General features: G+C 43.1%; 175 protein-coding genes and 1 pseudogene (1 of these 176 running past the window's edge). 65 read left to right on the top strand and 111 right to left on the bottom strand.

All coding sequences use genetic code 11. From position 1 onward, the window contains the following. Together bioB and sppA are read right to left on the bottom strand one after the other, a co-directional pair. Positions 1-445 carry the 5' portion of a biotin synthase BioB gene (gene bioB / locus BUB99_RS02125; RefSeq protein WP_073119022.1) on the bottom strand. 563 nt of this gene lie to the left of the window's left edge, so 445 of the gene's 1,008 nt are visible here — the first part of the coding sequence; the start codon lies at positions 443-445; its stop codon lies beyond the left edge, outside the window. Between the two features lie 57 nt (positions 446-502). Next, a complete protein-coding gene (sppA, locus tag BUB99_RS02120; RefSeq protein ID WP_073119021.1) occupies positions 503-2,257 on the bottom strand; it encodes a signal peptide peptidase SppA in 1,755 nt (584 codons plus the stop codon). 79 nt (positions 2,258-2,336) lie between these two features. Here sppA and folK point away from each other — a divergent pair, with 79 nt between their 5' ends. Then, on the top strand, positions 2,337-2,816 hold the full coding sequence (folK, locus tag BUB99_RS02115; protein ID WP_073119019.1) for a 2-amino-4-hydroxy-6-hydroxymethyldihydropteridine diphosphokinase: 480 nt from the start codon (positions 2,337-2,339) through the stop codon (positions 2,814-2,816). Positions 2,817-2,818: 2 nt separating this feature from the next. Continuing rightward, positions 2,819-3,568, top strand: coding sequence for a sulfite exporter TauE/SafE family protein (locus BUB99_RS02110; RefSeq protein ID WP_073119017.1), 750 nt, complete (start codon positions 2,819-2,821; stop codon positions 3,566-3,568). A 136-nt stretch (positions 3,569-3,704) separates the two neighbouring features. Here the strand turns inward: BUB99_RS02110 and BUB99_RS02105 are convergent, their stop codons facing one another. After that, positions 3,705-4,934 (bottom strand): outer membrane beta-barrel protein, encoded by a 1,230-nt coding sequence (locus BUB99_RS02105; RefSeq protein WP_073119015.1) that lies wholly within the window; start codon positions 4,932-4,934, stop codon positions 3,705-3,707. 176 nt (positions 4,935-5,110) lie between these two features. Further along, positions 5,111-5,242 carry a hypothetical protein gene (locus tag BUB99_RS20665; RefSeq protein ID WP_255416060.1) on the bottom strand — a complete coding sequence of 44 codons (132 nt, stop codon included), beginning with the start codon at positions 5,240-5,242 and terminating at the stop codon, positions 5,111-5,113. A gap of 119 nt (positions 5,243-5,361) precedes the next feature. Between BUB99_RS20665 and BUB99_RS02100 the strand changes: the two genes are divergently transcribed. Together BUB99_RS02100 and BUB99_RS02095 are read left to right on the top strand one after the other, a co-directional pair. Then, positions 5,362-5,577, top strand: coding sequence for an RNA-binding S4 domain-containing protein (locus tag BUB99_RS02100; RefSeq protein WP_073119013.1), 216 nt, complete (start codon positions 5,362-5,364; stop codon positions 5,575-5,577). 43 nt (positions 5,578-5,620) lie between these two features. Next, complete coding sequence (locus BUB99_RS02095) at positions 5,621-5,920, top strand: DUF3817 domain-containing protein (RefSeq protein ID WP_073119011.1); 300 nt, start codon at positions 5,621-5,623, stop codon at positions 5,918-5,920. Positions 5,921-5,951: 31 nt separating this feature from the next. Here BUB99_RS02095 and BUB99_RS02090 read toward each other — a convergent pair whose 3' ends face one another. After that, on the bottom strand, positions 5,952-6,464 hold the full coding sequence (locus tag BUB99_RS02090; protein ID WP_073119009.1) for a hypothetical protein: 513 nt from the start codon (positions 6,462-6,464) through the stop codon (positions 5,952-5,954). Positions 6,465-6,753: 289 nt separating this feature from the next. On the opposite strand from BUB99_RS02090, the gene BUB99_RS02085 reads away from it, so the two are divergent. Continuing rightward, on the top strand, positions 6,754-7,719 hold the full coding sequence (locus BUB99_RS02085; protein WP_073119007.1) for a calcium/sodium antiporter: 966 nt from the start codon (positions 6,754-6,756) through the stop codon (positions 7,717-7,719). Between the two features lie 53 nt (positions 7,720-7,772). Next, the gene (locus tag BUB99_RS02080; RefSeq protein ID WP_073119006.1) at positions 7,773-8,843 is read left to right on the top strand and encodes an endonuclease/exonuclease/phosphatase family protein; all 1,071 of its coding nucleotides are present in this window, start codon (positions 7,773-7,775) and stop codon (positions 8,841-8,843) included. Between the two features lie 17 nt (positions 8,844-8,860). Here BUB99_RS02080 and BUB99_RS02075 read toward each other — a convergent pair whose 3' ends face one another. From BUB99_RS02075 to BUB99_RS02040, 8 genes are all read right to left on the bottom strand, one after another. After that, positions 8,861-10,354 carry a glycosyl hydrolase gene (locus BUB99_RS02075; protein WP_073119004.1) on the bottom strand — a complete coding sequence of 498 codons (1,494 nt, stop codon included), beginning with the start codon at positions 10,352-10,354 and terminating at the stop codon, positions 8,861-8,863. A 181-nt stretch (positions 10,355-10,535) separates the two neighbouring features. Continuing rightward, complete coding sequence (locus BUB99_RS02070; RefSeq protein WP_073119002.1) at positions 10,536-12,881, bottom strand: glycoside hydrolase family 3 N-terminal domain-containing protein; 2,346 nt, start codon at positions 12,879-12,881, stop codon at positions 10,536-10,538. A 15-nt stretch (positions 12,882-12,896) separates the two neighbouring features. Beyond that, positions 12,897-13,757, bottom strand: coding sequence for a glycoside hydrolase family 16 protein (locus tag BUB99_RS02065; protein WP_084190296.1), 861 nt, complete (start codon positions 13,755-13,757; stop codon positions 12,897-12,899). 67 nt (positions 13,758-13,824) lie between these two features. Beyond that, positions 13,825-14,721, bottom strand: coding sequence for a hypothetical protein (locus tag BUB99_RS02060; RefSeq protein ID WP_073119000.1), 897 nt, complete (start codon positions 14,719-14,721; stop codon positions 13,825-13,827). 32 nt (positions 14,722-14,753) lie between these two features. Continuing rightward, a complete protein-coding gene (locus BUB99_RS02055) occupies positions 14,754-16,274 on the bottom strand; it encodes a RagB/SusD family nutrient uptake outer membrane protein (RefSeq protein ID WP_073118997.1) in 1,521 nt (506 codons plus the stop codon). 21 nt (positions 16,275-16,295) lie between these two features. Continuing rightward, positions 16,296-19,436: a SusC/RagA family TonB-linked outer membrane protein gene (locus BUB99_RS02050; RefSeq protein WP_084190295.1), complete on the bottom strand. Its 3,141-nt coding sequence runs from the start codon at positions 19,434-19,436 to the stop codon at positions 16,296-16,298. A gap of 505 nt (positions 19,437-19,941) precedes the next feature. After that, positions 19,942-20,853, bottom strand: coding sequence for an alpha/beta hydrolase (locus BUB99_RS02045; protein WP_073118994.1), 912 nt, complete (start codon positions 20,851-20,853; stop codon positions 19,942-19,944). A gap of 32 nt (positions 20,854-20,885) precedes the next feature. Continuing rightward, positions 20,886-23,693 carry a carbohydrate-binding protein gene (locus BUB99_RS02040; RefSeq protein WP_084190294.1) on the bottom strand — a complete coding sequence of 936 codons (2,808 nt, stop codon included), beginning with the start codon at positions 23,691-23,693 and terminating at the stop codon, positions 20,886-20,888. A 210-nt stretch (positions 23,694-23,903) separates the two neighbouring features. Here BUB99_RS02040 and BUB99_RS02035 point away from each other — a divergent pair, with 210 nt between their 5' ends. Both BUB99_RS02035 and BUB99_RS02030 read left to right on the top strand, forming a co-directional pair. Next, positions 23,904-26,873, top strand: coding sequence for a triple tyrosine motif-containing protein (locus tag BUB99_RS02035; RefSeq protein ID WP_084190293.1), 2,970 nt, complete (start codon positions 23,904-23,906; stop codon positions 26,871-26,873). A 19-nt stretch (positions 26,874-26,892) separates the two neighbouring features. Further along, positions 26,893-29,544, top strand: coding sequence for an ATP-binding protein (locus BUB99_RS02030; protein ID WP_073118990.1), 2,652 nt, complete (start codon positions 26,893-26,895; stop codon positions 29,542-29,544). Here the strand turns inward: BUB99_RS02030 and BUB99_RS02025 are convergent. Further along, on the bottom strand, positions 29,528-30,205 hold the full coding sequence (locus BUB99_RS02025; RefSeq protein WP_073118988.1) for a LytR/AlgR family response regulator transcription factor: 678 nt from the start codon (positions 30,203-30,205) through the stop codon (positions 29,528-29,530). The two genes, BUB99_RS02030 and BUB99_RS02025, sit on opposite strands and share 17 nt — an antisense overlap. A 111-nt stretch (positions 30,206-30,316) precedes the next feature. Between BUB99_RS02025 and BUB99_RS02020 the strand changes: the two genes are divergently transcribed. Both BUB99_RS02020 and BUB99_RS02015 read left to right on the top strand, forming a co-directional pair. Next, entirely contained in the window at positions 30,317-30,772 is a 456-nt protein-coding gene (locus BUB99_RS02020) for a DUF417 family protein (RefSeq protein WP_073118986.1), read from the top strand. A gap of 343 nt (positions 30,773-31,115) precedes the next feature. Continuing rightward, entirely contained in the window at positions 31,116-31,649 is a 534-nt protein-coding gene (locus BUB99_RS02015) for a hypothetical protein (RefSeq protein WP_073118984.1), read from the top strand. A 56-nt stretch (positions 31,650-31,705) separates the two neighbouring features. Here BUB99_RS02015 and BUB99_RS02010 read toward each other — a convergent pair whose 3' ends face one another. The 7 genes from BUB99_RS02010 to BUB99_RS01980 form a co-directional block, all read right to left on the bottom strand. Beyond that, positions 31,706-35,533 (bottom strand): two-component regulator propeller domain-containing protein, encoded by a 3,828-nt coding sequence (locus BUB99_RS02010; protein ID WP_170863713.1) that lies wholly within the window; start codon positions 35,531-35,533, stop codon positions 31,706-31,708. Between the two features lie 286 nt (positions 35,534-35,819). Then, on the bottom strand, positions 35,820-36,632 hold the full coding sequence (ygiD, locus tag BUB99_RS02005; protein WP_073118979.1) for a 4,5-DOPA-extradiol-dioxygenase: 813 nt from the start codon (positions 36,630-36,632) through the stop codon (positions 35,820-35,822). A 2-nt stretch (positions 36,633-36,634) separates the two neighbouring features. Continuing rightward, on the bottom strand, positions 36,635-37,528 hold the full coding sequence (gene cysM / locus BUB99_RS02000; protein WP_073118977.1) for a cysteine synthase CysM: 894 nt from the start codon (positions 37,526-37,528) through the stop codon (positions 36,635-36,637). A gap of 67 nt (positions 37,529-37,595) precedes the next feature. Continuing rightward, positions 37,596-38,402 (bottom strand): serine O-acetyltransferase, encoded by an 807-nt coding sequence (locus BUB99_RS01995; protein WP_084190292.1) that lies wholly within the window; start codon positions 38,400-38,402, stop codon positions 37,596-37,598. Between the two features lie 299 nt (positions 38,403-38,701). Next, positions 38,702-38,923 (bottom strand): GIY-YIG nuclease family protein, encoded by a 222-nt coding sequence (locus tag BUB99_RS01990; RefSeq protein WP_317041704.1) that lies wholly within the window; start codon positions 38,921-38,923, stop codon positions 38,702-38,704. Between the two features lie 90 nt (positions 38,924-39,013). Then, entirely contained in the window at positions 39,014-40,102 is a 1,089-nt protein-coding gene (locus tag BUB99_RS01985; protein ID WP_073118975.1) for an ARMT1-like domain-containing protein, read from the bottom strand. 112 nt (positions 40,103-40,214) lie between these two features. Further along, entirely contained in the window at positions 40,215-41,093 is an 879-nt protein-coding gene (locus BUB99_RS01980) for a DUF2911 domain-containing protein (RefSeq protein ID WP_073118973.1), read from the bottom strand. Between the two features lie 72 nt (positions 41,094-41,165). Between BUB99_RS01980 and BUB99_RS01975 the strand changes: the two genes are divergently transcribed. Then, positions 41,166-41,759 carry a DNA-3-methyladenine glycosylase gene (locus tag BUB99_RS01975; RefSeq protein WP_073118971.1) on the top strand — a complete coding sequence of 198 codons (594 nt, stop codon included), beginning with the start codon at positions 41,166-41,168 and terminating at the stop codon, positions 41,757-41,759. 49 nt (positions 41,760-41,808) lie between these two features. Here the strand turns inward: BUB99_RS01975 and BUB99_RS01970 are convergent, their stop codons facing one another. Together BUB99_RS01970 and BUB99_RS01965 are read right to left on the bottom strand one after the other, a co-directional pair. Further along, complete coding sequence (locus BUB99_RS01970) at positions 41,809-42,873, bottom strand: S41 family peptidase (protein ID WP_073118970.1); 1,065 nt, start codon at positions 42,871-42,873, stop codon at positions 41,809-41,811. A 6-nt stretch (positions 42,874-42,879) separates the two neighbouring features. Further along, a complete protein-coding gene (locus tag BUB99_RS01965; protein WP_139280857.1) occupies positions 42,880-43,749 on the bottom strand; it encodes a hypothetical protein in 870 nt (289 codons plus the stop codon). Between the two features lie 855 nt (positions 43,750-44,604). On the opposite strand from BUB99_RS01965, the gene BUB99_RS01960 reads away from it, so the two are divergent. The 3 genes from BUB99_RS01960 to BUB99_RS20345 all read left to right on the top strand — a co-directional run bounded on the left by BUB99_RS01960 (position 44,605) and on the right by BUB99_RS20345 (position 47,178). Then, positions 44,605-46,236 (top strand): PAS domain-containing protein, encoded by a 1,632-nt coding sequence (locus BUB99_RS01960; RefSeq protein ID WP_073118966.1) that lies wholly within the window; start codon positions 44,605-44,607, stop codon positions 46,234-46,236. After that, the gene (locus tag BUB99_RS01955; protein ID WP_073118964.1) at positions 46,199-46,861 is read left to right on the top strand and encodes a response regulator transcription factor; all 663 of its coding nucleotides are present in this window, start codon (positions 46,199-46,201) and stop codon (positions 46,859-46,861) included. The genes BUB99_RS01960 and BUB99_RS01955 overlap by 38 nt, the downstream gene beginning before the upstream one ends. Before the next feature lie 140 nt (positions 46,862-47,001). Next, on the top strand, positions 47,002-47,178 hold the full coding sequence (locus BUB99_RS20345; RefSeq protein WP_158584048.1) for a hypothetical protein: 177 nt from the start codon (positions 47,002-47,004) through the stop codon (positions 47,176-47,178). Positions 47,179-47,230: 52 nt separating this feature from the next. Here BUB99_RS20345 and xseB read toward each other — a convergent pair whose 3' ends face one another. Together xseB and xseA are read right to left on the bottom strand one after the other, a co-directional pair. Next, positions 47,231-47,428, bottom strand: coding sequence for an exodeoxyribonuclease VII small subunit (gene xseB, locus BUB99_RS01950; protein WP_073118962.1), 198 nt, complete (start codon positions 47,426-47,428; stop codon positions 47,231-47,233). A 5-nt stretch (positions 47,429-47,433) separates the two neighbouring features. Then, a complete protein-coding gene (gene xseA / locus BUB99_RS01945) occupies positions 47,434-48,678 on the bottom strand; it encodes an exodeoxyribonuclease VII large subunit (protein WP_073118960.1) in 1,245 nt (414 codons plus the stop codon). Between the two features lie 161 nt (positions 48,679-48,839). On the opposite strand from xseA, the gene BUB99_RS01940 reads away from it, so the two are divergent. The 5 genes from BUB99_RS01940 (at position 48,840) to BUB99_RS01920 (ending at position 55,042) form a co-directional block, all read left to right on the top strand. Beyond that, positions 48,840-49,223 (top strand): VOC family protein, encoded by a 384-nt coding sequence (locus tag BUB99_RS01940; protein ID WP_317041703.1) that lies wholly within the window; start codon positions 48,840-48,842, stop codon positions 49,221-49,223. Between the two features lie 169 nt (positions 49,224-49,392). Then, on the top strand, positions 49,393-51,024 hold the full coding sequence (locus BUB99_RS01935; protein ID WP_073118957.1) for a CTP synthase: 1,632 nt from the start codon (positions 49,393-49,395) through the stop codon (positions 51,022-51,024). A gap of 28 nt (positions 51,025-51,052) precedes the next feature. After that, positions 51,053-52,891 carry a membrane protein insertase YidC gene (gene yidC, locus BUB99_RS01930; protein ID WP_073118953.1) on the top strand — a complete coding sequence of 613 codons (1,839 nt, stop codon included), beginning with the start codon at positions 51,053-51,055 and terminating at the stop codon, positions 52,889-52,891. Positions 52,892-53,285: 394 nt separating this feature from the next. Beyond that, positions 53,286-54,389: a DUF1573 domain-containing protein gene (locus BUB99_RS01925; protein ID WP_158584050.1), complete on the top strand. Its 1,104-nt coding sequence runs from the start codon at positions 53,286-53,288 to the stop codon at positions 54,387-54,389. A 62-nt stretch (positions 54,390-54,451) separates the two neighbouring features. Then, positions 54,452-55,042: a tetratricopeptide repeat protein gene (locus BUB99_RS01920; RefSeq protein ID WP_073118950.1), complete on the top strand. Its 591-nt coding sequence runs from the start codon at positions 54,452-54,454 to the stop codon at positions 55,040-55,042. A 133-nt stretch (positions 55,043-55,175) separates the two neighbouring features. On the opposite strand, the gene BUB99_RS01915 is transcribed toward BUB99_RS01920, so the two are convergent. The 8 genes and pseudogenes from BUB99_RS01915 to groEL form a co-directional block, all read right to left on the bottom strand. Beyond that, positions 55,176-55,724 carry a hypothetical protein gene (locus BUB99_RS01915; protein WP_073118948.1) on the bottom strand — a complete coding sequence of 183 codons (549 nt, stop codon included), beginning with the start codon at positions 55,722-55,724 and terminating at the stop codon, positions 55,176-55,178. A 1-nt stretch (position 55,725) separates the two neighbouring features. Next, positions 55,726-56,325 carry a hypothetical protein gene (locus BUB99_RS01910; RefSeq protein ID WP_073118946.1) on the bottom strand — a complete coding sequence of 200 codons (600 nt, stop codon included), beginning with the start codon at positions 56,323-56,325 and terminating at the stop codon, positions 55,726-55,728. Continuing rightward, positions 56,309-57,547: an outer membrane protein assembly factor BamB family protein gene (locus BUB99_RS01905; RefSeq protein ID WP_073118943.1), complete on the bottom strand. Its 1,239-nt coding sequence runs from the start codon at positions 57,545-57,547 to the stop codon at positions 56,309-56,311. Before BUB99_RS01905 ends, BUB99_RS01910 begins: the two co-directional genes overlap by 17 nt. A 442-nt stretch (positions 57,548-57,989) precedes the next feature. Continuing rightward, entirely contained in the window at positions 57,990-59,063 is a 1,074-nt protein-coding gene (locus BUB99_RS01900; protein WP_073118940.1) for a DNA/RNA non-specific endonuclease, read from the bottom strand. A 1-nt stretch (position 59,064) separates the two neighbouring features. Continuing rightward, positions 59,065-59,955 (bottom strand): 3-hydroxybutyryl-CoA dehydrogenase, encoded by an 891-nt coding sequence (locus BUB99_RS01895; protein WP_073118936.1) that lies wholly within the window; start codon positions 59,953-59,955, stop codon positions 59,065-59,067. 229 nt (positions 59,956-60,184) lie between these two features. Further along, positions 60,185-61,717 carry a methyl-accepting chemotaxis protein gene (locus BUB99_RS01890; RefSeq protein WP_073118933.1) on the bottom strand — a complete coding sequence of 511 codons (1,533 nt, stop codon included), beginning with the start codon at positions 61,715-61,717 and terminating at the stop codon, positions 60,185-60,187. A 26-nt stretch (positions 61,718-61,743) separates the two neighbouring features. Continuing rightward, on the bottom strand, positions 61,744-63,030 hold the full coding sequence (locus BUB99_RS01885; RefSeq protein ID WP_073118930.1) for an alginate export family protein: 1,287 nt from the start codon (positions 63,028-63,030) through the stop codon (positions 61,744-61,746). A 465-nt stretch (positions 63,031-63,495) separates the two neighbouring features. Continuing rightward, positions 63,496-63,684 (bottom strand): annotated as a pseudogene (gene groEL, locus BUB99_RS01880) (chaperonin GroEL); the annotation flags it as partial. Between the two features lie 308 nt (positions 63,685-63,992). On the opposite strand from groEL, the gene BUB99_RS01875 reads away from it, so the two are divergent. Genes BUB99_RS01875 through BUB99_RS01860 form a run of 4 tightly spaced genes read left to right on the top strand, consistent with a single transcriptional unit; the run spans position 63,993 to position 67,975 of the window. After that, positions 63,993-64,757, top strand: a complete 765-nt coding sequence (locus BUB99_RS01875; RefSeq protein ID WP_073118928.1) for a hypothetical protein — start codon at positions 63,993-63,995, stop codon at positions 64,755-64,757. Between the two features lie 7 nt (positions 64,758-64,764). Next, on the top strand, positions 64,765-66,036 hold the full coding sequence (locus BUB99_RS01870) for a lipase family protein (RefSeq protein WP_073118925.1): 1,272 nt from the start codon (positions 64,765-64,767) through the stop codon (positions 66,034-66,036). Between the two features lie 16 nt (positions 66,037-66,052). Beyond that, positions 66,053-67,336 carry an outer membrane protein assembly factor BamB family protein gene (locus tag BUB99_RS01865; RefSeq protein ID WP_221407477.1) on the top strand — a complete coding sequence of 428 codons (1,284 nt, stop codon included), beginning with the start codon at positions 66,053-66,055 and terminating at the stop codon, positions 67,334-67,336. A gap of 45 nt (positions 67,337-67,381) precedes the next feature. Beyond that, a complete protein-coding gene (locus BUB99_RS01860) occupies positions 67,382-67,975 on the top strand; it encodes a DUF3575 domain-containing protein (protein ID WP_084190290.1) in 594 nt (197 codons plus the stop codon). A 369-nt stretch (positions 67,976-68,344) separates the two neighbouring features. On the opposite strand, the gene groL is transcribed toward BUB99_RS01860, so the two are convergent. The 7 genes from groL to miaB form a co-directional block, all read right to left on the bottom strand. Then, complete coding sequence (gene groL / locus BUB99_RS01855) at positions 68,345-69,976, bottom strand: chaperonin GroEL (protein ID WP_073118915.1); 1,632 nt, start codon at positions 69,974-69,976, stop codon at positions 68,345-68,347. 37 nt (positions 69,977-70,013) lie between these two features. After that, positions 70,014-70,292, bottom strand: coding sequence for a co-chaperone GroES (locus BUB99_RS01850; protein ID WP_073118913.1), 279 nt, complete (start codon positions 70,290-70,292; stop codon positions 70,014-70,016). A gap of 218 nt (positions 70,293-70,510) precedes the next feature. Continuing rightward, entirely contained in the window at positions 70,511-70,885 is a 375-nt protein-coding gene (gene secG, locus BUB99_RS01845) for a preprotein translocase subunit SecG (protein WP_073118911.1), read from the bottom strand. Next, entirely contained in the window at positions 70,886-73,192 is a 2,307-nt protein-coding gene (locus tag BUB99_RS01840) for a prolipoprotein diacylglyceryl transferase (protein WP_073118909.1), read from the bottom strand. It abuts the gene before it with no gap. Between the two features lie 41 nt (positions 73,193-73,233). Next, the gene (locus BUB99_RS01835; protein ID WP_073118907.1) at positions 73,234-73,761 is read right to left on the bottom strand and encodes an LptE family protein; all 528 of its coding nucleotides are present in this window, start codon (positions 73,759-73,761) and stop codon (positions 73,234-73,236) included. Further along, the gene (locus BUB99_RS01830) at positions 73,745-75,028 is read right to left on the bottom strand and encodes a sigma 54-interacting transcriptional regulator (RefSeq protein ID WP_073118906.1); all 1,284 of its coding nucleotides are present in this window, start codon (positions 75,026-75,028) and stop codon (positions 73,745-73,747) included. Before BUB99_RS01830 ends, BUB99_RS01835 begins: the two co-directional genes overlap by 17 nt. A gap of 9 nt (positions 75,029-75,037) precedes the next feature. Next, positions 75,038-76,495, bottom strand: coding sequence for a tRNA (N6-isopentenyl adenosine(37)-C2)-methylthiotransferase MiaB (miaB, locus tag BUB99_RS01825; protein WP_073118904.1), 1,458 nt, complete (start codon positions 76,493-76,495; stop codon positions 75,038-75,040). Between the two features lie 186 nt (positions 76,496-76,681). Here miaB and BUB99_RS01820 point away from each other — a divergent pair, with 186 nt between their 5' ends. The 4 genes from BUB99_RS01820 (at position 76,682) to BUB99_RS01810 (ending at position 85,571) form a co-directional block, all read left to right on the top strand. After that, a complete protein-coding gene (locus BUB99_RS01820; protein WP_073118902.1) occupies positions 76,682-80,908 on the top strand; it encodes a S8 family serine peptidase in 4,227 nt (1,408 codons plus the stop codon). Between the two features lie 390 nt (positions 80,909-81,298). Continuing rightward, positions 81,299-83,779: a PIG-L family deacetylase gene (locus BUB99_RS01815; RefSeq protein ID WP_073118900.1), complete on the top strand. Its 2,481-nt coding sequence runs from the start codon at positions 81,299-81,301 to the stop codon at positions 83,777-83,779. Between the two features lie 8 nt (positions 83,780-83,787). Further along, positions 83,788-83,910, top strand: a complete 123-nt coding sequence (locus BUB99_RS20660) for a hypothetical protein (RefSeq protein ID WP_262501856.1) — start codon at positions 83,788-83,790, stop codon at positions 83,908-83,910. Continuing rightward, complete coding sequence (locus BUB99_RS01810) at positions 83,907-85,571, top strand: sodium:solute symporter (RefSeq protein ID WP_073118898.1); 1,665 nt, start codon at positions 83,907-83,909, stop codon at positions 85,569-85,571. The genes BUB99_RS20660 and BUB99_RS01810 overlap by 4 nt, the downstream gene beginning before the upstream one ends. Positions 85,572-85,585: 14 nt before the next feature. Here the strand turns inward: BUB99_RS01810 and bla are convergent, their stop codons facing one another. The 6 genes from bla to BUB99_RS01780 form a co-directional block, all read right to left on the bottom strand. Next, complete coding sequence (gene bla, locus BUB99_RS01805; RefSeq protein ID WP_073118896.1) at positions 85,586-86,341, bottom strand: subclass B1 metallo-beta-lactamase; 756 nt, start codon at positions 86,339-86,341, stop codon at positions 85,586-85,588. A 179-nt stretch (positions 86,342-86,520) separates the two neighbouring features. Beyond that, positions 86,521-87,012: a hypothetical protein gene (locus BUB99_RS01800; protein ID WP_073118895.1), complete on the bottom strand. Its 492-nt coding sequence runs from the start codon at positions 87,010-87,012 to the stop codon at positions 86,521-86,523. Further along, a complete protein-coding gene (locus tag BUB99_RS01795) occupies positions 86,996-87,436 on the bottom strand; it encodes a hypothetical protein (protein WP_073118893.1) in 441 nt (146 codons plus the stop codon). Before BUB99_RS01795 ends, BUB99_RS01800 begins: the two co-directional genes overlap by 17 nt. Positions 87,437-87,448: 12 nt before the next feature. Next, the gene (locus tag BUB99_RS01790; RefSeq protein WP_073118891.1) at positions 87,449-87,994 is read right to left on the bottom strand and encodes an RNA polymerase sigma factor; all 546 of its coding nucleotides are present in this window, start codon (positions 87,992-87,994) and stop codon (positions 87,449-87,451) included. Positions 87,995-88,064: 70 nt separating this feature from the next. After that, entirely contained in the window at positions 88,065-88,895 is an 831-nt protein-coding gene (locus BUB99_RS01785) for a hypothetical protein (RefSeq protein ID WP_073118889.1), read from the bottom strand. 349 nt (positions 88,896-89,244) lie between these two features. After that, the gene (locus BUB99_RS01780; protein ID WP_073118887.1) at positions 89,245-90,732 is read right to left on the bottom strand and encodes a vanadium-dependent haloperoxidase; all 1,488 of its coding nucleotides are present in this window, start codon (positions 90,730-90,732) and stop codon (positions 89,245-89,247) included. 209 nt (positions 90,733-90,941) lie between these two features. On the opposite strand from BUB99_RS01780, the gene BUB99_RS01775 reads away from it, so the two are divergent. The 3 genes from BUB99_RS01775 (at position 90,942) to BUB99_RS01765 (ending at position 93,993) form a co-directional block, all read left to right on the top strand. Continuing rightward, positions 90,942-92,468, top strand: coding sequence for an FG-GAP repeat domain-containing protein (locus tag BUB99_RS01775; protein ID WP_073118885.1), 1,527 nt, complete (start codon positions 90,942-90,944; stop codon positions 92,466-92,468). Positions 92,469-92,585: 117 nt separating this feature from the next. Further along, a complete protein-coding gene (locus tag BUB99_RS01770) occupies positions 92,586-93,488 on the top strand; it encodes a histone deacetylase family protein (protein ID WP_073118883.1) in 903 nt (300 codons plus the stop codon). Between the two features lie 157 nt (positions 93,489-93,645). Beyond that, positions 93,646-93,993 (top strand): tellurite resistance TerB family protein, encoded by a 348-nt coding sequence (locus BUB99_RS01765; RefSeq protein WP_073118881.1) that lies wholly within the window; start codon positions 93,646-93,648, stop codon positions 93,991-93,993. A 67-nt stretch (positions 93,994-94,060) separates the two neighbouring features. On the opposite strand, the gene BUB99_RS01760 is transcribed toward BUB99_RS01765, so the two are convergent. The 6 genes from BUB99_RS01760 to fbaA all read right to left on the bottom strand — a co-directional run bounded on the left by BUB99_RS01760 (position 94,061) and on the right by fbaA (position 99,998). Next, positions 94,061-94,801, bottom strand: a complete 741-nt coding sequence (locus BUB99_RS01760) for a shikimate dehydrogenase family protein (RefSeq protein ID WP_073118880.1) — start codon at positions 94,799-94,801, stop codon at positions 94,061-94,063. Further along, positions 94,801-95,751, bottom strand: coding sequence for a DUF368 domain-containing protein (locus BUB99_RS01755; RefSeq protein WP_073118878.1), 951 nt, complete (start codon positions 95,749-95,751; stop codon positions 94,801-94,803). The genes BUB99_RS01760 and BUB99_RS01755 overlap by 1 nt, the downstream gene beginning before the upstream one ends. A gap of 24 nt (positions 95,752-95,775) precedes the next feature. Continuing rightward, the gene (locus BUB99_RS01750; protein WP_073118875.1) at positions 95,776-96,546 is read right to left on the bottom strand and encodes a phosphosulfolactate synthase; all 771 of its coding nucleotides are present in this window, start codon (positions 96,544-96,546) and stop codon (positions 95,776-95,778) included. A gap of 114 nt (positions 96,547-96,660) precedes the next feature. Continuing rightward, positions 96,661-98,055 (bottom strand): tetratricopeptide repeat protein, encoded by a 1,395-nt coding sequence (locus BUB99_RS01745; RefSeq protein ID WP_073118873.1) that lies wholly within the window; start codon positions 98,053-98,055, stop codon positions 96,661-96,663. Between the two features lie 300 nt (positions 98,056-98,355). Then, positions 98,356-98,754 (bottom strand): DUF3127 domain-containing protein, encoded by a 399-nt coding sequence (locus BUB99_RS01740; RefSeq protein WP_073118872.1) that lies wholly within the window; start codon positions 98,752-98,754, stop codon positions 98,356-98,358. Positions 98,755-98,933: 179 nt separating this feature from the next. Continuing rightward, positions 98,934-99,998, bottom strand: a complete 1,065-nt coding sequence (gene fbaA, locus BUB99_RS01735) for a class II fructose-bisphosphate aldolase (RefSeq protein ID WP_073118870.1) — start codon at positions 99,996-99,998, stop codon at positions 98,934-98,936. A 191-nt stretch (positions 99,999-100,189) separates the two neighbouring features. Between fbaA and BUB99_RS01730 the strand changes: the two genes are divergently transcribed. Further along, on the top strand, positions 100,190-101,254 hold the full coding sequence (locus BUB99_RS01730; RefSeq protein WP_139280855.1) for a hypothetical protein: 1,065 nt from the start codon (positions 100,190-100,192) through the stop codon (positions 101,252-101,254). Positions 101,255-101,308: 54 nt separating this feature from the next. On the opposite strand, the gene BUB99_RS01725 is transcribed toward BUB99_RS01730, so the two are convergent. The 4 genes from BUB99_RS01725 to hisS are packed head-to-tail and all read right to left on the bottom strand — an operon-like array spanning position 101,309 to position 106,000. After that, on the bottom strand, positions 101,309-102,310 hold the full coding sequence (locus tag BUB99_RS01725) for a glycosyltransferase family 2 protein (protein ID WP_073118866.1): 1,002 nt from the start codon (positions 102,308-102,310) through the stop codon (positions 101,309-101,311). Next, positions 102,303-102,641, bottom strand: a complete 339-nt coding sequence (locus BUB99_RS01720) for a YbaB/EbfC family nucleoid-associated protein (RefSeq protein WP_073118864.1) — start codon at positions 102,639-102,641, stop codon at positions 102,303-102,305. The genes BUB99_RS01725 and BUB99_RS01720 overlap by 8 nt, the downstream gene beginning before the upstream one ends. Before the next feature lie 11 nt (positions 102,642-102,652). Next, complete coding sequence (locus BUB99_RS01715; RefSeq protein ID WP_073118862.1) at positions 102,653-104,593, bottom strand: T9SS type B sorting domain-containing protein; 1,941 nt, start codon at positions 104,591-104,593, stop codon at positions 102,653-102,655. Positions 104,594-104,623: 30 nt separating this feature from the next. Next, complete coding sequence (gene hisS / locus BUB99_RS01710) at positions 104,624-106,000, bottom strand: histidine--tRNA ligase (protein WP_073118860.1); 1,377 nt, start codon at positions 105,998-106,000, stop codon at positions 104,624-104,626. A gap of 83 nt (positions 106,001-106,083) precedes the next feature. Here hisS and BUB99_RS01705 point away from each other — a divergent pair, with 83 nt between their 5' ends. From BUB99_RS01705 to BUB99_RS01680, 6 genes are all read left to right on the top strand, one after another. Then, positions 106,084-107,283: a C40 family peptidase gene (locus tag BUB99_RS01705; RefSeq protein ID WP_084190289.1), complete on the top strand. Its 1,200-nt coding sequence runs from the start codon at positions 106,084-106,086 to the stop codon at positions 107,281-107,283. A gap of 223 nt (positions 107,284-107,506) precedes the next feature. Further along, positions 107,507-107,746 carry a hypothetical protein gene (locus tag BUB99_RS01700; RefSeq protein WP_073118859.1) on the top strand — a complete coding sequence of 80 codons (240 nt, stop codon included), beginning with the start codon at positions 107,507-107,509 and terminating at the stop codon, positions 107,744-107,746. Between the two features lie 372 nt (positions 107,747-108,118). Continuing rightward, the gene (locus BUB99_RS01695; RefSeq protein WP_073118856.1) at positions 108,119-108,526 is read left to right on the top strand and encodes a hypothetical protein; all 408 of its coding nucleotides are present in this window, start codon (positions 108,119-108,121) and stop codon (positions 108,524-108,526) included. 215 nt (positions 108,527-108,741) lie between these two features. After that, positions 108,742-109,305: a hypothetical protein gene (locus BUB99_RS01690; RefSeq protein WP_084190288.1), complete on the top strand. Its 564-nt coding sequence runs from the start codon at positions 108,742-108,744 to the stop codon at positions 109,303-109,305. 97 nt (positions 109,306-109,402) lie between these two features. Further along, the gene (locus tag BUB99_RS01685) at positions 109,403-109,960 is read left to right on the top strand and encodes an ExbD/TolR family protein (RefSeq protein ID WP_073118854.1); all 558 of its coding nucleotides are present in this window, start codon (positions 109,403-109,405) and stop codon (positions 109,958-109,960) included. A gap of 36 nt (positions 109,961-109,996) precedes the next feature. Further along, positions 109,997-110,458 (top strand): ExbD/TolR family protein, encoded by a 462-nt coding sequence (locus BUB99_RS01680; RefSeq protein WP_073118853.1) that lies wholly within the window; start codon positions 109,997-109,999, stop codon positions 110,456-110,458. Positions 110,459-110,653: 195 nt separating this feature from the next. On the opposite strand, the gene BUB99_RS01675 is transcribed toward BUB99_RS01680, so the two are convergent. From BUB99_RS01675 to BUB99_RS01655, 5 genes are read right to left on the bottom strand one after another with little or no spacing between them, the layout of a single operon-like run. Next, complete coding sequence (locus BUB99_RS01675) at positions 110,654-111,205, bottom strand: DUF4136 domain-containing protein (protein WP_073118851.1); 552 nt, start codon at positions 111,203-111,205, stop codon at positions 110,654-110,656. 8 nt (positions 111,206-111,213) lie between these two features. Then, positions 111,214-112,035, bottom strand: a complete 822-nt coding sequence (gene menB / locus BUB99_RS01670) for a 1,4-dihydroxy-2-naphthoyl-CoA synthase (RefSeq protein WP_073118849.1) — start codon at positions 112,033-112,035, stop codon at positions 111,214-111,216. 26 nt (positions 112,036-112,061) lie between these two features. Next, positions 112,062-113,795 (bottom strand): 2-succinyl-5-enolpyruvyl-6-hydroxy-3-cyclohexene-1-carboxylic-acid synthase, encoded by a 1,734-nt coding sequence (gene menD, locus BUB99_RS01665; protein WP_084190287.1) that lies wholly within the window; start codon positions 113,793-113,795, stop codon positions 112,062-112,064. Further along, entirely contained in the window at positions 113,738-114,955 is a 1,218-nt protein-coding gene (locus BUB99_RS01660) for a chorismate-binding protein (protein WP_073118845.1), read from the bottom strand. The genes menD and BUB99_RS01660 overlap by 58 nt, the downstream gene beginning before the upstream one ends. Beyond that, positions 114,955-115,377, bottom strand: a complete 423-nt coding sequence (locus tag BUB99_RS01655) for a hotdog fold thioesterase (RefSeq protein ID WP_073118843.1) — start codon at positions 115,375-115,377, stop codon at positions 114,955-114,957. The genes BUB99_RS01660 and BUB99_RS01655 overlap by 1 nt, the downstream gene beginning before the upstream one ends. Positions 115,378-115,433: 56 nt before the next feature. On the opposite strand from BUB99_RS01655, the gene BUB99_RS01650 reads away from it, so the two are divergent. After that, a complete protein-coding gene (locus tag BUB99_RS01650; protein ID WP_073118841.1) occupies positions 115,434-116,069 on the top strand; it encodes a histidine phosphatase family protein in 636 nt (211 codons plus the stop codon). 21 nt (positions 116,070-116,090) lie between these two features. Here BUB99_RS01650 and BUB99_RS01645 read toward each other — a convergent pair whose 3' ends face one another. From BUB99_RS01645 to BUB99_RS01635, 3 genes are all read right to left on the bottom strand, one after another. Further along, positions 116,091-116,468, bottom strand: a complete 378-nt coding sequence (locus BUB99_RS01645; RefSeq protein WP_073118839.1) for a DUF3703 domain-containing protein — start codon at positions 116,466-116,468, stop codon at positions 116,091-116,093. A 151-nt stretch (positions 116,469-116,619) separates the two neighbouring features. Then, positions 116,620-117,384, bottom strand: coding sequence for a peroxide stress protein YaaA (gene yaaA / locus BUB99_RS01640; RefSeq protein ID WP_073120515.1), 765 nt, complete (start codon positions 117,382-117,384; stop codon positions 116,620-116,622). A gap of 114 nt (positions 117,385-117,498) precedes the next feature. Further along, complete coding sequence (locus BUB99_RS01635; RefSeq protein ID WP_073118837.1) at positions 117,499-118,425, bottom strand: carboxylesterase family protein; 927 nt, start codon at positions 118,423-118,425, stop codon at positions 117,499-117,501. 195 nt (positions 118,426-118,620) lie between these two features. Between BUB99_RS01635 and BUB99_RS01630 the strand changes: the two genes are divergently transcribed. From BUB99_RS01630 to BUB99_RS01620, 3 genes are all read left to right on the top strand, one after another. Beyond that, positions 118,621-119,610 (top strand): aldo/keto reductase, encoded by a 990-nt coding sequence (locus BUB99_RS01630; RefSeq protein ID WP_073118835.1) that lies wholly within the window; start codon positions 118,621-118,623, stop codon positions 119,608-119,610. Positions 119,611-119,644: 34 nt separating this feature from the next. Further along, the gene (locus BUB99_RS01625) at positions 119,645-120,082 is read left to right on the top strand and encodes a VOC family protein (RefSeq protein ID WP_073118833.1); all 438 of its coding nucleotides are present in this window, start codon (positions 119,645-119,647) and stop codon (positions 120,080-120,082) included. Between the two features lie 285 nt (positions 120,083-120,367). Further along, the gene (locus BUB99_RS01620; protein WP_073118831.1) at positions 120,368-122,074 is read left to right on the top strand and encodes an RluA family pseudouridine synthase; all 1,707 of its coding nucleotides are present in this window, start codon (positions 120,368-120,370) and stop codon (positions 122,072-122,074) included. A gap of 10 nt (positions 122,075-122,084) precedes the next feature. Here the strand turns inward: BUB99_RS01620 and BUB99_RS01615 are convergent, their stop codons facing one another. The 4 genes from BUB99_RS01615 to BUB99_RS01600 form a co-directional block, all read right to left on the bottom strand. Then, positions 122,085-122,873, bottom strand: coding sequence for a M48 family metallopeptidase (locus BUB99_RS01615; RefSeq protein ID WP_073118829.1), 789 nt, complete (start codon positions 122,871-122,873; stop codon positions 122,085-122,087). Beyond that, entirely contained in the window at positions 122,873-123,358 is a 486-nt protein-coding gene (locus tag BUB99_RS01610; protein WP_073118827.1) for a DUF4870 domain-containing protein, read from the bottom strand. Before BUB99_RS01610 ends, BUB99_RS01615 begins: the two co-directional genes overlap by 1 nt. Before the next feature lie 4 nt (positions 123,359-123,362). Further along, a complete protein-coding gene (locus BUB99_RS01605) occupies positions 123,363-123,944 on the bottom strand; it encodes a DUF4389 domain-containing protein (protein WP_073118825.1) in 582 nt (193 codons plus the stop codon). An 84-nt stretch (positions 123,945-124,028) separates the two neighbouring features. Next, on the bottom strand, positions 124,029-125,318 hold the full coding sequence (locus BUB99_RS01600; RefSeq protein WP_073118823.1) for an aminopeptidase P family protein: 1,290 nt from the start codon (positions 125,316-125,318) through the stop codon (positions 124,029-124,031). A 150-nt stretch (positions 125,319-125,468) separates the two neighbouring features. Here BUB99_RS01600 and BUB99_RS01595 point away from each other — a divergent pair, with 150 nt between their 5' ends. The 5 genes from BUB99_RS01595 to BUB99_RS01575 all read left to right on the top strand — a co-directional run bounded on the left by BUB99_RS01595 (position 125,469) and on the right by BUB99_RS01575 (position 130,294). Next, on the top strand, positions 125,469-126,701 hold the full coding sequence (locus BUB99_RS01595; RefSeq protein WP_073118821.1) for a M16 family metallopeptidase: 1,233 nt from the start codon (positions 125,469-125,471) through the stop codon (positions 126,699-126,701). Positions 126,702-126,783: 82 nt separating this feature from the next. Continuing rightward, positions 126,784-127,191, top strand: coding sequence for an EVE domain-containing protein (locus BUB99_RS01590; protein WP_073118820.1), 408 nt, complete (start codon positions 126,784-126,786; stop codon positions 127,189-127,191). Between the two features lies 1 nt (position 127,192). Continuing rightward, positions 127,193-128,752: a hypothetical protein gene (locus BUB99_RS01585; protein ID WP_073118818.1), complete on the top strand. Its 1,560-nt coding sequence runs from the start codon at positions 127,193-127,195 to the stop codon at positions 128,750-128,752. A 70-nt stretch (positions 128,753-128,822) separates the two neighbouring features. Then, a complete protein-coding gene (gene pyrR / locus BUB99_RS01580; protein ID WP_073118816.1) occupies positions 128,823-129,368 on the top strand; it encodes a bifunctional pyr operon transcriptional regulator/uracil phosphoribosyltransferase PyrR in 546 nt (181 codons plus the stop codon). Further along, positions 129,368-130,294: an aspartate carbamoyltransferase catalytic subunit gene (locus BUB99_RS01575; RefSeq protein ID WP_073118814.1), complete on the top strand. Its 927-nt coding sequence runs from the start codon at positions 129,368-129,370 to the stop codon at positions 130,292-130,294. Before pyrR ends, BUB99_RS01575 begins: the two co-directional genes overlap by 1 nt. A 56-nt stretch (positions 130,295-130,350) precedes the next feature. Here BUB99_RS01575 and BUB99_RS01570 read toward each other — a convergent pair whose 3' ends face one another. The 3 genes from BUB99_RS01570 to BUB99_RS01560 all read right to left on the bottom strand — a co-directional run bounded on the left by BUB99_RS01570 (position 130,351) and on the right by BUB99_RS01560 (position 133,563). Continuing rightward, positions 130,351-131,250, bottom strand: a complete 900-nt coding sequence (locus BUB99_RS01570; RefSeq protein WP_139280854.1) for a hypothetical protein — start codon at positions 131,248-131,250, stop codon at positions 130,351-130,353. Between the two features lie 119 nt (positions 131,251-131,369). Then, positions 131,370-132,290 (bottom strand): hypothetical protein, encoded by a 921-nt coding sequence (locus BUB99_RS01565; protein ID WP_073118810.1) that lies wholly within the window; start codon positions 132,288-132,290, stop codon positions 131,370-131,372. Positions 132,291-132,318: 28 nt separating this feature from the next. After that, a complete protein-coding gene (locus BUB99_RS01560; RefSeq protein ID WP_139280853.1) occupies positions 132,319-133,563 on the bottom strand; it encodes a CHASE2 domain-containing protein in 1,245 nt (414 codons plus the stop codon). A 236-nt stretch (positions 133,564-133,799) separates the two neighbouring features. On the opposite strand from BUB99_RS01560, the gene meaB reads away from it, so the two are divergent. Further along, positions 133,800-134,801 carry a methylmalonyl Co-A mutase-associated GTPase MeaB gene (gene meaB / locus BUB99_RS01555; RefSeq protein ID WP_073118808.1) on the top strand — a complete coding sequence of 334 codons (1,002 nt, stop codon included), beginning with the start codon at positions 133,800-133,802 and terminating at the stop codon, positions 134,799-134,801. 31 nt (positions 134,802-134,832) lie between these two features. On the opposite strand, the gene BUB99_RS01550 is transcribed toward meaB, so the two are convergent. The 6 genes from BUB99_RS01550 to nirB all read right to left on the bottom strand — a co-directional run bounded on the left by BUB99_RS01550 (position 134,833) and on the right by nirB (position 145,147). Further along, positions 134,833-136,251 carry a rubredoxin domain-containing protein gene (locus BUB99_RS01550; protein ID WP_073118806.1) on the bottom strand — a complete coding sequence of 473 codons (1,419 nt, stop codon included), beginning with the start codon at positions 136,249-136,251 and terminating at the stop codon, positions 134,833-134,835. Positions 136,252-136,376: 125 nt separating this feature from the next. Beyond that, the gene (locus tag BUB99_RS01545) at positions 136,377-139,919 is read right to left on the bottom strand and encodes a nitrate reductase (protein WP_073118804.1); all 3,543 of its coding nucleotides are present in this window, start codon (positions 139,917-139,919) and stop codon (positions 136,377-136,379) included. A 209-nt stretch (positions 139,920-140,128) separates the two neighbouring features. After that, on the bottom strand, positions 140,129-140,800 hold the full coding sequence (locus tag BUB99_RS01540; RefSeq protein ID WP_073118802.1) for a response regulator transcription factor: 672 nt from the start codon (positions 140,798-140,800) through the stop codon (positions 140,129-140,131). Between the two features lie 7 nt (positions 140,801-140,807). Then, entirely contained in the window at positions 140,808-142,187 is a 1,380-nt protein-coding gene (locus BUB99_RS01535) for a PAS domain-containing sensor histidine kinase (protein ID WP_139280852.1), read from the bottom strand. A 43-nt stretch (positions 142,188-142,230) separates the two neighbouring features. Then, the gene (gene nirD, locus BUB99_RS01530) at positions 142,231-142,608 is read right to left on the bottom strand and encodes a nitrite reductase small subunit NirD (protein ID WP_073118798.1); all 378 of its coding nucleotides are present in this window, start codon (positions 142,606-142,608) and stop codon (positions 142,231-142,233) included. A 46-nt stretch (positions 142,609-142,654) separates the two neighbouring features. After that, complete coding sequence (nirB, locus tag BUB99_RS01525) at positions 142,655-145,147, bottom strand: nitrite reductase large subunit NirB (RefSeq protein ID WP_073118797.1); 2,493 nt, start codon at positions 145,145-145,147, stop codon at positions 142,655-142,657. Between the two features lie 164 nt (positions 145,148-145,311). Between nirB and BUB99_RS01520 the strand changes: the two genes are divergently transcribed. The 5 genes from BUB99_RS01520 to BUB99_RS01500 all read left to right on the top strand — a co-directional run bounded on the left by BUB99_RS01520 (position 145,312) and on the right by BUB99_RS01500 (position 150,342). Beyond that, positions 145,312-145,893 (top strand): DUF4202 domain-containing protein, encoded by a 582-nt coding sequence (locus BUB99_RS01520; protein ID WP_073118795.1) that lies wholly within the window; start codon positions 145,312-145,314, stop codon positions 145,891-145,893. A 203-nt stretch (positions 145,894-146,096) separates the two neighbouring features. Continuing rightward, complete coding sequence (locus BUB99_RS01515) at positions 146,097-147,212, top strand: AI-2E family transporter (RefSeq protein WP_073118793.1); 1,116 nt, start codon at positions 146,097-146,099, stop codon at positions 147,210-147,212. A gap of 5 nt (positions 147,213-147,217) precedes the next feature. Next, a complete protein-coding gene (locus tag BUB99_RS01510) occupies positions 147,218-147,988 on the top strand; it encodes a tetratricopeptide repeat protein (RefSeq protein WP_073118791.1) in 771 nt (256 codons plus the stop codon). A 528-nt stretch (positions 147,989-148,516) separates the two neighbouring features. After that, positions 148,517-149,185: a class I SAM-dependent methyltransferase gene (locus BUB99_RS01505; RefSeq protein ID WP_073118790.1), complete on the top strand. Its 669-nt coding sequence runs from the start codon at positions 148,517-148,519 to the stop codon at positions 149,183-149,185. 161 nt (positions 149,186-149,346) lie between these two features. Continuing rightward, positions 149,347-150,342: an LLM class flavin-dependent oxidoreductase gene (locus BUB99_RS01500; RefSeq protein WP_073118788.1), complete on the top strand. Its 996-nt coding sequence runs from the start codon at positions 149,347-149,349 to the stop codon at positions 150,340-150,342. A 289-nt stretch (positions 150,343-150,631) separates the two neighbouring features. Here the strand turns inward: BUB99_RS01500 and BUB99_RS01495 are convergent, their stop codons facing one another. The 3 genes from BUB99_RS01495 to BUB99_RS01485 all read right to left on the bottom strand — a co-directional run bounded on the left by BUB99_RS01495 (position 150,632) and on the right by BUB99_RS01485 (position 158,361). Continuing rightward, the gene (locus BUB99_RS01495) at positions 150,632-151,270 is read right to left on the bottom strand and encodes a DNA-binding domain-containing protein (protein WP_073118786.1); all 639 of its coding nucleotides are present in this window, start codon (positions 151,268-151,270) and stop codon (positions 150,632-150,634) included. A gap of 633 nt (positions 151,271-151,903) precedes the next feature. Then, positions 151,904-156,844 carry an NHL domain-containing protein gene (locus tag BUB99_RS01490; RefSeq protein ID WP_170863711.1) on the bottom strand — a complete coding sequence of 1,647 codons (4,941 nt, stop codon included), beginning with the start codon at positions 156,842-156,844 and terminating at the stop codon, positions 151,904-151,906. Positions 156,845-156,969: 125 nt separating this feature from the next. Beyond that, positions 156,970-158,361 (bottom strand): LuxR C-terminal-related transcriptional regulator, encoded by a 1,392-nt coding sequence (locus BUB99_RS01485; protein ID WP_073118782.1) that lies wholly within the window; start codon positions 158,359-158,361, stop codon positions 156,970-156,972. 274 nt (positions 158,362-158,635) lie between these two features. Between BUB99_RS01485 and BUB99_RS01480 the strand changes: the two genes are divergently transcribed. The 3 genes from BUB99_RS01480 (at position 158,636) to BUB99_RS01470 (ending at position 169,555) form a co-directional block, all read left to right on the top strand. Further along, entirely contained in the window at positions 158,636-165,241 is a 6,606-nt protein-coding gene (locus BUB99_RS01480; protein WP_073118780.1) for an alpha-2-macroglobulin family protein, read from the top strand. A gap of 193 nt (positions 165,242-165,434) precedes the next feature. Next, a complete protein-coding gene (locus BUB99_RS01475) occupies positions 165,435-168,071 on the top strand; it encodes a M43 family zinc metalloprotease (RefSeq protein WP_170863710.1) in 2,637 nt (878 codons plus the stop codon). Continuing rightward, positions 168,068-169,555: a PorP/SprF family type IX secretion system membrane protein gene (locus tag BUB99_RS01470; protein WP_073118776.1), complete on the top strand. Its 1,488-nt coding sequence runs from the start codon at positions 168,068-168,070 to the stop codon at positions 169,553-169,555. Before BUB99_RS01475 ends, BUB99_RS01470 begins: the two co-directional genes overlap by 4 nt. A 243-nt stretch (positions 169,556-169,798) precedes the next feature. Here the strand turns inward: BUB99_RS01470 and BUB99_RS01465 are convergent, their stop codons facing one another. The 20 genes from BUB99_RS01465 to BUB99_RS01375 all read right to left on the bottom strand — a co-directional run bounded on the left by BUB99_RS01465 (position 169,799) and on the right by BUB99_RS01375 (position 188,353). Continuing rightward, positions 169,799-170,491, bottom strand: a complete 693-nt coding sequence (locus BUB99_RS01465; protein ID WP_084190283.1) for an MBG domain-containing protein — start codon at positions 170,489-170,491, stop codon at positions 169,799-169,801. Continuing rightward, on the bottom strand, positions 170,424-170,744 hold the full coding sequence (locus tag BUB99_RS20185; RefSeq protein WP_139280851.1) for a hypothetical protein: 321 nt from the start codon (positions 170,742-170,744) through the stop codon (positions 170,424-170,426). Before BUB99_RS20185 ends, BUB99_RS01465 begins: the two co-directional genes overlap by 68 nt. 99 nt (positions 170,745-170,843) lie before the next feature. After that, positions 170,844-171,065 carry a hypothetical protein gene (locus BUB99_RS01455; protein WP_073118770.1) on the bottom strand — a complete coding sequence of 74 codons (222 nt, stop codon included), beginning with the start codon at positions 171,063-171,065 and terminating at the stop codon, positions 170,844-170,846. Between the two features lie 2 nt (positions 171,066-171,067). Continuing rightward, entirely contained in the window at positions 171,068-171,724 is a 657-nt protein-coding gene (locus tag BUB99_RS20525; protein ID WP_221407476.1) for a hypothetical protein, read from the bottom strand. 42 nt (positions 171,725-171,766) lie between these two features. Then, positions 171,767-172,081, bottom strand: a complete 315-nt coding sequence (locus BUB99_RS01445) for an HPF/RaiA family ribosome-associated protein (RefSeq protein ID WP_073118768.1) — start codon at positions 172,079-172,081, stop codon at positions 171,767-171,769. A gap of 59 nt (positions 172,082-172,140) precedes the next feature. Further along, the gene (locus BUB99_RS01440; protein WP_139280850.1) at positions 172,141-172,365 is read right to left on the bottom strand and encodes a hypothetical protein; all 225 of its coding nucleotides are present in this window, start codon (positions 172,363-172,365) and stop codon (positions 172,141-172,143) included. A gap of 100 nt (positions 172,366-172,465) precedes the next feature. Next, positions 172,466-172,675 (bottom strand): YgaP family membrane protein, encoded by a 210-nt coding sequence (locus tag BUB99_RS01435; protein ID WP_073118764.1) that lies wholly within the window; start codon positions 172,673-172,675, stop codon positions 172,466-172,468. Between the two features lie 322 nt (positions 172,676-172,997). After that, positions 172,998-173,303 carry a SpoIIAA family protein gene (locus tag BUB99_RS01430; protein ID WP_262501881.1) on the bottom strand — a complete coding sequence of 102 codons (306 nt, stop codon included), beginning with the start codon at positions 173,301-173,303 and terminating at the stop codon, positions 172,998-173,000. Positions 173,304-173,405: 102 nt separating this feature from the next. Then, entirely contained in the window at positions 173,406-175,607 is a 2,202-nt protein-coding gene (locus BUB99_RS01425) for a glycosyltransferase (protein WP_073118762.1), read from the bottom strand. Beyond that, positions 175,604-176,635, bottom strand: coding sequence for a glycoside hydrolase family 130 protein (locus BUB99_RS01420; RefSeq protein ID WP_073120511.1), 1,032 nt, complete (start codon positions 176,633-176,635; stop codon positions 175,604-175,606). Before BUB99_RS01420 ends, BUB99_RS01425 begins: the two co-directional genes overlap by 4 nt. 142 nt (positions 176,636-176,777) lie before the next feature. Further along, the gene (locus BUB99_RS01415) at positions 176,778-177,077 is read right to left on the bottom strand and encodes a chaperone modulator CbpM (protein WP_073118760.1); all 300 of its coding nucleotides are present in this window, start codon (positions 177,075-177,077) and stop codon (positions 176,778-176,780) included. A gap of 11 nt (positions 177,078-177,088) precedes the next feature. After that, on the bottom strand, positions 177,089-177,958 hold the full coding sequence (locus BUB99_RS01410) for a DnaJ C-terminal domain-containing protein (protein WP_073118758.1): 870 nt from the start codon (positions 177,956-177,958) through the stop codon (positions 177,089-177,091). 94 nt (positions 177,959-178,052) lie between these two features. Continuing rightward, complete coding sequence (locus tag BUB99_RS01405; protein WP_073118756.1) at positions 178,053-178,910, bottom strand: prohibitin family protein; 858 nt, start codon at positions 178,908-178,910, stop codon at positions 178,053-178,055. Between the two features lie 195 nt (positions 178,911-179,105). Then, positions 179,106-180,209, bottom strand: coding sequence for a zinc-dependent alcohol dehydrogenase family protein (locus BUB99_RS01400; RefSeq protein WP_245816774.1), 1,104 nt, complete (start codon positions 180,207-180,209; stop codon positions 179,106-179,108). Positions 180,210-180,409: 200 nt separating this feature from the next. Beyond that, positions 180,410-180,577 (bottom strand): ice-binding family protein, encoded by a 168-nt coding sequence (locus BUB99_RS20585; RefSeq protein WP_407691728.1) that lies wholly within the window; start codon positions 180,575-180,577, stop codon positions 180,410-180,412. After that, the gene (locus tag BUB99_RS20580) at positions 180,550-180,708 is read right to left on the bottom strand and encodes a hypothetical protein (RefSeq protein WP_245816772.1); all 159 of its coding nucleotides are present in this window, start codon (positions 180,706-180,708) and stop codon (positions 180,550-180,552) included. Before BUB99_RS20580 ends, BUB99_RS20585 begins: the two co-directional genes overlap by 28 nt. Before the next feature lie 170 nt (positions 180,709-180,878). Beyond that, the gene (locus BUB99_RS01390) at positions 180,879-182,771 is read right to left on the bottom strand and encodes a tetratricopeptide repeat-containing sensor histidine kinase (RefSeq protein ID WP_084190280.1); all 1,893 of its coding nucleotides are present in this window, start codon (positions 182,769-182,771) and stop codon (positions 180,879-180,881) included. A 710-nt stretch (positions 182,772-183,481) separates the two neighbouring features. After that, entirely contained in the window at positions 183,482-184,627 is a 1,146-nt protein-coding gene (locus BUB99_RS01385) for a PepSY-associated TM helix domain-containing protein (RefSeq protein ID WP_073118753.1), read from the bottom strand. Between the two features lie 105 nt (positions 184,628-184,732). Beyond that, a complete protein-coding gene (locus BUB99_RS01380; RefSeq protein ID WP_073118751.1) occupies positions 184,733-185,950 on the bottom strand; it encodes a hypothetical protein in 1,218 nt (405 codons plus the stop codon). Between the two features lie 15 nt (positions 185,951-185,965). After that, positions 185,966-188,353, bottom strand: a complete 2,388-nt coding sequence (locus tag BUB99_RS01375) for a TonB-dependent receptor (protein WP_073118749.1) — start codon at positions 188,351-188,353, stop codon at positions 185,966-185,968. Positions 188,354-188,566: 213 nt separating this feature from the next. On the opposite strand from BUB99_RS01375, the gene BUB99_RS01370 reads away from it, so the two are divergent. Beyond that, positions 188,567-189,583, top strand: coding sequence for a sensor histidine kinase (locus BUB99_RS01370; RefSeq protein ID WP_073118748.1), 1,017 nt, complete (start codon positions 188,567-188,569; stop codon positions 189,581-189,583). After that, positions 189,576-190,268, top strand: a complete 693-nt coding sequence (locus tag BUB99_RS01365; protein ID WP_073118746.1) for a LytR/AlgR family response regulator transcription factor — start codon at positions 189,576-189,578, stop codon at positions 190,266-190,268. Before BUB99_RS01370 ends, BUB99_RS01365 begins: the two co-directional genes overlap by 8 nt. A gap of 1,108 nt (positions 190,269-191,376) precedes the next feature. On the opposite strand, the gene BUB99_RS01360 is transcribed toward BUB99_RS01365, so the two are convergent. From BUB99_RS01360 to BUB99_RS01335, 7 genes are all read right to left on the bottom strand, one after another. Further along, positions 191,377-198,609 (bottom strand): zinc-dependent metalloprotease, encoded by a 7,233-nt coding sequence (locus BUB99_RS01360; RefSeq protein WP_139280848.1) that lies wholly within the window; start codon positions 198,607-198,609, stop codon positions 191,377-191,379. 311 nt (positions 198,610-198,920) lie between these two features. After that, positions 198,921-199,655, bottom strand: coding sequence for an SDR family oxidoreductase (locus BUB99_RS01355; RefSeq protein WP_073120508.1), 735 nt, complete (start codon positions 199,653-199,655; stop codon positions 198,921-198,923). A gap of 5 nt (positions 199,656-199,660) precedes the next feature. Further along, complete coding sequence (locus BUB99_RS01350; RefSeq protein ID WP_139280847.1) at positions 199,661-199,849, bottom strand: hypothetical protein; 189 nt, start codon at positions 199,847-199,849, stop codon at positions 199,661-199,663. Positions 199,850-199,860: 11 nt separating this feature from the next. Next, positions 199,861-199,995: a hypothetical protein gene (locus BUB99_RS20655; RefSeq protein WP_262501854.1), complete on the bottom strand. Its 135-nt coding sequence runs from the start codon at positions 199,993-199,995 to the stop codon at positions 199,861-199,863. Continuing rightward, positions 199,995-200,771 (bottom strand): peroxiredoxin-like family protein, encoded by a 777-nt coding sequence (locus tag BUB99_RS01345; RefSeq protein ID WP_245816771.1) that lies wholly within the window; start codon positions 200,769-200,771, stop codon positions 199,995-199,997. Before BUB99_RS01345 ends, BUB99_RS20655 begins: the two co-directional genes overlap by 1 nt. A gap of 10 nt (positions 200,772-200,781) precedes the next feature. Continuing rightward, positions 200,782-201,582, bottom strand: coding sequence for a haloacid dehalogenase type II (locus BUB99_RS01340; protein ID WP_139280846.1), 801 nt, complete (start codon positions 201,580-201,582; stop codon positions 200,782-200,784). A 53-nt stretch (positions 201,583-201,635) separates the two neighbouring features. After that, positions 201,636-202,238, bottom strand: coding sequence for a TetR/AcrR family transcriptional regulator (locus BUB99_RS01335; RefSeq protein WP_073118741.1), 603 nt, complete (start codon positions 202,236-202,238; stop codon positions 201,636-201,638). A gap of 159 nt (positions 202,239-202,397) precedes the next feature. On the opposite strand from BUB99_RS01335, the gene BUB99_RS01330 reads away from it, so the two are divergent. Beyond that, positions 202,398-202,952: a DUF2911 domain-containing protein gene (locus tag BUB99_RS01330; protein WP_073118739.1), complete on the top strand. Its 555-nt coding sequence runs from the start codon at positions 202,398-202,400 to the stop codon at positions 202,950-202,952. A gap of 125 nt (positions 202,953-203,077) precedes the next feature. Here BUB99_RS01330 and BUB99_RS01325 read toward each other — a convergent pair whose 3' ends face one another. The 3 genes from BUB99_RS01325 to BUB99_RS01315 form a co-directional block, all read right to left on the bottom strand. Continuing rightward, entirely contained in the window at positions 203,078-203,704 is a 627-nt protein-coding gene (locus BUB99_RS01325; protein ID WP_073118737.1) for a YceI family protein, read from the bottom strand. Positions 203,705-203,786: 82 nt separating this feature from the next. Then, positions 203,787-204,464, bottom strand: a complete 678-nt coding sequence (locus BUB99_RS01320) for a hypothetical protein (protein WP_073118735.1) — start codon at positions 204,462-204,464, stop codon at positions 203,787-203,789. Between the two features lie 111 nt (positions 204,465-204,575). Further along, positions 204,576-206,144: a protein adenylyltransferase SelO gene (locus BUB99_RS01315; protein WP_073118733.1), complete on the bottom strand. Its 1,569-nt coding sequence runs from the start codon at positions 206,142-206,144 to the stop codon at positions 204,576-204,578. A gap of 683 nt (positions 206,145-206,827) precedes the next feature. Between BUB99_RS01315 and BUB99_RS20175 the strand changes: the two genes are divergently transcribed. The 3 genes from BUB99_RS20175 (at position 206,828) to BUB99_RS01300 (ending at position 216,720) form a co-directional block, all read left to right on the top strand. Then, entirely contained in the window at positions 206,828-213,511 is a 6,684-nt protein-coding gene (locus BUB99_RS20175) for an OmpA family protein (RefSeq protein WP_139280845.1), read from the top strand. Positions 213,512-213,897: 386 nt separating this feature from the next. After that, entirely contained in the window at positions 213,898-215,436 is a 1,539-nt protein-coding gene (locus BUB99_RS01305; protein ID WP_245816770.1) for a peptide MFS transporter, read from the top strand. A gap of 93 nt (positions 215,437-215,529) precedes the next feature. Further along, positions 215,530-216,720 (top strand): lipase family protein, encoded by a 1,191-nt coding sequence (locus BUB99_RS01300; protein WP_073118729.1) that lies wholly within the window; start codon positions 215,530-215,532, stop codon positions 216,718-216,720. Positions 216,721-216,723: 3 nt separating this feature from the next. Here BUB99_RS01300 and hrpB read toward each other — a convergent pair whose 3' ends face one another. Next, positions 216,724-219,207, bottom strand: a complete 2,484-nt coding sequence (gene hrpB, locus BUB99_RS01295) for an ATP-dependent helicase HrpB (protein ID WP_073118728.1) — start codon at positions 219,205-219,207, stop codon at positions 216,724-216,726. A 311-nt stretch (positions 219,208-219,518) separates the two neighbouring features. Between hrpB and BUB99_RS01290 the strand changes: the two genes are divergently transcribed. The 4 genes from BUB99_RS01290 to BUB99_RS20335 all read left to right on the top strand — a co-directional run. Continuing rightward, positions 219,519-221,444 (top strand): tetratricopeptide repeat protein, encoded by a 1,926-nt coding sequence (locus BUB99_RS01290; RefSeq protein WP_084190277.1) that lies wholly within the window; start codon positions 219,519-219,521, stop codon positions 221,442-221,444. Positions 221,445-221,446: 2 nt separating this feature from the next. Next, entirely contained in the window at positions 221,447-222,163 is a 717-nt protein-coding gene (locus BUB99_RS01285; RefSeq protein ID WP_073118723.1) for a LytR/AlgR family response regulator transcription factor, read from the top strand. 217 nt (positions 222,164-222,380) lie between these two features. After that, positions 222,381-224,093, top strand: a complete 1,713-nt coding sequence (locus tag BUB99_RS01280; RefSeq protein WP_170863708.1) for an alpha/beta fold hydrolase — start codon at positions 222,381-222,383, stop codon at positions 224,091-224,093. A gap of 369 nt (positions 224,094-224,462) precedes the next feature. Next, positions 224,463-230,686 (top strand): BspA family leucine-rich repeat surface protein (locus BUB99_RS20335; protein ID WP_170863707.1); only part of this gene is annotated, 6,224 nt, incomplete at its 3' end.

Here is a 230,686-nt window from a genome sequence, read left to right as displayed (position 1 = left end):
ACAGGCCAGCGTCTTTGAGTTTCTCTGCTTGGTCTTCGGTCAGCATGCCGAGAGTACAGCATACTTCCATACCCATGGTGTTGACACCTTTGACCATTTCGAGGACTTTGTCAAAATCTCTGTTGTCGCGAACTTCTCTCCAGGCAGCACCCATACAGAATCTAGTACTTCCTGCTTCTTTGGCATCAGCCGCAGCTTTGATGACTTTGTCTACGTCCATGAGCTTCTCTACTTTGACATCTGTATGATATCGCGCTGCTTGTGGACAATAGGCACAGTCTTCGGGGCATCCACCCGTTTTGACAGAGAGTAGCGTACATACTTGCACTTCGTTGGGGTCATGGTAGGCTCTGTGCACGGTCGCCGCGCGGTAGATCAAGTCCATGACAGGCGTGTTGTATATCTCCGTGATTTCTTCTCTAGTCCAATCGTTTCTTATAATCATTGAATCGAATATTTATGCTTGACCCCAGAGGGGTTATAATCTAATTGAGCCGTAAAACTATTTAATTTCTATTTCAAATGGCATTCTCGCCTGAATACCTTTGTAAGATTCTAGTTCTTTTACTTTTTCGACATATTCGGCCATGGTGCCATACTTGTTTTTCATGATTCTGGCTTCCGCTTCGTTGGCCATGCTGCCGAGGACTTCCTCCCACTTGGTCTTGAGGGCAGGGTAGTAGGATATCATGTAGTCTCCGTCGAGATTGGCAGCATTTGCGGCGAGTTCTACTGCGTCGTTGTAGCTACCGAGTACGTCGACCAATCCGTTTTCTTTGGCCTGTGCACCTGTCCATACTCTACCGGATGCTACAGCCTTGAGATCTTCGATGCTCATGTTTCGGCCTTGAGCTGCTTTGGAGGTAAAGGACTCATAGCCGCTTTCTACCATGTTTTGGATGATGGCTTTTTCGCCTTCATTGAGTGCGCTTGATACACGGTATAGGTTGGAAAACTCTCCCGTACTCACACCGTCATTGGTGATGCCGAGTTTGTTTTCGAGGAAGCCGCCCATATTGGGGATCATCCCGAAGATACCGATCGATCCAGTGATGGTCATAGGCTGAGCGACGATCGTGTCGCAGGGCATGGCCATGTAGTATCCGCCCGAAGCTGCTACCGTAGACATGCTAGCGATGACAGGCTTTACAGCTTTGGTGAGCATGATTTCGTTCCACATCACATCAGAAGCGAGTGCCGATCCTCCAGGGGAGTTGATGCGTATGACGACTGCTTTGACACGGTCGCTTTTGCGCGCATCTCGGATGGCTTTGACGAATTTGTCAGAGCCTACCGTTTCGGTGTCTCCTTTGCCCGATACGATTTCACCCTCTGCGACGATGACCGCCACTTTGTTGGAGGAGTAGGTAGGTGAGTTGGATTTGGCATATGCCTGCAGGTTGATTGATTGGATGTCCTCGTCTTTCTCCAAACCGAGCGCTTCTCTCATTTTGTCTTTAATACCGTTTTCGTAATCTACGGTGGTGATGAGGCCGAGTTCGAGTGCATCCTCTGGCTCACGAGCAAGCATCTGATCCGATATTCCACGTAGTTTGTCCAGTGCGATCCCACGAGTCTCACTCACATTGAGGAGGTAATTGTCGTAGATGTCGTTGATGAATGAGGTCATCTGCTCCCGGTTGGCTTCACTGAGGTCTTTTCGGAAAAAAGGTTCCACGGCGCTTTTGTAGGTACCTACACGGAAGATCTGTGCCTCGATATCGAGTTTGTCTAATAGTCCTTTGAAGAAAGAGACGTTGGCCGACAAGCCGTTGAATTCCATGCCACCGGCGGGGTTGAGGTAGATCTCGTCTGCGACTGACGCGACGTAGTAATTGGCCTCAGGCATGTACTCTGCGTAGCTGTAGATAAATTTTCCACTGGATTTGAAATCTTCCAAAGCGGCACGTATCTCGTGTAGCGCCGAGTAGCCGCCACCTATTCCTCCATGACGAAGGTAGATGCCTTTGATGTTGTCGTCGGTTTTGGCACGAGCGATGGTCTCGATGGTTTCGAGTAGCGCGAGTTTGTTGTCAGCAGATTCAGGAAATAGATCCTTGAATGGGTCCTCCGCCACGCGCTCGTGGATGAATCCACTGAGATTCAGCGTCAAGACGGAGTTAGGGGTGATTTCGGGCGCTTCGTCAGAGCTGATCGCGATGAGGCCCGCAATGGTGACAAAGAAGAAAAAGCCGATCACAAAGCTGAAAATAAGCAGCCCGACGAGCGTGGAGAATACAGATTTTAAAAAAGTCATACGATTATGTTACGATTAATTTGGGGGATATTGCAAAGCTATTCAACTTCACACGTTTAAAAATACAAAAAAATAATTCATGAGTGTTTGCTTCCTGCTGTTAGGTACCAATATGGGCGAAAAGGAAACCAATTTGCAACAAGCATTTGGTCGTATTAGTAACGAAATCGGACAGGTTATTACAGCTTCGTCGATTTATCGTACGTCGGCTTGGGGCAAGGAGGATCAGGAGGATTTTCTCAATCAGGTGCTAAAGGTGGAGACGGATTGTGTACCGGTAGAGGTCCTGCGTATTTGTCTTACGATCGAAAAAGAACTCGGACGTGTCCGCTACGAACGATGGGGGACTAGGCTCATAGATATTGATGTGTTGTACTACGACAAGGAGGTGATCAACCAAAGCAATCTGGTAATTCCTCACCCTCAGATCCAAAACAGACGATTTACTTTGGTGCCTTTGGTAGAGATAGCACGTGATTTTGTCCATCCCGTGTTGGGCAAGTCCCAACTGGATCTTTTGGAAGAGTGTAAAGATGTATTAGAAGTCAAATCAGTATAAATATGGAGTATTATCACTATCTACCAGTGTTTGGAGTAGGGTTGTTGTGTGGGTTTATCAATGTCGTGGCAGGAGGAGGATCGCTGCTGACATTACCTGTGCTGATCTTTATGGGGCTGCCTCCCTCAGTTGCCAATGGAACCAACCGTGTCGGCATATTCATGCAAAATATCTTCGCTGTACGCGGTTTTTCGAGCAAGGGCGTCTCTGCCTTTCCTTTTGCGATATGGCTCTCGATTAGTTCACTGATCGGTGCAGTGATCGGTGCAAAAGTTGCCATCGATATCGAGGAAGAGTTGTTTAACCAAATCCTCGCGGTGGTGATGGTTGTGGTTTTGTTGATGACGATATTCGGTACGGCCAAACCACGTGAGAACCTAGAGGAAGACATGTCTCTGTCCAAGCGAATCACTAGTGTCGTACTCTTCTTTTTTATTGGAATCTACGGTGGGTTCATTCATGCGGGGATAGGATTTATCATCATGGCCACCCTGAGCATGGTCAACAAGATGAAGCTGGTCAAGGTCAATAGCATCAAGGTTTTCGTGGCACTCGTGTACACCTTCTTTTCATTGGTGGTATTCGTGTGGGAAGGTCAGATTGACTGGATCATCGGGCTGACACTGGGTTGTGGGACTGCTATCGGTGGTTGGGCTGCCAGCCAATGGAGTGTCGCCAAAGGAGACAAATGGATTCGCTACTTCCTCATCGTAGCAGTATCGGGCATGGCCATCAAACTTTGGTTTTTTTAGGAGAATACTGTAATGAAAGGACTCTACCGTTGATTAACGGTAGAGTCCTTTCTGGTAAGATTTAAGTTGTGATTAGGAGAACCTGTCGCATTTAAAAATGCGATAGATTGGGGTTTTTGGTGCAGAAGCTGATTGTTTAGAATAAGGTGTAACCAATAACTACCGCTAGTGTTCTATAATCAGAACTCCAGAAAACGTATTCTTTTAACACTTCTCGTCTTGTTTGATATCTAATCTCTAAACTGTATTTATCGTTGTATTTGTAACCCAAGCCGAAAGCCCAATTTCTTTGCGTATCAATATCTAACTTGTATTCGTTTGAACCATCATTCCTAATAGAACTGACAGAAGATGATGAGGTTATGTCCTCTATGATTGAAGCGTTGATAAATAGTTTTGAATTTTCATTAAGAAAAAGATAATATCTTAAACTAATAGGGATTTCAACAGAGCTGTAGTCTATTTCTTTTATAAGAGTTACATCTCTTCTAGAAACAGTTGCTTCGGTTGATTTTTTGGCACTATAGTATTGATAGGTGGGCTCTATTGAAATACTCCATTTGTTTTTATTAAAAGGGAGGATGAATTCTGCCTCTACGCCAAATCCGAAATTTGTTTTATGTCCAAAATCAGTATATTCATAGTCTGCAACAGAGTTTTTTAAAGTTAGGGAAGAGTTGTTTAGATGGACTTTTGGAGTAAGGTTAAACAGATCTCTTTTTTCTTTCTGTTCTAAATCAATCATCTCAGAGTTATGACAAAGGCTATGAGCTTTAAAAATTTTTACTAGATCATTTTTTTTGTAATCAATATTTTCGAACCTTCTCATTTCAAAGGAAGGACATTTTAAGTCATTCCATAATTGTTGTTTATACCTATTATTTTCCTCTATTTTATTTTCCTTATTCTTAAATTGTTTGTAGACTAATTGCTGGGTATTTGAGTGTTCTTCTGTAGAGTAAAAATATCTTCTTAAATTCCCATCAACGTATTCGTATAGATTTGATTTACCCTCAAAGAGTACTTTTAAGAAAAGTGTTTCTTCGTTGAAGATTGGTTTTTTCTCATTACTCAAATAAATGACATTATCACTAGATCTGTCAATATCAATTGTTCGTCTGATGTATTTTGAGTTGTTCCCAATAGAAAACTCTTGAATGGAGTCAATAATTCCCATTTTAATTTCATCGCCCTCCGATAATCTGTATTCGAATTTGGTTGGGTTGTTTCTCCAGTCATTGTTTTTAATTTGGCAAACAATTTTTTGATCCAAGTTGTTAATGTAATACCCATTTTCAAAGATGATCTGTGAGTAACAATTTATTGAGAGTAAGGTTGAGGCTAGGAGTAGAAGTTGTTTTTTCATAGGGTTGATTCTGTAGTGAATTACTGATTTTTGTTAAGCTACAATGTTATTTATTATTGTGAGAATAATGCGATAGTTGAGTCATCTTTTGGAAACACAGCGGTAGTATAGCTTAGACAGGGCAAGTGAAGTTGCTGGTTTGGGCTTTGGCTGGATGGTATTGTTTCTCGTTGAGGCTAATTAGTCATGTGTGTAGGAGCTAGTTTTCGCTGTGGGCAGTAGAAGACTAAATCAGACTTCTCGTAGCTGGGCTCGCCCGAAGTGACGGAGGTGTTGGGTTGGATGGAGCGGCTATATATTCTAGTCATTTTCAGTTTTGCTCCCAAAAACTTTACAGATTGACGCTACAAAGCCCAATACTTTATACCTAATACTTTGTCACTCCACATTGCGTGTTCTAATTTGCAGTCGCATCATTCCCACAGTAATGGAACTATTCAAATTAAAAGCAGACGAAGAATATATAGAGCTTAATAACCTTATTAAAGCACTCGGGTGGGTTGCTACAGGAGGAGAGGCTAAGGTTCGTATCGATGAGGGAGAAGTGACCGTCAATGGTGAAGTGGAAACCCGTCGTAGGAAAAAAATGCGCGCTGGTGATCACATTGTATTTGGTACAGACGAAGCAAAAGTAGAACAGTAACTGAGTGTAGTATTTCTAGTATTCACAGCAATTTATTCTTAAGATGAACATCAAATCACCTATCGGGAGACTGAGACTTTTGGCCATATTAGAAGGGATCAGTTACTTGTTGTTTGGCATTACTATGCCTATGAAGTACATGCTGGGCATACCCGAACCCAACTATGTAGTAGGTATGGCTCATGGCTGGTTGTTTATTCTTTATCTACTCTTTTGCTTTCAGAACATTATGATTCATAAGTGGAGTTTCAAAATATCTGTTTTGGCGCTCGGGGCGTCTCTGGTACCTTTTGGAACCTTTGTTGCAGATGCCAAAATATTCAAACCTGAGAGTTCCTCCTAAGTCAGATAGAATAAGAGAAGATTCTTTCTGTTTATAGCGCTTTTTGGACAGCCAATGCATGGAGGTATTCCATCCGTTCATTAAATACGAAGGTGGAATCGGCTGTGATTGCACGATAGCTGGCCTCTCCAGATGAAAGCTCTATTTTGGTGAGGTAATTGAGCTCGTGGTTTTTGGTTTTTTCTTGCATCGTCATGATCATTTCGAGTGGCGTAGAAATCAGTAGCTCGTCGGAGTAATATTTATACCGTTTTTCGTTGATGCTGCCATCGGGATTGAAAATGATAAACTCTAAGCCCCCCAGTGTAGTGATATCGACACCTTGCCTCAGGAACTCGACAGGGTAGAGTGGGGCTTCTGTATGCTTATAAAAGTTGAAAAGGATGAAATCCAGATTCATTTTGGCAATCTCATCGTTGAGTGTGGACATAATCTGAGGTGTTAGATCCTCGTAATTGATTTGTGACCAAGCTTCGGTAGTTTGACTTTTGGCATCCCATCCCAATAGAGACACCCACATAATAATTAGGAAAAGTTTTTTCATGTTTTTGAATAACTAATGGCTCAATATACAATATGAGTTTTTGGCTGGGATACTACAGGAGGAGGGCAGGTCATCGAGACCTGATTTGCTGATTGAAGAGTGAATAGATCGCTCTGCTTCATCTCAAAAATACACTTTATTTGGAATTGACCATAAAACCTGAGGTGATTCCTAGATCTATCCAATTTATCATTATAATCACAATATAATTTTCGGGATTAGGAAATTCAAACCTAGAAATATTGCTTAGTTTTAGGGCTTATTAACCATCTACTAACCTAAATCACCTATGGTATACGTCCTGTTTATTGTTGGATTTGTACTGCTCATCAAGGGAGCGGATTATCTCGTCGAGGGTGCCTCGGCTATCGCCAAAAGAAATCATATACCAGAATTGGTAATTGGACTGACCATCGTGTCGTTTGGTACGAGTATGCCTGAGTTGATTGTCAACTTACTCGCTAGTTTTGACGGGAGTTCTGAGTTGGCTATCGGAAATGTACTGGGTAGCAATATCGCTAATGTGCTGTTAATTTTGGGTGTAGCAGCACTCATTAAGCCACTACCTATACAGAAGAGTATTTATTTTACTGAGATTCCAATTTCTCTGTTTGCCACTGTGATGGTAGGTTTCCTGGCTAATGCAGACTTGTTCGTAGATGTGGAGGGGTTAACCCTGAGTCGCTATGATGGGGTGATTTTATTGTTCTTTTTTGGGCTATTCATGACCTATATCTATGTGGTGTCCAAAAATCCTAGTGATAAGCCAGAGCCAGAGTCAGAGGTGGATGAGAACTTATTGCCACGTGCCAAATCAATCATATATGTAGTTGCGGGATCTTTAGCGTTGTTTTTGGGAGGTAAATGGGTCGTAGATGGTGCTTTTGAATTGTCGTTGCTCTTTGGTCTGAGTGAGACGTTTATCGGGCTGACGGTGGTGGCTATTGGTACTTCATTGCCCGAACTGGTAACTTCAGCGATGGCTGCCCGAAAAGGGCAGGCTGATCTTGCTGTGGGTAATGTGGTAGGATCTAGTATTTTTAATCTCTTATGGATTTTAGGGTTGAGTTCGGTTATCAGGCCGCTACCCTTTGATGTGGTTTCTAACTCTGATATCCTGATGGTGATTGCGTCTAGTACCTTGCTCATCACGGCTATTGTGATTGGTGGCAAAGCGCGGATTGGTCGCTTTATGGGTTTTGTGTTCGTTCTTGTGTATTTAGCTTATTTGGTATACCTCGTGTTGCGAGGCTAAAAATAGTGTCAACAAAGTGAGGCGAACTATCCTCATCATACGAATAGATAGATATGGAAATAGTGATGGTAGTTCTGGTGGGGGTAATGGTGATGGTTAATTTGATTCCATTGTTGACTTATGAGCATTGGACAGTTAGATTTTTTGATTTTCCCTATGCGCAGTTTACGGTGATTAATGTGGTCATCTTGCTGCTCCTAGTTTGTTTCCCACTTAGTAATCCGGGTTATCATTACTTAGCGTTTGCCGCTTTATGTTTGACTTTACTCTATCGTCTATGGATTATTTATCCTTATACACGGTGGGCTGCTAGGAAAGTTCCGGATGCAGATATAGATAATCAAACACACGAACGACTGAAGATAATATCTGCCAATGTACTCATGAGCAATGATGATTATAAAGGGTTGATAGAGATGGTGAAAGGTGAGGATCCTGACATTCTGATGCTGGTGGAAGCAAGTCATGCGTGGGAGGAGGCGATTCGTGAAGATATGAATCAGTTGTTTCCACATCGCATGCTAGAGCCCTTGGACAATACCTACGGCCTGTTGTTGTATAGCAAGGTGACGATCAAAGAGGGGACAATTAAATACTTGATCGAAGAAAATGTACCCTCGGTACATATCATTTTTGAGTTAAAAAATGGACAGTTGGTTAAGTTCTTTGGGGTACATCCTAAACCGCCATCTCCATCGGAAAACAGTACTTCGATTCAGCGAGATGCGGAATTGGTCATGGTAGGTCGAGAGTCTCGCGAAAGTGACATGCCAGTCATCGTAGCGGGAGATCTCAATGATGTGGCATGGTCACATACGACGCGTTTGTTTATTAGAGTCAGCGAACTTTTAGATCCGAGAATGGGGCGAGGTTTTTTCAATACCTTCCATGCACATTATCCTTTGTTGAGGTGGCCATTAGATCATCTGTTTTTGAGCACAGACTTTAAAGTAGCTGGTATCAAGCGCTTGCCTAATTTTCACTCAGACCACTTTCCGATATGTATCGAAGTGGTGCTCAATCCGTCCAACCATGCGGTATCTGCTACCGAAACGACAGATCAAGAGGACAGAGAGGAAGCGCAAGAAAAAATCACAGACGCTAAGGAAATTACTTCTAACTAGTGCTCTTTTTCTGAGATCTAGTTCTTGATAGAAATTCTTCTTGTTATTCGTTGCTGGTTTTGGTCAGTGACTTGCATGAAGTATATCCCTGAAGGCAGGGTATGGAGGTCAAGTGTGATGTTTTGGGATGCAAAAGCCTTTTTGTAGCGTGTTTTTCCAGTTAGTGTGAATAGCTCTATTTTGGTGATCTGTGTCGTACTGTGTAGGTTGACTGTACCCTGTGTAGGATTAGGGTATAGTGTCATTTCTTTATCATTATTCACTGCTAAAGGCAGTTCGGGTATGATGGCTTCTGCATCTATGCCGACCCAGTTGAGATTGAAACCACCGCTCTTAGCCAAAAGCTTTAGTGTATGTTCACCCGTAGTGAGAGGTAGCGTGTTGTCGAAAGTCGACCAGTTTTGCCAACCACCTGTGGTCGTGAAAGATTGCGTGAGTTCACTTTGTCCATCTATGAGAACCTCTAATGAGCTGTTTTGGGTAGCGGCTACTCTAAAATATATAGGGTAGTCACGAGTCTCGCTGACGTTGATTTTGTATTCTAGCCAATCATTTGCATCGATATATCCCACAATTTTGTCTCCCGTTTCATCACTTGTTTTTTCTAGTGAGATACCTTCCATGGTGTTGTAGTCCTCAGCATAGATCACTGCAGGTATATCTACTACTTTGTTTGTGTCTCTGATCTTGGGTGCGGCGGTATAGGTCTCCCCGAGTGCTGTCAGTTGTCCATTGGTACCTAAGAGGTCTATGTAAGGGTAGGCGTTGATGCCGCCACTGGTTCTACCGATGAACCATGCATATCTGAAAATGCTCGGTTCATTGTCTAGGAACTCCAACGCACTTTTCATAAAGCTGATTTGGTCGTTGGTATTGTTGATGACGCCATTTTCTTCCCATCCTGCAAACTCGGTGAGCCAGATGGGTTTGTTGTATTTTTCGAATAGACCGATGTACCACTCTAGTGCACCGATGGTATTGACATAGGTGTGTACTGCGATGTGATCGACTCTACAGTCCGTACATGCTGCAAAGAAGTCATCTAGATACGCTACAGGATCGGTGTAGGTGGTGCCATTCTCGGAGATACATTCACCACAAAAATTGACTGCTGGGCCGACGATTTCAAGGTTGAAGTCGTCAGCGATAGCTTCCAGTTCTGGCCAGAGTGCAGCTACTTCTGTAGGGGTTATGTTGGCTTGCTCTAGGAAGTTGGGTTCGTTGAAGGCCAAGAGATACTTGGTCTCGGGATGGTCGGAGAGGAAGGTGCGTAGTTTCGTTTCGTCATAGTTTCCATTCCATGTCATGGGGACGAATTCAAACCCGAGGTTCGTAAAGCTACTGGCTACTTTGGCGTCTGGCGTTTCTGACCAGTTGTACCACCAGTTGACATGGGGCGCGAGAATCTCCATGTCTTCTGCTGAATGGTGACCATAGGCCATACCTCTTTTTTGACTTTGAGCAGACCAAACCATCAAGGTTAGCAGTGTAGCGAGTAGAATACGGTTCATATCATTTTTTTAAGAGTAAAAAAAGAGACTGCCTCAGCAAACATCCCATTTTATCTAGCCCTCTAATCAAGATAAAAAGGGTAGAGGCAGTCTTCTAAATCGTAATGTTGTCTGGTATGATGCAATTAGCCATCTCAGTGCATGACTACTGAGATGGCTTCATGATTACTATAATAAACTATTAAAGCATTTGACCAGACTGACCAAATTTCTTGGTTTCGGTGATCTCAAACTTGTCTGATTGTCCACCGATGTTGATTGCAAAATCTCCTTTTTCTACTGTCCACTGCAGGTCAGACGTCACAAATGCGATATCGCTACCCGTGATGGTAAAGCGGACTGTTTTGGACTCACCAGCCTTTAAATTGATCTTCTCAAATCCTCTGAGCCTTTTCATATCTGGGCTGATCGATGCGACCAAGTCAGAGATGTAGAGTTGTACCACTTCTTTACCTGTTACTTTGCCCGTATTGGTGACTTTGACAGAGATCGTGAGTTCGTCCGTAGCACTGAGACTCGTACTACTCACAGTCAGGTCACTGTACTCGAATGTCGTATAGCTGAGTCCGTACCCGAATGGGAACTGTACTGCAAAATCAGATTCATAGTCGTACATGCCTTCCATTTTGTCTTGTTCCTCAGATGGCTTGTGATCATAGGTCACGAGTGTGTTGGCATACATCGGGTAGGTGTAGGGTAGTTTTCCACTTGGGTTGACTTTACCGAATAGGATGTCCGCGAGTGCATCTCCTCCAAAATTGCCTGGGAGGTAGGTCTGTACGATGGCATTCATATCCTTAGCGAAATTTTTGATCAACCTTGGACGGCCTTCGTTGAGGACGAGGATGACGGGTTTATCTGTTTTGACGAGAGCTAGTGCTAAATCGATTTGATTCTGTGAGATTTTCAAGTCATGTAGGTCTCCAGGTTTTTCAGTGTAGCTGTTTTCTCCTAGGCATAGTACGATGTAGTCTACTTTTTCGGCTGCCTGTACTGCTGCTGGTATGTCCGTTGTTTCTTCCCAGTATTTTCCAGTTTCTACATAAGATACGCCAGCGACGTGGGTTACATTTTTCTTGCCGTTGAAGTTTTGGATCGCTTCTAATATGGTGTTGTATTGTGCCGCGAATTCTTCCACTTTCTCACCTTGCCACGAGTATGACCACCCGCCGTTGAGGCTTCTCATACTGTTCGCATTAGGGCCTGTGACGAGTAGTTTTGCTCCTTTTTTGAGTGGGAGGGTCGCTTCTTGATTTTTCAATAAAGTGATGGCTTCTGCAGCGGCATTGTAGGCTGCTGTTTCGAATTCTTTACTGCCAAATTTATCATAGTCTTTGTAGTGGGTGACAGGTGTATCGAACAGACCCAATTGGTGTTTGAGATTTAGGATACGTCTGACAGCATCATCGATTCTAGACATAGGTACTTCGCCTTCATGGACCAACTCAACTAGGTCTTCACAGAAGTCAAAACTGTAGGGTATCATGGCCATGTCGATACCTGCATTGATGGCGATTTTTACGGCTTCTTTTGGTGTAGCAGCTACTTTGTCTCGTGTGTAGAGGTTGTCAATGTCCGCCCAATCGGTGACAGCTACACCGTCGAACCCAAGTTCTTCTTTGAGCAGTTTAGTGAGTATATCGTAGTTGGCATGTACAGGTGTGCCGTTGATGAGTCCAGAGTTGATCATGACCGTGTGGGCACCAGCATCTAGCGCCGCTTTGAATGCTGGGATGTGTCGTTCTCTAAGCTCGATTTCAGGGATGAAAGCCGGTGTGCGGTCTTTACCTGATAGAGGTACAGAGTAGCCGAGGAAGTGTTTTAGACAAGAAGCTACATGCAGCGGGTTACTGATGTCATTGTCTTCGCCTTCATAACCTTTGATCATCTGTACACCCATCTCTGAAGTCAAGTAGACATCTTCGCCGAAACCTTCCCAGATTCGTGGAAACCGAGGGTCTCTACCCATATCCAGAACAGGGGAGAAGGTCCATGGAATAGCAGAAGCACGTGTCTCATAAGCACAGATTTCTGCTCCTCGTCTGACCAGTTCTCTGTTGAAAGTCGCTGCCTGTGCAATCTCCTGTGGAAACAATGTCGCTCCAGCTGTGTAGGTAGTTCCGTGAATCGCATCGATTCCATAGATCACTGGGATTTTGAGGCGAGTCTGTGTGGTAGCTACTTCTTGCAGTTGGCTCACTACTTCGTGCCATTTTTCGGTGCTACGGGCTCTGTTGTTGGCAGTGTTGAGTACTGAACCTACGTGGTATTCGAGAATGGCTTTGTTGACCAATTCATCTGATAGTTTCAGGGGTTCGTAACTGGAAAATTCGTTGTCTCCCTCTGTGATGACGTCTAGTGTTACCTGTGCCATTTGACCTACTTTTTCTTCTAGAGTCATTTGGGAGAGTAGTTTTTCTACACGTTCTATTTTAGTGATTTCTTTCTGACTTTTTTTCGTAGTGAAAAATGAGAAACCTATGATGACCGTTGTGGCAGCCAAAACTGATATGATGATTTTTTTCATTGTTTGATATTGTAATTATTCTTCTACTTCTGTTTCGATGAGTTCGTACACTCTCACATAATCTACCACCATCTCGACAGGGTAGATGGTTTCGTCTATTCCTTCTGCGCCACCCCAGTCTCCGCCTACGGCGATATTGAGTAGGAAGTGAAACTTTTGATCAAAGGGCCAAGTGGCAGAACCTTTATTCTCGTTAGGGAAATCGAAAATCTGAAGATCATCGATGTACCCTTTAATGCTCTCAGGTGTCCAGTCTACGCGGTAAAGGTGAAAAGAGTCACTTACACCCTCTATGACTTTGTTTTTTCCAACTTGTGTACCTATGGAATGATTGTATGCTTCTGTATGTACGGTGATGTGAACTCGGTTTTGGTCATAGCCTACATGTTCCATGATATCTATTTCTCCAGATTTGGGCCAGCTACCATAGACCCAGTCTGTAGGTAGCATCCAGATGGCAGGCCAAGTACCTTTGCCTGCGGGGAGTTTAGCCGCGATCTCGAAGCGTCCGTATAAGAAGTCCCCTTTGTCTCTAGTGACCAGTCGAGCAGAGGAGTAATCGCTGTTTTCAGTTTTTTCTTTGATCGCCGTGATGGTCAGTAGACCGTCTGCAACCGATGCGTTTTCGGGTTGGTCGGTGTAGTGTTGTAGTTCGTTGTTCCCCCAGCCGTTTCCTCCTAGGTCATAGCCCCATTTGGTAGGGTCAGGCGCTCCAGTATAGTCAAATTCTTCCTGCCAGATAGGTGTTTCGGAGAATGAGTAAGTAGTCGTAATAGTAGGGGTAGGGGGCGTGTGATACTGTGGGCCATTGCTACTGTCTTCCGTTTGGCAGGATGCAAAAAGGAAAAACAGGAATGGAATAGAAAGCAGTTTCATAATCTTATTGAGTTGTAAGCGAAAAAGGAAAGGGGTCAGTGGATTACCGACCCCTATTTTTAGATAATTATTCTTTTGGTTTGAGGGTAAATACCCATCCTCCCCAATCGAAGTACTTTTTGATCACCATTTTGTCAGCAGTGAGTGATACGATCTCGTAAGACACGCTGGCTTCAGGAGTAGTGATCGATCCTGATGAACCTACTTTGTAAAGGGCAATATGTGCACCATTGCCTACCACTGTCAAGTGCGTATCAGTCAAGGAGAATTTGTGATTGCCAGAACCCCATGCTTGGAATTGGTCAGGAATCTGATCCATATCATAACATCCGATATCGAGTCCCATCTCTGCAGGCCAAGCAGCACCACCTTCGTCATCTACTCTAAAAGTACCTTGGTTGTCAAAGACAAAATCTCCTTGAGCATGGAAAGTGTATTCATTGTCAAATAGACATACACGATCTGCAGCCATTACATCTGCGGCACTATTAGTCCACCATGTACTTCCGTCAGATGGACCGACTAGGAGCGCTCCACCTTCTGGCTGAGCCAAAATCCAAGTTTTGCTAGAGCAATCTGTTAAGAGTGAAAGGAAACCTGAACAAGCATTTGGGTCAGCGGTATCTACTGTCACAGACTCGGTGGTTTCGTCATATCCCCCTGGGGTCAGTACACGTAGAGAGATATCATATTCTCCGACCCATGGTAGGTAAACAGTATCATTTTCCATGCCTTCTTCGAAGGTCCCATTCCCCTTGTCCCAATAGTAGGCGAATCCACCATCTGTTGTGTTGCTGAGTAGATATTTGTTGTTTTTACCTTCTATTGGCTCTATGGTGAAGCTAGCTTCGGGTTTTTTACCCAAGGACAGATCTTCTGAGTCTGGTGTACATGCTACCATTGTCACAGAAGCGAACAACGCGATGGTACCCCAGTTACTTATGTTCTTTATTATGTTTTTCATCTTATGCTTATTTAGATCAAAATAATAATTGATTATTTAGTCCCTCCGTATTCTAAGTTCTGCTCTATGGCCGTGTCTTGTGTTTCGAAGAGTGGGATTGGTAGGATTTCGTGTTTGCCTGCGACGAAACCTCTACTGGCCAATACTGTAGCAGCATCTCCCCATCTAACGAGATCAAACCATCTGTGTCCTTCGCCTGCAAGTTCTAGTCTTCTTTCTGCCTTGATGGTTTCGAAAGTAGCCGGCGTAGAAGCGAGACCTACTCTAGCGCGTACTGCATCTAGTAGTGCTTGTGCTCTGGCGGTATTGGAGCCATCTCTAACGAGTGCCTCTGCTTCCAATAGATAGGTGTCAGCTAGACGTATGTCATATAGGTTTTGCTCAAAGTTGCCTTCCATATTCCCACCTGTTGCTACGTTTTCTTGTCTCGAAGTGAATTTTTCGATAAAGAACCCTGTGTTTTGGTATCCTTTTTCGTAGGTAACTAGACCATTATCCTCCATGGTTTGTAGATCTGCGATAGTCTCACTATAGCGTGGATCACCTGTCATGGCTGCTTCGAGGCTAGGTGTTACTGGATTGAAACTCCACCCTGATACATAATCAGGAGCAGATGCATCTATGGCAGTGTACCCTCGTGGGTTGATCATGATGTTTAGCCAGTTGCCTTCAGCACATGCGATACATCCCCAGTCTCCCCATTGTCCTTCACTCGTGTGGTTTACAGAAAAGATTGATTCACTGTGATGTTTGTTGCTGAATATCCATAGGTCTCCAAAGTTGGGGAGAAGGCTATAGCCAAACTGACTTGTTCCACCTGGTGTGCCGTTTACTTCTGCAAATTGCTCTGCAGCTTTAGCGAAATCTTCTTGCCATAGGTATACCTTGCCTAATAGTGCTCTCGCTGCGCCTTCGGTAGCTCTACCACCTTCAGTTGCGACGGGTACAGTTGCAGGTAGGTCAGGTATTGCTGCGATTAGGTCTTCTATGACCTGAGTATATACTTCAGATGGGTCTACTTGTGGGATGTTTTTGAAGTCTCCTAGATCTGATGAAATGATCAATGGGATGTTTTCAAAAAATCTAACAAGATCAAAGTAGAAGTATGCTCTTAGGAACTTTGCTTCTGCTACGTATCTAGCTCTCAAATTATCATCCATATCTACATCTGGAAGATGTCCCAAAATAGAGTTGGCTCTGAAAATTCCTGAGTAACCTCTGTTCCAGAGGTCTCCTTGTGGACCAGTAGCAGGATCTAGTGTATAGTTAGACCATACTTGTATGCCCGTGACATCATTGGCACTCCCACCACCAGCATAGTGGTCATCAGATGCAGAGTTAGTTGCGATAAATTTGTTGATCAGCCCATTGGACATGCCACCTACTTGGTCGTACACTGCGACTAGTCCTGCTAGTGCTTCTTCTGCGTTTCGGTAGTAGTTGTCTTCCAGCTCTGTTCCGCGAGGTTCGACCTCAATGAAACTGTCGCTACATGAGCTTACTATTAGTAGGCTCACTAGCATTAGGGTATATTTTATATGTATGAATTTCATTTTGCTTAATTTTTGAGTTTACTAAAAGTTCAAATTGATACCAGCCATAAATGATCTTGCTTGTGGATAGATACCTCTATCAATACTCATGGTACCGCCGCCTATTTCAGGGTCATATCCTGTGTAGTTTGTGAATGTGAATAGGTTTTCGGCTGTGATGTAGAATCTCAATCTATCTATACTGACTTTGTCCAAAATCGAACTCGGTAGTGAATATCCGATTTGTATAGTTTTGAGTCTAAAGTATGAACCGTCTTCTAGATAAAAGTCAGATGGATTGGTGAAATTTTTGTTCGGGTCACCATTTACTAGTCTAGGATAGTCGTTTGTAGACCCTGGCCCAGTCCATCTATTTAGTGCGCTAGATTCGAAGTTTGCATTCGCAACATCTAGTCTTCTGAGGCCTTGGAAAATTTCGTTTCCTGCAACGCCTTGAGTGAAAATAGAGAAGTCGAAATTTTTGTATTTCCCTCCGATAGTTAATCCGTAAGTCCAGTCTGGAGTAGGGTTACCTATAAAGTCACGATCTTCTTCTGTGATTTGACCATCGTCGTTGTTGTCTTTCCAGATGAAATCACCAGGCTTAGCGTCTGGTTGTATCACTGTGCCATCAGAACTCGTATGGTTTTGTACATCTTCAGCAGTTTGGAATATCCCTTGTTGTTTAAATCCATAAAATGAATTGAGGGCATGGCCTACTGCTGTACGTGTGATCGGGTAGGCACTTGCTTGGAATGTGCTCCCCCCTTCGAGATATTCTCTACCTGCACCGAGACTTACTACTTCGTTTTGGAGATAAGAAACATTACCGTTGAAGTTTAACTGCAACTCACCAAGGTTCATACTGTATCCAAGTTCTACTTCAACACCTGTATTTTTCATGTCAGCCAAGTTAGCTGCAGGGTTTTCGATAGCACCAACGTATCCAGGGATTGGATTGCCCATCAGGATGCCATTGGTTTGTTTATTGTACCATTCTACAGTCAAGTTGAGGTTTGAAATGATAGTCGCTTCGAATCCAATATTTAATTGGCTTGTCTCTTCCCATTTCAAATCTGGGTTGGCAGGTTTGTTTGGACTGACACCGTTTACATATGTACCACTGGTACCGAATGCGTAGTTTCTACCACCACCTACTGTCGATAGATAGGAGAAGTCTCCAATATTGTCATTACCTACAATACCGTATCCTGCTCTGAGTTTGAAGAAGTTGACCACATCATTTGATGGCCAGAATGACTCTCTAGAGAGTACCCATCCTGCTGATACGGATGGAAAGAAACCGTATTTGTTGTTTTCACCGAATCTAGATGATCCATCTCGTCTGACGACACCTGTCAGTAGGTATTTCTCTCCATAGTTGTAATTCACTCTGGCGAATAGTGAGCTAACTGTGTGTAGTTGACCTTCTGAACCACCACCAGTGATTTGGTCATTAGGTACACTGAAGTTCATAGAGGCATCATCAAAATTGGTAGCAGGGATGTCTCGATATGTTACGTTGACGTTTCTGGTGAAATTCTCTTGGTAGGCTCCTTGTCCCAATAGAACATTGAAAGTGTGCTCTCCGACAGTTCTTCCATATGAGATAGTGTTCTCTAGGTTGTAGTCGATACGTCTATTCATTGAACGGCTCATGGAGTTGGTGACGTTCTTTACCGAAGAGTTTAGGTAGAATACAGGAGTGAAATTTTCATCTCCCCAGAATGCGATTTTAGCTCCTACATTAGATTTGATTTTCAATCCTTTGATGAGTTCAACTTCTGCAAATACATTTCCGACGACATTGTCACTCCAGCTGAAGTTGCCAAGTCTTGTCTGGGTATATGCTAGTGGGTTGGTGAGCTCTTGACCAACAATGGTAGAGATACCGTATGGATTGCCATTGGCATCCGTGAGTACGCCTTCGTTGTTGTATGGGGCTTGACTAGCCACAGTAGGGTCTGTTTCTACTGCTGGAGTAATAGGGTCCAAGTTGATTGCTGAACTGAGCGGTCCACCGAATTCACTGTTGGTGTTACCTAATCCTATTGATTTGTCTTTAGCATAGCTAAGATTCTGTCCTATTGTTATTCTGTCTTTTATTTTGTGCTGTGAATTGACACGGACGTTGAATCTTTCATAGTTGGAGATATCCGAGACGACAATCCCTTCTTGATCCCAATATCCCAATGAGACATAATAGGTAGAAGCTGCATTACCACCACTGATACTTAGTTCGTGGTTTTGTCTTCTCGCATCGTCGTTGAAGATTTGATCTTGCCAATCTGTACCTTCTCCGAGTGACTGTGGGTCACTGTATGGGATCGGTTGGCCTGCAGCGATAGCAGATTCGTTCATCAAAGTAGCATACTCTGTGGCGTTGGTCAAGCTAAGTCTGCGTGCTGGTGCAGAGGTCCCATAGAAGCCATTGTAGCTCACTTTGGTTCTACCTTCTTGTCCTTTTTTGGTTGTTACCAAAATAACACCTGATGCACCTCTTGTACCGTAGATTGCTTGAGATGCAGCATCTTTCAATACTTCGATAGAGGCAATGTCTGATTGGTTTAAGTACCCAATCCCTCCATTGTCAATGACCACACCATCAACTACCCAAAGCGGATTGTTGGCGTCATCATTGGTAGACGTGAAACCTCTAATACGAATAGTCGATGAGGCTCCAGGCTGTCCAGAAGTAGAAGCTACAGTTATCCCTGAGGTTCTACCCTGAAGGGCTTGTTCTACTCGACTGATAGGCTGTGATTCTAGATCTTTGGCTTTGACACTAGAGATCGCGCCTGTGACGACACTTTTCTTTTGTGCACCGTATCCTACCACGACCACTTCTTCTAGAGACTGAATGTCTGCTTGTAAAGAGACGTCTACTGTAGATCGGCTGCCTACAGCTACTTCTTGTGTGATGTAACCAATAAATGAAAAGCTTAATACTGCGTTTTGATCTGATACCGTGATACTATAGTTGCCATCGAGATCAGTAACGGTTCCTTTGGTTGTTCCTTTGATCAAAATCGATACCCCTGGTAGTGTTTCGCCAGTTTCATCTTTCACTTGACCTTTCACCGTTGTGTCCTGTGCTTGAGCAAAGCTCCAGAGCAACGACAGGCTCAAAATCATCAGAGGTCGTACAGACCTCTTCCATAATTGTAGAGTTTGTAGTTTCATACTTTAGTCTTTAATAATTCAATTGATTCATGTGCTATTGCAGCACATTTACTTTCATATAGTATCAAAAGTATTTTTTCAATTAATCATATTTTAATTTTGATCTACGCTTAAAATACATCGCTATTTTTCACACCCACGTTTTTACTACTTCATCTGTTTTAATTAGTTGTTTTACAGTTATATATATGTTTTTTTATCAGTAGGTGTTGTGGGTTTTTTCGCTATTTTATAGATGTTTTTTTAGACGTAAAAAACACGTGTAATGCTGTTTTGGAGTAGTGATTTAGTACTGATTGGGTTCGGATTTTATGGATGTATGCTTCTGTTTCGATTTCTTATTTAGAGCAAGGAATTTGTGTTGTGTATGAGACTAGAATTATTGAGGTGGCAATGATTTTGGAAAGGGGGAGCGTGTCTATTTTAGTGGTAAGGCTAGTTCAAAAAAAGAGGCTTAAACATATCAATGTTTAAGCCTCTTTTAGAGATTTAACAGGAGTGAAGGTTAGTCACATAAGGTGGCGGCTCCTGTGTTTGGTTTGTCAGTTTTGATAATGATGTGTTTTTGGCTTTTTTGATTCGATAGGACTTGGTTCAAAAAATCGAGAGATAGATCAAAGTCACGTTTGAATAACTCAGCACTGAGTTCGTGTCCTCCTCCGCAGTAGGTGTAGAGTTGACTGGTAGCGCCTAGTGAGTTGATGTGTTCGTAGATCGAGTGAGATCCGAAAAACATAAGCCAACCTGTAGCGTCGGTTGGACAATAGTGATGTGCTGCCGTCCCGTAGGGTACAGTTCTGTCATTGCTACCATGAAACAACATCATTGGGATTAGGTTGTCTTTTTGGATCATGTTGAGATCCATAATAGCACCTGCTCCAGATATTAGACCTTTATATTTAAACCCTTTGGGTAATGGATCACCAGACCACCCCATGACTGATCTGTTCCAGTATTGGGCATGGAGAACAGTCTCAGCACCAGCACTGCTACCGGTGACGAATATTTTTTTAGTATCGATAGCCAATTGATCTGCATGATCTATGAGATAGGCTGTTGCAGACCACAGATCGTTGGCGGCATATTGCATGGCTTTGACTTTTTCTGAGGTCACTCCACCACAACTGAAATTCTTTCCGCGCATGTATAAAGTGTAAGAAATGGTAGCTGCTGCATATCCATGCTGGGCAAGGTATCGGCAATAGGATTGTCCTCCTGTTCTATTGCCTCCTGAAAAACCACCACCATGTACGAATAGCACCAAGGGGTGTTTTGAGATATTGGATGTTTCGGGTAGGAAGAGATCCATCTCTAATTGGATGGAGTCGTTTTGGTAATAGGTGAGCGTTTGATGCTCCTGGGCAAAAACTGTGATGACCAGATAGGTCATCACAGTAGATAATATTATTTTTCTCATCTGGTCAAGATATCAGGAGTGTTAATTGATACCTAGTTTTTAATGAATTTTTCTCTTCTGATTTCTTTTCCAGACTTGATTTCTAGTATGTAGTGTCCAGATTTTAGTGTGCTGATATCGAATGCTTCGAACTCTTCTACTTTCATTTTTTTCTGTTCTAGCACTACGCTACCATTTATGTTTACGATTTTGAGGGAAGCGATTTTGTCAAAACCGTTCCATCTAATGTGCAAGGTGTCTTGGCTAGGGTTGGGGTAGATCAAGACTGGGTTCTGATCTAGGTTAGCTTCTGTAGATAGTACGTATGCTGAGAAATTGAACCAGTTCATGTTGAATTCTGGTTGGATGACTTTGATACGTAGTGTGCCACGACCTTCATTTAGTGTCATTTTGAGACTGATGGTTTGCCATGTCTGCCAGTCACCTGTGACAGGTACGTCGATGGTTTCACTGTTTAGTACTTGACCTGAATCGTCGAGCTGCTCGAAAGCCAACTTGCCTGCACTGCCTCCACTGGCTATTCGTGCTTCTACTCTGTAGGTGTCTGTAGCAGATACTGCGATGTGGTAGTCTAGATAGTCACCTGTGTTGGTGTAGCCTAGGTTCTCGCCACCGCCTGTATCGGTGGTCGTCTCATGTTCTAGTCCATTGTTGTAGTAGTAGTCTTCGGCTTCTATTTTGGCAGGGAGTAGAATATGTAGGGGCAGGTTGTTGGTGATGTGGAGCGCTTCGAATGTTGACAGGCTGGTTCCATCTGTAGCTAGTATGTCATCTCCAGTATAGTCTAGGCTAAGGGTGGTAGCATCGTTGAAGTTGCCATTTACTTCTAACACGAGTTGACGGTTATTGTCTGAGTCTATCATGACTGCTGTAGGCGTAATCGCTGTTTCTCCTGCCTGTAGAGTAAAGGCAGACGCATCGCTGATTGTAGATGCGTCTACCGTTTTGTTTACCGATAGGTATATAAGGTCTCCGTTCTCAGAGGTGTAGCCAGATTTAGCTTGGCATAAGACGTCACTTAACTTTTTTTTTAAAGTGAATTCAAGGTAGCTCAAATTGAAGCCTCCTTTTTCTATCATCAATTTTAGTTTTTGTGTCCCTTCATAGAGTACGACATCATCTGTGCTATAGACGTCCCATACCGTATATCCACCAGAATTGGGTAGTGATACCGTGCCTGTTTGGTTGCTGTCATCGATGTGAATACTGAATGCACTGTTGTCAGATCCAGAGGCGTAACGAAGGTCGATTTGGTAAACACCACTAGAGTCTACATCTAATGTATACACTAGCCACTCGCCATCTTCTGTCCAACCAATGTTGTACCCGTTAGACTCGCTGTCTTGGCTCTCTTGTATGTCTACTCCGTCGTTTCGATAGGCATAGCCTTGGTTCCATGTTAGACCTCCGGCATTGCCTGTTTCGTTCGTGTACTCTGCATCGTGGTAGGCAAATCCTTCTCGGCCTAGATCATAGTCTACGGCATAGATTCTTGTCGCTGCAGTTTTTGATAAGGAGTTGTCCTTGAATGGTATCGTTTCGTCACTATGAGGTTGGCGAATCATGGCATCTACTACATCAGGGTGGTAGACATTGTTTTCTACTTTGAGCCCTTCGGCTAGCTCCATGAGCGATGCGTAGGCACCTTCTTCTGACGGTTTGCCTGCACTGCCAGACCAATAGTTGAGGATGTCTTGGTAGCCTTGTTTTACTTCTACTTGTAGTGGGTTATTGCCTCCCATTTTCTTGAGTGGCCACCATGACCAGCCCATGTCGTTGGTTTCGAATAGATCTATGGCATCAGTAAACCATGCATTAGAATTTTCGCCAGTTTCGCCAAGCCAGATTGGAGCATTGCGGTTGTTTCGCATGTTGAGCATGCCTTGGATGGAGCCTTGATCATTGCCATTCCAGTATTTGTGAAAACTGATCGCAAGGTTGTTGTCCCATAGTGTGGGGAGACCATTGTAGTTATTTCCCCAGCAGTTGCCTTCTATGATGATCATGTGGTTTTGATCCACCTCTCTGATGGCCTCTGTGACTCTTTTTTGTATATTCCAAAGGGCGGTATTTTTGCTCTCTGCACAGCCGTTTAGGTCTGATTCATGGTTTTCAAATCCCCAGTTGGGTTCGTTGATGATGTCATAGGCTCCTATGTTCGGTTCATCGGCATAGCGTTCTGCTAGTTTTTTCCACAGGGCTACCATCTTGTCTTGGTTGGCTGTACTTTCCCATAGGGAGGGTTTGCTAGGGTCGTAATCACTGATGTCAGCGTTTTCGCCTTGTCCACCAGGAGCCGCGTGTAGATCTAAGATCAAGTACATGTCGTTGGCTTTGACCCAAGAAACTAGGTCATCGACCATGTCAAAACCTTTTTCGTTCCAGGTGATTTGTCCTGCCACAGGTTCTTCTTCGATCGGTGGAGTGAAAAGTTTGTAATGCATAGGCAATCTCACAGAGTTGTAGCCCCATGATGCCATGGAGTCAATATCCCTTTTGGTACAGTGGTTTTGAAGCCATGCATCGTAGAATACCTCTTTTTTATCTTCACCAACTAGATCAGTGATTTTGGCTTCTATCTCGTGCTGTGCACCACTAGTTCGTAGCATGTACCCTTCTTGGAGCATCCATCCGCCTAGCCCTATACCTCTGAGTATGATTTCTTGGTCATTCTCATCTACGATACGTTTGCCATCTGCTTTTAGGTATTGTGCAGTACTGCTTGTATAGCAAAATGCCAATAGTAAGAGGAGGAGGGTAAATCGAAAGGAATGGGTGTTTTGAATTTGCACATTAGGGTTGGTGCATGACGTATTGCCTTGCGAGTAGAAGTCTTTCATAATTCGGATATTTTCTAATTACTTTGTAATAATTATGTTGCCAAAGCGATTAAATCACTTGACAGATTCAAATGTATGTTGTGATATGAATTACATTGGCAATGTCAACCACATAAAAAATACATCATACCGTCGGATGCACTACTTTATTAGTACTTCATTTATAGTTATGATTCAGTGAGTCAGTAGTTTAGGTTAAAATTGGTTTGAATGATTATTAGGGCGATAGGTTGTTTTTTGTTATTCGTTTTGCATGTTATTCCGTTGCATGCAGACACACAGTGGGCCGATCGTGAGGATACTGCTGCTAAAAAATGGCTCATCAAAGGGAAGTCTCGGGTGATACATTATGGCAAAACTGATTTTTCTTCAGATTCGCAGTTTTGGTGTATGGCGGAGGATGCTGATGGTGTGCTTTATTTTGGTAACAATGACGGTATGGTGATCTATGATGGCGAAGACTGGACACTGGTTAAACTGCCCAACGGTTCGACAGTGCGTGGTTTATATTATGCCTCAGATGGTTATGTCTATGTCGGTGGGTACAACGAGATCGGTAGGATCGATCAGGATCGATATGGTCGATACCGATACGAATCTCTAACTCATGTACTCAGAAAAGAAGATCAGAGTTTTGATGATATATGGCAGGTTACTGAAAACAATGACTTTATCGTTTTTAGGAGTTTCAAACGGATCATAGCAATCAAGGAAAAGCAAGCGGTAACCTTGCCCGCCGAGGGTCGTTTCGAGCAGATCAGTGTGGTCAACGATAGACTGTATGCTGTGGATGCATGGGGAATCAAACGAGTGTCTCTGAAGTCCATGGAGATGGAAAATCTGGTAGAGGCTAATCAGTTTAAAGCAGAGGAGATTAGTGGTTTGCTACCAGGGTGGCAGGCTAATCAACTGATAGCCTATACGAGAGAGGGTAATTCTTACCTGATCGATATTCAAGAAGGTACTGCTGTACATCATAAGAGTTATTTTGAGAATGGGTCTAGTGATCAAGTTTTTTGTGCAATTAAGTCTACCGAAGGACAGTACTATATTGGGACGATTAATAGTATGGTAAAGTCCTATGATTATCATGTGGATGATTCGAAAATGATTTCTTTTGACAATCTACAGGATCAGACGGTTTTAGACTTGTTTCAAACCAGAGATGGTAATATCTGGGCATTACTCAACTCAGGAATAGATTGTATAGAGATTTCGTCACCCATCTCTAAGATATTTGATGATGCAGCGGTCTATGATGCCACCATGTACAAAGAGAAATTCTATATCGCCACCAATCAAGGGGTTTACTCTGCTGGACTCACCAAAGATGATCAGACGCTGATACATCGAGATTTTAAGCTCGAGGATGATATGGAAGCACAGGCTTGGTCGCTGCATGTCTATGAAAATCAGTTGCTGATTAGTCATGATCGGGGAGTCTTGGTCTCTGATGGTCAGTCGCTCTACCATGTCGAAGGGACCAAGGGCATATGGCGTGTTATTCCTGTGAATGGCAAAGAAAACCTGTATCTAGCATGCGCCTATGATGGCTTGTATGTCATGGAGTATACTGCTACAGGGCACTTCGTATTTAGGAATAAAGTAGAAGGGTTTGAAATTTCGGGTAGAGATATTCTTCCAACGAATGCACCTAATACCTATTGGGTGTGTCATGGTTATCAGGGTGTTTACAAGATTAAAATAGATGATGGCTATCAGCGAACAGTCTCTTTAGAAAAATACACAGATCAAAATGGTCTACCGTCGGTTTACAACAACAATGTTCATATTTGGGGGGAGGACACGGTTTTTACTACAGTAGAAGGCGTGTTTGTTTACAATGACAAGCAAAACAAGTTTGTGTCTCACGAATTCTTAACCAAAACTTTGACCAAAGAGCGATTGATTCGGAAGGTCTTTAAGGAGGGGGACAAGACGTGGTTTGTCCAGGATGATCAAATGGGATATTTCATGAACGATGAAAAATCACCGACCCTGCACATGGATCTTTTCTTGTCCCTAAAGGGGAGTTATATGAAGAGCATGGAGTATATCATGCCTCTTGAACAAAATCAGGTTCTGGTCGGGACGAATGACGGTATGTTCTCTTTTGATCTAGGGGGCGTGAGTACTCCTATTGTGGGAGCTACACACTTCACCCAGATCATATACAAGGACGATACGGATAGTTTGGTGTATTGTCCTTTGCCGAATGGTGCGGGTGATATCCTGCATTTACCCAATAGTACGAGTACACTATTGATCTCCTATGCCACGTCTCAGTTCAGTGCGCAAAAGGATGTGCAATACCGGTATCGGTTAGAGCAGATGGATAAAAACTGGTCAGAATGGACTACTGGATCGACTAAAGAGTATAGCTATCTGAAATCAGGGAAGTATAAATTTAGAGTTCAATCTCGCACCCCGCTCGGGGAAAAGGCAAAAGAGGCACAGTTTGTTTTTGAGATATTGCCGTTGTGGTATCAGACGACCTGGGCACGGCTTATATTCATGGTTTTGGCGTTGATTGCGGCGGTACTGGTGCGTGGGGTAGTGAGACGAAAACTGCAAAGAACCCGACATGAAGCCAAAAAAATGAAAGCGGCGCTCGAACTGGAGATAGCGAATATCAAGTTGGAGAAGGAAATGGTACTCGTAGAGAATGATAAAAAGCTACTCGAAGAGGATTTGATCTATAAGAGTAAGGAACTCGCCAATTATACAATTTTACTGCTTAAAAAACGGGAACTTCTCACCGAGATGGCAGAGGAACTCAAAGAACTCCGGGGTAAGATCAAAATTGCGAGTAACAAAGAAATCATTCGTTCCCTCACCCGAAAGATCAACCTCAATCTCCAAGATGAAGAGCATCTCAACGTATTCGATACCAATTTTGAGCGCGTGCATCAGGATTTTTTCAAAGAGCTTAAAAACAACTACCCTAACTTGTCGCAAAAGGAGATACGCCTATGCGGTTTTGTGCGGATGAACCTTACTAACAAGGAAATTGCTGCTATTCTCAATATATCCGTGCGTGGCGTGGAGACCGCTCGGTATCGCCTCAGAAAAAACCTGAGTTTGGAGAAGGAAATCAACATGGTAGAGTTCTTAGAGAAATTATCTACCTCTGAGAGTAGTGAGCTGGAGAGCGCAGAAGAGGAGTACTTCAAGGATTGAGAAATGACCTAGCCGATAGATGAAACAAATCAAAGTACCTTTCTGGAATTCGCTCGTTAGCAGGGTAGGGTTAGTCTTTATGGGCTTGACTATTTTGGCGATTTTCGTGTCGGGTTACTTTCTCTATCAAGAAGCCTCCAAAGTAATCGTGTCACATAATCAGGAGCGAATTCAGCACACTTCTACTCTGGCCAAGGAAAATTTTTATGACCTGTTAAGGGTTGTTTCAAATGATATAGCAGTCATGACAGAGAACCCCTTAGTCAGTAGCTATATTGAAGTACCTAGTCAAACGAATTTAGAGAATATCCAGCAGCTCTTTCACGTGCTACTGACCAACAAATCGAATTACTTTCAGGTCAGATTACTCGATGTGGAAAATGATGGCAAAGAAATTATACGTTATGATAAATCTGGTAAACTGGCTCAGCAGATAGCAGATAGTTTGCTACAGTACAAGGGACGAACGAGTTATTATCAAGGAGCCATGAGTACAGGTAGGGGGCAGTATTACTTCTCAGAGATCAATCTCAATGAAGAGTTTGGAGTAGTTAGCGTGCCACATACGCCGACACTTAGAGCTGTGGGAAAAATATATAACGATATGGGAGAGCTACAGGCGTTGCTCGTGATCAATGTAGACCTGACCAGCTACTATCATAAACTCGAAGGACTGATGGCTACAGGGACTCAGCTGCTCATTACGAACCGACAGGACGAATACCTTTTTGCACCAGAGAAGGGCAAGTGTTTTGGCGAGCAATTAGGGACTGGACATTCGCTTCGAAATGATTTTAATCTCAATACTTGGCATTTGATTGCTGCGGCACCTGATTTTTCTTTCATGAGAGATAAAGAGGGGGTGAGTTATCTATACAATGTGGAAAAATTGGCCTATGCCAGAGGTCAGGAAATTTATTTGATTACACTCATGGAGCGTGCAGATCTTTTTGCTAGTGCACATTTGGTACGGACGCATTCGCTCCAGATTTTGTGTGGTATATGTGTGGTGTTATTGTTGTTCTTTGTCTTGTTGATGCGATTGCTGACTCGCCGAATAGGAGAGGTGACTGCTGCCATCACTGGTTATGAGCGAGTGGGGTTGTCCAGATCGACTCGTATACTTTTACCCGAAACGAGGAAGGATGAAATAGGTGTACTGGCCCGTTCTTTTGGTCAGATGAGAGAAAGAATAGATCGACAAGTTCAGGAACTGAAAATGGCTTTGGAAAGCGAAAAGCAAGCGATCACTGCGCGAGATGAGTTTTTGCAAAACATGAGTCATGAGCTCCGGACTCCTCTCAATGCGATTTTGGGTCTGTCCCAATTACTAAAAAAGAACAATCCTCGTCCCGAGCAAGAACCGATTGTGGATTCACTTAGACGGAGTGCTTCTAATCTGTCAGATCTGATGTATGATGTTTTGGATCACCAAAAACTCATGGAGGGTAAGGTGTCTGTCAAAATGAGTTCACAGAATATTGCTGAGATACTGGATGATATCTATGCTAGTTATCAATATGATGCACTCAATAAAAAGCTTGCTTTTGAACTGATGGTTGACGAATCACTGCATGGGCAATATTATATGACTGATTCACTGCGGATCAAGCAGATCGTGACCAATCTGGTGGTCAATGCAATTAAATACACCGAAGAGGGATCTGTTCGCTTGGTAGCAGAATATACGGATGGGGCACTTAAGGTCGCTGTTTCGGATAGTGGGGTAGGTATACAGTTAGAGAATTTGAAGCGTATTCAGGATAGGTTTTACCGAGAGGATGGGGTAGGAACGCAACGTAGCGAGGGCTTTGGTTTGGGACTGTCCATCGTCAAGCATCTGCTGGATTTGTTTGGAGGGGAATTGCGGGTACGGTCTGAATTAGGAGAAGGTTCTACTTTCGAGGTGCTAATCCCTATGTCACAGGTAGAGAGTGACAGTTCAGTTTCATCTGAAGAACTCGTTGTGTCTATGCTACCACAGTTGGATGGAGTTTATACGGTACTGCATCTAGAAGATGATGAGTCAGCCTTGCTACTGGTCAAATCTGCACTAGACAGGCCAGACCTATCAGTAGTACAGGTCACTAGTATAGCGAGTGCACTGGAGGAAATGAAAGCATCTCATCCGGCCTTGGTACTTAGTGATATGATGCTGGGTAGTCATGCTTTGGATGATGATATAGCCCAGCTGAGGCAGCAGTACCCTGACACGCCTGTCGTCTTGTTGTCAGCTTTTGAAATGGAGCGAATGATGTGTTTGAGTCCGTGGGCAATACAGAAACCCATCGATCTTGACCAGCTACTAGATATGGTGTATACCCGCTTAGGTGAGACAATATACGGCCTGCCAGAGTTGGCTTCTAGTTATGCTCAGTATGATAATGAGCCAGTGTTGATCGATCGTTTTTTGACACTACTCACTCAAGAGTTTGAAACCTACATCCTGCGAATCACGGAAGCTTACCGTACCCAGAATCAAAAAGGGTGGGAAGCCATACATCATAAGCTCGTGACGCATGTCAAAAAACAGAACCTTAGCGGGTTATCAGAGGCGATGTTGATGTCAGTAGTGGAGATGTCAGACGAGAGACTTGCATTGGTGGTCAATCACCTACGCTATTATCTGTGCTGTTACCGTGTCGAGTTGCTGACTAACTCAGTAAACTGATTTTATTCATGAGATCCTTTTCGTAACTGCTACTGATGGCGATTTCTTCACCTCCGACATGGATGTCGTTGTGAGCGATGGAGTCGATATGCTTGATGTTGACAATGCATGATCGGTGTACCCGCTGAAAGAAATTAGGGAGTTTTTGCTCCATCTCTTTTAGGGTCATGAGTGTCATGATTTTTTTATGTCCTAAATGGAGTTCTGCATAGTTGCCAGCAGATTTGATATAACGAACCTCTGTCATATCTACTTTGATGAGTTTATTGCCGTCTTTGATGAATAGTTGCGAATCTGATGTTGCGGGTGTTTGGTGCTTTTTGACTTTTTGGATAGCCTTGAAAAAGCGGGTAAACTCGATGGGTTTGACTAGGTAATCTACAACCTGATCATAGTCATAAGACTCGGAGGCAAAATCTTTGTTGGAGGTGATCATTACTACAGCTGTGGCGGGGTTGATCAGTTGGAGGATTTCTTTGCCCGTCATATCAGGTAGATCATAGTCGAGCAAAACTAGATCAAAACTGTTTTGTGAAATTAGGTTGACGGACTCAAAACCGCTGTTGGTCGTGGTGATATGCGTAATGTCATCCGTTTTGGAACAGAAATGCTGCAACAAGTCACAGATCAACGGATCATCATCTACTATTAAACAACGCATACTTCCTTGGTCAATTAAATAAGTGGGTTCATCCAGCAAACCCTTTGTTTCATCCTTTCCTGATTTTATCAGAAGATAAAGAAAGTATAATTGGATAAGAAAATTAAAACTATGTCGGTAAAAGAACTATCTAACCAAATTGATTTAAGACTATCGGACTTGTCCGAGCGCTATGGTATGATGCTGCTGGAGTCGTCGATAGGGTTGGTGTATGTATGGTTCGGTGCATTGAAATTTCCTTCAGGTTTGAGCCCTGCAGAGGTACTCGCTGCTGATACCATGGATATATTGACCTTTCATCTATTGGATAAACAAGGATTGCTCTGGGGCTTGGCGAGTATCGAAGTGCTCATGGGGCTACTGCTTCTGTGCCGTATCCAGTCCAAGTGGGTGGTATTGGCACTTCTTCTTCATATGTTGGGGACATTGTCTCCGGTGGTTTTATTTCCTGAAGTGGTTTTTGATCGTCCTCCTTTCGGTTTTAGTATCGTCGGTCAGTATATCATGAAGAATGTCATCATTATCGCTGCTGCGCTCGTGATATACGCAAAGAAAGTAAATAGATAAGCGTCATATTAATAGTGCTAGTAGTGTTTTTTCAGGTGTCAGTGTAGTTTGCTGCTGACACCTGAGAGGCTATTAAGCCAAATTTTTTTACATTCTTAAAACCATTGACGTTCTTCATATTTGTCTCTTGTCTTTCAGTCTTTAGTGTAAAGCATCATGCTTTTAGGAGGAATGCCTATATCGATAAATCGGCAATTAACCGATTGATAGCAGTTTAATAGCTGTTAGTTTTGCAGGGTAGCAGTCGACCTGAACTAGTGAAGTTGAAAAAAACCATCAAGAGCGCATGATAATAATGACGTTTTTGTTGGGTTATGAGTAGAGAAAAATTAAGGAAAGACTTATGTTGAACGAAACAATAAGTATTGAGACGAAGGGTACGGAATGGAAAGGTTTGTTTGAAGAACAAACTCAGCTGTATCTAAACGATGTGTTTGAGAAAAGACCTATTCCTGTAGCCTTGCGGTCTCGTGTGATCTGTGAGTTACGTATCTACCTAGGGTTGTTACTAGGGGCTAAAGTACAGGAACACTATAGTGAAGAGGTAGCGTTAAGGGTTATTCAGGAGTATATGCGAGATATCCATGAAACTGTGACTTGGCTGGGGATGTCTTACAAGGATGTAGTCCAATTGACAGCTGATAGGCATGATTTCTATTTAGCAGGCTTATTTGATGAAACGAACGGAGAGGCATTTTTGCGTCATATAGGATTACAATGGTTTCAGTTTCCATTGCAGACCATAGAGGATGATCTACGTCCTTCTGACTATGATTTTTCCTGCTATTATTCAGATATACCTTTGGTATCGCATATCTTGTTTGAGTTGACACCTAAGGTTGTACAGTCGATGGTGGATGGCTTTAAGCCTCAATGATTAACGCAACAGGTCTACTCAGCACACACAGTAGACCTGTTGCGTTAATCATTGCCTCATGATTCTATATTGTCCGTTTCGTTGTTGTTTCGATCTTTGAGTAGGAATTTACTGACCTCAGATCGTAAAAGTTTAGCTATTTCACTGAGTTTGTGGGATTTGTCGTTGTAGTTGGTCATCCCAGAGACAAGTTCATTGGCACTTGCCGCGACTTCCTCGGTTCCAGCAGCTGTTTGCTCTGCGATCACGACCACATTTTCTATGGTTTGCACGATCTGGTTGATGTTGTCCGTCTGCTCTTTGGTAGCTTTCAATATTTCCTCCGAATAACTCAAGGTCTCGTTAGAGGCTTGACTGATATCTTGAAAAACGATAGAGACTTCTTTAGAGGCAGTAACACCTTTTTTGACACTCCCGCTCATGATATCCATCAGGTTTGCCGCTTGGATGGTATCATTTTGAACATCATCGATTAGCTTTTCGATTTCTTTGGTAGATGATTTAGAGCTCTCTGCTAGTTTTCGAATTTCATCAGCTACTACGGCAAAGCCTCTGCCTGCATCTCCAGCTTGTGCTGCTTCTATCGCTGCATTGAGGGCAAGAAGGTTGGTTTGATTGGCGATGTTGGAAATCACCCCTAATACACGATGAATCTCAACGGATCGCTCCTTGAGTACATTCATGGATTGATTGGTCTGACTAGAATAGTCAGAAATTTCAGACATGCTTTCAGACACATTGTCTACCATGATTTTACCCTTCTCACTTCTCTTGTTTCCTTCGTAGGCTACTTTGTTGATGCTTTCCGACTTTTCAGCCATAGCATCTGCTGCTAAACGTATGCTTTCTACGATAGTGGATGACTCATCGACCTTGGATACTTGAGTCTGAGCCCCATTACTCATTTGAGAGATGGCAGAGGCGATCTCTTCGGTGTTTCGCGTCATCTCTTCACTAGAACTGAGCATTTCTGATGAGGATAACTCAATCATGTTGGCACTTTGGGTGATCTGATGTAGGAGGTCGTTGAGATTATTTAGGGCTAGGTTAAAATTCTTGGTCAAACTGAGGATTTCTCCTTTGGCATCTTCGTCTAGTCGTTTGGCTAGGTCTCCATCTGCCATGGATTGTGCGATGGCATTGATGGCGTTGATAGGAGAGGCCACTACATCAAACAGGTTGTTGATCGACTCACTGAAATCTCTCCATTGTCCTTCTTTGCTACTTGTGTCAATGCGAGCACTGAAGTTACCCGACTCTACTGCCTCACGAATCACATAGTTCGTATCGTCTATAGAGCTGTTTAGGTTTTCGTTTTGCGCTCTTAGGCCTGCATTTCGATTTTTTACCTCAGCTACTGCCTCGTCTAACTTGGCCTGTAGTTCTGCTTTCTGAAGTTTGGTTTGTTGTTTTTTATATCTCACATAATAGGTTATCCCTGCAGCGATGGATACGATCACAAGCAGTCTAAACCATAGGGTTTCCCACCATGGAGGAGTGACGGTAATGATGACCGAGGTACCTTCTTCGTTCCATACCTTGTCGTTATTAGAGGCTTTGACATGAAAGGTGTAGGTGCCTGCAGGTAGGGTAGTGTAAGTCGCTGAGGTTTGGTTGTCTATGTAGTTCCAGTCTTCGTCTATGCCTTCCATAAGGTAGGCGTAGCTGTTTTTTTCAGGGCGGGTGTAGTTGAGTGCGATAAACTCAATAGAGAAGATGTTGTGTGTATAGTCGAGATGGATCTCTTCTGCTTCGGAAATGTTTTTATTCAATATTGCTCCGTCTTCATCCGATGGTACGACAGATTTGTTGAATACCTTAAAGTCTGTGAAGGTAACTTCTGGTATAATTGGGTTTTTCTTAATTTGGTCTGGATAGAAGCGGTTGAACCCATCGCTACCTCCAAAAAACATCTCGCCCCATGAGGTTGTGATAGAGGCTCCCATATTAAAGAAGTTGCCCTGAAGACCGTCTCCTTTGTCGTAGGAACTCATTTGAATTTTTGCTTCTTCGCCTTGACCGATGAGCGTAGTTTTTGTTAGGCCATTGCCAGAACTGATCCATAGATTGCCTTCCCTGTCTACTTCCATAGATTTGATGGCATTGCTCGGGAGACCACTTTCTTTATCAAAGATTCTAAAAGAACCACTTTCTGGAATGAAAAGGTTAATGCCTCGATTCTCTGTACCTACCCAAAGTTTTCCTTCTTTAGTGAGTAGGATATTTGAAACCGCATTTTCACTTAAACTATTCGGGTCTTCAGGGTTATTGATATAGCCTGTGGAGGTATAGGAGCTTTGGGAGCGATCCAAAACAAGATAGTGAACACCGTTGCTCGTACCTAACCATAAATTGCCATTAGAATCGGTTTGCATGGCACGGATGTATCTACTAATATTTGTGGCAGTCTCATCCTGAGAAGTAAAGTGTTTAAAAGTACCAGTGGATAGGTTGAAGTAGTCTAATCCAGTACCCCATGTGCCAATCCAAAAGTGGTCTGGGTGCAGATTATCTTTGATTAATGAAAATATATTGTCACCGCTTATTGACTGTGAGTCAATCGGGTTGTTGAGGTAGGTGGTGAATTTCTTCTTTTTTGTATCATAGTAGGTTAAGCCTCCAGCCCATGTACCAATGAGGACATTGTCATAGTCATCTACTATTAGCTTCAGGATGGCATTATTAGGTAGGCTATTCGGATCATTCGGGTCATGTTCGAAATGAGTCAATGTGTTAGTCGAGATATCAAAGTAATCCATGCCATAGCCATCCGCGCCTATCCATAGGTTGCCTTTTGAATCTTCGGCAAAGGTGTTGACGGTACTTTTGGTCAATGTGCTTTTGTCATCGATCACTTTAGTAAATGCTTTTTGATAGGGGTCCATTAAATCCAAACCTTTGTCAAAACTACCTATCCACACACGTTCATTGCTGTCTTGTATGATGGACCAAATGGAGTTCGAGTGAATGCTTGATGCATTGGATGGGTCAGGCTTGAGATGGGTAAACTGCTCTGACTGGATATCAAGGATGTCTAGACCACCGTTTTCCATTCCTATCCAGAGGTTGCCCTCTTTGTCACTCATGATATCCAATATTCGAATCAGGTGTAGGGAATTTTCGTCTGGTTTTGGTGTGTAATGCTTGGTGGTAAAGTTGTTTCCTGAATCGGTAAGCTTGTAAAGCCCTTTGGCCCAGCTGCCGAGCCAAATGTTACCGTAGATATCTTCGCTTGCACTTTTGATGTTGAGGTTGATTTCGTCATGTATGACTTCCTGGATTTTTCCATCTGTATTCATCATGAATGCATTGGCACCTACAAACCACATCCTGTTTTTTGAATCTTCAAAAATGAATTGAATGTCTTCACCATCTAGGTGACGACCTATTAGTTTGTTGGTTTTGGCATCTAGTACGTCTATACCATTGTTGGCTACCCATACTTGGTCTTTCGAATCACAAAACACGTGTGAAGCATACCAATTAGAAATACTGTAGGGATCGTTAGGGTCAGGAGTGAAGTTAGTGAAGTTGTGATGCGCTCTGTTGTAGCGACTGACACCTCCTCCATGAGCAATCCACAGGTCACCATCACTGGTCTCATCAATGTAGTTGATGTAGGGGTGTTTGAGGCTTAGGCTATCGTTTTTGATGGGTTCAAATAAGTCATATTTGAGACCGTTGTACCGGTTGAGTCCATTTCGTGTTCCGATCCAGATATAGCCCTGATGGTCTTCAAAGATTGCCGTGACGTTGTTGTCGGACAGACCGCCAATGTTTCGGAATTTGTACTCGTTGTGTTGCTGCGCACTCACGGAGAGTACTGCGAGAAGTAAAATAAGCGTCAGCTTTATGCTTAGGCCAAACCATCTTTCATGCATCATTTTTCCCATGTTGTAGTCTATACTGCTTTTAATTTAGACAATAGTTACTAAACAATCTGTTTAGTCTCGATACTATTGACCCATATCGTGTTGGAAATCAATACTACAATGAAATCTAAATTAGTTTTGGGATAGTGGGTGGAATATTCGATGACTGTTTGGATTATATCTCCAGTCTAAGAATGTTTTCGAAAATAGAGAAGATGATCGGTACCACCAAGGGTTGGCTCTAGAATATTTTGAGAGGAATGGGAAGTGTACGCTTCATAGTGAGTCCATCGCGTGATTATGCCAAGACAAAGGATCGCATGCCAATGGCACTCATCTCGATGGTTTCGTTGAAGAATGTCAACTGATCCTGTGCATCTCGTAGCGCCAAGGTATAGAGCATGGGGAGGTAATGCTCGTTGGTAGGGATGGATAGTAGCGCTTCTGTGCCAAGATTGGCATAGTGGATCAAAGACTGATGGTCTTGGTTTTCGATCATGCTTTTGATGCGCGAGTCAAATGCTAGCGCCCAGTCGTAGGGTTGATCTGAGTTCCATCTGGCTTGACGCAAATTATGAATGCTGTTGCCGCTCCCTACGATCAGGATGCCTTTGTGTCGTAGCGCTTTCAATTCCTCGCCTAGGGCATAGTGAGCGGCTGGCGACATGTGGTGATCCAGACTGAGCTGAAATACAGGGACGTCTGCCTTTGGAAACATCTTGACGAGCACGGACCAGGTACCGTGATCGAGACCCCATTCGTGATCCTCCTCTACGGTATGCGTTTTGACTTGCTGAATGAGCAGGTGAGCTGCCTCTGGGGCTCCAGGAGCGGGGTACTGCACCTCGAATAGCTCCTTTGGGAATCCCCCGAAATCATGGATAGTCTGTGGTTTGGGAGCCATGGTCACCAAGGTGCCGCGTGTCTGCCAGTGGGCGGAGATGCAGAGGATGGCTTTGGGCTGTATGCCCTCGGCCATCTTTCGCCAGTTGGCGGTGGTTTCATTCTCTAGGATGGCGTTCATGGGGTTGCCATGCCCGACGAAGAGTACAGGCATTCGCTCCGTACTAGCAAATCCTGAAGCAAGGCTATCGAAGGATTGGAGGTTCATCCTTAGTCCGAGAACAGTCCAGAACTCAAATAGCGATCGCCACGGTCACAGATGATCGAGACGATCGTAGCAGGCTCGGTGAGGGTTTTGGCGAGTGCTACGGCAGAGTGCATCGCACCACCGCTACTCATACCTGCGAGTATGCCCGTTTCTTTGGCCAGACGCTTGGTCATGATGACTGCTTGTTCTTTGCTCACGTAGAGAATCTCGTCGACACGTGCATCGTCATAAATCTCTGGGAGAAACTCCGGAGACCATTTGCGGATGCCCGGGATACTGTCGCCTTCCTGTGGCTGTACGCCTATGATCTGAATGTCCTTGTTTTGCTCCTTGAGGTACATGGAGTTGCCCATGATGGTACCCGTCGTGCCCATGCTGGAGACAAAGTGAGTCACTTTTCCTTCGGTGTCTTTCCATATTTCGGGCCCTGTCGTGTTGTAGTGGGCATGGTAGTTGTCGTCATTGGCGAACTGGTTGAGCATGACGTATCCTTCTTTCTCCACCATTTCGTCTGCGATGGTACGAGAGAGTTCGATGGTTCCTTCTTCTGGGGTCAGGACTACTTTGGCGCCATAGGCGGTCATCGTATCGATGCGCTCCTGTGTGGAGTTTTCGGGCATCACGAGGGTGATATCCATGTCAAAGGATGCCGCGACCATGGCCAGTGCGATACCGGTGTTGCCACTGGTCGCCTCGACGAGTTTGGTCTCACGGGTGATTTCGCCGCGTTTGAGAGCCTCGTTGATCATGAAAAAGGCCGGACGATCTTTGACACTCCCTCCCGGGTTGTTGCCCTCTAGTTTGCCGTAGATCTCTACGTGATCGGGGATCTCAGGGAGCAGTACTCTGACGAGGGGTGTGTTGCCGATTAAATCACTGATATTTTGAGCTGACATAAGTTTTTGCTTTCTAAATTGGTTTTGAACGAACAGATCACAAACGGGTTGGGTTCGAGATCTGCATTTATACCGAGGCTTTGATCAACTGCGACTCGTGCGCGTAGTACACGCGGCTGTTGGGCTCGACGCTACTCGTCAGCCAGACATTGCCGCCGATGATGCTGTTGGCACCTATGACGGTACGACCGCCGAGGATCGTTGCTCCGGCATAGATGACGACATTGTCACCGATGGTAGGGTGTCGTTTGGTGAGCGCCATCTCTTTGCGTACACTCATGGCACCTAGGGTCACGCCCTGATATACCTTGACATTGCTGCCGATGATACAGGTCTCGCCGACCACTACTCCAGTCCCGTGATCGATGCAGAACTTACGTCCGATCTTGGCTTTTGGGTGGATGTCAATCGAGGTACGCACATGGGCGTATTCGGTGAATATCCGTGGCAAGTAGGGGATGTCTAGTCCCAGCATCACGTGCGCAATGCGGTAGATCGCTATCGCGAAAAATCCAGGGTAGGTACGGATCACTTCCTTGCGGTCTATGGCTGCAGGGTCACCGCTGAGGATGGCTTCTGCATCTTCGATACACAGGTCGTAGATGTTTTCCAGCTCGCTGAAGAACAGCTGGCACGAGCTGAGTGCAAAGCTTTTTTCGCAAGCCTCGGTTTTGAGGAGGAGGTCTTCGAAGAGCTGTTGGATGGCTTTGTACTCCGCGTCTATTTCTGTTTCGGTCTTGAAGCGGATGTTGTTGAGCTCGGGAAACAGAAACTGCAGCAATCTGACGATAAACTGGTCTATTTCCTTCTCGCCCGGTAGGGCCTTGGGCACGTTGTGTGCCGCGGATATTTTGTCAAAAAACGATTTGTTCATATTCTCTCTAGGTGTCAAACCTTGCAACGTAAAGGCAAAACTAGTGTTTCGATTGTGAAATAAAATGCTATTGCTTTGAGTTCCTTACTTTTTTTGAGAAAATGACAAGCTACCGTGGTATCTATCACCTCTGTGGTAGCTCATAACCTCCCTCGTTTGTCATTCCGACGTAGGAGGAATCTAATCGAGTCTAGCCTTTACGATCTGTAGGGATCATCAATTCACTCCTGAATTTCTTCATTGAGGAATCGCCATTTAGGATTGGTGGTGGCAATCAAAACTTCCTTTTTGGCTCTGCGTCATTTCTTGATTTCTTTTTCTCTTTCGATGGCGTGGTTTACATATTGGTACCGCTCCCAATGAACCAAACGATGACAGTAGTACCTTTTGGCGAAAGACGACTGGTTTTCTCGGTTCTCATAGTGCTGATCTATTCTAATCATCAAATCATTGGTCATTCCTACATATAGAGATGACTTGTTTGGATTGGTGGTGATATAAACGAAATAATTGTGGTTCACCTGTCTAACCTGTCAACTTCTGTAATAATACAATACAGTTGATACCAGTGGACACTCAATCACTTACTTTGCGTTAGGCGCACGGTGATTTTAATGGAGCATTTGAATCACGGCATTTTTGCCACTGACTTTCCAGTCGGGTTCTTGGAGGTCGAGTAGTTCCGACTGTGAAGCCGATAGCCCTGTCTGTATATCGGACTTGAGCGTGCGGATGCAGTAGGTCGGATGCGTCAGGTAGCTACATAGTGGAGCGGAAGGCTGTGTGGGAGGGATGACGCGGTCTTCGAAGAATCGGCGATAGTTGGCGTCTCCTTTGGATAGGAGTAATGCGTGGGGGGTGATCAGCCCCTCTGGGAGTTGGGTATAGTGCGTAGGGCTCGTCCATATCGGATGGTGCTGCAGGATGATCTGCTGTCGGTCTATTTTGTTTTGTAGACTCTGGGCAAAAGCTCCTGCTTTGTTTTCGAGTAGGGTATCTAGCAAAGCACCAATGTCTTCGCGTATCACATCGGACACGAAAATAGGGGCGGATTTGAAGTGTAGTTTGACTTCATGCCCGTATCGTTCTACGAGGTGATTGACGAGCAGTAGGTCACTGAACAGCTCCATGCCAGCATTGTCCAATACCACATCGACATGGGTGGCTGCCTCACAGTCGTGGACTAGCGCAGCTCTATCGTCTAGCAGTAGCTTAATGTCGAGTTCTGAGCCAGACTTCAACTGACTAAGATCGGACTTGTTGCCGTGTAGGCTGTGCAGTACAAAATCCTGTGTATCCCAGGTCTGGGATGCCAATAGGTTAGGGGCTAATGCTGCTACGTTTTGATTGAGGTCTTGTGCTTTGATCTGTGAAAAAGGATCGATACCCAAGGAGTCATAGTCTACCAAATGCAGGATATAGGCAAACAAATATACCTCTGCATCGAAGAAGGGAAGGGAGGGCAGCAACTGTCCTTCGTACTGCTGATAGAATGTCTCCCAGAGTGGATTGTGCTCGTGAATACGGGTAATGGTTAGCGTCTCTAGAGAGGTTTTGAGTTTTTCGAGCCGTTGAGAGAGGGTGTCCGGATAAAGATTGCTGGCGAGCACGTCGTTCAGGATTTTAGGATAACGAACACGAAAGGTCATACCAGCAAAGGTGTGCGGGTCGATGGGGATCTGAGGATAGTCACTTAGCATGACGCAAAGATAGATAGTATTGTAAGGAAAAGGTGCTCGTGACTATGCACAAAAAAAGGTCATCACTTCAAATGATATAGAAGTGATGACCTTTTTGATTTAGCGTTTTATGTTACTTCAGAGAAGCAATAAGCGCTTCGTTTCTTTTGACGTATCCAAAATCACCATTGGGAGATGCTTTTGCTAGTTCGAGAGACTGCTTTGCCGTTTTGATGGCACCTTTCTTGTCACCTTTTTTTGCTAGGATTTGAGCCTTTACATGGACATTCCAAAATTGCTTGCTGTTTTCTCCTGTCTCCAAGTATGTGTTGGCCCAAGTCAAGGCTTGATCTAGGTCTTTGCCTGTGCTAAGGTAGTAACGAGCAGCGGTCATCAAGTTAGCTGGATCAACTACTGTGTTTTTAGAGATAGCAGCCATTACTTGCTCGTCGAACGATACTGCTACTGGGATATTCAACGCTGTGTTTTCCCATGACATTTGGATGTTAGCCGTTTGGCTATCAGCTCCTAGGTCCGTGATTTGGTAGGTCAAGGTCTTTACTGTTTCAGTAAGTTTTGTAGCAGCTATAGAAGCTTTTACGACGATCTTGTCATCTTCGATTCCGCCTACATTCGCACCGATAGATTTGTCTGAATATAGGATTACTTCCCATTCTTTAGCACCAGGCGCTAAAAATAAGATGTACTCACCTGCTGGTACATTGGTGCCTGCTACTTGTACATCACTGCTAAATGTAATGATGGTGCCAGAGTTAGCCCCTGCTCTCCATCTTTGACCGTAGGGTAAAAGGTAGTCAGCACCTTCTCCAAATATTTTTCTGCCTTTCATCTGTGGTCTGAAGTAGCTGATTTCGATATCCGTCAAGCCAACTGTGGAGCTAACAGATCCTGCAGGGCTAGGTTGTGGAGTAACGATCTGAGCCATTGTGGTTTGTGCTCCGATAAATAATAATCCAGCGATTGCTAGCGTAATGAGTTTCATTTTTTTCATGGTAAACCTTTATTTGATTGTTTTAAATTACTGATCGAATATACGGGATAATGCCCGACTGGTTCACTAAATATGACAAACAACGATTTCCTTCTACCCAAATCTTTTTATCTCCGTGATGATGTAGTGCAAATAGCCAAAGAATTACTCGGAAAGACCCTTGTTACGAGGCAAAATGGAGCGGCCAGAAAAGGCAAGATAGTAGAGACGGAGGCCTATCGTGGATATGATGATAAGGCCTGTCATGCGAGCAATGGTAAACGTACGCCACGGACGGAGGTCATGTATAGAGAGGGAGGGTGCGCTTATGTGTACCTATGCTATGGAATCCATCACTTGTTCAATGTCGTGACGAATGTAGCGGGAAAGGCGGATGCTGTTTTGATCAGAGCGGTAGAGCCACTGGATGGAGATTGGTCTGATCGACACCCCAAAACTAAGACATCTAATGGTCCGGGGAAATTATCCAAGGCTATGGGGATAACCATGGAGATGAACACTGCGCGACTGACAGGTGAAAACGATATATGGATTGAGGATGCTCCCGATATAGTCGGTACTAGTATAGTAGCATCTACTAGAGTGGGTGTAGACTATGCAGGAGAAGATGCTTTGCTGCCTTGGCGTTTTTATATCTGTAACAACGATTGGGTAAGCAAAAAATAGGGGTGACCCACCTACGAGTTGACCCACCCTTTTTTGTAAATATTTTATCTTAGTTAGTGATTTCGAAAATGGCACGATCTAGGATTTCATCTCTGGTCAGATCAGTCCAGTCTAGGAGTACATATACGTCTGGAGGTACACCTGATTCAAAGTTCTCTTGGTTTATTTCATCTTCCAGTCCAGCATCGAATCTATCCGCTTGATCTACAGTGACTGCTTGTGTGACAGAGAACCTGTAGTTCCATCCGTTAGGGAGTTGGCCGCCGTTAGGCATGCCTAGTCCACCACCAGTACTATCGCCCATGAGCGTGACGTTAGGGATAGCTTTGGTAGATAGCGAAGTGAATGATCCTGCACTGTAGGTGCCACGATCGACGAGGAAAACCACAGGTTTGTTGGTGTATTTAGGTCCTGTGTATGGCTCAGCGACGGCTTCTTCAAAAGCAGAGAAGTCGTCATGGTCTTTGCCATTTCTGATTCTGGATTTGTAAACCACTGTTTCTTCATCTATAAACCGGGCTAGGATTTTGAATACATCACGTACTGCCCCGCCACCGTTCTCTCTAAGGTCGAGAATCAAACCATCTGTGCTTTTGTATCGGTTCATTATATAATTCAAATTGACCGCACTGACAGTGCCTGTAAAAGAACCAAACCGGATGTAACCTATTGATTTTCCAGCAGGTACTTTGTCCGCATTGATAAAGTCGTGCTGGAATGGTCCAGACGAATGGTAGTCACTGCCTATATAATGATCGATGACGATTCGGGACTCGTAGTTGTCCACTTTATGATACCGGACACCAAAAAAAGATACATTAGTGCTAGAAAATAAGTTGGTGTGATCGTCTTTGAGCTCAGACATCATACTGCCCATCACCTGAAACAATGAGTCATCTGATATCTCATCATAAATCATCGCATGATGCCTGTCGTATGAATCATCCCAGTCTATGTTTTTAACCTCAAAGAATGAATACCGCTTGTCCACTTCATTCCAGAGGTAGTCAAACTGTACATAGGGATCCTCTTCGGAGAGTACATCCTCAAAGAATATTTGCTCACAAGCACTCAGCGCTAGTGTGCCGATGAATACCAATAGTGTATGTTTCATTCTTGATTATTTTTTTAGACCGAATAGGAGTGCGATTTTCAGGTTATGGTGGGACGCTTCGAACTGATTTTCTTCCCCACCCGTCGTATATGCGTCCCAGACGTATGAGAACTTCAGTGCATTTTTATTGGCGAGGAAATGTGTGTATTCTAAAGCAGAACTCATTCTAAAACCAGAGAAGGAATTGATTTCATAATCTGCAAAGAGGAAATTTCCACTATTCAACAAGCTCTCTTGGTTGATGTAAGTATAACCATTTCTGATATTGTGATTGAGCAAGCCTACATTCAACTGGAATGACAGGTTTTTGTCTCGGGGTTTTAGTTTGTACTTGATGAAGAGGAATTTTCTACTTTTTTCTGTTTGTCTAGAAAGGTCTCTCGTTATTTTGGCAGAGCCCAATAGGTTGAAAAATATCTCATAGCCGTAGGTAGCATTTTGAAGGGTAGGGTTGGCTCTAAGGTTGCCTGTGAAAAGAGCCATTCCTCCTGCTTTGTAGCTCCATTTATCAGATGAGATGCTTTTGATCTGATAGAGTTTCGAGAAATTGAAGGTCAAAGTTGTGACTGCTGCGACAGCTACTTCATTTTTGACCAACGAAGCGTAAGTGTTGCTATGGTAATAGTCTCCTCCAAACCTTGTCTCACGTACTTTATCCATTCTTTGGTAATGGAGAGAAATGTTTTGGGCAAGCCCACGGTACACGAGAGGTGATGTAGCGAAATCTCTGTATGTAGAGTAATCAAGCCCAAGCCCAATTTCTAAATAGGAGGGTCTAGCCTTGTTGGCGATTTTTCTCGCGCTTTGACCCACAGCGGAGAAGTGGGAAAAGGTTACAGTAATGAGACATACCCATAAGTATATGTGATTTTTCATAGGTGGAATCACGTGATTTGTTTAAGTGAAAGTGACATCATCACAAGTGTAAATAAACTTAATTTTGTTGGTTTATCCCTTTGTATGTGATTTGATTTAAACCCTCTTAAATATTTGTCACCTGTAAGATATCGGTGATATTCTGTTTCAAAACACACTGCTATTCCTGTCCTCATCTACACTTAGGCATTTCACCTATTTTGACAAAGTAGGCATTTTACGCTTATCTGGGAGTGTATCTGGTCGCATCTTTGCATTGTAATCAAAAGAGATACACGAGTCATCATCGAGATGGCATTGAAAATATAGGTTAGGTTTTTGGAATAGGAAGGGGTAGTGAAGTTGGTCGTAGTAGAAGTGCCCCTTATTTTTTAAATCCCTAACAAGGATACAGAATCTAGGCCAGCTATAGTCAGTACTACGGATTGGATTAGATTTTAGCCGACTCGTATGGGTTGGTTTGTACCAAAGATCATAGGTTGGTTTTTGTTATTGAGGAGTCAGTGAAGGCGGATAAGTGCAGAAGGAGGCTCCTCAGTTTTTAGAATCATCTACTGTCTTAAGACTCTTTTATCAACTATAACCCAAGAGCGAGAGTCAGCAGTGAGAAAACTTAAAGATAGGTTAGGTTGGTTTTGACCAGAGTGATAGGAGGCTTGCCTTTTGTCCTCTGGTCTTTTTTATGCAATGAGGTTCTACGTTTATAGCTGATTTGTTTCTTGAACGAAACAAATTGATTTGAAGGGAAGTCCATATACCATATATGGCTTCCCTTTTTCTTTTTGCGGAAACTGCCGTATTCTATTTCCTTGCCTAGTTTTTTGTGTTAATTTCAATAATTAAAGTCCATAGATCATGCAGACAGCTCGAGAATACAATGATTGCGTACTGATAGGAGTTTCCAAAGCGATCAACGAATTGATCATCAATCAAAATTTCGAAGAAGCACTAGATCGCTCTTTGCAGCATATTGGGCAAGCATTCGATGGAGATGTTTTTGTCGCAGAGGTAAGCCTGACACCAGGCAAGGAGATGGTTTTGTCTGTCAAACATCATTGGATGAAAGTCTATAGCCAAAAACGCTTAGCGCAAAACACGAATAAACCTCTAGCAGCATTTGCTCAGATATTTGAACTGCTCAAGGCTGGTAAGTCTTATGCATTCAAAAAGAGTACTGCGGATCTAGAGATCAGCCGTCACTTAGAATTGACAGGAGGTAAATCAGGGGTGGTTTTTCCGATTTTTGTTCGAGAGAATCTGTGGGGGACTTTGAGTTTAAACTCTATGGAAGAGGAGCGCGACTGGGGTGAGGCTACCTTGTCTGTTTTACAGTCTTTTGCCTGTGCTATTGGCTCCATCCTTACCAAAATCATCTATAGAAACTCTCTGGAACAGGACATCGTCCAACAATCTCAGCAAATCGTCGAAACCAATAGACGCTACCAGTCTTTGGTGCATAATATACCGGGTGTCGTATTTCGGTGTGCCATGGATCAGTCTTGGACGATGGTATATATCAGTCCCTATGTAGAGGAGTTGACGGGATATGAGGCGAGTCAGTTTTTGGCACCAGAATTTAAAAGATCCTTTGCTGAATTGATTCATCCTAACGATAGGGATTTTATATGGATGGAAATCAACCGTCAATTAAAGAAGGGATCATCCTATAAGGTCAACTACAGAATTGTTGATTTGCAGGGTAAAACAAAATGGCTCTGGGAACAAGGGACAGTGCAAGAGAATAGTCATGGAGAAGCCTCACTCGAGGGGTGTATCATAGACATCACTGATCGAGTCGAAAGTCATGAGAAAGTCATGGCCGCTACACTGGCGACCGAGGATAGAGAACGACGTTATTTCTCTAGAGAAATACATGACAACCTACAGCAGATACTGACTACTGCCCATCTTAATCTCCAGCATGCCAAGCGTAAACTTATGAATCCTAAGGCGCAGGCATATATAGAGTCAGCTTCTGGTTCTGTAAATGAAGCGATCGCTGAAACTCGCAGTCTGAGTCATAAACTGATGCCAAAGACGATTCAAGATTATGGTTATGTGGCGGCTGTTGCTGCGATGATAGATAATATTAGACCTACGACGAGTACAAAATTTGATTTCCAACATAACCTAGGTAGCGATGGTCTACCTGAGGACGTGGCGCTGTGCCTCTATCGTATCACACAAGAAGCGATCACCAATATTATGAAGTATGCCCAGGCTAAGGAAGCGACTATTCAGCTCATGAGACACCAGAGTATGCTTATTCTAACTATTGATGACAATGGCATAGGATTTGAAAGTGATGTACTCGACCCTGCCAAAGGCTTTGGTCTTAACAATATGTCCAATAGAGCGACTGCTCTGGGAGGCAAGTTAGAAGTAGACAGTGCTGTGGGCAAGGGCACACATATATTAGTAGAAGTACCATACCAAACCGAAAATCAAGATGACCGAACCGAAATTAAGGATCTTATTGGTCGATGATCATAAAATGATAAGAGAAGGGATCAAAACCTTCCTTGAATACAATGATACCTATGAGATCGTGGCAGAATCTGACGATGGTCAGGATGCCGTCGAGAAACAGCAGCAATACCACCCTGATCTCATCATCGCGGATATCGCCATGCCTGTGCTCAATGGGATAGAAATGACAACCCAGATCCGATCTAAAGATGAAAAGGTCAAAATCATAGCCCTAACCATGCTCAACGAAAATCACCATATCAAACAAATGATGCGAGCTGGTGCCAATGGTTATCTACTCAAGAACTGTACAGAGGATGAACTGAATACCGCTATTACGCGCGTCATGGATGGAAATATCTACTATGCACAAGAAGTGACAGACATCATCGTACGAGATACTGCGGCTAAGCCTGATCCCAAAAAGCGACTGACCCGAGAGATCCCACTGACCTCCCGTGAAAAGGAAGTGTTGCACCTAATATGTAAGGAGTACTCGAATGCAGAAATATCCGATGAGTTATTTATAGGAATGCGTACCGTAGATGCTCATAAGCGTAACCTGCTCGAAAAGACAGGATGCAAAAATGTGGCAGGTCTGGTGATCTATGCGATGGAGCGGGACCTTTTCGATGATCTATGATACTGTCGCGTGATGGCTAGGTTAACTTAAGTTTATCAGGGACAAGAGGTTTTACAAAACCTTAACTCGGTGAAAAGTTAAAACTTGTTGTTTCTTTATTTCTTGCGCTCGCAAACAAGCAGCGTTAAACTAAAGAAACAATGAACCAGTCTTATTTGAATTATTACAAGTTGATATTAGATCGAGTAAGTTTCAGTCAGGAGCTTTTTGACAAGGAATATAGAAAAGCTATGAAGTCTCTGGACACAGAAGGGCAAAGAGAATTAAACGAGTGGGTCGTGGACTACTTATTCAAATCAGCCCTGCTTTCAGCATAACATTAAAACAAAAGAGGTCAGATTATCTGACCTCTTTTGTTTTAATGTTTTCTTATGAAGACTTTTCGGTCTCAGACAGCTCACTTTCTGTCGCCCGCAACTTGTCCTGACAGAACTTTACGAGTTCCTTGGCGCGTTTGACTAGGACAGTGAGTTGATCTATATCTGCTTCTCCCGATTCCAGTTTGGCGGAGATGGTTTGCAATTCTTCGTATGCCTCGTTGTAGGAACTCAGTTTCTTCTTTGCCATGATGTTTATTGCTCTAGGGTGTTAACTTCTGTGATTGTACTTCTAATTTCTTTACCGTAGCTGTAGGTCTCCAAGTGATCACCAGCTTTGAGTTGATCTTTTGCATTGAGTACCTGTCCATTGATTTTGGTGATACTGTATCCTTTTTTGAGCACTTCCTGAGGGTCGTGCGCATGTAGTAGTTTATCTAATGCGGTGAGTTGCTGTGTCTGATTCCGAATGATCTCGAGGGGTCTTCGGTAAAGCACCTGAGACAGCATGTCAAGTTGATGTTCTGCACGTTGGATGACTTGTTGGGCTTTGAGGTCAATGATATGCGAGGTTTGGATAAGTCTCTCCTGAGAGGATTTGATCTGCTGACTAGCCAATCCTGCTATTTGATCAAAAAAGCCATTGACTGACGACTCGAACTCCATCATTCCGCTGATGATGAATTCTGCGACGGCTGTTGGTGTCTTTAGGTTGACGTTGGCGACACGGTCTGCGAGAGTTTGGTCACGCTCATGCCCAATGCCCGTGATGATTGGGAGCGGAAACTGAGCAATATGTGCGCAGAGATCATAATCATCAAAGCAATCCAAATCTGTCTGGGCACCACCACCTCGAATAAGCACCACCGCATCGATTTGATCCTCTATCTCATAGATTCGATGCAAACCATCGATGATAGAAGCAACCGCCTGATCTCCCTGCATTACTGCATGAAATAACCTGAGTTCGGCACGATACCCATAGGCGTTGTTGTTGATCTGACTCAGGAAGTCACCATAGCCTGCGGCGGTCTCCGAACTGATGATCGCAATGCGCTGTGGCACTTGGGGCAGTACTAGTGATCGATTGAGATCGATGATGCCGTCCTGCTCCAACTGTAGGAGTGTCTCTCGTTTCTTTCTTTCTCGCTCCCCAAGTGTGAAATTCGGGTCTATGTCTTTGATGTTGAGGCTAACGCCGTACACTTCATGGAATTCAAAACTGGCATTGAGGAGGATTTGCATGCCTTTTTTAAGCGGAGTGCCTGCGATATGGAGAAACTGATTGTGGATGCTGGCAAAGGCATATGACCAAACGGTCGCTCGCATTTTGGCTTTGATGAAGTTGTTTTCCTTTTCTACCAAATCCATGTAGCAATGACCTTTCTGTGCAATATTCATCTCGCCGATTTCTGCCACGATCCAGTAGGAGGGGGCGAGTTGTTGGCTCAGTGTTTTTTTGACAAAAAGATTGAATTCAGAAAGACTGTATTGCTCCACTTTGCATTGGGTTTGTATTCAAGGTCAAAACTAAAGACGAAACGGAAGAGTTTGCCTGCGTTCGCTTGATGTTTTTTGATCAAATCATAATGTAGAGGTTAAAACCTAGCTGCTCTATCGTCGTTAATCAATCGAATCTCGTCTCATCAAACATTGAAATAATGATAAAAGTAGAGCATGTAGCTATTTGGGTAAAGGATTTAGAGAAAACGAGACTGTTTTATGAACAATACTTTGGTGCTACTTCTAATCAAAAATATGTCAATACAACAAAGGGCTTCTCTTCCTATTTTTTGAGTTGGCCAGAGGGGGCTCGACTAGAGCTGATGTCACGAGAGGATGTGAAAGGAGATTATATTGGTGAAAGGTTGGGCTGGGCTCATTTGGCTTTATCAGTGGGAGGCAAAGAGACTGTCGATCAGTTGACTGAGCAATTGAGAATAGATGGATACACTGTAGTAGGAGAGCCTAGAACTACAGGTGATGGATATTATGAAAGTGTGGTATTGGATCCAGAAGGTAATCGCATTGAAATCACCAAGTAATTTGAATTTAAAATAATTTCCCTGCCTAGGGTCAAGAGCATTAGGGACTTAATGTGCCGTCAGGTAGGTTCAAAGGTGATTGGGAAATAATAAGTGAGGCCAACCTTTGTAATTCATACTATTGACCTAAATTTGTGCCCCGTAACATCAGGTTCGAAATCACATCTCAATGACATCTACAAAGTATATTTTCGTTACGGGCGGAGTAACATCATCTTTAGGGAAAGGAATTATTTCGGCTTCATTAGCCAAGCTTTTACAAGCCAGAGGTTTTTCTGTCACTATTCAAAAGTTTGATCCTTATATCAACGTCGATCCAGGGACACTCAATCCATACGAACATGGCGAATGCTATGTGACAGATGATGGTGCTGAGACAGATTTGGATTTGGGTCACTACGAGCGTTTTTTGAACGTACCGACCTCTCAGGCCAACAATGTTACCACTGGTAGAATCTACTACAACGTGATCAAGAAGGAGCGAGAAGGTGAATTTTTAGGCAAGACTGTACAGGTCGTTCCACATATCACGGACGAAATCAAAAATAGTATCTATAAACTAGGCGAGACGGATCAGTTCGACTTTGTGATTACAGAGCTAGGTGGATGTGTAGGGGATATCGAGTCACTGCCATTTATAGAGGCCGTTCGCCAGGCTAGGTTCGAGTTGGGACCTACCAATGCACTCAACATTCACTTGACGTTGATTCCGTTTTTGAATGCAGCGGGTGAGTTGAAAACTAAGCCTACCCAGCACTCCGTCAAACAACTGCTAGAGGCAGGGATACAGCCAGATATTTTGGTATGCCGTAGTGAACACAAATTGCCGCAAGATCTAAGAAAGAAAATCGCACTATTCTGTAACGTACCACACAACTGTGTGATAGAAGCGATGGATGCAGAGTCGATCTACGATGTGCCATTGCTGATGAGAAAAGAGAAACTAGACGAGCGTGTACTCTCTAGAATGAAGTTCTCCTATAAGAAAGAGCCAGGCCTAGAGCATTGGAAAGAATTTTTGGGCAGACTCAAAAACCCCACTGACGAGATCAAGCTTGCCTTGGTGGGTAAATATGTGGAGTTGCAGGATGCCTACAAGTCGATTAGCGAGGCATTTGTACACGCTGGAGCAGCCAATGAGTGTAAAGTCAATGTGACTTGGATTTCGTCCGAAGAAATTGATAGTACAAACGCTAAGAAACTGCTGAGTAATGTGCATGGCCTTTTAGTTGCACCAGGTTTTGGTGAGCGTGGTATAGAAGGGAAGATCGAATCAATCAAATATGTCAGAGAAAACAATATCCCATTTTTCGGAATTTGCCTTGGGATGCAGTGTGCGACAGTAGAGTTCGCACGAAATGTCCTCAAGCTGGAATCTGCACACTCTAGAGAAATGAATGGCGAGACTGAAAATGCCATCATTGATTTGATGGAAGATCAAAAGAACTTAACTGAGATGGGTGGTACCATGAGATTAGGTGCCTATGACTGCCAGATCAAAAAAGGAACTAAGGCTTACCAAACGTATGGTCAAACCAAAATCTCCGAGCGACATAGACATAGATATGAGTTCAATAACAAGTACTTGGAGGAATTCGAAAAGCATGGGATGATCGCATCAGGGGTCAATCCTAAAACAGGCCTAGTAGAGATCGTAGAACTGAAGGATCATAGATGGTTCGTTGGTTCGCAGTTTCACCCTGAGCTCAAGAGTACTGTATTGAACCCACACCCACTTTTTGTCAAATTTGTCAAGGCAGCATTGCTTTACAAAAGAGAATTGACATCAACAGAGAGATAATATCAGATATTAGTTATAATAATTATAAATGGATAAGAAACAGATAATAGGAATGGTCGTGATGGTAGCCCTCATGACTGTTTACTTTCAATTTTTCGCTCCAGAGACTCCTGCTCCGACTCAGGAAGAAGCGTCCACCACTACAGCAGCCCCAGATACGATAGCTATGAGTGGTGTACAGGGTGATGTAGCAGTACCTGTAGATGAAGAAGCAGACTCTTTGGCCACTGTCATCCAAAAAGAGCGGTATGGTCTCTTTGCAGGATTTGCCAATGGTAGCGAAGAACAATTCGTGTTAGAGAATGAAGTGCTGAAGCTACAGCTGTCCTCTAAAGGTGCGACAGTACAGCAGGCGGAACTAAAGAAGTACAAGACTTACGATGATCAGCCGTTGATTCTCTTCGATGCGAAGAGTAGCGCGACTAATCTGATTTTGCTTAGCAACTATAAACCAGTCAATATATCTGAGTTGTACTACGCTAGTGCCAAGGAGGTCAAAGGAGATACGACGATCCTTCGTTTTCGTATGGCATTTGATGACAACAGATACGTAGAGCAAAAATATAGCTTGCCAAACAAGGGGTACCAAGTAAAGTACGAAATCAATCTAGTAGGATTGGATGGAGTAGTGGATAACCAAGATGTCCAGATGAACTGGGTAGACAATATCAAGCGTCAGGAAAACACTCTCAAAGAATCAAGACAGAAAACGACCATTAATTACATGCCGATTTCGGAAGGGGTGGACAATGTCGGTTCTGGTGATGATCTAGAGAGTGAGTCTGTCGCTAAGCCGGTAAAGTGGTTCTCTATCAAGCAAAAGTTCTTTAACGCAGGATTAATAGCTGATAATCAGTTTAGTTCTGCAGTGCTATCTACAGTTGTTAATGATGAGGATGATAGTACCATTGTCAAAACTGCCAAGGCGGAGGTTATACTCCCTGTAGGAGATCTCAAAACTGGCAAAGGTAAGTTTACTTACTACTATGGGCCGAACGATTACGCTATTACTAAAAAGGTCACCGAAGGCTATGAAGAGAACGTGGATCTAGGATGGAAGCTGTTCAGGTTCGTCAATAAGTTTTTGATCATTCCAGTATTTAACTTCCTAGAGCAGTATATCTCTAATTATGGGGTTATCATTATTCTGTTGGTGTTTATCATTCGACTGATACTCGCTCCACTGACTTATAAGTCACACATGTCTATGGCCAAGATGAAGGTCTTGAAGCCTGAAATGGATGCGATCAAAGAGAAGAACGAAAAAGCAGGTGGCGATGCGCAAAAGACGCAGCAGGAGACGATGGCTCTGTACCAAAAAGCAGGGGTCAACCCACTGAGTGGATGTATTCCTATGTTGCTACAGTTTCCCTTCCTACTGGCGATGTTCAACTTCTTTCCTAACTCGATTGAGCTGAGGCAGGAGGCGTTCCTATGGGCGCACGATTTGTCTACTTATGATAGTGTGTGGGATTTGCCTTTCACGATACCATTTTATGGAGATCACGTCAGTTTGTTTACACTCCTGATGACTGTATCTACCCTAGCAGTGACATGGACCAATAGCCAAATGAATACACAGATGCAAGGGCCTATGAAGAGTATGCAGTATATGATGCCGATTATGTTCTTGTTCTTCCTGAACAGTTACTCTGCAGGTTTGACATTCTACTACTTCGTGTCTAACCTCGTGTCATTTGGTCAGACAGCGCTATTTAGAAAACTCGTCGACGAGGATAAGATCAAAGTGGTGATGGACGAAAATAGAAAGAAAAACGTCAACAAGAAGAAATCTAAGTTTCAGCAGAAACTAGACGAAGCACTCAAAGCAGGCGAAGAATCAAGAAAGAACAAAGGGAAAAAATAATACCTAGTTCTGAGGAACCAAAGCCCTGACTATCATCGGAAGTCAGGGCTTTTTTTATATATGTAGACAATATTGTTTAGTTAGTAGAGTCTGGATTTTTGTAGTATGTTGTTCTTTTGGATCAATCCGTATTTCTGGGGAGAGATCGAGGGTTACTTCGTGATTCCAAGATTCATTGTTCGAAATTCATTTTTGTTTTTCGTGAATAACCATCTCTTATAAGTCTTTGAGGTTAATTTGAATGATTGGAATAAAAAATATCGAACCTGTCTACCGTGTTTATCCCCCAACTTTACAGGCTGATCCGTTCTTTTGAGGAATCTCATTTGAAATGACACGTGAATTGTCCGATTCCACTCATGCAGAATCAATAATATCCTTAATTTTGAATCCTATGAATAAGAAGATAATGATGCGTTATTTGACGCTGTGTATAGGTATGATGTCTGTCTTAGGTGTAAATCAGGCTGTTGCTCAAGATAAGCTAAAGTTTATAGAGACGACCTATGATTTTGGACAGGTAAAAGAGGAAGATGGTCCAGTCATGCATGAGTTTGAGTTCGAGAATGTAGGAGAAGACTCGATTACGATTACCTATGTCAAGGCCTCATGTGGCTGTACTACGCCAGATTGGACACGCGAGCCCGTTGCACCAGGAGATCGAGGCTTTGTACGAGCACAGTACAATCCGCGAAACAGACCTGGGAGTTTTAGTAAATCTCTTCGTATCAATAGCTCAGGAGCAGGTAGTACTTATGTCTATATCAAAGGAACGGTGATCCCACGAAAGAAGACCCTAGAAGAAGAACTGCCTATCAAAATGGGAGCACTACGTGTTCAAAATACGAATATTAATCTAGGCCGTATCACGACAGAGAAGGAGTCAGTGGCTTACATCGAGATGTACAACGATAGTGAGGATACTGTTCGGTTTTTGGATCAGTATGATGGGCCTGCAGCTGTGGTTGTGACTTTTGATACGTTGGCATTGGCTCCAAAAGAAAAGGCAAACGTAATGCTCACCTATGACCCAAATAAAGAGAAGGATGCTCTGGGATCTAAAAATTATGGAATTGCCATCTACACAGACGAAGAGGACGAAGGGCAGAAGAACTTTAATGTGCGTGCATCAGTCAGGGAGTATTTTGCACCGATGACGGATGGAGAAAAGGCAAAAGCACCTAAGCTGTCTATAGATGATAAACTAAACAATGCTGGAAGGGTCAATGAAGGGCAAACTGTAGAAGTGGAATACACGCTAGTGAATACGGGGGCTGGTATGCTAGATGTACGAAAAGTGGAGAGTTCATGTGCTTGCCTAGTAGCGGAGTTAGACGACTACACGATTAAGTCAGGGAAGTCGGCCTCTATGAAGTTGACGCTCGATACCAGTGGTATGAGAGGAGGACAGAACAAGACGGTATATATTTACTCAAATGATCCTCAGGAGTCTACTCAGGTGGTCACCATCCGTGTTACGGTGATTAAAAAAGGCTAATCTATACCGAGCTAGTTGAATCTTAAGCAAAAGCATTTAGCTTTGCAGCAAAATATTGAAATATGAAGAATTTGTTATATGTGATGGCTCTGGCACTATTGATCAGCTGTGAAGCTGAGGATAAAAATAAGGGTGATAATTTGTACCTGAGCAAGGATTACAAAGCGGCTATCAAGTCGTACAATGAGTATCTGGAACTCCACCCGTCACACGTGAAGTCTATCTACAATAGAGGGCGCTCTTATGAAGAGCTAAAGCAGTATGACAAGGCTTTGGTAGATTTCAAGCAGGTATTGGAGTTGGACAAGAAGAATACCTCAGCTATGCTCAGTTTGGCTAAGCATTTTTATAGAGAAGGGAATTATGAACAATCATTTTTCTTTGCTGAGTCTGCAATCAAACTAAAGGATGATTTGGCGGAAGGTTTTTTCTGGGTGGGACGATCTAGCCATCACATGGGGGAATTCGAGAAGGCAAAAACTGCCTATAACAATGCGATCAATCTGAACAAGGAATATGGTGAAGCCTACCTTTACAGAGGAGCACTCAATATGCAGGAAAATAAAAAAACTGCAGCTTGTAAGGATTTTAAACAAGCTCAAAACCTGAACATCAAGGAAGCAGAGGCTGCAATAACTAAGTATTGTAATTAAATCAAAACCCTTCTTTCTCGTTTGCTATGGGCAAGGAAAAGGAAGGGGGTGAATTCATCTCGATTTCATGATGTATACATATGGTACTTCCAAATACTTTTTGGACGGTTCCATAATAGAAGTGCTCCGAATCTTATAATCGGATATACAATACGCTAGAATACTGCTGATAATTGTTGTTTCCATACTGGAAGGTAAAAGGCATTATTTTTAATTGTAGTTTCTCAAATAGGGCATAGTCAAACCCTAAGCCTACATCTATCCCTGCACGCCATTCGTCTATATGAGATAAAGGGTGATCTAGATTACCGTCTCGAATACCTACTGTCCAAGACAAGAAAGGACCAGCAGAAGCATAGAGGTTTATTTTATCTCTATGGATCAGACGGTAGGTTAGGGACGGTATAATATCCAAATCGCTAAAATAGCTCTGGTAAGGAAAAGCTTCGTCTTGAAATTGCTCATACATCATGCCGACATTGAGAGCGACTTGCCACCCCAGTTTTGAATCTTCTACTTGGTGGTGATAATGTGTAGCAATGGTTAATCCTCCCGATGCATCTGTTTCCCTATCCGAAAACTTGACATGTGTATACCCAGCTCCAAAAAACACTTGCGCTTTTGTCTGACTGATGGATAGCATGGTGACCAACGACCCTATTAATACTATTCTTAAAAACATCTTAATTCTTTTTAGTGTTATTGATTCCTATCATCAAAGTCAAATAACTTGTTTGATGAAGTAACGATGACTGCTCCTTGAGCGTCCTTTGTACAGCGAATGGAATCAGACGAGTAGATATTTTATCTGATATTCGAACATCCAAGGTAACTCCCAACTCATAACCCCACTCATGTGATTTATTTGCTCTGGCTTCATACTCATTAAAAGTTGATTCAGACCCTGGTTCGAAAGTATGCTCCCAGCGTATCACGGGTCCTGCAAAGAGTGAAAAAATGACCCACTTGCTCTGTATGATGTCAAAAGACCCATTGGCGGCTATGCTCAAGGTAGTCGTATAGGATTCTAAGTACTCTTTGTTGACGTACTCATAAAGCAAGCCCATATTCACGCTAGGCATGATAGCGAATCGCGAATCTTTGATCTGATACTTTGACTGTATGACAACCTCTACACCTTTGACATCATGGGAGTCTGAATTAGTAGAGGTCATGTATCCTCCACCTACATACGCTTGCCCACGAGCGGCCAATGGGACAAATAGCACAATGATGAGTATCAACTTAAATGCCTTCTTTTTCATATCATCTCTCTGCTTCATAACAATAGGTGTTTTTACTAGTTGTCGCAATTACTTTTCCTTTTTCATCTTCTTCTCCTGGTACGACTCTAAATCCACCATAACCTCTAAAAAAACGCCCTCCTCCACTTGGCGGTGTTAAATCCCACAACAATCTCCCATCATGGGTGTCATAGGCATAGACATGGCCGTCTCCTCTACTGCTGAAGTATAACACGTCATTCAAAAAATGCACAGATTCTGCAGAACCTCCTCTGCCTAAGTCTTGCCACACGGTCCTACCTGTCTCTGGATCCATAGCCATCACTCTTTGAGTACCTCCAATATTATTAACAGCTAAAATCAAATCTTTGTACAAAGCATAAGTAAATACGCCACTGCCATCATCACCGAACCCATCTCTTTTCCATAGTACCTTTCCCGTATTTTTATCTATCCCATACAATTTTCCCGAGGGGTTGATCACCATTACCTCTTTATACATAACGGGTCGTTGGCTAAACGGAAGATTCATGGTGTCTGGGTCTACTCTTGTTTTATCAAAATGAATTTCACCTTGAGTCACATTATAAGACATGACATGATGTAAACTCTGATTGGTGTATAAATCTACATTGCCAGTGAATGCCATAAAGGAGAATACATCTCCATTTTCCTTATATACCCTGGGAGCAGCAGAAACGCCATAAAAAAAGCTAAAGAATTGAATTTGATCCAATGGAATTTCTACGATTTTCTCATACTCTCCAGTCAGGATGTCTCCTGCTATCAAGGTCGGATGGGTAATTGTATCATTTTCCATAAATTCAAATATTGTGTAATATTTGTCTCCCAAAATTTGAACTCCCATAGCTAAGGCACCATCTAACTCTTTTCGCCAAAGCGTCTCTCCAGACTGTACATCTAGGGCATGAAAGAAACGACTGTGTTGGAAAATCCAAATGTTATCTTTTATTGAGATTTTATATTCATACATATTAAATGATCCTCCTTGTATCAAGCCTTCATCCCAACTCCAAACCTTCTCTCCAGTATCAATATCCAAAGCGTTGATCACATCACGTCCCAAAGAATCTGAGCCTGGCAACATGATGTTCCCATCATAGTACTCTGGAGTGATTTTTGACCCTCCAGTTCCTGCGTAAGAATTGTAACTCCACAAAGGGGTCTGAGCAATTAAAATCCCATTGGTATCAAACTCTTGATAGGGTTTTTCATTCCTGTCTTCTATACAGCTAGTCAAAATCAACAAGAGTAACAAGCAGCATCAGCTGCTTGTTACTCTTGTTGATTTTATGTTACCTAGGGTCTGTTCTAAAAAAGGCATTATATTTAGTTCCGTTAAAAATAGTTCGCATCAATTCTTCCGTTTTTTCATGGTCACCCATTTCCAAATGATTCACTCCAGAAAGTTTAGCTTTCTGACCTTTCCATGAGGAAGTAGTGGCTACTTGGGTAATGAAACACAAGTACTTCTTGCAATATAACTTATAACGGTGTTTATAATCCTGTCAATAACCTTTAGCATCCTGCCAAAATGTAGGTTATTCATGCTAAATCAATGATTTAAGGTGAAACAACCTAGTCATTTTGGAATTGAAGAAGAGGAGAGTTTTCTTTTTTCTATAAAGTTGGCAGTCAACGGTATTTGGAAAGCTTTTCTTTTTTGAGAAGCTGAATCAATATTACCACGCAGCGTAGTTGTATTGACTTTCGATTTGATCCTCTAGATCATCTGGGATGGATGGAAAGAAATCCATTCCTGTTTTCTTCTCCAGATCATCTATACTCATCGCGTATTCGTATAGACCGATGCTGGATTTTTCATTTTCCATGAGGAAAGCTATCGCTTTGACCTCATTGCCGTTGAGTTCTAGGATTACCTTGTAGTAGCCGTCAGGGATAACGACTTTGTTTTTGCCAATCTTGCTGCCTTTTTCTGTATAGATCGGTCCAGTCACTACAAAAACCTCTTGGTTGTCCATCGCCCAGTCTCTCACATGCTCTTCGAGTTTTTTCCAAATCCCTCGGTTGAATCCCGGTGCCTGTGGGCTCATGTTGCTCATGTAGAAGGTCTCGCTTAGCGCATTTTCGTCCCAAGTGAAATCGGCGGCTGGTGCTAGATGCCCTCGGTCATAACCGCTGCCTTTGTAGTCATCTGGGTGAGCAGATTTGGTCTGCACAGCAGGGTCTGCTCTGAAGTTGTCTTTTCGTTTGAAGCGTGCATTTTTTAGATTAGCGGCGGTCAACTTGTAGGCTACCCAGTCTGCTTGCTCTGTCTTTTCGTTGTATTTGAGCGTATAGAACTCGTGTTCGATGATTTGATCATCCTGTGTATAGCTAGGCCATGCAAAATCAAAACTACGAGAGAAGTAGTACTGATCTGTATTGGTATAGGTCGGCAAGTCCTCGTTGGGCTGTACGGTTTCTACGGGTTGTTCCTTTTCAGTCTTCGATGGAATAGGGGGCGGAGTAGCTTCTTTTTTTTCTGACTTTCTCTCACTAGGTTTTGTTTGTCCACTTTCTTTTTTGACTTCTCTTGGCTTGTTTTTCGTTGATGTGGTGGTGGTCGGCTCGTTTTTTTGCGTGTACTTCCAGTCCAGAGTGATGGGTTCGAAATTCGAGACGGTAGAAAAGTGCTGTAGTCCGTATATCGATATACCTATCAGTACCAATATGATGAGGATGACGAAAGGTTGGTTGCCTCCTTCGTTACCTTTTTTTGATTTCGCTGTACTCGCTTTTTTTGCCTTTGCCATCTTACTTTTTAAACCTTGCTGAAACTGTTAATTCTTTTGATCCAGGTGTATAGGTATAGAAACCTTCGCCTGATTTAGTACCTAGCATGCCTGCGGTTACCATGTTGGTTAGGAGAGGGCAGGGGGCGTATTTGGGATTCCCAAAACCACTTTCCAAGACTTTGAGAATGGAAAGGCAGACGTCTAGTCCGATGAAGTCTGCTAACTGCAAAGGCCCCATAGGGTGCGCCATACCGAGCTTCATGACCGTATCGATCTCTTCTACGCCAGCGACTCCTTCGTGCAACGAGATGATTGCTTCGTTGATCATCGGCATGAGGATACGGTTGGCCACAAAGCCTGGGTAGTCATTGACTTCCACGGGTGATTTGCCTAGCTGCTGTGATAGAATCATGATGACCTGAGTCGTTTCATCACTGGTGCTATAACCTCTGATCACTTCTATGAGCTGCATAATAGGTACGGGGTTCATGAAGTGCATGCCGATCACTTGACTGGGTCTCTGAGTAGCAGCTGCGATCTGAGTGATAGAGATGGAGGATGTATTGGATGCTAAGATAGCTTTGGCGGGAGCAGCTTGATCGATTTGTTTGAATAGGTCTAGTTTGACCTGTTGGTTTTCGGTGGCGGCTTCTACCACTAAATCAGCTTGACGTACTCCATCAGCTAGGTGAGTAGAGGTGGTAATATTGGTCAAGGTGGTTAGTTTGATTGCCTCGGTGATTTTCTCTTTGGCGAGGAGTCTGTCTAGGTTTTTTTCTATCGTAGATAGCCCGCGTTGTAGTGCAGATTCAGAGATGTCTATGAGTGTGACTTTGAATCCATTTTGAGCAAAAACATGTGCAATCCCGTTGCCCATGGTGCCCGCGCCGATCACTGATATGTTTTTCATTTTTGTCGAATTTTTGGGATGTGTATACGAGATCAATGTTAGCGAAAAATGCTAGTATGATGAAAATAAGGAGGGGTGAATTGTCAGGATGTGGAGAAAAAAACAGACAAAACTATCTTGGGTATACATCGGTATTCTACGATGATAGCAAGGGCTGAACGAAAAGTGCCCCCGTTCTTTTGAGGAACGAGGGCTACATAACTAAAACAAATTTGAAGACAATTACTTTTTAGCTGTCCACCTGAAAGAAGGACACCAGTTCTTTGAGTGTTTCGGCTTGATTCGACAGTTCTTCTGATCCACTGGCCATCTCCTCTGCACTGGCAGAGTTGCTTTGTATGATGTCGTTGAGCTGCTGGATAGCACTGTTGATTTGCTTAGACGATTCGTTTTGTTCGAGCGAGCTTTCAGCGATTTGCTTCACTAGACTGGCAGTTTTGTTGATTTCAGGTACTAGGTCATGGAGTAGCGTGCCTGATTTTTCTGCTACAGATACACTGGATCTAGAGAGGTCATCGATATCTGCTGCGGCTTTTTGGGAGTGCTCCGCTAGTTTTCGTACTTCTGCAGCAACTACTGCGAATCCTTTTCCTTGTTCTCCCGCACGAGCGGCTTCTACAGCAGCATTAAGTGCGAGGATGTTGGTTTGTCTGGCAATCTCACCGATGATGGTGATTTTCTCTGCAATAGAGTTCATGCTTTTGACTGTGTCACCGACGGCTTGCGACGCGTTATTGACGCTGGCAGAGGCTGTGTCAGCGATTCGTTCTGTCTCACGGGCATTGTCACTGTTGTTGACGGTCGATTCGGTCATCATATCCATAGAGGAGTTGATTTCTTCAGCAGATGCTGCCTGCTCATTGGCTCCTTGGGATAGGCCTATAGATATATTGGTCAATTGCTCGCTGGCAGAGGAGACATTCTTCGCAGAAGAAACGACTTCTGTGATGATTTTGCGAAGCTGTTCTACCATGACTTTGAGATCGGCGTAGAGTCCCTCGTTTCGATCATCAAATGTGATGTTGAGGTTTCCTTCTGATAGGTTACGCGCTATGTCAGCTGCTTCGGTGGGTTCACACCCGAGTTGTTTGACAATACTACGTGTCAGCACGATGCTTGACAATATCATGAATACCATCAAAACCCCAAAGAAGATAAATGCTATCTGACGTATTTGTTCAGATCGATCAATACTTTGGTTAAAGTGCTGTGCGGCTTCTTTTTCACTAATTTCTGTGAGTTCATCGATCGCGAGTCGTAGTGTGTCAAATGCTTTTGCGAAATCTTCGAAGTAGATGTATTTGGCTTGTGCCAAGTCACCTGCTTTGAGGCTGTTTCGGATTTGTGCAGTATGGTTGACGAGTTTGCTGTACTGAAACTCGAAAGATTGAAACTGTACTAAGTCACTCTTGCCTGTCGCTGTTATATATATCGATTTGAAATTTTGAAAGCGCTCGTTTAGCTGATGGATGTTTTCATCTACTTCGACAAATTTGTCATCTAATTTGTACGAATTGCTTCCTTCGTCTGAGAAGTTGGCTAAGATTTCACTGAATTCTAGTCGTGCTTGGTATCCATCACGGTCTGACTGTAATAGGTAGTTGATACTGACCAACCAATCCTGGTAGATCGCTTCGATGTTGCCACGAATCAACGAAAGGCTGTACGTATTGTAGAAGATGTTAGAGATGTATAGCGCAATGATGATAGCGAATACCGATAACACCCGGGTGGATACTTTGAGATTTGTTAGAAAGTTCATAGTGTGTTTGTTTTAGCTGAGACTGGTTAAAAAGACTTGTTCAAGAAGGTCGGTTTCACCGTGATGACGGCATAGATAGTTGACGAACCATCTTCGCTATCTGTATCATAGTAACTTAGGTAGGTGTCTGTGACCCACATGTGGCTAAACCCTAAAGAGACTTTGGTGTTGTCGCTTTGCTTATAATGCCATCTGAGATCTAACTCTGTACCATAATAGTCATCGAGTGTACCTGTATTCGTTTCGTTAGAGATTTTGGCTTGGCTGAAAAAACCGTGTACATCTACATCTAAACTTGATCGTTGACCCGTTTTGAAATTAGATTTTAAATAATAGTCTTCCAGACCAGAAACAGGCCATAACTTGGTGTAGAAGTAATCTAAGTAGCCAAAGTGCCCATGTCTCAGACCGAATAGAATGTCGAAATCATTGCGCTCTCCATAGTTAGGATTGGCAGCATCAGCAGTAGAGGTACCCGATACGACATCTGTACCGAGGGTGAACTGTATGTTTTTGTTAGGTTTGAACTTGGCTTGTGCAGAATAGAAAAAGGCATTTACTTTTTTGCTAGATCCGAGCGTATCTTGTCCGAATTGGTGATAGTAAATCCCCTTAAGGTTTAATTTTTCAGTTATTTGATAACCTACGTTGACACCTGTTGTTTGATCGTAGCGTATTTCTAGGCTACCATCTGGCTCTTCGAGTCCTCTGTTGAGGAATACAAAGGCTGCTGAAAGCTTGTCTGTGTTTTTTTGTAACCACAGAAACTGCATGTTTTTGTGGTTTTGATAGGTGTAACGAACATGCTCTAAGGTGAACCCAGTTGAGTTGTATGCGAGGGCAAGGTGCGCTTTGAACCCTTTCTTTTCGTATTTGACGAGAGCAGCATCATGTGCCATATTTCCTCCCCAGTTGAGCCCACCGAGGATGTATTGGTCACCATATATAAATCCTTGTCTCCCTAGTTTGACAGATAGGTTAGGAACGATTTGTTTTTCAAACCAAGCCCTAAATATACTGAGGTTTCCTGCTTGACCATTGTTTTTATATGTACCCCACGCTCGGAGATCTTGCAGGATGATTTGGGAACTCATATCACCTGCTTTTTCATAGTTCATGATCACACGGGTACGTTGACCAATGTAGCCCTCTGCGGTTCTCCCTTCTGTCATAGGAATACGGTAGCCATGGGAGTATAGCGGGTTTAGTCGGTACTCGGCCTGTAGCGTGAAGTTTTGATCTTGCGCACTAGTGAAGTGAGACCCGAATAAGGAAAGAGAAATAAGGAAGATTAGTTTTTGAGTGGTGCTCATTTGTCTATTGGTTTTTGATGTTCCAAAATTGATACAGGTAGAGGCCGTAATCAATCCGATTTAAAGTGTAATTTTTTCTAGGTATAAATGCTTAATAGGTTTGGGAGAATAGAAGTGGAGCTAGGCTGGATCGAATGATTTACTGCTGTGGGGTCGCTGTGGAATGGGAGTGCTTTTTTAGAAAGCGATATGCTTTGAGCGTACTAGGGTGGGGTGGTGAGTAGCTGAGATGATTTTTGGAATCTAAAATTAAGAATCTACTTATGTTGAACTTTGACTTGGTAGATCTAGGTGTTAAGACGTAGATGGTGTGAACTGACTATCATTATAGAAACTATAGTTTCTAATGTTACGGGCAGAGATATGCTAGGGTAGTGACAAAAAAAGCTCAGACAATTGACTGTCTGAGCTTTGATATATAACTAGATGTCCGTACTAACCTGTCGGACGAAAAGGCTGTTGATATTACATCATGCCGCCCATAGGAGGCATAGCTGGAGCACCACCTTCTTCAGGCTTGTCTGCTACTGCAGCTTCAGTAGTCAATAGTAGCGCTGCGATAGAAGCCGCATTCTCTAGTGCCAGTCGAGTCACTTTGGTAGGGTCAATGATACCTGCTTTGAACATTTCTTCATAGACGTCTGTTCTAGCGTTGGGCTAAAAACGTCTATTTGATATAAAACCGTTAGATTTTATAGATGTGTTTGTTTCAGTCATTTTTATTTGTAACTTCGTTTAAGGCATATTTATGCTGTATTTAAAACAAATTTTTACCAATCAAATTTTTACCAATCAAATTTTAAACCATGTACAAACCGTTAAGTTTGATGGGAGGGGTAGTATTGTTGCTATCGTTTTCATGTAGTCCCACTGAATCTTTTCTCGATGAGGAACAGGGGAAATCCAATTCAAGTAGTAAAGTGGAATTCCCCACTTTAAGTTCAAAGAAGCCTATAGTTAGAATGAATTACGATGTTGAGTCAGTCTCTCATAATTCATATACTAATGGTCAAGAAGATGAGTTCTTTGGAGAAAATAATATGCCGTATGTGAGTCGTAAAAAGTTTTACTATGAAGTATATGAAGATTTCTCAGTAGGTTATGCGACTAAAAAGGTTAAAGCGACTATAGAAGGCAATGATTTGTTTGCTGATAAAGAGGGCTTTTCCAAAGTTGCGATGGTCAAAATGTTTGACGGCCAAATCAATGCGTATGATGATAAGATGGAATTGCTAGGTAGTAAGGTTGCAAAACCGAGCTTTGTGGACGAAATCGAGTATCGAGGCTCTGAGATGTCTTTGCGAGATTATATATTGTCTAGGTATAGTGAAGCGCACAAGGTCGGTTCGATTACCTTAGGCTTGATTGCTTCAGAAGCCAACACCATTAGTAATCAGGGTAATGGTGTCGTTTTGGCAAGAATGCCAGATAGGCTAGATGCAGGAGATGTAGCAAGTCTTCGTGAGATTGATAGCAAATATGAAGTGGCCTACAACGAGATACTCTTCAATGAGGACTATGGTGTGATGGTGAGTGAGACTGGCTACAATTTTGAAGGGGAAGTAGTCGATAAGTTGACTTATTTCTACACCATTGATTCAGATTCATCTACCAGCCTTACTTCAAAAAGGTACTCTGCTAAAAAGTATCTCGAAGCAGAAAGTCGAGAATACATATCAACTACGGACTACTTTTATGATAATGTCGAAATCGAAACCCTAAACTAAATCAACCATGAAATATTTTATATTAGTATTTATAGTTTTTATTACCATAACATCTTGTTTTGCCCAAAGGAAAATCGAATGGGTACATGGTTTAGGTAGTGACGCATCATTTTGGTACAAGCAATCTCAATCCTTTCCTGGTAGGGTTCATTCCAGAAAGAGTTTTAATGACTCGAATGTATCTGCTTTTGCCAATGATCTTAAAAGCAGATCTACAGCCAATAGTAGAAAGATAATGATTGGGCACAGTATGGGTGGAGTCGCCATCAGAGAGCTGGAGAAAAGACAGAGTAATAATTTTGGAGGTGCAATAACCTTTGGCGCACCGCTAGATGGGGCTAAAATTGTCAATAATCTAAAAAGTGGTACTGCGGATACTCATTTTCAAAAGGTAGAAGAAATTCTAAGGAAAGGAGAAAAGGCAGTAGATGATGCACCGGCTTTATTGAAAGCGGAGAAGTTTATACATCGTCATTTTAATGTTCCTGCTAAAATAGCACTATTAACAATCGGTATTGAACCCTTACTGAAGATGTTAGGTTATGGAGGCTCTATTACCTCATCACTTAATCTAAAAGCATTAACACCTAATAACAGTGATTTGGCAGTAGGGAGTTCATACATGACTAGCATTAAAGGATTTACTAGTAGTAAACCCAAAGTGGTCGTTTATGGCGATGAAGATTCACCTGCTCATGTTCGGATTGCTTCATCTGCAATCAGTTCAGGTAAGAATGATAATTCATATTTAGGCGAGTACAATGCTTTGAAAACTTCTTTTGATGCTGTCGCAGATTCTTGGGAACCAGGTAGATTTTGTATTACATATTGCAAGAAAAAAGAAAGTATTGCTGACGCATGGAAGGAGGGATATAACTATCTGAACTCAGGTATGGAAGCGGATTGGAATAAGCTGATAGACTCTTATGGTCCCCCCGAGGTAGTTGGTTACAGAACCGTTAGAGAAAATATATGCGATGACTTTGATTATGGTCCACAGCGGAGAGTGATGAGAGAAGCACCGATTTATGATGAAAGTTGCTGGGTTGAGACCAGACAGCCGATATATGCTCGTCCTTTGATTGCAAACGATGGATTGCTAAATAAGAACACACAAACAGGAAAAGACTCTCAGTGGACAAAATCCAATACGGATATTGTCAGAGCCCCAGGTGTTAATCACATGGAAATGGGAGAGCATGAAGAGAGTAGAGCAATATTGCGAGGAGCTTTAGATGGTGAAAGAGGATATGATGCGTTTTTTAGGGGTAATATTTAATTCATTCTGCCTTCTAGTGATTTTAGCAGGTTGTTCCTTGTTTGACAAGGAGCAATCTGCTCCACGAGAGGTCGTCAATGAAGAAGGTGTGGTGATCGAGAAGAGTCCTATTTGGAGGGTTAATTTGTATGAAGATATTAAGGAGAATGTTGGTTCTTTTTTATCTCCCATACTTCATGATAATTTGGTTATCACTCCATCGAGCGAATCAGATTTGGATGGCTCTTGGGCGCTCTGGGCATTGACGATTGACGAAGGTAAGAAGGTTTGGGAATGGGAGGAACCCAATAATTACTGGTGGTTAAATCAGTTAAGAGGTTCAGGGAAAGTTTCGAATCTTTGGATAGAGAAGGAGTATAATGGGTACAATGCTGATAATTTTTATGCCATTGATCTCAACTCGGGAGAGACTGTTTGGTCACAGAACCGTCCAGGGTCATGGGCAGGAGATGTGTTTGTGTATGGTGATAAGTACTATTATGCGCAGTTTCCTATGGAAGCCCCCTACTATGGTAGGTACTGTGCGGTATATGAGGGAGATGTGTATAGTACGGATCATGAAATCTACCTAGTTCCGGAGACGGATAGCATTAGGCTAAGCCCTAACAATCATTTAGGTTTTGTAGACAATCCTCTTGTTTTTGAAGGAGAGGATGCAGTTCAGTACATGCTTATCCCTTTTTCGGAATATCAATTGGAACCAGGGACAGAGTTTCCTACTCACTATGGCAATCTATACATGGCACTATACGACATGGACGCAAAAGAGTATGTCTATAGCAAGGCACTGGTGGCTACAGAGGTACAGGCACTGGTGGATGAAGTGCCGATGATCTATGAAGACCGTTTGATACTATTCAATATTCGTGACGAGGTGATCGCTTTCGACCTCTATACTGGAGATGTCGTGTGGCAGAACCACTACGATCAGGGGGCATTCAGCATGATACTCGTCAACTCTGTACTGGTGATGTCACAGCAACTGGGAGATGAGACCTATGCCTATGGTCTGGACCCTGAGACGGGTCAGCAGCTGTGGGTTCGTCCTTCGGGAGGAGGAGCCAGTGATATGCAGGAGCTCAATGGTGTGGTGTATTGGAAGGACCGAGGAGATGCTAGTCTATATGCTGTAGATGGCCTGACAGGAGAGTTGATATGGAGGCTGGGCGATCCAGACCCTGAGTCCGAGTCCTGGTGGAAGTCCGACGGAGTAGCCGTATTGCCTGGAGAGAATGGAGAGAAGGGTAGGGTATTTGCCAGTTCACACTTGCGTTTCTATTGTTTTGAAGCAGCGAGATAATGATATATAGTAAACCGTATTTTAACAACCTAAACACCAACTAAGATGAAGAAGGTACTAACAGTAGTGGCCACATTGTTTCTTTTAAGCTTTTCCTCCATGGCACAGTCCGACACAGTGGCTATGGTGACACGCCATGTCAACCATGTCATGATCGGATACACAGGGATACTTTTTCAAATCGGGCTTCAGAGCGAATTTAAAATAGCCAAGCGCTGGACTTTGATGACGCAAGCCGCTTACGAGCATACGATATTTATCAAGTCAATGAATATGAAGGGCTACCAAATGATGTTAGAACCAAGGTTTTATTATAACCTAGAAAAGCGAATGAGGACAGGGAGAAATATAGGTTACAATAGTGGTAATTATTTCTCACTCAGGACAGAAGCTAGATATGCTCAATTTGAATTCATTACGATGATGAAAGATTTTGGGCTGGCTAATGATGATCATTTTTATGCGATTACTGCTATGCCTACCTGGGGAATGAAAAGAGTTTATAGAGAAAGATGGGGGCTAGATGTATCAGGAGGATTAGGCGCTATATGGTTGACGACCTTTGAGGAAGACACTGTAGATGACTATAGTGTAGGGTTATGGTTTCATACCACTGTCGCTTTAAGTTATCGATTTTAATTGTAGGAGATAGCCTGTTGGGGTTAACTCTCCTTCGTGTTCACGCTACGACGGAAGAAGTTTCCCTGCGCTCTGCGTCGAATAGAAATCTATTCCATTTAATACCTCGATTTAGCGTCGGGGTATTCTTGAAGTCGGGCAGTCTGTAGAGTGCTCCCAACTCTTACCGTAAGGGGGTTCGCTGATAGCTCCATTGTCGTTTCAGCGTATGACGATTATAACCTAGCTTCTCGAAAATCATTTGGTACTGTTAGCGCATATCGTAGGGTTGCTCATTGGTACAAAAAAAAGCTCAGACAATTGAATGTCTGAGCTTTGATATATAACTAGATGTCCGTACTAACCTGTCGGACGAAAAGGCTGTTGATATTACATCATGCCGCCCATGCCGCCGCCCATAGGAGGCATAGCTGGAGCACCACCTTCTTCAGGCTTGTCTGCTACTGCTGCTTCAGTAGTCAATAGTAGCGCTGCGATAGAAGCCGCATTCTCTAGTGCCAGTCGAGTCACTTTGGTAGGGTCGATGATACCTGCTTTGAACATCTCTTCATAGACGTCTGTTCTAGCGTTGTAACCATAGTCACCTTTACCTTCTCTTACTTTGTTGACGACTACAGAAGGCTCGCCACCTGCATTGCTCACGATCGTTCTCAATGGAGATTCGATTGCTAGTCTTACGATATTGACACCTGTGTTTTGATCTTCGTTTTCCAAAGTCAATCCATCTAGTGATGCGATCGCTCTGATCAGTGCAACACCACCACCTGCTACGATACCTTCTTGTACAGCAGCTCTAGTAGCGTGTAGTGCATCGTCTACTCTGTCTTTCTTCTCTTTCATCTCTACCTCAGTAGCAGCACCGATGTAAAGAATCGCTACACCACCTGCCAATTTGGCTAGACGCTCTTGTAGTTTTTCCTTGTCATAGTCAGACGAAGTGTTTTCCATCTGCTGCTTGATTTGGTTGACACGTGCTTCGATATCCGCTGCAGCACCTGCACCGTTTACGATAGTCGTGTTATCCTTATCAATGTTGATTTTCTCAGCAGTACCTAGGTACTCCAAAGTAGCGTTTTCTAGATTGTATCCTCTTTCTTCAGAGATGACAGTACCACCAGTCAAAATTGCGATGTCTTCTAACATAGCTTTTCTTCTGTCACCAAAGCCAGGTGCTTTGACAGCAGCTACTTTGAGAGAACCTCTGATTTTGTTGACTACCAATGTCGCTAGAGCCTCACCATCTACATCTTCTGCGATGATCAATAGTGGACGTCCTTGCTGAGATGTAGCTTCGAGTACAGGGAGCAATTCCTTCATCGTAGAGACTTTCTTGTCGTAGATCAAGATGTAAGGATTCTCTAGCTCAGTTTCCATTTTCTCTGTGTTAGTCACAAAGTAAGGAGAAAGATATCCTCTGTCAAACTGCATACCTTCTACAGTTTTAACTTCGGTCTCAGTTCCTTTGGCTTCCTCGACGGTGATGACACCATCTTTACCTACTTTGTCCATTGCATTGGCGATCATTTGACCGATTTCAGCATCGTTGTTAGCAGATACAGTGGCTACTTGAGCGATTTCTTCAGAGCCTTTGATTTCTTTAGATTGTTTTTTGAGGTTTTCTACGACAGTAGCTACTGCTTTATCGATTCCTCTTTTGAGATCCATCGGGTTAGCACCTGCAGCTACGTTTTTGATCCCGTGACCGAAAAGTGCCTGAGTCAATACAGTAGCGGTAGTTGTACCATCACCTGCATCGTCAGCAGTTTTAGAAGCCACTTCTTTCACGAGCTGTGCGCCCATGTTTTCGATTGGCTCACTTAGTTCGATTTCTTTGGCTACTGATACGCCATCTTTGGTCACTGTCGGTGCGCCAAATTTCTTATCAAGTATTACATTTCTACCCTTAGGGCCTAATGTTACTTTTACAGCGTCTGCTAGTAGATCAACTCCTTTTTTTAGTTTGTCTCTAGCGTCAGTGTTGAAAAATATATCCTTTGCCATTATTCTATGTATTAAAAATCTAGATTGAAAAAAATGATTAAAGTGTTCCGAATACGTCAGAGTTTCTCATGATGAGGTAGTCACTACCTTCTAAAGAAACCTCTGTTCCAGAGTATTTACCATAAAGTACTTTATCTCCTACTTTTACAGTAACAGGCTTGTCGTCTGTTCCTTCACCAACAGCTACAACAATACCTTCTTGTGGTTTTTCTTTGGCAGTGTCTGGAATGATAATTCCTGAAGCAGTTTTCTCTTCTGCAGCAGCAGATTCAACCAAGATGCGGTCTTCGTTTGGCTTAAAGTTTACTTTTGACATTTTACTTATCGTTTATGATTTTTTGAAAGTTATAAATCTACCAGAGCTATATCATTTCTTGTGCCAATCGATTTTGACAGTGAAAAGACTGACAAAATAGCGGGGTGATGGGCAAGAGAGAGGGAGTAGGTTGACTAATGTGACAGCATTGCAGTGGGTACAAAAAAAGTCCTGACAAATATGTCAGGACTTCAAGGCCTTTTTTAGCTGTTCGAGGTTTATTCGGCTTCTTCTGTAGCCTCTTCGATTGCTGGTAATTCTTCAGTCGCTGTTGGAGCTTCCTCTTCCATATTCAAGCTCGGAGAAATGGCTTTGTCTTGTGCACTTTCGATGTTTGGGCTGACGAACTCACCGCTCTCGTTGGCAGAGCCAATCAAGAATTTGGTGGACATAGTCAATACGATAAGTGCGATGGCCAATGACCATGTCATTTTTTCTAATAAGTCACCTGTTTTCTTTACACCCATCAATTGAGAAGTGCCAGATCCACCAAACTGACTTGTCAATCCACCGCCTTTAGAGTTCTGTGCTAGGATGACCAAGATAAGGACGATTGCTACGATGACAATCAATGTAATGATAGTTGCAAACATTTATAATTTATTTAGTTTTTCAATTTGAGACGCAAAGTAAGCCTTTTTTTGAGGATTTTTCAAAATTAATTTCTGATAGATCTCAATGGCTCTTAGTGTTTTTCCTTGTGCAGTTAATATTGCAGCAAGGTTTTCGGTGATGACTTCTTCAGGGAAAGCGGTGCTTTTCGAGGAGAGGTCTTCAGTGTTTTCTGGGAGGCTTTTCGCTCCTTTAGATACTTTGATGCTAGGATTAGACTCTATAAAGGAATCTATGATAGAATTTTGGGTATCTTTTGGAGCCTTTTCCTTATTTATTTTAGTCGTTTTTTTTTTATCCTCTTCTGAGTCCTCGTTTGTTTTTTTCTTCGATTTAGGTTTTTCGGAGGTTAGTTTTTTTGATGTCTTGATAGAGGCCGATACTCTGAATTTTGGAGAGCTTTTGAGTGATGATTTCTTTTTGTCATCTGTGTCATCTGTATCGGTAGATTTCTCTGTTTTTTTAGTCGTGGTTTTCTTGGTGGTAGCGGCCTTTTTTGTTGTTGTTTTCTTTGCAGTGGAGGTCGCTTTTTTGGTAGCAGGCTTCTTTGTTTCAGTAGCTGTTTTTTTCTTAGCGGTTGGTTCTTTGGTCTTGGTTACTTTTTTTGTAACTGGTTTTTTAGTCTCTAGTTTTTCTTCAGCAGCAGGCTCTTTCTCTTGTTTGGTCTCAATACCTTCTTCACGCTTTGGCTTTGTGAAGTTGTGTGGACGTTTTAGGATAGCCAGACGGAATTTTTTATCTCCTCGTGATGCGCCAGGTACTAGTTTTAGACTGCTTCTTTCTTGGTTGATGTTTTCTAGATCTTCGTCCGTAGGTTCAGGCGTTAGCTCTAGGTTTTCACTTTCAGCTATTTCATCCTCACTAGGGTCTTCTATTTTGGCTTTGCTTTCTTTTTTTGTTTTTTTAGGTGTGTCAACTGTACTTGCTTCTTCTTCATGCTCTTCGACGTGAGGCACAACTGCTTCAATTTCCGCTTCTATCTTTTCAGATACTTCTGACGAAATTTCATTGGGTTGACTGGATTTATTTTCTTCTGCTTCTACCTCTTCACTGACCTTGTCTACGATTTGTGAGAGTTCTTCGCTGGAGATGAGGTTTTCTTCTTTTTTAGTCTCCTTGATGGTCTTTTTGCTGAGGTTTTCTGGGGCTTCTTGCGGGACAGGGATTGGACTATTGAAATTATAGACCATTTCTGGTTCCAGTTCTACGACAGACTCATCTACTACAGGTGTGTCAGATTCATCATCTGGAATAATGGTAGTAGGGGTAGGGACCTCTTCTGTTTTTTCTGTTATTTTTTCTTCCTTAACAGACTGTTTTTTAGAGTCTTCTATGTCCTCAACTTCTTCCTTTTTTTCTTCGGGAGCAGATTGTGCTATTTCGTTCTCTAAAGCTTCGAAATTAGCATCGATCTCTTCGATATCGGGACCATCCGATACATCAGCGCTTTTACTTGAAGACTGATAACTACTCTCGGGTATAATCTTTTCTGGCTCGACGGGAGATGGTGCAGAAGGGGTTTTTTCTTCTTTAGGAATTTTTGCTTCTGGATTTTCTTCTTCGCTTTCTGCTGGGGTATCTTGTGTGCTTTTCTTTACTTCTTCAACCTTTGCATCGACTTGTGCTTCGATAGATTCTAGCTCTTTTTTGAATGCATCTTCGTCATCATTGTTCTCAGTGATAGGTTGGTCAGCGTCTCGAGAGATAGGTGTTGCTTTTGCTTCTTCGGCATTTACTTCATCTGCAACTTGCTTTTTGAGCTGTTCATAGATGTCTTGTTCAACTGTATCACTTACATCGACCTCTTCCTCTTTTTCTACCTCTATCTTTTTATCAACTGGCTTAATAACAATCTCCTCAGGGTGATTTTTTTCATATTCTAAGTAGCTTTCTCGACTGGATTTCCAGTTTTCCAGATTGGAATAGACCTCTTCTATGAATTTATCCAAATTACCTGTTGCAGGGGTGGGTGCTTGAGGTGTACTCGGAGAAGGAGCTGCCTTGGTTGTCTGCTGTACCTTAGTAGGACTAGGTTTAGCATTGGTTTTTCTTGTGCTAGTTGCTAGTAGGTATTGTTTGAAGACTGCACGATTGGTGGCATAAACGGCTGCAGTACTCATTCTTTTGGGGGTAGAAGGGAGTTTTTTCGCTTTGCTAGCCTTGGCTAGTACAACATGACCATTTTGAAAAAACGGATATTGTTGAACTAGTTTTTCCAGTGCTTTTATCTCTAACTCAGATGCTTGATCTGCGGCTCCTACTAACTCAATAAACTTCTGCTTATTCAAAGGTGTGTGTGGTTTATGCTAAACGCTAAAGTTAATAAAATTTACCAATTCGCAACAGAGCTGTTAAATATATCCAATATGATTTGATCAAAGATTTCTTCCACGAATTCTTCCTCGTTGGCTGACAAATCTTGGGCGTTTTGATCAAAGTCTATGAAGAACGAAAAGGTCTTGTCAAAATCATAGGTGTCATCCTTGGTGTTGACGTAGACTGCATCTACATATATCGTGATCCTAGTGAGGCTGGTTAGATCGATATTACTGTCGTCTTGAGCTGCTGTGACTGCTACGGGGGTGAGTGTATAATTGGAGATGGCTCCTTCTAACTGTAGGTCACCATCGTTATCTACAAGTACCAGGTTGGTGTTTTGTAGAAAGTAATCCCGGACACTTTCTGTGAAAGTAATACTCATGTTGGACGGACCTAGCGGGGCATTGTTGTAGAACGTTGGGATAGAAATAGTCTTGACATCTGCCGAGATAGATGCACCTGTGAAGGAGTAGACTCCACAAGAAGTACTCAGTGTGCAGCCTAGCAAAAGGATCATTAGGTTAATCTTCCAATTCATACTGTTTGATTTTTCTGTAGAGGGTTCGTTCGGATATGCCCAGATCGAGTGCTGCGTATTTTCTTTTGTTTTTATTTTTTCTCAAAGCCTTGATGATGAGTTCTTTCTCTTTTTTCTCGATAGAGAGCGAATCGTCATCTTCCGTTTCGTGCGCAATATCTTCAATTTTATCCAACTCGTATGTCGAAACATTATTAGAAGAAGGAGATATTAATAGAGGTTCGTCGTTTCGCGAGCTTTCTGGTTTGCTTTGGTATTTGTTGTCTACTATTTCTAGATTTTGAAATAGAGTTTTGTGCTCTTTGAGGATTTCGGTGTTAGAATTTTCGTCGTTGAGCATGTCATGGATCAACTTCTTTAATTCTGTCACATCTTTTTTCATCTCGAAAAGAATCTTATATAAGATGTCTCTTTCAGAAAAACCTCCGTCTTGCCCACTAGACTCTTTCTTTTCTATAGGAGCAGGGAGGTAGGAATTGTCAGTAGGGAGGTAGGTAGCTAGCTTGGGAGCATCTAGTGTTCTGTCCATCTCCAGTACTGAGATTTGTTCCACAATATTTTTAAGTTGTCGGATGTTGCCAGGGAATCTAAACTTGTTGACGAGCTGTTTGGCATTGTCTGTCAGTTTGATTGGCTCGACGTGATACTGCTCGCCAAAATCGAATGCAAATTTCCTAAACAGTAACTCTATGTCTGCACCGCGTTCTCTTAGAGGTGGTACATATATAGGTACGGTATTCAATCTGTAGTAGAGGTCTTCTCTGAACTTACGGTTTTGAACAGCACCTAGCAAGTTTACATTGGTGGCAGCAATGACTCGTACGTTGGTTTTGAGAACTTTGGATGAGCCTACTTTTAGGAATTCGCCATTTTCTAGTACTCTAAGTAGCCTGGCTTGAGTACTGACTGGCATTTCACCAATTTCGTCTAAGAATATAGTCCCTCCGTCGGTCACTTCGAAGTAGCCCTTTCTGGCTTCATGCGCGCCAGTAAAAGACCCTTTCTCATGGCCAAATAGCTCAGAGTCTATCGTCCCTTCTGGGATTGCTCCGCAGTTGATGGCGATGAATTGACCATGTTTTCGCTTGCTCAGCGAATGGATGATCTTGGAGAAAGACTCTTTTCCACTACCACTTTCTCCGGTGATCAATACACTCATGTCTGTAGCTGCAACTTGCGCTGCTACATTGATGGCTTGGTTGAGCAGGTGAGAATTACCTATGATGCCAAAACGCTGCTTAATAGATTGAATGTCAGATTCTTTCAAGGCTGATTGTTAGTTTTCGATTAAAGTTCCAAAAAGAGTTCCTGTCGTACTGTCGTTGATTTTGACTGTGACGTATTCACCTTTTTTATGATTCCCTTTATCGAAAATCACTACTTTATTAGTTGTTGTACGTCCGAAGAGTTGTTCTTCAGATTTTTTGGAAGTCCCCTCGATGAGTACTTCGAATTCTTTGCCTACATCTCGACGGTTGGTTTCTCTAGAGCACTCGTTTTGTAGTTCGATGATCTCGTTTAGACGCCTTTTCTTGATGTCCAATGGGATGTCATCTTCGTATTTTTTCTCAGCGAGAGTGCCAGGTCTTTCAGAGTAGAAGAACATATAAGACAGGTCATACTTGACATACCTCATGAGCGAGAGCGTATCCTGATGCTCTTCTTCTGTTTCGCTGCAGAATCCTGTGATCATGTCACTAGATAGTCCACAGTCTTCACCTAGGATTTCTTTGATTTTGTCCACTCTGTTGATATACCACGCTCTATCATAGGTGCGGTTCATCATATCGAGAATTCTAGAGTTACCGCTTTGTACGGGGAGATGGATGTATTTGCAGATGTTGTCGTGTGCTTTCATCGTATGCAATACTTCGTCCGTGATATCCTTTGGGTGAGAAGTTGAGAATCTGACACGGAGTTTTGGGTCTACTTTAGCAACCATTTCGAGTAGGTTGGCGAAGTTGATCACTTCTTGTATATCAGACTTTTCGAGTTTGGCTTTATTGTTTTGTTCTGCCGACCATTTGTATGAATCGACATTTTGCCCGAGTAGGGTGACTTCTTTAAAGCCTTTGTCGAATAGATCCTGAGCTTCTTTGACTATAGAGAACGGGTCACGACTTCTTTCTCGTCCTCTAGTAAAGGGCACTACACAAAATGAGCACATGTTGTCACAGCCACGCATGATGGAGATGAATGCCGTCACCCCGTTGGAGTTTAGTCGGACAGGGCTGATGTCTGCATAGGTTTCTTCTCGGGAGAGAAAAGTGTTGACTGCTTTTTGACCAGACTCTACTTCGCCTAACAGGTTGGGTAAGTCGCGGTAGGCATCAGGGCCTACAACTAAGTCTACTATTTTTTCTTCCTCTAGAAATTTAGATTTCAAACGCTCGGCCATGCACCCCAATACACCGATGACCATCTCTGGACGCCTCTTTTTGGCTGCATTGATGTGGTTAAGTCTGTTACGTACCGTTTGCTCAGCTTTTTCTCTGATCGAACAGGTGTTGAGGAATGTCACGTCGGCATCTTCTAGGGAAGACGTAGTGGTGTACCCTTGTTCTTTCATGATAGAAGATACGATCTCACTGTCTGAGAAATTCATCTGACAGCCATAACTCTCTATATACAGCTTTTTCTTGCCCGTATTGCCTTCCTCTATAGATACACGAACTTCTTCTTGTTCTTGCTCTGTTCCATTTAGAATGTCTAAATCACTTATGAGTCCTTTCATTCTCTCGATTTACTTTTAAGCTGTGCTTGTACTAATTATTTCCAAACGCAAAGATAGAAAAACAGGACATATTGTCAGTTCAATGTGGTAGAATCTTGAGACCTTTGTATTCATTATTTATCAATAACTTGGATGGTAGGGAAATAGGGCTTTATAAAGTCCGTTTCTAGAATAGAATGTTTTCGGATGAGCTATAGTAAGATCAATTTTTCGTGGGGGATTAAATGTGCGGTAGGTATTATCTGTTTGCTTTTCATTCAGCAGGGGATAGCTTTTGCACAGGAGACTGTTGTCTACATTAAGCTTGACGAAAGTCAGACCGGAAATAGCGCTGCTCGTTCTACAAATAATATTTTGGTAGTTAGTGATCTATCGAGTAATAAAAGTGTGAAAACGGTTCGTTCTCTACAGTCTACGTCATCACTAGCCCAAGCAAGAACCCACCATGAAGAAAGTAGATACCTAAAAGGAATCTATAAGCTTACAGTGAATCAAGGAGAAGAAGACGGACTGATTCGAGCATTGAAAGCCTATGACAATGTAGTTGCTGTAGAACCTGAACCTGAGTTTGAGATTCTTCTCGTTCCTAACGATGAAAGGATTGGAGATCAAAATTCGCTAGGTTTGATTCAAGCGTATGCGGCGTGGGATATTACCAAAGGGAGTAGTGATATCCTCATAGGTGTGAGTGATACAGGGTTTGATTTGGATCACGAAGACTTAGTCGGGAATCTGTATCACAATGAGGGAGACCCAATCAATGGCGAGGATGATGATGGCAATGGTTACATAGATGACTATACTGGGTGGGACATGGGAGACTATGACAATGATCCGAGTTATGCTGCTCGTGAGAGCAACTCTCACGGGAGTAATGTAGCTGGGGTAATATCCGCAGTACCTAACAATGAAATAGGAATAGCAGGCATAGCGTACAATAGCAAATTCTTGCCACTCAAGCTTGCTCGTTCGTCAGATGGAGCTTTTAGTGGTTCGTATGAGACGATTGTTTATGCTGCCGACATGGGGTGTGATGTGATCAACCTGTCGTGGGGCAATCCTACCTTTCGATCCGAAATCGCACAGTCTATCATTAACTATGCGGTACTGGAGCAGGATATGGTGGTGGTCGCTGCAGCAGGCAATACAGAGGCAGAGTTGAATTTTTTTCCAGCAAGCTATGACCATGTTTTGTCTGTAGCGATGAGCAACAGTAGTGATGAGAAATTTGAACAAGCAACGTGGAGTTACTATGTAGATCTGATGTCACCAGGCCAATCTATTCTGTCGACCAATATCAATGATGAGTACTTCTACAATTCAGGATCATCATTTTCTTCACCCGCTGTAGCTGCTACTGCTGCTTTGGTCAAATCAGTTTTTCCATCCATGTCAGCAATTCAAATCATGGAGCAAATCCGAATGACCACTGATGATGTGTACGCCGTTGGGAGCAACATGGACTACTATGGGAAGCTGGGCAAGGGGCGACTCAATGTGCTAAGAGCTGTTTCTGAAAAGGGAGTGGCTGCTATGCGATCTTTTGATATGCGCTATACTGCGAAGCACGGAGATACAATATATGCAGGAGATACAGTAGATGTTATGCTCAGCTATGTCAACCACCTACGTGCGTTGACATCAGCCAAGGTTTCTGTGCAAAGTGCTGCGTCTTATGCGCAGATTCTGAATGATGAGATCGTTTTAGGAAGCCTCTACGAAGGTGATAGTCTATTGGATGTATCCATAAAAGTTGTTCTGTCTAAGAATGCTCCAGCTGATAGTCTATTGAGTTTTCGGATGAACTATAGCGATGCAGAGGGTTATGAGGATTACGAATATTTTCATCTGGAGACGGCACCAGCTTATGTAGAATTACAGAATTCTAACATCCAGCAAACGATCGCTTCGAATGCTAACTTATGCTATGCTACTGATGTGTACAGGGATGGAGATGGTTTGTTTTATGATCAATTGCAGGTTGCAGCTTTTATGGGAATAGCGATAGGAACGCATCCAGATTCGGTATCAGACAATATTATTCATGACTTTAGCACGCTTACTAGAGATTTAGATTTCAAGTCCCTGATAGATATTAAGCCTTATGACAGGTCAGATATGGATGCCTATGCGAGAGGTTCGTTTACAGACAGTCTATCTACTAGACCTTTGGGGATACTGGTGGAGCAAGAGGTGCTACTGTGGGATGATGAGGTAAACAGGGATTTTGTGATTCACGAATATCGATTAACCAATACTACAGATCAATTGAAGGATTCGGTGTGTTTTGGGTTTTACGCTGATTTTAATATCGAAGATGCCCAAGCTAATTTTTCCTACTGGGATGACGAAAACGGAATGGGATACACAAACTCTAACGAGGATGGAGAGGTCATGGTGGGGATGGGGTTACTCTCCACTCAGTCACCTGTGTTTCATGCGATCGACTTGAATAACGCTGCTTTTGATTCCATTGACATTCCGGACTTATTCACAGATTCCTTGAAGTATGATTTTATGACCACTATCAAAGATACTGCAGGTGGAGAACAGGGAAACAATGTGGCGCAGATGTTAACGGCACATATAGATACTTTGGGTGCACATATGTCTGAAAAAGTCGCTTATGCCATTGTGTTTGGGAGTTCGCATGATGAACTGGTGGCAAACCTAGAGAAGGCCAAAGTTAAGTATAACTTATTTCTCCAGCAGCCAGCATTGAACTGGTCTCAACTGACGTGTGAAAATCAGGAGATAGCTCTAGACAATGACGAAGAATTTAGAATATACGCTGATGTAGCAGGGACACAACTGATCAAAGAGGGGGCTGACCTTAGTTTGGATGGATTCGCAAAAGATTCGGTACTATACTATCAGGAGATAGTAAAGGGGTACAGTTCGGATATGTACAAGATGTATTTTGAGATTTTCAATCCCAAAGTAGAATTTAGAGCGGATCCAGAGATCTACTATTTGGGTGATAACGAATCCAATCGGGTGCAATTTATAGATCAGAGTCTAACGGCCGTAAGTTGGTCTTGGGCTTTTTCTAATGGTTATTTTTCTTCTGCAAAAAACCCTTATACAACGTTTGATGAGATTGGTAGCTACGCCGTGTCTCTGAATGTAGAGACTGAATTAGGATGTTCAGCATCGGAGATAGTGTCGTATGAGGTGAAAGAGAGAGGAGAAGCCCCTGTAGTCTCTGATGGCTTAGTCTGCTCAGGAGAAAGTGCAGAAATATCAGCGAGTAACTCGGTACCAATTCGCGTCTATGCTACGCAGAGTAGTAGTGTGATGTTGTTCGAAGGAGAAGTATGGAATACACCGATCCTTTATACAGATCAAACCTATTACGTGACGTCTGTCGCTACTGAGAATGAAAGTGTCAGAGTGCCAGTTAGTATCACAGTAGACCCAGTAAGAGCTAAATTCACCTATCAACCCGATACGACTGACTTGTCTTCTAGCGAAATGTTACTGGCTATAGATGCTAGTATTCATGCAGAAAATGTCCTTTGGCGAGTGGACAATCAAGAGGTTGGGACAGCGAGCAGTATCGTAGAGAATGTGTCAGACCTAACTCAAATGCAAATTAGTCTAGAAGCGACGAGCGAAAACGGATGTGTTAATCTGACAGAAGAGACAGTGATATTTGCTACCAGTACTCAGCCCGGGATCAATGAGCAGACTTTAAAAAGAGTATGTCGTCATGATCTGGTTTACTCGTCACCCATCTATGGAGAGTATTTTGCATTTTATGCAGATGAAGAACTAACAATGCTAATAGCCAAAGGGAAAGATGCGATGTTAGGACCTGTTTTGACTGACACTTCATTCTATGTTACCAATATTACAGACTATCATGAGAGCAATGCGGTGGAACTTGAGGTTAGACTCAAAGCATTTGACCCAGAGTTGGACATGACTCCAGCATTTTTATATATAGAAGAAGGGCAACATGCGCAGTTCACCGTTAGTCCTGATGCGACGATAGCTAGTTATCAGTGGTACATAGATGGAGACTGGGTGGATCAGGTAGATACATTGAATTATACATTTTTTGATATTGGGGATTATGCCATGTCAGTAATAGTGGGAAGTAATGAGGGATGTGTGGACACGTTAGAGGCTATCTATGAAGTAAAACATATACTGACCGTTAGCGACGATGCACGTAGCAGTATTGTAGTGTATCCTGTACCAGCCAAGTCTCAATTATATGTAGACAGCACTGAGGGGGAGGCTGTACTGCATTATTTATATAACTCATTAGGACAGTCAATGGATTATGAGTTGATGCAGCATGATGGACCGATGCTTATCAATGTAGCTCATTTGCCTAGTGGTATATATTTTCTAGTAGGTTCAGTGGATGACAAGACCTTCTATATTCAGTTTACAAAGCAATAACTAGAACTATTTATATAATATTTTATATTTCTTGTAGAATTTACTATGATTAAGTAAATTTCCATATAGCGGTTTTGATAAGTGTCTCTATTTGAGCTAATTTCAAGACTTAATTGAGTCATTTGTACTCAACCAATCAAAAGCATTTTTATAAAGAGATATTTGAACTGATGAGAGTGTCGTATGGTTGCGATCTATCAGTTTTGGCTATAAAACACAGTTCATGTTTACCTATGTAATTAAGATAAGGTTAGGTTAAAGTAGGTTAACTACTGCCTGGTTCTGAGAGATCGGAACCAGGTTTTTTTCTTTAAAACCAACTCAAACCATTATTCGTCGTTAATTTAGCTTTCGTTTTATAACAAACTGATATTGCTGAATTATTGCTTTATGAAATTGACACGTCTGATTGCCTTTTTGCTTGTCCTAAGCACTTCTCATTTCGTCTTTTCTCAAAAACCTAAACAACCCACTTCTGCAGAGATACTACATCGCTTGCAAAAGTTGAATGTGCTGGGATCTGCACTCTATGTGGCGGCACACCCTGATGATGAAAACACACGATTGATTACCTATCTAGCCAATGAAAAGCACTTTAATACAGCCTATCTGTCTGCTACACGTGGTGATGGAGGACAAAACTTAGTAGGTTCAGAAATTCGAGAGTCTTTAGGGGTGATTCGTACGCAAGAATTACTCGCAGCGAGGAGAACTGATGGAGGACAACAATATTTTAGTCGAGCCAATGATTTTGGCTATTCTAAGACTCCAGAAGAGACGTTTAACATCTGGGATAGAGATCAGGTATTGTCAGATTTTGTGCGTGTGTTTAGACAGCATAAACCAGATGTGGTGATTACGAGATTTCCAGAAGACGGTCGTGGTGGACATGGACATCACACTGCTTCGGCGATTTTAGCGAGAGAGGCTTTTTCATTGGCAGCTGATCCCAATGCCTACCCTGAGTCTGCTCAAAAATTTGGTACATGGCAGGCGAAGCGATTGGTGTTCAATACTCATCCGTATTTTTTTAGAGGAGCGGATGGTCAGTTTCACCCAGAAGGATTACTCTCAGCAGATTTGGGAGGGTACAACCCGATGCTGGGCAAATCTTACACAGAGATAGCGGCAGAGAGTCGCAGCATGCACAAGAGTCAGGGGTTTGGTACGACAGGTTCTCGTGGGGTATCTATGGAGTATTTTCTACATGTAGCAGGAGATTCTGCATCGTTAGACTTGTTAGAAGGTGTAGATCAGACTTGGACTAGAGTCACAGGTGGAGACAAAGTGGGATATCACATTGATAATGCGCTCATGCATTATGATGCAGCTAACCCGACGCTGATTATTTCTGATTTGGTGGCGGCATACAATGCGCTTTCAGACGTAGATGATAAGTATTGGGTCGAGGTGAAAGGACAGGAGATAAAGGATTTGATCAAGGCATGTGCAGGTTTATACTTAGAAGCTAAAGCAGATGTGGAAACATATAATCCAGGAGACTCATTGAAGGTCAGCATAGAGGCAATCAATCGCTCAGATGCCGATATAGAGCTCAATTCGATCGATATCGTCGGGATTCAGTCCTTCGAAGTGAGACAGCAAATGCATCACAACCGTCCGATCAATATGGACAAGAACTACCAGCTCAAAAGTGGTATAGACTATTCTCAACCCTATTGGTTGAAAGAAAAAGGGACTCTCGGGATGTATAAAGTGTCTGACGAAAATTTGATTGGAAAACCTGAGAATGATCCGGCACTTCAGGTTGTTTTTACGATCAAGATAGGAGAGACTTATTTAGACTATAAATTTCCAGTCGTATATAAGAAAAGCGATCCTGTGGATGGAGAAGTATATGAGCCTGTGGTGATTACGACTCCTATATTTACCAATATGATGGATCCTGTGGCTGTGTTTGCTAATGGAGCGGAAAAGGAAATTCAAGTCAAGGTCATCGCAGGTACAGGAGATGTAAAAGGTAAGCTCAGGTTAGAGTTGCCAGCAGGCTGGAAAGCTAAGCCTAAGTCTCAGAAATTTGCACTGGAGGTGAAGGATCAAGAGTCAATTTTTAGTTTTGTGATCACACCTCCTGCCAATGCTTCAGAAGGAGTGATACAGGCAGTTGCTAGTGTATCAGGTCAGGATTATAGTTATGCATTGGAACGGATCAACTATGATCATATTCCGAAGCAGACGCTCTTTCCAGATGCGGTGACCAAAGTGGTTAATCTGGACTTGAAAAAGAAGGGGAACCTGATAGGTTATATCGAGGGAGCTGGAGATGATATCCCGGCGAGTTTAGCTCAAATAGGTTACAAAGTAGATGTGTTAGATGCGAGTAAATTAACACTAAACCAACTGACTGCCTACGATGCGGTGATCGTCGGGATTCGAGCTTTTAACACTCAGGAAAGTCTCAAGTTTCAGAATAAAACATTGATGTCCTACGTCAACAACGGTGGGACACTTATCGTGCAGTACAATACTTCTCACCGTTTGGTGACAGAAGATATTGCACCCTATCCACTCAAACTGTCAAGAGACAGAGTATCGGTAGAAGAGGCAGAGGTACGATTTCTTAAACCACGGCATGAGTTGCTCAACAGTCCCAATGTAATCACTGAGAAGGATTTTGACAATTGGACGCAGGAGCGGGGGCTTTATTTTCCTAATGAGTGGGATGATCACTTCGAAGCGATTTTATCAGCCAATGACCCAGGAGAAACACCAAAAGACGGAGGGCTTTTGGTGACCCAATATGGCAAAGGGTATTATATCTATACAGGTTACTCTTGGTTTAGAGAGTTGCCAGCAGGTGTCCCAGGTGCTTATCGCATCTATACCAATATGATTTCTATCGGTAAATAAGAGTGAGGATGAACGAACAAGAAGAAAAGCCTCCATTTTTTCAGACATGGCGGCAGATGTATGGGTTTGTGATTGCAACTCTTTTTGTGATCATTCTATTGTTGTATTGGTTTAGTCAGGCGTTCGTATGAGTACATTAGATTTATTGGTGCTATTTGGTACGCTGGGGTTGATTGTTGGCTATGGAGTCTATAAGACGCTGGGCACGAACAATATGCAGGACTATCTGCTGGGAGGCAATAGTATGAAATGGGGGACGATAGGTTTGTCCGTGATGGCGACACAGGCCAGTGCAATTACATTCATCTCTACACCGGGTCAGGCCTATGAGAGTGGTATGGCTTTCGTTCAAAATTATTTTGGTTTACCGATCGCTTTGGTGATTGTCGCATTTGTTTTTATCCCCATCTATTATCGCCTGAAGGTCTACACAGCCTATGAGTATCTAGAGTCTCGCTTTGATAACAAAACCCGACTGTTGGGTGCATTTTTGTTTTTGGTGCAGCGAGGGCTAGCAGCAGGGATTACTATCTATGCTCCTGCGATTATTCTATCCACTATACTCCACTGGGATCTGACTTACACGATTCTGCTGGTAGGGATACTCGTTATCATCTATACAGTGAGTGGTGGAACCAAGGCGGTTAGTATTACGCAGAAACATCAGATGGCGGTGATTTTGACAGGTATGGTGGTGGCGTTTGGCTTTATCATGTATTATCTCAGTCCTTTTGTGTCATTTTCGGGGGCACTGGAGATTGCTGGGAGCTTGGACAAGCTGAATGCGGTGGATTTTTCTTTTGATTTTGAAAAGCGCTATACAGTTTGGTCAGGAATCCTAGGCGGGTTGTTCTTAGCCTTGTCGTATTTTGGGACGGATCAGTCTCAGGTCCAGCGTTATTTGGGAGGGAAAAATACTGCGGAGAGTAAGATGGGGTTGATGTTCAACGCTGTGATGAAAATCCCAATGCAGTTTTTCATTCTGCTCACGGGAGCGATGCTCTATGTGTTTTATATTTTCTATCCCTCGCCAGTCCACTTCAACGAGAATTCGATCACGGAACTGGAAGCAAAAGTTCCTGGCGTGACGGCAGAAGTACTTGCCAAACACGAGCAACTCTCCGAACAGCGAAAAGCAGCCGCCATAGCATTTAGTCAGTCAGGTGATTTGACGAATGCAAAAGAACAGCTACAGACCGCCACACAAGAACTGGAGGCCAACCGACAGGAAGTCCGAGATTTGATAGGTCGTCACGATGCTTCGATCAAAACCAAAGATTCGGATTACGTATTCTTGACTTTTATCTTGAATTATCTACCTGAAGGCTTGATAGGACTATTGATTGCTGTGATATTCTCAGCAGCCATGTCGTCTACCTCTGGCGAACTGAATGCCCTCGCATCCACTACCACAGTTGACTTCTATAAGAACGTCATCAATCCCAATGCCACGGATGGGCAGTATGTCATGGCCTCCAAACTGCTAACTGCACTTTGGGGATTTATGGCAATCGGTTTTGCTTTCATGGCACATCAGTCCGAAAACTTGATCGAAATGGTTAATATTCTAGGTTCTATTTTTTATGGGAATATTTTAGGGCTTTTTCTAGTAGCGTTCTTCGTTAAGTATGTACAGGGTACTGCGGTTTTTTGGGCAGCTATTGTTTCACAGACTTTGGTGATTACGCTATTTCTTACGACTGATATCGGTTATCTGTGGTTCAACTTGATAGGTTGTGCTGGAGTCATTTTGATTTCGATGCTGATCCAAACGGTAAGGGGAGAAGGCTAGAATCTAACTTTAGGCTAAAGTGAATCAGTCTGCTCGTATGAGCTGAACAACTCAATCGTGTAGTCGAGCAATTGAGCATTGCCTGCTTGTCCATGACCAGGAACTACATGTTGGATGTTGCCATATTTTTGTCTGACTTCACGAACAGTGCCTGACCATGTTTGGACATTCCCATCACCTACGTATCCCTCTGTCGCACCGGTCTCTTTGATGAGGCATCCACCAAAAAGCACACTTTCCGAAACGATAGTGCTCACGATGTTGTCTGCTGTGTGTCCTTCTCCGAAGAATTCACTTTGGATTTCCACATCCCCGACTGTAGTCGTGAGGCGATTTTCAAAACCATTTTGTGGTAAAGTCTTATTTGACTCCTTAGCGAGTGTGATAGTATGTTGGTTGGCATAGGAGGGGATGTTTGCTGCATGAACAATGTCCAAACCTCCCAGGCAGTCCGAATGAAAATGACTCACAATGACGGCCTCTACAGCTCGGTTGTTTTGCACTGTGATCCAGTGTAGTAATTCGATGGTTGCAGAATCCGTGGTGGGCGTGTCGAAGATAATAGCTTCATTTTCGTCCATATAGATGAGTCCGTTACAGGCCACATTGCCAAAATCCTGAGTTTGTAGATAGGACTCATGGATATAGGTGTTTGCTGTTAGCGGGTAGATTTTGAGATGTTCAGAGGTGTGATTTTCTATCTGCTTTGGTGAGCAGCTATAGATGGTCATGCAGAGACCTGTATATATGAAGATGTTGATGAGTTTCATGGAGTGTTGTTTTGGGAAGCTTATTTCTGTTGTTAATATATTTCGAACCTCGGACAAAGACGGGTAGAGTAGTAGGGAATATGAAAAGGTACTCTAAATCATGAACATTCAAGACTGATAAATAACACAAAGGGTCAATTTGATACGCGTCGTAAATTTCATATTCTCTGAATTCTAGTTTAGTTGTTGGCTTTTCTGCCCATTCTTTGCTGCATCATCTCGCGTCTTTCCATCTGTGATGAGCGTTGTTCTAGGCGCTGCAGTAGCATTTTCCTAAAGTCGTCCTCGGCTGCCCTTAGCTGTAGTAGCTGACGATTGGTGATGACTGTAAGGAGGCGCTCGCTATAGTTTCTCTCGATTTGGAGTTGACGCTCTTTGAGTTTTTGTCCTCGCTCAAGGGCTCTTTTACTTTCTTCCTCGCTGAGTTGTCCTCCCTGAGAATTAGCTCTGAATCTGCGGTACTCTTGTCTGAGTTCCATTTTTTTGTTGCTGTACTCATTGTAGAGAGGCCAGAATTTTTCTGCTTGCTCAGGAGATAAATCCAGTCGATCGGTGATCAGCGCAATTTTAGCACTTTCTATTTTGTCTATGGCGGTCTTGTTTTGGGCTAACGCTGTCTGTGTCATCCAGAGTAGTCCTGTGATCGTGAGTGTTTTAAAATACGTCTTCATATTGCTCCATTATCAAATTCATTTCTTCCTCGCTGAACGGATCCATGCTCATGAGTTCATTGTCTTCGGTGGTAGCTAGTAGGTTGGCATCTACCTCGACTAGTAAGGTCTCTATATCCAAATCCGATAACTCTAGGTAGTAGGCAATTTCTTGTGAGCTGATTTCATCCAGATAGTTGGCCATCATAGGCTGCTGTCGCCTAGGTGTCCAGTAGATCAGTGATATGATCAGTAGTAGTGAGATCGTAGCTGCAATACCTACCCAGTATGGTCTACTCAGTAATCTTCTGGTTTTTTTGTCTGACTCAAGTTGGTCGATGTGATTCTCTAGTGTTTTACTGAAGGAATCAAAGAAGCCTTCAGGAGCCTCTAGGGGTTTCTTTTTGTCTAGGTCGTTCAGTGATATTTTCTTTTTGTTGTTCATCTCTGGCTATGCTTAAGTATCCATTTGGATCATCTTCTCTATTTTTTTGACTGCATGATGATAAGTGGCTCTCAGTGCGCCGCTAGTGGTGTTTGTAATCCTAGCTATTTGATCGTAACTCATGTCTTCATAGTATTTGAGATTGAAAACTAACCGTTGTTTGTCTGGCAATTTAAGAATTGCTTTTTGTAATTTGAGTTGTATTTCATCACCGCTAATGGATGGAGTGGCTTGGAGTTGTGCTATTTTCTCCTCTTCATACCCAGTACTCCACATCCTTCTTCTTTTCTGCTTTTTCAAATGCTGTAGACAGTGATTGATTGCTATGCGATACACCCAAGTGTAAAATTGAGCATCTCCCTTGAAACTATCTAGCTTCTCCCAAATCTTAATGAAAGTATCTTGCAGCAGATCCGCCGTCTCGTCATGGTCGATGATCATCTTTCGGATTACGCTGTAGAGTGGTTTTTCATAAGACTGAACCAATAGACGAAAGCCTTCTCGTTTTTGGTCTTTGCTTTGAATCAGTGATAAAATTAGTTTTTCGTCCGTCTGCACGCTAGCTAAAGATACAATGAATCGATAATACCAGTGTGCTATTTACAACACACTGGTATTGTTTCCTAGTTTATGATCCTACAGTAATTCGCTCACTGTTGATAACGACTGTGTAGTTGTTATCACATTCATCTCCGTAATCTATCATCTTGTTGCGAACTCTGTTGGCATTATCTCGAGAGATTTCTACTACACCACTGATTCTGAGCATACCTCCTGTAGTCCAGCACGGATAGTCCAGTCTGACGGGCTCTACAATAGTATAGGTATAGCTAGTCCCAAAGGTAGTAGTGGTTTCATAGTTTCCAGTTACGAGTACCACATTGTTTGAAATGTCATGGTCGCCGTATCCTTCAATGAGTTCTCGGGTCGTTGACCCATTGATAGTCTTGGATTGCCCGTTGGCATAGGTTACCGTATAATCTTTAAGTGTTCTAGTCCAAGTGTAGTTGCCAGCTTCGGATTTGTTGATATTTCGTAGCTCAATACTGCCAGTAATTTGTCGATCGTTTACTGTATAGTTGTCATAGGTGATGATACGGTTGGCCAGATCATCATCGAATTCACCTCCAAACGTAATAATCAACTGACCAGATCGGGTTCGCCCATAGGGACCGACGCATCCCTCGCCAAAATCTAGTGTGATAACCTGAGCTACTGAGTCCACACTGATAGCTGCACATAGTTCCTTGGTACGCGCAGAGGCTGACGAACTGAGGTTCTGTAGTGTTACATCGAGTAGAGCTACATCTTCGTCCGAACTGCCTTCTGCGTCCAGTATTTCAGATGTGGCTTCTAGTTCTTCATCATTGTCTATTTCTAGCTGATCTTCTCTATCACAGGCATACATCAGTCCAGACATTGCTACTACTATTAGACTCCATTTTTTCATTCGTTTCATATCTAATTGATTTTGTTTTACACGATTTTAAAGCTTAGATGATTTAGCTGTACGAATGTTTAATAGAGGGACGTATTTTTTAGTAGCGTTATGTCACTGAGTTGGGATAGTCTAGTGCGTCTGCTCTAAGGTAGGTTTATTCTGAATTCATTTAGGTATAAAGCTCAATATGAAATTATATTATTGAGGTGTGTGCGATTTTATTTGTTAAGAGAGATACACGCACACTTATTGCTTGAATCACTTGATCTAAATAATGGACATTAAAAAACTGTCTTTGTCTTGATATACAATATCACATATTAAGACAAAGACAGTTTTTATCTAAGATTAGGTGTGATTGTGGGGATTATATTTCGCTGTTAGCTAGGGTTTCAGGCTTTTCTTCTCCGATCAAGATTTGGAATTTTTTGTAGATGTCACGGGCGATGTTTCTGCCGAGATTGAGCCCTTCGATGTTGTCTGCTTGGATGTGGTAGCCTCCCATGACACGGGAGATGCCAGCCATTTCGCCTGCTTTGGTAAAGGTGGGGAAATGAAGCGTGACTGTGTCGCCAAGATTGTCGGGCTCGGTCATGATGCCAGGAACCAAATCTACTGACGAACCAAATTCATCACTGCCTGTGAATAAACGCAATGCCTCTGCACATCCACCACTGATGGTACTGTGCCCAGATACGTAGCTTGGGAATGGAGGACATAAGAAGCTGTTCGGTGAGTAAGGTCTCCATTCTTGGCCTTTCATTTCGGTCATTCCAACTTCTGGTCCTCCCCATGCTTTGATGGTTTCGTCTTGGTAGTAGTCGTGTACCAGTGCGAAAGGTCTTGCGAAATCATAGTACATTTTTGAATCCCAACATGCGATGAAACCATCCATGGCTACTGATTCCACATAAAAGTACATCTTGATATCGTCATCCAACGTGTGTTGGTCACGGATGGAGACTTGCTGCGCAAAGAGCAACCAGTGTCCTGCCTGCTGCACGGATTTGGGACCGTCACGCATGAATTCTACCAAGGCACGGTTTTCGTCGGTGAGGTTGGCTTGTAGGTCTACAACCTCTTTGACTTCAGCGGCTAGCTGCTCAGAGCCAACCATAGGAGGAGGCCCTGGTCTAAATTGACTGGCAGAATCAAGCATCAGAGGCTTTACCAATTGCCAGTAGGGTGTCAGACAGCCCGGAGCAAATTTCTTACCTTCCTTGTCAGAGAAGTACTTGGGCTGCCATCTGTTGAGTTCCACGTTGTTGTCTACGGTATTGATGGGCTGATACTCGGTGTAGTCGTAGTAGGGTTGTTTGGATGCTCCTGACTGTTCTCCGTATTGGTTAGAACCGTCGTTATGGCGAGCAGCTATTACTGCTTTGGCCGCTAGGTTTCCAATGCCTACGGGTGTGCTGGGGTCTAGGGACTCATCATTAGGGTCTAGTCCCATGGATGTCATAAAGTTACGATACATGGTCGAGTCAGAGTAGTAGTACTCCGACATGGCCCGGTAGGCAGCATAGCTAATGGCGATTTCTTTGTTTTCTAAAGTTAACTCGTCCATAGGTCGACGTTCTATACCTGTGAGGTAGACGGGAGTGGCTTTTTGATCATAGCGTGTCCATGCATCGAACATGGATGTGAAAATCAGCCCTAGAAAACGACTGGTGATCGTAGGACGTGGTTTGAACATGTCGGTATCATTGGCAGTAGCCTCTAGTGCTATTTTGCCCCACTGGTAGGCGATGTTGTCCGCGCCTCGGGGTTCTTCTACGATCGATTTTTCGGTGGAGTGCTTGCAGCCTGCAATCACGAGTAATGCGACGATGATGGGGAGTATTAGTTTGTTCATGTATTCGTGTTTTAGTCTTTCTGTTGAACAATACTATTTATTAATCTTTAAGCTTATTTCAATAGATGACGAATGGGAGCAAATAGTTGATGAATTATGGGTTTGGAAGGATAGAAATTATTTAAGGAAACCGCTCACTTGATGGGATTGGAAAACACACCAGTTGCGCTTAACTTGGTGCTTCTTATCCACTTATTTGAAACTATCACATGTCTAGAATTTCAAGCCTGTTGGTCGGAGCTATATCCGTTGCGGTTGTTTTATTTTTTGTCTCTTCCTGCCAGTTTTCTCAATCAGAAAAATTCGCCAACCAGTATGTTACCTACTGCGGCTCGTGTCATGCACTGCCATCGATAGACGATCTCCCAAAGCACATCTGGAGAGACAATGTGCTGCCTGAGATGGGGGCGAAGATGGGGATGCGAGATAGCACTTACAGCCCATATCAGGGTTTGTCTTTTCGACAGATGGAGGCTGTGATGAAAACAGGTCACTATCCAAGTCAACCGATGATGTCCGTAGAGGATTGGTCGCAGCTCAAGGAGTATATCATAAGTTTAGCACCTGATTCTTTGTCGGCCACTAGTGATGAAGTAGAAGTGTCTTTGGATCAGTTTGTGCCAGAGCCGATTGCACTGGATGATTCGGGTGGTGCTTTTACTGCTTTTTTGGCCTTCGATGAGCAACAAGGAAAAATCATGACAGCCAACCTGTCTGGGCAACTAGTGACCTATGATTATCCGAGCAGAACTACCGTTAAGATTAGCAGTTTTGGAAATGCGCTTACGGCGTATCATGGAGGTGCAGCTCGTCAGTATGCGACGCTGATAGGGATTTTGAATCCATCCGAGTTGAAGTCTGGGCAAGTCTATAGCATAGTGGATGGCCAGCACGAAGTAATTGCTGATGGATTGCATAGACCTGTACATACTTTGATCCGAGATCTCAATCAAGATGGTCAGGATGAAATCATAATCAGTGAATTTGGTCACTTGACAGGAGAACTCTCATTGCTCACAAAAGGAGATACGGGATACCAAAAAGAAACATTATACGCCATGCCGGGAGTGGTTCGGGTAGTGGCTGAGGATATGAACGGTGATGGATTAGAGGATTTGGTTTTCATGGCGTCACAGGGGAGAGAGGGTGTTTTTATCTTGTATCAAGAGGAAAGACTTAGTTTTCGTAGGGAGCAGGTGATTGGTTTTAGTCCGGTGTATGGTAGCAGTTGGTTTGAAATGGTAGACTATGATGGCGATGGCGATCAGGACATCATCACTGTCAATGGAGACAATGCTGACTACTCCGTAGTGCTCAAGCCCTACCATGGTGTGAGGGTCTTTCTCAACGATGGGCATAACCAATTTTCAGAAGCATACTTTAGGCCGATTCATGGTGCCACACGGTTGACTGTTAGAGACTTTGATCAAGATGGAGATATGGATATGGCAGTGGTAGCAACGTTTCCAGATTACGCTACTACGCCTTTGCAGTCATTTGTGTATCTAGAGAATCAAAATTCAGATCAGTTTGTTTTTGAAGCCCAGACTTTTACGCAAGCTGATACAGGTCGATGGCTTGTCATGGATGCGGGAGATGTAGATCAGGATGGAGATGAAGATTTGATCTTGGGTTCATTTACTTATTCGTTTGTGTATGTGCCAGATAGCTTGAGCGAAACCTGGAATGCCAACCGTGTCGACCTGATGGTGTTAGAAAATCAATTGGTGAGATGATATAGATTTGAGAACCTAATAGTTGAGGTTGCCTTGCGTGCGTTTTGCACAAGGGGTGATTTAGTAATTTTTCACTTTCTTTTTCTGTTGATTTGCAGGTCTGACGAAACTTTAAAAATGAAAGTCGCATTTAGCCCCATATATCGCTATGATCAATTGCCCGAGGGACATCGTTTCCCGATGGAGAAATATGACTTGCTGCCACAGCAGTTGCTCTATGAAGGGACGCTAACCCAAAGGGATTTTTTCCATCCCAAGAGACTGACTGAAGAACAGATCCTCAGAACGCATACTGTCGACTATTGGCACAAACTGAAAGCAGGGACGCTAAGTAAAAAGGAGATACGTAATACGGGGTTTCCGTTTCACCCCAGTTTAGTAGAGCGGGGCAGGCATATCTCGCATGGAACCCTACAATGTGCCTATCACGCAATGCAAGAAGGGGTCTCCCTCAATATCGCTGGAGGAACACATCATGCCTATGCCGATAGAGGAGAAGGTTTTTGCATCTTCAACGATATTGCCATCGCTTCTAACGAGCTACTACATGCCGGTGCAGTGGATCAAATTCTGATCGTAGATTTGGATGTTCATCAAGGCAATGGGACAGCCAAAATATTTGAGCATGAGTCACGGGTGTTTACTTTTAGCATACATTGTGAGCACAACTACCCACTCCAAAAGGAAAGATCTGATCTTGATATAGGTTTGCCAGATCAGACCGATGATGAGGCTTACCTGCGTGTGCTAGAGGATGTTTTGCCAGATTTGATCCGAACCGTCAGTCCTCAGATGATCTTTTATTTGAGTGGTGTAGATGTGATCGCTACGGATAAGTTAGGGAGACTGGCAATGAGTCGTGAGGGATGTCGCAGGCGAGATGAGTTCGTGTTCGAGCAGTGTTGTGAGTTTGGCGTGCCTGTAGCAGTAGCAATGGGTGGAGGATATTCGCATCGTTTGTCAGATATCGTGGCAGCTCATGCCAATACTTTTAAGGCTGCCGAGGAAATTTTCTTTTAACCCGAGTTTAACTCACGTTAGATCTATTGCTTTATCAAAATTGTCTTATTCTAAGTCATAAAAGAAGGAATCAAAGACAGTGGTAAAATCATCTATGGACTAGTTCAGTCGTTTTAAGAATCCTGTTATATTTACTCATGACACAAAGCAGCCATTTATGATCCAATTGCCCACAGAACTCCTAGATACATTTGGGAAAATTCTATATGCCGTAGCGAAAAGTGACGGTATAGTTCAAGATGAAGAACTCGCCGTGATCCGTAAAGTAATAGATGACCACACTTGGGCACAGGAGTTGGAGTTGTCCTTTGTTGTAGAGCGTGAGATGGACACAGATGCCGATGAGGTATTCGAAGAAGCCATGGAGGTGTTTGATCGCTATGACGTGCGGGAGCACTACGAACAATTTCTCGATTTACTTGATGAGGTGGCAGAAGCACACGGTGGGATCGTGAATGAAGAAAAAACTTTTATAGATCGATTTAGAAAACGATTATTGAATTAAGCAGTTGTATTTACTGTTTCTGCCATTTTTGAGGACACTCTTACTGTTTCAATATAAATCAGAAGGTTTACTGATTCCAAATCTCCCAAGCTTTCTCGGCCTGACCGACTAGCATTTTATAGCCGTTTTTTACTAGAGCACCTGCATTGAGTCCTTCTTGCATAAAGGCTGTGGTTTCAGGGTTGTAGACCAGATCGAATAACCGATGTTCGGGTGTCAAGGACTGGTAGGGGAGGTTGGCCTTGTCACTTACATCTGGATAGGTGCCTAGTGGTGTAGTATTGATGATGAGGTGATGCTCTTTTAGGGTTTCTGGTGTTTCCGATAGTTGGTCGTACGATATACAGTCCGTGCTGGCCGTACGTGAAACCATGAGGTATGGAATATTCAAATCTTCCAGTGCTTTCTTAATCGCCTTGGATGCGCCACCTGTGCCGAGCACGAGTGCTTTTTTGCCCTTTAAGTCCCAATCCTCAATAGAAGATTTGAACCCGTAATAGTCGGTGTTGTACCCTTTTAGTTTGCCATCAGGCATGAACTTAATCGTATTGACTGCTTGTATGGCCGCTGCATGACTATCTATTTCGTCCAGGTACTGCATGACCTCTAGCTTATATGGGATTGTAACGTTGAGCCCAGATAGCGTACCGGTATGCTGAGCAAGTAGCTTAGGGAATTCATTGATTTGCTCCAATTCGAAAAGTTCGTATTCGCAATTGGGAATGTTTTCTTTTTGGTACTTTTCAGTGAAGTAGTTTTTGGAAAAGGAATAATGAAGCGTTTTCCCGATTAGACCGAATAGTTTCATTAAGACTGTTTTTTGGAAGCGTTGGATTTGACAATGAGGGCTATTTTTTCGATCACGATGACAATCATAAAGCCCAGTGTACCAAAGAGAATAGCTTGGATAATCATTGGTTGATGTCCAGTCTCAGATAGATACTGGGTAGGCAGGATGTTTTGCTCCAACACAGGGACTTGTTCACCTTTGATCCATTCGAATCGAATGGCTTTTTTCCAAGGCCATATCTTGTTCAGAGATCCAATCATAAAGCCTGCTAAAAGGGCGATGGCATAGTTGTGGAACTTCTTTAGAAACCATGAAATGGCTCTGGAAAAAGAAAAAAGCCCAGTGATACATCCTATTGCAAATACAAGAATTATAGTTATATCAAATTCATTGAGCGCTTTGAATATATAGGTGTATTTACCTAAAATAAGTAGTATAAAACTGCCGGAAATACCAGGTAAAATCATGGCACATATTGCAATTGCACCACTGATAAATATAAACCATAGCCCGTTTGGTGTGGTGGCTGGTGTCACAATAGTGATGAAGAAAGCTATTGCAATACCTGCTAAGCATGATAATAGTACCCCTATATTCCATTTAGTGATTTCTTTGGCTACTGAAATAGATGAAATGATTACAAGACCAAAGAAAAATGACCACAACTGTATTGGGTATATTTCTAATACGTGAGAAATCACCTTAGCTAAGGTGAATACACTAACTAATATTCCTAACAACAAAGGAAACAAAAAGGCACCATTGATATGTTGCCAGAATGCTTTGAGTTTGAATTGAGCGAGTAGTTTGAACGCCGTGATATCAAAAGAGCTAATGGAAGCCAATAGCTCTTCGTATATCCCTGTAATAAATGCAATCGTACCGCCAGATACGCCTGGTACTACGTCTGCACTACCCATTCCTATACCTTTGAGGAAAAGTAGTAAATAGTCTTTCAGTGATTTCATGTATGGGCTTGCTACAGTAGTAGCTTATTTGCTTTCAGCTTTCAAGAAGTGATCAAATGTGTCACCCCTCAAACCTAATCGGATGGTTTCTAATGGGATCACCTCGTTAGGAGCGATATTACCCAAATTAACATTAGATCCGAGGAGCTTGATGAACCATACTTGCTGTTCTTTTTGTGGCGCTTCCCAAAGTACTTTTTCCATCGGGATTTTTGTCAAAATTTCCTGAACCAATCCAGATCTCACTTCTCCAGTGGAGCGAAATAGCCCAACATTCCCACCTTCGCGAGCCTCTCCGATTACTTTCCATGCTCCTGCGTCTAGTTCTTTCTGCATCAACTCTATCCATTTGTATGGAGGAATGATTTCTTCGGCATCTTTGGATCCTACTTCAGATAGGACAGTGACTTGATCTGTGAGTGTTCTGATGTATTCACATTTTTTGTCATGATCCATGACCAGTGATCCATCAGATACTTCAGCATGGCTCAAGTTGTATTTGTCTAATACTCTACGGTATTCATCAAATTGATTTCTCATGATGAACGCTTCGAATAACGTTCCTCCCAGATAGACTGGGATGCCAGCTTCACGGTAGACTGCTAATTTCTTGTCCAGATTAGAAGTGACGTATGAAGTTGCCCAACCTAGTTTTACTATATCAATATGATCCCCAGAGGTTTCGATCATGTCTTCGGCTTGACGAGAGCTCAGCCCTTTGTCCATGACCATTGTAAATCCTTGTTCTCTTGGTTTTACTGTTCTACTTGGTAGATTCTCTATGTTGTAATTCATTCAAATAATTCAAAAATTCCTATACTCACTGGTCTCTTTTCGACTTGCAAATAAATTGATTTCTCTCATAGAAGCAAAGCGAAAGTACGAATGATTTCAGTGGGTGCTAATCTGTTATTTATACTGTTGGATTATTTTGTACAGTGCTTTTTGAGTCTCTAGGTTGGGAAAGTAATCATAAAGCAAGGTGTGTCCTTCATAGTCGAGGTACAAGCCTTTTTCTAGGAAGTTAAATGCTGTTTTGTATTTGCCACTTTCGATATAGTATACGACACACAAGTAATAGAGTGAAGCATCATCAGGGATTTCATTAATCCCATCTGTAATCACACCTATCGCGCGCTCCATATCTCCTTGTTCAAAGTAGATTTTAGACCAGTCTTTCCAGATGTCTGGGTTGTTAGGACTTAGTTGACTAGCCTCGTCATAGGCGTCAATACTGGATATGGTATTACCGACTTTGAACTCTGCCTTGGCAAGAGCTGTCCAGTAGTCGGGATTTTCTATGCCTAGTTTGAGTGCTTTGTTGAAAAAATGTACTGCCTCATACCATTTGTCTTGATGTCCGAGACAAATACCTGTGCAGTACCATGCCTCGTCATAGAACTGATCTAGTTTAGTCGCTTTGCGATAGTAGCGGATTGCTAGATCATACTGTTCCATGTTTTCATAGACAGATCCGATACTGAAATAGATTTCAGGCGTAGGTCCTTCCAGCTCGATAGTCGTTTTGAATGCATCTAGCGCCTGCTCGTTTTTTTTCAGCATCATGAACGAGTTGCCCATGTTGTAGTATGCCGAACTGTATTTGTCATCGATGGCGATACAGTATTCGTATGCGTTGATGGACTCTTCGTATTTTTCTAACTTATTATAGATAATACCGAGGTTGTACCACGCATATTCCGAATAGGGGTCTTTGTCTATGAATTCCTTGTAGTAGGTGACACTTGTGTCTAGTTCTCCCAGTACATCTAGACAGTATGCTAGTTCGTAGAGCGCAGATTCATTGTTTAGGTTTTCTTCTAAGGACATCTTAAAGTACTTGATAGCACTTTTGAAGTCTGAGATATTTTGATAGGCCAGTCCGATCGAAAAGTGAATTTCATCTTTTTCTTGGGTGTATTGTAGTGCAGTATGGAAACTCTCGAGAGCCTCTTCATGCTTGCCCTGCATGATCTGTACGTTGCCTTTAATCAGGTGGATGTCGCCATCGCCAGGGTTGAGATTAGAAGCATCATCCAGTAGTTTGATGGCTAATCCGTACTCCTCTAGGCTCGAATAGGTTTGGGCTTTGAGGATCATGAATTCAGCAGCGTATGGATGTTGATCCATTGCAAAACTGAGTGCTTTGAGTGCTTTTCTGAACTTAGAGTGCTCTATATAATGATGAACGATTTGTTCGTATTCATCGGTCGAAAAGTAAAACGCTTCCTTGTTCTCCTTATGCAGTTCGTATCTCTTGATGAGATCCTTATCTTCATTGCGTTTTTTGAAGTTTTCTTCCATCTACTAAATAATTAGGCTACAAAGATAGCTGTTTTTTAAAATCAATACTTTCAATGATCAGTTTTGAATATAGATATAAAATGCCAATTATGGAATGATACGGTGGGAGTAGACCAAGTAGATTATTGAATACTCACTATAGCGTTTGGGTAGTAATTGTAAGAAAATGAGAGGATTAGATGTGACTATACAATGTTAGAAAAAAAGTCTATTTTTTCTTTTCAGGGTAATGCATGTGATAGAGTATAACTGAGTGTGTAACCATTGCCTAGTGTTTAGGCAATGGTGGTCAATATCTAATTAGAACGGTAGGTCGTCAGCATTGGAATCATTGCTGTTATTGAGCCATTCTGGTTCTGCAAGTGATTCTGAGGCACCGTTACCTGCTTGTGGAGCTGGGTTGCCGCCAGATACGTCATTGGCTGCAGAGATTCTCCATGCTTGTAGAGAGTTGAAGTACACTACTTGACCTTGAGGATTAGTCCATTTTCTACCTTTTAGATTAAAGGCTACATTGAGTTCTTGTCCGATGTTGAATGCATCGAGTTGCTCACATTTGTCTTGAATCAATTCAAATTTGACAAATTCAGGGTATTGCGGGTTCTCAGCATATTCTACTACAAATTCTCTTTTCTTGAATCCACTCGCTCCGAAAGTGGCTGTATCGTATTTCTCTAAAAGTTTTGCTTTGATTTCCATGGATAATGATTTGAATTGAAAAATGGGTGGCAAAGATGATGATTAGCCTCTGAACTCGCAAGAGCTTTTTGCCTTTCATTGAAGAATTATTGCGAACAGAAGATAAAACCCACTTATGGTTTAGGGAATAAAAAAGGGGGCTCGAATGAGTCCCCTTTTCGTGTCTTCGTAAGGTACTATTATTTGTTAGTACCTACGTTGTTTAGATCTTCGAAAGCACTTTTAAGTCTAGACACCATAGACTGCTCGGCAGCTCTAGTCCAAACTCTTGGATCGTAAGCTTTCTTGTTTGGCGCATCGGCTCCCTCTGGGTTACCAATTTGTCCTTGCAAGTAGTCTTTCTTGTTTTCGTAGTATTTTCTGATACCATCCCAGTATGACCACTGTAGATCTGTATCAATATTCATTTTGATCGCGCCATAAGAAATCGCTTCTCTGATTTCTTCTCTAGATGACCCTGATCCACCGTGGAATACGAAGTTTACTGGGTTTTCACCTGTTCCGTATTTCTTTTGAATGAAGTCTTGAGAATTTTTCAAGATTTTTGGTGTCAACTTGACGTTACCAGGTTTGTATACTCCATGCACGTTACCAAATGCTGCAGCAATAGTGAATTTATCACTCACTTTACCAAGCTCTTCGTATGCATACGCTACTTCTTCTGGTTGTGTGTATAGTTTAGACTCATCTACGTCAGAGTTGTCTACACCATCTTCTTCACCACCTGTGATACCCAATTCAATCTCTAGCGTCATGTCCATTTTAGACATTCTTTCTAGGTACTTTTTACATGTTTCGATGTTTTCTTCGATAGGCTCTTCAGACAAATCGATCATGTGCGAACTGAAAAGAGACTTGCCTGTTTTAGCATAAAACTCTTCTCCTGCATCTAACATACCGTCGATCCATGGCAATAATTTCTTGGCACAGTGATCTGTGTTCAAGATGACAGTTACACCGTATGCTTCAGCCATCATGTGGACATGGTGAGCACCAGCTACCGCACCTGCGATCGCTGCTTTTTGGCCGTCGTTAGATAATCCTTTTCCTGCATTGAAGGCAGCGCCTCCATTTGAGAACTGTACCATCACTGGAGATTCTAGATCTCTTGCGGTTTCCAATACTGCATTGATCGAGCTGCTACCAATTACGTTGGCTGCTGGCAATGCAAAATTGTTCTCATTCGCATACTTCAATAATTCGGTAACCTCGTCTCCGGTAAGTACCCCTGGCTTAAATTTCATAATTAATAATATTAGTGTTTGATATGGGTAATGGCTGGCAAATATATGTATTTGTCTGAAGATATATAAGTGATCCGAGGGCAATATCAATATACTTGGGGAGTTAATAAACCGAATGCCATAGCCCATAGGTGATGTGGCATTAAATTGAATTAAAAGTATAACCTTATCAACCTTAAAAAAGAATAGAAATGAAGAAGTTTTTGTATCCCTTAGTAGCAGTATTATTGATAGCATCTGCCTGTACGGAAGAAGAAAAAAGTGGAGACCTGAGCCAAGAAGAAGCACAAGCAGTGATCACGAATATGTCGCAGGACATGGAGAGTGATGTGATTGATATGGTGGAATCAGAAGGAGTAGAAGCAGTCATGAGCATGGCGGATTTTTTATTAGAAACCGATGAGTCAGTTGAATTTATGCGTCAGGGGCAGTCACCAGTCGATGTGACTGCAATGATCAGTGATATAAAAGGACTGGGTAAAGCATTTGCTCCAAAGGCACGTAGACTGAAAGATGTGTCACCTGAGGAAGAGGAGGACTTTTCTTTCGAAGAGAGCTTAGGTATATATGTATGGAATGATACGGAGGGCTATTTCGAAATAGAAGACGAGACGGTAGATTTTATTGAGTTTAGATTCCCAGCGGAAGGATCTACGACCAACAATGCAAGTTTGTTTGTGTACGATCTTCAGCAGAGCGAGGAAGAGTTATCAGCTATCGATGCTGCTTTGAAAATAGACAATGAAGTAGTCGCGTCTGTAGATTTAGAAATAGAGTATGGCCAAGTATTCGCTGCAAACAAGATTAGCTTAGACTTGTTTTTGAAGCCTTTCACTTATAAAGTAGATGTAGACGATAGTGCTGAGAAAAGTTCTAGCGTGAGCGTATCTATTGCAAAAGACGATGAAGTGTTGACGTATGTGGATTTGTCAGTTGATTTCAAATCTTCTTTGAAACTAGAAGCAACGAAAGTAGATGGAGCGATAGGTTACAGAACCGTGGAAATCAAAGGGGATATTGATTTAGCAGGAATAGAAGCTGCTGAGGGAGAGAGGATCAATGACTATATCGACGTTAAACTCTATGCTGAGGGTAGTTTCGTAGGTGATTTGGAGTTGGATATTACCACAGATGAAGAAATTGATATTTTCGTAGTGTACAGCGATGGTACTTCCGAATCCTTGTTGGACCTGTTAGCACCTGTATTCGATGAAATCGAAGATATACTGGTAGAGACTTCCGAAGAAGTGATCTAAATGATCTTAGGATTATCGAACTACGAAGGGTGAGTCATGTGGCTCACCCTTTTTTTATAGCTCTTGAAATGTCTGTTGTTTTTTGATGAAATATCGAAATGGAACGAAAGGTATCGTTGGTTGTATGGAGAGTGTCTTGTTTTTAATCTGCTTCCGCTTTTTTAGGTTAAGAGGTATGCGCCAAAAGAAGTCTCTATGTGCTTTGAGTACAGCTAGGAAATGACCAAAGGAATCGTCTTTCCAGAACTTGATGGCTGACAACCAGTCTAGACCGAGTCTCACAGGTAGTTTCCAAATGAGATTGTCCAGACTTTCATTTTTGAGGATCATGGAGAGGTTGTTGCGGAAGTTGAGGTAGGTTTTTCGTGGGTTGATTTTGGAAAGTGTACCGCCACCCACATGATAGACCACACTCTGAGGGATGCAGTAGACTTTTCGTCCGCTGCGTTGTAGTCTCCAGCATAGGTCGATTTCTTCCATGTGAGCAAAGAATTCCTCGTCGAGTCCTCCTATGTTTTTGTAATCGGCTGTTCGGACGAACATCGCCGCACCAGTTGCCCAAAAGGTTTCCATAGTTTGGTCGTATTGTCCAGTATCTGTCTCTAAGGTGTCAAAGACTCGGCCTCTACAATAGGGGTAGCCTAGACTGTCTATGAAACCTCCGGCTGCACCTGCGTACTCAAATTTATCCTTGTCGTGAAAAGCTTTGATTTTGGGCTGACAGGCGGCTACTTCTGGATGTTGATCCATAAAGGTAATGATCGGGGTGATCCAGTTCGGAGTGACCTCTATGTCAGAGTTGAGCAGTACGCTGTATTCATGAGTGATCTGTGCTATGGCTCGGTTATACCCACCTGTAAAACCATAATTTTCTTCAAAAACAATAAGGCGAAGTTCAGGATACTCAGTACGAAGGTAGTCTAGCGAAGTGTCGGTCGAACAATTGTCTGCTACGATCACATCTGCATCCGGGCTGTTGGCGATGACGCCTGGTAGAAACTGTCTGAGGAAGTCTACACCGTTGTAATTGAGTATGACGACTGCTGTTTTATGCATTGAACATGTTGCCTAGATCGAAACCAGGGATGTTAGGCATGAGTCCTTCTGTATGTTCTTTCATGTACTCCTTGGCTTTGATATCTGCTTCGTCAGTGGCTTTGTTGACTGCTGCTACGATCAGGTCTTGGAGGACTTCTTTTTCTGCGGTATTGACTAGGGACTCATCTATGTCTACTTTGATGAGTTTTTTTTGTCCGTTGACGAGTGCTTTGACCAGACCAGCACCTGATTCGCCTTCTACCTCTATTTGGGCGAGTTCGGCTTGTACTTCTTTCATTTTGGACTGCATCTCTTTGACTTTGCCCATCATTTTCATCATGTCAAACATAGATTTTTTGTTTATCCGTGGCGTAATAATAGGAGTGAGCCCGTTTGGTCGTATCGTTTTCCCGCTCCATCTTCATAGTATATTTTGTACACGTAGGTGCCTTCTCGGGCTTTCTCTCCGTTGATCATTCCGTCCCAGCCATTGACCAAGTCGCTCGTCTCGTATATTCTGTTGCCCCAGCGGTTGTAGATTTCCATTCTGAAATTGAAAACAGCAGGGCCCTCTGCGATGAATCGATCGTTGAGGTTGTCACCATCAGGAGTGAAGGCTTTGGGTAGAAACATCTGTGTCTTCAGTTGAGTCTCTATCACATTGGAGTAGGAGTACAGCGTTTCATCATCCAGAGATTCAGCGCGAACGCGGATGAATTTGTCGTCCAAATCATTGATGCCAAATTCGATTTCTTTGGTTCTCCCACTTAGTACTGGGAACTCTTCTAATACTCTGCCAGCGGTATCGATGCGTTCGAGGGTGTAATTTCGGATGCCTTGTTCCCAGATTTCATATTTGTTCCATTGATAAGTCACGACTTTTCCTCTGGCGCTGGTCTGTGTCAATATGATGGGGTTCGTAAAGGGAGAAGGGGTTGCAGTGTTGCCACAGTCATCATCATAGGAGATGCGATAGGAGTGTAGACCAATGAAATCCGCTTCAGCATCGGTGTAGGTCGTGTCTTCGGTAGCGTCGACATAGCGCCAGTATCTGTTGTTGATGTTTTTTTCAACAATGTAGCGGCGAAACGGGATCTCTCCAGGGTTAGGTGCTGTCCAGTTGAGGACAACTTCATTGTCTGTAGAAATGGTGGAGCTAGGATTGGTGGTGATCGGAGGAAGCTCGCCAGATTGAGAGGCGAATATGGCCGTGTCTAGTGCTGTGGATGACCCTTGGTCAAAAACAGCTTGGACGTTGTAGGCGTATTCTTGTTTGCAGATGACTGCAGTGTCGGTGAAGTTCTTGATTGAAGTGTCGTTGATTTCTGTGAGTAGACTGTTGTTTCGGATGAGGTTGTAGTGAGTGGCTTGCGTTTCGTCGGTATCCCAAAGTAACAGGTTGCCACCGTCGCTAGATTCTACATTGAAATCCACGGAACAAAGGATGTTGGACTGTAGGGTGAGGTCGTTGCAGGCGTCATAAGTATTGATCTGATAACAGCTATAGCTACTGGTGGTGTTGATGCTGTTGATTAGCGTCTCTGCACCACTCGCATTGCTAAGCGAATCAAACGCATCGCTACCGTCTATGGATTGAAATAGATAGTAGAACGAGTTGTCACCTAGCGTATGCGCCATTTGTATACTGCCATCTGTACGGCCGTTTTGGAGGGTTTCTAGTGATGTGATGACTGGATTGATGATTTGGTCGATAGATGTAAAACCTCTGTTGATGACAGTACAGTTGGATGCTCCGTCTGTGAACTGACCCTGTACATCTATGCGGTAGTCTCCTTGCGTGCCATAGTCATATTCGTTAGAGAGCGAATTAGGTGCTACGCTCTCGCTGTCTGTAGTCGTGAAGTTGACCGTGTAGCTATCGTAGTAGTCGTCCGTGATTTCTACTCTGACTTTGTGTTCGTCACAGTTGTGAATGACGAAAGTGGGTTCATGTGGCTCATGTACTTTTACGAGGATAGAGTCCAATTGATTGCCTTCATAAGGCGGGTCGGTATTGTTGATGAGCATCGCTATGTAGTACGTTCCCGACGTGTTGTAGATGTGACTCGTACTAGGGTTAGCAGGTTCGTTATCGTCAAAACCCGTGTACCAAAAGGTAGGGCTCTCGAACTCACCTGCTGGATCATTGATCGTGACGTTGACCTGCCAGCCAGTGCATCCATGGGTGTAATCTACCGAAAATCTACCCTGTACACTCGTATGCTGTGCCTGTACTGTCAGTGTACAAAACCCAAGCAGGAGTATACTAATGAGTGATTTGATGTGTTGTGAATGGTTCAAGTGCAGCAGCCTTTTTGATCGATTCTCAATCTAGTGACTATTCTTGATTTTAGAAATAAGATCATTCATTTTGAGTGACTCTTGTTCGCCTGTGACCATGTTTTTTAGCGCGTAGGTTTCATTGGCGATTTCTTCCGAACCGATTACAACGACATAGGGTACGCCTTTGTTGTTGGCATAGGTCATCTGCTTTTTCATCTTTGCATTGTCAGGATAAAGCTCTGTGTTGATATCCAGTGCTCTGAGTGCATTCATGAGTGTGATGCCTGGTGCAGTAGTCTCTGAACCGAAATTAGCTATCATCACCTGTAGCGAAGAAGCGTGGGTTTCTGGGTATAGATCGAGTTCTTCGAGTACGTCATAGATGCGATCCACACCAAACGATATACCTACGCCTGACATATCTGATAGTCCAAATACACCAGTGAGATTGTCATAGCGTCCACCTCCGCAGATGCTGCCGATTTTTACGTCGTTGGCTTTTACTTCGAAGATACTACCCGTGTAGTAGGACAGTCCACGAGCCAGCGTGAGATCTAGTTCGAGATGCGTATCTTTGATTGGGTATGCGTCTAGATAGGAGAGAATCTCTTCGATTTCTTGGATTCCCTTTTGTCCGATCTCGTTGGAGGCAAAGTATGATTTGAGGAATACCAAGTTCTCTGCGATGGTTTTGCTGCCATCAAAGATCGGGTCGATCTGCTGGAGGTTGTCCGCTGAGAATCCACCTGCTACGAGTTCTTCGATGACTTTTTCTTTCCCGATTTTGTCCAGCTTGTCTATCGCGACACAAAATTCGGTTTCTTTTCCCGGTGCGCCGATTACTTCGGTGATGGCGGTGAGTACTTTTCGGTTGTTGAACTTGATGGTAAAGTTTTTCAATTTCAATCCCTCGAACACTTCGTTGATCATCATGATGATCTCCGCTTCGCAGAGCAAGGAATCCGTACCGACGACATCCGCGTCACACTGATAGAACTCGCGGTATCGGCCTTTCTGTGGGCGATCGGCTCTCCAGACAGGTTGTATCTGAAAACGCTTGAAAGGAAACGAGATGTCGTTTCGGTGCATGACCACATAGCGTGCAAAAGGAACCGTGAGGTCATACCTAAGCCCCTTTTCAGCGACTTTGGTTAGGAAGGATTTGCTGCCTGCCTGGTAGTCTGCTTCTGTGGTTTTGGAGAGATAGTCTCCGGAGTTGAGTACTTTGAATAGCAGTTGGTCGCCTTCATCGCCATACTTGCCAGTGAGTACCGATAGGTTTTCCATCGTCGGGGTTTCCAACTGGGCAAATCCGTATTTCTGATAGACTGCCTTGATGGTGTTGAAGATGTAGTTTCGTTTGACCATCTGTGCGGGTCCGAAATCTCTAGTACCTCTTGGGATCGAAGGTTTTTGTACTGCCATTGATGTTTTAAAATTTGAGCAAAACTAAGAACCCAAGGATTCGAAACCAATGTTTTGTGTAGATATTCAAGCCCTGCCTATTTATGCCCAAATTGTTTAGTTTAGCGGCTATGAAGCTACTCAAAACCACATGGCCTATTGCCATACTATTGACCTTGGTCTGGTCAGGATGTCATACCGACAGTTGGAGACAGATCGGTAGATTAGAAGAAATCAACGACAGTATTCGCGTGACATACGCCCCCGACAAACGTGTGGCGGTGTATGACATCTCGCTGCTGTACGACAAGGGGCAGGTGAAGATCATAGGAGAGACCAATCAGCCTGCGGCGTTGGAGGTTCTAGAAGAGCAGTTGTTGCTGCAAGAGATTCGTGTGGATAATCAGGCGATCACGCTGCCTGATAGTTCGGTGGGAGAGATGGCCTATGCGCTCGTCAACAACTCGGTCTGTAATATCCGCTCCGAAGCACGACATTCGGCAGAGCTGGCGACTCAGGCGCTCTTAGGGATGACGCTCAAGGTACTGAAGCGTACCGGAGAGTGGTATCTGGTACAGACGCCTGATGGCTATATCTCTTGGGTAGATCATGGAGGCGTTCAGCTCATGACTGCCTCGGAGCAGCTCCGATGGAGCAAAAGTCCCCAAGTTATATACCTACACAACTATGGCAATGTCTATGCCGATGCAGAGGAGTCTGCTATAGTCTCAGACGTGGTGCTCGGTGATCGATTGGTAGCTAGACAACAGTCAGGTGATCATGTAGAGGTGGTATTTCCTGATGGGAGATTGGGGTACGTTCGTCAGTCAGAAGTAACGGATTTTAAGACATGGAAGGAAAATGTGTCTGCTACAGGTGATGGTGTGATGGGTTATGCGCTGGATCTGTTAGGAACACCCTATCTCTGGGGAGGCACGTCGGCCAAAGGAGTCGATTGTTCGGGATTTACCAAAACAGCCTATCTCATGAATGGCTATGTGATCCCGAGAGACGCTTCACAGCAGATACATGCAGGACAGGTAGTCGATCCAGCATTGAAATTCGAAGGGCTAGCCAAGGGAGACTTGATGTTTTTTGGTAGAGCAGCTACCGATACCACCCAGCAGCGTGTGACGCATGTAGGGCTGTGGATGGGAGATAGCACTTTCGTACATGCCTCCCGAAATGTTCGGGTCAGCTCCGTCGATCCAGCATCTGAGTTCTATGACGAGTCTAATACCAACAGGTATCTCGGTAGCCGAAGATACCTCGGCAATGAGCGCGGGATAAGTAAGTGGTATTGATTAACCTTATTGCTAAAGCACCCATGTTTCGTCCCTCCAAGTATCCTAGATTGGTCGGATTTGCTTTTGAGCGCACCGTCTAGTTGAGAATGAGGCTTGGGGAAAATAAATTTTCACTAAATGGATTGGGCGTATCCTAAAAATAACCAGTTTTAAGTGAACATGAAGTGCAGTGTGTGCTTTGTGAGGTGTTCTCGATATTAAAAAAAACTATACTGCAAGAATGAAGTTCTCAGAAAAAAAGATTCAAGTATTACTAGCTCTATATGAAAGAAAGTTTGATGGTAAATTCTATGAAATTTCTGAGCTTCTTGGAGATTACGGAATAGGGTTGTCATATGAAGAATCATATCAAATTGGTAAAGATTTAGAAGGTGATGGTTTTGTTAAACTTGCGGCCTCTTATGATTCTGTATCTGCTTACATTAATGGTATGATGTTTTTGATGGATTTGAAGACTTGAAAGTACTTTTTTAAAAAAAAAAAACTTAACAAGAAAAATTGGTTTGAAGTTCTTCAAGGTAAGTTGGTAGCAATTGGCATGGGTAAGCTGACTGATATAGCTATCGAGCTTGTAAGTGCGACCTTTGGTAGTCGAGGTTTGATTAGCTGAAACCTCTGGCATTTCAAAGACCATAAAATCACGTCATAGCCCGGCGATAGACCGAGCTATCACCCATCGGTGAGCGGAGAGGTTTTAACTTCCGCTAAGACTGGGGAGTTAGTGGGGCAAAACCATGCAACATCGATTATTATTAACTATTTTTAATCATATTTTTAACAAGTAAGGATTCACTGTGACGTTACAGTAGTATATAATTCTTAAAAACATATAATGATGAAAAATTTTAGAATAGTTCTTTTTTTTATTGGTGCGTTAACTTTCTCTTGTTCGGATAGCGATGATAACACAGTTAGCTTAGAGGATGATGCTCCTGATACCTGTGCGAATACGGAGGTGTATGATCCTAATTTTACAGGTACAGCTTGCTGTATTCAAAGAAATTCTGATCTAAGTATAGGGGAAATAATTGAGTATGAGTACTTTACAAATCTTACTGATCCAAGTATAGATTGGGAGGTGATCTCTGGTGATATTGAAATTGTTTCTGGGAGTAGCTCTAGTGTGGTAACCATTCGGTTAGGTGATTCTTTTACTGAAGGAGTAATTAATGCTCAAGGAATATCATCTGAGAATGCGGCGTTGGCCTGCGGAGAGAGTGTTACGATAATGAGAAACTAAAAACATATGGTATATTCTTTTGGAGCCTTTCTCTTCCTGCCCAGTTATATTACTCACTGCAACTGAAGCCTTTTTGGCATTTCAAAGGCCATAAAATCACGTCATAGCCCGGCGATAGACCGGGCTATCCCCATCGGTGAGCGGAGGGGATTATAGGAGGTTTCTTTTGTTGTAGTAGATGTTGTATCATTATACTCGCATAGATAAAGAGACCTATGATCAATAGACAATTAGATAAAGGAATAGGCGCCATATTCTTCGTTTTTACGATTGTATTCATCGTGGTGTCGATGACCAACGAGCCGTTTTTTGAATGGGTCTTTGAAAGACATCACAATCAATGGAGTTGGTATCTAAGACCGCTGTTTTTGCTGCCGTTTTGTTATGCCGCTTTCAACAAAAGTTATGCGGGCATGGCTATTTCACTATTTGCTTTGTTTACGAGTATGTTTTGGTTTCCCAAACCCGAAACCGTAGAGGACAGTGTGGTAGCATTTTTAGCTTTTGAAAAAGAATACCTCTATGGAGCGTGGAACCTGAGCAAGTGGTTAATGACCTTGACGATCCCCATTTCATTTATCGCATTAGGGTTGGCCTTTTGGAAACGGAGCTTGCCCATGGGGATAGCTGTCGTAGTACTGATGGCTACCGGAAAAATGGTTTGGAGTATTCAAAATGCAGGAGAATCTGGGAAATCAATATTGATCCCCGCCATCATAGGCTTAACCCTTTGTAGTGTATTGATTTACATTGGATTTAGACGGTTGGAAAGAAAGTAACCTGTTTTCTTATCGGTCACACCAGTATGATAGATGAAAAATAGCTGTCATCGTTGTGACTATTAGGTCATCGTGGGATTGTAAATACAAAAAGCCCATGAGATCGAACAAACTTAAACTCGAAAGTATCAATACTGGATCGATGGCAGATATTGCTTTTCTGCTCTTGATTTTCTTTTTGGTCAGCACGACCATTCTCCAAGAAAAAGGGTTGATGCTCAAACTGCCACCAGAGGTAGATGATCCTACGACGATCAAAATCAAGGATAGGAATGTGTTCAACATTTATGTCAATTCGAAGAACCAGTACCTTATAGAAAACGAAGTGCGCGGAGACCTGTCTGGTCTACAGTCTGAGTTGATCAATTTTATCCTCAACGAATCCCATAGTGATCACTTCGCTGAGTCTCCTCAAGATGCCGTGGTGTCTATCAAGACAGATCGAGGGACGGATTACAAGATGTTCATCACGTTGCTAGATGAAGTCAAGGAGTCATACTACACCATCTATGGCGACCGAGTCGGGATGAGTGCGTCAGCCTATCGGGCACTGGATCAGTCGGCGCTGGAGCAGCGTATCCTATACGAGAAAGGCAAAGAAGGTATCCCGATGAATATATCGATAGCCGAGCCAGATGCACTGGCAATCAAATAATAGTCTAATTCTAAATCACTCTAAAGCGCATTGAAGATGAAAAAGTTCAAAACCAAGAATGTCTCTAAATCAGAAATTTCTACTGCCTCTCTGCCTGATATCGTGTTTCTGTTGTTGTTTTTCTTTATGGTCACGGCGACTATCAAAGCCAAGGATGATCAACTCGTCGTACAGCCACCAGAGGCCAGAGCGGTGACTAAGGTCGAGCAAAAGTCGTTGATTAGGGAACTGACTATAGGTTATCCTAAAAACGCAGCTTTAGGAGTCGAAGCACGAATCTCCTCGGACGGAAAGCTGCTGTCGCTGGAGGAAATCACAAAGTGGGTGTTCGAGCAAAAAAACAGTTTACCAGAGTCACAGCGAGATCAAATGATCGTCATGCTACGGGCAGACGAGTATGTCAAAATGGGGCTAATTGCAGATGTTCAGCATGAGCTGAGGAAGGCTGATGCACGGAAAGTCCTGTTTCGAACGGTTCTGTTAAGGGGAGGGGCTTGATACAGTCTTGTGCTCCCGAACCATTGACGAACTCAACAGATTGTTCCACTAAGTCCCCCGAACCATTGGCTAAGTCAACAGATAGTTCCACTAAGTCACCTGAACCATTGACGAACTCAACAGATTGTTCCACTAGGTCACCTGAACCATTGACGAACTCAACAAAACCTTCCACTAAGTCATCCGAGCCACTGGCTATCGGTTGGTGTCTTCTGAAAGCTTCTCGTTAGATCCAGCTTTGTAGGGGTAGGTTTGGAAGATACGATCGATCGTTTTTTTGAGCGTCATCTCTGGGGTCTCTTTGCGGCTGTATTTGAGGTCGAGGCTAGCTTGCCAGACGAGTTTTTTCTTTTTGGCATCCCGAAACTCGATCAGTAGGAGTCCCTCCGTGTAGTGTACTGTGCGTGGCGGTGGACTGTAGTAGTAGTATGGGTCATAGTAGTTGGTGTTGCCCTGCGTCTCGGCAGTGACGGTTGACATGATTTCGTAGCGGACGATGAGGTCTGCATCTTTTTTCTGTTCGGCAAACTCCTTGACTTGCATGTTGAGCCGAATCTCTTGTTCGATCTGATTGAAAAAGGCTGTTCCTTCTGCCGAATAGGACTTGTTGTCGGATTGGAAATTGATGAGACGGTAGCTGCGGTAGTTGCTAAAGTCCATCTCTTCGTTGACAAAATCAATCACCCTAGCCGGTGCGCAACCGAAAGCCAGGGTGATCATTAATACTCCTATCAATAGTCTGTGCATACTACAGTTTACGGGAACTTAGGGTATTTGTCAAAGTCAGGGTCTCTTTTTTCCAAGAAAGCATTTTTGCCTTCTTGAGCCTCTTCCATGAGGTAGTACATGAGTGTCGCGTCTCCGGCAAATTCCATGAGTCCACGCTGACCATCTAGCTCGGCATTTAGTCCGCGCTTGATCATTCGTAGTGCCATCGGGCTGCGTTTCATCATCGTTCTGCACCAGTCTACCGTTGTTTCTTCTAGTTTGTCTAGGGATACGACTTTGTTGACCATGCCCATGTCTTCGGCTTCTTTGGCAGTGTACTGTTCGCAGAGGAACCAGATTTCACGTGCCTTTTTCTGGCCTACGTGTCTGGCTAGGTAAGACGAGCCAAATCCAGCATCGAAGCTACCTACTTTAGGACCAGTCTGTCCAAATTTGGCATTGTCCGATGCGATGGTGATGTCACATACCACGTGTAGTACGTGTCCTCCGCCGATGGCATAGCCATTGACCATGGCGATGACAGGCTTAGGCAGTGAGCGAATAGACTTGTGGAGGTCTAGGACGTTGAGACGAGGTACACCGTTTTCGCTGATGTAGCCACCGACTCCTTTGACGTTTTGGTCTCCACCCGAGCAGAATGCTTTGTCTCCAGCTCCTGTGAACACTACCACACGTACATCGGCTCTTTCTCGCGCGATATCCATGGCGTCTAGCATTTCGAAGTTGGTCTCGGGTCTAAAGGCATTGTAGACCTCTGGACGATTGATCGTGATCTTAGCGATACCTTCGAAAAAATCGAATTTGATATCCGTATATTCTTTTATGGTTTCCCAGTTGAAAGTACTCATGTCGTATTTGTTTTAAAGTCTCAAAACTAATGTCTGGAGGATAAATCCTTCATTTTTTTGAATAATTGTTTGTAGGCGCGTTTGTTTTCTTCGGCATCACTGAATACTTCGAGTAGTATTCGGCCTTGGCTGAAATCAAAGAACGTATCCCAGCTGGTGTCCAAATCCTCCCACGAATGAGCCGTTAGGTATCGGAAACCAAACTCATGTGCCACATGTGATGCACTAGAACGCTGATCTGTTTCGAAGAAGGTTTTTAGTTCTGGCTGAGCGGCTGGTCCGTCGATCATGCGAAAGATGCCTCCACCGTTGTTGTTGAATACGACGATGTGCAGGTTGTCTGGCAGATGATTGTGCCAAAAGGCATTTCTGTCGTAGAGGAAAGCGACATCTCCTGTCAGCAGGAGGGTGTTGGTGCCGGAGGCGAGGCAGGTGCCTACTGCCGTACTGTTAGAGCCATCTATTCCGCTGGTGCCCCGGTTGCAGTATATCGCGAGCTGGTTTTTGACTGCCAAAGTATTGGCATAGCGCACGGCCATGCTATTGGCGAGGTGCAGGTCGGTATGAGCGGGGATATGTTCTAGCATTGTCTTGTAGATAGTCGTCTCTGTCCAATCTCGGGGATTGATGTCGCTGATGAGTGCTTGCGCAGATTGGTTCGCATTTTGCCATTCGGTAAAAAATTGTTGCTGGGCTGCTTTTGCTTCCTGTTGGGTGTTGAGCCATTCGGATATAAATGCCAAGGTATCAATAGCAATGACCTCAGAGAGATGATCGTAGGTGTCAGCTGCATCTTGGTTTGGTGTGATGTGCCAGTGTGTTAGGTTTTTACATCCGCGTAAAAACAGCTTGAGATTCTTAGAGATTACTGATAGTCCAAAACTGATGATCAGGTCTGGCTGTAGCGATGGATCACGGTTGATCAGGAATAGGTCTTGGTGCTGAATGGCTTGCGCTACCTCATGGCAGTTGGAGATCACGTCGGCGATCACGGGGATATTGTGTTTTGTGCTGAGCTGGTTCAGCGTCGTGATCAGTTTTTCCTCTTTGTGGCCCTGTCCTGCAATGATGAGGATTTTGGAGTAGTGGGTGAGCTGATTGAGTAGCGATTTGTCCCAAGTTGAAGAAGAATCGGCTTGTACTACTGCTTGGAGTCCATTAGTCGCTTGGTAGGTTTTGTTCTGCTCTGGGTAGAAAGGTTCTTTGAACGGAACGTTGACCTGAACGGGGCCTGAAGCATCAGACGTACATGCCTGTAATGCCTGATGGATGCATGTATGTGTAGTCTCTAGATTTTCGTCGAATGACGGAAAATCAAAATAGGCTTTGGCGTGCGATCCGTAGAGTGATTGCTGGTAGATGGTCTGTCCATCGCGTTTGCCGATGAGGTCCGCGGGTCTATCCGCTGTGAGTATCAACAGCGGCACTTGGTTGAAATACGCTTCTGCTACAGCAGGGGCATAGTTGAGCCCTGCAGAGCCTGAGGTGCAGATCAGTACGGTGGGTTGGTGGGTTTTGAGTGAAAGTCCTAGTGCGATGAAAGCTGCTGATCGTTCGTCGGGCACACTGTAGCACTGGATCTCAGGATGTCGTGCGAAAGCAATGGTAAGGGCGGCGTTTCTAGAGCCTGGAGAAATGACTGCATGCTGTACGCCATACTGATGGCATAGCTCGGGGATATCAAAGGTAGATTGCAGATCCATTACAGGTTTTCGAATATGTTGAGCAGCGTTCTGAACTTGATTTCGGTTTCGTTCCATTCGAGTTCAGGAATGCTTTCTTCTGTTACGCCTGCGCCGGCATAGATGATTCCACCATCTTTGTACAGTTTGGTACAGCGTAGGTTTACATACAGAGAGGTGGTGCCGCCATGGTTGACTGGGCCGAGGTAGCCACTAAAGCACTCTCGGTCATAGCCCTCGTGCTCGGCGAGGAAGTTCGCCGCAGGGATCATAGGCATGCCACATACGGCAGAGGTCGGGTGCAGTAGTTGGAGCATGGTGCTCGCCAGTTCTGGAAAATTGGTCTCCTTCATGTTCACTTCAAAACTAGTTTTGAGATGAATGAGGTTGCCTGCTTTGACAGTTTTTGGTCCTATCTCTAGGTATTCTCTAAGTCTGATTTTCTTGAAACAGTTGATGATGTAGCGACTCACCAGTGCTTGTTCTTCGATTTCTTTTTGTCTCCAAGCCGCCCTGGATAGCTCGAAATCATCTGGAACACCCTGTGTCCCTGCAAGCGATACTGTACGGAATATTTCGTTTTGCGTCTCGATCAATAGCTCTGGTGTAGCACCTAGCCAAAGACCATACTGCGGTGTATAGACGATAGATACGAATGCGTTTTTGTAAGCCTTACAGAGTTTGAATAGCTCTTTGACTGGGTGAAAATTGTTCGAATAGCTGTATCCTTCTCTTCGTGAGGGGACGATTTTTTGATACTGTCCATTGTTGATGGCATCTTGGCATTGTTGGACTAGATCAATGAAAGCTTGCCTGTCGTATCTTACTTCTGGCGCTTTGTGCAGATAATCTCTAAAGTCAAATGACTGCTGTTCTTTCGTCTCTAGGTAAGCCTCAAAGAAGGTTTCTAGTGACTGATCCTGATGCTGTAACGTAGGATGTATTTTGAATGCATTGTCTTTTTCGTTGATCGAGATATCAGAGAGGATGTAGTTGGGTCTTGGTTCGTCTGATGGCGCAAAGGGGCTAACCATGAAGCCCTGCGGTGCATTCTCCAAATCCTCTATGTTAAGCTCGCTATCGCTAACTTGACAGCACCCTTGGATTAGTTCTTCTGTAGGTTTTCGCCAGATCGCAATAGGAGTATCTGTTTTGATCGCACAGTTAAAGAAAGCCATCAGGTTGGCTTCAAAGGTGCGACTAGCTGTTAGTTGCGCTGTTTTATGCTGAGAATTCATCACTTTTTTCTATCTAAAATCGCCATGGTAATGCGGCTCACACATACCAATTCCTTCTTCTCATTGTATATTTTGATTTCCCATACCTGCGTTTTTTTACCACGGTGTAGTGGGGTTGCGATACCTTCTACTACGCCTTCTCGGACACTTTTGATATGGTTGGCATTGATGTCTAGTCCTACGCAGTACTGCTCATGAGGGTCGATGGTCATTTGCGCTGCTACACTGCCGAGGGATTCGGCGAGTACGACAGATGCACCGCCATGTAGTAGCCCCATGGGTTGATAGGTACGCGAGTCGACAGGCATAGTTGCTTTGAGGTAGTCTGTCCCGATCTCTGTAAACTGTATGCCGATATGTTCTAAGAGGGTGTTTTGGGATAAATCATTAATGGCTTCCAGTGTAAAGATTTCATTGAACATATATTCCTTCTTTTTTCCCTTAATTTCGTGCGGTCACAAACAAAATCACATTTCGATTGAAAAGCAAAAATATATATATCATCCGTCATGGAGAGACGGATTTCAACAAACAAAAAAGAGTACAGGGCAGAGGGGTGGATTCGGATCTAAATGCACTGGGTAGACAGCAGGCAGCGTTGTTTTTCGAAGCGTACAAAAACGTTCCTTTTGAGAAGGTCTACACTTCATCGCTCAAGCGCACCATGCAGTCTGTACAGGGGTTTATTGAGATGGGGCTACCGTTCGAGAAGTTATCTGGTTTTGATGAAATCAGCTGGGGGTCTCACGAGGGACTGCCCTATGATGAGTTGCGTCATGAACTGTATCTCGCAGGGCTGGCCGAGTGGGGCAAAGGAAACCTTGAGCACCGCGTAGGGGGAGGAGATACGCCTATCGAAGTGTGTGAGAGGCAGCGTCTCGCGATGGATCAGGTGCTCGCAGGAGAGGAAGAGAATGTTTTGATTGCTACCCACGGTCGAGCCATGCGGATACAGCTCTGTTGGATGATGGGATTGCCACTGTCACGATCTGAGGATTTTCCTCATGCTAACCTGTGTCTCTATCAACTGCGGTATAGCGACGGAAAATATGAAATTGTAAAAAATGCTGATGTGAGTCACTTGTCTGATCTCAAAGTAATGCCAGGAGAGTAGGTAGTTGGTTTATGGATAGTGTCAGTCCGAAGTGATTCCTGCCTGAACAAAGATGGCTTGTATATCAGACGCAATCGGAAAGGGTTTCATCGGGGGGACATTGGCGCCACCAGGATTACCTACAGGTACTTTGCCGACGAAGGATTTGATTCCACCTACTAAGAGTCGAGGGATTTGACCGATTACTTCTTTTGCACTTTTGATTTTGAATCCAAAGCATAACATCTTCCAGTGCACGAGCGAATGTGCATAAGGATACTTTTGTCCTAGGATATGCGCTCGCTCTAGGTGCGTCCATGCCTGCTGTAGATTTTCAGTAATATATGCGTCCGTGTATTGGACTAATTCAGCTTTGAAAAATGGTTTAAGCTTAGAAGGTAGACTGGTGTATAGTTTCATATAGGTACAGTTTGTTCGGTTAGATTACGCGAAGGGATTGGTTAGGGTTCGTTGATAAAGTTGACTATATCAATTAGAAGTTAAATTGTAATTCAAAATTTCAAGTCTATTTCAAGGTAGAATATTACCTAATTATTTGCCCCCTTCGTTTTTACCCTCTCTTGAAAGCCAATTTGGTATCTGTAGAGTCTTTGGGATCGAAGAAGTAGCCATCATAGTCAAAAGCCTTGAGATCTTCTACGTTAGTAATCTGGTGATCGATGATGTAGCGTGCCATGAGTCCACGCGCTCTCTTTGCAAAAAATGAGATGAGTTTGTACTGACCATTTTTGTGATCCTTGAACTCCGTATCTATCACTTGTGCTTTGAGGCTTTTTCTGTCGACTGCCTTGAAGTATTCGTTGGAGGCTAGGTTGATCACTACATTGTCGTCCTGCGCTTTGAGGTCTTTGTGTAGCATTTTGACGATTTTGTCGTCCCAGTAGCTATATAGATTTTTGTGTTGATCGAATACCAATCGCGTTCCCATCTCCAGTCGGTAGGGTTGTATCAAATCTAGAGGCCTCAGTAGCCCATAGAGTCCAGACAAGATACGTAAATGCTGCTGAGAAAAATCTAATGCTTTGTGGTCTAAGGTTTCTGCTTCTAGCCCGAGGTAGACATCACCTTTGAAGGCATGGAGACAGGTTTTGGCATTTTTTTCATTGTGGGTGGCTTTGAATCCTTTGTAGCGACCGACGTTGAGATCAGCGATGTTTTCACTGATGCTCATGAGTGACTTTAGGTCTGCACTTGACTGTTGTTGGAGTACAGATACCAATTCCTTGGTTTCTTTTGGGAAACGGGGAAAAGTATGTTCACCAACAGTTTTTGTTTCAAAATCGAGAGTCTTGGCAGGAGAAATAAGTGCAATCATGTAGCTATTGTGTTTTGCTGCGAAGATAAAGCACATCTATAGACTAGAGAAGATCACCCAATAGATTTGTTTGATGTCGCGATAGGGGAACGTATAATAAGCTACTGTCTCATGTCATTCAGTCTTTCGTTGGTTAAACATCCAAGGAATGAGCATGTCGTTGGTCCAGGCTTTTTGGAAAGTTTCTCCGTGTCCCAGACCTGTATATTCTGTGTATCGGACATCTGCACCTGTCTCCGCCAGGAGTTGGTGCATGTTGCGTGAACCTGCGACGGGGTTGTATTGGTCTATGTCTCCATGAAATATCCAGACAGGAATGTGTTTGATTCGCTCAACCTGACTAGGGTCAGAATAACCCGCCATAGGAACCGCCGCAGCAAATAAATCTGGGCGTCTTGCGATAAACTCCCAGGTGCCAAATGCTCCCATGGATAAGCCTGTTAAGTAGACACGCGCAGTGTCAATATGATACTGAGTGATCGTCGTGTCTATGAGTTCTAGTGCGGCAGCACCTGATTCAGAGGGTGTTTCGTTCATGGTGTAGCTGCCGTCTTTTTCCAATCCCTCGAAGGGGGTTTCAGGAGTGTTACCGACCCACTTGGCCCATTCTTCGTTGGTGGTTTTGTTGGAGCACTGGGGGACGAGGACTATGCAGCGGTAGCGGTGTTGCATATTGGGCGATACGATGGCATTTGGCCCGTTGAACAGTGGGATGTTATTGTACGTCTTGGGGGTGTTGTCAGTGCCTCGTTCACCTCTGCCATGTAGGTGAATAAGCAAAGGGAGCTGCTCATCAGGTTTTAGATCCGAAGGGACGAATATCCTGTAAGGCAAGGCTAAGCCATTGGTAGCAGAGAAAGTGTGTGGCTGCATGACGCTAGACAAGTTCTCATAGATCCAAGTTTGATTTTCGGTCTCACTTAGTGCTTGATAACTCGGTTCTTCACTTTTCGAATCGCCTTTTGGTTTGGATTGACATTGACAGAGGGTGGTGATTAGTAGGATTAGATATGGGAGTTGAATAAACTGTTTTTGATTCATAGTCGTGTGCTGTTTGCGCAGATATACTAAGATAGGTGAGACCTATGGCTTGTGTGTTGCAAAGAAAATTCTACCCTGTGCGTTTGATACAAATGTCCATTGTCATCGCTTGTTTTACGTTTCATCAAATTGTCTTTTCTAATCCTATAACCCTTCATTATCTTCGACGTAGAAATCAAAAAAATAAAATACATCATGGAGTTTAGAAAATTAGGAGAGTCAGACTTAGAGGTATCAGCGATTACTTTCGGTGCATGGGCAGCTGGAGGATGGATGTGGGGACATACCGAAAGATCAGAAGCTGTAGCAGCTATCAGAGCCGCCTATGATCATGGGATGACTTCTATAGATACTGCTCCGATTTATGGTCAGGGAACGAGTGAGGAGATCGTAGGAGAGGCCATCAAAGATTTGCCTCGGGATCAGGTTCAGATACTTACTAAATTCGGATTAAGATGGGACTTGAACAAAGGCGAACACTATTTCGATAGTCAAGACAATGAAGGCAAGGACATAGCCATTTACAAATATTCAGGGAAAGAAAGTATCATCGCCGAGTGTGAAAACAGTCTCAAAAGACTGGGGACGGATTATATTGACCTTTATCAGATCCACTGGGCGGATAGTACCACGCCTATTGATGAGTCATTCGAAGCAGTGGCACAGTTGATTCAGCAGGGAAAAGTGCGACAAGCGGGCGTATGCAACTATGATGTAGCACAAATGACGCAGGCGGAGCAAGCGGTGTCTTTGGTATCTAACCAGATTCCGTTTAGTATGGTGAACCGTGGAGTAGAGGATGAGACTGTACCGTTCTGTATCGAACAAAACAAATCAGTGTTGGCTTATAGTCCGATGGAGCGTGGTTTGTTGACAGGTAAGATTACACCTGACTATAAGTTTCAAGAAGGAGATCATCGTGCGAACCATCCGCATTTTCAACCTGATTTTCTCCAAAAGACCAATGATTTTCTGAATAAGATCAAACCAATCGCTGACGAAAAGAATGCCTCACTCTCACAGTTGGTGCTACGATGGACGATCGAAAGACCCGGTATCACCATAGCACTAGCGGGTGCGCGAAATGCGGAACAAGCCATTCAAAACGCTAAAGCCATAGATGTAAAACTTTCGGCGGAAGAATTAGCTTTCATCAGCAGCCATGTAGAAAAATTGTACGTTTAGATGTAAAAAAAATATTCACCTTAAATAAACAACCATGGCAAGCGTAAACACCTATTTGAATTTCTCGGATCAGACTGAAGAAGTATTTAACTATTACAAAACCATTTTTGGCGGAGAGTTCGCTGGGGATGGGTTTTCACGGTTTGGCGATATTCCTCCTTCGGACGATATGCCAGCTATCCCTGAGTCTGACAAGGATTTGATCATGCACGTCGAACTACCCATACTTGGAGGGCATAGTTTGATGGGATGTGATGCCCCTGCCTCTATGGGGTTCAAATTGAACAAGGGGAACAATGTGCATATCAGTATTCAGATGGATAGTAGAGAAGAGACCGATGCGCTATTCTCTAAACTAGCATCAGATGGTGTGATCACTATGCCACTGGCAGAGATGTTTTGGGGAGATTATTTTGGAAGCTGTACGGATCGGTACGGTATCCAATGGATGCTCAATTGTGCTGCCAAATGAGTAAGTGTTTAAACTTTGAGAACATGCAGCAAGGAGTACCAGTACTACGAAAGTAGTGACTGACTAATGTGTCCTCAGTGTGAACAAGAGAGAAAGTCTACTGAGGGTTTCCTCTCTTTGTTGAGTGTACCAGCTTGACGCGCGCTCGAACATGCAGTGATCACTCGCATTCAAGACAGAGGACTGAAATACCGATCTGTTTCAAGATAAGTTTTTCATCGTGATAAATATAGCACGCAAAAGCATCGTAGCTTTGTGTTTTTAAAATTTTCAGATCAACAGGGTATGCGTGAGGAGTCTATAGCAGAAAAAACGGGAGGAGGTTGTTTTAAGCGATTTCAGGTACCTATAGATGGTTATACATTGCCCGAGCGATTTACGTTTCCATTTTATTACGAACCGCACCCACTCTGTTTGTTGGCGGTCGAAGCGTTGCAGACACATCTCAAAGAACAACGCGAATGGAAACATGATTTTGGGTTCGATGCGTATGTCGATGCACCCAATGTTGGTAAGATGTTTGGCGTGTTACTGGTACGAAATCAAGCTGGGGAGGTTGGTTATTTGACTGCTTTTTCGGGAAAGCTGGCTGGAGTCAATTTACATAAGGGGTTCGTGCCGCCCGTAGTTGATATTTTGGAGATGGATAGTTTTTACCGCAAGGGCGAAAAGGAAATCATGGCGATCAATGAACAAGTCTGGGCATTGGAGAAGTTACCGGATTATTTGGCATGCAAATCAATGCTGTCCGCCGAAGAGCAACAAGCAGCCGAGGAAATCGCTGCGAAGAAAGCGGAAGTGAAGGCTGCCAAACAAGCACGGAAAACCAAAAGACTAGAAGGACAAGAGACACTGGATGCAGACGCTTTCGAGCTACTCGAAAAACAACTCAATCATGAAAGTAGTCAGATGCATTTTGGTCAGAAGGATCTGAACCGAAGCTGGAAGCAAAGGCTCGAAACACGCCGTGCTGAGTTAGCGGCGTTTGAGTCCGAGATCAATAAACTTAAAAAAGCACGAAAGCAACGCTCTTACGATCTACAGCAAGAGATTTTTGATCAGTATCAGTTTCTCAATATAGAGGGAGAGACCAAGAGCCTGATGGATATATTCGTGGAGACACCTTTGCAAGTACCACCGTCTGGTGCTGGCGAGTGTGCGCTGCCTAAGATGCTACAATATGCTTTCAAACATGACATGCAACCGCTCGCCATGGCAGAGTTTTGGTGGGGACAGTCGCCGAATTCAGAGATTCGAAAGCACGGCTTTTTTTATCCGTCGTGCAAGGGGAAATGCGAACCTATCCTCACACACATGTTAGATGGTATGACCTTAGATGAAAGCCCGATCAAATATTTATCTACCAAAGAAAAGGAAATTGACGTCATCTATGAAGATGAAGTGATGGCTGTAATACACAAACCTGCTGATTTGCTCTCCGTGCCAGGTCGAAATAGTTCTGACTCGGTATCGGAGCGTATGACCGAGCGATTCCCGAATATGACAGGGCCTGTGATGGTACATCGGCTAGACAGAGCTACTTCTGGGCTGATGCTCATCGCTAAGACCAAAGATGCACATAAGGCACTGCAGGAGCAGTTTCTTACGCATACGATCAAGAAACGATACCTCTCGGTACTTAAGGGGATAGTGGAAAAGGACGAGGGGACGATCGATTTACCATTGCGAGTAGATCTAGAAGATAGACCAAGGCAGTTGGTATGCTATACCCATGGCAAGCCAGCTCAGACTAAATGGAAAGTACTGGATCGAAAAGACGGGCTCACGCGTATTTATTTCTATCCGATAACAGGGCGTACACATCAGTTGCGTGTACATGCAGCACACCCTTTAGGGCTCAATGTGCCCATGGTGGGAGACGATCTTTATGGGCAGCGTGCGGATCGCTTGTACCTCCATGCTGAGACGATAGAATTTTTGCATCCCGTGACGAAGGAGAAAATGTCCTTTCAGCGTGATGCTGAATTTTAAACTAGGTTATTCATGGAAGCATTTGTTGGACTTGATCCCAATCTATGTTAAGTGGTTTCTCTTTGAAGGAATTGGGCGTTTTGTAATCAGACGATTTTTGTATTCTATCACTATCCAGTGGATGGGTTCGGATAAATTCTAAATCGTCAAGTGCCGTACTATTCTTTCTTTTGAGACGGATAAAAAACTGTCCTAATCGACGTGGATTGATTTTGCTTTTTTTGGCTAGCTCTAGTGCAAAATCATCCGCTGCTTCTTCATTTTTTCGATCAAATGCTGTAGAGATTCCTAGTTTAGTCAACTCTGACATGAGCACTGCGTCACCTCCAGTGGCAATAGAAAAAAATGCTTCCATACCTATAGTTTTGGCTATCTTCTCAATGACGTGCTTTTGCTCTGCGTGACCGATTTCATGTGCTAGAATTACAGCCAGTTCTTCTGCAGACCCAAGCTCTTCTATCAATCCTGTGAAAATGTAAATATTACCATTGAGGGATGTGAAGGCATTGATCTGACTGTCTCGGATGACGTGAATCTGATAGTCGTAGGATACTGTATCCATATGAGTCGTGAGTCTAGTCATGATCACTCCGAGGACTGAGTCTAGTGGTGCCTGATTAATTGTTTCGAAATCTTGGAGCATGTACTCATTCATAAAGTCCGCCATTTCCTGTTCTGTCTCTGCTTTGATCGCAAAGGGGTTGGCATCTATCTCATAGTTGTAGTAGGAAAAGGCTATCCAGATCAGACCGAATATCGCTAGTAGTATGAGGAGTTCTTTCCAAATTTTTCCTGACATCACATAGGAGGTTGATTGCGGACAGTATTATTTTCAGAAGTATTCGTGATTTTATAGACCTGATGATAGCAGAGTTTTCCAAAAAACAAGAAGTAGTACATATGTCCTTTTCGTGCTTTGACCGCACCTATAATACTGAATATGAAATATAGAATGTTTAAAATCCCAGCCATGATGAGGTAGCCTATGTATGGATCGGAAATCTCTAAATCCTTGAAAAAGAAAATCTGCAAGGTCCAATAAAGTGCTCCAGCATTGATCAGTGTAGTAGGAAGCTGACTGAATAGAGATTGCATGCTATGAAACTTAACGAAGCGAGAGTTCTTTTGCTGCACAAAGTAATAGATCACCGCAGCTATTAGATTGATAATAGGCAAGGGGAGGCCAGCTCCCATTGCCGCAAACATCATCAAATAGGCTCCCATAGCATCTTCTTTTTCCTTTTTGGAAAGATTGTCTGGTTGTTCTAATTCGTGATATTCCATACTGTTATTTACCTGAGAATGGAGGGTAAGTGTCAGTCATGTAGCTCAAATAGAGGTTGATACGAATACCCCATCTCAGGGTACCTACGTTGAACCTAAACCACGACTCTGGGTAGTTGCCCGTAAACAAAACCGAGAAGAAGGCTAAGAACATAAGAAACATAGTGGCGTAGGATCTGAATATGAGTATAAATATGTGTGGTAATACTACATATAGCCAGCCAAATAAAAAACGAACCAAAACAGAGCTTCTACTTGTAGTCTCTGAATAAGGTACTTCTAGTTGGAAAGCCTCGTCTTCGGATTCTAAACCAAATGAAGGATAGCCATCAGCCATGTTATATAGCCTGAGATTGACTCGGGTACTCCATTTGATGAGTTTGAGTTGGTATTCAAAAAATGATTCAGGATAACTGCCCGTAAATAGGATCACCCAAAAAGTGATAAAACTTAAAATTTGACCCCATAGCCCTAAAAACAACAGAATGAATGCATGAGGAAACCCAATGTAAATCATTCCAAAAAAGGAACGTAAAAGTAATTCTCCTCTAGAATAGCTGTCTTGATGTTTAACTTCAAAAGTCATAATGGTTAGTGATTTGTTATAAAATTATAAACCTTGAAGATACAATGATATGGTCGAGGACTGCAAGTACTCGACCTAGATTCCTTAGTTATTCATTAGACTTTCTATCTCTTCGGCGTGAATTGGGATGTTTTTCATGAGGTTTTTCTGTCCTGATTCAGTGATCACAATGTTGTCCTCTAGACGGATACCGATTCCTTCTTCGCGTATGTAAATACCAGGTTCTACTGTGAGCACCATGCCGGGTTCGAATTTTTTGTAGATACTAGCGACATCATGGACGTTGATTCCCAAATGATGTGAAGTGCCATGCATGAAATATTTTCTGTATGCTGGACTGTTCGGATCCTGCTTTTCTATATCGACTTTGCGAAGTAGCCCGAGTGCTAGTAATTCGCTCTCCATGATTTTGCCAACCTCTTTGTGGTATTCAGGGATTGCATTACCTGGGATTAGCATTTCGGTTGCTGCATTTTTGACTCTTAGTACTGCATTGTAGACATCTTTTTGCCGTTTGGTGAACTGACCGTTGACAGGAATAGTTCTGGACATGTCGGCATTATAATTGGCATATTCTGCACCTACATCGAAGAGGATTAAATCACCATCTTTGCACTGCTTGTTGTTCTCGACATAGTGTAATACACAGGAGTTAGCGCCTGATGCGATGATGGGTTCGTATCCAAACCCTGTTGCTCTATTTTTGAGAAATTCATAAATGTATTCTGCCTCGATTTCATACTCCCAAACACCTGGTTTGGTGAACTCTAATATTCTTCGAAACCCTTTTTCGGTGATATCACAGGCGTGTTGTAGTTGTTTGATCTCTTCGGGTTCTTTGATACATCTGAGGTCTGTGAGGATAGGAGCGATGCGTTCATAGCGATGCAGTGAGTACAGCGACTGGCACCATTTGTTGAATCGCATGCTACGTGTCTCTACAGCTGAGGCATTACGGATGTGCTCGTTGCTGTCTAGGTAGATGTTTTCGGTCTCCGCGAGAATGGTGTTGAATGTACTTTCAAAAGAATCCAACCACATGATATTCTTGATGCCTGATGCTTCCTGTGCTTCTTCTTTGGTGTATTTGTGGCCTTCCCAAATAGCGATTTCTTCGTTGGTTCTGCGAAGAAATAGGATCTCTCTCATGTTCTCGTTAGGGAAGTCAGGTGCTATGAGCAAGATAGACTCCTCCTGATCGATCCCAGATAGGTAGAAGATGTTAGCGTCTTGCTTGAAAGGTAGGGTGCCGTCTGCCGTGGTAGGCATTATATCGCTAGAATTTAAGACGGCTACTGAACTAGGTTTTAACCTTTTGCTGAATTTGGCTCTGTTTTTTAAAAACAGATCTTTGCTTATGGGGAGGTATTTCATCTGAGTATTGTTAAATGTTGTGAGGTAAAATTAATTGTTAATAAAGTCTTTTGGATACAAAACGGAATATAATCCCACAAGTCGATACCCTGTTTCGGGTAACTTATTTTAGCTAATTTTGCCTCCTTAAAAATTTAAGAAAATCGATACGTGGATTACGAACTGATAGAACTACCCAATAAAATCCGAATAGTACATAAGCAAGTACCTCACACCAAAGTGTCGCACTGTGCCATCATGCTCGATATAGGGAGTAGGGATGAGAAAGAGGGACAGCAAGGGATTGCTCATTTCTGGGAGCACATGGCGTTCAAAGGGACTAAAAAGCGTAAAGCGTATCATATTATCAATCGACTAGAATCTCTGGGGGGAGAGCTTAATGCTTATACGACCAAAGAGAAAATCTGCTTCTATGCGACCATTCTGGACAAGCATCTCGATAAATCGGTAGAGCTGCTGAGTGACATTACTTTTAATTCAATCTTTCCAGAGACTCAGGTCGAGAAGGAGCGTCAAGTGATCCTAGAAGAAATGTCGATGTATCTGGACGATCCAGAGGATGCCATACAGGATCAGTTGGATTCATTGGTGTTTAAAGGACACACATTGGGAGATAACATTTTAGGAACCAAAGAAAGTGTCAGGCGTTTTCAGTCTCAGGACTTTCACTCGTTTTTGGATGAGAATATGGACACCTCGCGCATTGTTCTATCTTCGATGGGGAGTTATTCGATGGCTGATTTGCTCAAGTCAGTGACCAAATACTTAGAGCCAGTTCCAGAAGTTACTCGTGAACGTACTCGTGTAGTAGTCAATGGGTATAATGCACAGCAGCTATCCGAAAAACGTGATATCACGCAAGCGCATATTGCTTTGGGATCTAGGGCTTTTGATATTCATTCAAAAAATAGAGTCCCATTTTTTGTGCTTAATAATATACTGGGGGGGCAGAGCATGACTTCTAAACTAAACCTTTCTCTTCGAGAAAAATACGGTTTGGTGTACCATGCAGAGAGCAATTTTATGACTTTTTCGGATACAGGATTGTTTTCGCTTTTTTATGCGACAGAACCTAGGAAGGTCAAGAAGTCCTTGGATATCGTCAAGCGTGAGTTTGACAGGCTTAAGAACGAAACCCTCGGCGTAAGGCAGCTGCAAGTAGCCAAGGATCAGATCAAAGGTCAATTGGCCATCTCGGAAGAGAACAACCAGCACTATATGCTGATGATGGCTAAAAGTATATTGAATTTCAACAAGATAGAATCCTTGGAGTCTGTTTTCGCGAAAGTAGACCAAGTGACGGCAGATCAGATGAGGGACTTGGCTCAAGACATGCTAAATATAGAGGAGATGTGCGAGCTTATCTATATTCCCAACAAATAGCTTCGGTTGTCCCTGAATCACTTTTCTAATTGCGGTTTTTTTAGCAACTTCATACCAGTAGGACAGTTAGAACGATGTGATTATGAACTATTGGTTAGTCAAGACAGAACCGAATACATATTCTTGGGACGATTTCGTCAATTTAGGAAAAGATCATTGGGACGGTGTACGCAATTATGCGGCACGCAAGCAAATGATGGCGATGAAAGTCGATGATCAGGTGCTGTTTTACCATAGTGTAAATGAAAAATCGGTAGTTGGTATTGCTCAGGTTGTCAAAGAATTCTACTCAGACCCTACGACTGACGATGATCGATGGGTAGTGGTCGATTTAGTCCCAGTCAAACCTTTAGTTCATCCAGTCTCTTTGGATCAAATCAAAAATGATCAACGTCTCGAGGAGATGGTACTTATTCATAATTCTCGGTTATCTGTACAACCAGTCAAAAAAGAGGAATTTGATGTCATTCTAAAACTAGGAGATGCATAATATGAGTAAAATATGGGGTCTATCGGTAGTGTTGCTGTGCTGGTGTCAGGGAATAGTTTTAGGGCAAGACATCGAAGAAGATGATTCATTTATATCCCAGCCCCTCCGACTGGAATATGAGGTGAGTAATCAAGACCGGAGTTTTGAAACAGTACAGGCAGATGACGAGGGGTTGCTTTTGGTGCGTCAGACGAATATTCGTACGCAAACTGGATTTGCGTGGGGATTATACTATCTAGACACTGCACTCAATGAAAACTGGCATGTTGATGTCAATGTGGAGTATGGTATGAACTTTATAGGGCACGACTTTAACGGTGAATCATTCTTTTTACTGTTTACGGATCACGAATACAATCTCGAAGAACTATATGTGATCAAGGTGGATAAGGAGAATGGAGCACTGTCGGATTACCATATCAATACTGTTTTGCCAATGAACCTTTCACATTTTGAGGTGATTCAGCACTCTCTCATTTTCGGTGGAGAATCCAATAACCGCCCTGTAGTACTTTTCTACGAACTGAATGGAGATAAAGCCAAAGTGCTACCAGGTGTGTATAACAATCAAAGCAAGATTGTCGATATCATAGTCAATGACGAAGAGGAAATATTCACCGTCGTTTTGAACGAGAAATCTTACAAAAAGAATGTGACAGTGTCTCTCAAGATTTTTTCGAGCGAAGGACGAACACTTCATACTAGTACCATTCAGACAGAATATGAAAAAAGCCTCATCGATGGTGTGCCAACTAATTTTGAAGGAGGTGTTCAGTATATCGCAGGGACTTATGCTGCGCGCCATTCGGATGTATCCAGAGGGCTTTATGTCTCCAAACTCGTGTATGGAGAACAAGAGTTTATCAAGTATTATAGTTATGGTGATTTGGATAATTTCTTTTCCTATCTGACAGATAGGCGTGAGGAGAAAATGAAAAAGAAAATAGAGAAAAAGAGGGGGAATGGTAAGAATTTAAAACTAAACTATCGTTTGATGGTACACGATATTGTTAAACGGGGTGATGAGTATATTTTGATAGGAGAGGCCTATTATCCTAAGTATTCGAGTACAACCAGTGTGCAGGGTAGTATGAATAATCCTTACAATCAGACAGGACAGCAGCCCACTTATGCACAGCCAAAACTGTTAGGGTACAATTATACGCATGCTATAGTGGTAGCGTTCAACAAGGATGGTGAGATTTTATGGGACAATAGTTTTGAAATCAATGATGTACTTATATTTCCTTTGAGAGAAAACGTACAAGTCAGTGTAAGGCCGAATGATATTGTCTTGATGTATGCTTTTGACAACTCACTAAAAACAAAATTAATCCAAGGGGACAGCGTACTAGAAGGTAAAACGATCAATGATATCAAATTGAAATACAAGACCGATGAGGTGCGCGAAAATATTACCGGTATGCAAGGAATTAAATGGTGGTATGGACAGTCTTTTTATGCTTATGGAATGCAAAAAATAAAGAACAAGCATGATGATAACGTTCAGCTCAATCGAAAGGTATTCTATATCAATAAGGTAGAGTACGATATGGAATAGCACAAATCTTATCAGCTAAATGCTTTTCAAAATGTAAGTGGACTCTCTATATTTGCCTAATTTCAAGCACATGCAGAAACGACTTCTACTTAATAAGAAACACTTAAGTATCACCATCTCTCGCCTTTGTCATCAACTTATTGAGAATCATTTCTTATTCGAAAACACGGTTTTGATTGGTTTGCAGCCTAAGGGGGTTTTCTTCGCTGAGCGAATCAAATCTAAATTAGAAGAGATTATCAAGAGACCCATTGAACTCGGTTACTTAGATATTACTTTTTATAGAGATGATTTTAGAAGACGTGATGAGCCCCTCACGCCTAACGAAACCAAGATTCCATTTATCATCGAAGACAAGAAAGTCATACTGATCGATGATGTATTGTACACTGGGCGATCAGTGAAGTCTGCGATGGATGCAATGAGTGCTTTTGGGAGACCTGCCAAAGTAGAATTTTTGACATTAATAGATAGAATATACAGTAGAGATATCCCTGTGGAGGCTACTTATGTAGGCAAGCAGGTGAATACGGTGTTTTCTCAAAAAGTACTCGTAGAACTCACCGAACAGGGAAAGAAAGAAGATAAAATTTGGTTGATCGATAAGTCTAAATAATGAGTCATTTAAGTAGTAAACATTTATTGGGTATCAAGGATCTGACAAAGGAAGATATCCATTTGATATTTGAGACTGCCGATAATTTCAAGGATGTCATCAATCGACCGATCAAAAAAGTGCCCTCCCTGAGAGATATTACGATCGCTAATGTTTTCTTTGAGAATTCGACGCGGACGAAGTTGTCTTTCGAGCTGGCAGAAAAGAGATTGTCTGCCGACGTAATAAACTTCTCTTCCTCAGGGAGCTCTGTCAAGAAAGGTGAAACCTTGCTCGATACGGTTAATAATATTTTGGCAATGAAAGTGGATATGATCGTGATGCGACATAGTTCACCTGGAGCACCTCATTTCTTAGCCAATCATATCAGTGCTAATATTGTCAATGCCGGTGACGGTACACATGAGCACCCTACACAGGCACTATTGGACGCATATTCTATGCGTGAGCGAGTAGGTGACTTAGAAGGGAAAAACGTTGCTATCATCGGGGATATTATTCACTCTAGAGTCGCACTGTCCAATATTTTTGCATTGCAAAAATTGGGTGCAAATGTAATGATATGTGGGCCAGCTACTTTGATTCCTAAGTATCTGTCTTCGTTTGGAGTGAAGATCGTGTCAGACGTGAGAGAGGCTTTGGCATGGTGTGATATCGCCAACGTGTTGAGGATACAGCTGGAACGCCAGCAGATTAAATATTTTCCATCTTTGAGAGAGTATTCCTTATATTTTGGAGTGAACAAGCAGTTGCTTGATAGCCTGAATAAGGAAATAGTAATCATGCATCCAGGTCCTATCAATAGGGGAGTAGAACTGACGAGTGATGTCGCAGATTCTCACCATTCGATAATTTTAGATCAGGTGGAGAATGGCGTAGCAGTCCGGATGGCTGTATTGTACCTTTTAGCAGGGACGGTAGGGTAGCCCAAGCTCAATTATTATATACCAGCTCAGGGGGTTAGAAAATTTGCCTAAACCTATTAGAGTTTGCTGAGACCATTATTGATCAAAAATTGTCCATATAAGGTTTGGAAATCATCTACATCAGGAGACCCTTCTATGATCTCTTCGTATTGAGTGATCGCATCCAATAATAACCCTTTCTCTTCGTAGAATGAAGCTAGAATCAATTTGTTCAACGGTGAATCAAATGGGATGTCGGCTTTTACCTCGTCAAGTTCTCGTTGCACTTTGGCATGTTCTGGTGCAGGAAGCCTTTCTATTCCGTAATTAGGAGAGAAGAGTTCTTCGTTTCCTTTGACTGTTACTTTGATCGTGATGAGTTCCTCTTGCATGAGGTTTTCGTCATTGAAGTTGATGAATAAGTGTGTTTTGTCTGTTTCTGCAGTGTAGATTTCTTCATCGAAGATGTTTTTGATCGTGATGTAGTAGTATGCACTGTCACTTACTGAATTCCATCTAAGTATAATTTCGGGATTGAATATCTGTACAGACTGAGGGATCATGAGTGATATGGCAGTACTATTGGCTCTATGGACCGCCTCTTTGAAGTTTCCATTAACATCCGTACTTCCATCAGCTTTTTTGAGGACGTATTTCGCATATCTGTTAGATGATTCATTGTCTGTGCCCGCTAGTTTACTGAGTAGTTCATCTACGGTCATAGTTCCAGGAGACTTTACTTCCAGTGTTTGACCAGACTTATGCATTAACCCGACATAGGGATTGGCACCAACGGTGATTTGGTCTCCATCATCGAGTTTGACACCAGTTCTGAGGAATACGGGTTCACCTGTTCCTACTTTTTGAACTTTATTCGCTCCTTTGTTGGCAAGCACTCTAAATTCAAAGGTTTGACCAAAGGAATCAATAGATAGCACTAAAAGTGCTGAGAATAGAAAACAAATGTTTCTTGCCATGACTGTCATATTTTAGCTGGAGTAACGAATTACTAATTAAATGTAATCCACAATAAGAAAAGAGCAAAAAAAACCGCATCATAAGATGCGGTTCAATTCATTAATTTTTCTCTTGTGTCTTATTGTAATCCGTTTTTGATTAAGAAGTCATCATAAATCATCTTGAAGTCATCAACTTCTGGGGACAATTCAATTGCTTCTTCGTACTGTGTCAAAGCATCCAAGATAAGATTGTTTTCTTCATAGAACGATGCGAAGATGAGCTTATTAAGCGGTGAATCATCTGGAACTGCAGATTTTAAAGCTTCTAAATTTTCATTGATAGCCGAAGCGTCATCAGCAGAGATTCTTTTGATTCCATAGTCTCCAGATACCAAATCCATTTGATCTTTCACCTTTACGCTCAGAATAACCAGTCTTTCACTTGATAGGTTTTCATCATCAAAGTTGATTGCTAGACTAGTGTCTTCCGTTTCTGCTTTGTAGATTTCTTCATCAAAAATATTCTTGATGCTAACCACATACTGTGGGTTTTCTACATCTGGAGCCTGAGTCCATCTTATGATGGCATTTGGGTTTAGAATGTCGACAGAACTTGGTAACATGACTTTCAGTGATCCGTCACTAGCTGCTCTAGTGACCGCACCAGTTGCTTTCATGTTTTGACGATAGTTGCTATTGACATCACCATCGTCTTCGTTCATTTTATTCATCACGAATTGCGCGTATTTGTTTGCTACATCGCTTTGTGATTTGGCTAATTTGGATTCTAAGTCTGTGATTTTAGTAACACCAGAGTTTCTTACTTCTATGGTTCTACCTGTTTTGTGCATCAATCCTATGTAAGCACCATTTGCTGCAATCAGCTCATCACCACTCATCAGTGTTGCCCCTGTTTTGAGAGGGGTAGTCTCTCCACTGGCCTTTTTTACTTGATTGGCACCCTTACTGGCTAATACTCTAAATACGAATCCTTGTCCGAAGCTGGTATTGACTAGCAAGAATATCAAAAGAGTTGAAAATATTAGTTTGTTTCTCATGATATAATGTATTAATGAATTTTCAAATTTACAATTTCTTTACTTGTGTTAATTCCTTTCGTCCTTCTTTTGTGAAAAGATTTTTAACAACTCCGAAGTACACTTCTAATGCATCTCCGGCGATTAGTACTCCTAATATCATCCAAGTCGTATCGACCTTAAAGCTATAGCTATTAAACAGTATCAATCCTAAAGTGAATAACGTAGAAGCTTCTATTAATTGTATAAGTTTAGTTAATCCATCATACCATTTTGGCATGACTTTATAAATGAAGACAAACAATACAACATTGATGTAGAGTAAAATGATGGCTATAATGTAGGTGATGTTATCACCTAGTTGATCCACATAGTCCTCTGAGAGTATCATAGACATGGCATTGGCATGAACGACTCCTCCAAACATATCTGCATGTCCTTTACCTGCATAGTTGGCGTTAAGCGGTGTAAAATATTTGTCCTCCAATGCCTTTCGGTCTCCGAGTTCACTGCCCAAGAAGCAAAAGAGAACGCATTTGTCTTTGATGAGTTCTGGAGCAAACTGTCCATCGTACACTTGATACCAATCCAGTGCAAAGTAAGTTATGGGTGCTTCCGTTGCGCCATAATCAAAGATGTTGCCTCGGTAGTTGATGACTTCTACTTCTTTGTTACGCTCGAGGAAGTTCATGGTCTTGACTGAGTCCATATAGTAGGACAGTTTTACAGATAGGGCGTATTGTAGCTCATCATTGGCATATTCTTTCGGAGCGAATGTTCTACATACTTTGATGTCATCTTGATCCGCAGCACCTGTTATGAAGTTGGCAAAGGCGGATTCTCCATACTGACTAAAAATTTCATGAGATAGTGCCAGTGAGTCAAACGTGTTGTTATCGTTAGGCTGTTCGAGCTTACTCACCAAGACTAGGTTTTCTACTTGGGAAAAAGCATAGGACAAAGCTAAATCCCCAAGGGTGTCAGGTTTTAGTTCTGGAAAAAACATATCCATGCCAATAACTCTTGGCTCTGCTGCATTGATAATGTTGACCAAGTCAGCGATCCCTTGACGGTTAAGATTACCAATGTTGACCAGAATCAAATCTTCTTCTGCTAGTGGGTCTTCTCGTAGTTGCGAAAACACAATGTCTGTACTCTCCATGTCTTTGAAGGCATCTCCTATAGGATCAAACACGTCAAAGATTTTGAAAGCGAAGGCTTGCGTAACGATGAACGCTAGGACTAGGATAAAGGCTAAGGCATAAATGGTGTCGAGCCAGAATTTTTTGAACATTCTAGATTTGATTAAGGTTATGATCGTTTGTTGATATGTCTTCAGCGACAATAGTAACCAACAACTGTAAAATTAGGGATAAGATGTAAATAAACGTGCTGACTTGTTTTTTTCTCGATGAACAATAGTATTCAAGCTATAAACATAATGATTCCATGGAGAAGAAAAAATAATCTACTAAGCAATGGTCATTGTAGTACGAGTGGAAGTTTAACTTTAAGACTAAATTTCGAGAGATGAAAAGAAAGACGGCATCATATTATGTGGGAGCGATCCGAGAGGGTGACAGAAACGCACTCTCTCGAGCCATATCTATCGTAGAGAGTAAGGTCACTCAGGATGAGAAATTAGCCAACGATATTTTGTCCCAACTCTCCATGAAGGATATGTCAGCAGTACGGTTAGGGATCACAGGGGCGCCTGGAGTAGGAAAGAGTACCTTTATAGAAGCTTTTGGACGGGAGGTCATAGATGCTGGGCATAGATTGGCTATTTTGGCTGTAGACCCGAGTAGTCCAGAGAGCGGCGGTAGTATTTTGGGGGATAAGACACGTATGCTATCCCTGACGGTACATCCAGATGTTTATATCCGTCCGAGTGCCTCTTTGAGTTATGCAGGTGGTGTTAATCCCAGCACATACAAAAGTATTTTGCTCTGTGAAGCGGCGGGGTTTGATTACATCATCATAGAGACGGTGGGAGTAGGGCAGTCAGAATTCGTCGTTCGAAATATGGTCGATTACTTTTTGCTCCTTGCACAACCTGCCGCTGGGGATGAACTACAGGGGATAAAAAAAGGAGTAATGGAGATGGCGAACGGCATAGCGGTTAATAAATGCGATGGAGAGCTTATTCATGCTGCAGAACTCACCAAAAGGCAGTTGATCGAAGCTTTACATTATCTGCCAACTCAGGAAGAGGGGGATTCACCGATGGTGATGGTCTGCTCTGCCATAGCGCATTCTGGGATCAAAGAAGTATATGCCGATATAGAACAGCGGCATCTCAAATGGATGAAAAGCGGTCGTTTGGCTCAACTTAGAGGAGCACAGCGCGAAATATTCTTTCGAACAACTGTGCAAGATGGTATGAAGGCTTTTCTTCTCAAACATCCCAAAGTTCAGGGACAGATGGTAGCCTACTTCACTAGATTAGATAAAGGTGAGTTTGATGCCTTTACTGCTGTTGCCTCTTATATGGATTGGTTTGTACAGCAGGACTTGTCTAGTGATGAGTGAATTTTTTTGCTTCGCATATTTTAGAGTCTATCTACAGTCTCTGATAGCTTGATTTTCTATCTCCACAGGTTGGACATAGATAACTTTCTGGCAAATCCTCAAAGTGTGTGCCTTCAGCAATATCTGCAGCATCATCCCCATAGGTTTCGTCATAGATAGTCATACAGCTACTACACTGATGTTTCACTGATTGCTTGCCTTTTGAATCAGAGGTCTTGGTATTCTTCTTGACAGGTAGCTCTTCGAGTTGTTCGTAGTAGAGGTGACTCAGTTCGATAAGTAGTGCGGGAAGTACCTCTCGTGTAGCACCTGCTACATAGGTTTGATATTCGCCAGCATTTGGATTAAAATCCGTGGAGTATAGGATGTTGTATAGTCTGTCGTTGATATTTTGTGCTTCATCAAACTCTATTACCACGGAAGTAAATAGGTGTATATCGTCGTTTGGTTTGATCGAAAAAGTCAGACCTGATGTACTGATATCTTGTTGATCTAGTGCTCTGACAAGGCTGTTCTTTAGTTGCAGGCACTCCTCATGCATCACAGGTAAGTGCCAGTTGAGTTCTAGTGATGAGTGCCGTAGATTCATGCCAGACTTACCCATGAGTTTTTCCCAGCCGATGATATGCTCCGCACGTATCCCTTGGATGATAAAGGCTTTCCATGGAGTCAGGCTCACACGGCCCACGTTTGTGTCGAGGCAACGCTGACAGATATCTCTTAGGATATTAATGGAGAATTTGTTATTCCTCCAGTAGAGTCCTAACCAATAAGTGCCGCCAGGTTCACGGTTCAGTCCTTCGTAGTAGGGGAAGTATGCTTTTGGATATTGTAGTTCTTCTACTACATTCTGTTTGGTGAGGTCCAGTTGGTCGATTGCTTCGAATATATCCTCAGCACTCAACTGGTTTTCCTCGACTTTCATCTCAGAGATCAGAGTTACTACTTTATGTAGTTCATAGCCATAGATGATTTTAGAATAAGCAATGGGCTCATTATTGGTTGTTTTAAATCGTAGATATAGATACCAGTAGTTATCCTGTTTGGTGGCAATGAAATTTATGTTCCCTGTAAACAGTGGGACCATGCTTTGCAGTGGATCTACGATGTTGATTCTGTAGGGGGATTTGACTTGTATACTGTCTAGAATGTAGTGAAATACGTGAGGGACTAGCCAAACCCGATGCGGCATGATGTCTAATGCCACGTATGAACTAAGAATGTTTTGGTGGGTAAATTCATTGATTTGGTACTCCGTCTGGATTTGTTCAAAGGTCTCATCGAGGTTGTCTTTGTACTGTTCCTTGACAGGGAAAAGTATGTCTTGACGAGAGCCCAGATGGATATGTTCACTACCTAACTTTTGTGCGGTGTTGATGATTTTTAGGAAATCACCTGTCGACAGAACTCCCCCCTTCACAAATACCCTAACCAAATCCTTTTTCTTCATTGCAGTTAACTATTCAATGTTTTCTCAAAAGTATAAAGTAATTTCAAATGTCATTCTGAACGAAGTGAATTCTTTTTGAGGACACAAAATGGCAGATTCACTTCGAACAGGGTTTGACAATTTTTTTACACTTCTATAGTTTCTTCTATTTTTTTGGCTTGATGTGCTTTGATCATTTGTTGGATTTCACCTTTGCAGCTGCCGCACCCCAGTCCTGCACCTGTCGCTTGACATACATCAATGAGTGTGCTAGATCCGCCTTCTATAGCAGAGGAGAGGTTGCCAGTCCCTACATTGTTGCATGAGCAGACCAAACTACCGAGCATAGGTTCTCCAGCATCACCAGAACGCAACAGCTCTTTGCGTTTATCGGAAAGTTCTACATTGTTTTCGATGAGTTCTTTGAACTCAGCGAATTCAGATTTGTCTCCCATCAATATCGCCCCGACCAGCTTGTCGTTGTGAATGATGCACTTTTTGTAGTACTTCTGAGACTTATCTATGAATAGAATCTCTTCGAAATCTTTCATGCTAGGAGGAGGGTCGGGCATACCGATAGAGCAGAGATCCAAATCGGGAAATTTCAAGATATTCATAGATACTGTGCCCTGATACATCGCGGTGAGGTTGCCCGAAATATGTCGAGCGGAGATATCAGCCATGTCCTCTGCTGCTGCGGTAGTACCATTTAGTGTGCGGTTAAACTCCGCAATCTCACCCATGGCATAGATCGTAGGGTCTGAGGTCTGTAAGTAGTCGTTGACCAAAATCCCACGTCCACATTCGAGACCGATTTCACGCCCCATCTCTGAGTTGGGACGTGTGCCGATGGCAAATACTACAGCATTGCCATGTAGGGTTTTGCCACTTTTGAGGTCAGCTTCTACGCGTTTTTCTGTTTCGAAAGAACGGAGTCCCTGTACTTCATCATTGGTGTAGACGTTGACGCCCATGTCTTCCATAAGGTCACGCAGCAATGTGCTAGCCATAGGGTCTAGCTGTCTCTCCATCAGTCTGGCAGATAACTGGATGATAGATACTTCAATGTCTATTTCGCGTAGCGCAGAGGCGAGTTCTAACCCGAGTAATCCACCGCCTACTATGATGACATGTCCTTGGTTGCCTGTGAATGCTTTGAGATCATCAGCACTTTTTCTATCTCTCATGGTGAAGAGACCAGGCTTATCTATAGGTACGTTAGGTGGCACGAATGCTCTTGAACCAGTCGCCATGATCAGGATGTCATAGTCATGCTCTGTACCGAACTGATCGATTACTGTTTTATCTTCTCGGTTGATCTTGTCAATGCTACATGAGGTATGTAGGTGGACGTTGAGCTCTTCGAGTTCACCGTACTTGAATTTTAACAAATCTTCCCATTGCTTGTGCTGGTTGATGTACTCTGGTAGGAGTACTCTGTTATAGAATGGGTATTCCTCTTTCGAGAAAACATGGATTTCATCTTCTTCGTTGAGTGATCGGTAGGTGTTGAGAAAGCGGTAAGTTGCTGCTCCTGCACCGACGATCACGATTTTTTGTTTTTCCTTGACGAATTTCTCTACTTGGACTGCTGAATACTTAAATCCAGGTTGCTTTGAGATAGGGTCAAATGCTTTGTTGGTTAGGTTGTTGGCTCGACCAAAATCACTATTGAGAATTTTGCCCCAGTGCATAGGTAGGAATACGACTCCACGTTTTATCTTTTCGGTTAGCGTAGCAGTGACTTTGACTTCACCGCGACTACCTGTTACTACGACGGGAGTTCCTTCTGTGATGTCCCGTTTTTCAGCATCTTTCGGATGAATCTCTAGATAAGGCTTGGCAATATGCTTGTTGAGTTTACTGACTTTGCCTGTTCTCGTCATGGTGTGCCACTGATCTCTGATTCGGCCAGTGGTTAATATGAGTGGGAAATCCTCAGAAAGCATGTCTGCGTCGTTGGATACGCCAGTGGTAAGTATCTGTGCCTTTTTGTTGGGCGTGTAAAATTGTTTGTCTTCGAATAGTCGTGGAGTCCCTTGATGTCCTTCGCTAGGTACTGGCCACTGTACAGATCCTTCTTTCTTTAGACGGTCGTAGTTGAGCCCAGAGATGTCAATGTTCGTTCCTTTGGTGAGTGCACAATGCTCACGGTAGATTACCTCCGTGTTTTCAAAATCAAATCCTTTGTATCCCATCTTCTTGGCAAAACGAAGTAGGATTTCATTGTCAGGGAGTGCCTCTCCAGGTGCATCAACCATTTTGGGCAGGTAGGAGATTCTACGCTCCGAGTTGGTCATGGTACCTTCTTTTTCCAACCATCCTGCTGCGGGGAGTACTAGATCGGCATATTTCACTGTATCTGACTTTCTCGAAATGTCTTGTACGATGACAAATTTGGCTTTTTTCATCGCTCTGTCCACTAGTGTGGCATCTGGCATGCTCACCGAAGGGTTGGTGCAGATAATCCAGATGGCTTTGAGCTCGCCAGAGTCCAGTGCGTCAAACATCTGTGTGGCGGTTAATCCAGGTTTGTCAGGAACAGAATCTACACCCCAAAAATCAGCGACTTCTTGTCTGTCTTCAGGGCTCGCTTGTTTTCTATGAGCGGCTAGGAGAGAGGCCATACCGCCTACTTCTCGTCCTCCCATGGCATTGGGTTGACCTGTGAGAGAAAAAGGGCCTGAGCCTGGCTTGCCAATGTGTCCTGTGATGAGGTTGAGATTGATGAGTGCTAGGTTGTTGTTGACGCCCTGTGTACTTTGGTTTAGTCCCATCGTCCACATCGATAGATAGGCTTTGGCATTCCCGATATACTGCGCTGCTAGTTTGATGTCATCTACAGGTACATCGCATATCAGTGCTGCATCCTCTAACGTCGTGTTGAATACTTCGCCCTTGTATGCTTCAAAACCATCTGCATGATTTTGGATGAAGTCCAAATCAATGTTGCCATTTTCAATCAATACTCTACCGATTGCTTGGAGCAGTGTGATGTCAGTGCCTGGTCGTAGTTGTAAGTGAAGATCTGCCAAGGAACAAGAGTCTGTGACTCGTGGATCGATGACAATGATTTTGGTGTCTGGGTTCTTTTCTTTGTGTTGCTCTATTCGTCTGAATAGGATGGGGTGACACCATGCAGGATTTGCTCCAGCAATCAAGAAGGTGTCTGCGATCTCTATATCCTCGTAGGAGATAGGTACTGAGTCTTCACCTAGTGTCTTGACATATCCCATCACTGCCGAACTCATGCAGAGTCGAGAGTTGGTGTCTACGTTGTTAGTACCTATATAACCTTTGGTTAGCTTGTTTACGAGGTAGTACTCCTCGGTTAGGCACTGGCCAGATACGTAGAAACCAACTGAGTCAGGCCCATGTTTCTCTATGAATGTTTTGAAAACAGCTGCGGCACGGTCTATTGCCGTGTCCCAGTCTACTTTTTGCAAAGGGTGGTTCTTGGACCATCTCATCTCAGGGTGTAGCAGTCTGTCAGATTGATCTTGAACGACATAGTTCAAGTTTCGCCCTTTCGAACATAGCATTCCCCGGTTGACAGGATGGTCCTCGATACCTTCGAGTTCTATTTTACCTTTCTTGTCTATGCTTACTTCCATACCACACCCGACTCCACAATATGAACAAGTAGTTTTCGCTTTGGTGATATTTCTGCTAGTGAAAGTAGAACTCATATGAATTTGAATAAGTAGTTACTGTTTCATAGAAGGAAGTGATTAATGACTCCCTCTTTTATACGTACAAATATACATAATTACATTTTTAAAATAAGTATTAATACGTATAAAATATGTTTACAACTACGTAGTGTTTTATGTCAAATGACATAAAAAAAGCCATTACGATAAACATAATGGCTAGGAATACTTTCAGGAGTAACTCTTTACTGGGTTATGTATGGCTCTGCATCTATTTTTCTCAGTAGTTCGGTGATGTTAGATACACTTAGCTTTTTCATGATATTGAAACGATGTGTTTCTACGGTTCTAACACTTTTTCCTAGTTTGTCCGCAATTTCTTTGTTGCTATTGCCTTCGTAGACGAGTTGTAGAATTTGCTTTTCACGTTTGGTAATATGGTAATCTATGACGCCAGACTGGGAAGAGGTGCTGACAGGTTTGCCATCTTTTATGTTTAGGTAAGAGTTGACTAGAATGTTAGAGATATCTCCGCTAAAATACTTTTGTCCATCTAGGATGGCGTGTAGTGCTTTTGAAAACTCTTCTTTGGTGGTGTCTTTTAGTAAGTATCCTGAAGCACCGCTTTCGATGGATTTGATAATGTATTCTTCATCGTCATGCATGGATAGGATGAGTGCCTTGGTATTGGGAGAAAACTCTTTGAGGCGAGCCGTTGCTTCTATACCATTCATGATGGGCATTCGGATGTCCGAAATCAATATGTCTGGTTTAAGTAATCTTACTTTTTCTAATGCTTCCTCTCCGTTGGATGCTTCCGCAATCACATCTACATCACCGTTGCTTTCGAGCAGGATTTTGATTCCATTTCTAACAATGACATGATCGTCGGCTAATATTACTTTAATCTTACTCATAGGTGGATTACGTTAAAGGTAAACTAATGGTGATAGATGTACCTTGTCCAATTTTGGTGTCAATATCTAATTTGGCATTGATGTATGCAGCACGTTCTTTCATGTTGAATATCCCATGGCCTGAGGCGCCAAAGTGGCCTACGTTTTCTAACTTCTTTATATCGAACCCTTTTCCGTTGTCTTCTATGTTGACGGTTAGTTGGTTGATCGTGTGCTCCAAAGTGATTTTTATTTGATCGGCTTTGGCGTACTTGATTCCATTGTTGACGGCTTCTTGAATGATGCGATAGAGGTTGGTTTCTATCGTGCCATCTAGTCTGTTGATAAAGCCTGTTTTGTTTTCGAATACCACCTCTGTACTGGTTAGGGAGGTGGTTTCTTGGCTGATCTTCTTGAGAGCTGGGACGATCCCAAAATCCACCAAACTACTTGGAGCAAGGTTGAAGGACACCCGTCTGACCTCTTTGATGATACTTTTCATGAGATGTTTGGTGTCACTCATGCGCTGTCTCATGTGTGGTGAACTAGAGGTAGTAATTCCTTCTAGATTCAGTTTTAGCCCTGTTAGCATCTGGCCTATGCCGTCATGGATTTCTTGTGCGATTCGTTTCCTTTCTTCCTCTTGTCCTTCGAGAATTAATACAGATCTGTATTGTTGTTCTTTCACACGTTTGTTGACGAGTTCGAGGTTGATCTCTCTAGAGCGTTGTTTGGCTTCTATCGTATTACTGATGTCTGTACCGATCACTAGGAGCCCAAATTGACTCTTTTCCTTGTTGAGAGGAACAGGCTGAACAACTAGATCGAACCAAACGAAATCACCTTCATCATTGGTCGCTTTGATTTCACCATTCCAAGATTTTCGTTCCTTGGCCAAGGATTTCAATTGTTCTATGAAATCTTCGCGATAGGTGTGCTGCTCTAACCAACTATAGAAATTGGCTGGGACAGTTTCAGTGTCCAATAGCAAAATCTCTCTGAATTTGTCTGAGGTTTGAAGGATGTTGCCATCGATATCTAGTTTTAGTAGAATACTCAGTTCGGCAGGCTGATGATTTACTGCTTCCAGGTCTTGATAAGATTTACCTAACTCATCATAGAGTTTTGATAACTGAGAAGCCATTGATTTTGCACTATCTTCTGATTGGATGAGATCCTTATACGAAGCGTATATGCGTTGGTATCGGGGATAGAGTAGCGCGAAAAACAAAGAGGCAATTAGTGCCAGTATTAGGACTATAAAGATGATTTCATGGTTGATGAGCCCGCTTTTCTCTTGGCTGAAATTTAATATATAATACTGTCCCGCCAGTATAGCAGCTACTACACCAATAAATGAAGCTAGGCCTGAATAACCTAGTTGTTGCAATGTTCTGGTACTTCTCAAGTATTTAAAGTCTAAAGTGCAATATTAGGTGAAATTACGCAGCTTACTGCGAAAATCCTACGTAAACATACCCCTCTTCCACTTTGACGGGGTAGGTAGCTAGGTCGCATTCGCTTCCATTCAAATTAACCCCAGTTTTGAGGCTAAATGTTTTCTTGTGAAACGGGCAAGCAACCTTAGGTTCTTGTCCCTCAGAGCCTAACATACCTCTTGATAAAATCATTTGCTTTTTGTGTGGGCATAGGTTTTGACTGGCGTACCATTCACCTCTACGGCTAAAATTGAAAATGGCGACTTGTAGTCCTTTGTATTCTATGGCTGCACCGCCGTCTGTAGGGAATGCATCTACTGATGCGGCCTTGTGCCAGACTTTTACTTCTTCTGACTTTACTGTTTTATATTCTGCTGTTACTTCTGTCATGGTTGTGTGCTTTATGGGTTGAAAAAAGGGTCAATAGGGGCTAGGATCAAGCACCCCATTCTACTGGTTTTTTCTGCCCTCTCATGTCTTCGAATTTCATGGTGGGATCAGGAATCTCTGTATTGACAAAGTGCGTAAATCGTTTTCTCAATTCTGGATTGTTCACTACTTCCTTCCATTCACATTTGTAGGTGTCTACCATGAACTCCATTTCCTTTTCTAGGTCAGCAGCTATGCCCAAAGAATCGTTGACGACCACATCTATGAGATAGTCGAGTCCTCCGTCTAGTTTGTTGAGCCATGTGGCTGTCCTGTTGAGCGGTTCAGCAGTTTTGATGTAGAACATGAGGAATCTGTCGATGTACTTGAGGCATGTTTCTGAATCAATATCTCCAGCCAATAGCTGTGCGTGCTGTGGATTAGATCCACCGTTTCCACATACGTATAGGTTCCAGCCTTCTTCGGTAGCGATGATACCGAAATCTTTACTTTGCGCTTCGGCACATTCTCTTCTACAGCCTGATACACCTCCTTTGAGTTTGTGGGGAGACCTGAGTCCTCTGTACCGTTCTTCCACCTCGATAGAGAAGGATACAGAGTCGTGTAGACCGTATCTACACCATGTAGACCCAACACAACTTTTGACTGTACGTAGTGACTTGCCATAGGCATGGCCACTTTCGAATCCTGCGTTGATCAACTCCTCCCAGATATCTGGCAACTGATGAATCTGCGCACCGAATAAGTCGATTCTCTGTCCACCAGTTACTTTGGTGTAGAGGTCATATTTTTTAGCTACCTGACCTATCACGATCAATTTGTCTGGTGTGATCTCTCCACCTGGTATTCTAGGTACTACAGAGTACGACCCACCTTTTTGGATATTGGCTAGGTACTTGTCATTGGTGTCCTGTAGCGAATCTTTTCCTTTATCGAGGATCATCTCGTTCCATGTACTGGCTAGGAGTGAAGCGACCAATGGACGACAAGTTTCACATCCATCACCCGTACCGTGATCATTGAGCAGCTGGTTGTAGTCTTGAATCTTCTTGATTTTGATGATGTCTAGAATCTCCTGTCTACTGTAGTCAAAGTGTTCGCAGATGACGTTTTTGACGGTTTTTCCCATCTTGGCCAATTGCTCGTTGAAGATGTCTTTGACGATAGGGTTACAAGCGCCACAGCCAGTGCCCGCCTTGGTGCACGTTTTGACTTGCTCGATATCTTCTAACTCATTGTCGATGACTGCTTGGCATATATCGCCTTTGGTGACATTCTCACACGAACAAACCTGGGCACTATCTGGTAGTTCCATCTTGGTCTCTTCACCACCTCGACTACCTAGGATTAGATCCTCAGGGTTAGGAGGGAGCGCCATCCCGTTGAGGGTGACCTGGAGTAGCATGTTGTACGCCTCTGCTTCGCCGACGAGGATACCACCGAGTAGACGTTTACCATCTTCAGAGATGTTGATTCTTTTGTAGATACCTGTGTGTTTGTCTTCAAAGACTATAGGCTTATGATCTTCGTTTTCACATAGGGCATTGCCAAAACTCGCCACATCTACACCGATCAACTTTAGTTTGGTAGACATGTCATAGCTTTTGAAGCTTTTTTCTTCACCACCTATGAGTTGGTTTACCACGACATCTGCCATTTCGTACCCAGGCGCTACTAATCCATAAATGAAGTTCTTGTGCAAAGCACACTCACCAATCGCGAAAATGTCCGTGTCATCTGTTTGCAACAGATCGTTCACTACGATTCCTCCTCTTTGTCCTACAGCCAGACCACACTGAGTGGCCAACTCGTCTCTCGGTTTGATACCGGCAGAGATTACGAGCATTTCTACATCTAGATTAGAATCATCGGCGAACTCCATGCCCGTCATTTGACCTTCTCCAGCTATATTTCTTGTGTTTTTATTTAAGTGTAATTTGATGCCTAGTTCTTGCATTTTGGTGAGTAGGGCATCAGAACCTGCATTGTCTAACTGTCTCGGCATTAGACGTGGGGCAAATTCGATTACGTGTGTTTCTTGTTTGAGGTCCATCATGGCTTTTGCAGCCTCTAGCCCCAGTAGACCACCACCCATGACTGCAGCTTTTTTGGTCTTCTTACTATATTCTATAATTGCGTCGAGATCTTCGATCGTTCGGTAGACAAATACCCCTTCTTTTTCAACCCCTTTGATAGGAGGGACGAAAGCGCTCGATCCAGTAGCAAGGATGAGTTTGTCGTAGGGCAACTGTGTACCTTTGTGTGAGGTCACGGTTTTGTTGTTTCGGTCTATGGCGTTGATCATTTCGCCTGAGATCAGGTTAATGTCGTTTTCTTCGTACCAAGACCTTGGAGCCATTTCGAGATGTGATACAGAGGGATTGGTAAAGTACTCGCTCAAATGCACTCTGTCATAAGCTGCATGAGGTTCTTCTCCAAAAACTGTGATCTCAAATTTGTTCTTGTCAGCTTTGGCTCTTAGTTTTTCACAAAACTTGTAGCCCACCATGCCGTTACCGATTACAATTATTTTCTCCATGATTTTAATGTTATTACGTAACAATACGTATTAAATTCTGATATTGGAACAAAACTACGTATTAAATGTATAAAAAGCTATATCAACTACGTAATTATGTTAGGGTGTAAACTGATAATTGACAGGAAAACACAGGAGTTATAGAACACGAAAGAATATGACGTATGATAGATAAACTGAAAACAATCTTTGCACAAATAGATGAGGTCAATACACAAGACCCAAATATGGAGGCAGTAGATGGTCAACTCATTCCTAAAGAGTTGATATATGGCCAACGAATGACCGATATGCTCCAAGTGTATGAGGCATATGCTTCTCCAGAATTACAAATAGCCGCTAGAGGGCAGCATATCAAAAGATGGCACATCCCACGCAGTGATTATCCCATGGATAGAAAGGGGTATCTCAAATGGAGGACGATGCTCAAAATATACCATGGAGAATTGCTCTCCGAAATGATGGAAAAGCAGGGGTTCTCTTCTAACTCTATTGATCAGGTCGTAGAACTGGTCAATAAAAAGAAGCTCAAGACGGATGATGAGTCCAAAAAACTGGAAGATGTTGTGTGCTTGGTCTTTTTGAAGTACTACTTCCATGCGTTTGGAGCGAAACACGATGAGGCTAAACTCATCGATATCGTACAGAAGACGTGGGGTAAGATGACGGAAAAGGGGCATGCGATGGCGTTGGAGCTGGACTACTTAGATGAAGATCTGGCGTTGATTCAAAAGGCACTGGCCTAGCACAACAGCTGGGCGATGACTGATGCAGGTCAAACTGTGTCATAAAATCAACAGGTGTGTAGGAAAGGGGACGGATTGAGAGTCGAAATGGTCTTGAATTCTTATCCTAGACTACAATTGGCGCATGGCGTGGTTTTGGGTGTATCTTGTTAGTCGGTAGACCATGAAGGTCTGCTGACTAGTGTATACTCAAACCTCATTTCATGACCTTATCATTCAAGAAGCTGTTTTTTGTCCTTGCCACGGTGCTGCTCAGTATATATATGCTGTTTGCGGCTAAGTCTATTTTGATCCCCGTGGTTTTTGCCATGCTGGTGGCTTTCATTCTCTACCCACTGGTCAAATGGCTAACGAAGCGAAACATCGCGTTGATCTGGTCTGTCATTTGGACAATGGCCAGCGTGACCATTGTCGTATTGGGGGTTCTGTTTCTATTTTCTGCACAAATCGTATCTATCGTCAAAGAATACTCAGGCTTTCTAGCACGCCTACAAGAGGTGATGGACAAAGTCATTGTATTCCTCAATGAAAAGGTTAGTATCATCCCACCCATTGACTCTCAGATGATCAATGAGCAGATCACCCAACTGTTTTCGGACAGTGGTCTGTTGATCGTGTCGGATACCATAGGCGTGACGAGTACGTTGTTCACCTATCTTGTACTGACTTTCATCTATTCCTTTCTAATTCTGCTCTATCATAAGCACTTAACCAAAGCTTTGATCCATTTCAATCCAAAGGAGGATCAACCTGCTTTTGGGGAGATGCTGAAGGAAGTGCAGGAGATCGGGCAGAAGTACCTTACTTCTATGCTGACGCTAGTACTGGTGCTGGGAGGGCTCAATAGTCTCGGGCTGTGGCTCATCGGTATTGAGTATGCGCTGTTCTTTGGCTTCTTAGCGGCACTACTGGCCATCATACCTTATGTAGGTACTGTCGTAGGTGGACTGATCCCAACACTGTTTGCGTTGATCACTTATGATAGCTATTGGTATGCGATCGGTGTGGTAGCCATGTTTTGGTTTGTTCAGTTCTTAGAGGGGAACTTCTTGAATCCTAAAATCGTAGGGGGCAACTTGAACATCAACGCTTTCTTTTCTATACTATCATTGATCGCTGGCGGTTTGCTTTGGGGTATCCCTGGGATGATACTGTTCTTGCCTATGGTGGCGATACTCAAAGTCGTCTGCTCATACTACACGGAGCTAAAGCCTGTGGCTTTGCTACTGGGAGACTCTGAAGAGAAGAATAGCCACCCGATATTCGAACGGATAGAGCAATGGGGGCAATCCATTATATCCAAAATCACTAAAAAGTAACTTCTATGAAACAGCTTAGACCATTCATTATACTGACTTTCGTTATCATCACGACTATATGGCCTGCACAGGCACAGTCGGATTACGAAAAAGCGGAACGTTACTTTGCAGACCGTGGAGATAGTGCTCAGGGGCTAGTGGCACGCAAGCGAATGATCAATCGTGCCATTAAATATTACAAACGTGCGGATCAGACACCTGAGACCGTTGCGGCACTACTCCGTGCCTACGAGTTCAAGGGGAGCTTTACGCGATTGAGCGAAAAGAAAAAACTAGAGACTTACAAGGTAGCGGTAGACTTGGGTAGAGAATACATCCATCGATATGCCTCTGATGTGGGGGTGAAATACTACTACATGACCAATCTGGGTCGCTGGGGCAATACCGTAGGCGTGATGACGGCTGCCCAAGAAGGAGTATCAGATGAGATCAAAGCACTCGCCGAAGAGGTTATCGAGATGGATGATCAATTTGCTGAGTCGGGCGCACAGCGTATCCTCGGGATTATGCACCTCAAGTTGCCTCAAATCCCCTTTGTACTCTCTTGGCCCTCGGAAGACGAAGCACTACGTCTCTTAGAGACTGCCTACAGCCAATCACCCCAAGATCCTGCCAATGCACGCTTCTTTGCCGAAGCATTGATCGCGCATGATCAAAAGGATAAAGCGCAAGAGGTACTACGAATGGCACTGAAAATCGAACCCAGAACCTCAAAGCTGATAGAAGACCGAAACAACCTAGATGCCATCGAGAAGATGCTCTCTCAGAATATCTGAGTGTGAGTGGTAGGCTATGGGGTTTTGTTGAGGTATCCCTTCTAGGGGTTGTTACTAATTTATGATTGCCAATACGCTCATACTCTATTGACCTGAGTTCGGTTCTAACAAAGAACTCAATAGCAGTATTAAAGCCTTTTTGTTATTTTGCAGCGCAGTGGAGAAATCTAAGGTACTATCGCATAGATTTCTCCTATCGTCGAAATGACATTCTGTCTAGGGCAGAAGTATGCTGATAACAGGCTCAGATAACCAATACAACAATAATTAGTCGAACACAGGTTGTTGGGTTCGATAGACCTTGAAAGGGGGCTATGTATTATAAATACTGAGCCCCTCCAAGGATTAGGTATTTATAATGAACCGTACGGGTATGAATGATAGCCTTGATTTTATTGCTAAACCCTTGGAGGGTTTTCTAGATATTGGTTTGAATGTGATTGCTCTGCCTAATGCATTATTCAGGCTCTAGTATTCATAAATCTAATTTATCTTAGAGGTGAAAACACAAATCTAAACCCACCTAAGATGAGTCAAGAATCGACACCAGAGGAACTAGCCGAAATAGAAAGACAGCTCAGTTGTCCACAGGGAGAGAATGGTATCAAGATGGCAGCAATGATGAACGAGACCAATGCGGGCATGATTACTACCACGATAGAGTCTTTGGAGATCACAGAGAATAATTATGTGTTGGAGATAGGGCATGGCAACTGTGCCCATCTGTCGACGATACTGGAGCAGGCACATGGGTTATCCTATATAGGAGTGGAGATATCTGAGACGATGCATGAGGAGGCGTGTCGTATGCATGCTGCTTTGATTGAGTCTTCTGACATAGCGTTTGAGTGCTATGACGGAGCAATCATTCCATTGGCAGACCATAGCGTAGATAGAATACTGACAGTGAATACGCTCTACTTTTGGGGTGATCCTGTGGGATTCTTAGAGGAGCTATACCGGGTGCTCAAGCCCAATGGAATACTCTCTATTGGTTATGCACAAAAACAATTCATGGATCAATTGCCCTTTGTAGCAGATAGGTTTACACTCTATGACAATCATGATGTGAAGACGCTGGTAGAGCAGACCGATTTTGAGATCATAGATATACTGGATCATCAAGAGCGTGTCAAGAGTAAGGCAGACGAGTGGGTAGATAGAGATTTTTCAGTGGTGAGATTGACCAAAGCTTAAGCTTTGCTTTTATGTAAGCATCTATAGCATACGAAATCACTGCTTCGGACTCAATTTTACATAACCTTTTTGGATCATCCGAGTTTCTAATTGAGGAATAGATTAGGAGTCGCCTTGACACCCGTTAGGATGAATATAAGTGTAGTAAGCCATTCGAGTAAATGAACAAAGATTTTAAGCAAATACCCTTATCCGTTTTGGATCTGGCAGTAATATGTGAAGGATACACTCCTTCGGATTCTTTTCGGAATAGCCGTGATCTGGCACAGCATGTTGAGCGACTGGGCTATCAGCGCTACTGGCTGGCCGAGCATCACAACATGCCCAGTATAGCCAGCTCAGCTACTTCGGTGCTGATCGGTGATGTAGCTGGAGCGACCTCTACGATACGTGTGGGTTCTGGGGGGATCATGCTCCCCAACCATTCGCCACTGATGGTGGCAGAGCAGTTTGGGACTTTGGCATCTCTCTATCCAGGACGGATAGACTTAGGGCTGGGGCGTGCCCCTGGCACGGATCAGCATACTGCTGCAGCACTACAGCGAGACGATCAGGCAGCCTACAAGTTCCCTACGTCAGTGCGTGAGTTACAGAACTATTTTTCTGCCGATAACGAACATGGCCGTGTACGCGCCATACCAGGAGAGGGGCTAGATATACCGATGTGGATACTGGGGTCTAGTACGTCTAGTGCGCACATTGCTGCTTCACTGGGCTTGCCGTATGCCTTTGCTAGTCACTTCTCACCAGTACAACTGCATCAGGCACTGGATATATACCGCAGTACCTTTAAGCCCTCATCAGTTTGCAAAGAACCCTATGCCATCGCCTGTGTCAATGTCACAGCAGCAGATACGAGCGAAGAAGCGCATCTATTAGCTACATCGATGCGAAAGATATTCATGGGTATACTGACCCAAAACAGAAGTCCACTGCAGCCACCAGACAAAGACTTTGTACTACCTCCAGAGTTTGATCAGGCATTGCAGCAGTTCTTGACCTATTCATTCATAGGTAGTCCAGATGAAGTAGAGGCTTCTATCTCTCAGTTCGTAACAGATACAGCCATAGATGAACTGATGGTGGTCTCTCATATCTATGACCATCAGGCAAGGCTTAGGTCTTATGAAATCCTAAAACAGCTACAGGACAATTAAGGTTAGACACTTGATTGTTAGTAGGTAGATTTTAGATGGGTATCATACCATCTGCATAGTCTTAGAAAGGAATATAATAAAACAGCCCCTATGAAAGTACTTTCATAGGGGCTGTGTAGTATAATGGACTGGTCAATGATGCATCTAGAGTTTATCCTTCTAAGACTACACGATCACTCCTTAGTAGGCTATAGTTCTAAGCCTTCTAAGACTAATGTTCAGTGCCTTCTAAGGCAAAAGTCTGTAGTGTATCATTGTCAGTTACTTTAATCCGAATGATAACCAAGCTTTACTGTACTGTTAAGTCAGTAGAGAGTGTACCACTCCGTATGGTTTTGCTCTTTTGGAATATCGTACGAATATCTATTTGATAGATACCTGCCGTCAGTGTGTCAGGTATCATAAAAATCAGATTGCTGGGCATGTTTCGGATATAAGTCGTCACACGAGTCTCTGTGCCATCTGCTCCTATGATGAATATACCCTGCTGAGTGTCCTCTTGATTGACTTTGAGTCGACTACCTGTGAGTACACCTACTCCGCCTGGGCTTAGGGTTTCGTTAGAAGTCGTTACGACATCTGTAAAGTCAACAGGTGTAGGTTGAGGCGCTTTGGCTGTTACCTTCTCTACTTTTAGTACATTAGATATTTGGGAGATTCTACTACCAGAGGTGACATTGAGCCTTAAGATATGTCGACTCCTATCAAAGTTGTCTTGAGGATCAGTAAATACACCTTGAATCGACGGTGATATTCTCAAAAGTGGAGTGGATATACTATAGCCCTCTTCTAATGCCTCCTGTACAGATGCCTGATATTCCTCTAATACGGCGAGGGCTTCTGCTTTGGTAACGGTACTCCCTCTACCGATCATACGATCTATGAGTTCATCTAGTGTTTTTGTCTTTTGGTTTTGAACCACCGCCATATAGAGTCTTCTGAATTGGTGAGGTGGTTAGCGTATAGCGAATAATTTATAGCCATTGTTGTATTGTTTATATTGTAAAAGAAACCATTTCTCAAGCTGCTGGGTTTAAAAAGGGTTCTTACATACAGTCTAGCTAAGGGGGATGATGTATAGGATAACTCAGGGTATAATCACCGATGGTAGTAGTTGTGATACTAGGCATCTTTTGACCTGAGATGTTTGGGGGGTATGTTGTATTACAAAAGAATCGAATACAATAGATCGTGCCATCTAAGCGGGTTGGTTTAGGCATGGAGGTTGGTCTTTCAAGTAATGCTTGATGAAATATAATCAAAAGTGACTGAAATACAAACATATAGATAGTCTCTTGACAGGACTATTGCATAGAAACCATGATACAAAAATCTCTCCAAGGGTTTAGTCATGCCACGATTATCACTACCACTACTGTCGTATCCAGATGTAAGATTGAGGTATCTTTCACGTTTAGCAGGATGATGGGTTTATCATTTGCCACTAGTGGATTCTCATGTCAGGCAAGGACATGGGAGAGAGGAAACAAACTAAAAAGGGAGTCCACATAATGTGGACTCCCTTTTTAGTTTGTTCTAGTTAATGAAGGAGGGGAGATGATTATGGATTCACAATCACTCGCTTCGTTACTATACTGTTATTGGTTGTTAGCATCACTAAGTAGATGCCCGACGCATAGTCTTCTACATTGACCACCAAGCCCTGTGCGCTGATGTTTTCTTGAAGGAAATATTGTGCGCCAGATACGTTTGTGATGCGTACAGATAGCTCACTGCCACTATAGTTAGACAAATCAATGTTTAACTGATGACTGGTAGGGTTAGGATACAGCATGATCTCCGTTAGCTGTAGTTCGTTGCTAGGAGTACTTGTAATCACCTCATCTACTTCATCCACATCAGTGACAGTGATGGTCACGTTTTGGTTTACGGTATTCACTCCATCACTCGCAATCACGTTGATGACATAGTCATTGTCCTCATCCGTATCTGCAGGGCTCTCAAAGTCAGGAGCAGCCTTGAAGGTTACAACTCCCGTGCTACCCACTATATCGAATAGTGCTTCGTCATTGCCAGAACCGAGGCTAAAGGTAACCGTGTTTGCATCAGTGACAGTCACGGTGTAGGCTGTACCTGTTTCATTCTCTGCAAAGTTGACAGCAGTAGCCGAAGTGAAGACAGGGTAGGTATCATCCACATCAGTGACAGTGATGGTCACGTTTTGGTTTGAGGTATTCACTCCATCACTTGCAATCACATTGATTACATAATCATTGTTTTCATCCGTATCCGCAGGGCTCTCAAAGTCAGGAGCAGCCTTGAAGGTTACAACTCCCGTGCTACCTACTATATCGAATAGTGCTTCGTCATTGCCAGAACCGAGGCTATAGGTAATCGTGTTTGCATCAGTGACAGTCACGGTGTAGGCTGTACCTGTTTCATTCTCTATGAAACTGGCTGTAGTTGCAGAGGTGAATACAGGATCGGTATCATCCACATCAGTGACAGTGATGGTCACGTTTTGGTTTGCGGTATTCACTCCATCACTTGCAATCACATTGATGAGATAAGCATTGTCCTCATCTGTATCCGCAGGGCTCTCAAAGTCAGGAGCAGCCTTGAAGGTTACAACTCCCGTGCTACCTACTATATCGAAGAGTGCTTCGTCATTGCCAGAACCAAGGCTATAGGTAACTGTGTTTGCATCAGTAGCAGTCACGGTGTAAGCTGTACCTGTTTCGTTCTCTATGAAACTGGCTGTAGTTGCAGAGGTGAATACAGGATTGGTATCATCCACATCAGTGACAGTGATGGTCACGTTTTGGTTTGCTGTGTTCGTACCATCACTCGCAATTACATTGATGAGATAAGCATTGTCCTCATCTGTATCCGCAGGGCTCTCAAAGTCAGGAGCAGCCTTGAAGGTTACAACTCCCGTGCTACCTACTATGTCGAATAATGCTTCGTCATTGCCAGAACCGAGGCTATAGGTAATCGTGTTCGCATCAGTGGCAGTCACGGTGTAGGCTGTACCTGTTTCGTTCTCTATGAAACTGGCTGTAGTTGCAGAGGTGAATACAGGATCGGTATCATCCACATCAGTGACAGTGATGGTCACGTTCTGGTTTACGATATTCACTCCATCACTAGCAATTACATTGATGACATAGTCATTATCCTCATCCGTATCCGCAGGGTTCTCAAAGTCAGGAGCAGTCTTGAAAGTGACTACCCCTGAAGTTGAAATTATATTAAATATGGATTCGTCATTGCCAGAACCGAGGCTATAGGTAATCGTGTTTGCATCAGTGGCAGTCACGGTGTAAGCTGTACCTGTTTCATTCTCTGCAAAGTTGACAGCAGTAGTTGAACTGAATACAGGATCGGTATCATCCACATCAGTGACAGTGATGGTCACGTTCTGGTTTGCGGTATTCACTCCATCACTCGCAATCACGTTGATGAGATAAGCATTGTCCTCATCCGCATCCGCAGGGTTCTCAAAGTCAGGAGCAGCCTTGAAGGTTACAACTCCCGTGCTACCTACTATATCGAAGAGTGCTTCGTCATTGCTAGAACCGAGGCTATAGGTAACGGTGTTTGCATCAGTGGCAGTCACGGTGTAGGCTGTACCTGTTTCATTCTCTGCAAAGTTGACAGCAGTAGCTGAAGTGAATACAGGATCGGTATCATCCACATCAGTGACAGTGATGGTTACGTTTTGGTTTGCGGCATTCACTCCATCACTCGCAATCACGTTGATGAGATAAGCATTGTCCTCATCTGCATCCGCAGGGCTCTCAAAGTCAGGAGCAGCCTTGAAGGTTACAACTCCCGTGCTACCTACTATATCGAATAGTGCTTCGTCATTGCCAGAACCGAGACTATAGGTAATCGTGTTTGCATCAGTAGCAGTCACGGTGTAGGCTGTACCTGTTTCGTTCTCTATGAAACTGGCTGTAGTTGTAGAGGTGAAGACAGGGTCGATGTTGTCGAGGTATTCATAAGCTCCCATATCAATGATATCTGTACTAGGTATGCCATCATAGAGACGTGCGTTTCCTGCTATGTCCACATCATTGGCTAAGTCCCCACCAGCGTCGGTGTATAAGGTATTGCTTCCTGAGTTTACGGCTATACTGGTGCTTTTAAGACTATAGTCCCCGTTGGCAGGATCAGTAAAGATGTCCGTATCAGTCAAGTCAGTAGCATCTAGGTTACCATTAGAGGTATCGCTAGTTCCTTTGATTAGGCTGTTCTGAGCTGTGTAATCTCCAGTGACCACATCCCAAATGATGCAGTTGTTTAGCGTTAGAGAGGAGTTTTGAGATACACAACTGGGTACTTCCTCACTGCTAACAGAAGCCTCATTGCCTACAATAGAAACATTGGTAAGCGTAGGTTCAGATTCATCTACATTGTACATTCCGCTACCATTTTCACTCGCATTGTTGCTTTGAATGGAGACATTCAAAAGCGTAGGAGAAGAACTCTCTTGGTTTGTTATTCCCCCGCCATCTTTGGCTTGGTTGTTTTTTAGAATAACCAATTGAAGAGCTGGTGAAGACATGTAACTAAACATCCCTCCACCAGATTCTGTACAGCTGTTGTTGTGTAGTGTTACATGTTTATAAGTGGGTGAAGAGACCGAGTTGTAGACTCCTGCACCAGAGCATTTGAATATCTGCTTACCATTGACATAAATGTCAGAGTAATCATTGGCATATCCATCCGTGATGCTAAACCCATCTAGGCTAGCGGTACCTACATCTCCGGCACTCACGAGTACGTTGTAGGTGTTGTCGGTAGCATCATCTGCAGTCCCAATATCACCACTCAATATCGTCCCTACTGCTTCGTCAGAGGAGGGGAGGATACGTGTGTCAGTTAAGTCTTCAATTCCGTTTGCTGGATCAAAACCGCCATACAACTGGACATTTTTGACCATAGAGAAGCTATTGTTACGCCCTTGGTCGGTACCGAAGTTGTCTCCATCCTCAGGGCTATACAGGGGCTTGTAAGTCCCTGTGGCTACATATATTTTCAATGGGGTAGTAGCCCAAGCATCATCGTAGTTGTCTTTGGCCCATACGAGAGCATCGGCCAATTCAGGAACGGCATTGATCCACGAACTGCCTCTTTCATCACCACCACTTGCATTTTTGTTGACGTACAGAATATTGCCCGTACCGATAGTCCTACCTTTAGCGACTTTTAGTACAAAAGACTGTGTGGCTGTTCCTCCCTTACCGTCACTAGCAGTAAGTGTTACATTGTGATCTCCTATTTGATCTGTTGCATCTCCTGCAAGTACTGTTTTGTTACTAATCTGTCTAATTTTCTTATTCATCAAATCAGACACATACAAATGGCCATTCTGACCTACAGCTACTGTAACTGGGGTATTGAAACTTGCATTAACTCCATTCTCATCCGTACTGCCCGGGTTTCCTGAGCCTGCCAAGGTCGTTACATCACCATCGGTGCTGATCTTGCGTATTTTATGGTTTTTGGTGTCAGCCACATATAGATTGCCCGAACCGTCTACAGCAATTCCTACTGGCTCATTGAAGCTTGCACTGGTTCCATTGTCATCTGTATTGCCTGCAGTTCCTGATCCTGCTAGTGTTGTCACGTCTCCATCAGGAGTTATCTTACGCACCGCATGACCATAAATACTTGTAACATATAGGTTGCCAGCAGCGTCTATGGTCAATCCACGGGGGCTTATAAAACTAGCATTCAGTCCATTGCCATCAACACTTTCATTGACTCCAGAGCCTGCGAAGGTCGTTACCTCTCCGCCGGGGGTGATCTTACGTATTTTTAGCCCACCATCATCAGCTACATAAACATTGCCTGTAGCATCTACAGCTAATGCAGCTGGATAATTGAAACTAGCACTCACTCCACTACCGTCAATACTCGCCACATTTCCTGATCCTGCTAATGTAGTTACGTCTCCACTAGGGCTTATTTTTCTGATTTTGAAATTATAAGTGTCTGCTACATATATGTTACCTATGGCATCTATGGCTAGCCCCTTTGGAAGATTAAACGTAGCGTTTACACCATTGCCATCGGTATCTCCAGCAACTGCTGAGCCTGCTAGTGTGGTGACATCACCGCTGGGGCTTATTTTTCTTATTGTATTGGCATCAGTGACGTAAATATTCCCTGATGCATCTATCGCCATTCCAGAAGGGTTATTAAAACTGGCGCTAGTGCCGTGACCATCTTCGCTTCCTGTACTACCTGAGCCTGCCAAGGTGGTTACCTCAGCATCAATATTGGTTAATGTTAACCAGCTGGGTTTAGTTGTCGCAGTTACTGTTACCCTATCACGGTCAGAGTCGGAAGTAAAGGCAGTGTATGAATATGCTACATTGTCATTTGTTTCAATAACAGGTGTAGAGGTGAATACTGGTGATTGGTTTTGGGCATAGGATACTGAGACCATCGACAGGATGGCGAGCATCAAGAGAAAACGACGTAGGTTATCAAAGAACTTAATTTTACACAGGGTGGAGTGTTTGTACATTGTGACCATTGAAATTTGCTGTTTGTTTAACTGTGCAGCAAGCTATCGCAATGGCTAGGTCAACGACAAAAAAGGAGGGGGTGGTTTTTCCCACCCGTTCGGGTAATTGTCTTATTATGAGAGGGTTAAATTTGAGTCGTTGTTGAGGGTTCATCAGCGGGATGCATGAGTTTGTTTCCAGCTTCTTTGCGGTTGTTTACATTCAGTTTTTCGAAGATGTGCCTGATGTGGTACTTGACTGTATTCTGACTGATGAAGTGTTTGTCCGCGATTTCTTTGTTGGTGCACCCGTCTGCTATATCCTGGAGAACTTCTACCTCTTTGAGCGTGAACCGGTAGCGCTTGATGAGTTCTAAGGTTTGCGCTTCCTTCTCATTGGGCTTGTCATGTAGCTTGTTGAGCTGATTGGTATAGTCCACGATCGTTTGTCTCATCTCTTGGTTTTTCAAGGCTATCTTTTTGGATTGAAACATAATGGCGTAGGTGAAAATCGCCATTTCGAATACAGACCCGACCTTGTACCACATAAATGATATATTCATAAAGTCTAAGCCGAAGTAGGGACTCAGATAGTATCCATGCGCTACAAAGAGCGGTATGCCATACGCCACGGAAAACCAGCCAGACTCTATGGTTTTCGTTTTCCTCCAAAGCAAAAAGCCTGATAGCCAGAATGTGTCTAATGCCAACAGAATAGCCAAGTCGGTGGAGACATAGAGGGAGAAAGCCCCATGTGTCAGGAGTACGCCAATATTGAGCAACTGTGACAGGACGACAAAAGCAATGCCGATTCGATACAATCGGGGATAGTGTCGGTTGATACTGAGGTAGCTCTCAATACAAAAGACACAAGTGATCGCCAAAATACTGTTGAGGGTGGGTTCAATGTATTCATTGAGACCAATAGAACCAAACAGAAGCGCAAAAATGCCGTCTTTGTACACAGAATTGATGGACATACCGATGGGCATGAATAGGTATTGAATATACCCCTTGTTTCCGAAGATAATGAAGGAGATGAGATTGATAAAGACCACACAAATGACCACTCCGTAATAGACCCCCATGCTTAGGAATTCATATTGTTCGGATCTATGATAGCGCATTGATGGCTCTATTTGTAGCGGGATTCTGGCTTCCAATCGACAGTTGACCCTCAGGTAGTAAGTGGTTGCGCTAGGAGAAGGGGCGATCGAGAAGCTCCTATAGCGTGTGTCAGCTAAGGGCAGAATCTCGTCTTTCCCCTGATAGAGTGATGCTCTAGTGATATGAGATTCGGGAATGGTGACTATATGAGATTCCGTTGATGCGGGAATTTCTATCCTAAACCAGTAAATGCCATTGGCAGTTCCTTCATAGACAGGCTCTGTATAATCTATCCACTGGTCTTCATGTAGTTGTTTGATCTCATGCAGAGAAGCGTCCTTCTTGAGGTACTGTATCGTATGCGGGTTTGCAAATAATTGGGTAGACAGGAGGATTAAAAACAGCACTAAATGCGATGATTTTAATGGCATTATTTGTAGGGTTAATTATGTCTCGCAAGTATAGTTTCTAAGTAGTAGGAATGAAACACCAAGACTCAAAAATGTCATGGAAAAGAGAGGTTGTTATTGTGAAATAGTAAGAGGTTCTGGTTGGTTCGATGCGAAGGGTATTTGTACTTACCGTTAGAGGATTCCTTTGACCAGTAAAAGTAATGACGCGATAGTCCTGTCTCATTACTAATATCTCATAGTCTTGGTTCTTTTTGATTAGTTTAGTGACATTACTTTAAATTCTACCAGCCTTATGAATATAAAGCGTGCCAACCACTTAAAGACATTACTGATACTTATTATATCATGGTCAGGTTATACTGCGGTTCAAGCCCAATCCATCGATCAAGCGTACTTCGATCTATGGAAGCAAGTCTACCAAGCCGAGCTCAAAGGGCTACCCAGTAGCGCTGCAGTGTGGGTGGATTCTATATACACGCTCTCGGTAGCAGCCAATAACCCCGCTCAGCAAGTCAAAGCTACACTCTACCAGTGTAAGTTCATGCTACTCCTTGATGAGCAGGGGCAGGATGAGCTTTTTATGAAAATGAAACAAGCGATACAAGAGACAGAGGGAGTCCAACAGGCTCTCTTGCATAGCTATATGGCTGAATACTATAACGAATACTTGCGCAACAATCGTTGGTCTATGAGCGATCGCGTAGAGACTGATGTCCTGTCCGAAGATTACCATATATGGACGATCGCTAGGATGCATCAGGTGATCCAGGAGCATCATCGTGCAGCGCTATCGCATAGGGCTAGGCTACAAGAGACACCCATGTCGACCCTGTCGATGTTCGTAGACGAAGAGGAGAACGCAGAGGTACTACGTCCTAGTGCGTATGATTTCATCGCTCAGCGTGCCATCGCGTGTTATTTGCAGGATGACTACTATTTGCCCTCGGCTTGGCGCAAACTGACATCCATCAGTGGTCGGGTGTTTGACCAATCCATCGCCAACAGTGCACCAGAGGATCACCAGACTATGCCCTACAAGGCGCTGCAACTCATGGAGGAGCTTGGTGCTTATCACTTACAGCGAGATCAAATTGGAGCGTATTTGGATGTTGCGCTGCAGCGCTTGACTGTTTTATATGATCAGACTAAGGAAGAGAATAACCGTACCGAAGAGTTTCTAGAAAAGCTCCAGTCTCTACGCCAGCAGTACCAAGACAGTGAGTTCGTGACACTGATTGATTATAGACTGGCCAAGTGGTATTTTGATCAAGGCACAAACTACCACACCAAAGGGCAGTATCCTGAGGCATTTCGAACAGCAAGAACCATCTGTCAGCAAGCTGTTCAGGACTATCCTGAGTCCATTGGTGCCCGACAGTGCGGGCCATTGCTCAACAAAATTGATGCCTTGTCTCTTTCGGTTCAAACAGAAGAATATCTCCCCATTGATCGTAAATCTAAGGTAGCGGTTAGCTATACCAATATTGACTCGCTGCGCCTACGAATCTATGCTGTAGACCAAGATTTTCCATTTGAGATCAGTGGTATGAGCACCCAACTCGTGTGGGATAAGTTAGTGAATAGAAAAGTGCTTCATGAAGAGTCCTTCGCACTGATCAATGATCTAGACTTCAAAGAGCATAGTACAGAGCTCCCACTACCCCAATTAAAAGGAGGATACTATCTGCTCTGGGTAGAAACCCAAGGAGATACCTTACGAAAATCTATGGCCTACGGGCACGTGCAGGTCACTGATCTGTCTCTCGTTCGACTCAATGATAACCGGTTTCAAGTGGTCAACAGGCTGACAGGAGCTCCCGCATCAGGAGCTACAGTTGAGGTTACACCCCAAGCGACCTCAGAGAGCAAGAGTATGCGTTTGTCTACAGATGACCAAGGGATATTCGTGGCTAAGTCCTTTGGTAAGGACTATCAGTTCCACTTTGAGGTGAGCTATCAAGCAGATACTGCACATTTTGATCAGGTCTATATCTCAGAACAGTACCAGACGACCAATGATGGAGAACAGGAGTTGATCGTACGACCAGTTCTCATGACTGACCGTAGCATCTACCGCCCAGGACAGACGATCTACTTCAAGGGGGTATTGATGAAGCAGAAAGGAGAGAAGAAGGAACTGGTCCAAAACGAATGGGTAGACGTCTACCTAGAGGACATCAACTATGAAGAGGTGGGGGAGTACCTCACCCTCAAAACCAATGAATATGGTTCTTTCTCCGGAGAGATTGTTTTGCCCAAAGGCTGTAGTCTAGGAGAATACACCCTCTATGTAGAGGACGGTATAGATGCAGACAGCAAGCTCTACGATGAACAAATGGATGATTTCGAATACATCGAGTATACAATCTCGGTAGAGGAGTACAAGCGTCCACGATTCAAGGTGAGCCTAGATCAACTTGATAGTAGCTGTGTCATCGGAGACAGCATCACAGTGGATGGGGTAGCTACGGCATTTGCGGGCAGTCCTATTTCAGACGCACGGGTAGACTACCGAGTCTCACGGCAATTGAAATATCTGGGATGGTGGGGGCATTCTTACGATTATCAGAGTACTGGTTCATCAGAAGTAGTCGCTACTGGATCGTCTCAAACGGATGCAAAGGGGCAGTTTTCCCTCTCTTTCTTGGCGCAAATGGACGAGGATAGAGATAAGTTGCCTATCGCCAGTTATCAGATCAATGTAGACGTGATAGACATCAACGGAGAAACCCGCAGTGCAACACGCACCGTACAATGTGGCTATCACCAGCATCTGATCAGTATCCTGAGCAATGCACGCTACGATCGCTCCAATGACCAAAACTACCTGCGTATGCATGTCACCGATCTCAACGAACAAGCCAAAGAAGCCATGGTATCGCTGCGTGTGTATAAAGAGCAATTGCCGAATCAGGTGTTGCGTCCTGCACCATGGGCCATCCCGGATCGTCCCATCATGGATAGCCTTACATTTGTGAAATGGTATCCTTATGATTTGTATAGCACTTTTGATAGGAGTCAAAAAGGGGAACTGATGTATAGCACGACACTACAGACTGCACAATCAGATACCGTTAAATTCGGAGACATGAGTACATGGGAGACGGGCAGTTACCTGATCGAGGCAGAGGTCAAAGAAGCCTCTGGACTCCTCGTTAGAGACATTCAGAGAATGACGGTTTTCGATGAAGCGTCCCACCAAGTATCGGATTATCAGCTATTCACCATCGATCTAGACCAAAAAAACTATGAGGCAGGGGAGGAAGTGTCTGTGACCCTAGGTACAGCCGCAGAGGACATGACGGTGAGTCTTCACCTCAAGGTGGGGAACCAAGTCCAAGAGCCCATCCTCGTACCGCTGCATGACGAGATCAAGACCGTCAAAATTAGGCTACCCAAGTCGCTCGAAGGTTCGGTGGACTTGTACTATACTTATGCCTTCCACAACAGTTTTGAGTCTGGCAATGTTGCGATACCTATCCAGACCAAAACCCCTACTAAGTTAGATATCCGTACTGAGTCTTTTCGTGATCGTCTAGTACCGGGAGCAGAGGAGACTTGGAGCTTTTCGATCAGTGGAGTGAATGGTAAAAAGGCCAACGCAGAATTGCTGGCAAGTATGTATGACGTCTCATTAGACGAGTTTCAGCCTCATACTTGGCGCTTTTTTAGTGAGAGTCAGCCCTACAGGTACCATGGCTACTTCTACATACATAGTCCAGGGTTCAATACCAACTACTTGCGCAGCAACAACCTAGTCCGTCAGGTCTATGTGCCATACTACCAAAGGTATCAGGAACTCAAGACCTTTGGCCTAAGCCTCCGAAACCCACAAAATGCCCAAAAGCGCTATCTCGAATCCATCAAAGCCTATGAACAAACTGCAACGAACGATCTCAAGGTGCAGTACGATTCAACCTTAGAGAAGGGGATCATACATGGCTTGGTGACTGGAGAGTCAAACGAAGCGATACCGGGCGCAACGATCGTGATCGTAGGTACCAACAAAGGCACGGTCACCGACATGGAGGGGGTGTTTGAGCTAGCGGTCAAAAAAGGACAAACGATCCAAGTGTCTTTCATAGGCTACCTCCATCAGCAAGTAGAAATAGGAGAGTTTAACCGAATGGAAGTCAGCCTTGTACCCGATGTGTCTCGACTGGAAGAGGTTGTGGTTGTTGGCTATAGTTCTGTAGCAAAGCAATCCCTGACTGGATCGGTAGCTGGTGTAGAGGTCACAGAAGAAATAGTAATCGAAGATATCGTGTTTTCGGAGGCACCAGAAGAGGAAATAGACGGAGCTACTGATCTCATGTTTGACCTAACGAAGGTCAAAATACGAGGAGCATCGAGCCTATCAGGTAGTGCCAATCCTCTCTACATAGTCGATGGCGTGATGGTGGATCAGATGCAACTCTCACCTCAGGATATTCTATCCATGGACGTACTCCAGGGAGATGCAGCGACGAGCCTCTACGGGGCACGTGCCGCGAATGGGATCATACTCATCACCACGCAATCGGGTCAAGACAAGTTGGCCGAGGAGATGGCCCAAGTCAAGGTTAGAACCAATTTGAAAGAAACCGCTTTCTTTTATCCTCATATCACAGCCAATCGCAAGGGCGAGTATAAAGTAGTATTTACCTCACCCGAATCCTTGACGCAGTGGAAGCTGCAGCTCTTGGCACACGACAAGAAACTGCGCCATGGTTTACGCACCTTGCGTGCCATCACCCAAAAGGACCTGATGGTTATCCCAAACCCACCCCGATTTTTGCGAACTGGTGATGAGATTACCCTTCAAAGTAAGATCGTCAATCGAACCACCCAACCTATGGAAGGTAAGGCTAGTCTTCTCCTGATCGATCCCGTCAGTGGTAGTGCTGTAGATCAGCCCTTTGGCAACACTGTCCGGACACAACCCTTTGTGATGGGCCCCAATGAGAGCACCGTGGTGTCTTGGACGATCCAAGTGCCCAAAGATGTGGATGTCGTACAATACAAGATCGTCGCGAAGACGGATGAGTTTTCGGATGGAGAGAGTGACGTGCTGCCTGTTTTGTCCAATCGCCAATTGATTACGGAGACTTTGCCCGTATGGGTCAATGGTCATGAATCACGTAGTTTTGAGCTGACTACACTCAAGAATACAACGTCTACTACACTACAGCATCATCAGCTGTCTTTTGAATTGACCGAAGACCCGGTGTGGTTTGCAATCCAGTCCTTACCTTATTTGATGGAGTTTCCTCATGAGTGCGCCGAGCAGACTTTTGCACGCTACTATGCCAACGAGCTGGGAGCACACATCCTACAGACGAACTCCAGTATTAAAGCGGTTTTTGATGAATGGAAAGCGACAGGGGAAAGTATCAGTAGTCTTTATCAAAACAATGAACTGAAGTCTATCTTGATCGAAGAGAGTCCTTGGCTGTCTGATGCTCAATCCGAAGATGAAAAACACCAACGTATGGCTAGCCTATTCGATGGAATCAAAATGGAAGAAGCGTCTACCCAAGCCCTAGACAGACTCTTTGACATGCAAGAGCACAATGGCGGGTTTCCGTGGTTCGGCGGGGGCCAGACCAACCGCACGATCACACAGCATATCGTTGCGGGGTTTGGGCACTTGGCTGCTATCGGTATCCCTATGCGCAAGGAATGGAACACCTCTCTATCTGCAGCAATAGGCTATATAGAGGATCAGCTACGTCGAGATTATCAACTGTTGCAAAAACAAGCGGGTGATCGTTCGGATTCAGTGGCTCACATGCGCTCCACAGGGGTTGGCTTTCAGCAGATTCAGGCCATGTATGCCCGGAGCTTCTACGATAGCATCAATATGGAACCCAATGCAGATAAGGCTTACCACTATTACCTAGGTCAAGCCGCTGAGCAGTGGCTTGACTATTCCCTCTACCAAAAAGCGATGCTGGCACTAGTGCTATACCGTGACGGTCAGCAGGTCAAGGCTCTGGAGATGGTTGAGTCTATCGCAGAGTTCAGTACCTCTAGTGAGGAGTTTGGCGTGTATTGGAAAGAAAATGTAGACGGGTGGAACTGGTATCAATCGCCTATAGAAACGCAAGCACTCCTCATTGAGCTCTTTGAGACTTTGATGCCTGAGGATGAACGACTGATTGGAATGAGACTGTGGCTGCTCCGTCACAAGCAGACGCAGAGTTGGCCCACTACCAAGGCAACTACAGATGCGATCTATGCCTTGCTACTCAATCAATCCACGATACGCCCCGAAGGCTCTCAAGTGACTGTGTCCATCGGAGGTAAAGTACTAGACAGGAGAGAGGGAATCACTGAACAAGCAGCAGGGCATTATGAGGTCAAGTGGAGTCCTGATGAGATGGATCAAAGTATGGCACAAATAGAATTGAACAATGCAGACTCTACCACGGCTTGGGGAGCGATGTATTGGCAATACTTCGAGGACATAGATGCGGTCCAATCCTCTACCGAGTCTTGGACGATAGATAAGCAGGTACTCTTGAACCAGCAGACACTCAAAGGAACAAGGCTCGTGGCACTGAGCGATTCGGTACAGCTCCATGTAGGTGATCTGCTCACGGTACGATTGGTCGTCAAGACAGATCGCGATGCGGAGTTTGTACACCTCAAGGATCAGAGAGCTTCTGGTTTAGAGCCTGTCGATGTATTGTCAGGCTACCAGTGGCAAGAAGGAATTTCCTATTACCAAATGACTCGTGATACGGGGACACACTTTTTCTTTGATATGCTTAATAAGGGAACCTATGTACTTAGCTATGAGTTGAGAGTTAATCATGCAGGAGTCTATAATGGAGGGATAGCCACGATCCAAAGCATGTACGCTCCGGTGTACGGTGGACACAGTGATAGTCAAAAAATTGAGATTCAAGATTAGGTCAGTTGTTTGTAAGTTGATAGCTAGATATTAAAATTAATTTCAGACCGAGTACAATTCAATCAATTCTTAGTAGACTTGTAATAGTCGATACATGAAAATTTTATTCAGTTATATTCTTCTAGTACTTCTCTGTATACAGGTTCATGCTCAAGTATCCATCGAAAGTATGCTATGCAAAGTCACAAAACCTTTGACTTCAAATCAAAGAATTGAACTGGCCTCACAATTCTCAGCTTGGCAAGCTACCAAAGCTACTTCGTTGAATGCTCCCGCCGAGGTAAAAACCATTCCTTTGGTATTTCATGTAATTAGTCCATCAGTACCGTCAGTGGCTGAAGTTGAAGAAGCAATTGTTCAACTTAACGATGCATATTCCAACAAGGGGCAATTCGAAACCAATGGTGGTGCGGATATGGAAATCATTTTTGATTTAGCAAGAACTGCTCCTGATGGTGGAGCTACCACGGGTATAAACCATATCCCGACGGATTATACTAATATGGATATGGATTTAGAGGATACAGACTTAGTTAATCATTCACACTGGGATCAATCGAAATATTTGAATATTTGGCTAGTCAATAGTATAGAAGGAGAGGCCTTGGCGGACTATACTGGTAGATCTTGGTGGACGCGATCTGGAGTAGGTGGGTATGCCAATGGTGCAGGTGTGGTGGTTACCTCCCTGACTACTAGTTTAGTGGCTCACGAGATAGGTCATTATTTAGGTCTTTTTCATACTTGGGAAGGTAGGAACTGCAAGAATGATGACTGTTTGTTGGATGGGGATATGGTGTGCGACACGCCCCCTGATAAGAGTACTGGGGGCTGTAATGATAACTCATGTCACACCGATACTTTGTCCAATTACAGTAACAATACATTTTTTATTGACACACTCGATATGAGTACCAATTTTATGGATTATTCTTCTTGTCCATTGGATTTCTCTTTGGGTCAGAAAGAGCGCATGCATTTTACCCTTGATAGCAGTTATCCAACTTTATCCGTGACGGGTAGGACGACATCTGTACTACAGTCGCCATGTACAGATGTGAGGCATATTAATTTTTACATGGATCGGCAGTACCCCATCCCTAATGAAGAGGTACTGTTCCAAAGTAATACCATGGGGAACACTACGAACTATCGATGGTTTGTCACACCATCAGATTTTATATGGAAGGAGACAGATCCTAGAGTAGGCTTGGTCTCTACGCTAGCGGATCTTAGATATACATTTCCAAATGAAGGGGACTTCAAAGTAACTGTACAAGCTTGGGATGCCAGTGATAGCACATGCCTTGCTTCTTTTTCTAGATATGTAAGGGTAGGGTGTGGAGTAGATGCAAGGTTTTATCCAGACATACGAGTCATAGCTTCTAAGCAACCCCATGCGCTAATGACAGACTCTGTACGATTCACCAATCGTTCTTACAACGCTACTTCCTACAAATGGACTATCAGTCATCAAAACTTCGATAGTACTAACCCTAGCCTGCCAGACACTACTTCAGATCTGAAGGATCTTCATTTCTATTTTGAAGAACCCGGAGAATATGAAATCTCGTTGACGGCTATCAACGGTGCCTGTGAAGATCAGAGCAATGTCTTTAACCTGAAAGTATTCGATCCCACCATGGAGGGATCACCTTATATAGAGGAAGTTTTATGTAGTAGTGCTGACACGTTGTTGGTTCTTTTTTCTTTGTCCAATAACGGGTATGACACGATTAATGTAGGGACTCCTGTGGCTTTTTATGATCGTGACCCTCGGTATGTAGCTACCGCTAACCTAATGGGGACATATACTTTGCCAGGGTTTATTTATGGAGGGGAGAGCAACCTTTATTCGGCAGTCCTAGCTGGTGATATTACAGCCATCGATGAGTTATTTGTTTCTTTCAATGATACTGGTACAGTAGATCTACCAATACAGTACCCGCCTGATGATCGCAATCAACTCAGTACACAGACCATTTTTCCTCCTTCAGGTTATTCGGAATTGACCTATTCAAATAATGTAAATAGCTACAAGATAGATGTGTCTGGTTTTACACAAGAAAGGGACACTATAGTATGTGATGGACAAGTAATTGGTTTTGATTTTGAAGATATGTTTGACCCGTCATTTTGTAGTGACACTGTTTTTTGGGTATCAGAGCATAAAGGCTACTTGTCTAGTGATCTACAGTTGAACTATCTAGCCAACGAAGATGACTTGATCAATGTCGTGTATCGATCTGTGTCCGGTATGGAGATTTTAGGCATTATCAATGTACGATTGGGTAGGCCATCTTTTGATCTTTCTGACACGGTCTATCGTGTGAGGAGAGGGGAAGGTGTGACGCTCAAAATCGAAGGAGATTCTAGCTATCAATATAACTGGACACCTGAAGAAGGCTTGTCTGATCCGTATGGGATGTCTCCCTTTGCCAGTCCAGAACAAAATACTCGATATACAGTGGAGGCGGTTGATCAATATGGCTGCATTACCTTGGCTAAACAGGTACAGGTATGGGTAGAAACTACTGCCCATCTTCCAAACCTATTTACACCCAATGGAGACCATTCCAATGATCATTTGTTGATCTATGGTCTTGAATCGATTATCGATGTATCCTTTAAAATATGGACTAAAAATGGAGTGGTTGTTTTTGCTTCTAATGATTTAGTTACTTTGACAAAGTATGGATGGGATGGTAAATACAGGGGTAAGCCTCTTCCATCTGGGGTGTTCTTTTGGGGGGTAAGCGGTACGTATGAAGACGGGAACCCCATCTATTTAAATGGTGTAGAATCAGGAGTTATTCACTTGGCCAGATGATACAATTCAAAACTTTACTCATTCTTTTTTTAACTTTAATAGTATTTCATGCGATGGGGCAGTTGGATAACTTCTCCCTATACCAGTTTGCCCCTTTTAGAGTAAATCCCGCCTATATTGCCTCTGATAACAATGTACAAGTCAGTCTACTGCATCGCAACCAGCAGAGTATGCCAGATGTGGAGATCAATAGCTCGTACCTGAGTGTTAAATACCCGTTTCCACGACGAAAAGTTCGCTGGTCTTCCATTGCTTTAGAGGTATCAGATCACAACGAAGGTTTGGAAGGTATCTTCAAGACCAATTCGGTAAGTGTGGGCTATGGACTCAATATTCCCTTGAGCAGGTATTCTTTCATGAGTACGGGTGTCTCCATGGATTATTTCCATAGAGGAATCCAAACTGGAAAACTAACTACAGGGAGCCAATATGTTGATGATTTTGGTTTTGACCCGTCTTTGAGTTTGGGTGAGTACGAGTCGCTGTTTAATACCAATTACCTAACGGTCAACTGGGGCATACACTGGCAGTCTAATGACAAAAGAAGAGGACTAAAAGATCAAGCTGGAGTGGCTTTCTACAATATTACTCGTGCATCAGAGACGTCTAGCTCGCTAGATAATTCTAAGCTACCTGTTTTGATCGTGTTTGAGGGAACTAAGCGCATCTATCAAAATCGGCAAGTGGGGTTTTTCCTTGACATGATGCTCCGGCACGCCAGTCCCCAAACACTATGGAGCGTAGGAGGTACTGGCGTTTATAACTTGGAGCGGATGAGGCGTGATTTGCGTGGACACACCTTGGCAACCTCTTTGAAGTATATCTATCGCAGAGGATTGATGGTGGGTGTCACATGGGACAGCCCTAGTTTTGCTGTCGGAGCAAGTTACGAACTGCCTCTTAGTTCTGGGGTTGGATACAACAGTGTGTTTGAACTGGGAATATCCTTGAAGAAACCTCTTCGGTATAAATCTAAAAGAGGAAACAAAGCAAAGCCACCGAGATATCGTCCTCCACTGCCTAAACCCTCTAGTACAGAATACGACACACTTATCAATGATACTACCAAATCTGAAGATGTGGCTATTGACTCTAGTAGTATGAATACGCCGTACATGCCTGAAGTGGACACCTCAGAGCTGGTGATACTACATCCAGAATTTGAGTTTGGGAGTACTGAACCTATTTTGAGTCCAGAGGTGAGAGACTTTTTGGTACAAGTGGTGGTGGAACTCAATAGCAATCCTATGTTGAATCTGGAGATTATAGGACATACAGATGATACAGGATCGAACCCCTTCAATCATAGGCTCTCAGTGAAACGAGCCAGATCTATTTATGAACTCCTAGAAAAACTGGGAGCCGACCCTTGGCAGATGGCATATAAGGGAAAGGGAGAGACACAACCCTTAGTGGAGAATACCGACGATGAGTCAAGAGCACAAAATAGACGTGTAGAGATTAAGTTTTCAATGGAAGAGTAATTGGCTGTTGACTTATGGTTTTTTTGTTTAAAGTCTAGTGTCTATTGGCTCCCATAGTCTTGGTTCTTTTTGATTAGTTTAGTATTCATATTACATTAACCTTGGTGCTATGATTACGCTTACTGGTTACTCCAAGACGCTACTGATTTTCCTTGTTTTATGACTAGCGAGTATATCGAGATCTGGAAATAATAAAGGCGACCCCAGAGGAGTCGCCTTTGCATGTGCGGTAGCACACGCGCCTTAGTTCACCTTCACTACTTTTCTCACTGCTCGTTCTTGCCCTTGGCTAATTTCCACCAGATAGGTGCCATTCTCCAGATCTCCGATATTCAGTTTTTGATGGCTCAGGGTCACTTGTTTTACGAGTTTTCCGTCCAAGGAGAACATTTTCACCGCACTGTGCTCTGCTCCCGTGATCACCAATTCGTGGACCGCTGGATTGGGGTAGATGCGTATAGCCGTGTCAAAAGTGGTTACGTCTGTTATGACTTGTACCTCAAACGTTATGCTTTCAGATGCCGCGTTGTGATTGATGTCTCCTGCCTGTGTCACAGTGAGTGTCACGGTACCATGGGTGCCATGGAGGCTAATGGTCGTCCCAGTGATGGTCGCAGGGCCAGAGATGTCATAGGTGAGCGTCAAGCCAGAGGTCATAGATGCCACCACGTCAAAGTCTACATCCGTTGGCGCCTTGTCATCAATCTGATCTATACTGATAACCTGGTCTACCTTGTTGATTGTCAAGGTACCATCCTGTAGCGAAATGTCGTAATTATCTGAAGCACCACCTGAAAGCGTGATAGGGTAAGTTCCCGCATCACTGGTGTTGTTTGTTGTTGTGGTAATGGTTGGTTCAGATAATAAATCATTTCCGCTTTCGCCATTTACTAACCCCGCGTAAGTAAATGTTAATATAAGTGATGGACAGGTCATCTGCTGTGACGCTCAATGGAGCTTTGCTTACCACAAAACTCTGCTGGGCTACAGCTGCGAGGAAGTCTGTATCGCCGGCTTGAGTCGCTTCGACTACTACCGTGCCAGTGCCTGTAATCGATAGTGTACTTCCATTCAGTACGGCAGGGCCTGATATCACATGGAAGTCCACCGATAATCCAGAGGATGCCGTGGCAGTCATGCTTTGATCAAGTGCCCCGTAGGTCAAATCAGGAATGTCAGTAACACACAATGGTCTGAGCTTGCTTTTCTACTACATCGAAACGAATCGCGTCTGACACCGCATGGTAGTTGCTATTCCCTGTTTGGCTTACCGTCACTTCTACAGTGCCTAACCATCTATAGTAACTACATTTCCCGATAGGGTGGCAGGACCTGTCACGGCATAGTCCAAGGCTAATCCACTATCGACCGATGCAACGATGTTGAAATTTGAATCCCCAAACACTTTGTCCGCTATACCAGTAAAGGTTACGTTCTGTTGCTCTTTTTCAGAAATAGTGACGGTTGCAGTACTCGTATTGTTATTGCTATTGGCGTCTGTTACAGTCAAGATTACGGTGTTTTGCCCAGATCATTGATATCAAAAGTGGTTACATCCAGACTAAGTATTAGGTTAGATACAGCTGTGCAATTATCACTGGATCCATTGTCAATATCCGCAGGAGTAATAGATGCATTTCCACTTCCATCTAACACGATTGTAATATTTTGTGTATTAACTGTTGGTTCTGTTATATCTACTACCGTCACATCGGCTGTTTCTGTGGTGGTGTTTCCACTGAGATCAGTAACTGAAAGGGCTACTTGACTGGTCGTGCCGATGTCCGTACAATCGAAGGATGTCACATCAAGGCTCATGACTAGATCATTAACTGTAGTGCAATCGTCCGTTGACTCAATATCTATTTTTATGTCCTTAAAATGTAGATCTAAATTTAAGTAGTTATGCAATTCTGATTTTGCATTGGTTGGACCCAATAAGAGTACATGATCGTAGTTCAAAATCTGCTCGGAGATTTCCTTGTAATAGGCTTGATGCATTTGTTGTCGTTTGTTGTGCATGCCCTTTTCACTTCTAGTCAATGCTTCTTCTTTTGTATCAAAATTGAATTGAGATGCGATAGAGTGATCGTTTTTCTTGGTATCTATATCTATCAAGTCAGCAGAGGAATGATCCATCCATATGCCTAAGTTCTTTTGTGTGTTCATGTGTGTTCAGTTTTTAATACTTGGCCTTTTCATATCACTGGCTTAGTGATTTTGTAGACGCCCTAAAATGGTTTCTAAAGATGATTTGAGTTTGTCGATCGCACCATTTACAGCCAATTCGATCGTGTTGGCCTGACAAGTGACGGCTATCGGTTGCCTGCCTTCGATTCTGGCTTCCAGTTTACATTGCATGTCATGCAAGCCTTCTTTTTTACCATTTTCATCTGAGAGATGCACTTCAATTCTTGTAATATGAGATTGAAATCTTTTTAGTGCTTCGGCTATAATGGACGTAAAGTGATTTTCATTTCTCTCATCTCCATTGATAGTTTTATCGGTATTGAATTGAATTTTCATATCTTCTATATTCGTTTAATTAGTCTTTTCTTACCTTATATTTTCCTGATGATCACCAACTATGATCTAGGAATCTCTACTGTTCCCTGATGCGTTTTGGCATACTTGTCTACAAGATCCACCAAAGAGTCATAGTAACTTTCAAGGTTTTTAACTATCACTGCTTCGTTTTTAGCATCGTTTAGAGGCATTTCAATGATGTATTTAGATAGCTCAGGAAATTCACGGTGAATCTTGGTTATGATGATCATTATATCCTCTTTCGGCTCTATTTGGGTTTTCATATATCTAATTTGTTTCATTTGAATATTTGATGACTTCATAGAATTTCTTTGCAATATCGACATTCACTCATAGCAGCTTCTTCTCTGTATTCACGAATTCTCACTCTTCCAATTTCTTCTTCGTACTGATCCCAAATGGTAGGTAGAGTGGACAGATTTGAAAGAAACTTGTGGCGATTAGAATGCCTATGACTAGTAATAATATCAAAGCCAACGTACCTGTGATCACATTGATCAGGTACAATACAGCGATACTGACAGCCATCAGTAATCTGATATTTCGGTCTGCTCTTCCCATGTTCTTTTTCATTTCAGTGTTAGTTATTTCTTGGTGGAATATTTACTTGTTCTTGGGTTAGTTTTTTGGTAAAGAAGAACCCATCATAACAAGTGATATATACCACTGTTGTATGTTCTTCTATAGTTTTCATTGGCATCTACTCAGAATTTTTCAATCAAATTTTATTCGTGGTTGACGCATTTAGTTCCATTCAGAACTAGAAGACAAAGATCCCCATACTAGAGGTCGGATGTGTTATACAATAAGGAAGAGGATTTGCATATATCCCACTTATTGAGAACTAATTGATCCATTTCGACTGTGAGTGTTAAGATTCTTTTCATGATATGGTTCAATTTTTAACAATCCATTTCTTGGCTTGGGACAGTTCGGAATCTCTAAAAAGCTTGATGTCCGCTTTGACCAAATGGCTAAAAAACATCACGAAGGAATTGACCATTTCGTGATCCGAAACCAAGGCGATTCGTTCCCACTCTGTTAGATGTTTCATTCCTAACTTAGCATCGTCCCACAGCGCACTCAATTCAAATCCTGTAAAGTCACTCTTCAGGTGGTACAACATCCTGATTCTGTGGTGCGATTTTAGTTTTTCTTCCAGAGCAGGAATCAAAATCTTTTCGTAATCTTCTCCCGTAATTTTTTTCAGCCGCTAAAACTCCCAGTACATTGTCTGGAAGGTCTCTCATTAATCTGATCATCGTGGTAATTTTTAGAGTTAGTGTGAAGTTTAATGCTATTATCAATCGTACTTTTCAAGCGTCAATCTGGCCAGCAAATAGCTGATTGTCGATTCTGCTCCTTGGTTGAGATTGACATGATACTCCTCCAACCCATCATAACACCCACTGGTACATGGATTATATATGATTTGGTGGAGATGGTTTTCGCCCAAAAACCAATTGAATGCTGTCCTCATCTGAGTCAGGTAGTTGACATCATGGTACTCATCATAAAAGGTCTCTAATGCCAATACAGTGTAGGCAATTTCGATCGGTTGCTCTCCAAATTTCTTTTTAACCTGGCCCTCGTAATGTCTGCCAATGTTGGAAATCACAGAGAACTGACCATCTACCTGAGTAGTTGACAAAAGAAAGTCAAGAGACTCTTTGGCTGTCTCTTTGTATAGATCACTATTGGTGCATTTGGCAGCCAGTAGCATGGCCTCTGGCAATACGGCATTGGCATAGGTCAAGTAGGGTTCGTACCATTTCCAGTTTTCATTAGATACGCCACGGTATTTTGAAATGAGATTGTCTGCCAGTTTGGTGATGAGCTCCAGTGTTTCTGGATCCTTCTTCAATTGGTAATGGTAATAAAGCCCTTTGATACAGAAGGCAATGGCTCTTGGAGAGTGCAGCTTATTGATCAGAGGGAGTGATTTTTGGAAGGCTTCCTCTACTTTGGCTTGTAAATGTAGACTGATGATGTGTCTTAAAGAAAGAAACTCTCCTAAGGCCCAAATCGCCCTGCCATTGGCATCTTCTAGATTTTCGCCTTTGTTTTGATCAGAAAACTCTTGTTCGATAGTTACATAATTCAAAAAGGTGCCATCGTGTCGCTGACAAAAAAGAATAAACTCTAAATAGGTGTTGATCAAATGCAAATCATCAAAGTTGCCTGTCAATCCAAAGTTCTTGGTCAACGCAATCAAAGCTCTGGCATTGTCATCAATGGTGTATCCTGTAGTAATATCTGGCTCAGCGACTTTTGAGAATTGAAGCATCCCAAATTCAGTGGTCATTCTTTTGACATGCTCTGTGGAGATCAACGGGTATCTGTAATTGGGTTCGAATTTATCTGCTTGCAATACTGATTTGGCCAGTTCCATGTGAGAAATAGCGGAGTTCTGCCAAGCAGTTGGACTGATCTTGTGCAAGGCATTCATGCGCATATCGGCCATCATGTTTGGATTGGACAGCATCAGAATGGCTGCTTCGGCCAATTGTTTTGAATTCTGAAAATCAAAGTTAATCCCAGCTCCATCCAAGAGCTCCAAGGCATGTGGAATAGGAGTGGAGATAACCGGACAGCCGGCTGACATGGCATATGCCAAAGTCCCGCTTACCGCTTGTTCTGGATCCTTAGAAGTGAATAGATAGATGTCTGTACGTTCGAGGTATTCTAGTAGGATGGGGAGAGAAAGGTATTTGTTGACAAACAGGACATGCTTTTCTATTTTCAGTTCCTGAACTTTCTCTTGTAGAAATTCTCGGTACTTTTCACCTTCATATTCCAGTACCTCTGGATGGGTTTTGCCGATGATCAGATAAAGTACGCTGGGGAAATGGTCAATGACTTGTGGCAATGCTTCTATTGCCGTTTCGATGCATTTCCCCTCACTTATGAGTCCAAAAGTGGCCAAAATGGTGTTTTCAGGGAAGGGCACATCTTCTCGTTTGACTTGTTTGTGTGGGTGGATCAGATGTGTGCCATGAGGGATTACATTGATTTTGTCTCCAGATATTTGATAGGCTGATTTTAGGATCTCCGCAGAGAGCTTGGTCATCACGATGACTTGACTTGATAGCTCGGTAATCTGTTGTACTACTGCTTTTCTCTCAGGGGAGGGATAGGCCAAAATGGTATGAAATGTCGTGATGACCGGTGCATTGAGCCTTTCTAATAGATCCACGAGATGCTCTCCTAACTCACCACCATACAGCCCAAATTCATGTTGCAGATATATGATCTTGATGTTTTTGTCAAGATTAATGGTTTCTGCCAATCGGATGTAATCTTCTTTAATCCATGTTTTTAATACATGATTTACCTTGTTGGGGTAGTCCAAATAGACATCTTTGTTTTGCAGTGCACAAACCCTCACCTTAAATCCGCCTGAGAATTTATCCTCTAAGGCATGTATTAAATCTTGGCTATAGGTGGCTATCCCACATTTCCTAGGCGGGAATGAAGAGATAACAAGTATTTCATTATGGCTCATATCTGATGATTGAGTAACTCGGTGATCAATTCGGTCAAGCTGACTGATGCGACGGCTATTCGTGTGTCTGCCGCACCATAGTAGATGTACAATTTGTCATCAAAGAGGGCTGTACCCGTAGGGAAAACCACACTATTTACTTCTCCTTTTAATTCCCACGATACATCAGGTTGAAACAAAGGGTAGGGAAGTCTAGCCAACTCAATGGTTGGGTCATTCAAATCCAACAAAGAAGTACAGGCACAATAGACATATCCCTCAACTGAATCACGTACTCCATGATAGATGACCAACCAACCTGCCTCTGTCTCGATAGGTGGGCAACCTCCGCCTACATAACTGATCTCATGTTCGTATTTGGGAGTTATCAGAATATGTTGGTCAAACTGCATGAGATAATCTTGCCAGTAAGCTTTGGTCAAACCACCGATGTTTTCGACCGATGCTATCTGAATATCTGGTTTGATACGATGGAAGAAAAAGAATCTTCCATTGATCTTCCTAGGGAAGAAAACCACGTTTTTATCCGATAGCAGGATCTTTTTTCTATTTCTACTATCCACATTGTTTTGGAGGTGTAGGCGCTTGTATTTTTCGTTGAGATGCAGGTTGCATTCGGCCATGCGATGAAAATCCTCATAGGTGAACTGTGGCACTATGATGCCTTGTCTATCAAAATTGACCAGATCAGCAGAAGTCGCAAGGCAACCCATGGCATTGACCCCATCATAGGCTGTAAAGCTCATGTAATAGAGATCATCTATTTTGACAATTCTTGGGTCTTCGATGCCTTGCGATTCATATTCTAGATGTGGTGCTAATAAGGGCGTCTCATTGCGCTGCAATACCTCAAGAGGCCCATTAAGCTTACAATAGCCTATCGTAGAATGGTTGCCCTTACGCACAGCACGATAAAAAACATGGACCGTATCGCCTTCCTGAATGACCGCAGGATTTAAGACGCCTTCGTTTTCAAATTCAAAGTCCGTTTTGTCAAGGAGAACACCTTCTTTCTTTAATGTAAACATGAAAATATGATCTATGTGTGTAGAATAAACTCTTGTTACAGGACTACTGAGGATCCCGTTTTTTTGATGAAATCTGGCCATTGACGATGAGGTTTATTTCGATGGAAATACCCACTATGAATAGCACCTTGTATTGACTATGCTATGTTTCAGGCTCATAAAATTGAAGCCTGTTCTTGATTTTGTTTACTTCTTGTTGGAGTGTGTATATGTTATGAAGTAGATGACTGATACTTTCTATTCCTTCCACATTGATATCAAGTTTGTAATGAAAGTCAATGTACTTTTCCAAATAGGGAAGTTGTTTGTGATCTATAAACAAGGCATCATTAATCGTGATCAATTCGATCAATCCCGTCCGATGTAGGGAATGAATGAAGGAGGTAGCAATGTTATGATGAGTACAAATCTCCTCTAGTGCAATTAAATCTTCTCGTGGCATGATCCCTGTTTTTAAGCCTTGGATAATTCAGTAAATAATTCCTTCTGTTTGTCTGTAAGACCCGTCGGGATCTTGATGTCATAGGATAAAAATAAATCACCATACGCAGCTTCCTTTTTGTAAACAGGAAAGCCTTTTCCTTTCAGTTTGACCTTTTCCCCATTCTGGGTTTCAGGCTTCACTTTCAATTTTACTCTGCCGTCCAGCGTATCTATCATCAGTTCACCACCTAGGATAGCTGTGTACAAATCCAGTGTTTTGGTGGTATATAGATCATTGCCTAGGCGTTTGAAGTCAGGATGACTCGCAATAGAAAAGCTAATGTATAAGTCGCCATTGGGACCTCCGTTGATTCCAGCACCACCATGATTCTTGATTTTGATGGTTTGCCCATTTTCGATGCCCGCGGGAATGGTGATTCTTATGGTTTTCCTATTTACAGTTAAGTTCTGTTGATGTGTTTTGTATGCATCTATCAGTGATAGCTGCAGGGTTGTTTGGAAGTCTTCACCTCTATATTTGACTTGTCGTCCTTGTCCAGATGCAGCTCCTCCAAACATGGATTCAAAGAAATCAGAATAGTCACCTCGGTTTTGTGAGGTGCTATTTTGTCTTTGATTGGCTGACTGAGTTCGTTTGGCTTTTTCAAATTCATCAGCGTGTTCCCAATCTTTTCCGTACTGGTCGTATTTCTTGCGTTTATCCAGATCACTCAAAACGCTATTGGCTTCATTGATTTGCTGGAAATTTAACTTTGCGTCTGCATTGTTGGGATTCAAATCAGGGTGAAACTTCCTGGCTAACTTTCGATAGGCCTTTTTGATGTCATCCTGTGTGGCTTTCTGATCGATCCCCAGCGTTTTATAATAATCTATGAACATGGTACAAGTAGGATGGGTTTATTATTTGACCAACAAAATCAGTGTTGAACCGCTAGACTCAACACTGATTGTATGGCAAAGGTTAGGCTGGTTTCTAGCCTTGTATTTGGTTGTCATTGACATCACCCACACCGATAAAAGGTATAGCACCAGCACCTGTTACTTGAGGTAAAATTCCATTCCACTTTTCTATGGCTTGGAGGTTTGCCTCGATCTTTCTGAGCTCAATGAGGTCTGGTGAAATATTCATTTTCTGTAAACGCAGTGCCTCTGCTTCTGCTGTGGCAGCAGCAATGGTTTGTTCTGCTTCTACTCTGATTCTATCCAGATCTCTCTTTGCTTTTAAGGCATTTTGCTCAGCAGTTTGTTTGGCTTCAATCGCTTCAGTAAAAGTGGCAGAAAATCTAAAATTGATAATCGAAAATGCATCTACTGATATGTTGGAAGCTAGTAATCTTTGTTTGAGTGACTCCTGCATCTCTGTACTCACTGCCGGTCTTTTTGTAATCAACTCTTCAGCAGTATACCTGGCTGACACAGCTTTCATGACTTCTTGAATGGCAGGGTCAATGATCCGTTCTTTGTATTGTACGCCAATCGTTTGATACACAAGATTGGCTTTTTCGGGTATGATGTGATAATTGAGTGCTATAGATAAATCTACATCCTGGAGGTCAGAGGATGAAGATTCTGCATCAGTATTGGCTTTTTGAATTTTTACATCCATTACGTTTACTGTTTGTACTACAGGTATTTTGAAGTGGATGCCTTCACCCAATACAACATCTTGTACTGCACCAAAATTCTGTAAAACCCCTCTTTCTCCAGCACCTATTTGAACCCATGGTTTAAATATGAAGAGTACGATGATTACACCTGCTACTATCAATAAGCTCTTCCATTGACCCATTGTTAATAAGCCCTTTATTTCGTTCATATTCTTATTTTCCATATCCTTCGTTATTTACATTGTTCCACCGCTCTAGTGTTACTTCAAAAGAGGAGTGAATTACCTATAACTCACTTTAAGTTTGTTTTCTAAAAAAATGGGTAGGGTTTTGAGTTCCTGCCCACAACATTGGTTCCCATGTAGTCATATCATCTATTAAATGATGCGATGTGAATGAAGAACCCAACATGTTTTTCATTAGTTTGATAAGATTATTTTCAATGCCTTTTCTTTGGCAGCATTACCAAAGACCTCATAGGCTTCCAATATTTCGTCCAGTTTGAATCGGTGGGTGATTAGCTCTTCCGGTTTGATTTTTCCTGACTCCACTGTTTTCATCAGCATAGGTGTCGTATTGGTATTGACCAGTCCCATGGTGAGGGTGATATTTCTAATCCACAAGTCTTGAATCTGCAAGTCTACACTGTGACCGTGCACCCCGATATTGGCCACATGTCCGCCTGGTCGAACGATCCCTTGACAGATGTCAAAGGTCGCAGGAGCACCTACTGCTTCGATAGCTACGTCTACACCATCTTTGGTCTCTGACATGATCTTTTTGATGGCATCTTCTTCTCCCGAATTGATGGTATGAGTAGCCCCCAATTTCTTAGCCAGCTGCAGACGATTGGCGTCCAGATCTACCATATATATTTTGGCAGGGGAATAGAATTGAGCAGTGAGTAGTGCTGACATTCCAATCGGTCCAGCTCCTATGATCGCGATTGTATCACCTGGTTTTACACAACCATTGATTACACCCATCTCATGACCCGTAGGCAGGATATCACTCAGCATGACAGCCGCTTCTTCGTCTACTCCTTCGGGTACGGCATACAGGCTATTGTCTGCATGGGGTATGCGTACATGCTCAGCTTGTGTACCATTGATGAGGTTGCCCAAGATCCAGCCACCGTCTTCACAGTGTCCATACATTTGCTTTTTACAATACTCGCAAGTACCGTCAGAAGTAATACAAGAAATAATGACATGATCACCCTTCTTGAATTTACTAACTGAGGTTCCTACACTTTCGACTATACCGATACCTTCATGACCTAGTGTAGTACCAGGCTTTACAGAGGGAGTCTTGCCGTGTAGGATGCCTAAATCTGTTCCACATATCGTAGTTTTGATTATTTTGAGGAGGGCATCTGTTGGTTTGCCAATTTTTGGCTTAGGCACCTTTTTCCACTCTATCTTGCTTGGGCCGTTATAGACCAGTCCTTTCATTGTGGTTTTGTTGGCTGTAGAAACGCCGTTTGAAGGAGTTTTTTCGGTAGGGATAACTGTAGTTGACATCTTCATTTTCTTTAAATGAATAACTAATTTGCTATGATGTAAAGGTCGCTCGCTCTGACATCGGATGCGTTACACATGAATCAAGAAGGATTACATATATCCCATGTTGAGTAATTAGATATTAGCAACTAGATTTTAGACAAAAAGCCATCCTTCGATATGAAGGATGGCTTTTTGTCATTGAAATAATTTGAATGTAATTACGGTTTTGTTACCGTATTGGCATCTAGGATAACAGCTGTCTGCGCGAGGGCACGCCCATTCAGTGTTGTCCCAGTTTGTAGGGTAATCCCTGTCATAGACAGGATGACATCTTCGAAATGTGATATCGTACCTAACACTAATTCACCAGCCACTTGCCAGAAGATGTTTTTGGCTTGCGCACTACCGCTGTAGTCAAGTTGGTGTTGGTAGGAGGTGTCATATCTGCTGCATATACTTCACCTGTTATTTGCGGTGAAGTGGCATAGCCTGTACCGTCTTCCATTTCTACATCCAAAAGTAGGAGGTCAGGTTTGTTCGCCTTGAGGCAGGCAATCCCTGACTGTACTCCGTCTGCTTCACCGACTACTTCTGCCTAAGGAGCATACATTGATAATAAGGTCTTTAGATTGGACATCATTGTTATCTACCAGAACTACGCGCATAATTGTTTTTTCACTAGCTTATTTAAATGTAACTGAAAGGAACCTTCAATTCTACTCTCGTACCCTCAATTTCTCCTTGGTCATTTTTGATGTCGCCCAGTACCAATTGGATTTTGGTTTTCAGGGATTTGTTGAAGAGGGTCATTCGCTCCTGAATGATGGTAGAAGCCAGTGAATTATGTCCTGAATGGGTCTTCTTGATGAGTCCTTTTCCGTTGTCCGTGATTTCTATCGCAATGTGCTCGTCATATTTTTTGAACCGAAGGTCGATCTGTCCTCCATTCTTTTTGTCTGCTATGCCGTGTTCGATGGCATTTTCAACAAAGGGCTGTACGAACATCGGAGGGATGGTGTCGGTCTCAGGATCTACCGCCTCATCAATCTCAATACTGTATGCAAAGGCATCATTTAGGCGCATTTTGTGTATGTCGAGATAGTTGGTGATCAGTTCTACTTCAGAGGCCAGAGGTATGAACTCTTGTCTCGAACTCTCCAAAATCTCTCGCATGAGTTTGGAGAACTTGGTGAGGTACATTGCGGCTGTTGGCCCGTCATTTTTCAACATGAAATTCTGAATGGCCATCAGTGCATTGAAGATGAAATGAGGATTGAGCTGGGAGCGAAGGAAGCGCTGTTCTAGCTCGGTTTGTGCGCGTTCCTTCTTGAGTGACCGCTCTCGGTATACAAAGTAGGCAATGACGATCACCAGGGTGAAAACGACCAAGCCAATAAGGATTGCAAGGTTTTTTTGTTTCAATTCCAGCGCTTGAATAGCCGCCTGCTGAGAGAGCGTGGCTATTTCTGCTTCTTTTTTTTCTGTTTCGTATTTGATCGCCATATCCTCGATCGCCTTTACTTTTTCGGAATTGAGCAGACTGTCCTTATAGCTGTGATACCGCTTGAAATCTTCCAGTGCTGCTATAGCATTGTTTCGGTGCTGATGAATCATCGATAGGGTGTAGTAGAGGCTGGCCAGTTGCTCTTTTTCTCCTAGTTGCTGAGCCAGGTTGAGGGCTTTGGAGATCAATATTTCAGATTCATGGTATCGCTCCATCATGTTTAGAAACTCGATTTCAGATACGGATTGGAGGAGCACCTCATTTTTGACATCCTTGGAGAGATAGTATGATTTGACCTCTCTGATTACGGCCAGTGCTTCAGGCAATTTGCCTTGTTTGGCAAGGGCTTTGGCCTGCACAGACATGCCTTTGTGTACCCCAAAACTCGAGCCTAGTCTTTGGGCCGAGCGGATCACCGTATCGGCATAGACCATTCCCAAAGAATCATTTCCTTGCTTGATCCGAAGCTCAGCAATCTGAAAAGCACTCTGCATGATGACAGGCTCTATGCTATGCTTCTGCGCCATGTCGTAGGCCTTCATGGCGCTTTCTAGCGTCTTGTCATCATTTTTGAGATGCGCGTACACACCTGATATGTTGAGATGAGAGATCGCAATGCCTTCCGTATTGTCTCTGGCTTCTTCAGCCTTTAGCCCTTTGATTTGAGCCTCTAGTGCCAAATCAAAATCACCCAACCGGAGGTAGCAATTCCCCATATTGTTATAAATGTTGGCTTCTCCTTTGAGATCTCCTTGATTCAGTGTCAAATTTTCATCATAGATTTCAAGTGCTTGCTTATCATCTCCGCTTTTTGAGTAGTAGACGGCCGTCATGTTGTTGCCAGCGATGATGCCTGATCTGATGCCTTTTGCTTGAGCGAACTGCAACATTTCTTCAGCTGCTGCCTTTACCGAGTCGGGAGTTTGGTAGAGCGACTTTTTCCATCGTCCACGGATTTCCTCCATTGTCAATGAATCTTGAGAGGAGGTGATCGGTTCCAGTTGTGCGCTTTGTTTTTGGGAACAAGACAAGGAGAATATGGCTAGGGTGAATAAGGTAAAAAGGGCTTTGCTCATTGTATGCAGAATTTTGTAGTACCAGAGGCAGTGAGGCAAGACGTGCTACCTCTTGCTGGGTCTGAGATCCATTACATCTTGTCAGTTGACAGGATTCAATCGGTTGATAAACCTATGTGGAGGTCAAGCAATCTTCCATTTGCATGGGGAATGCGGCGATCACTTGATCGGGAAATACTCCCTGTCAGTGTTTGCTGAAAAAGCAAAGAGCTAGAATAGTTCATAGGTAATAATTGGTTGAAGTAACGATGCTACAGGTGACGTCCTAAGCTTTGATTAAGTCAGAAAGATAGCCCAATCGAGTTAAAGCACAAAGGCTTATTTATCCATCTTGGATGAGTAAGGGGTATTGTAGGAAGAGTGTTCACTTGGGTAAGCTACAACCTGAGTTCGGTTTTAAATTTCATTAAAACCTTTTCTGTAATGCTACAATCCTACTTTGTCTTCAAGTCAGACAAGCCATGCTTCCGGCAGGTAAACGCTTCTTTTTCATTGCCAAAAAAGGAAGCAAAAGGGCCAGAAAGTCATAAACTCGCTATCGCTCAAACAGTATAATTTTCAAAACACTGAATAAAGCAGATAATAGATGATTTATAGTGATTATTAATCGAACTCAGATCTACAGCTTTTTGGGTCGAGCGTCTTTTGGCTTGAGTATGCTCACGAGTCAGGCGGGCCACTACTGGGTTTAGACAAACTATAAGGTTTGCTTAGATCTTGTAACTCTTGTTTCTCCAAATCAGAAAGCCTGTGACGGGTAGGCTGGCGATGATCAGGCAGGCGAGGAAGGCGAGGATCTTGGTGGGTAGGCCGCCTATGCTACCGACGTGTATGTCGTAGTTCATGTTGCTGTAGTGTTCGCCGTTGGTGAGGTCTTCTCTGGTGTCTGTTTGGAGTAGGCCTCCAGTTTGGCCGTCGTAGTAGTGTACCACGCGGTGGTAGTAGACATCTTTAGACATGTAGGCTCTTACGACATAGGGGAATTCTGGTTTTCGGGGTAGTTTGACTACATAGGAGTCTGCGTTGGGCGTTTTGAGGAGGGATGCTTGGAAGGCAATATCGATCGGTTGCATGTCGGAGCTGGGGATCACCTCGGCGGTTGTGGGAAACGGACGCTTGATGGTTTGGCCACCGTTGGCGATCCATCGGAGGCTGTCACTCACGAAGTGAAAGGAGTAAAAGAGCCCAGAGATGGATATGATCAAGGCCAATGCGATGATGTAGAAGCCCAAGACGGCATGGAGGTCAAAGTTTTTTCTTTTCCATCCGAATTCAGGTTTCCAGAGGAAGGTCAATCGTTTTTTGCGTACTGTTTTGTTGTTGGGCCACCAGAGTATGAGACCCGAGACGATAAGCAGTACAAAGCCCAGTACGCCCCACGCCACGATCGTACCTCCAAGGCTGTAGTTGAGTAGGAGGGTCATGTGTAGCCACATGATCATGTTGAAAAACTCCCATTTGGTGTTTTCTACTTTTAGGACTTTTCCGGTGTAGGGGTTGAGGTAGACTGTTTTGTAAGTCTCCATATAGTCGTGATAAAACAGCGCATCGGGGTTGAGCTTGCGAAAAGTGAAGGCGATGGAGGATTTGGGGTCGTTGGTTATGAAAAAGCGCAGCAGAGAAGCGTCTTTTTCTTCGATGGCTTCTTGCGCTAGGGCTTGCAGTTCGCTAGCAGGCATGTAGGCTACTCCTGGTTCTCCAGGTATTCGGTGTTTGTCCGCATCCACCCATTCGGTGATCTCACCCGAAAAAACATAGATCGCTCCTGTGACTCCTTCGATGAAGACGACAAGACCTGTGAGCAGACCGATCCAGAGGTGGAGTTGGAGGATGAGTTTTTTGAGTGGTTTTTTCATAGGTAGGAGTACTGACAGTTTATGAACCAAACAAATCACACAGCTCGTGATGAGCCGTGTGATTACAATCAGTGGTTTGGAATAGGTTGTTTTAAATCTGGTTGCTTAGAAGTTTCTAAACAGCGCATTGACAAATACATTGCTACCGTCAAGTTTAGCTCCTTTTGTGAATCCATCTGCCCCACCGCCTCTGTTGATTTCGTAGATGTTGGCGTCTCCTCCAGTCATACTTACAGGAATGTAGAATTTACCGTCAGTGACACAATCCAAAGAGAAGATATTGACAAAAGATGCTTTTGGTAAGTTCAACTCCGTCACCGACTTGGTTTCCAAGTTGATTTCTACTAATGTACCAGTGTTTTGAGAAAGGTCACCCCATTCAGCCAAATCACCTACGCGAGTAACGTTAGCATACGCTATGCCATCGCCAGCATACCAAGCATTCCAGATGGCGATAGGCTCATCGAACTCGGCAGAGATATCTAGTACATAGTCGTCATAGTCTCCATCTTTGATTCTGACGAATACAGATGGCTTATCGGCTACTTCATCATGGCCATACCACAGAGAACCAGTGATGTTGTATTGGTAGATATCACCATTTTCTGTCACGAATGACCCGTTGGTACGGTAACCAGCGGTCATGCCCGCAGATGCAGTCGATACGAGTATCTCAGGATTGGTTAAAGAAGGGTAGTCGTATTTTACGGTAACCAATGAATCTGCCAACTGTCCCCAAGTCGCTGCATCTCCATATAGTGACCCGAAATACATTGAACCTCCTTGCACAACGGCGTTCACCCATAGGTTGCTTTTATCGTTGATAGTGGGCATCTCAAGGTATCCTTTGCTGGTAGCAGAGAAAGTCTCTAAGTCTATGATAGCATATGGAACTGAGCCTTCATCATTTGGGTTGGTTGACAGGAATAGTTCACTATCATTGATCGATTGAATATAGCGGAAGAAACCGCCAGCAGTCAAAGCTGAGTTGGAAATCTCATCTACCAAAACAGGGCCAGTGGCCGTCAGTTCATATTTTTCAGTCAGACCTTCTGTGTTGTTAAGGATATACATGTACCCATCCACGCTCACTGATAGGTTGGCCCAGCCTTCGGATCCACTCCCAACTATCGATATGGTACCAGTCATGAGGTCGTCGGTAGTGGTATAGTAGCCTTCGCCATCTACATCGGCTCCTACGGTATATTTGGTGTTTTCTGGTCCTTTTACTTCATCTACTTCATCGTCACAAGAGGCGAGTGTTAAACCAGCTGCTAAAAGGGTGCAAATGAAGAATTGTTTTGTAAGTTTATTTTTATACATAATTATAGACTTAATTTATTTTATAATTTGATAATTGATTTTTAAGAAAAATGCCCTTCCAGGTTTTTGAAGCAAGAAGTTGTCATAAACCTGTTCATTGAATAGGTTGGATACATCCAGAGCCAGAGTCACTTTCTCGGAAGGGAAAGTGTACCCAACACCTGCGTCACAGACGAGTTGTGAAGGGATAATACTCTTGTTGTTTCTGCTTCCTAGGCTAGGCCAGTTAAGGAAGAACTCGTGCACATAGCTGGACTGCAGATAGGCAAAAAACCGGCTATTCTTTTGAATAAGGTTCATTACATTATATTCCAGCCCTGCATTGGCCATGAGGTAGGGGTCATTTCTAAGTCGGTCGCCATAGACGATGTTTTCCCTGCCATGCTCGTCTGTCTTCTGGTTGTTTCTGAAGTTTAGATAGGTTCCGTTTAGATTAAGCTTTAGTTTTTGATCAAAATCGTAGACAATATCTATCTCAGCACCTGATCCTTTCACCTTGTTTATGTTTTCGTACTGTCCTTGTTCCTGGCCTCCCTCTACCAGTAGTTTCAGTTTGTCAGTTACATCTCTGTAAAATGTGCTTACCGCTATTTTTACCCCATGTCGAGCACCCAGCTCATACCTGCCCAGTACAGCTCCTATATTGGCATTGAAGGTTTGCTCAGGCCTTATCGAAGGATTGTTTTCAATGGTAACCCCATCACCTAGCGCCTCTGTAGCGCTGGGCAATCGGGTAGCTTGTTCTATGGAGGATTTGATTAACAGGTTTGGCTGGATCAGATAGGAAGCTGCAAAGCCACCACCCCAATTGGATATATCATTTTTATGTTCTATTATTTCATACTCAGTCGTGTAGACCAAATCATTGATAGTAGACTTGAAAGCATACTTTTTGAGAAATACATTGGCGTGAAGCTTGTCATTGAACTTAGATGTCTCTAGTGACAAGCCCGCAAAATGAGAACCGATTTTTTGTGGCTCCAGATAAGGAATTCGATAGGAGGGTGAAAAAGGGTCGTTTCCTGTACGGTTTGTGCTGGTGTACAGGTAATTAAATCCCAGTCTAAAACCTAAAGGCAATTGATAAGTCGTATTGAATCGCATGATATATGACTTATCCTTGATGGTAAATAAGGATTTACTGCCGCCTCGTCCTATCTCCCCTCCAGAGGGATTGTTCCCAATTACTTTTCCCCGCCAGTCATATCGGTTGGTGGTGGTGTCTACCGTAGTGCCTTCTATGTATGAATATCCAGCAAATGCATTAACATCTAATCCATTGGTAAATAAATCCTTCTTTTGATAGGTGATGCTGGGCATCAGTACCTGTTCATTGTTGCGCATTTCACCATAGACATGTCCCATGGTTTGCCCTGTTTGTACTCCCTTTTTCTGATCGGAGGTCAATATGCTGACAAACAACTGGTCGGCCCATTGTTTCTGCGTGAAGCCTACGTCAAACTTGACAGTGGCAGTTTGAAAATCGTCATTGAATCTTTCGGCCGGATCATCTTCGGTAAAATAGATGGCTTTGCCTGTATCTTCATCACCATAAAAAACGCCTTCACCCCATACCTTATAGTTGTTGTCAGAATAGGTGTAAAAGGTAGAAAGTCGGGTGGTGAGACCAGAATCAGTCCTCCACTGCCCATTTAGTGTTGCTTGATGGGTGTTGAATGAGCCAAATGAATAAGAGGCAGAAACGTAGTTGGAGACTTCTTGATTCGTGACCAAGTTGATCGCTCCACCTAAGGCATCTGACCCTAGTGCTACGGGCACTACACCTTTGTATATATCTATTCGTTCTATTAGTGTAATGGGGATATTGTTGATAGAATAGGACGATCCAAAATAGTCCATCGGAACACCGTCTATAAAAAAGCGAATGGCATTGCCAGACAACCCATCTAGGGAATAGTTGAAGTCTGCACCGACACCTCCAGATTTCCTGACACGCACCCCTGCGGTTCTCCCCAGTACATTGTTTATTTCTAGGCTTTGAGATTTGATTTTCTGCGTTTCGATAGCATCCACACTAAAGCCTTTTTTTTCTACTAGGAAAGATTCCGATTCGGCTACTACCTGTATGGCATCTAACTCAGTAGCGCTGTCTTCCATCTGGATGTTCACTTGCTTGGATCTGAAGGAATGATCCACCAGCATTTCTTGCGTTTTGAGTCCGACTCCTCTGAAAAGCAGAATACGCTTTCCTCCTGGGATTTTAACCTTGAACTTCCCCTCAGCATCTGTAGATACCCCATTCGTGCTCCCTTTAATAATCACGTTTACCCCAGGGATGTTTTCTCCTTGCTCATTGGTGACTACACCTGATATATAGTATTCCTGCGCATTGGCGAGGAAAGAAACTAAAATCAACGTGATGCTAAGGATTAATATTTTCATAGATAATGATTTGTACTCAGTAGAATTTAATGTTAAGTAGCTTTTATTTATTTAGACTAATTATGAATAGCAAAAATGTATTTTTTCTACATATTTGAAAGTTAGTTTCTGTCAACAACCGAAAAATTACGGTGAACGACATGTGTTTGTGTCAGGCTGAGAAAATTGTGATTGATGTGAAGACAGAATAGAATTATATGACTTGTTTTGAAGATGAATAAATGGACACGCAGAGAAATACTCTACCAGTTGGCTGTCATGCTTGTACTGCTTTTCTTCTTTTCGTATGTGCAGGATTACACTTTTGCGATAGAGCCATACAAGATTGCATTCTTTGCCAACTACATGGTAGCGGTTATGGTGATCAACTATGTATTGCTGCCGAAGCTCTACTATCGCAACCGCATGCTGCTGTTTGTCGCAGCAGTGGTGACGGTGATTGTATTGGTGATCTTGGTCGATGAGTATGGCTTGGAGCAGCTCTACTTTCCAGATACTCGGGGTACGTATTTTCCTGGGTTGGTATTCACCTTGAGTGAGACTCTGCCGATCATGGTCATCTTTGTGGCTTTTAAGTTGGCGTGGGATTTTATCAAGAAGCAAAAGGAGGTAGAGGAACTGCGATCCTTGGCACAGGAAAACGAGCTACAGTTCCTTAAGTCACAGATCAATCCCCATTTTTTATTCAATAACCTCAACAACCTGTATGCCTACGCCATAGAGAATTCGCCCAAGACTCCTTCGATTATCTTGGAGCTGTCGTCGGTGCTCCGCTATATGCTGTATGAGTGCAATTCGGAGCAGGTCAATCTGATACAAGAGGTCAAGCACCTCCAGGACTACATGGCGCTCAACGAACTGCGGATCGAGCATAGGGGGGAAGTGTCATTCACATCCGAGGTGGATCATGAGGGGTTCATGATTGCTCCGTTGATACTGATTGTGTTTGTAGAAAATGCATTCAAACACTCTACATCCAGTCAGTCCGACAAGATTTATATCCATGTGCGTATGGAGGTGAGTGCAGAGGGTATTTTGAATTTCGTATGTATCAATAGTTATTTGCCCCATACCAATACGGAAAATTTGGCTCATGGTATTGGTTTGTCCAATGTCAAGAAGCAATTGGGACTGGTCTATCCGGATAGTCACCGCTTGGAGATCCATGATCAGGGCAATGCGTTCGAAGTACGGTTGCAGCTAAAGTTAAAACAGTCAGATTATGCTTGAATGTGTGATAGTAGAGGATCAGCCGCCAGCGCAGCGCATCCTCAGCAAGTTTATAGGGGATCACCCTGGTTTGAGTCTAAAGGCGACCTTTTCGGACGCAGTGTCGCTGATGGATTTTATGCAAAAGTCTAAAATAGACTTGATCTTTTTGGATATCCATTTGCCTAAGATGTCAGGGTTGGAGTTTTTGAAGTCTCAGGCCGACCATCCTCCGGTGATCCTTACTACGGCTTTTCCTGATTACGCTTTGGAGAGTTATGAGTATCAGGTGATCGATTATTTGCTCAAACCCTTTTCTGCGGATAGGTTCAACCAAGCAGTAGCTAAGATTGCTCCTGCTAGCACACGGCATGTAGAGGAGGAAAAGGACGAACGATCCATAGTGATTAAGTCCGGGCATGAGCTCATTCGCATGTCGCTAGATGATATCGTACTGATCAAGTCTGACGCAGACTATACGGAGATAGTAGGAGAGGATACCAAGCACCTGAGTGGCTACCCTTTGCGACATTGGCTCGAAACACTGGATGACAGTTTTTGCCAAGTACACAAATCCTTTGTGGTGCACCTCAAGCACGTCAGAAAGGTGTCTCACAACAAGGTGCAGCTCTCTGGTGCGCATACGGTCCCCATCGGACGGGTGTACAAAAAAGCCTTCATGGAAAACATGGCGTCACTGGAGTGATATGGGTTGTGATTGGGGTTTAGCGCTGAGGATTCTTTCCCGGTGACGTTAGGAACAAACCCGAACACTACGAAACACCTAATCGATTAGATATTGTCACTGTAATGGGCTAAGCGTATCTATTTCTCTTATTGAATTGTTGTATGTCATCATGCATACATGATGGCATGTCAGAGCGATTGTCATTAAATTCAGGTGTTAATATTTGCTAATCATACCGAATTGTTAGGTACATGCTATCTGTCTCACTCGGTAGCATTCCGAAATGCGATCAAACGGGATATACCTGGCTTTTCTCTTAAAAATCTAAGGTACAGGTACTGTTTGGAAAACTTAAGTTTACCACAACGCAAATGTACCTTTACCGTGACCCAAAGGTAAGTTTATCTATAGCTGGAGGTAAACTTACCTTTGGGTGTTTGCTACTTAACAAAAAGGAAGAGGTAAACTTACCTTTTTGGCTTTGTCCTCAATCAGTATTATCTCCAATCTAAACCATGTCCTCATCAGGGTGCAAAATCAGAAATCAGAGGTTTAGCAACTTCGCTACATGTATGTCCATATATCAACTTCAGTGAATTCGTAAAGTGCAATCTTAAATTATGGGTATATGATTAAAAGTGTCGGTTATCATTCATAGACGCCCCCCCTTGACACTTCGAAGTGTAGAACCGTCGGGCGCATGGAGATATCAGTGAGCTACTTTAAGAGGATGCTGAAGGGCTTTTCAAGCATGAATTTTTTTAAAAGTAGACATTTTTGATAATGAAGCATTGAATAAGAATTACAACTCTAATAGGAATCTTCTTCCCATACCAGTTTGCCTCTTAGTATCAAATACCCGTTTCCACGACGAAAGGCTCGCTGGTCGGCAATAGCTTTAGAGGTATCTGATCACAACGAAGGGTTGGGATGGGGCTTCAAGCCCCATTGGATAGGTAGGCTATGGACTTAATGTTTCCTTGAGTAGATATACTTTATTAGACAGGATCTCGCGCTACTCTTTTTATTTCAGGGGGTAATTAGTAACTGGGAATATGTAAAAAAGGCACCACTCGATATGATCCGAGTGGTGCCTTTATGGTTATAGCTTAAAGTAAAGAGATGTTTATTTTTTGATAAACTTCTGAGTCAGATGTTTATCGGAGTGGTTGTCTAATTTGATCAAGTAGATACCAGCAGGTAGCTGAGAGATATCGACGGTGACCGATACATTGGACAATAGATCGACGGTGACGCTATGCACCTCACTGCCACTGATGTCATATATTTTGAATATGCCAGTATCTAGTGATTCGGTCATTGTGACCAGTACATTGATTTGGTCATTGGCCGGGTTCGGATATACACTCAGTGCATTCATATCCAAATTATACACTTCCGTATCTGAGTAGGTAGTGGTTCTAGCAGTACTAGGGTATGAATAGTGATTATCATCTCCTTGACTATGTAACAGCGCATTGGCTAAGGTACTCCATTTTGTATCTGTGTTACCGATATTCTGCAGGGTTACCATTTCAGAGATTCCAAAATGATCAGCTTCACGGTCCAACAGTTTACCAATTAGTAAGCTTTCAATAAAGAGGTGCTGTCTATCTTGTTCGTCTATAGCGATCATTGAGGCAAGCTGTACCTGAGCTTGCTCATAGTTGGACTGATTGGCTAGACGATAGTAGGTAAGCCATTGGTTGTCTTGATGAGAAAGCCAGTTATGCTGATTCACAAAGTCTACGAGTCTGGATTGATCTGATTCGTCAGTGAGTGTATTTACCATTTCGAAAGTGGTTGATACGACTTGGTCTAGTGATTCTTCAGCTTGCCTTAGCAGTATTTCTTGGTAGTCATCATTCAGGCTTACCGTATTGCCATGCTGTTCAGCAATAGCTGCTTTAGGCTTATCAGCCCAATTCTCGTTTTCACAATAGTCGATGAAACTCTTTTTCAAGCTACTGCCCGCGTCTTGGTTGCCACAGCTGGTGACCGAAGGATAATCAATGTGTGTAGCATACACAGTGCCATTGCCACCAGCTGTAGGTGCATTATCTATTCCAAAGTGACTTAGTTTAGAGACAATAGGTAATTGATTGTTTGGAATCACCAGAGGAATCACTCGGTTGGAGTGAATGTCTGCTACTGCTTGTGGTTGGTTGCTAATGAAGCTATTGTTTTGCTGTACCGTGCCATGAAAATCCGTGATGTCTAATCCCGCGTACCTATAGTTGTAGAGGTAGTTGTTCTCCATTCGAATCATGAGTGGTAGCGTAGATGAAGAGCTAGGGGCAGGGTTAGTGTGTACCAATTTGACTGCCGAAGTAGTGTTTTTGATACAGTTGCCGAATAAAAACACGTTGGAGATAATCTTACTATTAGAGGCCGGATTAGTAGAGGTGACTGTTGTGGAAGTATAGTCCAAGTAATATCCAACCACACCAGATGAGAGGGTATTTCCAGGTACGTTGAGCAACATGTCTATCGTGTTACAGCCAATGAATGACGTGTAAATCTCAGTAGTCCAGCGTGCATCACGCTGATAGATACCGTAGGTGTGTGTCTGTATGTCATTGTTGACGATACGACTCAGGATACCAGCAGACTTGTGATTGTCTATGAATATGCCAATCTCATACCCGATTATTTTGTTGGACTCAATTTGGACTTTACCACCCTTAGATGCATAGATGGCTCCTGTACCTACGAAATTTCCATTGCTGTTGGTGGCATTGCTTTCGTACAGCAGTTCTGCTGAGTTCAGTATTTCATTGTTTTGGATCAAAGCATTGAAATCGTAATTGCCCACACCGTCAAAGCTGATTTGATAGGTGCCTAAATCTGCATTGGACCTACGGGTGACTTCCATGCTATTGTTTTCTACTGTTACATCAATGACACGGAGCATGATGACACTGCGATCATTGTTGGTGAATTGATTGAATGAAATACTGGTTCCTACCGTACCGATCATATGAATACCATCGAACTGGATCAGTTTACTTTCTTCGGAAATAAGGTTTATTCCTTTTACAAAATCGTTTTGTGCGATGACGTTGTGATTTCTAACCGAATAGTTCAAGTATTCATTACTAATGAGCTTGATCCCACCAAAGTTGACCGATGGTGAACTATTAGGTTCTTTCTCATCACAGTAGTGGAGCTCAGCTACTTGCTTTTCTATCTTAAAGGTATTTCCAGTAATAGCCCCCTCGAAATAGTCATTAGCTATTTGAACGCCTGTCTTGTTGTTTAAGAACAAATTGTTTGTGATCTCAACTTCCACAGGGATACCAGTGTCTATTTGGTTTGCTCGTCTGATGCCAATGCCTGTCGTAGCATTGATAAAGGTTGATTCGGTAAAACTACCAGTAGGGGCAGACTTTTCTTCGAAGATGAACTCTACACCTTGCCACGTTTGCATTTCATCACAGGGTCTCAGTACAGCATTGTTTGCGATTATCCTTGCACCGTTTCTTACTTCTATTTTGGCACATTCCCCAAAGACTACATCACAATTAGTGATATCCAGAACACTTTCTTTGCCTGATACGACTACTGTGAGTCCAGGGCCAATATATACTTTGTCTGGCCAAATTTTGTAATCACCATTAGTGACGAGATGGTTGCCTGATTGGTAATCAGTAATTTGAAAATAGTCCTCGTCTTTCTGGATAGGACAACAGGAGGTCGCACGGACATCTATGGTCTGTGTCGTGGAGCACCCATTGGCATCTGTGACGGTCACTTGATAGCTGCTCACACCTACAGAGCTGGTTACTTGTAGTACATTGCCAGTGTGGGTGTTATTGCCGTTGTTGTATACCCAGTCAATCGAATAAGGTGGTACTCCACCATCGGCAGTAGCTTGGAGTTCTAAGAGATCTCCGGCACACAATTCCGTTTCACCATTCACTATTAGTATCGGTGCGTCTTTTAGATTCAACGAAACGGTAGCCATGCTTTGGCAGCCATCTGGAGAGCTAGCTACAGCGTATACTGTACCCGCTGGGCCTATGTATGGTGTAGACGTATTGATTTGAATAGTTTGAATAGCATCTTCCCACCACGTAAAGGTCAGCCCAGATAAGGAACTAATAGCACCTTGCGTTGCAGCTAGATCAAATACCCCCGTACCATTGCCGATATCACATCCATCTATACTGATGTCATTGAGCGTAAATGTATTTGTACCTGTGACAGTTGCCGATACAGACGCTGTACACGACCCGCCAAAATAAGTGATCGTAGCAGTATAAGTACCGTCCGCTGTGGCCTGATAGGTTTGACCAGACCCGATTACGATACCATTGGCATCACTCCATATGATGGAAGCAAAGGCATCAATACTCGGTATACCTGTTAAGCTAGAAAAATCTGGGTTAGAAAGGATAAAATCTCTGATGTCAAATACGTTATCTGTTACCGTCAAATTATGACTACAATCGGAGAGGGGATCGATCACTATGCTAGGATCTATCTCAGGTACTATTATTAGTGCTGCTACTGTCGTGTCTTCACCACATAGAGAGGTAAGTGTATGTTCTACGTCGATAGCTTCAGCATTAGCATTAGGCAAAATTGCACCGTAGACAATGTTATTGATACTGAATTGTGGGTTTACGCTAGTACTGAAAGTTTGTAGGTTAGAGTTCTGTTCATCAAACTTCCAATTGTGGCCAATAGATGACCTTTGGTCTACAGGTATAAAATCAATGTCGTTAGGACTACAAGTAAAGATATACTGCCCAAAATCATCATCTGGAAGCTGAGATCTAAAATCCCAATACAAATATGGGCTGGTACTTGTCGCTGGGTCGAAATTAGGATCTATACTATTGGCGTCCGTGTCTATTGTTAATATAGATTCATCAATACACCCAGTCACTGGATCTATTACTTGATAAACTAATGTAGTAGGAGTAGCATCAATACCTATAGAGGGACTAGCGTTACAGCCCGTATTTTGTCCTGACACGTATGGGTAAGTAGTAGGTGGCCAACTAGCTGGAGCAGGATAATTTGTGCTATTAAGCTCAGTGCTTGCGCTTACAGTGCCTACATACCAAATGCCATCTGTCGATCCAGCATCTAAAGAGGGTAACAGTTGGCATAGCTCAATACTTGTTACTCCTGCACAATCCGTATAATGTAAGTCATTACCAGCAGCGAATGAAATATTAAAAGTCTGTTCGTAAATCAAACATCCACCTTGAGTTGAAAAGCCTTGTAGTGTGATAACCTGAGGTTCTGTCAGGGCTACTGTCTCAAATATGCGAGGGTCGTTGGTAGGAGTGACCAAGTTGGCAGGAGACCAGACCATGTTGGTGTTCTGAATCGGGTAGGCAGGATCGATATTTAATGACACAACTGGATTGCTACCGCAAATCACCTCTGTCGTATTGATCAACCCTCCATCACAGTAAGTCGCACAAGGAAACTCTGTCGCCAAAGTATTGGAGCCATTTGCGAGGTTTACAGCACTATTATTAGCTGTATGGGTGATTACTGGTAGTGTTGTTCTTAGTGTATATCCGTCTAATGCTTCAGTTTCTTCATTCGCTTGACATGCAGTCATTAAGTCTGTATTGATCTTGATGAAGGTTAGCTTATTGGTATGATCAGGGAAATCATTGTCTCTACCACCTACTACAATCATATATCCTCCATTGGGGCTCAAGGTTGTACTTTTAGGAAAAGCATAGGCATCACTGTGGCTGTCAAAGCCGTAGATGTTTTGGTTGTGCCATACATTGTCAAGATGAGTATCAAACATGTTTACATTGAATCTACCTGCCGTTTGATTTGTAAAAGTGAGCTTATCTATTCGGTCTGCAGTTGGTTGGAAACCATCCCAGTGGGCATAACCAGTTAAAACTAAAGAATCACCTGCAGCATTTTCTAAGAGTTGTGTTCCTAAATACTCTTCTATATTACTCAATTTACTATCGTACCAACCCAATATATTGCCATTTGTAGGGTCTAACATAGCGATTACATTTCCATGTTTTTCACTATTGAAAGAAGACTGATAGATTACATTTTGGTTAGCGTCATAAAGTGCATCATATGCGAAATCTCGCTCGTTACCTTGCCAAGTATCATTCCAGACGACTGTACGAGTAGTTACGTTGTCTGTGAGTAACATAGATGTATTGCTATGTTGAAGACCCGAAAGTGTCATCCTGTTCCTTGATCCACCTAGAAAATAAGCATTGACGCCAGTCCCGTTATAATTAGGGATTTCTAAAATCGAATTGGCCACATCTAGGTCACTAGGACTGTTGTTAGAGTAGTCGTATCGTTCTGACCATGCAACAGAAAAGTTTTGATTCAATTTGACAATCAATTGCTCTTTGGCGTCTGCAAATTCTAACCCTGCACCCACATAGCCTGCTAGTGCAAAACCTCCATCTACAGTATTGATGATTTCGAAAGCAGCGGAACTGTTTTGTGTTGGGCCTGAGGAGATGTTGATAGAAAAAGGATTACCTGCTACAGATGTAGGATTACCCGATTCATCGATCTCCATGACCAGTATGTCGTCGTTGCCTGCGGCACTTTCTACAGCCCCTGCAATGATATATGTATCGGTGGTACTGTTGTTTCGGATGATGTCCAACCCTCTGATGTTTTGACCATTGTTGTCGAAAGTTCGTTCCCAGAGGATATTGCCAAACAAATCTGCCCGTAATACAATCGTTGAGCTAATGTCGGTAGTCAAGTTCCTGTTGCTACCTGATACGATATAGCCATCTCCTGCGTGTGTGGTAACGATGGACATATTGTCCAAGTCTCCTTCAGGGTATTCATAGCTACGGGTATACTTTTGTGCCGAAGCGGTACAATCTTCTATTAATATAGGGTCATTCAGTTGGTAGGAAATCGTCGTGGTGGCACTACTCGGATCGGTGATGATCATTTCCGAGCTCATAGTAAAGGTACCTTGTCCCATGCCTAAAGTCGGAAATGAGGTGTTAATAGCACCTGTGTTGTACGTACTCGCCGAGGGGACATGGTGTGTGGTCGTACCATCTGTGAGCGTCAGACGCCACTGTAGACTGTGACCTGCAGGTAGAAGGGCTATATCTAACCCTTCTACTTGTATAGATTGGGCTTCACATAATATGTTACTGTCGATTTCAAATTCCGCTGTAAAGGGAATAGGGCTATTCACACATCCATTCTTCTCAATACCTGTCAAGAGTCTGTTGGTATGTGAATGTATGTTTTCCAAAAAATCATCAAGGTATAGGTGCATCCGCTGAATTTGTCCTAATGTAAAGGGCATCACCGAACCATTAGGTACTTTACAATTATCGGTTGTATAATCCATGTGGTTGTTACCCGGAACTAGCGTGCTCGTACATGAGATCATATTGGTCGTGCTGCACTGGAGGGAAGGATTCCTTTGTGGAGGAGTATCCACGACAAAGTCTCCATGAGGCATAAGGTGTGGTGGTAAAGTTAGATTGGTACATGCGCCATCAGTGGCAAAGGTGTGCCATAAAGAAAGCCAATGGCCGACCTCATGTACCGCAGTCTTGCCTTGTTCGTATTGAGGAGATACACTTGCAGGCAAAAAATAGTTGGGGTTGTTGCCTGTATTGTCACCGAACAAAAATTGGGATACATAAATCCCGTTACCATCAATCCCGCCGGGGAGAGCATAGCCGCCCACTGTTTGATTTCCCAAAGCGGTAGTTTCGGTAACGTATACATTTAGGTATTGAGGTTCGTTGGCCTGGTTGAAGGGCAATGCCTGCTCCAACTGTATGGCTTGTGCACTGATCATTCCGTTCATATGTGCTAGCGTATTGTCAACCGTATAGGTCGCACCAGCTGTTTCAAAGACAGTTCCAGTGGAGGGATCAGTTATCTGCTGCCATGGGAAAGTCTGTGGGGCAAGCTGTGCACTACAAAAAGAGATGTTGGCATCCGAAAATTCTGTATTGATTCTCGCTAGTTGATCCAAGAGCCGGTTGCTACTGGCGCTAGCACCACCATCATAGAATGCCTTGTACATTCGGTATTCATCAGTCCACCCAGGCCCGTTTGGGAGTTGGCTTAGTGTGGCTTGGCTAACTATAAAGTGAAACACAACGGGGATATGATAAATTCCATTGACTGCACTAGTTGTCATGGCCATTCGTGCACTTTCATTCATCCGAAGCTCAATATCTTCGTTCTGCTTTTTTAGTTGTTGGCTAAAGTCGGAGTTTTCAATCTCCATCCAGTTGTTGAGTAAATCTTGTCCACAGTATTGGACATGGCTTGTTGATTTTTGTGCATGGGACGTGTATATCGCAAAGCACATCAAAATGGACAATAGGGTTTGTCTTATTTGTTTCATGATAAGGTTGGTTTAAAATCGTGAATTATAGTATGTATAAAATTACGATTTCCCTTATTTAGATTCCCGAGCTTTGAATAAGTGTCGGGTTTAAAAACATATTCGTATAGGGTTAGTTATTATTCGTTCATATCTGTTTTCTTGATAGGATCCCTAAAAGAGGAAGAAAAGTTTCCAAGGTGCCGACTCTCACCATATATACCTTTCAGCATAGCAAATTCCTCTTCCTTAACGTGTGGCACACAAGCCAAATCAACGCCATATCAATTGTTTATTAGCTGCTATCTCTAAGAGTGATAAAAATGGCTCTTTTAGACCAAAGCACCATTGGCACCAATCACTTGACCCGAAATCCATTTGGACGCATCGCTCGCCAAGAACAATACGACTCTTGCGATATCTATTGGTTTTGCCAATCGATTAAAGGCATTCATGGCGCTGAGTTTGTCCATAGTTTCTTGTGATTTCCCGGTCATGAATAGCTCGGTCTCTGTGGCTCCAGGCGCCAATGCATTGACAGAAATACCTCTGCCTATTTCCTTCGAAAACACACGTGTCATTTGCTCAACTGCCGCTTTGGATGCAGAGTATAGTGCGTAAGTTGGGAACATCAACTTCACGGTACTAGACGAAAAATTGATGATGTTGCCATGGTCAGCCAATTTACTGTCAGCCTCTTGGAGCATATTGAAGATTCCTCTGACGTTGACATCAAACTGCCTGTTGAAATCCTCTTGTGTGTTGTCTTTTAGCTTTTTGGAGACCATGACGCCAGCGTTGTTTACCAGTACATCTACTTGGCCATAGACTGCTATCGTACCGTCAAATAGGAGGGCAGCCTCTTCTCTTTGGCTCACGTCAGCTTTGATGGCTAGCGCAGTGCCTCCTAGTTGGGAGATCTCATCTACGGTCGCTTGAGCATCAGCTTCACTGTTGGAATGGTTGATGACTACTTTGGCGCCATGGGCAGCCAAAAGCAAAGCGGTCTCTTTGCCTATTCCACGAGAGGATCCCGTGACGATGATGACTTTGTTGTCTAATTGCATGGTGTTCATTTTGTAAGATTTAGTTTGTAACCTGAGATGGATGTCAATATAATTGCAAGGATGACGAGCATGTTTTTAGGCTCGGGTCTGACGAAGAATTCTAGAGCCAAGGCTGTGATCATGGTGATGAGCAAGAACGCATAAGCTATCTTCCCGAGATTCTTGTTCTTGTTGATCGCGAAAACGAGTATCATAGATGCCATTCCTAACTCTGCAATACCTTTTCGAATTGTTCAAACCCTGCGATGCTTCTGGGTTTGCCGAGTAACTTAGGCATGGCAAAAAATGCCATGGCTAAGATTACAAAGATGTTGAGTATTTGGTCTATGATCCTTCTCATTACATTCCTTTTAATATTTCGATGAGATCCTGAGGCTCTGCTCTGTTTCTGTAGTCTGCATCGAGAAAGGCATACTTGATTACTTTGTCTTGTCCGATGATGTAGGTAGCGGCTATGGGTAGTTCTCCACTCTGATCCCCGTTGTAAGTACTCAGTCCAAATCCATTTTCGTACTTGTTGGCGAGTGCTTCAGTCAGTTTATACACGACTTTGTACTGGCCTGCTACGTGATTGCCCACATCACTTAGTACTTCAAACTCCAGTTCGTTTTTTTCTTTGGTAGTAATTGAACTGTCGGGTAGTTGTGGAGATATTGCGAATAGGTCTGCACCGTATTTCTTGAACTCAGGTAGTGATTCTTGCATATGACGTAGCGTCAAATTGCAATAAGGGCACCATCCACCACGGTACCACATCAATATGACAGGACCATCCTGTAGTTTGTCGTAGAGCGTGATGGAGTTGCCCGATGCATTGGGTAATTCGAAATTGATGGCGGTATCACCTACTTGTAGTGCATTTTCGGTGATCTTACTTTCTTCTATAGATGCTAAACCCGCAGCACTCATTTTCTTTTTCGTCTCGTCGGCGTTTTTGAGGAAGTTCTCTTTACGCGCGTTTAGAACCTTTTCCAAAGGTCTTTCTGTACTTTTTTCTTCGATGTTATCCATTTCTTCGGTCTTCACTGTTTGTGATTGCTCATTTTTTTTGGAATTCGAGCAACTAGCTAATAAAAGGATGTATGCGCTTAGCATGTAGAATTTGATTTTTGTCATGTTTGTATTACTATTTTAAAGCGACTAATTGTTGTGCTACTAAGGTTAGATTTGATACTGCGATTTCGGGTTTGGGAGCCAATGGATACAACTGTGCTCCGGGTCTACCGATGAATGCACCTCTCCAGTTGGCCCAGAGTGCACCAGCTATATCCCAGCCGTGCGCGGCGATTAACATACATTCTTCGGGTTTTACTCCCATTTTTCGAGCAGCCCAATCATAAGCGTCCGCATGTGGCTTGAATTTCCCTATGTCCTCGACACTCAATCGCTCTTCAAAGAACTCCGTAAGTCCAGCATTTTGAAACTGAGTGGAGACTCCTTTGTTGGACGAGTTGGTAAAGGAGACCAGTTTGTAGCCTGCATCTTTCAATTGTTTCAAGGCCGCTTTCACTTCCGTATGGGCTGGTAGAGACCGGATAGGAGTCAGGATGGCTTCTTTTGCTTCACTTTCAGATATGCTGATGTCGTGGTTAGCTGCTACCATTTGCAATGCAGCTGCACCAATCAAACCAAAGTCATTGTATTGTCTACCTACCGTAGAGACTAAAGAATACTGCAACATCGTCGTAAACCAAAGCGGCAGTAAGTCACTTCTGTCTCCGAGTGCTTTGCCGACACTTTTTTTCATGGCTGTAAGATCAAGCAATGTTTCGTTGACATCAAAAAATAGTACTTTAGGTCTGGTTTCTGAAGCAAATCGGGTCTTGTTTTTAGGGCTGTTGGAGGCTAAACCTACCTGTGGAATGACCGCACTAGCCAAGCCGAAAAGGGCGGTTTTCTTGGCAAATTCTCTTCTGTTTCTATTCATTATTCTTGTTGTTTTATAAAACATTCTGTTATGAATGTTTTTAGGTAAAAAAATTAGCTTTCTAGATGTTTGAAATAGATGGAGAGGCCAGTAATGTACTCCTCCAGTATGGTGTCATTGTTATATAGTTTTCGAATGCCTCGTATGCCTTCAAATGCACTGATCAAATACACTGCTACGGCTTGACTCGAGACATTTTTATTGATTTCATTTTCTTTTTTGCCTCTTTCGATCAAATCAACAAGTGCTGCTTTCCATTGTTCTATGATGTTTTTGAGGGCAGACTGATAGGCAGACTCATGATCTCCTATTTCATTGATGAGGTTGTTCATGGGGCACCCATGTTGTTTGTCATAGAAAGGAAATGACTTTATACGGTTCATAAAGGTGGATTCTAGTATTTTGAGTGCATGGCCTGTTTCATACAATGGACGTATCATTCCTTCATAGACTCGTTTCTGTATTTTTAATCCGATGACTTCCAGTCCTAACTCCTTTTTGTTTTTGTAATGATGGTAAAAGGCTCCTTTGGATAGCTTGCTAGCTTTCATGATTTGATCAATGCTAGTTGTTTTGACCCCATTCTCATAAAACAGTTTGAATGCACTGTCGATGATGAGTTGCTTGGTGAGTTCTGATTTGATCTGCTGTTGCATAGACTCTTTACACGAAATACCACTTAGAATGTTTTATGTTAATTTGTGTTATGTTTATGTGTTCTTGGAAAGCTTGTGACTAATACAACTTCCTTGAATTAATTCCCGTTACAATTCAGACTGCATAAGCAGTAATCTTTATCACAAATAACAATCACAATGAAAAACTTATTATTTTCTTTAGTACTTCTAAGCGCAACTGTATCAGTCGCGTCAGCACAATCTTTCAGATCAATAGACAAGAGTCCGATGGACGTGGCATATCTGCCAGATAACTTTGCTCATGATCGCTCGGGAGATGACAAAGCGGTTGCCAAGGTTTACTACAGTAGACCACAAAAGAAAGGTCGTGAGGTCTTTGGTAATGTAGTAGCATACGACAAAGTATGGAGAACAGGTGCCAATGAAGCAGCCGAACTCAAGGCCTACCAAGACATCACAATAGGAGGTGAAAAACTAGCAGCCGGGACTTACTCTCTGTTTACCATCCCTGGAGCTAAAGAGTGGACGATCATTGTCAGTACGGATTTGGATTACTGGGGCACTGCTGGCTATCAAGAGAAATATGAGGTCTTGAGAGTTAAAGTTCCATCGAGTAAACTGTCAAAAGAAGTCGAGGCTTTCTCGATTCAGTTCGAAGATTTAGATGGTAAGTCCGCAGTAATGAGACTCGCTTGGGACAAGACAGTCGTAGCTGTTCCTGTCAAATATTAAGCAGACATTAGATGTCAAGAATCAATCCCTAACCTGCATAGGTTAGGGATTTTTTTGTTTTATACTCCCAAACAAAAAAACCGATCCAAAGGATCGGTTTTCATATTGTTTATTATGTGGTTGGATTATGGCTTAGCCACGATATCCAACTTGATGGTGATGTCGTCTGATAGGATCATATCCTCCATGTAGTGAACCCAGCTCACCTCATAGTCCTGACGGTCAAATACCAACTCAGCTGATGCAGTCAACCCTTCTGGTGTTACTACTAGTGATTTGATTGTCGCTTTTTCTTCTTTGGTGATCCCTCTTACAGTCAAATCACCGACTAGCTCGCTGCCTTCTTGGCTTTTGATCACGAATGTAGAAGTAGGATTTTCTTCAACCTTGAAGAAATCTTCAGTAGATAAATGAGCCACCAAATCAGATGCAGGATGCTCCTCAGAGTAAGATGCAGAGTCTAATGGCTGGATAGTCGTCATGTCGATTACAACCGTACCACCAGAGATGCTGTCTCCTGCTGTAGTGATGGTGCCTTCTGCGATTTCGATTACACCGTTGTGACCATATACGCCGGCGACTTCTCCTGACCAGGCCACTGTAGAAGCTGCTTTGTCTACTGTATAAGAAGCTGCTACAGCTGTGGATGCTTCTTCCGTAGTAGTGGTTTCAGTACTTGATTTTTTGTCTCCGCATGATGTCATGATGACAGTCGCTACGATGGCGAGTACTAGACTAATTTTTGAATTCATAGTAGTTGTGTTTTTAGTTTGGTATAAAACTACGAAGAAATACTGAGTTCAATAGATGTTGCAACATCTATTTTGAGCAAGTTTAGTTTAAACCTCCAAAAAAATATTCGAGAGATGTCTGCGAGGCTTCATTACAAAACAATACTGGGGACTCTAGTTTTTTGATGGTGGATTTCAGGTTGGTGAAATTGGACTGAGGGATATGCAACGGAATCTTATACAGGCGTGTGTCTTTTTTGTCAAAAGGGCAAGCAACCGAGGATTGGTATAGATAAGGTATCAGCGTCTTGTTGCAGTCTAGGGCTATGCGCTCCACTTCGAAAGTCTCTAGCAAATCTGTTAGTGTCGCATTGATGTTTTCGAAAAAATCTAGGGTGGAAGCCAATCGAACTCTAGAACCAGCTCTGGATTTTCCCTTCTTATTTAGGTATTTGATCTGACTGAAACCTTGCTTCTTGCGAGTCATGTAAGACGAGAAAGTTGTATGAAATACTTGATGCGTTCCTTGCATAATGCATATCGCAGCATTACCAGATTCAATGGTCAGATACAGTACGGTAGTTTCTTCGTCTGCGATGGTAAGTGACGAATCTATTGACAGATGCAGTGGTATACGAATGTATCCTACGGTGTGATTGGCTTCACTGATTTGTACCAGATGTTTTTTGTAATCATAGCTAGCGTCTGGATATTCGTCGCACACTTCTTCGAGTAGCTCATCTATAGAGATATGTGACAACTTTACCTTGCTTTGTATCATTGGATTGACCGTTATTATTCGTCGATGCAATAATATGATACGATCAGCATACTAACAGATAAGATGTAAAATACTTGCTTTCAGAGGCTCATTACCCATCACATCGACCATTCATGAACTACAAGAAAGCATCGAACAACCGACCTTATGTCGTGCCCATTCGGGGCGTTTGGTGTACCACTTTTCATACTGGGGTTGTTCGTTGTAGGGTTGGCGTAGCATTTGGTAGAGTTCGTTTACCAGCGTATAGTCTCCCTGCTCTGCTGCATCGATAGCGAGCTGTGCCATGTAGTTGCGCAGGACGTATTTTGGATTGACTGCATTCATTTTTTTACGACGAGCATTTGACTCTTGGTTTTCGGCTAGGAGCAAATCACGATAACTAGCATGCCACGACTCCCATTGTGTGTGCAGTGGAGTCATCTCATGGGCTTTCATATAACTGGTTCGTTCTAGCATTTGCCAAAAGGTAGTCCAGTCACTCGAATCAATGGCTGATAATTCTCTGAAAAACAAAGTCATATCTTGCTCCGACTGACCAAGCAACTGTGTCAAGCGAGTGATTATTGTCTCTTCTACTTTCTCTGTTTGATCCAGCCCAATCTTAGCACACATCATCTGGTGATAGTCCGTCAGGTAAGCATCTTTGTATCCGTCTAAAATTTCCTGTAGCGGCTCTGCTTCGTCGATCAACGGATAGAGTGCATTGGCGAGCTGCATGAGATTCCATACGGCGATGTTGGGTTGATTGCCAAATCGGTAGCGGCTCTGCTGTGCATCAGTCGTATTGGGTGTCCAGCTAGGGTTATAGTCTTCCAGCCATCCGTATGGGCCATAGTCTATTGTGAGACCGAGGACCGATAGGTTGTCCGTGTTCATGACTCCATGTACGAAACCCACTCTCTGCCAATGCACGATCATGTCTTTGGTACGGGTCACTACTTCTTGGAAAAACGCCAAGTAGGTTTCTTTAGAAGGAGTACCCAGATGAGGAAAGTGTTGTTCTATGGTGTGATCGACCAACTGTCTTAGGACTTCTGTCTCGCCTCGTGAAGCAAATATCTGAAAGCTTCCAAAACGGATAAAAGAAGGTGCAGTACGGCAGACGACTGCTCCTTGCTCTTGTGCAGGGTTACCGTTGTAGAGCATGTCTCGCATGACGAGATCACCCGTTTTGACCAGAGACAAGGCACGTGTAGTCGGGACACCCAAATGATGCATCGCTTCACTACACAGATATTCTCTAATCGATGACCGGAGTACCGCAAAACCATCCGCAGTTCTAGAGTAAGGTGTTGGTCCTGAACCTTTCAGCTGTAGTTGCATGGGCTGATTATGGATTAGGATGTCGGCTATATTGATGGCTCGACCATCACCGAGTTGTCCTGCCCAGTGCCCAAACTGATGCCCGCCATAGCACATAGCATAGGGGATGAAATCCTGATAGGGCTTTGCACCGCTCACCACTCGAAGAAACTCCTCTTGATCGGCTATATTCAATCCCCACTCTTCTAATAATACCTGAGAATAGTGTATCATCTCAGGATGACTAGGCGCTTTGGTCTCTACACGTGAATAGCATGCCCCATGTACCTGTCGTGGATAGTTCGCTGCAATGGGATCGGCAGGAAGTGCTTCGATGAAACGAGGGTTGATGGGCTGCTGTAGTAGATCACTCATAAGGGATGTCAATAGTTTCCTGTACGAAGTTAGGAGGATTTGTCTATCCTCCATAAGACTACTTGCTTATTCCTAAAGACATTTCAACTACAATATGACTTGTTTACAATATTGTTCTCGGCAATATTCTGATGTTGGGTTTGGATAGCATCTGTGGCTCGTCGGGTGTGGTGATAGAGTGTTACATAGACCTCTAGTCGAGCTGATAGAGTCGATTCCCGTGTGATCGTTAGTGTTCGAGAAGGAAACGTAAGGTTTGTTTTGTGCTTTTCGTTCATTGTATTTTATATAAAACGTTGTTTGTTACGCATATGATTTTATATCAAATTTTGAACGGTAATCTACAGTGTAGTACCATGCTGAAATATTTAATTTCGAAGGCTTAAAATGGATTCTGATTAAGGGTACTATAGTAGGTGTGTTTTATCGAGAGGTATATGGCTTGTACATTAATTATTAGTGCGGAAGGGGTGTTTTTGGGGTGTTTTGAAACAGTTTATTTACTGTCACTAAGTAAACCTCTTAGATAGAATATAGGGGGATATACCAATATTATTAGGCATGGCTCTGGAGTATATTTGCTGACATATTGTTTAAATATTTATACAAAATACTGGATGTAGTCAATATTTTGTTACTACACCGGATGTCTCACTTTCTAATTATTGATCAGCAGCAGCATCATGAGAACTAAGAACCATTTACTACTTATTGTTTTTTTGCTTTTTGGTATATCCAGTCTATATGCACAGGAACAAGACCCTCCTCCAAAAAAGAAGGGGGTCGGGATTATTATTACACAATCGCCAAAAATCATTGTTTCTTTAGAGGCAGTTACTGATAACGTTTGTCATGGGGAGGCAAAGGGAGCTATCAACATTTCTGCAGAGGGAGGGTTCCCACCTTATCAGTATTTCTGGAGCAATGGGAGCACCACACAAGATGTGGCAGCACTCGAAGCAGGAGAGTATAAAGTAGCCGTTTATGACAACTTTAGCTGTAGTGATACGCTGACAGTCGTGGTAAAGCAACCGCAAAAAATGTTGCCGAGAATAGTCGAAGTAAAGGATATTCTGTGCTACGGCTACAATCAGGGAGAAATTGATATTGAGGTAGAAGGGGGAGTAGCGCCCTATACCTACAACTGGAGCAATGGCGCGAAGACACAAGATCTCAAGGGAGTTATTTCGGGTGAGTATTCAGTGTTGGTGACAGACGCTAACAACTGTCAAGAAATAGTCAGGGGCTTTATAGATGAAAAACCGCTCATCGTCAGGTCGATTGACGATGTGAAGAATATATTATGTAATGGAGATCAAACAGGAGAGGTAGATATATCTGTACAAGGGGGTAGTCCTCCTTATACTTATAGTTGGAGTAACGGAGCATCTACAGAAGATCTAAAGGATCTGAAAGCCGGAGAGTATGAAGTGCTTGTTAAAGATTCGCAGGGATGTACAGAAGTATCTACGACGAAAGTCCTAGAGCCAGAATTGTTGACTATTGGTTTTGACCGAATCAACAATGTAAGGTGCTATGGCGATAATGGGGGGTCTATCAATGTCAAAGTAGATGGAGGGGTATTCCCTTATGATTACAAATGGAATACGGGTGCCGAAACACAGGATATAGCTGGAGTGAAAGCAGGATCATACGCCGTAGAAGTAAGTGATAAAAATGGCTGTAAAGAGAGTGTGTCTGTAGAGATCACCCAGCCAGAAAACCTGCTAGTGACATTGGTGTCTTCTAGTGACGTATCTTACTACGGAGGTCTTGATGGTGCAATCGATATAGATGTGACAGGCGGTGTAGCGCCGTATAAGTACAAGTGGAATAACGGTAGTTTGACACAAGATGTAGAAGGACTGAACTCTGGTAACTACAATGTGAGGGTCTCTGATGCTACGGGTTGTAGCAAAATCATCAATGTAACGATAGGTCAACCATCCGCCCTAAATGCTAGAATCGATAAGGCAGTCGATATCAAGTGTAATGGAGATGAATCAGGGGAGGTATCCATCTATGTTTACGGTGGAGTGAAGCCATATTCATTTTTGTGGAACAACGGGAGTACTACAGAAGATATTAGTGGGCTGAAAGCAGGGAAATACTCAGTGGTCATTACGGATGCCAACAATCACAAGATTGAAATTGATACTGTGCTTAGACAACCTGAGTTGTTTGAAGCGTCTGTTGTTTCTGTAAAGAACATTCTTTGTAATGGAGAGAATAGAGGAGAGATTGATATTGAAGTGAAAGGTGGGGTAGAACCTTACAAATATCACTGGGGAAATGGTATGATTTCACAAGATATCATAGACGTGCAAGCAGGAGATTATTCTGTGACTATCATGGATGCCAATAGGTGTCAGTTGGAATTGTCTGCTTCTATTACTCAACCCGATGAATTGATTGTCAATATAGAAAATACAGTTGATATCCTATGCTACGATGATGCTTCAGGTTCTGTTGATATTACTGTCACTGGTGGAGCGACTCCATATCAATTCGAATGGAGCAATGGAGCTAAAACCCAAAATATAAGTGGCGTGAAGACAGGTGACTATCAGGTAACTGTCACAGATGCCAATGGATGCATTAAATCCGTGAAAACAAAACTGACTCAACCTGAGTTGCTTGTAGTTAGAGAAGGGGAAGTAAAGAATATTGATTGTTTTGGCAACAATACAGGTCAGATCAATTTAAACATATCAGGAGGGGAACTGCCCTATAAATACCTCTGGAACACGGGAGACTCTACTCAAAACATAGCGAACTTAAAAGCAGGAGATTATTCTGTGACTATCACAGATGCCAATGGCTGTCAGGTCAAATACGCCAAAGAGCTAACCTCACCAACCAAGTTAATATCGTCTCTATCTGGAACGGTAGATAACTTGTGTTTTGGGGAGAGCAATGGTGAAATTAATATTGATGTATCGGGTGGTGAAACACCTTACAAGTACCGCTGGAGTACAGGAGCTACATCACAAGATGTGACGGATTTGAAGGCGGGTGAATACAAGGTCGAAATCATAGATAGCAATGGTTGTACCGATGAACTGTCTGCTTATGTCGAAGAGAAGCCATTGTTGGAAGTTGGTATCGATGTGACTAACATACTGTGTTATGGTGAGTCCAGTGGTGCCATCGATCTTACTGTTCAAGGTGGAGTAGCACCATACAAATATATGTGGAGCAATGAAGCTGTGACACAGGATATCAAAGGTCTCAAAGCTGGCCAATACTCTGTAGTGGTTACAGATGCCAATGGCTGTTCTGATATCAAAGATGTGATGATTTCTCAGCCATCTAGATTTATTGCCATCTTAGAGTCTGAGGTCCATGTCAAATGTTTTGGACAGAGTACGGGTGCTATCAACGTTCGCGTTAGCGGAGGGGTTCAGCCTTACACCTATACTTGGAGCAATGGCGCTTCATCTCAAGATATCACCAATATTCCTGCGGGAACTTATAAGTTGACAGTGACAGATGCCAACGGATGTACAGAATTGATTAATTCAACCATTAGACAGCCGTCCGAAGTGATTTATACAGTCAATGAAGTCACTGATTTAAGTTGCCATGGCGATAACAGTGGTGCAATAGACATTTCTATTATTGGGGGAGTAGGGCCGTATGTGTACAGCTGGAATAATGGAGCGACTACTCAGGATCTTGTAGGGGTTTCTGCAGGTAATTATTCTGTTGAAATCTCAGAAGGAAACGGATGTAAAAATGTACTACAGGCGCAAATCAAAGAGCCTGAGGTATTGCTGATGAAATTGGATACAGTTGGACACGTACTTTGTAATGGCGACAATACGGGGTTGATCCAAGTATCTGTCAAAGGTGGTGTAGCTCCATACGATTATAGCTGGAGCAATGGAGAAACCACAGAGGATATTTCGGGTTTAGGTGCAGGCAAATACACACTGACCGTGACCGATGCGCATGGTTGTACCAAGACTGCATCTACAGAAGTGAAACAACCTAAGCCATTTTTAGCTAGTTTGTTGTCAGTAGAGCATATCAAATGTAATGGAGATGACGAGGGAGCCATTACACTCAATGTCAGAGGAGGAATTCAGCCTTATGTATTCGCATGGAGCAACGGAGCGATTACACAAAATCTTTCCAACCTATCTGCAGGGAAGTACTCTGTCAAAATAACGGATGCCAATGGATGTATTCAGGAGTTAGCGACTGAGATTACAGAACCGATGCTGTTGACTAGTGCATTGGTAGAGTCTACCAATGTGTCTTGTTTTGGAGGGTATGATGGTAATATAAACATCACTGTCAATGGTGGAGTTACACCTTATGCATACCAATGGAGCAATGGGGCGGTATCTCAAGACTTGACCAATGTGCCGCAAGGAACCTATTCAGTTCAAATCACGGATGCCAACGGGTGTACAGACTCACACATCTCTGTGACGATTACTGAACCAGAAAAACTGAATGCTCAAATTGTAAGTGTGACGAATGTGATGAATTATGGAATCAGCAGTGGTGCCATAGATATCAACGTGACAGGCGGTGTAGCACCTTATGTATACAGTTGGAGTAATGGAGCTAAGACTCAAGATATTTCAAAAATACAAGCGGGTAATTATTCCGTGAATATTGTTGATAATCAAGGGTGCCAAGCATCACTCAATATGAATGTGAAGCAGCCACCAGCATTGAAATTATCTATTTTGTCGGTGGTCAATATTGCCTGTAGTGGAGAAAGTACTGGAGCTATCAATGTCAACGTGACAGGGGGAGTGAGACCCTATAGATTCGAGTGGAATCATGGGGATAGTATCCAGAATTTGTCCAATGTACCGGCAGGGGACTATGCCTTGACTGTCATTGATGCCAACAATCACAGGGAGGTAGTGACTTCTAAAATATCTGAACCAGTGCCTATCAATATCATCGTAGATGATGTCAAGAATGTACTATGCTACGGAGCTGAGACAGGTTCGGTGGCACTCACGATCACTGGAGGGCAGGAGCCTTATACCTATAGCTGGAGCCATGGTGCAACTAGCCAAGATTTGAAGAATATCCCCGCTGGTAGCTATGATTTTGTGGTAACAGATCGGAATGGATGTGAGAAATCTAAAACCATAGAGATAGCTCAGCCTAATGAATTAGTGGCTAAAATAGTTGACGTAGAAAACGTCAAATGTCACGGAGATAATAAAGGGGCTGTCAGGATCGAGGTGTTAGGTGGTGTGGAGCCCTATAGATACAGCTGGAGCAATGGAGAGAAAACCCAGAACCTTACAGAAGTAATCGCAGGAGAGTACTCTGTCAAGATTTATGATGCCAACGGTTGTGTCGTTGGATTGAGTACGGTCATTTCCGAACCACCAGCTTTAGTTGCTAAAATCACAGAAGTGGTTGACAACAGTTGCTTCGGAGAGAAAAAAGGCTCTGTGTCACTAGATGTGTATGGTGGGTTTGGAAGCTATACCTATAGCTGGAGCAACGGAGATAGCATCCAGGATATATCAAATCTTTCCGCAGGTGTATATGACGTTATTATTCGTGATTCTTTAGGTTGTCAACAGACTTTAGAAGCGACGATCGCCGAACCAGAAGAAATGAAGGTGAGCATAGCTTCGATTGACAATGTCGCATGTTTTGGAGACCAAAAGGGTAACGTTAGCATAGACGTCCAAGGAGGATCAGCACCATTCAACTACAAATGGAGTAGTGGTGAGACCAGCCAAGATTTGAAAAAAGTGGTAGCAGGGCAATATTCACTAGCCGTCACGGATGCCAAAGGATGTGTCGGAGAGATTCAAGCGCAGGTGCTACAGCCCGCACAGCTGGTGTTGGCACTGGATACCATACAAAACAATCTTTGCAAAGACGATGAGAAGGGCTTGGTAGATATTACAGTCAGTGGAGGTGTTACGCCATACCAATACGCTTGGAGCAATGGTGCGCACACTGAAGACCTGGTCAATGTAATCGCCGACGAGTACAGTGTCAATGTCAAGGATGCCAATGGTTGTATCCAGAAGTTGACCGCAAAAGTTGAAGAACCTCAGCTACTAGTATTGCGCATAGACTCTGTATCTAATGTTAACTGTTATGGAGATGAAACGGGTTATGCCAGTGTAGCAGTAAAAGGAGGTGTAGAACCCTATACCTATCACTGGGACAATGGCGTGAATACACCGTATCTTCAAGATGCTTTGGCGGGAGATTATGATGTCACTGTGACGGATGCAAATGGTTGTTCATCGGTGATCAAAACAACTATAGAGCAACCTGTCAAGTTGATACATACGATTGATGCGATTACCGATATACAGTGTCACGGAGATAGTACAGGATCTATATATGTCACAGCACTGGAGGGTGTCGGGCCCTATGATTTTGAATGGAGCAATGGTGAGAAAACGGCAGACATTACAGGTTTGGTAGCGGGGCATTATGAACTGAAGATCACGCAAGCCAACGGTTGTGTCAATCACCTAGAAGCCACCATCGAACAGCCTACTCTGTTTGTGTCCAATTTGACGGATGTCAAAGATGTGAAGTGTTTTGATGATGAGACTGGAGAGGTGAAAATAGACGTAAGTGGAGGGGTAGAACCTTACGCTTATGCGTGGAGCAATGGAGCAGTTACAGAGGATATCTTGGGGGTCAAAGCGGACAACTACTCTGTGATGGTGACAGATGCCAATGGATGTTTGAACACCATCAATGCTTTCGTGAACCAACCTGATGAACTGAGAATGAAGATCGACTCGGTTCACAATGTCAAGTGTTGTGGGGATCAGAGTGGAGCCATCTTTATCTCAGTCTATGGTGGGGTAGAGCCTTATCAGTATGAGTGGAGCAATGGCGCAACGACGCAGGATATTCAAAACTTGATCTTGGGTAAATACACTGTCAATATCTCTGATAGCAATGGATGTGAAATCAGTCCATTGGATGATGATGCGCTGAACTTGTATGAGCAGATTGTTACCAATGGTAAATTTGTCACCAGGGGAATCCAGTTTGATATTGGAAAGACAACACTTAAGCCTGAGTCATTTATCGTAGTGAATAGAATTGCTACCTTGATGAAGGAACATCCAGATTTGGTATTCCGAATCGATGGACACACGGATAGTGACGGAACAGAGGAGTCCAATCAATCCTTGTCAGAGAGACGCTCTGAGGCGATCAAGGATGCCTTGATTAAGTTTGGTATCTCTGAAGCAAGGCTATATACCCAAGGATGGGGAGAGTCTAAACCTATCGCGACCAATGCTACATCAGCAGGTAAAGCGGAGAACCGACGTGTAGAGTTTATCTCATTGACAGGTACACTCAGTGGTCAGATGATCGAAGAAAGCGGCATTCAATAGTGCTCTTGATTTATAACAACAAAAAAGGTGAAGAGGTATTCTTTGCCTTTTTTGTTGTTAGGTTATTCTGTTTATACCATCATTATATCCTTTTCAGGACCATTGTTATGGGTGTCCATAACCTGCGCGGGTTTGAGCTAAAGCCTGCGCAGGTTTACACTCAGACCTGCGCAGATTTGACGGTAAACCCGCGCAGGTTTACATTCAAGTCCCCGCGGGTTTGTGGTCGTACATTTCCTGATCAGATTTTGTATGCACGCCACTTTAGATTGATAGCTGTAATCTTTCCTTTTTTGAGGAAGGGAATATGTGAAATAATAAGAACTATATGTACAATGTCTAACCATCAGACTTGATTGTATATATTAGCAAACCAAAAAATGATTATGACGATGAACGAGGCGAATGCACATGAAACTCCCCAGCTGATGGGGCATCCAAAAGGGTTGTTTTACCTTTTTTTTGCAGAACTATGGGAGCGATTTAGTTTCTACGGCATGCGTGCACTGCTGATGGTCTATATGACCGAGGAGGTTTACCGATCATTGGTCGAACGTGATGCGATCGCGTCTACGATCTATGCGGCCTATGGGGCACTCGTGTATGCAACGCCTGTGATCGGAGGTATGTTGGCTGATCGCCTGTTGGGCTACCGTAGAGCGATATTGCTAGGTGGTATAGCGATGGCACTGGGACATTTCGTTCTAGCCTTTGATAATCAAATCTGCTTTTTCTTGGCCTTGGCTTTGTTGATCGTAGGCAATGGTCTCTTCAAACCAAATATCTCATCTTTTGTCGGAGCACTCTATACAGAAGGAGATAAACGTAGGGACTCAGGTTTTACGATCTTCTATATGGGGATCAATCTAGGGGCATTCGTCGCACCGCTTCTATGTGGTTGGTTAGGGATGGCCTATGGTTGGCACTATGGTTTCGGTGCGGCAGGTATCGGTATGTTAGCAGGTGTGATTGTATTTCAGTCTGGCTTGAAGACTGGCGTGTTTGGATCACATGGTTATGCACCGGATGAGGCTTATCTGAGCAAGTCAGTTGCAGGTTTACATATTAAACATTGGGTCCCGATCATCGCTACAGTACTGGTACCTATGATTGCTGTGATCATGTACTATGGAGAAATGACCTTGCCACTGTTGGGTACTTTTCACTATGAAGGACAGATTGTCGAATATATATTTTATGCGATATTGATCGTGATACTGGGAGTGATCTTTAGTACGATGGCTCAGGTCAGTAGGCCTGAGAAAGAAAAGCTACTCGTGATCGTACTGCTCACGATGTTTATGACGATGTTTTGGGGTGGATATGAATTGTCGGGAAGTACGTTGACATTATTTGCACTTCGCAATGTGAACATGGTAGGGATCAATGCCTCACAGGCCAACTCCATCACTGCGTTGTATATTATAGCTTTGGCAGTTCCATTTTCATGGATATGGGTCAGGTTGTCCAAAATTAAAGCCAATCCTGTCACACCATTCAAGTTTGCCTTCGGTCTGTTGCTTTTAGGGGGAGGATTTGCTGTTTTTGCCTGGAGTGGCAGTTTCGCAGATGAGTTGGGTAAAGTACCGATGTGGTTTTTATTGCTGGGCTATTTACTGTTCTCGACGGGAGAGTTATTTATGTCGCCCGTAGGTTTGTCTAAGGTCACGGAGTTGTCTCCCAAGAAAGTCGTGGGATTCATGATGGGCGTATGGTTCTTGTCTTCTGCCTTTGCGTTTAGAATCGTCGGAGCAGTGGGTAAACTGCTGGCTGTGGGAGGAGCTGCCGAAGATGCTGACCCTTTGGTCTCACTACAAATCTATACCGATGGGTTCGAGAGTATTGCTTTCGTAGTACTCAGTGGTGCTGCTTTGGCCTTTGTATTGGCTCCTTTGATGCGAAAGATGATGCACGGTATACATTAAGTCTTTCTCTCTGAAGAATATTTAACTAACACAGGTTTGCGAATTTGGTATGGTTTTTTCTAAGGGTATGTAAACAATTCATTCCATACTTGTATGCGCAAACCTATAGCATTTTTCCTGTCTCTAGTATTTAGCCTACCTCTTTATGCTCAGATGTATCCAGGATTCAAAGCACAGGAAGCTAAAGATTTCATTGCGCTGTGCAATAGTTTTACCTACCTCGAACTCTACGATAGTGATACGGTGATTATTCCTTCGGGGTATGAAAAAATCTTTACGTCTGGTGTTTTTGGGATGGATAACAAGTATCAGGTCTACACCAATGGTAATCATGGTGTAATTTGCTTTAGGGGATCAACTGCTGATCAAAAAAGCTGGTTGGCGAATTTTACCTCTGCCATGATCCCTGCTGCTGGGGATATCAAAATAAAGAACGAACCTTTCAACTATGTGGTGTCTAATGTTGAGGGAGCTGCGGTACATTCAGGGTATATGCTCGGATTGGGATATTTGCATGCATCTGTCTTAGAACAGATACGGTCACTCAACAGGCAGGGGATCTTCGATATTTATCTAACTGGACATAGTCAGGGAGGTGCTTTGTCTGCCTTGCTGTTGGCATACCTAGATGGTCTACCTAAGGAAACCATCTCCTCCAGAAACCAATTCAAGAATTATTCATTTGCTAATCCCATGGTGGGAAACAAACGGTTTGCGCAGGCATATAATGAGAAATATGCCGAGACAGGCTGGAGTATGCGTGTGATCAATCCAGCTGATCCAGTGCCTAAACTACCTATGAACTATATGGAAGAAAAGGCATTGTCAAAAAGAGGAATTCTTTCTCTATTAGAGGATGAAAATGGTTTTGATACAGGGCTATTGTTGAAAAGCGCATTCGTTCAGACATTTGAAGGGTTCGCGACTAATAGGGTTCAATCCATGAGTGTGTCAGCAAGCGAACGACTGGCCAAAGATTTAGGAGATATTGTATTCCCTCCTTATGTAGATGATATCAACTATTTTCAGACGGGGCAACTGATTACGCTACATCCGTTTGCCTATCCCAGGATGTACAAAGAATGGGTAGCAGCGTCTTACGATTCGTTGGCCGAAACAGCTGTTAGAGATTCAGAAGGTTATTTTGTGGATGAATCATATTACGAAAGGCCTCCTATGTTTTATCAACACAAACCGCACAATTATTATGTCGCTGTTTTGAAAGCCTATTTTCCAGAAGAATACGATGCATTAATGGTCAAATACTTGCCTGAGGATTTATAGTGTCTATTTCTTTCGTTTTACACCGCTGATGGCTTGTTCTTGCCAAGGGTCTTCTGGCCATACGTGTTTCGGATAGCGTCCTCTGAGGTCTTTTCGTACCTCAAAGTAGGCATTGTTCCAGAAGCTATTGAGGTCACTTGTGATTTGCACTGGTTTGTAGCCAGGAGACAAAAGGTGCATTAAGACACTGGTTTTTCCCTCATTGATTTTAGGCGTGTCGACTAGTCCGAATACTTCCTGTAGGCGAACGGCCAGTATCGGTGCACTGCCATCAGCAGCATAGTTTAATTTGATATGTGAGCCACTTGGCACATTGGTTTTTACGGGAGCGAGCGCATCTAGCTTGCCCTGTAGGTCATAAGCTAGCGAATGCTGCAGTACTGATTTCAAATCAATCTTTTTAAGGGCTTCTGGTTTTTTAATTCCTTCAAGATAGGGGGCTAGCCATTCATGGTTAGTCGCGAGTAGCGTAGGAGTACTAACATCAGGCCATCCTTGGTTAGGATTCCATTGTCTGAGGCTGAGTACGCGGTTTTGCCACTGGGTCACGTTTTCTTCCCAGTTCAATAGGCGCTCGCCTTCTTTTTTGAGAGTATCGCAGATTGCCTCTACAAGTCTTGATTCGTCGGGATTTGATAGCGGGGTAGAGCGCAGGGTGATGCTACCGATACGCATGTCTAGTGAGGCTATTAATCCGCCTTGCCGTGTATCCCATGTGATGATTTCTTTCTCTTCGACCATAGGCATCAGGTCACGAGGGTTGAGCGGAGAGGCCATGAATATTTTTCCCATCCCGTCACGTGCGTCCATGTGTGCGATGGCCAACCAAGGTTCGTTGGCGAGATCATCACGGTGTCCGAGCATGGCATATTTACCATTGGAAAGTTGAAACTGAGCATTGTTGCCCGGTCGAGCATAGGCGATGCGCTCGGGATAGGCGTATGACAACAGTATGCCTGTTTCATAAGGATCGTGGCTGTCGTTTTCTGCGTCGAGCGAAAAGAGTTGTCTGTATTGTTGAGCTACTTTCTCTATTCGTGCAAATTTCCGTCCGAGTCGATTGTCACGTCTCAATCTTCGGAGTACTTCGATTCGCTCGTTGATGTCTGTACCGGCTTCTTTGCCGAGGGGGTCACGTTCGTCAAGTAGTGCCGCGATATCAGAGGCGAGTGCGATGAGGTCTTGCTCTTCAGCCATGCGTAGCATATGAGCAATCCTCGGGTGACAGGGAAGTTGATGCAGACGTTGCCCATGTGGTGTGATCTTGTTGTTGTCGAGTGCTCCGAGTTGGTGTAGTAGCTCTCGTGCCTGTAGCACAGCGGCATTGGGGGGAGGAGTGAGCCAGGTCATTTCTTGGACGTTGCTGATACCCCACTGCGCCATGTCGAGTACGAGACTGGCGAGATCGGCTTCCATGATCTCTGGTGTCAGGTGTTTTTGCAACCGGTCTTGTGTGGCTTTGCTCCATAGCCGGTAGCAGACCCCTGGACTGAGACGTCCAGCACGTCCAGCTCGCTGGTCAGCTGAGTCTTGGCTGATTTGTACGGTTTCTAGTTTGGATAGGCCCGATTTGATGTCAAACTTGGATGTACGCCCAAAACCTGTATCTACGACGATCTTGATCCCCTCGATAGTCAAACTCGTCTCTGCGATGGAGGTCGCTAGGACGATTTTGCGTTTGCCGTCTCGGTTGGGCAGAATGGCTGCCATTTGTTTGCCATGTGGCAAGGAGCCATAGAGTGGGTGGATGGCAAAATCATGCATGTCCTTGCGCAGGACCTCTTCACATTTAATAATCTCTCCCTGACCAGGGAAAAATGCTAAGACATCTCCATCGTGTTTTTTGGTGGCCTTACTGATGATACGTGCAGCGATCTCTGCCATCATCCATTCGTCCTGCTGGTCTTCATAAAATACGTCGACTGGATATTGGCGTCCCTTGCTTTCTATGAGCGGCGCTTTGAGTAGTGCCGTCAGTTCAGTGGTGTTCAGCGTAGCGGACATGATCATGAGCTTGAGATCAGGGCGGAGGATGCTTTGGGCCTCCCGGCACAGAGCGAGTGCTACATCTGCATGTAGGTTACGTTCGTGAAATTCGTCAAAGATCACTAGTGCTACATCTTCAATGGCATTGTCACTATGAAGCATGCGTGTGAGGATGCCTTCGGTGACGACTTCTATTTGGGTGTGCTCACTGACCTTGGTGTCAAAGCGAATGCGATACCCGACGGTTTTGCCGACTGGCTCACCGATCAACTCCGACATACGTACGGCAATGGATCGTGCAGCGAGTCGCCGGGGCTCTAGCATGATGATCTTTTTGCCATTGAGCCAGTTCTCTTCTAGTAGTGCTAAGGGTAGCAAAGTACTCTTGCCAGCTCCGGGAGGTGCGTGCACGATGAGTGTGTTTTCCTGTGCAAGATGCTGTCGGGTAGGAGCTATGACCTCCGTGATGGGAAGGTCTATCTGATAGGGGTCAAAAGACATATTGTTCGCTTAGCTATGAAGCTGCGAAAGTACACAGTCTGGTGTACAAAAGACAACAACTATGGGCAAGAGTAGTGAAACAGAGGTGGGAGGAAACGAAAGTGATCATGTTTTTTATGGAGGTAAATCCTACTGGATATTATTGTATTCATTTTGTGACCAAAGGCCATTGTATATAAAATGCTATATCTATTTTAGCCTAAATATAGGTGTGGGGTTGTCATGATAGCATATGTCAGATCACAGCTCTTTGAATACGTTGTTTAATTAGCCTTTCGAGTAATTGTGGGGCGACAAATGAATGCATAGTTATGAGAAATACTGCTTTATTCTGGCATTTGGTTGTCACGATGTTCGTGATGACAAATGATGCTAGGTCAAACGAAAACATAGATAGTCTGCGACATGCGCTTTCTCTCCACAAAGAGGACACATCTAAGGTGCAGATTCTTAATGACCTCTCTTATGCGTATTTTTATCAAAGCAATGATTCCTCTATCTGGGCATCCCAAGAGGCATTGTCCATAGCAAAAAAGATCAACGATCAAGCGGCTAAAAGAAGAGCTTTTTATTTGTTGGGTTTAAATTATCATAATTCAGGACAATTCGAGTATGCTTTGGATTACTATGATAGTTCTTTGGTTGTCAATGGATTCGTATACGATTCTGCTTGGAGAGCTATTATCCTAAATGACGTAGGTAAAGTGTATAGAGTCATGAGTAGATATCCCAAAGCATTGGAGAGCCACTTAGAGGCTCTTAAAATAAGACGTGCCTTAGGCGATACTATTGGTGTTTCCAACGTGCTTAATAGTATTGGTACCCTTTATTTTCGTCAAAAAAACTATGACAAAGCGCTGAATTATTACCAGCAAACGCTCGACATACAAGAGTACATGGGCGTTTTGATGGACCAAGCATCTACGCTGGGCAACATTGGGTTGATTCATATGAGTCTTGAAAATTATCCAGAAGCGTTGAACTATAGTTTGCAGTCTTACAGATTGTTGGATTCGCTGGGCGAGTCATGTAGATTGCCATATCCAGCAATAAATATAGGGCATACCTACCTTGAGTTGGGCAGGTTGGATGAGGCACTTCAGTACTTGAAAATTAGCTATGACTGGTCTGTAGTTTGTCATATCCCAGAGGGCGTTTGTCAATCTTTGTATTCTATGGGACAAATCTATTTTAAGCAGGGACAATACGACCTTGCCGAGCAAAAATGGAAAGAGGGATATGAGCTGGCAGAAGAGTATGATTTAAAAACCTCCAAAATGAGTTTAGCCGAGTCGCTATTTGAGTTGTACAAATCTAAAGGTGCTTCTGATCAAGCCTTACATTATTTGGAGATAACGTTTGAACTCAATACTGAGCTATTCAATGAAGGCATGACGGAGCAACTGACCACTTTGGAGCTTAATTATACGTTCGAGCAAGAGCGTGACTCACTGGAGTTTCAAAAGCAATCCGAATTGCTGTCGGTCAACGCCCAACTAGATCAGCAGCGGTTGATGAAGTATGTAACGATAGCTGGGTTGCTGATTACTTTGATTTTTACCTTTGTGATCTATCGCTACTACCGATTGAGTCAAAAGGCCAAGTCCATACTTCAAAAGAAAAATAAGACAATATCTGAGGCTTTGGATGAGCGTGAAGTCCTGCTGCGAGAGATTCATCATCGAGTCAAGAATAATTTACAAGTGGTGAGTAGTTTACTCAATATCCAGTCCAAATATCTGAATGACGAGCTGGCCAAGAAGGCTGTGTTAGAAGGTAGGAATAGAGTACAATCCATGGCATTGGTTCACGAGAAGCTGTATCAATCCGAAAATCTGTCTCAGGTAAATGTCAAGGAATATCTTCACGAGCTTGCCAACACTTTGTTTCAATCCTACGATGTGTCTGAGGAGAGAGTGAGGTTTTCAAGTAAGATAGAGATGGTGGACTTGTCAATCGATACCACTATTCAGATTGGTTTGATTATCAACGAGCTCGTGTCCAATGCCTTAAAATATGCTTTTCCTGATACCAAACAAGGGGTGGTTTCTCTATCTCTCCGAAAAGTAGAGGAGATTCATGAACTAGAAGTCTCGGACGATGGTGTGGGTATAGCTTCACCAGATGATCTATTGAAGTCTTATGGCTATAGGATTGTAAGGTCCATCTCTAGAGGGCTGGGAGGGACGATCACGATGCAACATGAGAAGGGAACAACCTTTAGACTAACATTCTAAGCATGGATAAAAAACGACAAATAATGATAGTAGAGGATCAACCTATTATTGCAGATGACATAGCGATCTACTTGGAGCAAATGGGTCATGAGGTCGTGGGTATTTGTGATTCGGCGGATCAGGCTTTGGCAGTTTTGGATCAAAAAGAGGTGAGCCTTGTGCTGTTGGATATCAAAATCAAAGGAGACAAAGATGGGATTCAATTGGCGCAGCTCATTCGTCAAAAGAGAGCGGTACCATTCATATTTATTTCATCGCTATATGATAAGACAACAATCACCCGGGCAAAAAATGCTAGCCCATCTGGGTATATAGTCAAACCCTTCAAAGATGAGGATATCCAAGTGGCGGTGGATATGGCACTAGCCAAAGTGCAAATTGAACCCGTGAGCAAACCTAATACGGAGCAGCTCAATCTATTCGTTCGGAACAATAATGCCATCGTTCCACTTGACTTTAATCAGGTCATCTATGTAGAGGCATCAGACAACTATTCGATTTTTTATACAGAAGAAGACAAGTATGTGGTGTCTCAGACGCTAAAGAATGTAGAGGATATTCTCGGTGATCAGGGGTATTGTCGTATTCATAAGACCTTTCTAGTGAATTTGAGGAAAATCGATCGCATCGAGCACAGTGTGGTTTTTGTCAACGGCAGCCCGTTGCCTATTGGTAAGGTATATAGGAAACCATTTATGGATCGTTTGACCGTGTTTTAGAGTCGTTCACTCATTGTATATTCCGTTTACCCGTGTCTACTGGTTAGCGAGCATCTAGGCAAGTACTTTTGTAGCAGCAGTTATACAATAGTCAAACCATAAATACCGAGAAAAATGACCGAGCCAAAAAATGCTCCTATGCATCTGAGGAGTACTAGATATTGCCTACCCATACTAGTTTTGATATTTGATCGTTGTACACAAAATGATTGAACCGATGAAACCAGCAACGCAATACACTAAAAGCGGTCATATCAATATAGCTTATCAGGTATATGGATCTGGTCCCATCGATTTGGTATACATTCCTGGATGGGTATCCAATATAGACTGGATGTGGGCATGCCCAGAGTTGGTTCATTTCTTTGAGGAAGTGGGCAAGTTTGCTAGACTCATTTTGTTTGATAAGCGTGGTACGGGTCTGTCAGATCGTATCGTAGAGTTATCAACCATCGAGGAACGAATGGATGATATCAGAGCCGTGATGGATGCAGTAGGCTCTCCCAAAGCAGTGTTGTTTGGACATTCAGAGGGTGGTTCTGTGTCGGCATTGTTTGCAGCGACCTATCCTAACAGAACAATATCCTTGATCACATTTGGTGCGTTTGCTAAACGAAGGTACTCTCCTGACTATCCTTGGGCACCCACAGATGAAGAACGACAGAAAGTCTATGAGATGATCGAAAACAGCTGGGGAAGTGGAGAAATGAGACTAGAGTCTCTTGCTCCTTCGTTAGCCAATGATCGGGTTTTTATGGATTGGCTGGCTAATTATTTTAGATCTGGGGCTAGCCCGAGTGCGGCTATGGTATTGACCAAAATGAATACAGAGGTGGATATTGTGGATATCTTGGGTTCGATCAAAGTACCTACGTTACTTATGCAACGCACCCATGATGTAGATGTCAAAATAGAAGAGGGAAGATTCATTGCTGATCGCATAGAGGATTCGATTTTCGTAGAATTTGAGGGGAGTGACCATCTATTTTGGGCAGGCAATACCGAAGAGGTATTGGAAGAAATACGAGCATTTGTGACGCATGTCATACCAAAGGTAAGCTATCAAAAAAGACTTCTCACCATTTTGACTGGACGGGTTATCCCATCAGATGACATGAGTCATCAAGAGATCGTAGGCCAATTTGTAGGGCAGCATCGTGGCAGTATTATTCAATTCGATCAGGGTGTATTCATTGCGGCTTTCGAAGGGCCGAATAAAGCGGTGCATTGTAGCTTAGATTTACAAAATGCAGTGAAAGGGTTAGCACTCGAATTGGCTATAGGGATTCATATTCTAGAGGGTGCCGTAGATCAAGTACATTTCGTTCGTGATGAAACAGAACTGTTGGTCAATGAGATTCTAAAGCACACCCAACCTAATCAAATATTGATCACACAAACAGTGAAACATTTACTGTCAGGTGCGGGATTGAATTTCGTTCCACATACATCGGTGTTTGAGACTGTGTTAGGTGAAAAAATGCTGTTATTTGACGTGAAGGATAATACGAGTGCTGATAAATATCATGTTGATTTTAAGGCGAGTAATTTAGATAGAAGAGGGTCATTCTTGGAGAATGTTCTAGAGAGCATTGAAGAAAATATAAGTAATGAATGCTTTGGTGTAGAAATGTTGTGTAGAGAAGTAGGTGTTAGTGAGCGTCAGTTGCAACGAAAACTCAAGGCGATTACCAATAAATCCCCTAATCAACTGATCAGTTCGGTAAGGCTACACCGTGCCAAGGAGTTAATCCTTGGTCACCATGATTACAATATCACAGAAATTGCTTTTAAAATGGGGTTCTCAAACCCTTCCTATTTTTCTAAATGTTTTAAAAAAGAGTTTGGATTATCTCCATCAGATTTTTTGCAAAACCAATCTAGGTATGAGCCAGTCGCAAAAACCATAGCGCTTTCTGAAATGATCTAACTCAAAGCCAATTAAAGTGTCGGAATTGTTTAAGAAATGGTCGGTTTTGTACTAACCGACCAGTACTGTTTCGGTGTAATTTTACAATAGTTAAACTTTCAAAGGGAAAATTGATGTAGCATACATTTCTTGTACGCTATGTACTGAAGTGCTAAAAGATAAATTCAAGTTCCACAACACGGTTAGGTTAGGCCAAAGTAGGCCTTAGGTTTGGGTGACTCAGTGAGTCACCCTTTTCCGATATGTGTTCACGAATAAAGAAGGATTCTCTCTTGACTTTTCTTTGTATTTGACACTTGTCAACTACAAAGTACATCTCTCAAAAGTTTGATGAAAGATAATAATTCATCTAAAATTATACAGACAGCTATGAAAAATTCATTTCTATCTATTGTCCTGAGTCTCATGCTTTTTCAACCGCTATTGGCTCAAGAAGATTTTCAACCATTTGTCTCATCATGGAAACTGAGTGCCATTGATGAAAGTGTGACCATTGCACTGAATACGAATTTTACCTATGATTTTACCTATGCATGGGTGCATGAGGGGGACACTATATCTGACGGTGCACACCAGTCGGTAGATGGTGATTTTGCTACCGTGTTTTCGGCGGGTGACTTCTCTGCTTTTGGACTTACTGAACCTGATACTGTTGAGTTGTATATAGCAGGTGCATTCCCTCATCTTACAGGCTACTCCAAGAGCCAATTGGTGGATGTAAATCAATGGGGGGATATTGTCTGGGGGAGTTTCGATCAAACCTTTGCGAATTGGGGAGGAAGTACATTCTCTGCTATTGACGCCCCCATTTTGAGTAGTGATGGGGTGAGCTTTTTTAGAATTTTTCGGCAATCAGGTAGTTTCAATGGAGATCTTAACCACTGGGATGTTAGTCATGTCAATAAATTTAATGAGGCTTTTCAGAGTGCTCGTTCCTTCAATTCTGATTTAAGTTCATGGGATCTCACAGGGGTCGATAATTTCGGGAATTCGTTTAATGGTGCCAATAAATTTGAGGGACATGGCTTAAGCCAATGGGACATCAGTAATGCATCAAGGTTTAATGGTACTTTTAATAGTACTTCTATCTCAACCGCTACTTATGATGATATATTAATCAGTTGGGCAGCACAGGAGGTAAAGAGGGGAGTCGATTTTGGTATAGGAAATATTGAAGTCTGTAGCACGGAGGCTGAAGTAGCAAGAGAAAGGCTTGTCAAAGATTTTAATTGGACGATCACAGATGGTGGAACCTGTGATCAAGCTACTAACATTCTTTCTTTTAAACTCTCTGAAGGTCAGGTAGATGAAGCAATGATCGACTATAGTAATCATACGATAGAACTTGGGGTGCTTTCAGAGGTGGATGTTACCACTTTGTTGCCTGTATTGACATTGTCAGAAGGAGCAATAAGCGATCCTGAAAGTGGTGTCTTGCAAGATTTTACCAATGCTGTGACTTATACGATTACAGCCGAAGATGGATCAACTTTACAGGATTGGACAGTCAGTATGAGTGTTACTAGTCAGCGCCCATTTATCACCTCATGGTCTGTGACAGCAGAAGAAGATATTACGATTGGGCTCAATGACGATCTTCTGTATGATTTTAGTTATATCTGGAAAGATGATGAAGGAAATGTAACAGACTTTGGTAGCCATCGGTCTGAAGATGGCGATTTCAGTACTGTTTTCTCAGAAACAGGAACGTACACCCTTGAGGTTTTTGGAGGTTTCTCTCATTTGACTGGCAACTACCCCAAGGATCAGCTGCTGGATGTTTTGCAATGGGGAGATATTGTATGGGAAAGCTTTTATCAAAGTTTTAATGAATGGCCAGGTGCTGATTTTAGTACCACAGATCTACCTGACCTGAGTCAGGTAGATGATATGAGCCAAATGTTTTTTCAAGCAACGAATTTTAATGGTGATCTCAGTGCATGGGACGTCAGTAAGGTTACCAATATGTCCAGAATGTTTGAGAATGCTGAAAGTTTCAGTGAGGACCTTAATAACTGGGATGTCAGTCAGGTTATCAATATGTCACGAATGTTTTTTGGGACGAGTGTTTTTAATAGCGACCTGAGTCTCTGGAATGTGGGTAGTGTTACCAACATGTCATCTATGTTCGAGAATGCCAGTGTTTTTGACGGTCATCTAAGGGACTGGGATGTGAGTAGTGTCACCAATATGTCCAGAATGTTTGAAAATGCTGAAAATTTCAATGAGGATCTAAGTAACTGGGATGTCAGTCAGGTTATCAATATGTCACGGATGTTTTTTGGAACGAGTGTTTTCAATAGCGATCTGAGTCTCTGGAATGTGGGTAGTGCTACGAATATGTCATCTATGTTCGAGAATACCAGTATTTTTGACAGTGATCTTAGTGATTGGGATGTGAGTAGTGTCACCAATATGTCATCTATGTTTGATAATGCTAGTACCTTCGACAGCAACCTTAGTGACTGGGATGTAAGTCAGGTGACTACTTTTGAAAGTACATTTAGAAATGCTACAGCGTTTAATGGAAACGTAGACAACTGGCAAGTAAATGAAGCAACGAATATGTTTTTGATGTTTTCTGGTGCAGAAAATTTCAACCAAGACATTAGCGGTTGGCAAACAGGTAATGTCACGGATATGAGAGACATGTTTTCTAATGCGCAGGCCTTTAACCAAGATATCTCTCAATGGGATGTAAGTAAGGTTACTAATCTATCCCAGATGTTCAAAAATGCAACAGTTTTCAATAGTGACCTAAGTTCTTGGGAAATCGGTGCAGTTACAGATATGGGTGAAATGTTTTCTAACTCAGGGCTGTCCCCTCAAAATTATGATAAGGCACTTATGGCTTGGTCTGCTCAAGAAGTCCATGATAACGTGTCCTTGGACGCAGAGGACATCACTTTTTGCAAAGGAGCAGAGGCCAGACAGGCCTTGATCGACGACCATGGCTGGACTATCGGAGATGATGGGCAGTTTTGCTCCAGCGAAACAGATATTCTTAGTTTGGCAATGCTGAACTTCAATAAGTCTGCATCAGTAAATACTACCAACCATACCTTGAGGATTGTACTTCCTCAAAACACGGATGTAAGTGTTTTGCAACCTTTGATGACGCTTTCTCCTGGAGCAACTACTTCACCGGCTAATGAGGAGGTGGTAGACTTTACCGATCCTGTTACCATTACTGTCACTGCCGAGGATGGAACCACGACGCAGGATTGGATCGTCACGGTGAATGTCGTGCCAAGCAACGACTTCTGCTCAGATGCTATCACAGTCACCATAGGAGAGACCGTGTCTGGCAATACGACTTTTGCCTCCAACGATGCAGCGGTGGCTTCAAGTTGTGGTAATAACGAAGTGCGAAATGATAATGATGGCGAAAATGGAGGGATATCGGTTGGCGTCTGGTATAAATTGGTGGGAAATGGCGAAACCATTACATTAAACACCTGCACAGGAGATAAATATGATTTTGATGATACGAGTTTGAGCGTGTATACAGGATCTTGTACTACAGGTCTGGTATGTTTGGCAGGAAATGAGGATGGAGAGCAAGCCGAATGTGGAGGTGATGGCTATTTAGCTAGGCTAAGTTTCAATTCCATATTAGACGAAGAATACTTTGTGTTAGTGGATGGGTATGGAGACGCTAAAGGTGAGTTTGATTTAATCACATCAAGTGTGCCCACCACCCCACCTCCAGCCAATGACAACTGCTCAGGAGCAGAAGTGCTTACGGTATTTGCAGAAGGAACGGGAACGCCTACAAATGGAACCAATGCGCATGCGACCGCTTTTACTCAAACCCAAGAATGTGATCAGTACGGTACTATAAACGACGTATGGTATCGATTCAATTCGGGTACTAATGTAGAGGTGTCTGTTACGGTGGCGTTGACAGATACTGATGCAGACGGTCCATTGGTAGTGGCAGAATCCATACAAATCGACGGATATGAAACATGTGGTGGAGAATCACTGGATATTTGTGAGGGAGAGGGTACGTTCACGATGGATGTTGAACCTAATACAGATTATAAATTACAGCTTTGGAATGGTATCGATGAAGAAGGGACGTTTACTATTCAGATCAATGATGGATCCAATACCGCAGCTACTGTAGAAGATGCTGAGGTGTCGATGAGCCGCTTTAGTACCAACGGCAGTTTAGTAGAAACGGTGATTGCCAGTGATGAAGAAGGACATAAACAGCTATATAGTATTACTGCAGGTAATGAAGAAGGAATCTTTGCTATCGATGAAGTTACTGGCGGAATAACTGTTATTGACGAAACTGTTCTACAAGCATCAGCTACTACCAGTTTTGAACTGACCATACAGGCGGCAGACCAAGGGCCAGGAGCGTTGACTTCTACAGGTATCGTTACGATAAATATAGTAGACAATGAATTTCCAGTAATAGCAGATCAGGAGATCACATTGGATGAAAATTCAGCGAATGGTACGGTAGTTATACAAGTAGTCGCTACCGACGATGACGGTATGGATTTTACGATAATTGGTGGCAATACAGGGGCTGCCTTTGAGATGAGTTCGACAGGTGAAATCACAGTCAATGCGTCAGAGCAATTAAATTTTGAGGAGCAATCCGTTTTCGTCCTAGAGATAGAAGTCACAGATCAAGACCTAGAACTCCCACTTGCGAGTAGTGCGAAGGTGACTATCAACCTAAATGATGTCAACGAGTCACCAGAGGTCAGTGATGTCAGTTTTAATATTAGTGATGTCAGCCCAAATGGTTTAGTAATTGGAACCATTGATTTTGCTGATGAAGACGCTGATCAGTCGCATACCTTTGCCATTACCGTAGGGAATGACGATTCTATTTTTGGAATAGACGAAACGACAGGCGTGTTGACGGTTGCTGACAATGGCAATCTTGTGACCGATACAGATTATTCGTTGACCGTAGTGGTCACGGACAATGGTAACCCGACACGTTCAGGGAGTGCTACAGTGGGTATCTCATCATTCACGAATACGCCTCCTGTCATCGCTCAACAGTTTTTTAGTTTGGAAGAAAATACTGCAAATGGCACAGTAGTAGCTGTAGTGCAGGCGACTGATGATGATGAGAATGAGCTTTTATTCTCAATCGTAGGAGGTAGCGGTAGGGATGTGTTCTCGATAGATACGGATGGAGAATTACAAGTAGCGGATCAATCTGTATTAGACTTTGAAACCCAGTCATCTTTTGACCTTCGAGTGAGGGTGACAGATGATGGGATTGGAGAATTATTTAACGAAGAAATTATCACGATCAATTTGACAGATGTCAACGAAGCACCGATTGCAGATGACTTGCGCTTGAACATGAGTGCCTTTGTGCAAAATGGACATGTGTTGGGAACTGTGTTGGCCGCTGATCCAGAAAATGATGTATTGACTTATACGATTCTGTCAGGAAACGAAGAAGGTGCATTCGCTGTAGGACCGAATACTGGAGTAGCTGCTGTCATAGACGCTAGTCAAATTAATGTAGAAAATACCCCGCGTTACGATTTGGAAGTAGAAGTGAGCGATGGGAGTTTGTCAACGATAATCTCAGTAGAGGTATTCGTATTTGTCAATCAATTCCCCAGCTTGCTTGCTACGGAATTTGATATAGACGAGAATTCTCTTTTAGGGTCAGTTATCGGTACTTTGGAGTCAGATGATACGGATGGTATAGACTCGTTTGAGATCATATCTGTCAGTGAGGAAGGGCTTGTATCTTTGGATTCTGAAACAGGAGAGATAACCCTAGGAGGTAATGGCGATGCTGTTGGGGCGTTTAGTTTGGATTATGAAAGTATCCAAGAGGTAGAGCTTCAAGTAAGGATTACAGATAAAGGTATAGGTGCACTGGAGACGATCGAAACCGTGACGATCGTGGTGAATGATGTTAATGAATTTGCACCATTCGTATCTAATGTAGAGATCAATGACTTGCAAGAAAATGCCAGCGAAGGAACAGAAGTAGCTACCGTGACGGCTTCAGACGAAGATAGCTTCCAGACATTGACTTATGCAATTATTGGAGGGGATACTGGCGGAGCGTTTGTTATCAGCAACGAAGGGTCTATAACAGTCAATACTTCCTCAGTCCTTGATTTTGAAACCAGTCCCTCATTCATTTTGACAGTCGAGGTTAGTGATAGTGGAGAGCCAGCTAGAGTTGTAGAGCAAGAGGTCACTGTTGCGCTCACAGATGTGAATGAAGCACCGGAATTGACGGCTATTGGGGCGCAGACAGGTAGAGTAGGAGAAGAACTGTCTTTTACGGCTAGTGCTTTGGATGTTGACCTACCAGCTAATACATTGGTCTATTCTATTGACTCGAATTCCGAAGATAAAGGAATGAACATAGATGCTTCTACAGGCGTTTTGAGCTGGACAGCTTCTTCTGAACAAGCTGGAGGTCATTCGGTGGAGGTATTGGTAAGCGATGGAGAATTCTCTGATTCTGAAATTGTTGCAATTACTATTCATAGTATCGCCACTGAAGTGCTAACTTTTGTACTAACAGATCAAACAGGAGCAGCTACTATCAATACAACGGATCATACCGTAGCTATCGAAGT

Origin of the sequence: Reichenbachiella agariperforans (assembly GCF_900142205.1) — a bacterium.
In the GTDB taxonomy this organism is placed as follows: domain Bacteria; phylum Bacteroidota; class Bacteroidia; order Cytophagales; family Cyclobacteriaceae; genus Reichenbachiella; species Reichenbachiella agariperforans.
The sequence above is the reverse complement of the archived record's forward strand: the minus strand, read 5'-3'. Positions and strand labels throughout refer to the sequence as shown.

Coding starts and splice junctions, on each gene's coding strand:
- meaB (WP_073118808.1), top strand. CDS start 133,800: ATGAAAAGAAAGACGGCATCATATTATGTGGGAGCGATCCGAGAGGGT.
- BUB99_RS01385 (WP_073118753.1), bottom strand. CDS start 184,627: ATGAAAAAACCACTCAAAAAACTCATCCTCCAACTCCACCTCTGGATC.
- BUB99_RS02060 (WP_073119000.1), bottom strand. CDS start 14,721: ATGAAAAACATAATAAAGAACATAAGTAACTGGGGTACCATCGCGTTG.
- folK (WP_073119019.1), top strand. CDS start 2,337: ATGAGTGTTTGCTTCCTGCTGTTAGGTACCAATATGGGCGAAAAGGAA.
- BUB99_RS20345 (WP_158584048.1), top strand. CDS start 47,002: ATGAACCAGTCTTATTTGAATTATTACAAGTTGATATTAGATCGAGTA.
- BUB99_RS01890 (WP_073118933.1), bottom strand. CDS start 61,717: ATGAACTTTCTAACAAATCTCAAAGTATCCACCCGGGTGTTATCGGTA.
- BUB99_RS20175 (WP_139280845.1), top strand. CDS start 206,828: ATGAGAACTAAGAACCATTTACTACTTATTGTTTTTTTGCTTTTTGGT.
- BUB99_RS01705 (WP_084190289.1), top strand. CDS start 106,084: ATGCCCAAATTGTTTAGTTTAGCGGCTATGAAGCTACTCAAAACCACA.
- BUB99_RS01345 (WP_245816771.1), bottom strand. CDS start 200,771: ATGACAAAAATCAAATTCTACATGCTAAGCGCATACATCCTTTTATTA.
- BUB99_RS01350 (WP_139280847.1), bottom strand. CDS start 199,849: ATGATACTCGTTTTCGCGATCAACAAGAACAAGAATCTCGGGAAGATA.
- sppA (WP_073119021.1), bottom strand. CDS start 2,257: ATGACTTTTTTAAAATCTGTATTCTCCACGCTCGTCGGGCTGCTTATT.
- BUB99_RS01745 (WP_073118873.1), bottom strand. CDS start 98,055: ATGGAAGAAAACTTCAAAAAACGCAATGAAGATAAGGATCTCATCAAG.
- fbaA (WP_073118870.1), bottom strand. CDS start 99,998: ATGAAATTTAAGCCAGGGGTACTTACCGGAGACGAGGTTACCGAATTA.
- BUB99_RS02080 (WP_073119006.1), top strand. CDS start 7,773: ATGGAAATAGTGATGGTAGTTCTGGTGGGGGTAATGGTGATGGTTAAT.
- BUB99_RS01605 (WP_073118825.1), bottom strand. CDS start 123,944: ATGACTTTTGAAGTTAAACATCAAGACAGCTATTCTAGAGGAGAATTA.
- BUB99_RS01390 (WP_084190280.1), bottom strand. CDS start 182,771: ATGAGCAAAGCCCTTTTTACCTTATTCACCCTAGCCATATTCTCCTTG.
- BUB99_RS01495 (WP_073118786.1), bottom strand. CDS start 151,270: ATGGCGGTGGTTCAAAACCAAAAGACAAAAACACTAGATGAACTCATA.
- BUB99_RS01850 (WP_073118913.1), bottom strand. CDS start 70,292: ATGTCAAAAGTAAACTTTAAGCCAAACGAAGACCGCATCTTGGTTGAA.
- BUB99_RS01600 (WP_073118823.1), bottom strand. CDS start 125,318: ATGAAATACCTCCCCATAAGCAAAGATCTGTTTTTAAAAAACAGAGCC.
- BUB99_RS01965 (WP_139280857.1), bottom strand. CDS start 43,749: ATGAAAAATCACATATACTTATGGGTATGTCTCATTACTGTAACCTTT.
- BUB99_RS02020 (WP_073118986.1), top strand. CDS start 30,317: ATGTCGGTAAAAGAACTATCTAACCAAATTGATTTAAGACTATCGGAC.
- BUB99_RS01975 (WP_073118971.1), top strand. CDS start 41,166: ATGACAAACAACGATTTCCTTCTACCCAAATCTTTTTATCTCCGTGAT.
- yidC (WP_073118953.1), top strand. CDS start 51,053: ATGGATAAGAAACAGATAATAGGAATGGTCGTGATGGTAGCCCTCATG.
- BUB99_RS02085 (WP_073119007.1), top strand. CDS start 6,754: ATGGTATACGTCCTGTTTATTGTTGGATTTGTACTGCTCATCAAGGGA.
- BUB99_RS02105 (WP_073119015.1), bottom strand. CDS start 4,934: ATGAAAAAACAACTTCTACTCCTAGCCTCAACCTTACTCTCAATAAAT.
- cysM (WP_073118977.1), bottom strand. CDS start 37,528: ATGTCAGCTCAAAATATCAGTGATTTAATCGGCAACACACCCCTCGTC.
- BUB99_RS01755 (WP_073118878.1), bottom strand. CDS start 95,751: ATGAAATCACTGAAAGACTATTTACTACTTTTCCTCAAAGGTATAGGA.
- BUB99_RS01305 (WP_245816770.1), top strand. CDS start 213,898: ATGACGATGAACGAGGCGAATGCACATGAAACTCCCCAGCTGATGGGG.
- ygiD (WP_073118979.1), bottom strand. CDS start 36,632: ATGAACCTCCAATCCTTCGATAGCCTTGCTTCAGGATTTGCTAGTACG.
- BUB99_RS01895 (WP_073118936.1), bottom strand. CDS start 59,955: ATGAAAAACATATCAGTGATCGGCGCGGGCACCATGGGCAACGGGATT.
- BUB99_RS01575 (WP_073118814.1), top strand. CDS start 129,368: ATGAGTCATTTAAGTAGTAAACATTTATTGGGTATCAAGGATCTGACA.
- BUB99_RS02025 (WP_073118988.1), bottom strand. CDS start 30,205: ATGCGTTGTTTAATAGTAGATGATGATCCGTTGATCTGTGACTTGTTG.
- BUB99_RS02055 (WP_073118997.1), bottom strand. CDS start 16,274: ATGAAATTCATACATATAAAATATACCCTAATGCTAGTGAGCCTACTA.
- BUB99_RS01520 (WP_073118795.1), top strand. CDS start 145,312: ATGATAGATAAACTGAAAACAATCTTTGCACAAATAGATGAGGTCAAT.
- BUB99_RS01435 (WP_073118764.1), bottom strand. CDS start 172,675: ATGAAAAAGAACATGGGAAGAGCAGACCGAAATATCAGATTACTGATG.
- BUB99_RS01625 (WP_073118833.1), top strand. CDS start 119,645: ATGGCAAGCGTAAACACCTATTTGAATTTCTCGGATCAGACTGAAGAA.
- BUB99_RS02075 (WP_073119004.1), bottom strand. CDS start 10,354: ATGAACCGTATTCTACTCGCTACACTGCTAACCTTGATGGTTTGGTCT.
- BUB99_RS01375 (WP_073118749.1), bottom strand. CDS start 188,353: ATGAAAATATTAATCCTTAGCATCACGTTGATTTTAGTTTCTTTCCTC.
- BUB99_RS01545 (WP_073118804.1), bottom strand. CDS start 139,919: ATGAGTTCTACTTTCACTAGCAGAAATATCACCAAAGCGAAAACTACT.
- BUB99_RS01885 (WP_073118930.1), bottom strand. CDS start 63,030: ATGAGCACCACTCAAAAACTAATCTTCCTTATTTCTCTTTCCTTATTC.
- BUB99_RS01570 (WP_139280854.1), bottom strand. CDS start 131,250: ATGGCAAGAAACATTTGTTTTCTATTCTCAGCACTTTTAGTGCTATCT.
- BUB99_RS01810 (WP_073118898.1), top strand. CDS start 83,907: ATGAGTACATTAGATTTATTGGTGCTATTTGGTACGCTGGGGTTGATT.
- BUB99_RS02015 (WP_073118984.1), top strand. CDS start 31,116: ATGTTGAACGAAACAATAAGTATTGAGACGAAGGGTACGGAATGGAAA.
- BUB99_RS01680 (WP_073118853.1), top strand. CDS start 109,997: ATGAAAAAGTTCAAAACCAAGAATGTCTCTAAATCAGAAATTTCTACT.
- BUB99_RS01285 (WP_073118723.1), top strand. CDS start 221,447: ATGGATAAAAAACGACAAATAATGATAGTAGAGGATCAACCTATTATT.
- BUB99_RS01655 (WP_073118843.1), bottom strand. CDS start 115,377: ATGTTCAATGAAATCTTTACACTGGAAGCCATTAATGATTTATCCCAA.
- BUB99_RS02050 (WP_084190295.1), bottom strand. CDS start 19,436: ATGAAACTACAAACTCTACAATTATGGAAGAGGTCTGTACGACCTCTG.
- BUB99_RS01910 (WP_073118946.1), bottom strand. CDS start 56,325: ATGAAGCAGAGAGATGATATGAAAAAGAAGGCATTTAAGTTGATACTC.
- BUB99_RS01955 (WP_073118964.1), top strand. CDS start 46,199: ATGACCGAACCGAAATTAAGGATCTTATTGGTCGATGATCATAAAATG.
- BUB99_RS01675 (WP_073118851.1), bottom strand. CDS start 111,205: ATGCACAGACTATTGATAGGAGTATTAATGATCACCCTGGCTTTCGGT.
- BUB99_RS01685 (WP_073118854.1), top strand. CDS start 109,403: ATGAGATCGAACAAACTTAAACTCGAAAGTATCAATACTGGATCGATG.
- BUB99_RS01480 (WP_073118780.1), top strand. CDS start 158,636: ATGAATATAAAGCGTGCCAACCACTTAAAGACATTACTGATACTTATT.
- BUB99_RS01915 (WP_073118948.1), bottom strand. CDS start 55,724: ATGTTTTTAAGAATAGTATTAATAGGGTCGTTGGTCACCATGCTATCC.
- BUB99_RS01490 (WP_170863711.1), bottom strand. CDS start 156,844: ATGTACAAACACTCCACCCTGTGTAAAATTAAGTTCTTTGATAACCTA.
- BUB99_RS20665 (WP_255416060.1), bottom strand. CDS start 5,242: ATGACTAGAATATATAGCCGCTCCATCCAACCCAACACCTCCGTCACT.
- hrpB (WP_073118728.1), bottom strand. CDS start 219,207: ATGTCTTTTGACCCCTATCAGATAGACCTTCCCATCACGGAGGTCATA.
- BUB99_RS01725 (WP_073118866.1), bottom strand. CDS start 102,310: ATGCATAAAACAGCAGTCGTCATACTCAATTACAACGGTGTAGACTTC.
- BUB99_RS01470 (WP_073118776.1), top strand. CDS start 168,068: ATGATACAATTCAAAACTTTACTCATTCTTTTTTTAACTTTAATAGTA.
- BUB99_RS01330 (WP_073118739.1), top strand. CDS start 202,398: ATGAAAAACTTATTATTTTCTTTAGTACTTCTAAGCGCAACTGTATCA.
- BUB99_RS01405 (WP_073118756.1), bottom strand. CDS start 178,910: ATGGAAAATAAGAATATGAACGAAATAAAGGGCTTATTAACAATGGGT.
- BUB99_RS01300 (WP_073118729.1), top strand. CDS start 215,530: ATGCGCAAACCTATAGCATTTTTCCTGTCTCTAGTATTTAGCCTACCT.
- BUB99_RS02095 (WP_073119011.1), top strand. CDS start 5,621: ATGAACATCAAATCACCTATCGGGAGACTGAGACTTTTGGCCATATTA.
- BUB99_RS01400 (WP_245816774.1), bottom strand. CDS start 180,209: ATGTCAACTACAGTTATCCCTACCGAAAAAACTCCTTCAAACGGCGTT.
- BUB99_RS01960 (WP_073118966.1), top strand. CDS start 44,605: ATGCAGACAGCTCGAGAATACAATGATTGCGTACTGATAGGAGTTTCC.
- BUB99_RS01940 (WP_317041703.1), top strand. CDS start 48,840: ATGATAAAAGTAGAGCATGTAGCTATTTGGGTAAAGGATTTAGAGAAA.
- BUB99_RS02090 (WP_073119009.1), bottom strand. CDS start 6,464: ATGAAAAAACTTTTCCTAATTATTATGTGGGTGTCTCTATTGGGATGG.
- nirB (WP_073118797.1), bottom strand. CDS start 145,147: ATGGAGAAAATAATTGTAATCGGTAACGGCATGGTGGGCTACAAGTTT.
- BUB99_RS01635 (WP_073118837.1), bottom strand. CDS start 118,425: ATGAATCAAAAACAGTTTATTCAACTCCCATATCTAATCCTACTAATC.
- BUB99_RS20525 (WP_221407476.1), bottom strand. CDS start 171,724: ATGAACACACAAAAGAACTTAGGCATATGGATGGATCATTCCTCTGCT.
- BUB99_RS01770 (WP_073118883.1), top strand. CDS start 92,586: ATGAAAGTCGCATTTAGCCCCATATATCGCTATGATCAATTGCCCGAG.
- BUB99_RS02110 (WP_073119017.1), top strand. CDS start 2,819: ATGGAGTATTATCACTATCTACCAGTGTTTGGAGTAGGGTTGTTGTGT.
- BUB99_RS01280 (WP_170863708.1), top strand. CDS start 222,381: ATGAAACCAGCAACGCAATACACTAAAAGCGGTCATATCAATATAGCT.
- BUB99_RS01585 (WP_073118818.1), top strand. CDS start 127,193: ATGAGTAAAATATGGGGTCTATCGGTAGTGTTGCTGTGCTGGTGTCAG.
- BUB99_RS01660 (WP_073118845.1), bottom strand. CDS start 114,955: ATGAATTCTCAGCATAAAACAGCGCAACTAACAGCTAGTCGCACCTTT.
- BUB99_RS01355 (WP_073120508.1), bottom strand. CDS start 199,655: ATGCAATTAGACAACAAAGTCATCATCGTCACGGGATCCTCTCGTGGA.
- BUB99_RS01420 (WP_073120511.1), bottom strand. CDS start 176,635: ATGTTTACATTAAAGAAAGAAGGTGTTCTCCTTGACAAAACGGACTTT.
- BUB99_RS01750 (WP_073118875.1), bottom strand. CDS start 96,546: ATGAATTACAACATAGAGAATCTACCAAGTAGAACAGTAAAACCAAGA.
- BUB99_RS01875 (WP_073118928.1), top strand. CDS start 63,993: ATGAATTACGATGTTGAGTCAGTCTCTCATAATTCATATACTAATGGT.
- BUB99_RS01695 (WP_073118856.1), top strand. CDS start 108,119: ATGATGAAAAATTTTAGAATAGTTCTTTTTTTTATTGGTGCGTTAACT.
- BUB99_RS01820 (WP_073118902.1), top strand. CDS start 76,682: ATGAGCTATAGTAAGATCAATTTTTCGTGGGGGATTAAATGTGCGGTA.
- BUB99_RS01465 (WP_084190283.1), bottom strand. CDS start 170,491: ATGACCTGTCCATCACTTATATTAACATTTACTTACGCGGGGTTAGTA.
- BUB99_RS01565 (WP_073118810.1), bottom strand. CDS start 132,290: ATGAGAAACAAACTAATATTTTCAACTCTTTTGATATTCTTGCTAGTC.
- BUB99_RS02010 (WP_170863713.1), bottom strand. CDS start 35,533: ATGATGCATGAAAGATGGTTTGGCCTAAGCATAAAGCTGACGCTTATT.
- BUB99_RS01500 (WP_073118788.1), top strand. CDS start 149,347: ATGAACAAAGATTTTAAGCAAATACCCTTATCCGTTTTGGATCTGGCA.
- BUB99_RS01630 (WP_073118835.1), top strand. CDS start 118,621: ATGGAGTTTAGAAAATTAGGAGAGTCAGACTTAGAGGTATCAGCGATT.
- BUB99_RS01320 (WP_073118735.1), bottom strand. CDS start 204,464: ATGATACAAAGCAAGGTAAAGTTGTCACATATCTCTATAGATGAGCTA.
- menB (WP_073118849.1), bottom strand. CDS start 112,035: ATGAGTACTTTCAACTGGGAAACCATAAAAGAATATACGGATATCAAA.
- BUB99_RS01620 (WP_073118831.1), top strand. CDS start 120,368: ATGCGTGAGGAGTCTATAGCAGAAAAAACGGGAGGAGGTTGTTTTAAG.
- BUB99_RS01510 (WP_073118791.1), top strand. CDS start 147,218: ATGAAACAGCTTAGACCATTCATTATACTGACTTTCGTTATCATCACG.
- BUB99_RS01780 (WP_073118887.1), bottom strand. CDS start 90,732: ATGAACAAACTAATACTCCCCATCATCGTCGCATTACTCGTGATTGCA.
- BUB99_RS02100 (WP_073119013.1), top strand. CDS start 5,362: ATGGAACTATTCAAATTAAAAGCAGACGAAGAATATATAGAGCTTAAT.
- xseB (WP_073118962.1), bottom strand. CDS start 47,428: ATGGCAAAGAAGAAACTGAGTTCCTACAACGAGGCATACGAAGAATTG.
- BUB99_RS02045 (WP_073118994.1), bottom strand. CDS start 20,853: ATGAGAAAAATAATATTATCTACTGTGATGACCTATCTGGTCATCACA.
- nirD (WP_073118798.1), bottom strand. CDS start 142,608: ATGACAGAAGTAACAGCAGAATATAAAACAGTAAAGTCAGAAGAAGTA.
- BUB99_RS02035 (WP_084190293.1), top strand. CDS start 23,904: ATGATTATTAGGGCGATAGGTTGTTTTTTGTTATTCGTTTTGCATGTT.
- BUB99_RS01970 (WP_073118970.1), bottom strand. CDS start 42,873: ATGAAACATACACTATTGGTATTCATCGGCACACTAGCGCTGAGTGCT.
- BUB99_RS20655 (WP_262501854.1), bottom strand. CDS start 199,995: ATGAGAAGGATCATAGACCAAATACTCAACATCTTTGTAATCTTAGCC.
- BUB99_RS01485 (WP_073118782.1), bottom strand. CDS start 158,361: ATGCCATTAAAATCATCGCATTTAGTGCTGTTTTTAATCCTCCTGTCT.
- BUB99_RS01290 (WP_084190277.1), top strand. CDS start 219,519: ATGAGAAATACTGCTTTATTCTGGCATTTGGTTGTCACGATGTTCGTG.
- BUB99_RS01985 (WP_073118975.1), bottom strand. CDS start 40,102: ATGCTAAGTGACTATCCTCAGATCCCCATCGACCCGCACACCTTTGCT.
- BUB99_RS01615 (WP_073118829.1), bottom strand. CDS start 122,873: ATGTCAGGAAAAATTTGGAAAGAACTCCTCATACTACTAGCGATATTC.
- BUB99_RS01900 (WP_073118940.1), bottom strand. CDS start 59,063: ATGGCAAAGGCAAAAAAAGCGAGTACAGCGAAATCAAAAAAAGGTAAC.
- BUB99_RS01645 (WP_073118839.1), bottom strand. CDS start 116,468: ATGAAACTATACACCAGTCTACCTTCTAAGCTTAAACCATTTTTCAAA.
- BUB99_RS01785 (WP_073118889.1), bottom strand. CDS start 88,895: ATGAAACGAATGAAAAAATGGAGTCTAATAGTAGTAGCAATGTCTGGA.
- BUB99_RS01315 (WP_073118733.1), bottom strand. CDS start 206,144: ATGAGTGATCTACTACAGCAGCCCATCAACCCTCGTTTCATCGAAGCA.
- BUB99_RS01515 (WP_073118793.1), top strand. CDS start 146,097: ATGACCTTATCATTCAAGAAGCTGTTTTTTGTCCTTGCCACGGTGCTG.
- BUB99_RS01980 (WP_073118973.1), bottom strand. CDS start 41,093: ATGAAAAAAATGAAACTCATTACGCTAGCAATCGCTGGATTATTATTT.
- BUB99_RS01415 (WP_073118760.1), bottom strand. CDS start 177,077: ATGCCACGAGAAGATTTAATTGCACTAGAGGAGATTTGTACTCATCAT.
- BUB99_RS01610 (WP_073118827.1), bottom strand. CDS start 123,358: ATGGAATATCACGAATTAGAACAACCAGACAATCTTTCCAAAAAGGAA.
- BUB99_RS01325 (WP_073118737.1), bottom strand. CDS start 203,704: ATGAATTCAAAAATTAGTCTAGTACTCGCCATCGTAGCGACTGTCATC.
- BUB99_RS01590 (WP_073118820.1), top strand. CDS start 126,784: ATGAACTATTGGTTAGTCAAGACAGAACCGAATACATATTCTTGGGAC.
- BUB99_RS01775 (WP_073118885.1), top strand. CDS start 90,942: ATGTCTAGAATTTCAAGCCTGTTGGTCGGAGCTATATCCGTTGCGGTT.
- BUB99_RS01505 (WP_073118790.1), top strand. CDS start 148,517: ATGAGTCAAGAATCGACACCAGAGGAACTAGCCGAAATAGAAAGACAG.
- yaaA (WP_073120515.1), bottom strand. CDS start 117,384: ATGATTGCACTTATTTCTCCTGCCAAGACTCTCGATTTTGAAACAAAA.
- BUB99_RS01440 (WP_139280850.1), bottom strand. CDS start 172,365: ATGAAAACCCAAATAGAGCCGAAAGAGGATATAATGATCATCATAACC.
- bla (WP_073118896.1), bottom strand. CDS start 86,341: ATGAAACTCATCAACATCTTCATATATACAGGTCTCTGCATGACCATC.
- BUB99_RS01445 (WP_073118768.1), bottom strand. CDS start 172,081: ATGAAAATTCAATTCAATACCGATAAAACTATCAATGGAGATGAGAGA.
- BUB99_RS01795 (WP_073118893.1), bottom strand. CDS start 87,436: ATGAACAACAAAAAGAAAATATCACTGAACGACCTAGACAAAAAGAAA.
- BUB99_RS02040 (WP_084190294.1), bottom strand. CDS start 23,693: ATGAAAGACTTCTACTCGCAAGGCAATACGTCATGCACCAACCCTAAT.
- BUB99_RS20660 (WP_262501856.1), top strand. CDS start 83,788: ATGAACGAACAAGAAGAAAAGCCTCCATTTTTTCAGACATGGCGGCAG.
- BUB99_RS01995 (WP_084190292.1), bottom strand. CDS start 38,402: ATGAACAAATCGTTTTTTGACAAAATATCCGCGGCACACAACGTGCCC.
- menD (WP_084190287.1), bottom strand. CDS start 113,795: ATGGAACGAAACCGAAATCAAGTTCAGAACGCTGCTCAACATATTCGA.
- BUB99_RS01425 (WP_073118762.1), bottom strand. CDS start 175,607: ATGAGCCATAATGAAATACTTGTTATCTCTTCATTCCCGCCTAGGAAA.
- BUB99_RS01370 (WP_073118748.1), top strand. CDS start 188,567: ATGAATAAATGGACACGCAGAGAAATACTCTACCAGTTGGCTGTCATG.
- BUB99_RS01760 (WP_073118880.1), bottom strand. CDS start 94,801: ATGAAACTATTCGGTCTAATCGGGAAAACGCTTCATTATTCCTTTTCC.
- BUB99_RS01835 (WP_073118907.1), bottom strand. CDS start 73,761: ATGAATTGGAAGATTAACCTAATGATCCTTTTGCTAGGCTGCACACTG.
- BUB99_RS01730 (WP_139280855.1), top strand. CDS start 100,190: ATGAAGAAGTTTTTGTATCCCTTAGTAGCAGTATTATTGATAGCATCT.
- secG (WP_073118911.1), bottom strand. CDS start 70,885: ATGTTTGCAACTATCATTACATTGATTGTCATCGTAGCAATCGTCCTT.
- BUB99_RS01365 (WP_073118746.1), top strand. CDS start 189,576: ATGCTTGAATGTGTGATAGTAGAGGATCAGCCGCCAGCGCAGCGCATC.
- BUB99_RS01800 (WP_073118895.1), bottom strand. CDS start 87,012: ATGAAGACGTATTTTAAAACACTCACGATCACAGGACTACTCTGGATG.
- BUB99_RS01920 (WP_073118950.1), top strand. CDS start 54,452: ATGAAGAATTTGTTATATGTGATGGCTCTGGCACTATTGATCAGCTGT.
- BUB99_RS01815 (WP_073118900.1), top strand. CDS start 81,299: ATGAAATTGACACGTCTGATTGCCTTTTTGCTTGTCCTAAGCACTTCT.
- BUB99_RS01765 (WP_073118881.1), top strand. CDS start 93,646: ATGATCCAATTGCCCACAGAACTCCTAGATACATTTGGGAAAATTCTA.
- BUB99_RS01540 (WP_073118802.1), bottom strand. CDS start 140,800: ATGAGTAAGATTAAAGTAATATTAGCCGACGATCATGTCATTGTTAGA.
- BUB99_RS01870 (WP_073118925.1), top strand. CDS start 64,765: ATGAAATATTTTATATTAGTATTTATAGTTTTTATTACCATAACATCT.
- BUB99_RS01360 (WP_139280848.1), bottom strand. CDS start 198,609: ATGAAACAAATAAGACAAACCCTATTGTCCATTTTGATGTGCTTTGCG.
- BUB99_RS01560 (WP_139280853.1), bottom strand. CDS start 133,563: ATGTTCAAAAAATTCTGGCTCGACACCATTTATGCCTTAGCCTTTATC.
- BUB99_RS01720 (WP_073118864.1), bottom strand. CDS start 102,641: ATGTTTGACATGATGAAAATGATGGGCAAAGTCAAAGAGATGCAGTCC.
- BUB99_RS02065 (WP_084190296.1), bottom strand. CDS start 13,757: ATGAAACTGCTTTCTATTCCATTCCTGTTTTTCCTTTTTGCATCCTGC.
- BUB99_RS01860 (WP_084190290.1), top strand. CDS start 67,382: ATGAAGAAGGTACTAACAGTAGTGGCCACATTGTTTCTTTTAAGCTTT.
- BUB99_RS01340 (WP_139280846.1), bottom strand. CDS start 201,582: ATGAATAGAAACAGAAGAGAATTTGCCAAGAAAACCGCCCTTTTCGGC.
- BUB99_RS01740 (WP_073118872.1), bottom strand. CDS start 98,754: ATGGAAATCAAAGCAAAACTTTTAGAGAAATACGATACAGCCACTTTC.
- BUB99_RS01935 (WP_073118957.1), top strand. CDS start 49,393: ATGACATCTACAAAGTATATTTTCGTTACGGGCGGAGTAACATCATCT.
- BUB99_RS01700 (WP_073118859.1), top strand. CDS start 107,507: ATGAAGTTCTCAGAAAAAAAGATTCAAGTATTACTAGCTCTATATGAA.
- BUB99_RS01335 (WP_073118741.1), bottom strand. CDS start 202,238: ATGCAACAGCAGATCAAATCAGAACTCACCAAGCAACTCATCATCGAC.
- BUB99_RS01410 (WP_073118758.1), bottom strand. CDS start 177,958: ATGTTCATAGATTATTATAAAACGCTGGGGATCGATCAGAAAGCCACA.
- BUB99_RS01550 (WP_073118806.1), bottom strand. CDS start 136,251: ATGAAGAAAAAGGATTTGGTTAGGGTATTTGTGAAGGGGGGAGTTCTG.
- hisS (WP_073118860.1), bottom strand. CDS start 106,000: ATGGCAGTACAAAAACCTTCGATCCCAAGAGGTACTAGAGATTTCGGA.
- groL (WP_073118915.1), bottom strand. CDS start 69,976: ATGGCAAAGGATATATTTTTCAACACTGACGCTAGAGACAAACTAAAA.
- pyrR (WP_073118816.1), top strand. CDS start 128,823: ATGCAGAAACGACTTCTACTTAATAAGAAACACTTAAGTATCACCATC.
- miaB (WP_073118904.1), bottom strand. CDS start 76,495: ATGAAAGGACTCATAAGTGATTTAGACATTCTAAATGGAACAGAGCAA.
- BUB99_RS02030 (WP_073118990.1), top strand. CDS start 26,893: ATGAAACAAATCAAAGTACCTTTCTGGAATTCGCTCGTTAGCAGGGTA.
- BUB99_RS01690 (WP_084190288.1), top strand. CDS start 108,742: ATGATCAATAGACAATTAGATAAAGGAATAGGCGCCATATTCTTCGTT.
- BUB99_RS02070 (WP_073119002.1), bottom strand. CDS start 12,881: ATGAAAAAAATCATCATATCAGTTTTGGCTGCCACAACGGTCATCATA.
- BUB99_RS01925 (WP_158584050.1), top strand. CDS start 53,286: ATGAATAAGAAGATAATGATGCGTTATTTGACGCTGTGTATAGGTATG.
- BUB99_RS01380 (WP_073118751.1), bottom strand. CDS start 185,950: ATGTATAAAAATAAACTTACAAAACAATTCTTCATTTGCACCCTTTTA.